We start from the raw sequence: 166,527 nt of genomic DNA on the forward strand, positions 1-166,527 counted from the left end.
TTGGAGCATCTGGCTCCTCTTTGACATTGTGAATGGGTTCTTAAAATCGATGCCGTGAAGGTATCGGCTTTTGAGTGGAGGTGAGCGGGCCGCAAGGCTGGCGCATCGCTGCGAGACGAGGTCGGTAATTCACTTTAAACGGCATGTCGGTCGGGGTTTTGCCCTGGGCGATGTGCTGTCACAATCTGGCTGAGATTATAATCATCCGCACCAGGCTGGCATATCCGAATGAGGGTATGATCCGGCGCCACAGCGACGTCGCTCTGCCGAGTTGATGGTCCGAGAGGACTGTCCGGCGTTGATGTTGGTGGTGTGGACTCTCAAGCGTGAGGTAAGGGCAATTCGTGGATGCCTTGGCATGTACAGGCGATGAAGGACGTGGCACGCTGCGATAAGCTGCGGTGAGGTGTGAGCAACCTTTGACCCGCAGATTTCCGAATGGGGAAACCCACCTATCCGTTTAATCTCGACCGTGGTCGCAAGACCGCGAGCGGGGTTAGGCGGAAACAGGTATCTTGAGACTGAATACATAGGTTTCGAGAAGCGAACCCGGTGAACTGAAACATCTCAGTAGCCGGAGGAAAAGACATCAACCGAGATTCCGTTAGTAGTGGCGAGCGAACGCGGACCAGGCCAGTGCCTTCAATTCAAGTAGCAGAAGCTTCTGGAAAGTAGCGCCATAGCGGGTGACAGCCCCGTATGCGAAACTGATGTTGAAGGACTCGAGTAGGGCGGGACACGTGTAATCCTGTCTGAACATAGGGGGACCACCCTCTAAGCCTAAATACTCGTACATGACCGATAGCGAACTAGTACCGTGAGGGAAAGGTGAAAAGCACCCCGATGAGGGGAGTGAAACAGTACCTGAAACGGATTGCCTACAAGCAGTTGGAGGGTCCTTGAGGCCTGACAGCGTACCTCTTGCATAATGGGTCTGTGACTTAATGTTTCAAGCAAGCTTAAGCCGTTAGGTGTAGGCGCAGCGAAAGCGAGTCTGAATAGGGCGACAAAGTTTGAAGTATTAGACCCGAAACCCGGCGATCTAGGCATGACCAGGATGAAGGTGCGGTAACACGCACTGGAGGTCCGAACCGATTAACGTTGAAAAGTTACCGGATGAGTTGTGTTTAGGGGTGAAAGGCCAATCAAGCCGGGAAATAGCTGGTTCTCCGCGAAAACTATTGAGGTAGTGCCTCGAGCGAATACCGTAGGGGGTAGAGCACTGGATGGATGCGGGGGTCGCGAGATCTACCAACTCTAACCAAACTCCGAATACCTGCGAGTACTACTCGGGAGACAGACGGCGGGTGCTAAGGTCCGTCGTCAAAAGGGAAACAGCCCTGACCTACAGCTAAGGTCCCCAAGTCACGTCTAAGTGGGAAAGCATGTGGAAATCCCAAAACAACCAGGAGGTTGGCTTAGAAGCAGCCATCCTTTAAAGAAAGCGTAACAGCTCACTGGTCTAAACAAGGGTTTCTGCGGCGAAGATGTAACGGGGCTCAAGACGTGCACCGAAGCTTAGGGTGTGGATTTATCCACGCGGTAGCGGAGCGTTCCGTAAGCCTGTGAAGCGATCTGGTAATGGGTCGTGGAGGTATCGGAAGTGCGAATGCAGACATGAGTAGCGATAAAGAGGGTGAGATGCCCTCTCGCCGAAAGACCAAGGGTTCCTGCGCAAGGCTAATCCGCGCAGGGTGAGCCGGCCCCTAAGACGAGCCCGAAGGGGGTAGTCGATGGGAACCACGTTAATATTCGTGGGCCTGGTGGTGTGTGACGGATGGTGTGTGTTGTACGTCCTTATCGGATTGGACGTGCTTCGAAACTGTCCCGGGAAATAGCCCCACCGTATAGACCGTACCCGAAACCGACACAGGTGGTCAGGTAGAGTATACCAAGGCGCTTGAGAGAAGTGTCCTGAAGGAACTCGGCAAATTGCCTCCGTACCTTCGGAAGAAGGAGGCCCTCACAGCGGGCAACCGTTATGAGGGGGCACAGGCCAGGGGGTAGCGACTGTTTAGCAAAAACACAGGGCTCTGCTAAGTCGGCTTCAAGACGACGTATAGGGCCTGACGCCTGCCCGGTGCCTGAAGGTTAAGTGGAGGGGTGCAAGCTCTGAAATGAAGCCCAGGTAAACGGCGGCCGTAACTATAACGGTCCTAAGGTAGCGAAATTCCTTGTCGGGTAAGTTCCGACCTGCACGAATGGCGTAACGACTTCCCCACTGTCTCCAGGACATGCTCAGCGAAATTGAATTCTCCGTGAAGATGCGGAGTACCCGCGGTTAGACGGAAAGACCCCGTGCACCTTTACTGCAGCTTCAGAGTGGCATTAGGAAGGAACTGTGTAGCATAGGTGGGAGGCTTTGAAGCCAGGTCGCCAGATCTGGTGGAGCCATAGGTGAAATACCACCCTGTTGTTTTCTGATGTCTAACCTCGATCCCTGAAGCGGGATCAGGGACCCTCTGTGGCGGGTAGTTTGACTGGGGCGGTCGCCTCCTAAAGAGTAACGGAGGCGCGCGATGGTGGGCTCAGGCCGGTTGGAAACCGGCTGCAAGAGTGCAATGGCATAAGCCCGCCTGACTGCGAGACTGACAAGTCGAGCAGAGACGAAAGTCGGTCATAGTGATCCGGTGGTCCCTCGTGGAAGGGCCATCGCTCAACGGATAAAAGGTACGCCGGGGATAACAGGCTGATAACCCCCAAGAGCTCATATCGACGGGGTTGTTTGGCACCTCGATGTCGGCTCATCACATCCTGGGGCTGGAGCAGGTCCCAAGGGTTTGGCTGTTCGCCAATTAAAGTGGTACGTGAGCTGGGTTCAGAACGTCGCGAGACAGTTTGGTCCCTATCTGCCGTGGGCGTCGAAATTTGAGAGGAGTTGACCCTAGTACGAGAGGACCGGGTTGAACGTACCTCTGGTGTACCTGTCGTCGTGCCAACGGCGCAGCAGGGTAGCTATGTACGGACGGGATAACCGCTGAAAGCATCTAAGCGGGAAGCCTCCCTCGAGATAAGATTTCTCAGAGCGGTCGAAGACCACGACCTTGATAGATCGGATGTGGAAGCGCGGTAACGCGTGAAGCTAACCGATACTAATCGCTCTATTCGCGCTTGAGAGTTCCACCATCAACATCAATCCCGGGCAACCGGCCGATGACGATGGTGCGGATGATAAGCTCGATGCCAGACTACGAATACAAGGTGCATCGATTTAAGAACCCCGTGCGAATATGCGCACCCCCTCGACAACGCACAGGCTTCATTGCCTGGTGACCATAGCGTCGGTGTCCCACCCGATCCCATCCCGAACTCGGCCGTGAAACCCGACCGCGCCAATGGTACTACTGCTCAAGCAGTGGAAGAGTAGGTCGTCGCCAGGCATTGCAGCTTGTGCGTCGTCGAGACACGCATACAACCCCCGCACGGGAAAGAACCCATTCACAACGTCATCCACCTCCCCACAAGGGAGGCACGCCCACAGGCGTCACCAGTGTCGCGGGGTGGAGCAGCCCGGTAGCTCGTCAGGCTCATAACCTGAAGGTCACAGGTTCAAATCCTGTCCCCGCAACCAAACACCGCCACTCAGCCCAAGCCAGCCCGCGTCAGCTCAACGCTGCCGCGGGCCTTTTCGCGTTCGGGTCGCTGAAGGTCGCTTCAACGCGCATCTCCAGAACGCCTGCCCGCTCGTCATTTGGGATTCCTCAAATCTACGATGGCTTTGAGAAGATGTTCATCTGCGAAAGCTACGATTTACAAAACTTCGGATGCTGGTACGCTGCAAGTCATATCAGCGTGGAGATCGGGCATGATCAACCTACTCGTTGCAGCCAGTGTGGCGTTCGCTGCGGCACCAATGGTTCGAGCGCCCACGTCGAATGAGATCGATCTTGGCCCTACCCAGCGGTGGGCGTTGATATCTGGATTGGAAAATCAGCTCGGCGGCAAATTCATAATTATCGGCCTTAAAGGAGCAAAAGCCGACTGTGATGTGCAGAAGGTCTGCGCCTCCGGAGATACCATTCTTCGTGATAACGAGGCCAAATACTTGCGCCCCAAAGATTTAAGCGTAGGCAGAAAGCCCGTTGCGGCTATCGTTTCTGTGCTGACGGCCAGCAATACACCGCAAGGGTTTGACGTCGTCCTGTCAGTTTATGATGTAAAATCAGGTGCCGTAACACAGCGCCGCGCCGAGATCGGATATCGCGGCGGTGAAGTTTCGACACAGGAGCTGCGTCGGCTCGTTATCATCGAAAGCTGAACTACGGGACAAGGTGCTCGTCGGACGCGATACGACGCGTATCGCAAAGCTACGGGTCTGGAAGAATGGCCACTCGGTCGTAGCAGGCCCGAAGCCTAACTCAGGCGTGTCACGGGTCCGGTGGCATTCAGCGATCAAGACTGGCCCTCCTGCTCTGGGCTTCGCAGGGTAGTTCGTTGGCCTTCTGGCTCGGGCGGATGAGATCAGCTGTGCGTCGCTCCATGAACGATAGAGATGACCGCGCCGTGCATATGGCCGAAGGCTGCAGTTCGAGTTGGTTTTTTTCGACAACGCGCAACAAAGGCGAGGCATGCGTCTGGCGCCAGGCGCTGACGGCGGTAGGCAATATGCTGATGGCAAGACCGGGCGGGGTACCCCGCGAGATCACGTCTTCTCTGGGCTCGTCGCTCGTCAGCCCCTGTTCGGCGCGACACAGTTCCTCCGGATAAGACGCGCATAAGCGTACAGCAATGCTCCCAGCGGCGTCGGCGTGACACCGGCCGGGCTGCGTTCAAGGACCTTTTCGCCCAGACTGGTTTCGAACCGTCCATCGATGTCAACAGGGCGGGCTGAGAAGTGACGAGCAGCTTGGCAGCTTTGTTGAAGCTGCCTTGCTCGACGATCGTGGCGAAATACAGGAGTTTGCGGGGGGCCATCATCGAGCCGAGAGACGACGAAGAGCACCCATGCACGACATCGTACCGACATTATGCCGTCTGTGAGATCCGCCCGCGCTCATGTCGAAGCGTTCTCGTTGAGGTTTAATCTGTCGTTGCGTGTCGTTCGCCTCCGCTTTCGTCGAACAGCACTGCTTCTCCGAGACATGGAGGACAGTCGGAATGCCGGTATTTTGCGCTGCCGACGCATAATGTCGAATTAGCGAGCAGTGATAGCTTTGAAGTAAATGTATACCTCCGGGCAGCGGGAGTGAACCTGTGCTAGGCAGACGCATTCCGAACGATGTATCGGTTGCCGGCTTTCGACGACAGCGATGTCGCCCGACAGGTCTGGCCGCCGATGACGCCCGTTCATCAGCCGATCGAGGCGATCGGAGCTGCCGCGGTGGCATCCTCACGCGCCCGACACTCAACGCGGGGAGAGGCAGCGAGCGCCTTTCCGGTTTCGCTTACGGTGCGCGGCTCGACGGGGCTTTCTCCGTCGCTTCGATGACGCTGCCCGAGCGTCGAATGCTGGGCCGGCTCGCCGATCCTATGGGTCAGCTACTCGCCAGCTTCATGTCCCGCAGCACGCGGTCGAGATGTGCCAGCGCCTCTCTCGACGGGCCCGGATAGGGGCCCTGCGTCGGCTGATCGCCGATATAGCCCATGTCGGCCTTTCCCTCCGGCAGGCTGTAGAAGCCGAGCACGAACAGCTTGCGCAGCGTGTCCATGAACGCGACCGGCGCAGCCATGCCGCCGACGGGTGCGGCGGTGCTCAGGCCATCGAGCAGTGCGGCACGCTGCGCCACCGTCGCCGCGACGAACGGCTGCCCGTTCAACACCCGGCTCTGTGCGTCGAGCCAGCCCAGTCCGCCGATCACCCGCTCGCGGTCGGCCCGCTGGACCGGATAGGGAGCGCTGATCCATTCGTCGACGAATGCGCCGACGCCGAGCTTGCCCGCGCCGGGCGAGACGTCGTCGGGCGGCAGGATCATGTCGCCGAGCAGATCAATCGTCGCGCGCTGCTGACGGTCCAGCGTCAACGGCCACACGATTCTGGGCTCCATCAGGTTCGGGTCGCGGCCATAGCCGGTCGCCGCCTTCGCAGCGGGCACGGCTGGCCACGGTGCGACGGTGTCGAATGGTACGGCGCCGCCGATGCCAGCGGCTCCGGCCGGCGACCAGCGCGCGAGCGGCAGCAGCGCCGCCGTCATCATCCATTGCATCGTGGTACGGCGTGACGGCGTCATGCGAACGCTCCCGTCTTCATGCGCGCGGCCAGTCGCTCCGACGCCCGCAGCGCCAGCGCCAGGATCGTCAGCGTCGGATTCTTGTGTGCGCCCGAGGCGAAGATCGCGCCGTCCATCAACACGAGATTGTCGACGTCCCACGTCTTGCCATAGCTGTCGACGACCGAGTTGCGCGCGTTCGATCCCATCCGTGCGGTGCCGAGTTCGTGGATGATCTCGCCGCCGGCGGTCATGATCTTTTCAGGCGGCAGGTCGGGATCGAGGATCGTCCCGTTCATGCGCTGAAAGACCGCGTGCGCGGTGCGGCGACCGTGCGCGACCTGGTTGATCTCGTTCTGCGACCAGCGGAAGGAGAAGCGCAGCACCGGGATGCCGAACCGATCCTTCACCGCCGGATCGATCTCGCAGAACGTGTCCTTGTTGGGGATCATCTCGCCGCGCAGCGTCAGGCCGATCGTTGCACCCGACGTGCTGCGCACTGCCTGCTTCAGCTTCGCGCCCCAGACCCGCGGCAGCGCCTCGGCGGGCGGTACGCCGAACCGGCCGCCAATTTCGAAGTGATAGCCGCGCGCGAAGTCGAGCTCGCCGCGTTTCTGTTCCCTGTAGAGCCAGAAGGGGATGTAGATGTGCTGCCCGCCGATCCCGTCCTCGTTGTAGCGGGGGCGATCGGCGAGCGCGGGGATGTAGGCGCGGAACGATGCGCCGGTGGAATCGGTCAGGTTGCGGCCGAGTTCACCCGACGTGTTGGCGAGGCCGCGACCGTCCTCGCCCGAATTGAGCAGCAGCCGGGTCGTTTCCCCCGTGCCCGCCGCCAGCACCACGGCGCGCGCCGTCACCCGGTGGCGCAGGCCGGTCTTGCGGTCGACATATTCGACGCCCGCTGCCTTGCCCGGCGCCGCCATCGTGATGCGCGACACCATCGCGTCGGTGACCGTCCTCAGCCGGCCGGTCGCCTTCGCCATCGGCAGGAGCGAGGTCGTCGTCTGGAACATCGCGCCGATCGTGCAGCCGCGGGTACACGGCGTGGCATTGAAGCAAGCGCTGCGCGGCGCGACGGGGTCGGGCATGTCGCGCGTCAGCACGGCGGTGTGCGCGGCGCGGACGGGGATGCCCAGGCTTTCGGCGGTGGCCTTGATCAGCATTTCCGGCACGCGCGGACGCGGCGGCGGCATCAAACAGTCGGCAGGCGAGTCCGGGTGGTTCTCCAGTTCTAGGCGACCCCCGTTGACGCCGATCATGCGTTCGACCCGATCGTAGAAGGGCGCGACATCGTCGTATCCGATCGGCCAGTCCACCCCCAGCCCATCCCGTGAGAACGGCTTGAAGTCGTACGGCCCCAGCCGGGGCACATGCCGCCCCCAATGGTTGGTGCGCCCGCCCAGCATGCGCGGCCGATACCAGCGGAAGTCGGACCCGGCGCGCATCGTGTACGGCTCGCCGTCGATCTGCCAGCCACCGCCGACCGTCGCATCGAAATAGCCGAACGGCTTGTCCGGGGTGGAGGCGCCGCGCAGGGGAGCGTCGCTTTCCGGCGCGAACATGTTCACCTCGGCCTGCGGGTCGTAATCGCGGCCGGCCTCCAGCATCAGGCAACGCAGGCCGGACTTCGTCAGGCTGAACGCGGCCATGCCGCCGGCTGCGCCCGAGCCGACGATGATGACATCCACCGGCGCGTCCGCGGCCGGGTTTGCGGCACCCGTCATCAGCGGATCGCCGTTGCGCTTGGCCCGATGGGGCGCAGCTTGATGTCGCGGAACGCGACCGGTTCGCCGTGATCCTGCAAGGCGATGACGCCGCTGTCGAACGTGCCGAAATACGGCATCTTCGCGAATTTCGACCCGGCGACCCGCTTGCGCCATGCATCATCGCCATAGGAGACGTGGGCGGTCATCGTGCCGTTCAGCCACTGGCGGATGCGACCCTTTTCGACCAGCAGGCGGGCGTGATTCCACTGACCGGCGGGATGCGACACGCCGGGTTTGGGCACGGTGATGTCGTAGAGCGCGCCGGCGTGGTGCGACGGGATCTTGCCGTCCGGGTGGCCGGCGTCGTCGAGCACCTGCATCTCCAGCCCGGTCTCGTACACCTGCTTCGTCTGCGGCAGGTTGCGCGCGAGGTACAGCACGCCGCTGTTGCCGCCGGGTGCGACCTTCCAGTCGAGCGTCAGCTCGAACGCGCCATAGCGTTCTGCGGTGACGAGGTCGCCGCCGCTCATCGTGCCGCTGGTCGCGGTGAGTTCCAGCGCGCCGTCCCGGATCGCCCAGGTCGGAGAGGGCGCGCCGCCGTTATACGAGGTCCAGCCCTCCAGATCGCGGCCATCGAACAGCAGCTTCCATCCGGCGGCGCGCTCCTTGGCGGTGAGGGTGTTGTTTGCCGCTTCCTGCGCGACCGCCATCGTCGGCATCGACCAGAGGGTCAGGAGGCAAAGGGCTATCGTCGACGATCCACGCATCAGGTCTCTCCACGAGCCACCCGTCCGGCGCGAGCGGTCTCCCATCGGGGTTACCCGATCATGTTCGACCAGAAATACCTGCGCGGAAAGCGAAAAGCGCCGAGCGGACGGGCGGGATGGAGGTGCAATCGATCGTCGCTGTCGAGGACCGGGCGAACGCGGCCCCCGTCGGCACCATCCGGGGGGATCAGGCGCCGCCGATCCCCTCGACGATCTGGCCCGTACCGCCGCAGAAGGTGCATTCCGCGCCATCGATCGTGCCGCTGCCGCCGCACTTCGGGCAGCTGTTCTCACCTGTGCCGGGGGTGCCCGGTGCGGCCTGATCGCCGGGGTTGGTGGGTGTGTCGCTCATGGTCCGCTCCTTGTTTCTTAACGGCTTGGATCGTTGTTTGGATCGTCAACGGTCGTGCGCGATCATCGTTCAGCGCGTTCGCCCGGCTCAAGCCCGGCTGTGGCGAAAACGCTGCACTTGCGACATTTGAGCCGTCGGAGGCTGCCCGGCGCATCGACTAAGCCCGGACCGGGCATTAAGCATGTTTCACAAGAGCCGATCAGCCGAGAGCTGGCCAACGACCATCGAGGGGAACGAACATGCTGTCCAGAACCAACGCCTGTCTGCTGATCGGTGCCGCCGCGGGCGCATTGCTCGCAGGTACTCCCGCCCTCGCGCAGGTCGCCGCGGATGCCACGCAGACGGCGGACGCCGCCCAGCGCGCGGAGCCGGAGCAGGGGCTGGTCGACACCAGCCAGCCGGACGGCGAGGACATCATCGTGGTCGGCACGGCTGGCGGCGGCACGCGCCGACAGGACGCGGCGTTCGCGGTCACGGCGCTGAGCAACGACGCGATCGAGCGTGCCGCACCGAACAGCACGGCCGACATCCTGCGCGCGGTGCCCGGCGTGATGGCGGAAAGCTCGGGCGGGCAGAACGGCGCGAACATCTTCGTGCGCGGCTATCCCTCGGGCGGCGACGCGCAGTTCGTGACGTTCCAGTATGCCGGCACGCCGATCTTCGTGCCGCCGACCTTGTCGTTCCTCGAGAACTCCCAGCTCATCCGCCTCGACGAGACGGTGCAGCGGATCGAGGCGGTCCGCGGCGGTACCGGCTCGCTGTTCTCGAACGGACAGCCCGGCCTGACGGTCAACGTCGTGCCCCGGATCGGCGGCAGCGAGCTGCACGGGCTGGCCAAGCTGTCCTATACCGATTTCGACGAAGTGCGCGGCGATGCCTGGATCTCGGGGCCGCTCGGCGACGACACCGGCTTCATGGTCGGCGGCTATTACGCGCAGGGCAACGGCCTGCGCGATCCGGGCTTTCGCGCCGAAAAGGGCGGTCAGATCACCGCCAATATCCATCACGACTTCGCCGGCAAGGGCTCGGTCGAGGTCTATGCCCGGTACCTGAACGATCGCGGCGCGTGGTTGCTGCCGATCCCAATCGTCACGAACGGCAATGGCGACATCAGCGCCTATCCGGGTTTCGACGCGGGTACCGGCACGCTGATGGGCCGCGATACGCGGATCACCACCAACGTGGTGGGGCGCACCATCGATCTGGCGGACGGTCGCGGTGCGAACATCATCAACACCGGCATCACCTTCGAATACGAGGTCGCCGACGGGCTGCGTCTGCGCGAGCGGACCAGCTATCTGGGGGGCGACGCCAACACGATCGGCCTCGTGCCGGTCGAGGGGCCGGTATCGGCGGCGGCGATGGCCGTGACGCTGGGCGGTGCCGGGTCGACGGTCGGCGCGCTGACCTATGCGACGGGCGGCGGCGCGGTCTCGGGTGGCGCAAGCGCGGCGGTGCTGCGCGCGGGGATCTGGGAGGTGCGCAAGAAGATCTCGTCCTTCGTCTCCGACAGCGCATTCGAATGGACGGCAGGGTCGAACAAGCTGACCGGCGGCGTCTTCTACACCAACTATACGTCGCGCGATTCCTGGGTGCTGGGCAATCAGGTGCTGCTCGCCGCGGAGCCGAACGCGCGCCGCCTGAACCTGACGCTGAACGGCGGGCGCACCGCGACGCTGAACGGCTTCACCAGCGGTCCGGCGTTCCAGGTGCAGGCGAACTATCAGGGCGAGGATTACGCCTTCTACGGCGTCGACGAATTGCAGATCACGCCCGAACTGCGCATCGACGGCGGTGTCCGGTGGCAGCGTCATCTGGTCGACGCAACGCTCAGCACGCCGCTGGCGGGCGGCAACGTCAACCTCGATGCCAATCCGCTGACGCTGTACGACAATGCGGTGACGGTGCTGGGGCCGGTGCGGTCGATCCGTTACCGCGACGATGCGTGGTCGTGGACCGGCGGCGTCAATTACGACTTCAGCCGCTCGATCGGCGTGTTCGCCCGCTACAGCCGCGGCAACAGCTTTCCGCAGTTCGACAATCTGCGCGAGGCGAGCGCCGACAACATCGCCAACGGCACCGGCCTCGCCGCCACGGCCGAAGTCGACACGTACGAGGGCGGGGTCAAGATCTCGACCGGGATCGCCAACCTCTACGCCACCGTCTTCCACAATAAATTCGACGGGCTCGCTACGACGTCGCTCATCAACAACGTGCCGGTCAGCTCCAACGGCGGCGCGAAGGCTACGGGCGTCGAATTGGAGGGTGCGTTGCGGCCGACCAAGTGGTTCAGCATCACTGCCGCCGGCACCTATCTCGATGCCACGTACCGCGATTTCTTCACCGGCAACGGCGCGATCGACAACACCGGCAACCGGGTGCAGCGCCAGCCGAAGTGGATGTGGCGTGTGACGCCGGCGATCGACGTCGATGTGGGCCGCTTCCGCCCGTCGCTGTTCGCGACGCTGCAATATACCGGCGATCGCTTCTCCGATCCGGAGAATCTGCAGGTGCTGCCGCATTTCTACCAGCTGGACGCCGGCGTGTCGGTGGAGGTCGCGCAGCGGGTGCGGTTGCAGGTCACGGGTAACAACCTGACCGACGAGATCGGCCTGACGGAGGGCAATCCGCGGATCATCGGCGGGCAGGGGACCGGTGCGATCCTGGCGCGGCCGATCCTCGGCCGGTCGTTCCGGTTCAGCGCAGCGGTCGAGTTCTGATCGTCCGGTGGACCGCTGCGGTCTGTTGAAGGGGCTTGCCGGGGCGGCGGCGCAACATGATGCTGGTTTATAACGATCAGCGTTCAACCTTGATCGCCACGGTGTCGTCGTCGAGACGCCGTGGCTGGACCAAAAAAGGCGAAAGGTGCCGCGCTGTTCCGCCCGGCGTATGCGGACCGATCGTCGCTTCTATGCGTATACCCTCAGGTCAGTTCGGGCAGGCGCGTGAGGTATTTGTCGAGGGTGATCGGATAATCGCGGACGCGGACGCCAGTGGCGTTGTAGACGGCGTTGGCGATTGCGGGCGCAACCCCGGTCAAGCCCAATTCGCCGACACCCTTCGCCTTCAAGGGAGACATGGTGGGATCAACCTCATCGATGAAGGCGACGTCCAGATGCGGGACGTCGGCATGAACCGGGACCTCGTATCCGGCAAGATCATGGTTCACGAACAGACCGAAGCGCGTGTCGACCGCCATTTCTTCCATCAGCGCCGCACCGATGCCCATCGTCATGCCGCCGATGACCTGACTGCGCGCGGTGACGGGATTAAGGATGCGCCCCGCCGCGCAGACGGCGAGCAGCCGTCGGACACGCACGACGCCGGTGTAGCGGTCCACGCCCACTTCGGCGAAATGCGCGCCGAAGGTCTGCTGCGCGAAACGCTGGGACAGGTCGCCATATTCCATGCTGTCCTCCGCGACCAGTTCACCCAGGCGGGCGGCGGAGGCGAGCGATACCGTTCGCCCGGCCGAGCGAACTTCGCCATCGGCGAACACGACATCGTCGCGTTCGAAGCCCAGCCGTTGCACGACGATGTCGCGAAGTTTCGCGCATGCCGCGTAAACGCCGGCGGTGACCGAGGCTGCACCCATCTGGCCGCCGGATCCCGGTGTTTCGGGAAAGGACGAGTCGCCCAGTCGCGCCTCCACCCGGTCCAATGGAACGCCCATCATCTCCGCCGCGGTCTGCGCGACGATCGTGTAGCTGCCGGTGCCGAGATCGGTCTTGTCGGTTTCCACGATCACCCTGCCGGATCGTTCGAGACGGACGCGGGCCCCCGCCTTCGCGATGGGGGCGCCCCGGATCGCGCTCGCCATACCAAACCCGATCAACCAATCGCCGTCGCGTCGGCTGGCAGGCGAGCCAGGTCGCTTGCTCCAGCCGAACCGGTCCGCGCCGGTCCGCAGGCACTCGACAAAGGCGCGCGTGGAAAAGGGGCGGCCGGGCTTCTCGGGATCGACCGCCGTATCGTTCGCGATCCGCAAGTCGACAGGATCCATGCCCAGCCGTTCGGCAAGCTCGTCCATCGCCATTTCCAGCGCCATCATCCCGGGTGCCTCGCCGGGCGCCCGCATGGCGTTGCCCTCCGCCAGATCGAGCGTGGTGAGATAGCGTCGCAACAGCCGGTTCTCGCCGCGATAGAGGAGCCGGGTCGGAATGGTGCTGGGCTCCGTCCGGCCTCCTGCGAGATTGCCCGACCAGTTATCGTGCCCGATCGCCGTCAGGCGTCCGTCGCGGCCTGCGCCCAGCCGGACGCGCTGGATCGTCTTGGGGCGGTGAATGGTGTTGTTGAACATCAGCGTCCGCTGCAACACCAGTTTCACGGGGCGTCCGGCGGCGCGGGCGGCGAGCGCGGCCAGCACGAGGTCGCTCTGTACCGTACCCTTGCCGCCGAAGCCGCCGCCGATATACGGAGAGCGAAGCCTGATATTCGCCTTCGGGATGCCAAGGATCCGGGCCAGGTCGCGGACACCCCAGTTCATTTGCTGGATCGATGTCCAGCACGTCAGCAGGTCGCCGTCCCAGCGCGCGATGGTGGCGTGCGGCTCCATCATCGCATGCGCCTGATCGGGAACGGTGTAGGTTTCGTCGAGCGTGACCGGTGCGGCGGCAAAAGCGCGATCGAAGTCGCCGACCACGATCTGACTGGGGCCACCGAACGGCTCCTTCGGTGCGATCGGTGCGTCGGCCTTCTGCGCGGAGAGGTCGAACGATCCGGTGGTGCGGGCATAATCGACACGGATCAGCGCGCTCGCCGCACGAGCCTGTTCGAAGGTGTCGGCCACGACCACGGCGACGGCCTGATGATAGTGATCGACTGCCGGTCCGGCGAGCATTCGCTGGACATAGAATTGGCCGACGCCGAGCGGCCCGGCGGTTCGGTAGGTGACGATCGCGCGAACGCCGGGTGCGGCGTCGGCCGCCGACGTGTCGATGGCGGCGATCCGACCCTTGCCGATCGCGGCACCCAGTATGTAGCCATAGGCGATATCGCCGCCCAGATCGTGATGTTCGGCGGCATAGGTGGCGGTGCCCGTCGTCTTGAGCGGCCCTTCGACGCGGGGATGAGGCCGACCGATCACGGTCTGACGATCGATCGGGGTGGTCCCGGCTGGCGTGTCGAACTTCATGCCGTGGCCCCTTCGTCATGCTCCGCCAGGAACGCGCTGGCTGTCATCGGTCGCGAGAACATCGGGAAGGTGCCGTTCACCGCCGCCTCTTGAGCCTCGATGCTCAGCGTTGCGGTGCAATCTGTCAGCGTGACCACGTCGTAGCCACGTTCGTAGGCCGAGCGCATCGTCGATCCGACGCAACAATTGGTGAGGAAGCCGGCAAGGGCAACGCGGGTAATGCCGCGCTGGCGCAGGATGAAGCCCAGGTTGGTGGTAGCGAAGCAGTCGAGCCCTCGCTTGCCTTCGATCACGATCTCGCCGGCGGTCGGTGCCATCGTCGCGTCGATCTCCGCTCCCCAACTATTCTTACGGAATGCCTTCGACTGAACGACCCCGGCGAGGATGCCATAGGGCTCGGACGGCAGCTCGGGATAACCCGCTGCGAACGTGATCGGTGCATGCAGGACGGTCATGCCACGGGCGCGGGCGCCGTCCAGCAGCACGCGGCTGTGCCGCATCATATCGGTGTGCGCCATCACCGCGCGGACCGCATCGTGCTGCACGCCACCGGGGGCGGTGAAGTCGTTCTGATATTCGATCAGGACGAGGGCCGATGTCGTCCCGTTCGCCGGTGCCGCCGTGTCCATCATGATCGTCTCCACATCGTCGCCGACAGCGACGGGTCCGATGAAAACCCCGCGCCCGTCGGCGACGTTGCGTCCCGTCACGCGACCGCGGGCAGCCGCTCGAAATGCTTGTCGAGCGTCAGCGGGTAGTCGCGCAGGCGCACGCCCGTGGCATTGTACATCGCGTTCGCCACGGCCGCGCCGACGCCGCACAGGCCCAGTTCGCCCACGCCCTTCGCCTTCATCGGGTTCGCCTTGTCGTCGACCTCGTCGAGGAACACGACCTCCTGATGCGGGATGTCGGCGTGAACCGGCACTTCGTAGCTGGCGAGGTCGTGATTGATGAACAGGCCGAAGCGCTTGTCGACCGCCAGTTCCTCCATCAACGCGCTGCCGACGCCCATCGTCATTGCGCCGATCACCTGGCTGCGCGCCGATGTCGGGTTGATGATCCGGCCGGCGGCGCAGACCGCGAGCATCCGGCGCAGGCGCGTCGCGCCGGTGTAGACGTCCACCCCGACCTCGACGAAATGCGCGCCGAAGGTCGACAGCTGCCATGTCTTGTCGAGGTCGCCGAATTCGATCTTGTCTTCGGCGGACAGATCCCCCGCCGCAGCAGCCTGTTCCAGGCTGGTCGACCGGCCGCCGCTGGTGATCTTGCCATCGGCCAGCGCGAGATCGGCGGGATCGTAACCCAGCCGCGTCGCGAGCGCCTGTCGCAGCTTGACGCAGGCGGCATAGACGCCCGCGGTGGCATTGGCCGCACCGAACTGGCCGCCGGAACCCGCGGATACCGGGAAGGCCGAGCTGCCGAGTTTCACCACGACGCTGTCGACCGGCACGCCCATCATCTCCGCCGCGGTCTGCGCGATGATCGTGTAGCTGCCGGTGCCGATGTCGGTCATGTCGGTTTCGACGGTGACCACGCCGTCGCGACCGAGGCGGACGCGAGCGCCCGAGGTCATGTTCATGTGATTGCGAAACGCGGACGCCACGCCCATGCCGACGAGCCAGCGCCCGTCGCGCACCTGCGCCGGTGTCGCGTTACGACGCGACCAGCCGAAGCGCTGCGCACCCTCTTCGAGGCAGCGGACGAGCTGGCGCTGCGAAAAGCGACGGGTCGGCGTCTTGGGATCGACCTGCGTATCGTTCTTCACGCGGAAGGCGATCGGGTCCATCTTCAGCGTTTCCGCCATCTCGTCCATCGCGACTTCCAGCGCCATCAGCCCCGGCGCCTCGCCCGGGGCGCGCATCGCATTGCCTTCGGGCAGGTCGAGCACCGCGAGGCGCATCGCGGTCAGGCGGTTCGCGCCGGCGTAGAGCAATTGCGTTTGCAACACCGCGGCCTCGGGACCGCCGTTCGGCAGGTCGCCCGAGCTGCTTTCGTGGGCGATGGCGGTGATCGTGCCGTCGGGGGTCGCGCCGATCCGGATACGCTGGCGGGTCGCGGGACGGTGCGTGGTATTGTTCGCCATCAGCGGACGCTGCAACGCGACCTTCACCGCGCGCTTCGCCGCCCGCGCGCCCAGGACGGCGAGCACCGCATCGCTGCGCAGGAACAGCTTGCCGCCGAATCCGCCGCCGACATAGGGCGACAGCAGCGTGATCTTGTCCTTGGGGATGCCGAGCGTCGTCGCAAGGTCGGTGCGGGTCCAGTCGACCATCTGGTTCGACGTCCAGAGCGTCAGCGCATCGCCGTTCCACGCCGCGATCGAGGCGAACGGCTCCATCATCGCATGGGTATGATCCGGCGTCGTGTAACGCTGGTCCAGCTTTACCGGTGCGGCGGCGAACGCCTGTTCGAAATCGCCGACCCGATATTCGGGTGGCTTGCCGGGCTCGCCACCCTTCAGCGGGGCCGTATCCGCCACGGCGGCAAGATCGAATTGCCCCTTGCTGCGGGTGTAGTCGACGCGGATCAGGCCGGCGGCGGCGCGCGCCTGTTCGAACGTCTCGGCGACCACCAGCGCTATCGCCTGATGGTAATGGTCGATGTCGGGGCCGCCGATCAGCTTGGCGGTATTGAACTTGCCCTTGCCCATCTTGCCGGCGTCGGCGGCGGTGACGATGGCGATCACGCCCGGCGCGGCCTTCGCTTCGTCGAGGTTCATCGAGCGGATGCGCCCCTTTGCGATCCCCGCGCCGACGACATAGCCATACGCCGGATCGGCGACCTCGGCCGGATGTTCGTAGGCGTAGGCAGCGCCGCCCGTGGTCTTCAGCGGACCGTCGATCCGACTGTGGGCGCGGCCGACCACCGTCATGCGATCGATCGGATTGGTCGTTGCGGGGGTGTCGAACTTCATGCCGTTATGCCTTGGCTTGCGCGATCACCGACGCCAGGGCGCGGGTGGCGAGGGGCAGCTTGAAACCATTGTCTTCGGTCGGCGTCGCACCGCGGAAGGCGCGCGCGGTCACTGCGGCGGCTCCCTGCGGCAGCAGCGCATCGGCCGCCTCGACGCGCCAGGGGCGCGGGGCGACGCCGCCGAAGGCGACGCGACCGGTGCCGTCCGGCTGGATGACGGCGGCAACCGACACCAACGCGTAGGCATAGGACGCACGGTCGCGGACCTTTTCATAGAAGTGCTTGCCGCCGATCGGGCGCGGCAAGGTGACCGCGGTGATCAGCTCACCCGGCTTCAGCACGGTGTCCAGATCGGGACGATCGCCCCACAGCCGGTGGAAGTCTGCGATCGGGATCGCGCGACGTGCGCCGGTGGCATCGACCGTCTCGACGACGGCATCGAGCACGCGCATCGCCACCGCCATGTCGCCGGGGAAGGTGGCGATGCACGAGGTGCTGACGCCGATCACGCCGAGCTGGCGCGAATAGCCGCCGATCGCGGCGCAACCCGACCCCGGCCTGCGCTTGTTGCAGGCCATGTTGGTGTCGTAGAAATACGGACATCGGGTGCGCTGGAGCAGATTGCCCGCGGTCGACGCCTTGTTGCGCAACTGGCCGGAGGCACCGGCGACGATTGCGCGAGTCAGGACGCCATAGTCGCGACGCACGCGCGCGTCGGCGGCAAGGTTGGTGTTGGTCACCAGCGCGCCGATGCGCAGCCCGCCGTCCGCGGTCTTCACGATCGTGTCGAAGCCGAGGTCCTGCACGTCGACGAGGTGCGTCGGCGTCTCGACCTCGATCTTCATCAGGTCGAGCAGGTTGGTGCCGCCAGCGATGAACTTCGCGCCCGGCCGGCCGGCGACCGCACGTGCCGCCGCGCCGGCATCCTTGGCGCGCTCGTAGGTGAAGGCCTTCATGCATTCTCTCCGGCGACGTCCGCCATGGCATCGGCGATGTTGGAATAGGCGCCGCAGCGGCAGATGTTGCCGCTCATCCGCTCGCGCATCTCGACGTTGGTGGCGCGGGGCTTGGCGGTGAGGTCGTCCTGCACATGGCTGGGGACGCCGCGCTTGATCTCGTCGAGCACCGCCACCGCCGAACAGATCTGGCCGGGGGTGCAATAGCCGCACTGATAGCCGTCGTGCTTGATGAAGGCGGCCTGCATCGGGTGCAGCTTGTCGGGGGTGCCGAGCCCTTCGATCGTGGTGATCTTATCGCCCTGATGCATCACGGCGAGGGTCAGGCAGGAGTTGATCCGGACGCCGTCGACCATCACGGTGCAGGCGCCGCACTGGCCGTGATCGCAGCCCTTCTTGGTGCCGGTGAGCTGAAGGTGCTCGCGCAGCGCGTCGAGCAGCGTGGTGCGCGGGTCGAGGCTCAGCTCGCGGCGCTTGCCGTTGACCTCGAACGACACCGGCAGCGACGTCGGCGCGGGAGCTTGCGGCAGGGGGGCGGCGTCGGATGCCGGGGCAGCCACGACGATCGCCGTGGCCGCGCTACCGGCGAGCAGCCCCCGCCGGGAGAGTTCGACTTCAGAAACGGCGGTCATGAGCGTCTTCCTTTTTGCGAAACCGCGCGTCCGCGGCCGGAACCTGATCCAGATCAACGATGCTGCTTATTGGTAACGCGACGGTTTCCCGATCGGAGCATGCGGATCGCTCAATGCGGTCATGAACCCGTCTCATGCGTGACTGGTCGCCAGCGTCCTTCGGGAACGCACGATCTCCAACGCAGCCAGCGTGGCGAGCGCGAGCAGGGCGGCACTGGCGAGGAACTCGGCCACGGGCCCTGCGCGGTCGAACACGATCCCGCCGACGGTCGCACCCAGCGTGATCGCCAGCTGGACGATCGCCACCATCAGACCGCCACCGGCCTCCGCTTCATCGGGCAGCGTGCGCGCAAGCCATGTCCACCACGCCACCGGGGCCGACGTCCCCGCCAATCCCCAGATCGCCAGCAGGATCGCTGTGGCGGCGGTGGATCCACCGAAAACAGCCAGGGCGACGGCTGTCGCCGCCATGATCGCGGGCAGGACGATCAGGGTGCGGTACAGCCCGTCCTCCAGCACGCGCCCGATCAGGATCGTTCCGACGAATCCGGACACGCCGAGGATCAGCAGCATCGTCGACAACATGGCGGGTCCGACGCCGGTCACCTGCTCGAGGAAGGGGCGCAGATAGGTGAACAGCGCGAACTGCCCGACGAACAGCAACGCGACCGCGCCCAGCCCGAGCAGTACCGGCGGGCGACGAAGCAGCATCATCATCCCGGTCGCGGTCTGCCGATGCTGCGCGGGCAAGCGCGGCAGTGACAGTGCCTGCCACACCACCGCCCCGACAGCGACGGGCACGACGCAGAAGAACGCGCCGCGCCACCCGATCAGGCTGCCGAGGAGACTGCCCAGCGGTGCCGCAACGACGGTCGCGAGGGCGTTGCCGCCATTGATGATGGCGAGCGCCTTCGGCACGGACGCGCTTGGCACCAGACGCATCGCGATAGCCGCGGACATCGACCAGAACCCACCGATTGCAAGCCCGAGAAGCGCCCGGCCAATGATGAAGACCGTATAGCTGGGCGCTAGCGCGACGATCGTACCGGACGCGACGAGCAGTGCGGTCAGCATCAGCAGCACGATCCGCCGATCGAGCGTGCCGAGCACCGCCGTCAGCGACAGGCTGGTGGCGACGGCGAAGATGCCGGACACCGCGATCGCCTGACCGGCCTGACCTTCGGTCAACCGAAGCGTCTGCGCGATCGGGCTCAACAGGCTGACCGGCATGAACTCCGACGCCACCAAGACGAAGCTGCACAAGGCGAGGGCATAGACGGCGCTCCACCGGGGAGCGACATCGTGGATGCCTGAACTGTCACCGACCGCCGGGGCGGTAGAAAGGCTGGCCATGCCGGCGCTCCTGAACTTGGATGGTGTGCCCGGACGGACGCGTGGGGGAATACGGTCCATCCGGGCGGAAGCCCGCTGCGGCAGGTTCGAGGGGCCGAGCAGCGGGCTGCGACCGATGCCAAACTAGGGCCCTGTGATAACGGCGACAATTCCGGGTTAGGTTGATGCTCCCATGAACTCTGCTCATCATCGGTCCGCGACGCGCCGATTTGCTCGCGGAGCTCGCCGTTCGACGACGCTGAAATCGGCTCATCGCGGCATCAATCCGCGCGTGGATTATCGCCCGCCGGGGGATCGACTAGCGCGTCCGACGACATCCGTGGGTAGCGAGGACGTTTCATGAGCAAGGTTTGGTTTATCACCGGTGCCGGAAGCGGACTGGGCGCTGGCACCGCGCGAGCGGCGTTGAAGGCGGGCGACAAGGTCGTCGCGCTGGGGCGGGACACCGGCAAGATCGAACGGGCGTTGCAGGGCGCTCCGGCGGATGCGCTGCTGATCGTCGCAGCGGACGTGACCGTTCCCGATCAGGTACACATTGCCGTGGCCGCCGCCATCGGACGGTTCGGCCGCATCGACACACTGTTGAACAACGCTGGCGGAGGCGTGTTCGGCAATTTCGAGGAACTGGCCTGGCCCGACATCGAGTGGCAATACCAAGTGAACGTCTTCGGCGTCATGCATTTGCTGCGTGCCGTTCTGCCGGTGATGCGGCGGCAACGTTCGGGCCTGATCCTCAACATCAGCTCCGGCGGCGGCGTTCAGGGGTTCGCCCAGAGCACGGCGTACGGCGCGACCAAGTTCGCCGTCGAGGGATTGACCCTGGCGCTGGCGCAGGAGGTCGCGCCGTTCGGCATCCGTGTCGTCCTCGTCGAACCGGGGATGTTCCGTACCGACCTGTTGAGCGACGCGTCGGTGCGATACGCAGACCCGTCGATCGACGATTACGCCCATCTGACCTCCGCCCGCGACGCCTGGGCACCCATCGACGGCACGCAAGTCGGCGACCCTGAGAAGTTCGGCGGTGTCATGGTGCAGGTCGCCGGCCTCTCCGAACCGCCCCGCATTCTGGCGGTTGGCCGGGACGTGCTCGACATCATCGACTCTGTGACAACGGAACGGCGTGAACAAGCCGCCCTGTACGCGACCCTCTCGACCTCGACCGATTTCGCCGATGCGCCTGAATAACGGAGGCAAGGAGTAGGATTCTGCATCTATGTTCAAACACCAATGGAAAGTCTGCTTGACGTAAAGCGTGCTTTCCATGACAAGCTACCTTCACATCGAATCGAAGGAGCTCGAACATGCGTTTCTCGCCGGCTCAACGCCGCTACAATCGTCGCGTCATCCTGCTGGCGCTGATCTACGTCACGTTGCTGTTTCCGGCGGTCTACCTGCTGGACCGGCATCTCGTCAGCGGCCCGGTGGCCTACATCGTCGGCATCTTGCCGGCGTTCCCGGTGATCGGTTTCTTCGTGGCCATCGGCGCCTGTCTCGTCGAGGAGACGGACGAGTATCAGCGCATGCTGCTCGTCCGGCAGTCGTTGATCGCCACGGGGGTCGCGATGACCGGCGCGACGATGTGGGGGTTTCTCGAAGGGTTCGAGCTGTTGCCGCATCTGGTCGGCTATGCGTGGCCGATCCTGTGGTTCGCCGGGCTGGGCGTCGGTGGCTGCATCAACAAGCTGATCGAGCGGCGGGAAGCATGAACAACCACCTCCGCGCGCTCCGTGCCGATCGCGGGTGGAGCCAGCAGCATCTGGGCGACCTGCTCGAGGTCAGTCGACAGAGCGTCAACGCGATCGAGACGGGCCGCTACGACCCGTCGCTGCCCCTCGCTTTCAAGATCGCCGAACTGTTCGATCTCGCGATCGAAGACGTGTTCACCAGCCCGTCCAAGGAGCAATGACATCATGATTGCGCATCTGTCCCTCCGCATCGTCGCGAGCATCTTCACGATGGCGACCGTGCTCGCCCCCACACACCCTCAGGCGCGGCCGGCCGCCGCGGCTTCCGCCGCGATCCAGATGCGGCACATCTCCATCGTCACGATGGGCGGCGGCAAACCGGTCGTCCTCATTCCAGGCTTGTCCAGCCCGCGCGCGGTATGGGACGATGTCGCACCGACCCTGGCGCAGACCCGCCGCGTTATTCTGGTCCAGATCAACGGGTTTGCTGGCGACGATCCGCGCGGCAATCTCGCCGCCGGCGTCCTCGACGGGGTGATCGCCGACCTGCACGATTACCTGACTCGGGAGAAGTTGACGGGTGCGGCCATCGTGGGACACTCGCTGGGTGGACTGATCGCGATGAAGCTGGCCATCCTGCACCCCGCGGATGCCGGGCGGCTGATGATCGTGGACTCGTTGCCGTTCTACGGACGGTTGTTCGGCCCGACGATGACGCCGGCGATGCTGGAGCCGCGGGCCGCGGCGATGCGGGACGCGATCAAGGGCCGCTACGGTCAAGCTGCGGACGTGGCGGGTGCCGAGGCGGTCGCCGACCAGATGGCACTCAAGCCGGAGTCCCGTGCGAAGGTGAAGGCCTATGCCGTCGCCAGCGATCCGCGCGTGACGGCGCAAGCGATGTACGAGGATTTGACGGTGGACCTCACGCCGCAACTGTCGCGGATCGGCGTGCCGGTGACGGTGGTCGTACCCTATCACAATGCCTTGCCGCAGGCCCAAGTCGATGCCCTGTACCGCAGCGCCTATACGGGTACGCCCGACCTGAGCATGGTCGAGATCGGCGATGCCGCGCATTTCGTCATGCTGGATCAGCCGCAACGGTTCGCCGCGGCGATGACCGTTTTTCTCGCCAAGTGACGACGACGCCGCGGTCGAGCCGATCGCCGGAGGCCCGGAACGGATCGCCTGCACGGCTCGCCCGTTGCCGCAGGGCGAGGTCGATACAGGAGATGACATGCTGCGGTCGGTACTGATGGGTCTGGTGGCGGGACAGCGGGCGATGACGCCATTGGCCGCGCTGGCCGGTGCGGCGCAGCGGGACACGTTGCCGTACGACAATCTCGAGGCGCGGTTGATGAAGCAACGCGTGCCCACGGCCGGGGCGGTCGTGATGGCGGCGGCGGAAATGGCGGGTGACAAGATGACGACGGCACCCGACCGGACCGTGGCGCTGGGCCTGCTCGCCCGGACGATCAGCAGCGGTTTCGCCGGCGCCGCGCTGGCCCACCCGGACCGGCGCTGGACGGGGGCGGCGTTGGGCGTCGGTGCGGCGATCGCATCGTCGTATGGCGGTTTGGCCGTTCGCAAATGGGCCATGCAACGTTGGGGTCAAACGGCAACGGGCTTCGCAGAGGACGCGATCGTTTTTACCGCCGCCAACCTCATCGCCAACGCCAGACCGGGACGCGCCTGACGTCCCCCCGGTCGGGCTAGCGGTTAGGCGTCACTCTCCACACGGTATTGGAAAGATCGTCGGCGATGACGAGGGCACCGCGTGGGTCCAGCGTCACGCCGACCGGCCTTCCGCGCGTCTTGCCATCCTTGCCCATGAACCCGACCGCGAAATCGACCGGCTGGCCCGCCGGGCGACCGTCGCGAAAGGGAACGAAGACGACCTTGTAACCGGACGGCGCGTCGCGGTTCCAACTGCCATGCTCGCCGACGAATACACCGTCCGCGAAGCGCCCGCCCATGACCGAACTGGAGAAGGCGACGCCGAGCGCCGCAACGTGCGCCCCGAGAGCATAATCGGGGCGGATCGCGGTGGCGACGAGGGCGGGTTTCTGGGGCCGGACGCGGGGGTCGATCGTCTTGCCCCAATAGCTGTACGGCCAGCCATAAAAGCCCCCATCGCGAACCGACGTCAGATAATCGGGAACGAGGTCCGGACCCAGTTCGTCACGCTCGTTCGCCACCGCCCACAAGGTTTGCGTGCCCGGCTGGATCGCGAGCGCAGTCGGGTTGCGGACGCCGGTCGCAAACGGGCGGTGGGCACCCGTTGCGGCATCGACCTGCCAGATCATCGCCCGATCGACTTCCGCCGCCATGCCACGTTCGGTGATGTTGCTGTTCGATCCGATCCCCACATACAGGAGCCGTCCGTCGGGGCTGACCGCCAGCGACTTCGTCCAGTGGTGATTGATCGCGGCGGGCAGGGCGGTCACCGTCGTCGGCGCGCCGTCCGCCCGGGTCTGGCCGTTGCGATAGTCGAGGCGGACCAGAGCATCCTGATTGGCGACGTAAAGCGAGCCGTCGTGCAACGCGAGACCATAAGGTGCATTGAGCCCCTCGGCGAACACGGTGCGCCCTTCGTACACGCCGTCGCCGTCGGCGTCGCGCAGCAAGGTCAGGCGGTCGCCCCCCTTCACGGACGTCGTGCCCTTGGCCTTGATGATGCCGGCGATGATGTCCTTGGGCCGCAATTTGGGGGCATCGCCGCCGCCCTTGCCCTCTGCCACCAGAATATCGCCGTTGGGCAGCACGAGGGTCTGCCGCGGGACTTTCAGGCCGGTCGCGATCGCCGTGATCGCATAGCCCTGAGGTACGGTCGGCCGCATGTCGCCCCAGCCGACGGGGTCTGCAATCTTCATGCTGGGCAACAGGCCGCGCTGCTGCTCCGGCAGGCCGGGATTGGCGCCGTAGCGGGCCGTGTTCGGCTCCCCGCCGCAGCCCCCGAGGAGTATCGACAGGCCGACGGCGGTCAGGAGGGAAAAGCGCATCATGCCGTCACCGCCGTGCGAGTGCCGGCGAACCCAAGCCATGTCGCCGCCAGGACGAAGATTGCAACGAGGGCACTGAGGATCAGCCCTTCCGGCATCGTCGCCCAGGCGTCCTTGGCATGCACCAGGGCGTTCACAAAACCGACGACGAATGTCACCAACAGCATCAGCGCGTACCCGAGCCGACGCCGGCCACGACGATCACGGCGAAGCACCTCCACGACCGCCCACAGCAACGCAAAGCCGCAGAAGACGAGCGCACCGGCGATCAGCCATGACGCGAAGTTCAGCCACTGGACCTCGTACGACCGCGCATAGGCGATATCGCTGAGCAAAGCGCCCAGGAACAGGGGGACGCATCCTCCCAGCAGCACCGCATGCACCGGGTGGAGCGGATGTGTCGGCGTTCGCCCGACGGAGATCGACACGATACCCTGCTACTCCCGATCCATGAGCGATTGACCCGGCTCGGGCCGGCTCGGCGCATGGTTCAGAAATGCCGCATCCCCCCGGATGTTCCGCGCGTCATCGCAGGCAGTTAGCCGGCGCGGCCAAAGCCCTGCTGTCAGCGCGGGGTGAGTTCGACAAGCGCCGCGCCAGTACCGTCGCGCAAGATCCAAAGCGATCCCGCGGGACCTTCCTCCACCTCGCGAACCCGCGCCCCGAGGCCGATGCGGGCGACTTCGGTCGCCGTGTTGCCAGTGACCCTCACGCGCACGATGCCCTGTTGCGCCAGACCCGCCAGGATGAAATCGCCCGTCCAACCGGCGAATGCGGCGCCACGATACTGGATCATGCCGCCCGGTGCGATCACCGGAGTCCAGCTGACGAGAGGCGGAGTATAGATCGGGTTCGTGGCGTGGCGAGGGATCGCCGACCCGTCGTAATTGTCGCCCTCTGATACGCGCGGCCAACCGTAATTCCGGCCGCTCTCGATCAGGTTGAATTCGTCGCCACCCGCCGGGCCCATCTCGGATTCGAACAGTCTGCCATCACTGGCGAAGACCAGACCATAGGGGTTGCGGTGGCCCAGCGACCAGATCTCCGCCCGCGCACCCGCCGTTGCGGTGAAGGGGTTACCGGCCGGGGGCGTACCGTCGAGATTGATCCGGACGATCTTGCCCAGCGTTCCCGACAGTTCCTGTGCCGGCGTGCCCTGCTGCCGCTCTCCGCTGCTGATGAACAGTGTCCGTCCGTCGGGAGCGAACGCCAATCGTGCGCCGAGTTGCCCACCGGTCGTCGCAGGTGTCGCCCGCCATATCACGGCAACGTCGTCCAGGCGCGGTGTCGCGCCCGCGCTCAGCGTCGCCCGCGCCACCGCCAGTTGTTGGCCGCCGGTCGCCGGTTCCGCGTAGCTCAGCCAGATGCGGGAGTTCGTGACGAAGCCGGGATCGAGCACCACATCCTGCAAACCGAGCTGACCCGAAAACGCCACCCGCGGAACGCCTGCGACCGGGGCCTTGGCACCTGCCTGAGTAACAAGCTGGAGCTGCCCCGGCTCCTCGGTGACCAGCATGCGACCATCCGGCAGGAACACCATCGCCCAGGGGTTGTCGAACGTCGCAACGACCCGTTGATTGACGGCGGTCACCGTGGGGGAGGGGGCGGGGGTCGGCGAAGGGGTCGTCGTGGCCGAAGGCAGCGGCGTGGGTGTCGCCGGTGCGGAAGCGTCTTCGTCGCTGCCGCCACAACCGGCCAGTGCGACGGCCAGGACGACCGTCATCAATCCCGTTCGGGTCATCGCCTTCACTCCTCGCGGCAGTCGGGGCCGCCATCCATGTCAACGTATGTCGCGTACAGAAGGATGCGGGCGTGTTCGCAAAGGCGATGAACGGTTGCCCGTAAAAGTCAGGTGCCGTTTTCTACAGCAACAGGCGGAGCGGTCGACTCCCGCAACGTCAGTTGCGCCGCCACGGTGACGGGCGTCCCGTCATGGGGTGATTGTCCGAGGTCTGCGATGATGAGGCTAACCGCGCGGGCGGAGACTTCGGCGATGGGTTGGACCACCGCAGTGACAGGCGGGCGCGCCAGGCGGATGATGGGTGTGTCGTCGAAGCTGATGACGGAAAGATCGCGGGGGACGTTCATCCCCCGCTCGCGCGCGACGTCCAGAGTGGCCAGCGTCATCTGGTCGTTACCGCCGATGATCGCCGTCGGCGGACGCGTGAGGGCGAGCAGTGCCTGCGCCGCCGCCCGGCCCGAGGCATAGCTGAAATCCCCATCGCCCAGCAGATCGACCGCCTCCAGGTCGGCCGCCGCCATCGCTTCACGCCAGCCATCGACGCGCCACGCGCTGAGTTCATAGTCATCCGGGCCTGCGATGAAGCCGATCCTGCGATGGCCCTGTGCGATCAGGTGTTCCGTCGCGATCCGTGCGGCACGCGTGTCGTCCATGATGAGGCGGATGCCGGGTCCCTCGGTCAGCGAGCCGATCCGGGCGAAGCTGATGCCCTGCGCGGCCAGCAGGTTGATGATGAGCGGATTGCCGGAATGCGGCGGCGTCAGGATGACGCCGTCGGGCTGGAGAGCGGCGATCGCGCCCATCAGTTCGCGTTCGATATGGTCGCTGTGCGTGTCGACCAACTCCACGATCATGCGGTAGCCGTGCTCGGCGCAGGTCAGCATCCCGCCCAGCAGCATCTGGTCGAGCCAGTCGGTGCCCTGACGCGCGCGCCAATCGGCGATCGTCCGCTCCCGGTCGTTGAGCGCGAGGATCAGGTAGGATCGCGATCCCGCCATGCGCTGCGCGGCGATCGACGGGACGTATCCCAGCTTGTCGATCGACGCCTGTACGCGGCTGGCCATTTCGGGGCGGACGCCGGGTTCCTTGTTGACGACCCGGCTGACGGTTTGCAGCGACACGCCCGCGTCGCTCGCGACGTGCTTGATCGTGACAGCCTGCCGCCGCTTTGCCATCTAGCGGGCCGGGCCGCAGTAATTGGCGACGTAGGCGGCATGCTCGGGCAGGCTGTCGACGGTGGCGTTGGTATGATCGCGCAGGCCGGTCAGCAGACGGGCCAGTTCGTCGTCGCGCAGCTTGGTGGCGATCGGATGATAGCTTTCCGGGACGATGCCCTGACCCAGCATGACCTGCACCCAGCTGTTTTCCGCGAACAGCTCCTCGTTCTTGCGGAACACCCGCCCGGTTTCGCGGAACAGTTCGATCTTCTGGTCCAGCGTGTCGGGGATCGGCATCGCCGCGCATTGCCGCCAGAACGCGCTGTCGCGCCGCTCGGTCGCCTTATAGTGCAGGATCAGGAAATCGCGGATCTGGAGCATGTCGGTATGCTGCTGATCGTTGAATTCGGCCACGTCGCGCGGGCTGATGCCGGTCGACGGGAACAGTCGCAGCAGGCGCAGGATCGCGCGCTGGATCAGGTGGATGCTGGTGGATTCGAGCGGCTCCATGAACCCGCCCGCCAGCCCTACCGCGATGCAGTTGCGGTGCCATTGCCGCCGCCGCGCCCCCGTCACGAAGCGGAGTATGTTCGGCTCCGTCAGCGTCCGCCCCTCGATATTGCCGAGCAGCCGTTCGAGCGCGGCGTCGCGGTCCAGATAGCGGCTGCAATAGACGATGCCGTTGCCGGTGCGGTGCTGGAGCGGGATGCGCCATTGCCAGCCGGCGTCGTGCGCCATCGCGCGGGTATAGGGCAGGGCGGGGCGGACGCTTTCGGTCTGGACGGCGATGGCGGAATCGCAGGGCAGGTAATGCGACCAGTCGTCATAGCCGGCATGCAGCGCCCCCTCGATCAGGAGCGCGCGAAAGCCGGTGCAGTCGAGGAACAGGTCGCCTTCGATCCGCTCGCCGGAGTCGAGCAGCAGCGCCGCGATGTCGCCGCTGTCCCCGTCCAGATCGACCCGCGCGATCCTGCCCTCGATACGGATCGTGCCGTCCTGTTCGGCCATGCGGCGCAGGAAGCGCGCGTACAGCGTCGAGTCGAGCTGGTACGCGTAGTTCATGCGGTCGTCGGGCAGGTGCGCGAACTTGCCCTGCAACGCGGCGCGTAGTTCCAGGCAGTAATCGTCATACGGCTGGAGGTGGCCGCGGCTGAGCCCGTGCATCCAGAAATGCTGGAACCCCGCCGACCAGTGATCTTTGCCGGTGATGCCGAAGGAGTGGAAATAGCGTTCGCCCCGCTGCTTCCAGTCGTCGAACAGGATGCCGAGCTTGAACGTCGCCTGCGTCTCGCGCATGAACTCGGCTTCGTTGATGCCGAGCAGCCGGTTGTAGGTGACGAGCGGGGGAATGGTGGACTCGCCGACGCCGACCGTGCCGATCGCGTCGGATTCGACGAGGGTGAGGTCTACCGTCCGTCCCATCGTCCGCGCGATCGCGGCGGCCGCCATCCAGCCCGCGGTGCCGCCCCCGGCAATGACGACGCGGCGGATACCCGGCTGCGTCATCGACTGAGCGCCCTTAACAGGAACGCGCGCAGCTTGCCGGCGGTGTCCGGGGTCAGGGGCGCGAGCACGCCGCGCGCCGGTTCCGGTATATGCGCGGTGACCTCCGCTCCGTTGTCGAAGACATAGTGATCGAACATCGCGCGCCAGTGCACCTTTTCGTCGTCGGGCAGATCGCGGATCGCGAGCATGGCGTGGTTGAGCGCGTCCTGCGCCTGCCCCAGCCAGCGCGGTGCGTCGCGCCACCAGTAGTTCACGAGGACGTTGAATGGCGCCAGTGCCTCGACATGATGCCACCACATCGCCGGGATGAAGAGCGCGTCGCCGGCGTCGAGCTCGGCGACCTGGGCGTGGTCCAATGCCTCACGAAAGCGGGGGTGCGCGGCGAAGTCGGGATCGTGAAAATCGACCATGCTGACCGCCCGACCGGCGGGGGTGTTGTCGACGGGGCCGAGGTACAGGTTCCGGAACTGGTCGCGCGGAAACAACGTGAAGCGGCGCTGTCCCACGGCGACGCAGGCGAGGTTGTGCGGCACGTCGTTATGCGCCGCGATCCGCGTCGGCGTGCCCATCCAGATGCTGGCGAGCGGCGCCCGGTCGCCGAGATCGACATGGTTCGCCTCGTGCAGCCCCGCGAAGAACTGGAGCATGTCGATCGAGGCGAGATAGATCGACGGCGCTCCGTCGACGCCTTCGTTGGCGTCGATGCGTGCGAAGATGTCCGGCAGCTTCGCCGACAGCGTCTGGAAGTTCATGCCGTGCGCGTCGTCGTAGAACAGCCGGCCGCCGCTTTGCGACTGGCCGACCGATACCGCGAACGGCACCGGCCGTGCGAACCCGGCGATGTGATCGCGGGCTTCGCGCGAGGATCGCTGCCCGGCCTGCACGAGCGGCCAGTGGGCCGTCAGGCCACGGAAGACAAACGGCGTCGTCGCCTCGCGCAGCAGTGCGTCCAGTGCCGCAGGGGTGCCCGCGACGACGTCGCGGACCGGCGGCAGGCTGGCGAAGATGCCGGGGGTGCCGTCAGCCATTCCGCCGGTTCTTGCGCACGATCAGGTCGCCGATATTGCCCAGCGACGCGAGCGCCATGAACATCGGCATCAGGTGGCCGGCGGCGTGCAGCTCGCCGACGATCGTCGGATCGAGCCGCTCCAGCTTTTCCTCATCGATGATGTGATACCCGACCAGCCGGTGCTGCGCGCCGTCGTCGAGCGTGACGTCCAGCGTCAGCGGTTCGAGGAGGTCGTAGCGGCGGAGCGCCGCGAAGAAGTCGGAGGAGGCGACATAATCCTCGTCCAGCGCGCGCAGCTGGTCGGCGATGCGCTCCAGATACGGGGTCGGGCGGCCGGTATCGTCGAACACCCGCATGCCCTCTCCGCCACCGATGCGCGGGCTCGCCATGTCGATATGGACCTGACGAACCGTCGAGTCCCCGGCGCCGTGGCCGACGAGGAAGGGCTGGCTGTCGATCGCGAGCGGGCGATACCGTGCGTCCCAGCGGCCGTTATCGAGGAACAGGTTCTCGCCGACCTCGAACCCGAACATCGCTAGCGCGGTGAAGCTGTCAGTCGCGTGATCGCGCTGGAACAGGATGGGGTAATGCGCCTGCACGCGGCGGAATTCGCTCGGCACGGTGATGCAGGCCATGACGGCGTCGCCGAGTTCCGCCGCGCGTTCGGTACGGATGCGCAGATCGCGGTGGTCGTCGGGGGTGAGGATCACGTGGGACATCAGCAGATCGGTTCCGGAATTGGCCGTGCGCTTGCGAGCAGGGCGTCGAGATAGGCACGATTGGTCGGCAGGCCGGCCGCGAGTGCCCGCTTGCGCCGCTCGACCTGCGCCATCGCAGCATCGACGCGCGCGCGGCTCCCCGTCGCGATCGGCCCGCGCGGCGGCGGCGGAAAGCCCATGCCGTACAGCACATATTGGTAGCTGGCGGCGGGAAAAACCTCGTCGATCATCGGGAAGTCGGCACCGGAGGGCGGCTGGTGACGCCACAGCGCCAGGAGTTCGCCGAGCCGTCCGGGGATCGACCCTGGGTTGCGGTGGTCGCGCCAGTAGGGCTCGTCGCGCTCGCTCAAGACGTAATGCAGCTTCAGGAACTCGACGATCCGGTCCCAGCGATAGCGGAACAGCGCGTTGAAGCGGGCGGCGTGGATGTCCATCGCCCCGCGTGTGGCGGGAAAATTGTCGAGCAACGCGTCGAGCGACAGTTCGATCAGCACGATCGCGGAAGCTTCCAGCGGCTCCAGAAAGCCGGCGGACAGGCCGATGGCGATGCAGTTGCGTTCCCAGAACCGCTCGCGGTGTTGCGACTGGAAGCGGAGTTGCCGGAACGACGCCGCGCCCGCACGGGGCAGCGTCGCGCGCAGATACCGCGTCAGCGTATCCGCCGCCGCGTCGTCGCTCATATGCGCGGACGAGTAGACGCAACCGATGCCGCGGCGTGTCGGCAGGCCGATGTCCCAGATCCATCCCGCTCCGTGTGCGGTCGCGTTGGTCTGCGACGCGATCGGGGTGTCGGGCGCGACGGGCATCTGCACCGCCAGCGCTCGGTCATTGAACAGCTCGCGACCGCGATCGATCGTCGCGATGCGGAAGTGATCGCCGATCAGCATCGCCGCCTGACCGGTGCAGTCGAGGAAAAGGTCGCCGTGGATCGTGCCCGACGCGCGCGTCCGTACGCCCGCGATATCGCCGTCGTCGGCGGCATCGATCCCGACGACGTGGTCGCGGAGATGCCGCACCTTCAGGCGTTCCGTCGCGTGGCGCATCAGCGTCGCGGCGAGCTTCCCGGCGTCGAGGTGATAGGCGTAGTTCAGCGTTCCGGCATAATCGTCCATCGCGCGCTGACGCGGGGCGAGGTCGCGGGCGGCGATGTCCCCCTGCACGCCGACCGCATCGGCGAACGCGCCGCCGGCGTCCGCCCATGCCGCGACGATGTCGCGCGGGTCGCCGTCGACCGGCGGGGTGAAGGGGTGGAGGTAGCTGTCGTCCTTGGCACCGGTTCGCCAGCCGTCGAAGCGGGAGCCCTGTTTGAACGACGCATCGCAGGCGGTTAGGAATTCGGCCTCGCCGATGCCGATCCGCTCCAGCGTGCGGCGCATCGTCGGCCACGTGCCCTCGCCGACCCCGATCGTCGCGACCTCCGGCGATTCGATCAGGGTGACGTGCAAAGGATGCACCGCCGTCCGGTCCGCACGCGCCGCGATCAGGCACGCGGCGAGCCAGCCGGCCGTACCGCCGCCCACGATCACGATGTTGGCGATCGACCGGTCCATCGTCTGCCTGCCTGCTTCCTTCACCCGATCAGCTTATGCGGGACGGACGCGCGCCGGAACAGCCGTCCTGTGGACGATCCGTTCCGGCGCGCGGTCCTTCAGCGGATCAGAAGCTGAAGCGGACGCCCGCGGCATAGCGTGCGAAGCCCGGCTGCGCGAAGGTGACGAAATTGTCCGATCGCCGATGCCCGCGCCGGCCCTGTCCGGTGAGGTTGATGGCCTCGCCGAAGACGGCCAGCCCCTCGGTCACCTGCACGCTCGCGCTGGCGTCGATCTGGCCATAGTCCTCGACATAGGTCGGGTCGGGGTTGCCGCCGGCGTAGAATTCGGCACGCCAGTTGTATGCGATACGCGCCTGGATGCCGTTCTTGTCGTAGAAGGCCACCGCGTTGGCGCTGTCGCTCAGCCCGGCGAGCGCAAACTGGCCGATCGACGGATTGGCAGCATTGTTGAACCGCGCGTTGCCGTTGACGATCGTGTAGTTGAGGATAACGCCGAGACCGGTGTTCCAGAAGTTATGCTGGATGGCGAACTCGAAGCCGTCGATCGTCGCCTTCTGATCCGAATTGAACGGCGTCGCGATCTGGAAATTGACCAGCCCGTCTTCGGGCAGACCGAAGATGTTGCCGTTCAGATACTCGACGCCGCCGATCGTGGAGCTGCCGGTGACCTGGGTCGATCCCGGATAGTTGCGCAGGATGTAGTCGCGGATGCGGATGACGTCCGTCGTTCCGCCCAGTGCCGCCTGCGCTGCACGGAAGCGGGGACCGTCCGCCGGGTTGCGCAGGTCGAAGGCGGGCTGGTCGATCTGTTGCGAGTTGATGAAGTTCGACACGCGTTTGCGGAAATAGCCCGCCGACATGTAGCTTTCGGGGCCGTAATACCATTCCGCGGAGACATCGATGTTCTTCGACAGGAACGGCACCAGGTTCGGGTTACCCTGATTGCCGCCGCCGCCGACGATGCCGAACTGACGGTTGAGCGTCAGACCGCCCTGAAGGCTGGTATAGTCAGCACGGGTGATCGTGTGGCTGTACGAGGCGCGCAGCTTCACGTCGCGCAGCGGCGACACGTCGACGTCGATCGCGGGCAGCCAGTTGTTGTAATTGCCCTTCACCTTCGTGAAGTCGGCGTTCTGCGAATAGATGATGCCGAACTCGCCGGCCGCCACCCACTGCGTTCCGATCGGGATCGGGATCAGCGCGGACGAACTGACGGTCGTCTCGTCGTAACGAACGCCGGCGATGACGTGCGCGTCGCGGGAGAACAGGTCGAACGTGTTGTTGAACTGCACGAACGGCGAGATCGTTTTCTCGGTGATCCGCCGGTCGGTATCGTACGGGGCGAGGCAGTTGCCGTCGCCTCCGCAGATGTTGAACTTCTGGTCGAGCAGCGTCGCAAGACGTTCGAAGTTGAAGCTGTAGAAGGCCGGGATGATCCCGTCCTTCGCGCCCGAGACGCCCTTGAACTTGTCGGGCAGGGTGACGAGCTGGAAGATATCGTCGGGCAGGTCGGCGGGCGTTCCGACGCCGCCCCAGGTGTCGTTCTGGACGAACCCGTAGGCCGATCGAACCTTGTTGTTCACGTACGATACGCCGAAGTCGATGGAGTCGAGGAACGCGCCCTCGTGGTCGTAGTGTCCCTTCAGCTGAACCTGATTGATCCGGTCCTTGAAATACGCGTTGCGGAACGAGTTGCCGGTGGCGTTGATGTTGCCGGCGTTCAGCGGGTCGATGCCGGGATACATGGTGTACGAGATGATCGGCAGATCCTTCTCGAAGTTCACGGTCTGGTCGGCGACGCCGAAGATCGCATTGCCGATCGACGTGCTGGTGCCGAACTGGTTGGTCGGGCGTGACTCTGCGGTGGAGTGATGCGCATCGAGCGACACGGTGACGCCGCCCGGCGCCTCCCACGTCAGATTGCCGCCGAGCGACTTGTTCTCGGACAGGTTGGCGGTCAGCGATCCGCTGTACGACAGGTCCTTACCCGGCCCGAACCGCTCCGTGTAGAAGATCGGGCCGGCGGCGGGACCGTCGGTCCACGCGCTGGACGTGTCGGCGAAGTTGAACCAGATGCCGACGCTGTTGTCGCGGGCGACGACCTTGTTGCGAGAATAGGTGAAGTCGACGGTCGCGGTCAGCGAGTCGAAGGGCTTCGCCTGCAACACGACCTGGCCGTTGATCCGCTCGCGGTCGATGTTGGTCAAGTTGTAGGCGGCGCTCTGCGGCACCTCGTAGACGTCGTTCTGGCCGGGGCGGTTGGTGACGTTCTGCGACCCGGGCTGACCCGCCTGCGGCAAAGTGCCCCAGTCGTTCTCGGATCCGAGGAACGCGTTACCGAACCCGACGCTGCCCGTGTTCGTGCTCGCCTTGCGCTTCTGGTAGACGCCGGTCAGCAGGATGCCGATGCGATCGTCGGCAAAGGTGCTGCTGATGATGCCCGATACTTCGGGCGTGATCGGGTCCTTGCCGTTGCGCGAGCTGTCGAGCACGCCCTTGGCGGCGATGCTGCCGCGCAGGCCGGGTTTGTCGAGCGGCCGCGGCGTGCGGATGTTGATCGTCGAGCCGATACCGCCCGACGGCACGGCGGCGCGGCCGGTCTTGTACACCTCGACCGCAGCGATTCCTTCCGACGCCAGATTGGCGAAGTCGAACGAGCGCGACGCGGGCGGGCTGGCGCCGTCGCCCAGCGTCGAGGTCGGCAACTGGCGGCCGTTGAGCGTGACGAGATTGTATTCGGGGCCGAAACCGCGGACCGTTACGGTCGATCCTTCGCCGTTCGATCGGTCGATCGACACGCCGGTGATGCGTTGCAGCGATTCGGCGAGGTTGGTGTCGGGAAACTTGCCGATATCCTCGGCCGAGATCGCGTCGACCACGCCCTGACCGTTGCGCTTGATGTCGATCGCCTCGCGCAGCGACGCGCGGATACCGGTGACGACGATGTCGTCGGTGACTTCGTTCGGATCGGCGGGGGTCGCCTGCGGCTCGGTGTCGGCAGGGCCGGGGTTGCCGACCGTGGCGGCGGCGTCCTGCGCCAGTGCCGTGCCGGGCACTGCAGCCAGAGCCAGGACCGACGTTCCGATGACGAAGTGCGAAAGCGAGCGAGCGGCGAAGCTGCGCATGAGTAATCCCCTCCCCAGTGTTCGACGCTATGGATGCGCCTCTCTGTGAACGTTCACTTTTCCGGATCGGCTGCGCTTGTCAAGCATGACAACGCAGTCATGGGAACGTTCACGTGATTTTGTTCGGCTGTGACTGCGGCACCACAGTATCGAGGTGGCGCAGGTGGTTGGGAGGGAGACGGTAGGAAACTACCGGTTCGATGGAAGCCAGTAGCGGACATAGTCGACCGCCATGCGCTGCGGGAGGGCGGCATCGTCGATGCCCTGCTTGCCGCCCCAATCGCCGCCGACCGCGAGGTTGAGGATCAGTTCATACGGCCGATTGAACGGCCACGCCGCCTCGCCGCCGGGCTGGTCGTTCCTGACGCGCATCACCGCGCGGCCGTCGACTCCGATCGTGATCGCATCCGGTCGCCATTCGAGCTGGTAGCGGTGATAGTCCGTGCAGGCCGTGGCGATGCGCGTCTGCGCGCCGCGTTGCGTTCCCTTGGCGTGGTTGAACGCTCCGCTGTGCAGCGTGGCATGGACGACGTTCGGGTCCCAGCCGACCATCTCCATGATATCGATCTCTCCCTTGTCGGGCCATTTTCCGGTTTTCGGCAGCATCCAGATCGCCGGCCAGGCGCCGCGCCCGCACGGCAGCTTCGCGCGGACCTCGTAGAAGCCGAAGCCATAGGATTGACGCGTCACGAGCTTGGCGGAGCTGTAGTGCTGACCGCCCCAGTCCGGAAAGCGGGCCTTGGACAGCGTCTCCCGCCGCGCCTCGATGATCAGCGACCCGCCCTCGATGCGGGCGTTCTCCGGGCGGTCCTTGGCGTAATATTGCTTCTCGTTGTTGTACCAGCCCTCGGCGTTGCGCGAGGTGTCGTACCGCCAACGCGCGGTGTCGATCGTCACCCCATCGAACTCGTCGGCGAAGGCAGGTTTGCCCTTGGGCGCATTCATCGGTGCATCGACGCCGTAGTTGGTGGCGCCCAGCGAGACGATCTGGGTGAGGAGCAGGAAAAGGGACATCGTCAGAGCGCTTCCGGATTGCGATCGGGATCGGGGGTTAGGGCTTTGGTATCGTTGCCCAAATCGTCGCGCCCGCCAAGTGGGATCGTCCTTCCGGCGGGTGCAGGCGCGCCCCGGACGTCCAGCCGAGTGCGGATGCCACTGCACGCCGATGAGCCGTATTCATCGCCGCATCAACCGCCGAACAGTTGCCGTTCAACCCCCTGAATGGGAGAAGATCGACTGCGGTCCCGTCCTCGCCCGCCTCTGTCGAGGGCGCGGACGGGACTTCCTGGATGGCACAACGAACCCTGCAAGCGCTGACGGCTCTGGTCGCCGTGGCCGGGATCGCGCTCGCCGCCGCGCAGGCGCGACGGACGTCCGGCTTGCCTGCCGCAACGGAGCCGAAGATCATGCAACGGATCACGATCATGGCCGGTGATCGGCCTATGACGGCGACGCTCTACGACAATCCCACGGCGCGGGCTTTCGCCGCGACGCTGCCGTTCGCCGTGACCATGCATGACCACCGCGATCAGGAGAAAGCCGGGCCGTTGCCTCGCCCCCTGTCGATCGGCGGTCCAGCGCAGCGCGACTTCACCGCCGGGGAGATCGGCTACTGGTCGCCGACGGCCGACATCGCCGTCTATTATCGCAGTGGCGACGGCTTGCCGTCCCCCGGCATCATCATGATCGGCAAGGTCGATGGCGACTTGATGCCGATGAAAGCGAAGGGAAACCTGCGCGTGCGGTTCGCACGCGCCGAGTAAGAGAGCGGCTTCGCTGATCGCCCCGACTACATCCGGTCGAAGCGCCCGCCGTCGACATGGATGGTGTGTCCCGTCACGTAGCTGCAATCGTCCGACGCGAAGAACAGGATCGGCGCGACCAGCTCGTCGAGGCTGCCGATGCGGTTAAGCACGACCGTCTTCTTGCGGTGGTCGAGATGCTCCTGCACCTGCTCGGGCGTGCGCGTGGTGGCGGACATCGGCGTCAGGAAGGTGCCGGGCGCGACGCAGTTCACCGTCACGTTCGCCGGCCCGACCTCGCGGGCGAGCGTCTTGGTCAGCATGATGACCGCGGCCTTGGCGGCGGCATAGGCCGAACTGCCGCCCGGCGAACCGGCGGTGCCGTGTGGCGTCGCACCGGTGCCGAGCGCCGAGGAGATGTTGATCATCCGGCCGTAGCCGCGCTCGACCATATACGGCGCTGCGGCCTGCGCGCAGAAGAATACGCCCTTCAGGTCGACCGCCAGGACGATGTCCCAATCCTCCGAGCTCATCGTCGCGAACGGGCGGTAGCGCGAAATGCCCGCATTGTTGACGAGGATATCGATCCGGCCGTGCCGCTCGACGATCTGGCGGGTGGCGTCGTGGACCGCTTCGCGGTCGGACACGTCGAAGCATTGGCCGGTGGCGGTGCCGCCCGCGGCGCGAATCTCCTCGACGGTGCGCTCGATCCCCTCGGCATTGAAGTCGGCGACGACGATCGTCGCACCCTCCGCCACGAAGCGGTCGGCGATGGCGCGACCAATGCCGGATGCGGAGCCGGTGACCACCGCCACCTTGTCGTTCAGTCTCATGCGTCATGTCCCAGTTGAGCGGTCGTATCGCCGTCGCGCAGGGCGACGAGTGCGGCGTAGATGCTGTCGTCCACCTCGATCGTACCGGCGGCGAGCGCGGCGCGACGCTTGGCGGCGCTGGAGCGGCCCGGCACGCGGACCCGCTCCACGCCCGGCGCGGGGCGCGACGCCTCGATCTGGGCGGCCAGCGCGGTGACCTGCGCCTTGAACGCATCGGCCGGGCCGAGCAGCGCAGGGTCGAGGACGAGGAAGAAGAAGCCGCAGGCGGACACTTCGTCGACGACGATGCGACTGCCGCACATCACGCCGAGCAACTGCACGACCAGCGACAGGCCATAGCCGCGGTGGCCGCCCCAGGGCAGGAACGCGCCGGCGAGGGCGGCGGAGGGATCGGTGGTGGGTTGCCCGTCCGCATCGACCGCGACGCCGCTGTCGAGCGGCTGGCCGAGCTTCTCGCGCAACAGCACGTCGCCCCACGTGGTCATGCCGGTGCCGAAGTCGATCACCAGCGGATCGGGATCGGCCGGGAAGGCGAAGGCCAGGGGGTTGGTACCGAACAGCCGATCGACGCCGCCTGCTGGTGCGACGCGGGCCATCGTGTTGGCGGTGTGGAACGCGACCATGCCGGCACGGGCGGCGCGCTCGACATAATAGGCCAGACGGCCGCTGAACCAGGTGTCGTTGATCCCGACGATGCCGACGCCGTTCTCGCGCGCCAGATCGATCGCGGTGTCGATGCCGATCAGCGACGTGACGTAGCCGTTGGTGCCGCCGCCATCGATCACCGCGGCGTTGGGGCTGCGCCGGTCGATCGTGATCGGGCGGGCGGGCTCGCGCTGGCGCAGATGCTCGACCAGCGCGAGCACCCGCGGCAGCCCCGCGAACGGATGTCCCGCCGCCGCCGCATCGACCAGATGATCGCCGACGATGCCCGCATGATCGGTGCTGACGTCGAACCGGGTGAGCACGTCGATCACGAGTTGGCGCGCCTGTGCCAAGGGAAGCTGCATCACCGGATCGTCCGCTCCAAATCCGTTATCGTTATGCAGCGCAGACTACACGGCAAGGCGCGCAGGTCTTAGCCTGCGTGATGCGGAACAGCTTTCCGTTTGGCGGGACAATAATGACGCCGCGATCTTTGCGCTGGCCGTGAAGATGTTGAGCGCGACCGACGATAGGTGCCGTCCGTCCGGCGCGATACCGACATTGTAGGAGAGCGACGGAATCTCGGCGTTCGATCCCGTGTCCACGGCCCAGCGAGGCATCATCGACCATGCTAGCACGCAGCACCAAGCCCGCCCCGTTCAACTGGGCCGATCCCTTCCTGCTCGACGATCAGTTGAGCGAGGAGGAACGCCAGATCGCCGACGCCGCGCGTGCCTTTGCCGAGGCCGAGCTGCGACCGCTGGTCAACGACGCCTATCTCGACGAGGTGACGCCGCCCGAACTGTTCCGCAAGATGGGGCAGGCCGGCCTGCTCGGCGTGACGATCCCGGAGGATTATGGCTGCGCCGGTGCGAATTACGTATCCTACGGCCTCGTCGCGCGAGAGGTGGAGCGCGTCGATTCCGGCTATCGCTCGATGATGAGCGTGCAGTCGAGCCTCGTGATGTACCCGATCTACGCCTATGGATCGGAGGAGCAGCGGCGGAAGTACCTGCCCGGCCTCGGTGCAGGCGAACTGATCGGATGTTTCGGGCTGACCGAGCCGGATGCCGGGTCCGACCCCGGCGGCATGAAGACCCGCGCGACGAAGATCGACGGCGGCTATCGGCTGAACGGCGCGAAGATGTGGATCAGCAACTCGCCGATCGCCGATGTCTTCGTGGTATGGGCGAAGTCCGATGCGCATGACGGCGCGATCCGCGGGTTCGTGCTGGAGAAGGGCATGAAGGGCCTGTCCGCGCCCAAGATCGGCGGCAAGCTGTCGCTGCGCACCTCGATCACCGGCGAGATCGTGATGGAGGATGTCGAGGTCGGCGAAGATGCGCTGTTGCCCGGTGTCTCCGGGCTCAGCGGGCCGTTCGGCTGCCTCAACCGCGCGCGCTACGGCATTTCCTGGGGTGTGATGGGGGCGGCGGAGGATTGCTGGATGCGGGCGCGGCAATATGGCCTCGACCGCAAGCAGTTCGACAAGCCGCTGGCGCAGACGCAGCTGTTCCAGAAGAAGCTGGCCGACATGCAGACCGAGATCACATTGGGCCTGCAAGGTTCGCTGCGCGTCGGGCGGCTGTTCGACGAGGGCCGGATGGCGCCCGAAATGGTGTCGCTGATGAAGCGCAACAATTGCGGCAAGGCGCTGGAGATCGCCCGTCATTCCCGCGACATGCACGGGGGCAACGGCATCCAGATCGAATATCAGGTCATGCGCCATCTGGTGAACCTGGAGACGGTCAACACCTATGAAGGCACGCACGACGTGCACGCGCTCATTCTGGGCCGGGCGCAGACCGGCTTGCAGGCGTTCTTCTGACCCAAGATCGGACACAGACGATGAAGCATTACGGCCAGATCTATATCGACGGCGCGTGGGTTCAGCCGATCGGCACCGAGCGGCGCGAGTTGATCGATCCTGCGACCGAGCAGGTGTTCGCGACGATCACGCTGGGCGATGCGGGCGATGTCGATCGCGCGGTGGCGGCGGCGCGACGTGCCTTTCCGGCGTTCTCGGCGACGAGCAGTGCAGAGCGGATGGCGCTGCTGGAGCGGATCATCGCCGGCATGGAGGCGCGGCGGCCCGAGCTGATGGCGGCGTTGACGCAGGAGATGGGCGCACCCGCCAGCCTGATCGCGCAAGTCAATGCCGGCATCGCGTCGCTGCGGCAGGCGGTCGTGACCTTGGGCGAGTACCAGTTCGAGCGGCGCGAGGGTGCCTACATCCTCCGGCATGAATCGATCGGTGTCGCCGGGCTGATCACGCCCTGGAACTGGCCGATCCAGATGATCTGCAACAAGCTGTCCTCCGCGTTCGCGGCAGGGTGTCCGGTCGTGGTGAAGCCCAGCGAGACGACCTCGGTCAGCGCGCTGGTGCTGGCGCAGATCATCCACGATGCGCAGGTGCCGGCGGGTGTCTTCAACCTCGTCATCGGCAACGGCCGCGGCGTCGGCACGCCGATCGCGGCGCATGAGGACGTGGATGTCGTCAGCTTCACCGGATCGACCCGCGCGGGCGGGCTGGTCGCGGCGGCGGCGGCGCCGTCGATCAAGCGCGTGACGCAGGAACTGGGCGGCAAGTCCGCCAACATCGTGCTGCCCGATGCCGACCACCGCGTCGCGGCGGAATACAACGTCACGCGCGGCTTTTCGAACAGCGGGCAGTCGTGCCATTCGCCCACCCGACTGCTGGTCGAGCGAAGCCGGCTGGAGGAGACGCTCGGCTATATGACAGCGGCGGTCGCCAGGATGTGCGTCGGCGATCCGAACGATCCGGCGACGACCCACGGCCCGGTGGTCAATCGCGCGCAATATGACAGCATTCAGGACTATATCCAGAGCGCGATCGACGAGGGCGCGCGGCTGGTCTGCGGCGGTCCAGGCCGACCGGAGGGGCTCGATCACGGCTATTTCGTGCAGCCCACCATCTTCGCGGACGTGACGCCGGACATGACGATCGCGCGCGAGGAGATCTTCGGGATGGTCACGGCCGTGATGACCTATCGCACGGTCGACGAAGCGCTGGAGATCGCGAACGACTCGCCATACGGCCTCGGGGCCTATGTGTTCGGCAGCGACGGTGATGCCGTGCTGGATGTCGCGCGACGGATGCGGGCGGGGCGCGTGTTCCTGAACGGTGCGCCGGCGGATACCGCCGCGCCGATGGGCGGCTATCGCAAATCGGGCAACGGGCGCGAGATGGGCGTCTACGGTCTGGAGGAATATCTGGAGGTGAAGGCGATGCTCGGCACGCCCTGACCTGCATCATTCAGTTTGGTGGTGAAGACGCACCCCGCCGCGATCGATCGCGGCGGGGTTTTTCGTCGGCATTCATAACCCCATAGATTGTCCCGTAAAACGCGAAGATGCTTGCCGTGGCCGGGCGTAGGCGTGTCGCTCGCTTTTGCGCCAAACCCTGGACGACCCGGCGCGTGATGGCGCGGGCGTTGAGGGAGTGGAGCGAATGGACCCTGCGCGTAGGCCGCAGCTATCGGCAGCGTATGCCGATCATGCGGAGCCGGACCTGGGCGCGTTGGTCGATCGCTGGCTGGCATCGTTCGAACAGGCACTGGTCGCCCGCGATTCCGCCGCTTTGCACGCGGTGCTGGGCGAGGAATGCCATTGGCGCGACTTGCTGGCGTTTACCTGGAGCATCACGCCGCACGACGATCGCGACACGGTCGTCACCGGGCTGATCGAGGCGCAGGCGCGCGTGCAGGCATCCGGCTTCACGCTGGCGCGGGATCGCACCCCGCCCCGCATCGTGACGCGCCACGGCCGTGAATCGATCGAGGCGATCTTCACGTTCGAGACGGGTAATGGCCGCGGCGACGGGCTGGTGCGGTTGCTCGCGGACGACCCGACGCGGGCTTGGGTGCTCGCGACATCGCTCAACGAATTGAAGGGCCATGAGGAACCGGTCGGAAAGCGGCGGCCGGTCGATCCGGCATCCTCGCGCACCTTCGGCGGGGCGAACTGGAGCGACCTGCGCGCCGAGGAACAGGCGTTCGAGGATCGCGAGCCGGCGGTGGTCATCATCGGCGCGGGGCAGGCGGGACTGGCGATCGCGGCGCGGCTGGGTCTGCTCGGCGTCGGTACGCTGGTGATCGACCGCAACGCCCGTGTCGGCGATACCTGGCGCAACCGCTACCATTCGCTGGCGCTGCACAATCAGGTCAATCTGAACCAGATGCCGTACCTGCCGTGGCCACCCAACTGGCCCAAGTACCTGCAAAAGGACATGATCGGCGGTTGGCTGGAAAACTACGCCTGGGCAATGGAGTGCAACGTCTGGACCGGTACGTCCTTCCTGGGCGGCGATCACGATGCGGCGAGCGGCACGTGGAACGCACGCGTGCGACGTGCCGACGGCAGTGAGCGCACGCTGCATCCGCGCCACCTGATCTTCGCCAACGGCGTCGCGGGCAAGCCGACGACACCGCACATTCCCGGCCTCGACGATTTCGCCGGGACGGTCATGCACACCAGCGACTTCACCAGCGGAGCCGAATGGGCGGGCAAGCGCGCGCTGGTGCTCGGGGCCGGAACCAGCGGCCACGACGTGGCGCAGGACCTGCACGGCCACGGTGTCGATGCGACGCTGATCCAGCGCGGCCCGTCGACGATCACCAGCGTCAAGGCGGCCGGCCTCGTCCATTCGCTCTATTACGACGAGGAACTCCCCACCGACGACGCCGACATCATCGCGGCGGCGGGCAGCTATCCATTGCTCGTGCGCGGCTATCAGGCGGCGGTGAAGCGGATCAAGCAGGTCGATGCCGATCTGCTCGCCGGCCTCGCGGCGCGCGGCTTCAAGCTGGATTTCGGTGAGGACGAGACCGGCCACCAGATGAAGTTCCGGCGGCGGCACGGCGGCTACTACCTCGATTGCGGCTGCGCGCAACTCATCATCGACGGCGATGTCGGCCTGATGCAATATGAGGATATCGAGCGGTTCGTCCCCGAAGGCGCGCTGATGAAGGACGGCCGGGTCGAGCCCGCCGATCTGGTCGTCACCGCGACCGGCTTCCAGAGCCAGCAGCAACTGGTCCGCGACCTGCTCGGCGATGCGATCGCCGACAAGCTCGGGCCGATCTGGGGCGTCGCGCCGGATGGCGAACTCAACAACATGTTCCGCCCGACCGCGCAGGACGGATTGTGGTTCATCGGCGGCGGCTTCGCCCACGCCCGCATCTATTCCAAGTACATCGCGCTTAACATCGCGGCGCGCGAGTTCGGGCTGGTCGCGTGATGTCGGCCGCGCCCTTCGACCTTTCCGGCAGGGTCGCGCTGGTGACCGGCGCGGGTTCGGTCGGCGACGGCTGGGGCAATGGCAAGGCCACCGCGGTGCTGCTCGCGCGGCATGGAGCAGCGGTGTTCGGCCTCGACCTGAACGAAGCGGCGCTGGCGGATACCGGAGCGGTACTCGCCGATGAAGGAATCGCCGATCGCTGGGCGGCGCGGCGTTGCGACATGACGGACGGCGCGGATGTCGCTGCGGCGGTGGCCGCGTGCGTGGCGCGGTTCGGGCGCATCGATATCCTGGTCAACAACGTCGGCGGCAGCGCCCCCGGCGATCCGGTGACGATGGACGAGACGCTGTGGCAGGCGCAGATCGACCTCAACCTCACCACCGCGTTCCTCGCGTGCAAGTATGTGCTGCCGGTGATGACGGCGCAATTCGACGCGGCGGGACGCGGCGGCGCGATCGTCAACATCGGCAGCATCGGCGGCATGACCTATCAGGTCGGCGGCCGGGTGAGCGCGGGCTACGCCGCGGCGAAGGCCGGGCTGGTGGCGTTCGGGCGATCGACCGCCATCGCCTTTGTCCGGCAGGGTATTCGCGTGAACACGGTGGTGCCGGGCGTGATGTATACGCCGCTGGTCGAGCATCGGCTGGTCCGGCAACTCGGCGCAGACGACGCCGCCCGGCTGATCGCCGATCGCCATGCGAGCGTGCCGATGGGACGGATGGGCGATGCCTGGGACGTGGCGAATGCCGCCCTGTTCCTGGCGAGCGACGCGGCCGGATACATCACCGCGACCGAATTGGTGGTGGACGGCGGCATGACCGCCGCGCGTCCCGGCTGATGCCGTCACAACGATAAACAACCGGCCCTCGAGAGCCGGCGCAGGAGAGTATTCGTGAGCAGACCCGTCATCATCAGCTGCGCGCTTACCGGTTCGGGCGACACCCCCCGGCTGAGCCCGCACGTGCCGATCACGCCCGAACAGATCGCTTCGGAGGCGCTGGCGGCGCATGAGGCCGGCGCGGCGATCGCGCACATCCACGTCCGCAATCCCGAAGACGGATCGCCCAGCCGCGACATCGCGCTGTACCGCGACGTGGTGCAGCGGATCCGGGCGGCGGGCACCGATCTCGTCATCAATCTCACCACCGGCGTCGGCGCGCGCTACATGCCCGATGCCGGCGACCCCAATCGCAACGCCAACGACGGCGGCATCGCCGCACCGGCGGATCGCATGGATCACGTGCTGGAATTGCTGCCGGATATCTGCAGCCTCGACGTGGCGACGATGAACTTCGGACGGCATGCGTTCGTCAACGTCCCCGACCATATCGAGGCGATCGCGACTGCCGTTCGCGCCGTCGGCGTGAAGCCCGAACTGGAAGTCTTCGACCTCGGCCATGTCGCCCTGGCGTTGCACATGTACCGCAACGGACTGTTCGCGGACCCGCCCTTCTTCCAGCTATGCCTCGGCATCCCCTGGGGCGCGCCGGCGACGTCGGAGGGCATGATCGCGATGCGCAACATGCTGCCCGGCAACGCGCATTGGAGCGCGTTCGGCATCTCGGCGCAGCAATTCCCGATGGCGGCGCAGGCGGCGGTGCTCGGCGGGCATGTGCGCGTCGGGCTGGAGGACAATCTGTTCATGGCGAAGGGCGAACTCGCGACGGGCAACGCGCCGCTGGTCGCGCGCGCGGCGCGGATCGTGCGCGAACTGGGCTACGAAGTGGCGACGCCGGCGCAGGCGCGCGACATCCTGAAGCTCGGCTGATGGCACGGCTCGCCATGCCCGATGTGCTGACTGACGAGCAGCGTTGCGTGTGCGACGAGGCGGCGGCGGGCAAGCGCGGCAAGGTGCCGGCGCCGATGATCGCGTGGCTGCGCAACCCCGAACTCGCACGGCGCGGCCAGCGCGTCGGGGAGTTGCTGCGCTACGACACGGCATTGCCGGCGCGACTGACCGAACTGGCGATCCTGATCTGCGCGCGCCACTGGACGTCGCATCACGAATGGACCGCGCACAGCCGCCTCGCCCTCGATGCCGGGCTGGAGCCGGAGGTGATCGCGGCCGTCGCGCGCCGCGACCCGCCACGTTTCGCCGACCCCGAGACGGAGCTGGTCTACCATGTGTCGCAGGAGATGCTGGCGAACGGCCGTCTGTCCGCAGCGCGCTACGGCGAGGCGATCGACCTGCTCGGCGAACGCGCCTTGGTCGAGCTGGTCGCGACGCTCGGCTATTATTGCATGGTGTCGTTGACGCTCAACGCGTTCGAGCTGGGCCTGCCCGAGAATGTCGCTCCCGCGTTACGCGATTTGGCGATGGCGCGATGATGACGGAGGCGATCGTCGAACCCGATCGGCCGATCGTCGATGCGCATCATCACCTCTACGATCGACCCGGCACGCGCTATCTGCTCGACGATTTCGCCGCCGATCTCGACAGCGGGCATGCCGTCGTCGCGACGGTGCTGGTGCAGGCACGGCATTGCTATGACATCGCTTCGGGTGAGGCGCTCGCGCCGGTCGGGGAGACGCGGTTCGCGCGGCGGGTGGCGGAGGCGGCGGGACGACGTAACGTCGCCGCGGCGATCGTGCCGTTTGCGGACCTGACCCTCGGCGATGCGGTGCGGCCGGTACTCGACGCGCATCTGGCGGCGGGGGAGGGGAGTGTACGCGGCATCCGGCATATCCTGGCATGGGATCGCAATTCTGCGCGGCTCAACCCCGCCTATCCCACCAGCGAAGCGATGATGGACGACATCGCATTTCGTCAGGGGTTTCGGCATCTGGCACCGCTCGGGCTCAGCTTCGATGCGTGGGTGCTGTACCCGCAACTGCCACGGCTCGCGCGCCTCGCCGGCGACTTCCCCGACACCGCGATCGTGGTCGATCATTGCGGCGGGCCGATCATGGGCGACACCGACGTCTTCGCGACGTGGCGCACGGGGATGCGTGCGCTGGCCGAGCGGCCGAACGTGTCGGTCAAGCTGTCCGGGCTCGGCATGCCCTCCGCCGGCTTTCCGAAGGCGGAGCGCGCACGCGATCTGGCGGCGGCGTGGCGGCCGTGGATGGAGACGTGCATCGAACTGTTCGGGGCAGGGCGGGCAATGTTCGCGAGCAATTTCCCCGCCGACCGACCGGGGCATGGCTATGCGACGGGTTGGAATGCGATGAAGCTGGTCGCGGCGGGCGCAAGCGAGGCGGAGAAGGACCGGCTGTTCCGGGGTACCGCCACGCGCTTCTACCGGCTCGCGACCGATCAGCGGAGGGATCATTGATGCGGCTCTATTATCAAAGCTTCGGCGTATCGCGCGGCTCGACCGACGGCCATTATGGGCGGCAGTTGAAGGCGATCGTCGAACAGGCGGCGGCGCCGGGGACCGAGATCACGATCGCCGGGCTCAGCCCGCATCGCGCCGTGGCGGACCAGTATCGCTACCTCGAACTGCTCGACACGATCGAGGTGACCGAACGCGGCATGCAGGCGGAGCGCGACGGCTATGACGCGTTCCTGGTCGGCAACATCTTCGAACCCGGCCTGCACGAATTGCGCGAGCTGCTGAACATCCCGGTGCTCGGCCTGCGGGAATCGTCGGTGCAGATGGCGTGCCTGATGGGCGCGAGTTTCTCGCTCATCAACGTCAACCCGAAGTTCGTGCCACGCATCGTCGAGGGCGTGCAGTTGCAGGGCCTGTCCTCGCGCATGGTGTCAGTCGAGCATATGACCGTCGAGCGACCGGGCGTGTTCGACCTCGCCTTACGTGACGAGACCGCGCGGGCGGAAGTGGTGCGCCAGTTCGTCGAGGTGGCGCAGGTCGCGCTCGCCAAGGGGGCGGAGGTACTGATCCCCGCGGGCGGCAGCCTGATGACGGTGCTGACGCAGGCGGGCATCCACCAGATCGACGGCACGCCGGTGCTGAACGGCGTCACCGCATTGGTGAAGACGGCGGAGATGGCGGTGGGCATGCGCGCGGTGACCGGCGTCTTCACCAGCAAGCGCATGAAATACGCCGCGCCGACCGGCAAGCTGCTCTCCGACGTGCGCGCGGCCTATGGCGACCACGTCTATCTGGGGGCGGAATGATGCGGAAGCTGTATTCCGATGCCGCCGCCGCGCTCGACGGCCTGCTGCACGACGGCATGACGATCTGCGCGGGCGGGTTCGGCCTGTGCGGTATCCCGGAGCGGCTGATCGACGCGATCCAGGCCTCGGGTGTCAAGGACCTGACGATCGCCAGCAACAATGCCGGCATCGATGGCGAAGGGCTCGGCAAGCTCCTGCGCACGCGTCAGGTCAGGAAGATGATCTCCAGCTATGTCGGCGAGAACAAGGAATTCGAGCGCCAGTATCTCTCCGGCGAACTGGAGGTGGAGTTCTGCCCGCAAGGCACGCTCGCCGAACGCTGCCGGGCCGGTGGCGCAGGCATCCCCGGCTTCTACACCAAGACCGGCGTCGGCACGTTGGTCGCCGAGGGCAAGGAGGTGAAGACCTTCGACGGCGAGGAGTACATCCTCGAACGCGGCATCCGCTCGGACATCAGCATCATCAAGGGGTGGAAGGCGGACGAGAGCGGCAACCTCATCTTCCGCAAGACCGCGCGCAACTTCAACCAGCCGATGGCGACCGTCGGCCGCATCTGCATCGCCGAGGTCGAAGAGGTGGTACCGGTCGGTTCGCTCGATCCCGATGCGATCACCTGCCCGGCATCTACGTGAAGCGGATGATCGTCGGCAGCCCGTACGACAAGAAGATCGAATTCCGCTTCACCCGCGAAAGGGAGGTCGCCTGATGCCCTGGGATCGCAACCAGATGGCGGCGCGCGCCGCACAGGAATTGCAGGACGGGTTCTACGTCAACCTCGGCATCGGCATCCCGACGCTGGTCGCCAACAACATCCCCGCGGGCATGACGGTGACGCTCCAATCCGAAAACGGCATGCTCGGCATCGGCCCTTTTCCATATGAGGACGAGGTCGATCCCGACCTGATTAACGCCGGTAAGCAGACGATCAGCGAGCTGCCGCAGAGCGCCTATTTCGGCAGCGAGCAGAGCTTCGCGATGATCCGCGGCGGCCATATCGACCTCACCGTATTGGGGGCGATGGAGGTCAGCGAGGGCGGCGACATCGCCAACTGGATGATCCCGGGCAAGATGATCAAGGGCATGGGCGGGGCGATGGACCTCGTCGCCGGGGTCAAGCAGATCATCGTCGTGATGGATCACAATGCCAAGGACGGCAGCCCCAAGTTCATCCCGTCCTGCACGTTGCCGCTGACCGGCAAGAACGTCGTCGACATGATCGTCACCGACTTGGCGGTGTTCCGGCGGCCGGATCATATATCATTGTTTAAGCTAGTCGAATGCGCTCCAGGTGTTAACATGGATCAGATTCGCGCGAACACGACCGCGGCGTTCGCCGTCGCATGAACGCCGCCGGCCATCGCGCGACCGACCATGACAGGGAGGGTTGCGATGGCGAGCGCACTGGATGAATTGAAGCTGGATCGCGCGTTCGTGCAGATCGTGAAGAGCGGCAGCATGTCCGCCGCGGCACGGCAGCTCGACACGTCGGTGACCTCGATCGCGCGGCAGTTGAGTCGGTTGGAGGCCTCGCTTGGCGTACGGCTGCTCAACCGCACGACGCGATCGCAGTCGCTGTCGGAAGCCGGCACGGTCTATTATCAGCGGCTGATCGAGGTGCTCGACCAGATCGACGCGATGAAACGCGATGTCGCATCCTATCAGCAGGGGACGAAGGGACGGCTGCGCGTCCATCTTCGCACCTCGATCGGGTTGCAGGTCGTGGTGCCGGCGCTGCCGAACTTCTTCCGTCGCAACCCCGACGTGACGCTCGACCTGACGCTGACCGACGAGCGCGCCGATCTCGTCGCCGAGGCGATCGACGTCGCGATGTGGCTGGGCAATCTGCAGGATTCCAGCCTCGTCGCACGACGGCTCAGCCCCAGCCGACGGGTGATGTGCGCCAGCCCCGATTATCTCAAGCGGAACGGCGAACCGCGCCTGCCCAACGATCTCGACGCGCACAATTGCCTGCTGTTCCTGGCGCGCAACTACCTCAATCGCTGGCGGCTGACCAAGGACGACGAGACGATCGAGGTGCCGGTCAACGGCAACCTCCAGACCGACAATGGCGCGGTGTTGCGGACCAGCGCGATCAACGGGCTGGGCATCGTCATGCTGCAACGATCGATGGTGCAGGAGGATCTGGACGGCGGGCAACTGGTGCAGGTGATGACTGATTACGAGGTCAGCCCGACCGAATTCGATACCGCGCTGTACGTCGTCTATCCGTCGAGCCGCCGGCTGTCGCCCAAGACGCGCGTGTTCGTCGACTTTCTCGTCGACCTGTTCCGCCGCCATCAGGCGCCGCTGACATGAGCGCCGTTCATGGCCGCATTAAGCCGGGCGCGGGGATCGGCCCGCAGTGCGCGATGCTATCCCAACCCAACATACGACGGGCGACGCAGCCCGCGATCCTTCAGGAAAGATGATCATGGCAGCCCCGGACGGAACAGGAGCGCGGCTGGTTCGCCGCGCGGTAGCGATCATCGTGGCGGTCGTCGGCCTTGCGCTGACGGTCGGCGGCGTGGCGCTCGTACTCGACGGAGGCTCGCTCTATTATCTCGTGACCGGCATCGCGGTGCTGGCCAGTGGCGTGCTGATCTGGCGCGGCGATGCGCGCGGGCTGACGCTGTACGCGGCGATGCTGGTGTGGACGCTGGCGTGGAGCCTGTGGGAGGTCGGCTTCGACGGCTGGCAACTGGCACCGCGGATCATCGCGCCGTTCGTGCTCGGCTTGGCCCTGCTGTTGCCGCCCGTCTGGCGACTGCGCGCCGGCAAGACACCCGCGGCGCGTCGCGGGCTCCCAGCATTTGCAGCCGCATCGGCGGTTGCGCTCGTCGTCGGCACCGGGCTGCATGCGATCGGCCCTGCCGATCCGGAGAAGCCGGTCTACCGCACGGGCATGCAGGGAGCCGCGCCGTCGCGCCTGCCGCAACCGCTCGCGGCGATCACCGCCACCGACTGGCAGGCCTATGGCAACGATCAAGGCGGAACGCGCTTCAGCCCGCTGACCGACATCAACGCCGGCAACGTCGCCGGGTTGAAGCAGGTGTGGGAAGCGGATTTCGGCCCGGCGGGGCGGGGCAAGCCCAACGGGCTGGAGGTGACGCCGATCATGATCGGCGACGCGCTCTACGCGTGCGACGGCTATAGCCGCGCGGTATCGTTCGATGCGGAAACCGGTGCTGTGCGCTGGCGCGTCGACACCTCCGGCGGCGCGACCGAAACCGGCAAGCCCTGCCGCGGCGTCGCCTATTACAAGGTTCCCGGCGCGACCGGCCTGTGCGCCGAACGCATCTTCATGGCGAACCAGACGCCCAACCTCGTCGCGCTCGATGCGCGCACCGGCCGCTTCTGTCCCGGCTTCGCCGCGGGCGGTCGCGTCAACCTGAAGGACGGTATCGGCCGCTACCCCTACGGGCAATATTACGTCAGCTCCGCGCCGCAGATCGTGCGCGGTAAAGTTGTCGTCGGCGGCGGTATCCCCGACGGCCAGCAATGGGGCGGGCCGTCGGGCGTGATGCGCGCCTATGACGCGGTCACCGGCCAACTCGCCTGGGCGTTCGACGCGGGTCACCCGGAGCGGATCGGCGCGCCGCCGGCCGGCGAGACCTATACCCACTCGTCGCCCAATAGCTGGGCGCCGATCAGCGCGGACGAGACGCTGGGGCTGGTCTATTTCCCGATCGGGGGCGCGACGCCGGACAATTTCGGTGGTCAGCGCCGGCCGTTCGACGATGCGCTGGGATCGTCGGTGATCGCGCTGGATGCGGAGACGGGCCGGCTGCGCTGGCGCTTCCAGACGGTGCATCACGACATTTGGGATTACGACGTGCCGTCGCAGCCGACGCTGGTCGACCTGCCGACGCCGAACGGCATCCGCCGCGCGCTGATCCAGCCGACCAAGCGCGGCGAGGTGTTCGTGCTCGATCGCCAGACCGGTCGCCCGATCCTGCCGGTCACCGAACAGCGCACGCCGCAGGGCGGGATCGTTCCCGGCGAGCGGCTGTCGCCGACGCAGCCCGCGTCGCTGTCGCTGCCCGCCTTCCGCGGCCCGGTTCTGCGCGAAAAGGATATGTGGGGCGTCACGCCGATCGACCAGATGATCTGTCGCATCCTGTTCAAACGCTCGCGGTATGAGGGGCAGTTCACGCCGCTGACGCTCAACAAGCCGGTGTTGCAGGCGCCGGGTTCGATCGGCGGGGTCAATTGGGGCAGCGCGTCGATCGACGTCGATCGCGGCATCATGATCGTCAACTGGATGCAACTGCCGGACCGTGTCGAGCTGATGACGCGCGAGCGGGCGATCAAGGAGAAGCTCAAGCTGTCGGACGGCCTTGATGCAGGCGGATCGAAGGATCGGCCGATGGAGAATACGCCGTATGGCGCGATCGGCACCAACTTCCTGTCGCCGCTCGGATCGCCGTGCACCGCGCCCCCCTGGGGATCGATCTCCGCAATCGACCTGCGCACCGGCAAGCTGTTGTGGTCCAAGCCGCTCGGCACCGCGCGCGATCTCGGTCCGCTCGGGATCCCGTCGATGCTGCCGATCACGATCGGCGCGCCGAACGGCGGCGGTGCGGTGACCACGCGCGGCGGCATCGTGTTCATCGGCGCCGCGGCGGAAAAGGCGTTCCGCGCCTTCGACACCGCGACGGGCAAGGAATTGTGGCACGTCCGCATCCCGTTCAGCGCCAGCGCCACGCCGCTGACCTATCGCGCGCCGCGGAGCGGGCGACAGATGGTGGTGGTCGCGGCCGGCGGCCGTCCCGCCTTCTCGATGCCGGCGGGGACGAAGCTCGTCGCCTTCGCGCTGCCGACTCGCTGAAAGGACGCTCGCTCATGATCGCTGTTCGTATGCTGGTCACCGGCCTGATCGCCGGAGCCGCCATCATGCCCGCTGCCGCCCCGGCGCAGCAGGCGCTGACCTATGACGCGCAGACACGCACGCCGGTGCCGATCCCGCCCGGCGAGCGCGGCGTGCAGACGGTCACGGCGGTGCCGTGGCTGGAACTGCCCGGCGTGCGCGATCTGGAGGGGCCGGCGTTCGAACGCGACGGCAATCTGTTGTTCTCCGATGTCGCCGGGCGGCGCGTGTTGCGGGTGACGCCGGACAAGCGCGTGTCGACCGTCGTGACGTTGCAGGGACTGGGGCCGGGCGGCCTCGCGATCCACCGCGACGGCCGCATCTTCATCGCCGCGATCGATATCCCGGGCGAGAAGGGCGCGATCCTGAGCATACGGCCGGACGGCAGCGGGTTGACGACGATCATCCCGGCATCGGCGGGGTTCATGCCGAACGACGTGGTGTTCGACGCGGAGGGCGGGCTGTATTTCTCCGACTTCCGCGGCACGGCGACGGAGCCGAAGGGCGGCATCTATTATGTCGCGCCCAACGCAAAGACCGCTACCGTCGTGCTGCCGAACATCGCGATGGCGAACGGCGTGGCTTTGAGTCCCGACGGCAAGACGTTGTGGGCGACCGAGTTCGGCCGCAACGCGCTGTACCGCGTACTGCTGGCGGATGCGACGCATCCGGCGCCGCTCGGCACCGCGCTCGCCTATCGCTTCACCGGGCCGGCACCGGACTCGCTGCGCACCGATCGCGACGGCAACCTGTATGTGGCGCTGTACGGGCAGGGCAGGGTGCTGGCATTCGGCCGCAACGGCGTGCCGATCGGTCAGGTGCTGCTGCCGGACCGCGATGCCGGCCACAACCTCGGATCGACCAACAGCGCGATCCGGCCGGGCAGCACCGACCTGTATATCGTCACCAGCGACGGCACCGGTCAGCCAGCGCGCATCCTGCGTTCGCGGACCTTCGCACCGGCAGCGATGCCCTATTCCCACAGCGGCGGGTAATCGACGTCCATCTTGGCGTCTGCGCGCAAGCACCTTCCCACGTAGGCGCCTTGGTCGGTTTCGTTTCGCAGCCATACCTTTCCCTCAACACCTCGCTGCGCCGGGGGCCGATCCAGTCTTCAAAGGACTTGTCGGACCCTCCAACGACAAGCGGGTGAATAAACATCCGGATGTCGGATGGTAGAGGAGGGGATTGCAGTGAAAGCATTATACGCGTCCGTCGGTGCCGCCGCGCTGATGGCATCGGGAGCCGCCGCAGGTCAGGACGTCCCAGCGGCTGTTGCAGCCGCGACGGCACAGGATAGCACGACACCTGCCTCGGCCGCCGGGAGCCAGGTTGCGGACACGAACCCCTCGACCCAGCTGGAAGATATCGTCGTGACGGCGCAGCGCCGTTCGGAACGCCTCCGCGAGGTGCCGATCGCGGTAACCTCGATCTCGCCGGAAATCGCCAATCAGCTCAACATCCGCGACGTGCAGACGGTGCAGATCGTCACGCCGGGCCTGTCGATCACCACCGGCATTGGTTACGCCATGACCTACATCCGCGGCGTCGGCGCGGCCTTCTCCAGCCCCGGTGTCGAAAACCCGATCTCGGTCTATGTCGACGGCGGCTATGTCGAGCGCGGCAAGGGCGGCAACCTCGACGTGATGGACCTTGCCTCGTTGCAGGTGCTGAAGGGACCGCAGGGAACGCTCTGGGGTCGCAACTCGACCGGTGGCGCGATCCTGATCAACACCGCCGATCCGGAGTTCGAGAAGAGCGCGCGGGTGACGGGCGAGATCGGCAACCAGGGTCACCGGCTGATCGAGGGCGTGCTGAACGTGCCGCTCAGCGATACGCTCGCGCTGCGCGTCTCGGGCCGCTATCGCACGGACGGCGGCTACATCCGCAACCTCCCCGATAACTACATGTTCGGCTGGGCGGACAATTCCTCGGTCCGCGGCAAGCTGCTGTGGAAGCCGACCGCCGACTTCACCGCGATCGCGATGATCCAGCACGACAGCCGCAAGAATTCTCTGCCGGCTAATTCGCAGATCCTGCCAAACAACCTGTGCAGCCTGTGCTCGCTGACCGGCTTCACCTATCCGCTCGCCGATCCGTTCACGACGACGATCAACCTGCTGAACGGCGGCGTCGGCACGGTGGCGAAGAACGACCTCTACAACCTGCGGCTGAAATATGACGCGGGCAAGGTGACGATCAGCACGGTCACCGCCTATGAGAAGAACCGTACCGACGATTTCGTCGATGCCGATCTGACCAACGTCAACGGCACGCCCGGTCCCGGCGGATTGAATTTCGTCATCCCCTCGACCAACCGCACCTTCAATCAGAACATCACCGCGACCTCCAGCTTCGGCGGGATGATCGAGGCGCTGGCGGGGATCGATTACCTTAACGACAAATCGACCTATGCGCTGCATGTCGTGCCGAACCTGCTGCCGCCGTTCTCGCCGGCCAATCTCGCCTATATCGACACGACCAGCTTTTCCCCGTTCGGCGAGGTCAACGTCAAGCCGATCGATCGGCTGACGATCACCGCGGGCGGGCGCTACACCTGGGATCGCCGGACCGGTCGCCGCACCGGCGAACCGAACCAGCGCGTGACCTTCAAGAGTTTCTCGCCGCGCCTGGTCGTCGCCTACGACACCGGCCCGGTGAACCTCTACGCATCGTACAATCGTGGCAACAAGGCGGGCGGATTCAGCACGCCGGCGGTGCCGCTCCAGGCGTTCCTGCCGGAGACGCTGGACGGCTATGAGGTCGGCGCGAAGTTCGAATCGTCGGATCGCCAGTTCCGCTTCAACATCGCCGCCTACCATTACGACTATAAGCAGTTGCAGACGCAGGCGATCGACCAGGGCGGACCCAGCGTCGCGCTGTTCCAAAACCCGGATGCGAAGATCAACGGTATCGACGCGGATGCGGGCTGGAAGCCGGTGGAATGGCTCCAGTTCCTGGGTGGTGCCACGCTGATGAAGTCGCGTTACGTCAACTTCGACAATGCCGGGGTGCAGGTCGTGCGGCGTGATGCTGCCGGACGGATCATCGGCACGACACCGGGAACCGAGAACCTGACCGGCTTCGCGCTTCCGCACGCGCCGACCTTCACCGCATTCATCGGTGCGACGCTGTCGGGTGATATCGGCGGCGGCTGGATCGGCAACCTGACGGGTCTGGTCAACCACTCCAGCTCGTTCACCTTCTTCCCCGGTGGCGGTGGTCCGTTGCGTGCCGACACGCAGCCCGCCTTCACCACCGCGCGTATGAGTGGCTCGATCGGTCCCGCCGACGAACGGTACGCGATCGGGTTCTACATCGACAATCTGACCGATCAGGTGACGTACAACATCCGCTACACCACCGCGCCCTATGGCACCGGGCAGCAGGTGAACCGCCCGCGCACCTACGGTTTGCGGCTTACCGCGCGCTACTAACCGGGGCTCTCTCCGCCCGGCAGCCTTCCAGGCCCGGCGTTCCTTCAGGATCGCCGGGCTTTTTGCGTGGGGCTTAGCGGCGTAAGAGGGAGGGGCGAGTGAAGTCCCGAAAGACGTGGAGTGCTTCAGGTTGCCTATCCCCGCGCAGCGAGTCCCGGACGGCGTAGAACGCCTCCGGTTGCCTATGCCCGCGCGGCGCTCCTCGGCACGCCGCGCCAGCGGATCATCGCGAGCGGCAGCGGGCTGAGAGCGAGGGTGGGGCACGTCTGCCATGCGCCCGCTTACCCATACGCCGTCGATGGCGGCAGCATGGGCTCACCCTACGTGTCATCATCCGCGAGCGATGCAGACAAAGAAAAAGCCGCCCGGCGATGACGCCGGGCGGCTCGCATCAGGCGTCGCGGTGATCGGTGTCAGTGGATGACGGACGTCCGCAGATCGGTCTGGCTGCTCTCGGGGATCGTGCGGGCGACGATCGCACCGACGATGCCGATGAAGACCAGATAGCCCGCCGGTGCCACTGGGTCGAACCGGTGCGACAGCCAGGCGGCGACCAGTGGCGCGGTGCCGCCGAACAGCACCGTCCCGACCTGATAGGCGATGGCGTGACCGGTCGCGCGGAAGGCGGTGGGGAACAGCTCCGGCATCGTCGTGAACGCCGTGCCACCATACAGTCCGACGCCCAGCGCCAGCATCACCTGACCCACAAACGCGGCATAGACGTTCCCCGACGCTGCCAGCATCAACGCGGGGAAGGCGACCAGCGCCATCAGCAGGCCGCCCGCGAACAGGATCGGCTTGCGGCCGAAGCGATCGCCCAATGCGCCCGATATCGGCATCATCGCGGCCAGCACCATGATCGCCGCCGCGTTGGAGAACAGTGCCGACGGTGCGGACAGTCCGCCCTCGCGGATCAGGAAGGGATAGAGGAAGGCGATCATCATGTTGGCGCCGACCGCGAGCGGGGCCTGCACCATGATGACGTTGAAGATCGAACGCTTGCCGGTGCGGCCGAGCGATTGCAGCGAGTTGACCTGCTCCGCTTCCGGGGCCGTTTCCTTGAGCTGTTGGGCGTCCTTGAATTCCTGCGGATCGTCCAGCGTCCGGCGCAGCCAGAACCCGACCAAACCGATCATGCCGCCCATCAGGAACGGCACGCGCCAGATCCAGTCGGCATAGGCTTCCGCGCCGCCGCTCAGTTGCAGGATCGTGATGAGCAACGCGGCGGCGGCGTTGGCGGTATAGCCGAAGAACCAGGTCCAGCCGATCCAGCGGCCGCGACTGCCGGGCGGGGCCGATTCGAGAACGAACGCGCTGTTGCCCGTCGTCTCGCCGCCCATCGCCAGCCCCTGCGCGCAGCGGCACAGCACCAGCAGGATCGGCGCGGCGACACCGATCGACGCATAGACCGGCAGCAGGCCGATCACCATGGTGCCGAGCGCCATCAGCCAGATCGAGACGCTGAGCACCGCGATCCGTCCGACCCGATCCGCCATCATCCCGAACAGCAGCCCGCCGAACGGCCGCGCGAGGAACGCCACGCCGTACGCGCCGAACGTGCTGAGCAGGGCGGTGACCGGATCGGCGTTGGGAAAGAAGTGCTGCGACAATACCGGCACCGAAAAGCCGAAGATCGCGAAGTCGTAGATCTCGCACAGATTGCCGATCGACGCCGCCGCCAGCGACCGCTTGGTCGTATTGGCGGGGATCGGTTCCGTCGGGGTGTCCGCCGCGATCATCGCGGTCGCCCCGTTCGACAGGCTGGTGGCGTCCGTTGCGGTGGTCATGATCGGCCGAATCCTCTCCTCGCCGCCGCCGTTCGCCCTGTTCGCCGCGGATCGGATGAGGATCCGCGGCATCGACGTTCATGCAGCGGTGGTATCTGCGCATCATCCCGCACCGACTTCGTACGAGCTAGCGAAAAACACCCGTCATCTTACCGTTTGACGGGAAAGCTCTTTCCGCCCGATGTGGCAGGTCTTGCAAAGTCCTGATGTTACAGCGGCATCTTCGATACGACCGGCCTCGCGCAAGGGGTGCGATGGCCGGCATGAGAGAGGAGCTGCGATATGCAGATCCACGATTACATCGTCGTTGGCGCCGGTTCGGCCGGTTGCCCGCTGGCGCGCGGCCTGTCCGACGATCCGGACATCAGCGTCCTGCTGCTCGAAGCCGGTCCACATGCGGATCGCTTCTGGGTACATACCCCCGCCGGCATGGCGAAATTGTACTTCGACCGCGTGCGCAACTGGAATTTCCGGACCGAGCCGATGCCGCGGCTGCATGATCGTCAGATGTACTGGCCGCGCGGCAAGATGCTCGGCGGATCGAGCGCGATCAACGGCATGGTCTTCATCCGCGGTCATCCCGGCGATTTTGACGGCTGGCGCGCGCGCGGCAATCCGGGCTGGGGCTATGACGATGTCCTCCCCTATTTCCGCGCGATGGAGCGGTTCGAACGTGGCGGCGACGCCTGGCGCGGCGGCGGCGGACCGCTGAGCGTCAGCGACCCGGTCGAGCGCATGGCGAGCAGCCACGCCTTCATCGCCGCCGCGCGCGCGCTGGGCGTTTCGCCGACCGAGGATATGAACGGAGAGGTGCACGACGGCGTCGGCTTCATGCAGCACAGCATCCGCAACGGTCGCCGCCACTCCGCTTACAACGCCTTCGTCGAACCCGTGCGCGCCCGTCCCAATCTGACGATCCGGACCGGCTGCGCGGTGCAGCGCGTGCTGTTCGACGGACGGCAGGCGATCGGCGTCGAGGTCAGGCACGGCGACGGACGGATGGAGACGATCCATGCCGCGCGCGAAGTGATCCTGTCCGCCGGTTCGATCAAGTCGCCGCAGATGCTGATGCTGTCCGGCATCGGACCGGGCGAACAGTTGCGCCGCCACGGCGTGACCGTGCTCCACGACCTGCCCGGCGTCGGCCGGAACCTCCAGGATCACTTCTACGTCCACACCGCGTTCCGGGCGACGGCGGACAGTTCGTACAACGCCCGGCTGAGCGGCTGGCGCAAATTCCGCGAGGGGTTGCGCTATCTGGCGACGCGCAAGGGCTGCCTCGCGCTGGGATCGTCACAGGTCGCGGCGTTCGTGAAGGGGAAGGCGGAGGAGCCCTATGCCGATCTTCAGATCAGCTTCCGCCCGATGACCTTCAACTATCATCGGGACGGGCAGGTCGCGGTCGATAAATATCCCGGCATGGGCGTCTCGGTGTACCAATTGCGGCCGACCGCGACCGGCACGGTGACGCTGGCATCGCCCGATGCGGCGGACAAGCCGCTGCTGACACCCAATTTCCTCACCAGCGCCTATGATGTCGAGACGATGATCGAGGGCATCCGCACGATCCGCCGGATCATGGCCGCGCCACCGATGGCATCGCGCGTCGTCGCCGAGGAAATTCCCGGCCCCGGCATCGCAAGCGACGACCAGATCCACCGCTTCATGGAGGAAACCGGCAATTCCGCGCACCACCAGGGCGGCACCGCCAGGATGGGCGACGACCCGCTGGCGGTGGTCGATGCGCGGCTGCGCGTGCACGGCGTCGAGCGGCTGCGCGTGGCCGATGCGTCGATCATGCCGTTCCTGACGTCGGGCAACACCAATGCGCCGACGATCATGATCGGGGTCAAGGCGGCGGCGATGATCCGCCAGGATGCGGTGCCGCGTCGTCCGATCGCCCGGGCTCAGGCGGAGACATAGGCCCGGTAGGTCGCCTCGGTCAGACCGGCCGCCGGCCCGCTCTCGCCGCCGGCGTCGGCGATCAATGCGGCGGTGTCGGCGGAATCGGTGACGAAGCGCCAGCCCGCCGGTGCCGCGGCGGGCGCACCCACCACCGCATCGATCGCCGCCCGCAGGCGGACGCCGTCGGGCAGCACGACCACGCTTCCTTCGTTGGCGAGCGCGACCGCGTGCAGGCCCAGTGCCTGCGCCAGCGACGCCTTGGCAGCGGCATCCGTTTGTTGTGCATCGGTGAGCGCGGCGATGGCGCCGCCGACCTCCTCGTCCACGATCCGGCCGGCCGCATCGATCAACGGCGGCGCGTCGGGAGACCACGCCTCCGGCGGACACAGTTTCGCCGCGGGATCGACGATGCGATCCGGCCGCATCTCGGCGGGATAGATGCGGCAGGCGCTCGGGCGTTCGGCATAGGCGCCGCACCGCATGTCCGGGAGAAGCCGCGGGCAAGGCCCGTCGAACGCGGCGACGAGCATCAGGCGGACGCGGATCGGCAGAGTGCCGCTGACGCCGGCAAACCCGCTCGCCCAGCGGTGCAACGCCGCCGGATCGTCGGGCGGGCCGAGATCGGGCGCGGCTTCGCAGAACAGCTCGACCACGCCGCCCGCCTCGCTCCAGTCCCGCGCCTCCCGGATCGACAACGGCAGGCGCAGGCCTTGGCAGCAGCGGCCACAGGCGGTGCAGGCGAATGTCAGGACGGGTGCGCCGGTCGTCGTCATCGGATCGCTGCTTGAACCATCGCACGGCCGATCGCGAGCCGGCTGGTCGTTGATACCATCATGAAGACCGCTCACCATCAGGCTGCGCGCGTCGGATCGGTCATCGGTTCGCGCGTCGTCGGTTCGTCGAGACTGGTGGGCACGACGCCGACCGAGCGTTCGATCAGGCGGTGGACGACCGACGGCAATCCCCCGATCCGCAGCCGGCGCAGCGCGTCCTGGTTTTCCGCATCGGCGATGGTCCGGCGCTGGTTGTGGCGGACATAGTCGAGCCACGTCGCGAAATCGAACCGCTCGACCCACAGGGTGGGATCGGCGAGATCGCGCGACAGCAGCCAATGCCGCGCGCCATCGCGCATGCGGATGCGGCGGCGTTCGCTCATCAGCGCCAGGAAAGCGACGATGTCCTCCGGCGCGACGCGGTGTTCGACCGCGATCGTGATCGGGCCGCTGCGCATGTCGACCGGAACCGCCGTATCCGGCTCCTTCCAGTCGTCGAGCGGGTCGAGCGAGACGTCGTCGGTATCCGACAGCGGATAGAGCCGGCCGCTCAGCGCGCTGACGATCAGCACGCCGCCGGCCAGCATCAGCGCGATCGCCGGGCCATGATCCTGCGCGGCGATCCCGAACAGCCAGCTGCCCAGCGCCATCCCGCCATACGCCGCCATCTGGAACAGCGCGAGCGCGCGGGCGACCACCCAGCGCGGCGTAGCGAGCTGGACGCTGACGTTGAGCGTGGCGAGCGCGAACACCCAGCCGGCCCCCGCCAGCGTCATCGCCGGCAGCGCCAGCAGCAACGATCCACCCAGACCCGCGCCGATCGCGCCCGCCGCCAGCACCAGCGAGGCGAGCGTCGTCACGCCCTCCGTCGACCAGCGCCGGCGCAGCGGTTGCAGCACCAGCGCACCGACCACCGCGCCCAGGCCGAACCCGCCGAACAACAGGCCATAGGTCAGCGGCCCGCCGCCGATCAGGTCGCGTGCGACCAGCGGCAGCAACGCCGGCACCGCGCTGGCGCCGATGCCGAAGATCGCCGCCCGGCCCAGCACGACGCGCAGGTGCGGCGACATCACGGCATAGCGCAGGCCGGCGGTCATCGCCCCGCCCAGTTGCTCGCGCGGCAACAATCGTGGTGGGCGCACCGGACGCCACCGCGCCAGCACGACGATCAGGCCGACATAGGACAAGGCGTTGACCAGGAACGCCGCCGCCGCGCCGGCCAGCGCGATGATCGCGCCGCCCACCGCCGGGCCGACGCTGCGCGCGATGTTGAAGCCCATGCCGTTCAGCGCCACCGCCTGCGGCAGGGCGGCGCGCGGCACCATGTCGCTGACCGACGCCTGCCACGCGGGGCCGTTGATCGCGGTGCCGCAGGCGATGGCGAAGGTGAAGAACAACAGGATCGCGGGCGACAGCCAGCCGATCCACGCCAGCACCGCCAGCGCGGCCGACAGCGCCAGCATCGCCAGCTGCGCCCACAGCATCACCTTGCGCTTGTCGAGATTGTCCGCCGCGGCGCCCGCCCACAATGCCAGCAGCAGGATCGGCAGCGTCGTCGCACCCTGCACCAGCGCCACCTGTTGCGGGGTGCCGCCGACTGTCGTCATCATCCACGCCGCCCCGACCGACTGGATCAGCCCGCCGAAGTTGGACACCAGGCTGGCGATCCACACCGCCCGAAACACCGGCTGGCGGAACGGTGCGAGCGCCGGGTCGGCGGCGTTCGTATCGGTGTCGTGCGGCGTGGTTCCGTCCTCCAAGGGCGCTCGCGACTCAGGCGCGGACCATCTGCTTCAACACCGTCTTGGTCACCTGATAGGCGTCGAGGCCCTGTTCGCCGCCTTCACGACCGACGCCGCTCTCCTTGACGCCGCCGAACTCCGCCTCCGCACCGGACACGGCGAAGCTGTTGGTCGCGACGACGCCGCAGTGCAGCTCGCTCCACAGGTGATCGACCTTGTCGATCGCGTTGGTGAAGACATAGGCGGCGAGCCCGACATGCGCGTCGTTGGCGATGCGCAGCGCCTGATCCATATCGTCGACCGGCGTGCAGAGCGCGAGCGGACCGAACGGCTCGGTCCACATCGCCTCGGCATCGAGCGGTACGTCGGCGAGGACGGTCGGCGCGTAGAAATGGCCGCGATTGCCGACCCGACGCCCACCGGCTGCGATCCGTGCGCCGCGCGCGACGGCGTCCGCGACCAGCCGCTCCATCTCGATCACGCGCCGGCCATTGACCAGCGGCCCCATGCCGATTCCCTCTTCGAAACCGTCGCCGACGGTCAGCGCGTCCGCGCCCGCGGCGAAGGCGGTGACGAACGCATCGTAGACACCGCGATGGATCAGGAAGCGGGTCGGCGATGCGCAGATCTGCCCCGCCATCCGGAACTTGGCGACGACCGCCTGTGCCGCGACGTTGGCGGGATCGACGTCTCCGTCGATCAGCACCGGCGCATGACCGCCCAATTCCATCAGCGCGGGCTTCACCCCCTCCGCGGCGAGGCGGGAAAGCTGCTTGCCGACCCCGACCGATCCGGTCAGCGTCACCATGCGGATCACCGGCGACAGCACCAGCTTGGTCGAGATATCGCCGGCAACGCCGTGGACGATATTGATCACGCCGGGCGGCAGGCCCGCATCCATGAAGCATTGCGCGAACAGGCAGGTCGTGGCGGGCGTTTCCCCCGCCGGCTTGATGATGACCGAACACCCCGCGGCGAGCGATCCGGATATCTTGCGCGACGGCGCGCTCAGCGGCACGTTCCACGGCGTGAACGCGGCGACGGGTCCGACCGGTTCGCGCACGACGAGTTGCTGCATCGGATGCGCGGACGGCACGATCCGGCCGTAGCGGCGCAGCAATTGCTCCGCATCCCAGTCGAGGAAGCTCGCCGAACGGATCACCTCGGCGCGCGCATCGGCGAGCGGCTTGCCCTGTTCGCGCGTGATCGTGGCGGCGAACAGCTCGATCCGCTCGCGCACCAGATCGGCGACGCGGTGGAGCAGCGCCGACCGATCGGGCGGCGACACCTTGCGCCACACGGCAAAGCCCCGTTCGGCGGCGGCAAGCGCGCGGTCCAGATCGGCTTCGGTCGCGTGGGTGGTGCGACCGATGACGCTTTCGTCGCTGGGATTGACGATATCCTCGCCGCCCGGACGGTCGTAGATCCATTCGCCGTCGATCAGCAGCCCGACGCGCGGATATGGGTAGTCGGTCATTGTGCGAACGTCCTGTGGCTCGGCACCAGAGCGGCAATGCCCGCGCCGCCACGCTGGGCGGCCTGAAGATATCCGGTGCGGATCGTGTTCGTCATCATCAGCGTGACGCCGTGCCGCGCGCCGAGTGCGGTCAGCCGCGTCAGCGCGTCGACCGTGGCGGCCAGCGGCGGCCCGGCGGCCGCCTCCCCGCGAACGGCGGCGAATGCGGCCGCGGCCGCCGCGCTGTAGGCGGAGCCGCTGGCAAGGATTGGCTCGATCGCCGTGAGGTCCAGACCCATCCGTTCCGCCGCCACGGCATTCTCCAGAACGATGAAGAGGTTGCTGGCCGCCAGTGCCGTTTCGATCAGGGTGATCGCCGCGCCAGCCTTGGCTGCGGACGGGGCCGCGCCTTTTGCCGCAAAATCCTGTCCGGTCGCGCGCTCCATGAACGGCACCACGTCATCCAGCCGCGCTTCGGGTCCCAGCAGGTTGAATGCCAGCCGGATCATCTCGCGCGCGGTGCCCGACGCCGGCATCGCGGCACCCGCCTCGACCCCGAGCGCGATCGCCTGATCGAGGTCCTTGACCATCAACGCCAAGGCGAAATCCGTGGAGGATTTCCCCGCCACTACCGCAGGCAGGAGTTTCCCCGTGATGAAGTTGCGCCCGCCTCCGCTGTCGAGTGCCGTCGTCATCGCTGCGATCGACAAGCCGAGCGCCCGCCCGACCGCTACGATCTCCAGCGTGCTCATCCGATAGGCGGCGTTGATGATATTGTTGATCGACTTCAGCGCCTGGGCGTCGCCGACCCGGTCGCTGCAGCGATGCACCTTGGGCGAGATCGCGTGCATCAGCGGCAGGGCCTTGCGGTAGGCTTCCGGCGCGCCCGACGCCATGATCGTGATGCTGCCGGCAATCGCGGCGGGGACGCCGCCCGCCACCGGCGCGTCGATCAGCGCAATCCCTCGATCGGCGAGCACCGCGGCGAAGCGGCGGGTTTCGCTGGGGATCCCGCTGGTCTGGTCGACGACGACCGTCCCCGCGGCCAGGGACTCCGCAAGCCCGCCGGGCGCCAACAGCACGTCTTCGACGTCGGCGCTGCGAGGCAGGCAGAGGAAGATGCAGGCGCTGTCGCTTGCAAGGTCGGCAAGCGAGCTGGCGGCATGGGCTCCCGCCGCGACGAGCGTATCCATCGCCGCTGTGCTGCGATCATAGACGTGAAGGTCGCACACCTTCGGAAGATGCGCGGCGAGCGAACGACCCATCGTCCCCAGGCCGATATAGCCCACCTTCATCGTGCGCTGGTCCTTGACCCGAGTTTCGTCGCGGCACTCGACACTTCGCCCGTCATCCTCATCCCCATCGCGGTCCGACGTTTCACGGACTTGCACGATATCAGGGTAAGCCGGGACGGATCGATGAGGAACGTCATGCACGCGGTAAGATGTTTGGCGGTGGGCGCGAAGGAGTTTCGTTTGATGCCGGCCGGTCCGGTCCTGTACCGTCAACACCTTGGCAAAGAACGGAACGGCCGACGCAATGATCTGGGCGATTTACTGTACCGATGTACCCGAATCGCGCCCGTTGCGCGACGAGCATCGCCTCGCCCACCGTGCCTATTTGAAGCTGTATGCCGAGCGCATCTTCTTCTCTGGGCCCCTTTGGGACGACGCCTGCTACGACCAGATCGGCAGCCTGTTCCTGATCGACCTGAACGGCCGTCCCGAGGCCGAGGCGTTCCTCGCGGAGGAGCCCTACACCGTCAACGGCGTGTTCGCGTCGATCCGCGTGACGCCGATGACCAAGGGGCATTTCAGCGCCGGCCTGTCCGGCGACAAGCGCGAGCGACCGGCCGCCGTATGAGCGACCGGTCGGGTGGTCTTCGCCCGGATTATGACGGGGTAAGCTCGACCGTGGTGGAGCGCGTGGCCAGCGGGATCGAATAGCCGCCGCGTACCACCGCCTTGCCGACCGGTGCATAGACACGGCCACCGGCGGCACCTGCCTCCACGAACAGTCGCGCGGCCGGGGTCGTGGGCGTCGCGGGATCAAGCGTCAGCGTGATGCGCCCCGTCGCCGGCGTGTACCGGGCCTGCGCGATCTTGCCCGCCTCCAACGTGATCCATGCCCCCGCCGGCGCGACGAACAGCCGGCTGCGTGCACCGTCTTTGGGGACGACGGTGACGGACCCGGCATTCTCGCGCAGGTTGCCGCCGTACGCCAGCCAGCCGAACTGCGCGTCCTTCACGACATAGGTCGCGGCGGTCAGCGCGTGGCCGTAGAAGCCCATGCCGTAATCGCCGGAATAGGCGTCCCATGTCATCATGTCGGGCGCGGAGTGGAATGCGGCGGACGAGAACCCTTCGCCGTCGACATTGGTGATTCCGCCGAGCAGGCCGCCATATGCGACGCGCAGAAGGTGCGTGTCCGCCGGGTTCTGACGATAGGCGTCGAACAGCGGCACGGCGTTCAGCGTCGATCCGTAATGGTGGACCTGCCGCTCGATCCGCGCGACCTTGCCACCGTACAGGAAATCCCAATATCGGCGCGCATTGCCGTTATAGCCCCAGTTCGGCACCGTCGGGTCGTATCCCAGGATCACCTCGCGCGTGACATCCGCCTGCGGCTGGTGGCCGAAATACCGCATCCACGCATACACCTCCGCCTGACCGGTCGAATCCCACGCCATCTCGCTGCCGAACGGATATTTCAGCGTCTGCCAATGGTCGGCGCGCTTGCGCATCAGCGCTTCCATGTTGGTCGCCTCCGCGGTCAGTCCCTCGCGCTTCAGGTCCTTCAGGATGTCGACGAACACGTCGCCCTCCATCAGCCCGAACTCGGCGTAATAGGGCGCGTCGCGCATCATCGCGACGGTGGTCTGGTACGCCTTGTCGAGGTACCAGCGCCATCTTTGCGTCTTGACCAGCCCGGGATGATTGCGCGCGGTGCGGTACAGCACCCAGTGCCCGATCGCGACGTGCGGGTAGTTGTAGGCGCGCCCCAGATCGCCGGCGTCCTTCTTCGACCAGGAGGTCCACGTCTTCCAATTGGCCGCCGCATTGTAGAAGCCGGGGTGCAGCTTCGGGTCGTAATAGAACAGGCTCTTCTTCACCGCGCCCGCGGTCGGACCGGTCGCGACCTGAAGGCCGCCGACGACGGTTTCGTTCACCAGCCGCTCCAGCCGGGCGATCTCCACCGCGTCGGGGTGATCGAGCTGCTTCATCATCGCCGCGACCCAGCTGCCGCCGCCGCCCTCGTCGCTCATCCCCGCGATCCAGACGCGCGGTTCCTGCGTCACGATGGCGTTCGCCTCGCGGTCATAGGTCAGGATCGCAGGCGAGCGGCCGAACGGATCACCTTTGCCCTCGAACCACTGCTTCGTCGTCGAGAAGCGGCCGATGTCTGCCATCGTCTGGTCCAGCGGCTTCGTTACGAAGTAGCTGACCGTCTGGACGCTGCCGTCCGCATAGCCGATCGAAAGCCGCGCCCGGCCCCAGCCGGTGCCGCGCACCGCCAGCTTCTGCCAGCCATTGACCTCCCCCGCGCGGGTCACGGTCAGCGCGTCGGCCGGCTCCACGGTCAGGCTGGTGATGGCTTTCGGCGCCTTCACGAACAGCGACGCCTCCAGATCGGTGGGCACGACATAGCCGGGAATTCCGATGGCGACCGGCCGCTGCTGCGCCGCCAGCGTCGTCTCGATCGCCCGGATGCTGGGAGATGGGACGAGGCGGACGCCGACCGTCCGCCGCTCGCCGGGGGCCAGCGTGAAGCTGGTCGGCGTATTCCACTGCTCCGCGGCCTTCGCCCATTCGCGCTCGGCGAAGCCCTTGCTGGCGACCGTCCAGTCGTAGAACCCCTCGGAGGTCTGGCCGCGATCGCTCCGGTCGGTGAACGCCGCCTCCTTCGCCCACTTGTCCTGCAGGATCGGCCGCCACGCCTCCAGCGGACTCGCCGCATCGGGCAGGACGAGCAGGGCGGGGCCGGCGCCGTTCAGCCGAGTGACCTGAAGATATCCCGCGTCGCGGCCGATATACGGGTCGACGAAGCTCGCCTGAGCATGCGCCTCGTCCAGCGAGCGATCGGTGATGATGTTGTCGAACACCATCGGCATGCCGAGTGCGCCGATCTCGACCGGAGCGGCGCTGCTGTTGATAATGGTAAAACGCAACGTCGGCACGCCGTTGTCGTTCATCCAGCGGCGTTCGATCGTCAGCGGCAGGCCGTCGCCCATTGTCGCGGTGATGTCCGCCCCTGCGATCATCCCGGCCGCAGCCGGAAGTGCGGTAATCGGGCGGCGTGCCTTGGCCGACGCGAAGTCACGCCATTCGCCGCCGCCGCTGCGCAGTCGCAGATGGAGGTCGCCGATATGGACATAGCCGTCGCCGGCCCGCTCTGCCTCCCGCGCGGACGGGACGAAATCGAAGCCGGGCGCGGCATCGGGGCGAAGGCTGGCCAGCGTCTGCGTGTCGCTGCGCAGCGCCAGCGCGAAGGTACCGACGCGGTACGGCGTCGTCGCGATCGGCGGGTAGCTGGGCTTCGCGGGCTTATCCTGTGCCGTGACGTGCACCGCCGGACCGAGCAGGGCGGGGACGACCGCGATCATCGCCCAAAGGCTGACCGACCGAAACATCCTCATTCCGCATCCCCTGAATACCGTATACCATCGCTATTTGTCTGAGCAGCGTCCACAAAGCAAGGGCGCTCTAAGGCGCGGTCAGCAATCGCCAGCCGGTCGGCAGATAATCCGTCGACATATAGAAGTAGAACGCGCAGCTGCCGTCCGTGCGATAGCTGCCGCCCTTCAGGATGCCATAGGCGGTGGTGCCGAGAAACACCGGGCTGCCGCTGTCGCCGCCCTTGCAGGTCGGCCCCGCCACCGTCGTCCACGTCGGCAGGCACGCACCGCCGCACAGGTCGCCGGCGGGTGCGAAGTCGGTCAGCTCCACCAGCGAGCAGCTATAACCGGTCCGCTCGCCGCGATGGCAGACGATGTCGCCCGCCCGCGTCGCTGCTCGCCCGCGCGCGCCCGTGACCGGGCGGGTCAGCATCTTCGCGGTGTCCGCGAAGAACACGGGCTGGAGGGGGCGGGGGCTGAGGTTGATCTGCACATCCTGGTTGCCCCAACCCCATTGTCCGGCGAACTCCAGCATCTCCTCGCCTCCGTCGGCGGTGCGGACGCTGACCGAGTCCGCACAATGCGCGGCGGTGGCGATCGCGTCGCGCGTGCCGTCGGTGACGACGAAGCCGGATGTGCAGACATAGCGGCGGGTGTCTCCCGGCACGCTGCCCATCAGCCGCATGCCGCCCGACACGTCCTGCAGGTCCAGCGCCGGCTGATCGACCACGCGCAGCCGCACCGGGACTCCCGCCAACGTCGCGAGCCGATCACGCAGCAGCTCGACGCCCTCGCGCTCGACATCGCGGCCGGAAACCACCGCGACGAGTTCGCCCGTGCGTTGATCGACGCCGAGCCCCGGCGGCCCGATCAGGCTGGCGCGGATCGCCGCCTGATGCGCGGTGATCGCCTGCACCAGCTCGGTCTGGCTGGCCTTTGCTCCAGTGACGAAGCTGACGACCGCGGTGTCGCCGGCGAGGTTCAGCGTTTCCTCGGCCAAGGGCGTGTCGCCGGTGAGCAGCACGACGATGCGGAACGTCGGCCGATGATCGATGGCGATCCCGGCGAGGCGGTCGGCATAGCGGCGGGCGATGTCCTCCGTCGCGGGGATGCTCGCCTCTTGCAGGCGCAGCTGCCGGGCGGCTTCTTCCGGCGTGACCGCTAGCCTTGCCGCGATCGCACCGGCGTCCTGCATCCGCGCCGCATCGGCGGTTTGCAGGACGGTCGGCGGCGGCGGCAGCGGCGGGATGACAACGGATTGCGCCGCCGCGCCGCCCGCTACCAGCACCGCCGCCGCGACGATGATCGATGTTACGCCCCAGCCCACGCTTGTGCTTTAGCGGGGCAAGCTAACTGGAGCGTGAACGATCCTCCGGCCCCCTATTCGCCGCGCGCCTTGGCGGCGAACTCGTTCAGCTGCACCAACGTCTCGTCGAACCGCCCTTCCGCTTCGGCACGGCGCAGGAAGCCGACGCGCTCGACCAGGATTTCGGGCGGGGTCGGCTGTTGCCGGAACAGCGTGATGACCTCGTCCGCGAACTCGTCCAGCGGCTGATAGCCGGGGCGGTTTTCCTGACCCGGCGTCAGGCCGGTCTGCACCGCCGGCGGCGCGAGTTCAATGACCTCGACCTTGTCCTTCAGCACGTGGCGCATCGCGACGGTGTAGGAATGGATCGCCGCCTTCGTGGCATTGTAGGTCGGGGTGGCGACCATCGGCACGAACGCCAGGCCGGACGTGACGTTGACGATCGCGGCATCCTGCTGCTGCGTCAGGTGATCGATCAGCGCATCGATCAGCCGGATCGGACCGAGCAGGTTGGTCGTGATCGTCGCCTCCGCATCCGCAAGGTCGCGCGACCGGTCCAACGTCTCGAACCGCATGATGCCGGCATTGTTGATGAGAACGTTGAGCGTGGGATGGTCGGCGAGCAGGCGCTTGGCGAAGTCGGCGACACCCTCCGCGCTTTCCACGTCCAGCGTGATCGCGTGCATGTTCTCGCGATCGGCGCACGCCTTTTGCAGCGCATCGAGACGACGGCCGGCGACGATGACGGTGTTGCCCGCATCATGGAAACGGTGAGCCAGCGCCTCACCGATTCCCGATCCGCCGCCGGTGATGAGGATGGTATTGCCGCTCGTTTTCATGCGCTTCGCTCCTTCGACGTGGAGCCGGTGATGTAGCGCGCGGTTGTTGGCCGATAAGATGCTCGCAAAAATATGGCTCGCGCTAGCGCCCGTCCTCCTCGACGATCGCGACATCCCAAGGGATCAAGGAAAGCGGTGCGCCAGCCGCGACCTTACGCGTCTTCAGCAATTCCGTGCCGCCGCGAGTGAACGACAGGTGTTGCGGGCTCGCCGAATAGTTGAAGACGTAATGGACGCGGTGCCCGTTCTTCAGCGTGCCACCCTTCACGATCAACGGGAAACGAACGCCAGGCAGGGTCGGCTGCACGCCCGCCCGCTCGACCTCCGCCGCGACGATCCTTTCGACCAGCGCATCGCTGGGCATGAAGCCGATATAGCTGACCTCGCCCTTGCCCCAGTCGTTGCGCGTCATCGCCGCGGACGCGGGCCACGACGGATGCTTGTAGCGCGCGACGACCTTGGCGGTGGTGGGGGTCAGCATCTCCATCCACCAGCGTGCCGTGTTGTCCGTCTCGCCGACGCCGAACGGATCGCCGTCGAGCGTGACGCCCTCCGGGATCGTGAACTGCTGATACGTCACGCCCGCCGCCTCCGCGATCGCGCCGGGCTGCGTCGCGTAGCGCACTTTGGTGTTCTCGTCGGAAAAGCCGCTCTTGAACGTATAGAGCAGGTGGCCGCCGCGCTTGGCGAAGTCGTTCAGCCGGCCGATCTCGGCATCGCTGGCCGCGTAAAGGGCGGGCACCACGATCAGCTTGTAGTCGTCCAGCTTCGCGGTGGAGTCCGGCGACAGAATGTCGACCTCGACGTTCATCCGGTACAACGCGTCGTAAAACGGCCGCAGCACCTGATTATAGTCGACGCCACCGTCCGGCTTGAACGAGTCGAAGGCGCTGAGCGCGATATTGCTGACGTAGATCGCGACGCGGTTGCGCTTGGACATGCCCGCGAGTTTCGGCCCGATGCGTTTCAGGTCGGCCCCCACCGTCGATGCCTCCGCATAGACGGCGTTCGGCTTGTAATCCTGCGACAGCAGCCCGCGCCAATAGGTTTCGATCGCGTTCGCGGTCGTTGCCCAGTGCCAGTATTCGACCATCTGCGCGCCCGACGCCAGGTGGCTGAACGCCTGCAAGCGCAACTGGCCGGGATAGGGAGTCCAGTGCGCAAAACCCTGCGCCTCCGTCTCCAGCACCAAGTAATTCTGGCCGTTGCGCATGGATCGGGTCACGTCGCCGCCGAACGCGATTTCCGCCCCCGTCAGCTTGTCCTGACTGGGATGATAGATGTCGATGCCCGCGATATCGAGCGGCCTCGCCGATTTCCAGTGATCGACCTCCGGCTGGATGCCGAACGAATGACCGCGCCAGCCGAGATCGAAGTTCTGCGTCAGGAACTGACCTGGTTTCGCATGCGCGCGCACGAGCTTCGCCTGCCACGTCAGGAAGTCGGTGACGAGGCTGCGCTGGAACGTTGCGAAGGCGTTCGACAGGCTGGCGTTGATCGATCCGTTGACGGAGGGGAAGTCCTCCCACCTGTTGATGCGGTTGCTCCAGTAGTCGAGGCCGTATGCCTTGTTCATCGCATCGAGGCTCGGCCACTTCGTCTTCATCGATGCGACGAAGGCGGTCTGCACGTTCGGGCCGCTGGTGTTGTAAGCCTTGGTCTCGTTATCGAGCTGATAGCCGATGACGGCGGGATGATCCTTCACGTGATCGATCAGTGCGACGATCACGCGTTCCGACGCGGCGCGGTAGTCTGGATCGGTGATGTCCATGTTCTGCCGCCGGCCATACTCCGCGCGACCCTGCGGCGTGACGACCAGCACGTTCGGATGGGTGCGCGCCAACCACGTCGGCACCGCATAGGTGGGCGTACCGACGATGACCTTGATGCCCTGACGATGCATCGCCGCCAGCATCCGATCGACATGGCTGAAGTCGAAAACTCCCGGCTGCCGCTCCAGCGTTCCCCATGTCGACTCCGCGATGCGGACGACCGTGATGCCCGCCGCCCTCATCATTCGCGCATCCTCGTCGACCCGGTCGACCGGCGTGTATTCGTCGTAATAGGCGACCCCGTAGAGGATCGTGTTCGGCAACTGAGCTGCGGCCGGAAGCGATACGACAGCAGTCAACGACAGTCCGACCGCACCTAAAATCCGCATCGCCGTCACTCCATTTTGTCCGAGTATAAGGCGCTGGTTCGGAACGACAACACCGTGTCAGTGGCTGGCGGCTTCCGCCAGTATCGCGATCAGGTCCGCCTGACGGAACGGCTTCACCAGCCGCGGCAGGTCGGGCGCGATCCCTTCGACATCGGCATAACCGGATACGATCAGGACACGCGTGGCCGGCAGCCGGCGTAGCACGTCGCGCGCAAGCTCGGTGCCGGTCTTGCCCGGCATCAGATGATCGGTGACGAGCAGGTCGGGCCGCAACCCGGCATCCAGCCGGCTGAGCGCATCCTCAGCAGAGTTCGCCTCGATTACCGCATAGCCCAGATCGGCGAGCATGTCGGCGGTGCTGGAGCGCACCAGTTCCTCGTCGTCCACGACCAGTACCGATCCCGCGCGCGGCGTGGTGGCCACCTCGTCCGCACGCTCGATGCCATCCGGGCTGGCATCGGTACTCGGCAGCCACAGGACGACGGCGGTTCCAAGCCCCGGCCGGCTGTCGATCGTCAGTGCACCGCCGAGCTGCGCCGCAAGGCCGTGGACCATCGACAGCCCAAGCCCGGTTCCCTTCCCGATACCCTTGGTCGAAAAGAACGGCTCTACCGCGCGCCGCAGCGTATCCGGGTCCATACCGGTGCCCGTATCCGCCACCGCCAGCCGCACGTAATGGCCCGACCGGAGCCCTGCCCGTTGCGCCTCGTCCGACGTGGCGGGGCGCGCCGTGATGCTGAGCCTGCCACCCTCCGGCATCGCATCGCGGGCGTTCACGCTGAGGTTCAGGATGGCCATCTCCAGCTGGTTCTGGTCGGCGACGGCCGCGGGCAGGTCGTTCGCGACCTCGACGTCCAGCTTGATCTGCGGACCCGACGTGCTGGCGACCAGATCGGCCATCCCGCCCACCAGCGCCTTCAGGTCGACGGCGCGCGGCTGGAGCGGTTGCCGGCGCGCGAACGCCAGCAACCGCTGGACCAGCGTCCTGGCGCGATCGGCCGACTGGATCGCACCGGCGATCAGGCGCTGCTCCCGCTCGCCGCCCAGTCCCTTGCGCTGGAGCATGTCGAGGCTGCCGACGATCGGCGTCAGCAGGTTGTTGAAATCATGCGCGACACCACCGGTCAGACTGCCCATCGCCTCCATCTTCTGGCTCTGGCGCAGAGCTTCCTGCGTCGCCGCGAGATCGGCTTCGGCGCGCAGACGATCGGAGATGTCGTTCGCCAGATGGAATGCGCCGATGATCCGGCCGCTGTCGTCGCGCAGCGGCGTGTAGGTGATCTCCCAGGCGGGCTGACCCAGTTCGGGACGGCCGAACGTTTCGACGATCGTGAACGTCTCGCCGTTCAGCGCGCGCCGCATCAGTCCGCGCATGACCTCCCGCTGTTCGGGTATGAACAGGTCGGGAAAGACGTCGCCGATCTTCGTGTCGAAGCCGTTGACGCGGCGAAACTCGTCATTGTGCGCCTTGTTGAAGGCGATCAGGCGCAGATTGGCATCGAACGCGCAGATCGGCGAGCCCGTCGATTCAACAATATCGTGATATTGGCGGATCTGCGTAGTCCGCTCCAGCACCTGCCGTTCCAGCGTCTCGTTCAGGTCGAGCAGCCGGTCCTCGGCCTGCTTGCGCGCGCTGATGTCGTTGAACAGGATCGCGACACGGTTCGGATCCGCGTCGCTCGGACGGAAGGCGTGCACGTCGAACCAGCGGCCCATCGCCCGGGAGCCGTTTTCGAACCGCACAGGCTCGCCCGTCTGCGCGACCCGGCCGTAAACGTCGAACCAGTGTTGCTCATGCTCTGGTACGAGGTCGCGCATCCAGCGACCGACGGCCCCGATCAGGCCCGTCTGCCGTTCGAACGCGGGGTTCACCTCGTCGAAGCGGTAGTCGACGGCGCGGTCGCCCTCGAACCTCATCTCCACCACGCAGAAGCCGACATCCACCGCCTCGAACAGGGTGCGGTAGCGTTCCTCGCTCTCGCGCAGCCGCGCCTCCGCGCCGACGCGCTGGACGTGCGCCCAACAGCGTTCGACCACGGTCTCGACCAGGGCGACATCCTCGCCCCGCCACGTGCGCGGGCGATCCTGATGCACCGCCATCATCGCCACCAGCCGTCCGTCCTTGACCAGCGGGCAGCAGATGATCGCGCCGACGCCGATCGACAGGAACATGTCGCGCCCATCGGCCGGGGCAAGTTCCGCCGGGACGTCGGATACGACCAGCGTCCGACCCTTGCGCATGTCGGCGGCGGCACGCGATCCGAACAGGTCCAGGCTGTAGGTGCCGGCGGAGCTGGCGATGCCGGGCGCGACATAGTCGTCGCGGATGAAGAACCGGTCGCTGTCGGCGTCGACATCCGCATAGGCGCAGCGCGAGGCGTCGACATGCCGCGCCAGCAGTTCCGCCGCGGCCAGCATGGCGGTGGGGGCGTCGGTCGCCGCCTGGAGCGTCTCGTCGAGGTCGCGCAGGAAACGCAGGCGCCGCTCGCTGGTGCGAAGGACGTCCTCCGCCCGCTTGCGCTCCGTCACATCGACGGCGGTGCCGACGATCCGCATGCAGCGGCCATGCTCGTCGAACTGACTGCGGCCCTTGGCGGCGATCCAGCGGACGACCCCGTCATCCTTGCCGACCGCGCGATACTCGACATCGTAGAGCGTGCGCCGGTCGGGATCGCAGGCGGCGGCATAGGCGGCGAAGGTTCGGTCGCGATCCTCCGGATGAACGCCCTCGCGAAAATCCTGCATCGTCACCGGCACGTCCGCGAAGATCCCGAACATCCGCTTCACGATCGGCGGCCAGATCAGCACGTCGGCGACCACGTCGACGTCCCAGAACCCCACATCGGCGGCCTCCGTCGCCATCCGCAGCCGTTCCTCGCTCCTCGCGAGCGCGGCGCGGTTCTCCTGACGCTCGGTCATGTCGAGCATGGCGCCGATCATGCGCTGCGCGACGCCATCGTCGTCGCGGATCACATGGCCGCGATCCAGCACGCTGGCGTAACTGCCGTCGAAGCGGCGGAACCGATACTCGCCGCTCCAGCTTTCGGCGCCGCCGTCGATAGCGGCGTGGATGCTGCCGTCGATCCGTTCGCGGTCATCGGGGTGGATGTGCGCGATCCACCACTCGCCGGTCGCCTCCACCTCGTCCGGCTCGTAACCGTAATGGGCCGCCAGCGCAGCATTCCAGATCACGTGATTGGTCGCGAAATCCCAATCCCAGACGGCATCGTTGGTGGCGCGCGCGACCAGCCGGTACCGCTCCTCGATCGCCCGCAGCGCGGTTTCCGCCTGCTGCTGCCGCGCGACCGTCCGGGTGAGTTCCTCGCCGCGCTGTTCCTGCTCCCTCAACGCGCGGCGAAGCTCCAGCTGCGTCATGACCTGACGCGCCAACACCTCCAGCACCAGCCGCTGATGCGCCGTAATCCCATCCGGCCGCGGCACCCGGTCGAGCACGCAAACGGTACCAATCGGCAAACCACTCGCACTACGCAGCAACGCCCCCGCATAAAACCGCAAACCACCCTCCGCAGTGACCAGCGGATTGGCCGCGAAGCGTTCGTCCGCACGCGTATCGGGCACGACCATGACGTCGTTCTGGAGGATGGCGTGCGCACAGATCGACACGTCGAGCGGCAGTTCGCGCCCGCCGATCCCCAACTCGGCCTTAAACCACTGGCGATCGGTCGACACTAGGTTCACGACCGCGATTGGCGCTCCGAAGGTTTCCGCCGCCAGCCGGACCAGGTCGTCAAAATCGGGCTCGCGCGGGGTGTCGAGGATCGCATAACTTTCTAGCGCCGCGATCCGCTCCGCCTCCGACCAGGATGCGGGATTGAGCGGGGTACGGCGGGCCGGGGCCGCAATGTCGTGCGCATCCATTGCGCGAGGCTAGCAGCCCAAGCCGGTCTCGGCAGCCGGAAAACGCGCGCCAATCCGGGTGCATTTGCTGCCGGATCGGCCTACCAAGCGATATGGACCCGCAGGCACGAATACGGCGCGTCGTAATCCTGGGGGGTGGGACTGCCGGCTGGATGACGGCGGCGGCGCTGTCGCGCAGCTTCGGCCGCTCCGTATCGATCACGCTGCTGGAGTCGGAGGAGATCGGCACCGTTGGGGTCGGCGAGGCGACGATCCCGACGATCCACTGGTTCAACGACCTGATCGGTCTGGACGAGGCGGAGTTCCTCCGCGCGACCAAGGCGACGTTCAAGCTGGGTATCGAGTTCGTCGACTGGGCGGCGCCGGGCAGCCGCTACTTCCACCCGTTCGGCCAGTTCGGCGCGTCGCTGCCGGGGGTCGCCTTCCACCATCGCTGGCTGAAGGCACAAGCGGAGGGGCTGGACATGCCGCTATCCGATCTATCGCTGGCGGGCAGACTGGCGGCGCAGGGACGGTTCGCGAAGCCTGCCGGCGATGGGCGATCGATCCTCTCGACGCTCGGCTACGCCTATCATTTCGATGCCGGCCTCTATGCGGCCTATCTGCGCCGGCTGAGCGAGCGGCACGGCGTGCAGCGGGTCGAGGGTAAGATGCAGGCGGTCGAGCGGCACCCGGAGACGGGCTTCGTCACGGCGCTCACGACGGAGCGCGGCGAGCGGCTGGAGGGTGACCTGTTCGTCGACTGCTCGGGTTTCAGTGCGCTGCTAATTGGAAAGGCAATGGGGGAGGTGTTCGAGGACTGGTCCCACTGGTTGCCCTGTAACCGCGCGGTGGCGGTCCCGTGCGCGCGGACCGCGGCGACGACGCCCTTTACGCGGTCCACGGCGCGTGCGGCGGGATGGCAGTGGCGGATCCCGCTCCAGCATCGCACCGGGAACGGGTATGTCTATGCGTCACGATATATCTCGGACGACGAAGCGGCGGCGACCCTGCTTGCGAACCTCGACGGCGAAGCATTGGCGGAACCGCGCATGCTATGCTTCGCCGCGGGTATGCGGCGGCGCGCGTGGCGGGGCAATGTCGTAGCGGTCGGGCTGTCATCGGGGTTTCTGGAGCCGTTGGAATCGACCAGCATCCACCTGATCCAGAGCGGCATTACCAAATTGCTGACGCTGTTCCCCGACCGTAATTGCGACCCCGCGCTCGCCGATCGGTACAACCAGTTGCTGGGACGAGACATGGACGGGATCAGGGACTTCCTGATCCTCCACTATCACGCGACAAGCGGACGTGACGAACCGCTGTGGCGACACTGCCGGACGATGACGCTGCCCGACACGCTGCTGGCGCGAGAGGAGCAGTATCGCCGCTCCGGCCGGCTGATGCTCGACCCCGAGGAGCTATTTCGCGACGCAAGCTGGCTGGCGGTGCTGAACGGGCAGGGGATCACGGCAACGGGGTACAACCCGCTGGCGGACGCGATCGACAGCGCCACCAATCGCGCGCAGGTGCAGCAGATCGCCGACGTCATCACGCGCGCGGCACCGACGCTGCCGCTGCACGACACGGTGCTGGCGGAGCTGATGGCGTGATCCGGCCCGACATCGCCGCACGGCGGATCGGACAGGAGGCACAGCCGATCGCGATCATCGACGGCTTCCACCCCGATCCGGATGCGCTGCGTCTTGCGGCCGCGCGCGCCGCGTTCGAGCCGAGCCGGAACCACTATCCTGGCATCCGCGCCACGCTGCCGGTCGATTATTTCGACCGCGTCCGGCCCGCCCTGACGACGGCGCTGAGAGGTGTGTTCGGACTGGCGGGCGACGTGGCGCTGATCGACGCCAGCTTCTCGATCGTCACGCACCCGCCGGAGACGCTGAGCGTGCAGCAGCGACTGCCACATATGGACGCCGTGGACCTGAACCGCATTGCGCTCGTCCAGTATCTGGACCCGGCCGGTGGCGACGGCACCGCGTTCTTCCGGCATCGCGCGACCGGGTACGAGACGATCGACGCAATGCGGTCCGAGCGGTACCTTGCGACGCTCAATGCGGAGTTGCAGCAGGGCGGAGCGCCGCCGGCGAGCTATGTGACGGAGTCGACGCCGCTGTTTGAGCGGATCGCGCAGGTCGACGCACGGTACAATCGTGCGGTGCTGTATCGTAGCGCGTTGCTGCACAGCGGGGCGATCGCACCCGACGCAGTGCTGAGCGACGACCCGACACGCGGGCGGCTGACGGTGACGGCGTTCCTGTCGCTGGGCTGAAGTCGGACGGATCGACATTCAGGCTGGAATTCAAACGATTACCGCAGGTGCGCCGTCACCCGGACTTGGTTCGGATCATGGGCCTTCGCGGGAGCACATCGAGTGCCGGGGCAGGTCGTTGTCCTTGCCCGAACACGGCAGGTATTCAGCACGTCCGGAGTGATGAGCTTATAAGAATGAGGAGGGCAAGAAAGCCGGATCGAGCCTGAACGTCGATCCGGTCTACTTCGGCGGCTGCACGGCGAGGTACACGGTGCTCCACAATTGCGCCGCGTTGGACTCGTCCACGTCCTGCTTGCCGGCTCCGAATGCCACGACCTTATAGCGTCCCCCCTCGAATGCCCAAGACCAAAGCTCGGAACTCTGCGTCGCCCGCGTTGCCGAGATTGCGCGCCACAGCGTCGATTGCGCGCGCGTCAGCACCGATCGGGTCGACGCCGGCAAGTCGGGCCGAGCGAGTTGCCGCTCCAGGCCGGCGGCGAACAGCGCCTGCTGCCACGACCACACGACCGCACCGTGATAGGCGGCGGGGGTGAAGCGACCTTGCGTCGCCGCATCCGCCTGCGCGGAGTTCGCGACGAGCAGGCCGATGTCCGTCATCAGCCCGGCCGGGAAGGGGCGCATCGCCGTGCTGACGTAGGTATCCAAGTCGGCCGCCGATGGTTGCGCAAACAGCAGCGCGAAGCCTTCGTCGGAGTTGACGATCTTCACTGGCCGCCCTTGCTGATCGAGCGAGAGCGCGTGGAAGACGAGCGGCGAAGTACCCAGCGCGGCGACCGCCGGCTCGGCGGGAATGGCGAGGTTCTTCGCGTAACGGCGAACCGCCGGCACGGCGTCGGCGTTCGGAATCGTCACGCTGAATAGAGCCGGCGCATGCTCGCGCCAGACGCTCGCCATGCGCCCGGCGTCAGCTAGCAGCGCGCGGTCGGCAGGCATCAGATAGGGATCCAGCAGTCCTGCCTTCATCATCCGTGCTGCGGCATCCAATGCGGCGGGGACGAACACCGCGTTGACGTCATAGGCGTAACGGCCGCGGCCAAGTCCCTCTTCGCTGTCGCGCCACTGGCCTGTCAGGCGGCCCGGCTTCAGCGCGATCAGGTGCTCGACAGCGGGTGCGTCGGCGAAGGCGCGAGCATGCCGAGTGACGAAGCACAGATTGCGGACCAATGCCGCCCCGGTCGGTTCAGTCCTGCCCTGCACGCCTTCGCTGACCAGCGGCGCGCGAAGGAAGCGGCGTGCGGCGGCCCGGTCGGCATGATCGAGCAGGTAGCTGCCGGCGACGGGGGCCAGCATGTAGTCGTCGTCGATCATCGCGTAATCGAGCACGGCGGCGTCGCCGCTGCCCTTGTGCTGACGACGGTCGACGACGGCGAATTCGCCGATGCCCTCTTCGTGCGCGACATCGCCGCTCGCATCGAGGCGCGCGAGCACGGAGCCCAGCCCCGCCTCGATCGCGCGCGGCTGCAGGACGGGCATCAACAGTCGCAGCGACATCAGCGTGTCGCGGCCGAAATAGGTCTGGAACCGCCACGAACCGGCGAGGAACTTCTCGCGGTAGCTGAGGAAGCGCAACGCGTTGCGGGCGGTACTGTCGTTCGCGGCACGGGCGTTGAGCAAATCGGCCTGCGCGAGGCCGGTCAGCGGTGTCTCGCCGCTCGATGCGGTGATCTCCAGCCGGATCGGTGCGCCGCCGTTCGCGACGATGCGCGATCCCTGCACGCGGCCGGCGAGCACGCGCAGTTGCAGCAGATAGCCCGGCTTGCCGTCGAGCCGTGGCCGGCTCCAGCGGATCGTGTCGCCCGCGAGAACCGGGGTAGACGAGACGTCCGGCGGGAAGCGTCCGATCGCCTGATAGTCGCGCAGGAAGCGGACGCTGGACATCACCGCCTGCTTGATGCGCAGTTCCGGCGCGGCGAGGCTCGCGATGGTAACGACCGCTGGCTGGGGGCCAGCGATACCCGGCGCGGTGGTCGGGTGGGGAGGCTGTTCCAGCCGCCACGTCGCCGGCTTCGCCAGCGGCTCGAACCACAGGCCGACGCCGCTATTTCCCGCAGGAAACGCCACGAGAATGCGAGGGTCCGTACCGTTGCGCAGCAACAGGTGCGCCGCGACGCGGCCGTCGCGAACGAAAGCGTTGAGGTTCTGACCCTCCGTCACCTGATAGGCGAGTTCGGGTTTCGCCTGGGCGATCACCGGCCACGGTGCAACGAGTGCCGTGCCGGCCGCCATCATCATCGCGCTGCATATCGTCTTCATCGCCTGCGCCCCGTCAGAAGCGGAACGTCACCGATCCGCCGTAGGTCGGTCCGACGATCCCGCGCGCGTAGAAATAGCCGTCGGTGATCGCCTGTGTCTGGCCCTGTCGCGGATTGCCCTCGGTCAGGCCGACGACGTCGAAGATGTTCTCCGCGTTGAAGCTGACCTGCAATTGCTGCGTGACGTTCAGGTTCACGCCGACGCTGGTCACGCCGTAGCTGGGCAGCGCGACGCCGTTGCCGGCATCCGCGAAGATCTTGCCGACATATTTGTAGCGGCCATAGATGTCGCCGAGGCCGTTCGGCAGCTGGATCGCAGGCGTCACCGTCCACAGGCGCGCCGGCGTGCGTTCCGGTCGATTGCCTTCGAACCCGGATTGCGTCGCGCCGTCGATCTGGAGGTTCTCCAGCTTCGGGTCCTGGAACACGCCCTGGAAATCGACCGAGAACCAGCGCACCGGTCTAACCACGACATCGACCTCGACCCCCTTGGTGCGCAGATCGGCGTTGATGTTCTGTTGCTGCGTCGGGTTCGCAGGGTTGGCGAAATTGTAGCTCTGGTTGTTGAAGTTGGTGCGGAACACCGTCACCGAACCGCTGAACAGGCGCCCATATTGGTAACGGACGCCGGCCTCGTAGAGTTCGATCGTCGTGATCGGGTCGATGTTGTTGGTCTGGAACCCGTCGGCATAGCGCGCGTAGACCGCGAAGCCGGGCGTAATCAGATAGTTGGCGCCGACCGTCCAGGAGATCTTGTCCTGCGTCAGCTTGCCGTCCGCACCGGTACGGCCGGCGTTGGTGGGCGAGAAGGTGCCGTTGAAGGTCGAGCCGACGTTGCGCACGACGCCGCCGACGCTCGGCTGCACCGCCTGGTTGACCGCCGCGCTGTTGCCGTCGAACGCGGTCGCCGTATCGCTCTCCCAGCGAATGCCGCCGTCGATGCGCAGGTCGCCGAACGCGATTTCGTCGTTGGCATAGAGCGAATAGCTCTCATCCTTGCGCTGGCGGATGCCGTTGCCCCAGTCGCCATAGGACACGAGGCCGCTATCGGTCAGCGACCCGACGACTCCATTGCCCGCGTCGAGCGCGACGATGTCGTAGATGTCGCTGTTGTTCTTCACGTCGTTGACGACGCTGGCGGTGGCCGACTGGTCCTGGTTGCGGCGCACGTTGTAGTACATGCCGCCGACGGTCAGCGAGTTCTTGATCGAACCGGTGCCGACTTCCCACCGCGTGCCGACGTTGATGCCGAGATCGCGGCCGTCGACATAATCGTGGTTGAGCGTCGTGCGTTGCAGGAATCCGTTGCCGTTCAGCGCGTTCAGCGCCGCGGTCTGGTTCGAGCCGATGACTTCGCCGGTGCGGATGTTGCGGATGCCGAACCGCTGGGCGGTCGGATAGGCGGCGAAGCCGGCGCGGAGCAGGTCGATGACCGGCGATACCGCCGGGTCCGGCGTCAGGTAGTTGACGGCGCTGGCGAGACCCGCGTTGCCGGTGCCCGAGCCGGGGAACAGGCCGTTGAAGTCGTAGCTATAGTCCATGTAGCGGCCGCGCCCGAAGATGCTGAGCGTGTCCGAAAGCGGAACGTCGATGTCCAGTCGCGCCTGGTTCGACAGCGACCGGATACCGTCCTTGTAGCGGAACTGCCGGAAACCGTCGGGGTCGACCGCGGTCGATACCGGCACCTGGATCGACCGGAAGGCATCGCCGCCGATATTGTCGCGCTGGATGTTGAAGCCGGGGATGCTCGCGGGATCGCCATCATCGAAGCGGTACGGGGCGGAGGCGTAATAGGCGGTTTCCATGTCGCCGCGCCGTCCGGACAGGCGAATGGAACCGCCGCTCGGCAGGCGATATTCCAGCGATCCCTTGATCCGGTAGCCGGCATAATCGAACGGGTTCTTGCGGACGCCGGGGCTGCTCTGGACATAGCCGCCGAAGTTGAAGGCGAGATTCTCCGCCAGCGGCGCGGAATAGTAGAAGTCCGCGCGCTTCAGACCGTAGCTGTAGCCGGTCAGCCGCATCGCGCCCTCGAACTCCTTGAAATTCGGACGCTTGGAGATGAAGTTGATCGTCGCGCCGGCACCGTTGACGGTCAGCACGCCGGACGAGCCACCCTTCACCGCTTCCAGACGGTCGATCGTCAGATCCTGCTGGAAGAAGAAGTCGGCACCGCCGCCGCCGTAGAGGATCGGCATGCCGTCCTCTTCGAGCTGGACGAAGCGCTGGCCACCGCCCTGAAGGCCGCGGACCGAATAGTTGTTCGACGCCTCGCCCGCCGTCGCCTCGACGAAGATGCCGGGAACGAGTTCGAGCATGTCGGCGGTCGAGCGGGGCGCGCGGCGATCGATGTCCTCGCGCGTCGCATAGGTGATGTCGGCGGAGGCGGAGATCAGCGGCCGATCGCGCGAGGTCTGGCCGGTGACGACGATATCCTGAAGGTCGTCGTTACTCTCGCCCGAGGGTGCGGCGTCGGGCGTGGTCGCCTGCGTCGTGGGCTGATCGCCGGGCACGGTCTGCGCGACAAGGGTGGTGGGGAGCAGGGTGGCCCCCGCCAGCAATACGGCGCGCGGACCGAAGCGGTTGAAGGCGGACATGCTGCTCTCCCGTGGTGGTTCTGGGCCACTCTGCGGCGGCTGCCACCGGGCTAGACCTGCGTCCCGTCCCCTGCAATGCGCTGATTTGCACCCATCCGAGAATAGGCTTTTACTGTGGCGAGCGAGCCACAGAATGGTTAACGGGCCTCTCGGTTACGCGGTCGAGCCTAGCTCAGGCGTAGTAGTTCCGCACCATGCGCGGCAACCGTGCGCGCGACGCGGCCGGTCGCCTGGCCTGCATCACGGCCCGTCCAGAGATCGCGCACCGACACCGGACGCGACAGGCCGAGCCAGCGCAGGTCGATGCCGACTTCCTTCGGTTTGTCGCTGGTGTTGAACAGCGCGAGGTAGCGATCCTGCGACCCCTCCGGCCGCGCGGACCAGATGCGCGTGCCATCCTCCACGAAGTGCGGCTGGTTGTCGGTGGACGACTGGTTCACCGCCAGCACCTCGCGGTTGGTCAACAAGGCAAGCGTCGGCGCGTCGAGGTGGCGCAGGTCGCCGCCCATGATGAGCGGCGAGCGCGCGATCGACCACAGGGTCATCAGCGTACGCTGTTCGTCCGGCGTGAACTTCGTGTTGCGCTGGCCGAGCGCGAGGCGACCAAGGGGCAGCATGTCGGCGTCGGGCCACGCACCGGGGCGGCGCCACTGGTTCCAGTTCTCCAGCCGGGTGAACTGCGTCTCCAGCATCCACCACTCGTCCCAGAAGTCGTCCGAGATGCGCCACATCTGCGCGTGTTCGCGGACGTGCCCTCCGCGGGCCACCGGCGTCTCGCCGGGCGACAGGCTGAGCATCATCGGCCGGCGGCTGTTGACGATCGCCTGATGCGCGCCCTCGATCTCCGGCGCATGCGCGTCGTAGGGGCGGCTCATGTCGTCCATCTTCACGAAGTCGACGCCCCACGACGCATACAGCGCAAAGACGCTGTCGTAATAAGCCTGAGCGCCCGGTTTACGCATGTCGACGCCATACATATCCGGATTCCACGGACAGACGCTGGACGTATCGGCGATGTCGGCGGCGCGGTATTTGGTGCCGAGCACAGGCAAGTTGCGCTTCACCGCCAGCCGGGGGATGCCGCGCATCAGGTGGATGCCGAACTTCATGCCCATCGCGTGGACGTCGGCCGCCAGGTTCGTGAAGCCGGAGCCGTCCGCGCTCGACGGAAAGCGGTTTGGGGCAGGGAGCAGACGGCCATAGCCGTCCATCGCCGGCACCGGTTCGGCGTTATACTGGTAGCTGGATGCTTTCGGCTCGTACCATTGAATGTCGACGGTGAAGATGTCGTAGCCGAACGGCAGCAGCTTCGCGCGCATGATCGCGGCGGTTTCGCGCGCCTGCGCCTCGGTGATCGTCGTGGCGAAGCTGTTCCAGCTGTTCCAGCCCATCGGGGGTCTTGGGGCGAGCAGGGCAGGGGACTGTTGCGGCGACCCCGCCGCCCCGACCTTGGACGCGGCGATCAGCGATCCGGTCAGTGCGGCGCCGGCGAGTGCCTGCCGCCTGTTGATTGCCGAAGTCATCCGCGTCTCTCCTGCCCTGTTCCCCCCTATCAGTGACCGATCTCCTCTTGTCGGACAAGTGGCAGCAGCATCAGTAACGGACGCTGATCGTTCCGAGCGCCGTGCGCGGCGCGCCGTAGAAGCTCTGGTCGTACGTCAAGCCAGTGATATACCGGCTGTTCGTGACGTTCCGCAGATTGGCGCTGAGCGAAACATTTTCGGTCAGGCGGAAGCTGGCGAGCAGGTCGAGCAACGCGTAGCTGCCCTGCGTGATCCGCGCCCGTACCTGCGTGGCGGTCGTTGCCTCGTAGTAGATGCGACTCTGATACTGGAACGATGCACCCAGTTTCAGGCGGTCGAGCGACGGCGGGGCGTAGCTGACGCTGAGCCGGCCGGTGTTACGCGGCACGAAGGTACGGACCGGACCGCCATCCTCTCCATCGACGCGCATCAGGGTGTAGCCGCCGGTGATCTGGAGGCCGGGGGCGATTTGTCCGCCCACATCGAGTTCGATACCCTGCGACCGGGCATCGACACCGGTATAGTAGCTGCGCCCGGCGGCGAAGCCGGCATAGGCGGCGGTATTGTCCTGCCGTGTCTGGAAGATCGCTGCGGTGGCGTTCATCCGGCCGCCGAACCACGCGCCCTTGATGCCGAGTTCGAGGTTGTTGCCCTTGATCGGCGACAGCACGCGATTGTCGACGTCCACGTCCGTCTGCGGATTGAAGATCGTCGCGAAGCTTGCGTAAGCCGTCAGGTTCGGCGTCAGGTCGAGCGTGGTACCGACGAACGGCAGAAAGCGCGTGTTGTCGAAATTGACCGGAACTTCATAGGACACGCCGCTGCTTTCCGCATGCGTCAGGTTGCCGCCGACCATCAGCTTTAAGGGATCGGCCAGACTGAACCGCACAAGCCCGTAGGCCGTTTCGCGCCGTGTGTGCCGGTCGAGGCTGAGGGCATAAGTCTCGGGAAAGTCCGGCCGGACCGCACCGCCTGCCAACGCCACATCGAGGTTGATCGGCTGGTCGACCGCGCCGTAGCTGGAATACTGCCGGTACTGCTGCGCGCTGCGATTCACGCCGATCATCACGTCGTGCTGACGGCCGAACAGCGACACCGGGCCGGTGGCATAGGCCTCCAGCGTCAGATTGCGGGTCGGGGCCTTGAATGCGCCAGGATATGTGAAGAGGCCATCACCGGTCGCGCGATCCGGGTTGCCTGAGAGGTAGAATAGCGTGTTGTCCTCGTCGGTCGCGCGACGGATCGCACTGGCGCGGGCGACCCAGCCATTGTCGAACTTGTGCGTGACATCGCCGAAGATCTGGCGATCGATGACGCCCCAGCTCGACCATTCCGGTGCGGTGCTGCCGGACCGATCGAATTCGGTGCGCGTGCCGTCGGTATAGAGCAGCGGCACCGCACCCCAGAGCGCGCCCCGGCTCTTGTGGTCCTGATGCCCGTAGCCGCCGCTGATCGTGGTGCTCGCCCCCAGATCGGCCTCGACGATGCCGTAGCCGGTCCAGCGACGGATGTGATTGCGGTCGAGATTGGTGTCGGCATCGTAATAGACGCCGACGGCGCGTGCCCGGATGCTGCCGTCGCGGTTCAGCGGTACGCTGACATCGCCCTCCAGACGAAGGTTGTCGTAGGAGCCGTATTGCGCGCTGGCGCTGGCATGCAGATCGCGCGTCGGCCGCTTGCGGATGAAGTTGATGACCGCCGAGGGGTTTCCGGTGGACGACAGCAGGCCGGGGGCACCACGCACGACCTCGATATGATCGTAGATCGCCGTGTCGATCGATCCGGTCTGAATGCCGAACGCGAAGGGCACGCCGATGCCGTCGATCTGGAACGTCTGAATGTCGAAGCCGCGCGCCGAATAATTGACGCGGTCCGTATCGGAGAACTGGATCGTGACGCCAGGGACCGTGGCGAGCAACGCGTTCACGTCGTTGAGCTGGAAATCTTGGATCTGGGCTCGGGTCACGACGCTGATCGACTGTGGCGTTTCGCGCAGGCTGAGCGGCATGCGCGTCGCGGTGGTCTGACCGTCGATCGTATAGTCGTCGCTGCCTGCGGTCTGGGCGCCCGTCACAACGATGTCATCGCCCGACGTCGGTTCGCTCGCCCGTTGTCCCTCGTTGCTGCGCTGCGGTTCCGCAGCGGCAACGGGGGTGGTCGAAGCTGCCGCGGCCGTCGCCAGCAGCGCCAAGATCGCTGTCATTTCTCTGATACTCCCTGAACGCGGAGGGCCTTTGCGGCCGATCTATCGTTATTGCAAGTCATTATCGATGGTTGCGGCATTCGCTGAATGACGAGCGGCGTGATCCTGTGGTGCCGCGGCGGTCATTGGGTTTGCAAAGCGAGATCAGCGCGTTAAGCTCTGGCCGGGAAACAGGGGATCAAGGTTGGACGCGCTTCGCCGAAACAATGTTCAAATTGCAGGAAGCGGAACGAAAACGATTGTATTTTCGCACGGTTTTGGATGTGATCAAAGCGCATGGTATGATATCGTCCCGCGCTTCGCGAATGAATACAGGACGATATCTTTCGACCATGTTGGGTCGGGCGGCTCTGACCTATCCGCGTATGATCCTGCCAAATACGATAGCCTGCATGGCTATGCACAAGATGTCATAGAATTGTTCGATGCCTTGAATCTGGAGAGCGCGACGTTCGTCGGGCATTCGGTCGGGGCGATGATCGGGCTATTGGCGGCGATTCAGCGTCCGCAATGCTTGTCTTCGTTGATCATGCTGTGTCCGTCACCATATTATGTGGACGAACCCGGCTATGTCGGCGGGTTTACGCCGACTGATCTCGAAGAGTTGTTGGAGGTAGTCGACAGCAACTTCCTTGGCTGGTCCCGCGCGACCGCACCGATCATCATGGGCAATCCCGAGCGGCCCGAACTGGGTCAGGCGCTGGGCGCGAGCTTTTGTCGCACCGATCCCGCCATCGCCAAACGCTTCGCGCGCGTCACCTTCCTGTCCGATCATCGCGCCGATCTGCCGCTATGTGGGACGCGCAGCCTGGTGATGCAGACGCGGGCGGACATGATCGCGCCCGAAGAGGTTGGCGCGTACATTGTCGGGCGGATGCCGAACGCCGAACTGGCGTTGATGGACGCGACCGGCCATTGCCCGCATATGAGCGCGCCGGCGGAGACGATCGCCACTATCGAACGTTTTCTGGAGCGTTAGCGGTGCCGCCGGGCGAACCACCGCCGGACACCCTGCCGCCCGAGGAGACTCTGGCGGAACTCTATGACGACGCGCCGTGTGCGTATCTGACGATTGATGGCGACGGCCGCATCATCCGGGCGAACAACACGGCAATCGGCTGGATCGGTATCGCGCGCGAGGCGCTGATCGGGTTGTCGCTGCGGACGATCATGACGCCGGCGGCGCGCATCTTCTTCGAAACGCATGTCGCGCCGCTGCTGGCGACCGAGGGTCTGGCGCAGCAGGTGGCCATCGACCTGAAATGCTCCGACGGGCATCGCATGCCGGTTCTCAGCGACTGGCGCAGCGTGGTGCGGGATGGACGCACGATCGGTATCCGCGCGATGTTCGTGGATGCCACGGATCGGCGGGCCTATGAACGCGATCTGCTCGCCGCGCGCGAACGGGCCGAGGAGACGGCGGCAAGGCTGACCGCAAGCGAGGCGGAACTGCGCGAACTGAACGAGACGCTGGAGCGGCGTGTCGCGGAACGCACCGCCGATCTGGAACGCGCTCACGAACAATTGCGCCAAAGCCAAAAGTTGGAGGCGATGGGTAGCCTGACTGGCGGCGTCGCCCATGATTTCAACAATCTGCTGACGCCGATCCTCGGCTTGCTCGATACGCTGCAGCGTCACCACATCAGCGACAATCGCGAGCGGCAGGCGATCGCGGGTGCGCTCGCATCGGCGGAGCGCGCGAAGACGCTGGTGCAGCGCCTGCTGGCCTTCGCGCGGCGACAACCGTTGCAGGCGCGGGCGATCGATGTCGGCGACCTCGTCGGTGGTATGGCTGAATTGGTGGCCAGTACCTCCGGCCCGCGTATTCAGGTGCTGGTCGAGCGCGATCCGGCGCTGCCCCATGCTCTGGCGGATGCGAACCAGATCGAGATGGCGGTACTGAATTTGGCGGTGAACGCACGCGATGCGATGCCGGCCGGGGGTACGCTGACGCTGGGGGTGTATGCCGAGGAGTCCGGCAGCGGCATGATCCGGCTGGTGGTGGCGGACACCGGCATGGGCATGGACCGCATGACGCTGGAACGGGCGGTGGAGCCGTTTTTTTCGACGAAGGGAATTGGCAAGGGGACCGGGCTGGGGCTTTCGATGGTCCACGGGCTGGCGGCGCAATTGGGCGGGAACCTGACGCTGCACAGCGAGCCGGGCAGGGGGACGACAGTGGAGCTGCGCCTGCCGGCCGTCGATCGCCCGACGCCCGTGCTGCCGGCGGCGTCGGAGGCCGCGGTACGGTGCGGCGCACCCGGCAGCGCGTTGCTGGTGGACGACGAGAAGCTGGTCCGGTTCGCGACCGCGTTCATGCTGAAGGATCTGGGCTTCACGGTGGTCGAGGCGGACTCGGCGGAGGCAGCGATCCGGATGCTGGAGGACGGATTGCGGCCGAACATCGTCGTCAGCGATCACCTGATGCCCGGGATGAGCGGGACCGAACTGGCGTTCAAGGTCCAGGAATGGCTGGGCATTCCGACGCTGATCGTGTCCGGTTACGCCGATGTCGAAGGGGTAGCGGCGGGGTTGCCGCGGCTGAGCAAGCCGTTCCGGCGGAAGCATCTGGCGGAGGCGCTGGAGCGGATGAGCGGGATCAATCTCGCCGCCTGACCCCCAGTGCTGGCGCTAACCGCCCTCCTGGCGCTACCCTGAGTGCGGGCGGTCCAGCGTCAGTGTGCAGCAGGTGCCGCCGTTGCCATGAGAGATGGCGATGCGGGCGGAGATCACCTCCGCCAGCGACTGCATCAGATCGCCGCCGTGCCCCGCCATGTCGGTCGCGGCATCGCGCCCGCCATCGTCCTGGACGACGACCTCGATCGTGGAGGTGGTGGCTGTGACCTTCACGCCGATCAGGCCGCCACCGTCGTCGAACGCATGTTTGAGCGCGTTCGTAACCCATTCGTTGACGATGATGCCGATGACGATCGCCGACTGGACGGGAACGTCGATCGGGTCGACGCGACAGATCACCTCGACGTGATCGGGGGCCGCGCCCGTCCGCAACAGCGACGCGATCCGGCAGATATGGCCGCCGAGGTCGATGACCTGCGGCGTGGCCATCCGGCTCGACAGGTCCTGATAGACCGAGGCGATCGTTTCCAGCCGCGACGCCGCCTTGTCGAGTTCGTGCGCAAGATCCGGATTGCCGGTCGACTGATGCGCGAGCAGGCCGGCCGCAATCTGGAAGTTGTTCTTCGTGCGGTGGTCCATTTCGTCGATGAACAGCGACAGCGTCTGCACGCGCCGCTCGCATTGCGACCGGACCAGCGCCGCGGCGCTGCGGTAGGCGGCGGTCGCCCAGATCGACCCGGCGAGCGCCGCCGTCGATAACAGGATGTTGGCAAGGTCGGTGGTGATGCCGCCGTGCACGGAGACCCAATTGGGAAAGACGTAGCGGATCGTCAGCAACTGGCAGCAGACCGCAGCGATCGTTCCGGCACGTCCGCCGGCCACCAGTGTCGCTATCATGACCGCGGGAAAGGTCAGTACGAACGGCGCGACACCGCCAACGACTAACTCAATCCCGAGACGCGCGAGAACCGTACTGGCGGCCGCAAGGAAGGCGACGAGGCAGTCGAACGCAAACCGTTCCGACTCCGTCCTCGATTTGACGAACTGCGCCGTCATCCATGCAGGCGGTGTTCTCGCGATGTTCGACACAGACTGTCCTTGTTCGAAGCGCGTCCAACGTATCGACCAGCGATATGGCTCCACCAAAACCTTGTCCTGTCAACTATCAATGTCGGAAAACTATATCTAGCGAAGTATTTACCTTCATTTATCAGTGCTCACGGCTCAACTACCCGGGCCGTTACTCGCCAGCGGGGATCGCGACATCAGATGATGATCTCGGATCATTGCGCCCGTAGGTGTTGCCGCACTGCAACAGGTCCCGATCTATCGATTGCAACCGATGGACCTATTCCCGCCGATCCCGGTTCTTGCCCTCGACGCGACAGTCTGGGAAAAAAATTCTATGCGCTTTCAAGTAGTTCTAGCCGCAGCCTCGATGGCGTTCATGGCCTCTGCTCCTGCCGCCGCGCAGGAGACGACCGAGGACCAGCCGTTTTCGGGCCTCTACGTCGGCGCCGCCGGCGGCTACGACGTGCAGGGCAATGATCGTGGATCGCAGATCCAGTTTGACCGCAATCTCGACGGCCGCTTCGGCGATCAGGTCCTAACAGGCACCGGCGCGAACGCCTTCGGTCCGGGCTTCTGCAACGGTGCGGCCCGGTCGCAGCTGTCGCCGGCGAATGGCGGCGGCTGTTACAAGGACAAGGACGGCTGGGCCTATTATGGTCGCGTCGGTCTGGACGCACAGCGCGGCAACATCGTGGTCGGTGTGGTCGGCGAGTTCGGCAAGACCGAGATCACCGATGCGGTGACCGGGTTCTCCAGCACGCCCGCCAGCTATGTGATGTATCGCAACGTCGATTGGGAAGCGTCGGTCCGTGGCCGCGCCGGTTACGCGGTCGACACCACGCTGTTCTACGGCACGTTCGGTGCGGGCTATGCGAAGATCGACCGTCGCTTCGCTTCGACCAACACCACGAACACCTTCACCGGCAGCGGCGACCGCAACCAGTTCGGTATCCTTGGCGGCGGCGGCATCGAGCAGAAGATCGGTCGCAACTTCTCGATCGGGATGGAATATATGTTCCACCAGTATCAGGATAACGACTACCGCGTTCGTGTGACCGGTGCCGCCGGCACGCCGTTCACCAATGGCACCAATGGTGGCACGACGAGCGGTACCGACTTCCGCCGCGGCGACGACAATTTTCGCTGGCACAGCCTGCGCGCGACGGCAGCGTTCCGCTTCTGACGTTACGCTGTGCTTGAAGGAGGGGCCGGGTCACGCGAGTGGCCCGGCCCCTTTTTTCGTGGCTTCGATGCGAGGCGCAAAAAACCCGGCTTCCGCGAGGAAGCCGGGTCTCTTTTTTCAGGGTAGCGCGTCAGGGATTGGCGACCGTGGTCCTGATGTTGCCGTTGACCCCCTCTGGAAAGAAGCCGCCGCGCTGCGTGCCGACGGCGGCATTCAGGAACACGACGTTCAACACCTGATTGGCCGTCCGGCCCAGCACCAGCCCGTTGGCGTCGGTGGGGACGAGGTTGGCCTCGCTCGCTGTACCGATGCCCTGGTCGGTGTCGGTCGAGCCGTCGAGCGCGTCGCGCGAGTCCGAGATGCGCTGGATGCGGTCGAAGATCGAGGTCGCCGGTGCGGACAGACCCAGCGCATACAGCGACGAGCGGATGACGCCGTCGTGATAGGCCTCGGTCGCCAGGATGCCCGCCGATGCGTCGAGATACGTCTTGTTCGTGATCAGGCGCGCCGACCCGCGATAGGCGGTGACGCCGACATCCGTCAGCAGGTACGATCCAATCAGGAAGTTGATGTCGTTCGCGAATGGGTCGAAGATCTCGTTCGCACCGATCACCCCGGCCGCGCGTGCGGCAGCGGTGAACGCGCCCGGTACCGTCGCGCCTCCGGGCGTAACGACCGCTGCGCTGCCCGACAGGTTGATGCTCGGCTGCGCCACCGCCGCCGATCCCAGCTGGGTGCGGAGGAAGGTGATGTGCGCCAGCTCGTCATACGCGATCTCACGCGCATACTGCGCGATCACCGGGTCGGAAAAGTTGACGGCGCGCGCCGCTCCGTCGCCGGAGCCGGTGATGACGCCGCTCTGGAAGCCGGTGCCGGTTCGCAGATTGGCGGGGATGCCGGCGCCCGTCACCGCGTACGAATAGTAGTTGCCCTCCAGATATTCGAGCTGGAGCGCGAAGTTGAGGATGTCGGCGTCGGTCACCGGGGCCTGCGTCGGCGCGGGGGTCGGCGTGACGACCGGGTCCGGCGTGTCGTCATCGCCGCAAGCCGACAGCAGCGACAGGCCGCCGGTCATTGCCGCCGCGCCACCGCACATGCGGATGAAGTTGCGGCGCGCCATGCGCTGATGTTCCGCCTTTTCGATCGTGGCGAGGAAATCGATCTTGTCGTTCATGATGGTGACTCCCCTGCTCACTTGGCGGCGCTGACGCGGATGCCGCCATTGACCCCGGCGGGGAAGAACCCGCCCAGTTCCGCGGCCGCGTTCGCGGTGTTGAGGTAGACGATGTTCAGGACCTGCTGCGCCGTCCGGCCGAACGCGATCCCGTTCGGATCGGTCGGCACGAAGTTGGAGCCGGTGCCGGTCGACGTGCCAGCCTCCGTCGTCACCGGCGTCGGCCGTGGCGCGACGCCCTGATCGTCGTCGGCATAGGTTTGCGGCGGGCCGGCCTGATCGGTCGAGCCGTCGACCGCGTCGCGTGCGTCGGAGATCTGCTCCGTCGCGGTCACCAGCGCCGGGATCGCCTGGCCGCGGCGATAGAGCGCGCCGCGGATGATCCCTGCGTGGAACGCCTCGGCGGCGAGGATGCCGGCCGCGGCGTCGAGGAAGGTGTTGTTGGTCAGGAGCGACGAGGAACCCTTGTAAGCGGTGACCCCGACATCCTCGAACAGATACGCGCCGAGCAGGAAGTTGTCGGGCGAGGCGTAGGGATCGAACACGCCGTTGGTCAGCGTGACGCCCGCCGCCGCCGCCGCCGCGGTGAACGGGCCGTCAGCGTCGCCGGCGATGTTGATCGTGGGCTGCGCGACCGCCGCGGAGCCAAGCGCCGTGCGCAGGAAGCTGACATGCGCCCGTTCGTCGGCGGCGATCTCGCGCGCATATTGCTGGATGAGCGGTTCGCCGCTGAAGTCCACCGCGCGCGCCGGGTTGGTCGTGCCGGTGATGACGCTGCCTCGGGCACCCTGCGACGTGGATCCGCCGAGCAGGTCGTCCGGAAGTCCCGATCCGCTGAAGGCGTAGCTGTAGAACTGCGCTTCCAGATATTCGAGGTTGAGCGCGAAATTCAGGATGTCGGCGTCGAGGTTCGCGGTCTGCGCCTTCGCCGTCGACGTAAACGCCACCGCGCTGGCGCCGATCGCCGCCGCACCGATCGCGGCCCTGAAGAATTCGCGGCGCTCGCCCCGTCGCTGCACGCGGCGGTCCAGAACCCCGATCAATTGTGAATCATCCGACATGCGGCATCCCCTTTTGAGAGCATTGCGCCAGACGCCGCGTCCATCCGCGGTCGTCATCAGGATCGCCCGCGGTCATTCACGGACGATCGCCGAGAGAACGTTTTGGCGCCTAAAAAGATACAGTGAAATCAAACTGATAAGGATCATAGACGTGCATCAGGCATGTCATCCCATCGGGATGGCGACGCCGCGCGCATCCCATCCGCGGCTGGACCGTTACCCCGGAGAACCGACGTTTTCCGGAGACCTCGCGTGCCCGACACCAGCCTGCGCCTGAACAATCATGCCGCCATCGTCACGGGGGCGAGTTCCGGCATCGGTCTCGCCGTGGCGGAGGCGCTGGCGGGCGAGGGGGCGGCGGTCGTCGTCAACTATCGCTCTCATCCAGAGCCTGCCGACGAACTGGTCGACCGGATCAGGGCGGCGGGAGGTCGCGCCGTGGCGGTGCGCGCCGACGTGTCGCAGGAGGAGGATGTCGTGCGCCTGTTCGACGAGGCGACCGAGGCGTTCGGTCGCGTCGATCTGCTGGTCGCGAATTCGGGCGTCCAAAAGGACGCGGGCATCGCCGACATGACGTTGGAGGACTGGAACACGGTCATCGGCATCAACCTGACCGGGCAGTTCCTGTGCGCGCGCGAAGCCGTCCGCCGCTTCCGTGCGCAGCCCGAGGACGGCCGGCCGGCGCGCAGTGCAGGGGCGATCATCGCGATGAGTTCGGTGCACGAGGTGATCCCCTGGGCGGGACACATCAACTATGCCTCCGCCAAGGGGGGCGTACGGATGCTCACGCGATCACTGGCGCAGGAGGTGGCGGGCGACGGCATCCGCGTGAACGCGATCGCGCCGGGAGCGATCCGCACGCCGATCAACAAGGACGCTTGGGAGACGGACGAGGCGCTGACGAAGTTGCTGCGCCTGATCCCGTATGGCCGGATCGGCGAGCCTGAGGATGTCGCGCGCGCGACAGTGTGGCTGGCGTCGGACGAGGCGGATTACGTGACGGGTACGACCTTGTTCGTCGATGGCGGCATGTCGCTCTACCCGGAATTCCGCGATAATGGCTGAGGCCGCCACGGCCAAGGCCGGAAGGGTGCCGCCGCTCAGGACGATCAGCGATCACGGAATCATCGGCGATCTGGAGACGGCGGCGCTGGTCGCGCGGGACGGGACGATCGATTATCTGTGCTGGCCGTCGCTCGACAGCCCGTCGATCTTTGCCGACCTGCTGTCTCCCGACGCCGGTGGTGCCTTTACGATCCGGCCGAACCTGACGTCGGCGCGCAACCTGCAACTCTACGTTCCCGACACCAACCTGCTGCTGACCCGCTGGATGGCGGAGAGCGGCGCGGCTGAGGTGCTGGACCTGATGCCGCATCCCGATGCCCGCGCGCATCCGGACCGGGAGGCGCGCTGCCTGATCCGGCGGGTCGCGGTGACGCGTGGGACGGTGGATTTCACGATCCGGTGCGCGCCGCGCTTCGACTATGCGCGAGAGGTGCCGGAGATGACGGAGGAGGCCGGCGGCATTCGCTTCGCCGGCCGCGACCTGACGCTGCGGCTGTTCGCGTCTGTGCCGCTGACCTGTGAACCGGGCGCGGTGGAGGCGCGTATTACGCTGTCCGCGGGCGAAACCGCATGGTTCGCGCTGGGCGAGGAGGCGTTGTTGTGCCCCGACGATGCGGGGATCGCGGCGGAGATCGTCGCCACGACCGACGCCTGGCGGGGCTGGGCCGGGCATTCGACCTATCGGGGCCGCTGGCGCGAGGAAGTGCTGCGCTCCGCGCTCGCGCTGAAGCTGCTGACGTCGCGGCGGCACGGGTCGATCGCGGCGGCGGCGACCTTTTCGTTGCCCGAAGCCACGGGGGCGGGACGGAACTGGGACTATCGCGCCAGCTGGATCCGCGATGCTTCGTTCACCGTCTATGCGTTCATGCGGCTGGGCTTCTACGACGAGGCAGAGCATTTCCGGAAATGGGTCGGCCAGCGGATGATGGCGGCGGATGCCGATAACCCGATCCGCATCATGTACGCGATCGACGGGTCGGAGGCGCTGGACGAATCCGAGCTCGATCATTTCGCGGGCTACGCGGGCAGCCGACCGGTGCGGATCGGCAACGCGGCGCATGCGCAGAGCCAGCTGGATATCTTCGGCGAGCTGATGGACAGCACCTATCTGTCGAATAAATACGGCGCTGCGATCAGTCACGAGGGCTGGGAGCATGTCCGCGGCATCGTCGACTATGTGATGCACAATTGGGATCGGCCGGATGCCGGTATCTGGGAGATGCGATCCGAACCACGCCACTTCCTGCATTCGCGAGTCATGTGCTGGGTCGCGATGGACCGCGCGATCCGGCTGGCGAAGAAGCGGTCGCTGCCCGCCCCGATCGTAGAGTGGGCGGAGTGTCGCGATGCCATTGTCGCGGATGTCTGGGCGAACTTCCGGCACCCGGAACACGGCTATTTCGTGCAGGAGCGGGGCGGCACCGAACTGGACGCGGCCCTGTTGATGATGCCGCTGATGCGGTTCGTATCCTCAACGGATCCGGTGTGGCTCAAGACGCTCGACGCGATCGAGGAGCATCTGTGCGACGACGGTTTGGTCTACCGCTATCGCAACACCGACGGGCTGGAGGGCGGGGAGGGCGCGTTCACGACCTGCACCTTCTGGTACGCCGAATGCCTCGCGCGTGCCGGGCGGCTGGACGACGCGCAGATGATCCTCGCCAAGGGGCTGAGCTATGCCAACACCTTGGGCCTGTTCGCCGAGGAACTGGACGAACGTGGCTTGCAGCTCGGCAATTTCCCGCAGGCCTTGACGCATCTGGCGTTCATCAGCGCGGCCTTCTTCATCGATCGCCGGATCGACAAGAACTACCAGCCCAATTGGCAACCCTGATGCCGGTCGATCGCGACCACGACGACGCGCTGCGGGAGGCAGCGGCGCATCGCGGCATGAAGCTGGTCAAGTCGCGCCGGCGCAAGCCGGGAGCGGGCGACTATGGCAAATACGGACTGACGGATACTGGCGGACAGGCCTTGCTGGGCATCGGCGACAACGGCCTGACCGCGACGGCAGACGACGTTCGACGCTATCTGCGCAAGGCGGAGGGATCGACATGGGCAGCGTCCGCGGACGTCACGCCGGTGCGGTTGCCGCCGCGGCCGGTCGTGGAAAAGGCCGAGGAGGAGGAGTCCGCGGAGACGATCGTGGCGGCGCGCAAGCCGCGTCAAGTTCAGCAAGTGAAGGAGAGAGAACCCGAACCCGAACCCAAACCCGAACCTGAACCTGAACCTGAACCTGAACTTCGTGTCCGGCCTGCCGTGAAAGGCGACCTGAAGGCGGTCGCGGCATTGCTCGATGCCCAGCATTCGGAGTCGGTGTCGGCGGACCGGTTCGACGCCTTGCGCCGAAGCGGCGGCGGCGTGCTGGTGGCGGATCGCGGCGGGGTGATCGGCTGCGTTGCCTGGCACCTCATACTGGGTCTGCACGCGCCTCCTATCGGGCGGATTACCGCGATCGTGGTCGACAGGGCTACGCGACGCCGGGGCGTCGGGCGGGCGATGTTCGACGCGGCGGTGGCGGCGATGGTCGATCAAGGGTGCGGGAGCGTCGAGGCGGTCGGCGCGATCGCGGTGCGCAACGCGAACGGTTTTTACCGGGCGGTCGGGTTGGGGCAGGAGGGATATCGCTTTGTGCGGGATGTCGGGGAATGAGGTGGTAACATGAACTACGACCCCTCACCGGCCCTCTTGTTCACCACCCCCAGGGCCGCTCCCGGAACCACTTCGTCACGACGTATTTGGCGCCCGCCCGGACCTTCATGCCCTGATGAAGCGTGGCCGGGTTCATGGTCCGGTCGGGGCGGCGGTTGTTCCAGCATACCAGTTTACCGGTCTCCGGCTGGATGATCTTGTCGACCGCCTTGAACCGGGTCGCGCCGCCGGCCTCGGGTTCGTTGAGGTAGATCATCACCGTCCACGTCCGGTTGCCCGCGACCGAGCAATAGCGCTCGAAATCCGCGCCGTTCGGCTCGAAATAGTCGGTATGCCCCTTGAACTCCTGCCCGACGGCGTAGCGTTGTCCCTGCAACGGCTCGCCATGCGCCGGATCGAGACCCGTCAGCGCCGTGATCGCCGCCTCCACCTCTCGGACGGCGGGATCGTCAGCGTCGAGATCGCCCGTCTCGCTGGTCCGGAAGCCGGCATCGCCCGTGGCGTCGGCGATCGTGGAGGGCCGGCGCACCGCATCGATCTGCGCGATCAGCGCCGCGCAAAGCTCGGGCGACAGGAAGTCGCGGCGGACGAACAGCGTCAATTTGGGGCTGGGGATGCGCTGTACGCCGGACTGGCGGAGGATGCTGGCCGCCACGGGGGCTTCGTCGATGCCGGAACCGGATGTCGTCATGCCGTCACCCTGCCAGCAGGCGTTCGTTCTCCGCCAGCGCCTTTTTGTTTCAGTCCGCTGACGCAATCGCGTAACATGGCGTCGATAGGGCGATCGGGCGGGATGGGATTGCGATGCAGTTGAAGCTCGACGCGCGTGCGCGCCGCTGGTTGCGGCGGCTTCCGCGCGTCAACGTCTACTCGGTGGCCGAACTGGCGCTCATGGCCGGTTTCGCGACGCAGGTCGCGCGGCTGCTATGGGTCGTCGCCACGCCCGTGACGCCGCTGGGCGACTGGCGGCCGGCGGGTATCGCACTGCCGGGCAGCCCCCTGTCGATCCTGTCCGGCTTCGATCCGTTCTTCCGTCTGGGTGCCCCTGCCGACGCGCCCGCCGCCGTCACCAGCCTGCAACTGACGCTGTTCGGCATCCGTCTGGACGAGGCGACCGGCCGCGGATCGGCGATCGTCGCCGGCCCCGACGGCGTGCAGCAGAGCGTCGCGGTGGGCGAAGAGGTCCAGCCCGGCGTCCGCCTGAAGGCGGTGGCGTTCGATCACATCACGCTCGACCGGGGTGGCGCGACCGAGGACCTGTTCCTCGACCAATCCGGCGCAACTCCGGCGCCGCCTGTTGCGGGGGCCGTACCAATTACGGCTGCCGCGCCCGGTGTAGCTCCACCGCCAGTGGCCGATGCCGTGCCCGCCAGCCGTATCCGGCAGGAAATCGGCTTCATCCCACGCCTCGACGGCGGCAGGATCAGCGGACTGATCGTTCGGCCACAAGGTAGCGGCATCGTGTTTCAGAAGGCGGGTCTGCGCGAAGGCGACGTCGTGACGTCGATCGGCGGCCGTCCCGTCAGCGGCCCCGGTGATCTCGACCGGGTTACCGCCGATTTTGCGGGTGGCGGCAACGTCCCCATCACCGTCGAGCGCGGGCAGCAGACGCTGTCGCTCTCCATTTCCGTTGCAGGCTCCCGTCCGTGAAGTTTTCCCATCTTTTGATTCCAGCTGTCGTATTGGCGGCTCCCGCGTTCGCACAGACCACGCTCAACGTCCGCGATGCCGATATCCGCGCGTTCGTCGCCGACGCCGCTCGCGTCACGCAGCGCACCTTCATCATCGACAATCGCGTGCAGGGAAAGGTGACCGTCGTCACCGACCGGCCGCTGTCCCGCTCCGAATATTTCGAGGTGTTCCTGTCGACGCTCAGGGCCAACGGCCTCGTCGCGGTGCCGACGGGTAACGGCGCGCTCCGTATCCAGCCGATCGACAATGCCGCCAGCCAGCCGACGCGGATCGGATCGGGCGGCGCGGCGCGCAACAGCTTCGTGACGGAGATCGTCCGCCTTCGCTCGGTCGACGCCGCCAGCGCGGTCGAAACGGTGCGGCCGCTGGTATCCGCGCAGGGTGCGGTGACCGCCAATCGCGGCGGCAACAGTCTCGTCGTCGTTGATTTCGCCGACAATATCCGCCGCATCCGCGAAGTGTTGCGGCGGATCGATACCGATAACTCATCGACCCGCGTCGTGACGCTTCAGAACGCCGGCGCGCGGGAGATCGCGACCGCGCTTCAGGCGCTGGCCTCCGGCGGATCGGCGGCGGCTGGACAGCCGCAGGGGCAGGGCGGCGCGCCGTCCGCTGGCGGCGGCAACGCAGGCGGCATCTCGATCGTGTCGATCGACAGCAGCAACTCGGTGGTCCTGCGCGGCGACCCCGCGACCGTCGGCCGGTTGGCGCAGATCGCCGCCGACCTCGATCGCAAGGCGCGCAGCGGCACCGAAATCCGCGTCGTGTTCCTGGAGAATGCCGACGCCGAGCAATTGCTCCCCGTCCTGCAACAGCTCGTCGGTCAGACGCCCGATCCCGTGCAGGAGACGACGCTGTCGCGCGGGTCGTTCCAGACCAGCAACTCGGCCAGTGGCACCGGCGGCGGCACGAGTTCGCGCACGGTACAACCCGTGCAGCAGGCCGCGCCGCAATCCTCCGGCAGCGGCGGCCAGCCCAACGCGCAGAACGCCGCCGTCACCACGCAGGGCGGGCGGACGGCGGCGGTCGTCACCCGCTTCCAGGGCGCCAACGCGATCGTCATCGCCGCCCCCGCGGACATCCAGCGCCAACTGACCGAGGTGATCCGCCAACTCGACACCCGCCGCGAACAGGTGCTGATCGAGGCGATCGTCGCCGAAGTGTCGGACCAGACCGTCAGCCGGCTCGGCGCGCAGTTCCTGCTGGGCAATCTTTCGGGCGGTGCCTTCGCCGCGTCGACCTATACCAATACCGCGCCCAGCCTGCTGACGATCGCCGGCGCCGTCGGCGCGCGCGAACTGGCGACGACGACGACGACCATCAACGGCAACACGACGACGACGACGACCAACAACACCGTGTCCGACACGCTGGCGCAGTCGGCGGTCAGCTCGATCCTCGGCACCACAGGTGGCTTCGCGGGCTGGGGCGGCAAGATCGGCGACACGATCTTCGGCGCGATCATCAATGCGGTGAAGAGCGACAATACGTCGAACCTGCTTCAGGTCCCGCACATCATCACGCTAGACAATCAGCAGGCGCACAGCCTCGTCGGGCAGGAGGTGCCGGTGACGACCGGGCAGGCGCTGTCGCCCGGCAATTTCGACAATGCCTTCCGCACCGTGCAGCGCCAGAATGTCGGTATCCAGCTCGACGTGAAGCCGCAGGTGAATACCGGCGGCTCGCTGAAGATGTATCTGCGGCTGGAGGTCAGCTCGGTCGCGGGTCCGGTTTCCAGCGACAATTCGGAACTGATCTTCAACAAGCGGGCGTTCGAAAATACCTTCACTGTCGACGATGGCGCGATCACCGTCATCGGCGGCCTGCTGGACGACAACGAACGCCGCACGATCGAGAAGATCCCGTTCCTCGGCGATATTCCGGTGGTGGGTAACCTGTTCAGGTCGAAGGCGAAATCGCGTACGAAGACGAACCTGATGGTATTCATCCGCCCCACCATCCTCCGCAACGCCGAAGACAGCCGCCGCGTCACCGAACAGCGCTACGGCTACCTCCGCGCGTCGCAGGGCTATGCGGAGCCGGGCGCGGAGCCGTCGATCGACCAGTTGGTGCGCGATTATTTGAACGCCGCCCCGCCGATTCCCCGCGCACCCCTGCCAGGCAATATCGAGGACCCTAATATTGCCGCTCCGCTGCAAGGCGCGAAGACGATCCGCCCGGAGCGGAAATGATCGTGATCCGGATGTCGTTACTCCGTCACACCGGGCTTGTCTCGGCATCCACCGGCCCGCGAAGCTTCAGGTCGGGGGACCCGCTGAACCGCGGATGCCGGGACCGGCCCGGCATGACGGTACGCGGGGGTCGACCGGCATGACGATCCGCACCGGCGAGGAACTGGCGCTGGCCGAGGAGCAGGCCGTGCAGGCCGCTATCCTGCCGCCACCGCCGACCGGCGGCGTCGCCGACCTGCCGCAGGTGACAATCCCGTATCTATTCGCCCGCCGCTTCGGCGTGGTGGTGCAGGCGACCGATACCGACGGGCACCTGACGATCGGCTTGCGCGAAGGCGCGGACCCCAAGGCGCTGATCGAGGTGCGTCGCCATCTCGGTCGCCCGTTTGACGTGGCGATCGTGCCGCAACAGGCGTTCGACCGGCTGCTGTCGGATGCTTACGCGATGGACGGTCAGGCGAACGCGCTCGCCGCGGTCGGCATGGGCGACGAGCTCGACCTGCTGGCGGATGGGCTGCCCACCGCCGAGGACCTGCTCGACACCGCCGACGACGCCCCGGCGATCCGCCTGATCAACGGCATCATCGCCGATGCGGCCCGCCACGGCGTGTCGGACATCCATATCGAACCATACGAAACCGGCCTCGTCGTGCGGATGCGGATCGACGGCGTACTGCGCGAGACGTTGCGGATGCCGCCGCACGTCGCTCCGGTCGTGGTCAGCCGCATCAAGGTCATGGCGCGCCTCGATATCGCCGAGCGGCGGATACCGCAGGACGGACGCATGGGCCTGACGCTGGGTGGCAAGCTGCTCGACGTGCGCGTGTCGACATTGCCAAGTCGGGCGGGCGAGCGCGTCGTGCTGCGTATCCTCGACAAGGAGAATGCCGGGATCGACCTCGATGCTTTGGGCATGACGCCGTCGATGTTCGCCCTGTTGCGCGGTACGTTGGCGGAGCCGAACGGGATCATCCTCGTCACCGGACCGACCGGTTCGGGCAAGACCACCAGCCTCTATGCTGCACTGCGCCTGCTGAACGACGGCAGCCGCAACATCCTGACCGTCGAGGACCCGGTCGAATATGCGGTCGACGGCGTCGGTCAGACCCAGGTCAACGCCAAGGTCGGCCTCACCTTCGCGGCGGGCCTGCGCGCGATCCTGCGTCAGGATCCGGACGTGGTGATGGTCGGCGAAATCCGCGATCGCGAGACGGCGGAGATCGCGGTGCAGGCGTCGCTGACCGGCCACCTTGTGCTGTCGACTGTCCACACCAACGACGCCGTCGGCGCGATCACGCGCATGCGCGACATGAAGGTGGAGCCGTTCCTGCTCGCCTCGACGCTGCGCGCCGTGATCGCGCAGCGGCTGGTGCGGCGGCTCTGCCCGGTCTGCCGCGAGCCGGTGCCGGCGCGCGAGACGGTCGCGCCGCTGCTCGGCATCGATCCGGCGGCGACGGTGCGCCGCGCGGTCGGATGCGAGAAGTGCGGCCATTCGGGCTACAAGGGCCGCATCGGCGTGTTCGAGGCGGTGCGCGTCGACGAGACGATCCGCCGCCTGATCAACGAGGGCGGCGACGAGCAGGCGATCTCCGATCACGCCTTTGCGCGCACCACGAACCTAGCCACTGCCGCACGCGAACTGGTGCTGGCGGGCGAGACGACGCCGGAGGAAGCGGTGCGGGTGTCGCGGCGCGATGTCACCGATGTCGTGGACGCGGTGGATGCGTAATCACCCTTACCCTTGGCCGGCCCCTCGCTCTCCCCGCGGGAGAGGGAGAGAGGAGCGAAGAGACGGAAGGGTGAGGGCCCCCCTGTCCAATGGCTGACTTCGACTACATCGCCATCGACACGCGCGGTGCGGAAAAGCGCGGACACGTTGCCGCAGCGTCGATCGACGCCGCGCGGACCGCGCTCGACCGGCAGCGGCTGTATGTAGTCCGTCTCGAACCCGGTTCGCCGCCGGTCGCGACCGCGCGGCCACTGTTCGGGCTCAAGCTGGGTCGCGCGAAGATGAGCGGCAAGCAGTTGACGCTGTTCACGCGCCAGCTCGCGACGCTCAACCGCGTATCCCCGCTGGAGGAGTCGCTGCGGACGATCACTCGCCAGACCGAGCAGGACAGCGTCCGCGCGATCGTCGCTCAGGTACATGTCGGTGTCGTTGAGGGGCGCCGCCTCGCCGATTCGATGGCGCGCGAGCCGAAGAGCTTCCCGCCCCTCTACCGCGCGATGGTCGCGGCGGGCGAGAGTTCGGGCACGTTGCCGACGATCCTTGACCGCCTCGCCGCGCTGCTCGAGCGGCAGGCGGAAATCCGCGGCAAGCTCATTACCGCGCTAGCCTATCCTGCGATCCTGGCGATCGTCGCACTCGGGGTCGTCACCGCGCTGATGATGTTCGTCGTCCCGCAGGTCGTTGAGCAGTTCGACACGGTCGGGCAGGAACTGCCGTTTTTGACGCGCATGGTCATCGCCTTTTCCGATCTGCTGGTCGGGTGGTGGTGGGCGATGCTGCTGGTCGTGGCACTGGCCGGCGTGGTGCTGTGGCAGGCGCTGAAACAGCCGCCCATCCGGCTCGCCTTCGACAGCTGGCTGCTGCGCATTCCGCTGATCGGGCGGCTGCTACGCGACCTGCATGCGGCGCGGATGGCGCGGACGCTGGGAACGATGGTCGCCAGTCGTCTGCCGCTGCTCGACGGGCTGATGCTGACGGCCGGCACGATCCACAACCGCCGGCTTCGCGTCGCGTCGGACGACATCGTCGAGGCGATCCGCGGCGGTGGCAGCTTGTCGGCCGCGATGCGGCGCGCGGGCGTCTTTCCGCCGCTGCTGACGTATCTGGCGGCGTCCGGTGAAGCGGCGGGGCGGCTGGACGAGATGCTGGAGCGCGCGGCCGACTATCTTGAGCGCGAGTTCGATCGCTTCACCGCGACCGCATTGTCGCTGCTGGAGCCGGCGATCATCGTCATCATGGGTGGCATCGTCGCGACGATCGTGCTGTCCATCCTGCTGCCGATCCTGCAACTGAACACGCTGGCCGGCGGGTAGCGGCCGGACAATGAGAGGTTACATGCGTACCAAGGACAAGAAGCCGCCGAAGCGTAACGGCTTCACGCTCGTCGAACTGATGGTTGTGATCGTCATCATCGGCCTGCTCGCGACGATCGTCGCGCTGAACGTGCTGCCATCGGGCGACACCGCGCGCATCCAGAAGGCGAAGGCCGACATCGCCCAGATCGAGGGCGGGCTGGAACTGTATCGCCTTCAGATGAGCGTATTTCCGACGACTGCGCAGGGCCTGAACGCGCTGGTCAGCGCACCGTCCGGCGTCGACGCCTCCCGCTATCAGCAGGGCGGCTATATCAAGCGCCTGCCCGACGATCCGTGGGGCAAGCCCTACCTCTACGCGTCGCCCGGGCAGCACGGTGAGGCCGATGTCTGGACCTATGGTGCGGACGGCAAGGAAGGCGGCGAAGGGATCAATGCCGATATCGGCAGCTGGCAGTAAGCGAGCCCGCGACCGCTTCGGCGAGCGCGGCTTCACGCTGATCGAGCTGATGATCGTCGTCACGATCATCGGCTTGTCGGCGGCCGTCGTCGCGTTCGCGATGCCCGACCCGAGAGGCCGCGTGCTCGACGAGGGGTTGCGCTTCGCCGCCCGGATCAAGGCGGCGCGCGACGTGGCGATCGTCGGCGGGGCGCCGGTCAGCCTGTGGATCACCAGCGGCGGCTATGGCTTCGACCGGCGCAGCGACGGCGCGTGGGTGCCGCTCGCCGAGAAGCCGCTACGCGTCGAGCGCTGGTCGGAGGGGACGCGCGCCAGTATTCCCGACGCCAGCGGCCGGGTGCGCGTGACCTTCGACCCAACCGGCACCGCCGATCGTGGCGCGGACATCCGGCTGGCGCGCGGGACTGCCGACGCATTGGTCAGCATCGGTGCCGACGGAGAGGTCCGCGCCGATGCCCAGTAACCGGCGGGAACAGGGCTTCACGCTCATCGAAATCATGGTCGCGCTGGCGGTATTCAGCCTCGCGGTGCTGGCGCTCGTCCGGCTGGAGGGCGCGACGGTGCGCGGCGCGAGCATCATCGACGAGGATGTCGCGGCCGAACTCGTCGCCCGCAACGTCGCGCTCGATGCCCTGACCGAGGCGGAGGCGCCCGTGCCCGGCCGCACCTCCGGGGCAGAAACCAACGGCGGCCGTGCGTGGCGCTGGACGCGGCAGGTGTCATCGGTCGGCGATGCGCGCGTGGTCCGCATCGACGTGGCGGTCGCGAACCGTCGCGGGCAGGTGGTCGGTCGCGTGACGATGATCCGCCCGCCGAACGTGCCGGTGCTGACGACATGACGCCGCGCGGGCCTTCACCAGACCGGCAATCCGCCGACCACGGCTTCATGCGCCCGATGCGTTCCGCCGAACACGGCTTCACGCCCCCAATGCGTTCCGCCGAACACGGCTTCACGTTGGTCGAGGTCATGGTCTCGCTCATGATCTTCGGGATGATCGCGGCGGCGGGGGTGGCGATCCTGTCGTTCAGCATCCGGGCGCAGGCGGCCACGACGAAGCGGCTGGACGACGGCGCAGCACTGGTGCGGACGATATCCGCGATATCGGCTGACCTCGGTCAGGCGCTTCCGCGTGCCGCGCGCGACGAGTCCGGCACGCTGCGCCCTGCCTTCGTGGGAGAGAACGGGACGCTGGCGCTCGTCCGGGGAGGCTGGACCAACATCGATGCGGCGGCGCGGCCGGGTGCGCAGAAGCTGGTCTGGCAGATCGTCGACGGTACGCTTCAGCGGATCGGCTATCCGCAACTCGACGGGGCCGCGCCGCTCTCCGCGACGCCGATGCTGACCGGCGTTCGCGACCTGACGCTTCGCTATCGCTACAACGGTGCGTGGAGCGACCGGTGGGACGGGGCGGGGGGCGTGCCGTTGCCGCAGGCGCTGGAGATGCGGCTGACCCGACGCGACGGGACGTTCTACCGCGCGATGTTCCTCGTCGGCACTGGCTATGCGCCGCCGCCCGTGCAGCCGGACAGCGACGTGCCGCAGGCCGACAATGCGAATTGATCCGCGCGAACGCGGTGCGGCGCTGCTGACCGTGCTGATGCTGGTCGCGGTGATCGCCGTCATGGCGGGCGGCGCGCTGGAGAAACTGCGCCTGTCGACCCGGCTGGCGTCCAACGCCGCGTCGGGAGAGCAGGCCCGTGCCTATGCAGTCGCGGCGGAGGCGATGGCGGTGGTGCGGGTCGGCGACCTGATGGCGGGCAGCCCGAAGCGCATCACACTGGCCGGCGGGTGGAGCGGACGGCCGTTCGGTCTGCCCCTACCCGGCGGCGGATTGGCGACGGCGCGGGTCAGCGACGGCGGCAATTGCTTCAACCTCAACGGTCTGGTCACGCAGGTTGCACCGGGGGTGTATTCCTCCGGCGACATCACGCAGCGCGTTCGCTTCACGCGGCTGATGGGCCTGATCGGCATTCCGCAGCAGGTCGCGCAGCAGGTCGCGGGAGGCGCGGCGGACTGGATCGACACCGATCAGGACCAGCAGGCCGGCGGTGCGGAGGATGCGCGCTACACCGGGTATCGCACGGCGGGGACGCTGATGGCCGACCCCAGCGAATTGCGCGCGGTCGCGGGCGTGACGCCGGAGATCTACGCGGCGCTGCGTCCGTGGGTCTGCGCGCTGCCGACGACCGAGGCCGCCAAGATCAACGTCAACACGCTGCTGCCCGAACAGGCCCCGTTGCTGGCGATGGTCGGCCCCGACACGCTGTCGGTCGACGCGGCGCGGGCGCTGCTGATGAGGCGCCCGCCGCAGGGTTATGGCGACGCGAACGCCGTCTTCGGGGGGCTCGCGAATGCCGGTAGCCAGGACACCGCCGTCACCTCGACCTGGTTCGACCTCCGGATCGACGTGTCGGTGCCGGGCGCGACGCTGGAGGAAAGAGCGTTGATCGACGCGACGAGGCTTCCCGTCCGGCTCGTGTCGCGGCAATGGGGCGAGGATATATGACGACGCTCCTGTTCCTCCCCGCCGGCGATGCCGGGTTCCGCTGGCTTCGCGTCGGCGACGGCGGGACGATGGCGCGCGGCGACGGCGTACCGGAGGGTGACGATCCCATCGTCGCGGTGACGCCGGCCGATGCGGTGACGCTGCACTGGGCCGACCTGCCGACCCGCAGCGCAGCGCAGGGCGTGGCGGCAGCGCGGCTGCTGGCGGCGGAGGCGAGCGCCGCGCCGGTCGGCGAGCTGCACGTCGCGGTGGGCAGCGAAGGCGAGGGCATGGAGCGGCCGATCGGCGTCGTCGGTGCGGGCACGATGCAGGCGTGGCTCGAACAACTGGCCAGCGCCGGCGTCGATCCGGTGGCGATGATCCCCGCGCCGATGCTGCTCCCGCGCCCCGACGAAGGATATATCCGCGCCGACATCGGCGGTCAGGGCGTCGTGCGCGGTCGCACCGCCGGCTTCGCGGACGAGGCGCGGCTGACCGATCTCGTCACCGGCGACACGCCTCCGCAACCACTCGACCGCGCCGCGCTGGATGCGGCGCTGTTCCGGGCGGCGGCGGAGCCCGCGCTCGATTTGCGGCAGGGACCGTTCGCGCGGCGGCGCGGCTTCGCGATCGACTGGCGGCTGGTTCGGCGGCTTGCGGTGCTGGCACTCGCGATCCTGGCGGTGACGCTGGCGATCTCGCTTGTGCGACTCGCCAAGTACAGCTTCGCCGCCGATCGGCTGGAGGCACAGGCCGACGCGCTCGCCGCCACCGCGTTGCCGCGTGGCGAGACGGTGACCGATCCCTCCCGCCAATTGACGGAGCGTCAGCGGCGGACATTCGGACCCGGCGTCGGCTTCTCGACCACGACGGCCGCCGCGTTTGCGGCGATACGCTCGGTGCCGCAGACGGAACTGACCGGGCTGGACTTCGCCAACGACGGTGCCCTGCGCCTGTCGGTCGCGACCGAGCGCGAATCGGCGGCGACGGACCTGAAACGAGCGTTGGAGCGCGCGGGCTTTACCGTCCGAGCCAGCACCTTCGTCGCCAACGGCAACCGGGTCAGCGGCGAACTGACGGTGATCGCGCCATGATCGCCCTGCGGACATGGTTCGTGCAGCGTTCCAAGCGCGAACAGCGGCTGTTGCTGGTCATGGCGGCGCTCGCGGTCGTGACGATCGTCTGGGGCCTGATCATCCGTCCCGCCGCCAATGCCTTGTCGAGCGCGCGCGAACGGCATGCGGCGGCGGTCATCCGGCTGGGCGAGACTCACAATCTGGTCGATGCACTGCGGCAGGCACGTCGCGCCCCGCCGATCGTCGGCACGCTGACGGAGATCGTCCGAACCCGCGCGGAGGAAGCGGGCTTCCCCCTCGCCAGCATCGATCCGGACGGCGGCGACGGCGTGCGCGTGGCGATCGCGTCCGCACGCGGGGCGGCGCTGTCGACGTGGCTGGCGCGGCTGGAGCGCTACGGCATCGTCGTCGAGAGCGCCGCCCTCACCGACAATGGAGACCGCACCGTCGCGGCGCGGCTGGTGCTGAGGAGCCGCGGCCAATGAGGCGCATCCGGCTGACGACCGGTCCGACCGCGCTGTTCGGCGCGATGCTGGTGGCCGCGCTGATCGTGTTCCTGCCGATGCGGCTGGTGCTGGGCTGGGCCGGGGTCGGCGATCAGGGCGTCGTCGCGCGATCGGTCAGCGGCACGATCTGGGGCGCGACGCTCTCGGAGGTGAAGTTCGGCGACCTCGCAGTGGGCGATCTGCGTGCCCGCTTGTCGCCGCTGCCGCTGCTGGCGGGCCGCGCGACGATCGTCATGAACGGACCCGGCGGGATCGGCGCACCGCCGCTGTCGGGCAAGGCATTCGTCAGCCGCAGCGGCATGGGAGTCGACGGACTCACCGCACGCCTTGCGACCGGAGCCTCGTTCCAGCCGCTGCCGGTGTCGACCATCGACCTCGACGCGCTGACCGTGCGTTTCCAGGATGGCCAGTGCGTCGCTGCGCAAGGCCGCGTCGTCGCCGCGCTGGCCGGCGAATCGGCGGGGATCGCGCTGCCGTCGTCGGTCAGCGGCAACGCCCGGTGCGACGCGGGGGCGCTGCTGCTGCCGCTGGCCAGCGCGGGCGGGACGGAGGCGATCGCACTGCGAATCACTGGCGGGGGACGCTACCGTGCCGACCTGTCGCTGCGGCCCACGGACCCGGCCGCGATCGAGCGGCTGACCGCCAGCGGCTTCACCGCTGGACCGGACGGATATCGGCTTTCGGTCGAGGGACGCTTCTGATGGCCTTGACGGCGGGGCGCCCGGGACGCTAGGGGCGCTGCTCTTCGCGGCGACCGTAGTTCAATTGGTTAGAGCGTCGGCTTGTGATGCCGGAAGTTGCGGGTTCAAGTCCCGTCGGTCGCCCCACTTCTTCACAGCCGAGAACCCGTGATGACCGATTGGGGCTTTCCCGATTTCGACGACCATGAGGGCGTCCACCTGTTCACCGATCCGGCATCGGGGCTTCAGGCCGTCATTGCGATCCACTCGACCTCGCTCGGACCGGCAGCGGGCGGCGCCCGCTTCTGGCATTACGCGACCACCGACGCCGCGATTACCGACGCGCTGCGCCTGTCGCGCGGGATGAGCTACAAGAACGCCATGGCCGGGCTGGAGCTGGGCGGCGGAAAGGGCGTAGTTCTCGCCGCCAAGCCCGGTGACGTCATCACCACCGCGCAGCTGGAAGCGTTCGGCCGCTCGGTCGAGTCGCTGGGAGGCCGCTACGTGACCGCCGAGGATGTCGGCATGTCCGAAGAGCGCATGAAGGTGATCGCCGGCCAGACGAAGTACGTCTCCGGCCTGCCCGTCGCGAGCGGCGCGGCGGGCGGCGATCCCGGCCCCTACACCGCGCATGGCGTATATCTGGGCGTCAAGGCGGCCGCCGCGCGTGGCCTCGGCGCGACCGACATGAAGGGTGTCCGCGTCGCCGTGCAGGGCCTCGGCTCGGTGGGCGGCGGCCTCGCCAAGCTGCTGGCGAAGGACGGCGCAATCCTGACGCTGGCCGATGTCGATTCTGCGCGTGCCGACCACATGGCCGGGGAACTCGGCGCGACCGTGGTGTCGCCGGACGTGATCCTGACCCAGGATGTCGACCTCGTCAGCCCCAACGCGCTCGGCGCGATCCTGACAGAGGCGAGCATCGCCGCCCTGACTGCCAAGGTCGTCGCCGGCGGCGCCAACAACCAGCTTGCGACGCGCGGCGAAGGCCAGCGGCTGCACGACCGCGGCATCCTCTACGCGCCGGACTACGTCATCAACGCAGGCGGCATCATCAATGTCGGCCTCGAATATCTCGGCCACGGCGACGAATCCGAAGTCATGGCGCGTATTGCCCGGATCCCCGAGCGCCTCGTGGAGGTCTGGGACGAGAGCGACCGTGCTGGCCAACCGGCCTCGGACGTGGCGGACCAACTGGCGAAGCGCCTGATCGGCCGCTGAGCGTTCGTTGGCCGCCTACGCATCGTCGGTAACCGGGAAGGAGAGGGCGATGTCCTCCCCGTCATCGGTGAAGCCCCGCTCGGCAGGATGATGCGGCGTGGCGTCTACGCTCCAGGAGCATAGCGCCGGGTCAGCCGTGATCGCCGCGCAGAGGGCATCGCTGGTCGGTCGTGCCATGTGCACGACCTGCCGAGCCCGTACCCAGCCGGTCGAGACGGTCCTGACGGATTGCCGCCGGCGATGGCCAGCGCGACGGCGGCGTCGATGGCGCTGGAAGATGTCGTCACGGGTCGAACCTTCGTGGTGGAGCGATTCAGCGCAAGGGCGATCACGCTCGTTGGAAAGGCTGGCTCGCCCTCGGTCGCCACCTTATCCAAGTCTCCAGTGCCGGCCCGGTGGTCGCGCCATCCCATCTTCAGGCGTCGCCCAAGCAAAAGCTGGGGGCTCCACGTCGAGAAGGGGCCGGTTTCAGCACCACATGAACCCAGTGTTCGCTGGGGTGACGGATTGGGCGGTGGGTGGCCACGCGACCGGTGCCGCTGTCGCCGCCGGTGGGGTGTAGTTGGGTAGTCGGGCGGCTGGGTCGCTAAATGTCTGCTACATCCGCGGGCAACGGTGGAGCGCATCAGTGCTCTTTGCCGCCCGCCCGCCTTATTACAGCTCCAAACGTCACCCCAGCGAAAGCTGGGGTCTTCATGAGGCGAGGGGCGTCCGCCACGGCGAAGCAAACCTAGCTCTCGCCGGACTGAGGGACGGGAGGGTGGCCGATAGCGGACCGGCCAGCACCTCTCCGGCCGACAGGCGACATCCACCACGACGCCCCGCATCAAACCGGGCATTCACCGCAATCCGCCCGCATCCCCAAGTCGTGCGTGACGAGGCGGGATTTTCACCATATTAGTGACCGTTCAGTGCCGACGCTTCACGCCCTCGCCAATCCCGCCCGTTTCCTTCGAATCGCGCGCCCGCTGACGCCCATCCTGTTCTGGGCGGGCGTGGCGCTCATCGCGGTCGGCTGCTGGGCCGGGCTGACGCAGACGCCGCCGGATTATCTTCAGGGCGAAACCGTCCGCATCCTCTACATCCACGTGCCCACCGCGTGGCTGGGGATGGGAGGATGGACCGGCATCGCCCTGTCCTCGATCGCGTTGCTCGTCTGGCGGCATCCGCTCGCTGCGATCGCCGCACGCGCCATTGCGGTGCCGGGCGCGCTGTTCGCGGCGCTGTGCCTCGTCAGCGGCGCGATCTGGGGACGGCCGACCTGGGGTACCTATTGGCAATGGGACGGGCGGCTGACGTCGATGCTGCTGCTGTTCTTCGTCTACTGCGCCTATATCGCTCTCGCCCGCGCCGATGCGGAGCGGGGCGGCGACGGACGACTGCCCGCGCTGTTCGGGATCGCCGGTACGGTATTGCTGCCGATCATCCGCTACTCGGTGATCTGGTGGAACACGTTGCATCAGGGGCCGAGCATCGGCCTGACCAAGTCCACTATCGCAGGATCGATCCTGTGGCCGCTGCCGATCATGCTGGTGGGCTTTACCTGCCTGTTCGGCGCGATCGTGCTGATGCGGATGCGAACATTGCTCGCTTCGGCCAAGTCAGAGGCGCGGATGCGCCGGATGGCGCGGGCATGAGGACGGCGGCATGAATCCCTGGCCCTTCGTGACCGCGGCCTATGCGGTGGTGCTCGGCGGCGCGGCGGTGCTGGCGTTGTTGTCGTTCATCGCCATGCGCGCGGCGGAGAAGCGCCCGTGAAGGCGAAGCATCAGCGGCTGACGCTCATCCTGCTCGCGCTCGGCGCGGTAGCGGTGTCGGCGGTGCTCGCGCTGTCGGGATTGCGGGATCAGGCGGCGTTCTTCTACGCGCCGTCCGATGTCGCCGCACAGGGCCTGCCCCTCGGCCGCGCGGTCCGGCTGGGCGGGATGGTCGAGGCAGGCTCGGTCAAGCGCGCCGCCGACGGCGTCACCGTCCATTTCGTCGTGACCGACGGCAAGGCGACGACGCCCGTCACCTATGCCGGCATCGTCCCCGACCTGTTCCGCGAGAAATCGGGCGTCGTCGCGGAGGGCCAGTTCCAGCGTGACGGATCGTTCGTGGCCGGCAACCTGCTTGCGAAGCATGACGAGAAATACATGCCGCCCGAACTGGCCGGCAAGATGCACGAGACGAAGACGCTGGAACAATGATCGCCGAGGCTGGCCTTGCTGCGCTGTGGCTCGCCGCCGCGCTCGCTGCCTTGCAGCTTGCCCTGGCCGCGATCGGCCTGCGTCGGGGCGAAGCGCCGGTCCTCGCCACCGTCCGCCCTGTTGCGCTGGTGCAGGGCGGGCTCGTGGCGCTGGCGATGCTGGCGCTGATCCTGGTGTTTCAGGCATCCGACATGTCGGTGAAGCTGGTCGCCGAGAACAGCCATTCGGCCAAGCCGTGGATCTACAAGGTCGCCGGCGCGTGGGGCAACCACGAGGGGTCGATGCTCCTGTGGGTCACCATCCTCGGCCTCGCCGGCGGCGCCGTCGCGTGGTTCGAGAAGACGTTGGCGGAACGCACGCTGATCGCAACGCTCGGTGCGCAGGCGGCGATCGCGCTCGGCTTCTACGCCTTCCTGTTGTTCGCCTCGAACCCGTTTGCGCGGCTCAACCCGGCGGCGGTGGACGGCGCGGGGCTCAACCCGCTGTTGCAGGACCCCGGCCTCGCCTTCCACCCGCCGACGCTCTACGCCGGCTATGTCGGGCTGTCGGTCGCCTTCTCGTTCGCGGTCGGCGCGCTCGTCACGCGCGATGTCGGCCGCGAGTTCGCGCGGGCGATGCGGCCGTGGGTGCTGAGTGCGTGGATCTTCCTGACGCTCGGCATCACCGCCGGCAGCTACTGGGCCTATTACGAACTGGGCTGGGGCGGCTGGTGGTTCTGGGACCCGGTCGAGAACGCCTCGCTGATGCCGTGGCTGGCGGCGACGGCGCTGCTCCATTCGGTGACGGTGCTGGCGACCCGCGACGGTCTTCGCGCGTGGACCGTGATGCTGGCGGTCGTCGCGTTCTCGATGTCGATGCTCGGCACGTTCCTGGTCCGCTCGGGCATCCTGACCAGCGTCCACGCCTTCGCCGTCGATCCGCGGCGCGGCGCGTTTATCCTCGTCCTGCTCGCACTCTACATCGGCGGCGCGCTGGCGTTGTTCGCAGCGCGGGTCGGCACCGTGCGGCAGGGGACGACCTTCGACCCGGTCAGCCGCGAAGGGGGCCTCGTCGCCAACAATCTGTTGCTGTCGGTGATCCTCGGCATCGTCCTGATCGGCACCCTGTACCCGATCGTCGCGGCCGGCTTCGACGTGCAATTGTCGGTCGGGCCACCCTTCTTCAACAAGGCCGCGGGGCCGCTCGCATTGATCCTGATCGTGGTCATGGCGGTCGGGCCGCTGGTCCGCTGGCGACGCGACGATGCGCAGGCGCTGGTCGTCCGCGCAGTCTGGCCGATCGGCGTCACCGCCTTCGCCTTCGCTGCGCTGGTCGTCTTCGCAATGCCGATCGGCGTGCTGCCGCTGCTCGGCCTCTCCCTTGCCGCCGGGCTGGCGGTGGCCAGCGTCGCGCCCTTGTGGGGGCGTGACCTGCGTCGCACGCCGCTATTTACCTGGGGCATGGTCGTCGCGCATCTCGGCATCGCCATCAGCCTCGCGGGCATCGCGTGCGACTCCGCCTTCACCGTCGAACGCCTGATCGCCCTGCGCGGCGGGGACTCGACGAGGGTCGGTCCGTACAAGGTCACGCTCGACGGTATTTCGCCTGTCGTCGCCGACAATTGGTCGGCACTTCAGGCGCGGCTCAGCGTCGAGCGCGACGGCGACGTGACCCGCCTCTATCCGCAGTCGCGCACCTTCTCCGATCCGCCGACCACGACCAGCGAGTCGGCGATCATGACCGTGCCCGACGGCCAGCTCTACACCGTGCTCGGCCAGCCCGATGGGACCGGTCGGTGGCAGATGCGGCTGTGGTGGAAGCCTTTCGTGACCCTGATCTGGGCTGGCGGCGTGCTCGTCGCGATGGGCGGCGCGCTGTCGCTAGTCGGGCGTCTGCGCAAGCGGCGGCCACGGCGGGAGGCGTGGACGTGAGGCGCTGGCTGTTGTGGCTGCCGCTCGGGGCATTCGCCCTGCTCGTCGCGGTAGTGGCCAGCGGGCTGATGCGCCCCGCCGACCGCGCGGTGCACTCGGCGCTCGCGGGCAAGCCGCTGCCCGCCTTCACGCTAGCGCCGTCCGTCCCCGGTAAACCCGGCCTGTCTTCGACGGCGATGCGGGGGCAAGGGCCGCGACTGCTCAACGTCTTCGCGAGCTGGTGCATCCCGTGCATCGCGGAAGCACCGCAACTGTTGAAGCTCAAGCAAGCCGGCGTGCCGATCGACGCGATCGCGGTGCGCGACACCGCCCGCGCCGTGCAGGGCTTCCTCGCGCGCAACGGCGATCCGTATGCGCGGATCGGCGACGACCCTCAGAGTGCGGTGCAGCTCTCGCTCGGCTCCTCGGGCGTGCCGGAGACGTTCCTGATCGACGGCAGCGGCGTCGTCGTGAAGCAGTATATCGGCGACATCCGCCCCGATCAGGTCGACGCGGTGATCGCCGACTGGCGAGCGGCCCGATGAAACGTGCCCTGTTGCTGGCTGCGATGTTCGCTGCACCGGTCGCTGCGCAGACCAGCGCGCCCGCCGCCTATGCCGACACCCAGCTCGCCGACCCTGCGCAGGAAGCCCAGGCGCGCGGCCTGATGGAGACGCTGCGCTGCGTCGTCTGTCAGGGGCAGTCGATCGCCGACAGCGACGCGCAGATGGCTGGCGACATGCGCGCGCTGGTCCGTCAGCGTATCCGTGCGGGCGAGCGACCGGAGGGGATCCGGAACTGGCTGATCGGCCGCTACGGCGATTACATCAGCTACGATCCGCCGTTCGTTGCGGCAACCGCGGCACTGTGGCTGGCCCCGGTGGCGCTGCTGCTTGCAGGTGTGTGGATCGCGCGCGGCAGTTTCCGAAAGCGGCGGCGGGCATGATGGGCTGGATTGCACTGGTCGTGCTGGCGGCGGCGGCGTTCGGCGCGATGATCGCGTTGCGCGTGCCGCGGCTGTTATGGTCGATGGTGGGCGCGGCGCTGATGCTCGGCGCGACCGGCTATGCCTTGCAGGGCAGCCCCGCGCTTCCGGCGTCGCCGGTCTTGCCCGATCGCAACTCGCTCGTCGTGGACGAGGCGCTGGCCAACCTGCGCACCGACATATTCGGCCGGTACGGAGCGGACAGCGCGTATCTGACGGCGGCCGACGCGCTATCACGGGGTGGTAACCCGCGGTACGAGGTGGAGGCGCTGCTCGGCGGCATCCGTACGTCGCCAAAGAGCGTGCAGTTGTGGACTGCGCTCGGCGACGCGTTGGCCCGGCACGACCGGCAATTGTCGCCCGCATCCCGCTTCGCCTTCGACCGCGCAAGGCAGTTGGAGCCCGCCAATCCCGGACCCTATTTCTTCCTTGGCGTGGCGCAGCTTCGCTCCAACGACTTTCCCGCGGCTCGGGATTCCTGGCGGGTGGCGCTGGCGAAGACCCCCGCCGATGCGCCATACCGCACGGCGATCGCCCAGCGTCTGGCATTGCTGGACCGATTGCTGAGTATCGATCCGGCAGCGGATACCACTAAGTAGCGCGCGACAGGGCCGTAGAGACCCCGGCATCAAGTGTTGCGAACGCGGTTTAGGTAGTCTGATGGTGACCGGCTCGCCGCTCCGGCCGCGCAGGCGCAGTGTCTGGAAAGCGGTGCAGCGCTTCCATCATGTTCGCTCCACTGGCTTTATAAGAACCGCAGCGATAGCGTTTTTGCCGGGCTCGCCGACACTATGGTCACGGCAACGCCATCGCTGAATCCGCAACCCGAGGCCGAGCCGCGAGGACCGATTCCGTCATTCCCCGCTCGGGGTAAGTTTCTACACCTGCGCCAGGCGACCGCTATTCGTCACGGTTGCCGCAACCGAGTTCCACGCCAACGATGTTGCCGTCGCACCTCAGCGGAAGGTCACGTTTGGGCGATAAGAGAGTGCGAGCGCATCGCAACGCCCGAAGCTCGGCGATAGCAGCGCCGCCTTGCTATGGCCGGCTGCTGCCTCGGAACCCGCGCACCCTGCAACGAGCGTGCAGCGCCATATTCAGCAGGCAAAAAAATAGCGGCCCGAAGGCCGCTATTTCCTTAGCCGAAGCTAGAACAGCTCAGTTGCTGTCCGAATCGTCATCGCTGTCAGCAACGATCACGATGCCGGCAACGACCGCAGCAGCGGCCAGAGCGGCAACGATGAAGCCGCCACCGGCCAGCTCGTTCTTCTTGGCCGAAACCGAACCGGCGCGAGCCGACTTGGCGACCGACAGGCTCGAGGCCGCGTTCACCGGAGCGGCAACCGCAGGCGCAACAACCATCGTCGCAGCGGCCGCAGCCGCGAGATACTTACCAAGACCCATGTAGAACTCCCTTCAAATGTCCGTCGATCAGCGCAGTGCCATAAAGCCAATGGCCTTGCAACAGTTCCACCCGACCGGCCCGTTTACGTCACCACATGATGCGGCGATGCAACACTCCAGTCGCGATTGTCTTACAGCAAAAATCGAGAACAAAAAGTAGCAAACTGCCGTAATGCAGCAATTCCGCGACGATCAGATCGTATCGAGATGCCATGTTCGCTCGGCTTCCAGACCCAGAGCGCTCAACCGGCCGGATTCGTAGGCGCCCGTATCGACGCCGATGCGATGCGGCAGGAACTCTACCGTAGATGAAACCGTGTGACCGTGGACGATCATCTTCTCCAATGGGGTCCGATGATCGAGGAAGGGGTTGCGAATCCAGCGTAAGTCGCTGCTGCGCTGCTCCGACAGCGCGCGATCCGGGTGAACGCCGGCGTGCACGAACGCATAATCACCGATGACCTCCATATCGCTCGCGCCCGCCAGCAAGGCCTGATGATCCGGCGGCACGACATCCGCCAGCGCCTCGGCAAGCTCATCATAGTCCATCGCTTCGTAGTTCGGCGGCGCGATGCCGTAGCTGATCGCCGTCTCGCGACCACCGATGCGGCAGAACAACCGCAATGCCTTGTCCTCGCCCCGGATCGCACCGAGGAATATCTCCTCATGGTTGCCAGCGAGGAGGCGCACATCGGGCTTCTCCTCCGCAAGTCGGCGTATCCGTTCGACGACGCCGCGTGAATCCGGACCTCGATCGACCAGGTCGCCAAGAAAGACATAGGTCGTACGTGCGGGACCGCGCGCAGTGTCGTCCGCGTCGATGGCGTCGAGCAAGGGCTCGAGCAGATCCAGCCGTCCGTGGATATCACCGATCGCATAGACTCGTTGGCCCGGCGGGATCGTCGGCGCGCTCCGCGGGGGCGTCGCCCGTTTGAGAAACTTGAGCAGCATCGCTTTTCAGGGACATGGCCAGCGGGACACCGCCGGCAGGAGTCGTCGCCCTACGCGTTCGCAGGTTGCGCCGCAATGAACGCGATCAACTCGCCAGCCGTAGCTCCGGTCGCATCGCCACGGTGGAGTAGGGCGGCTGATCGGGCCAGATGCCGCGCGTATCGAGTACCGCCTTGCCCTGCCGCTCCTGGAGCGGGATCGAGCGGAACAGATCGTGGTCCACCAGCAGGATCATGATGTCGCACGTTTCGATCGCGGTATCGACGTCGATCAGGCGAGCGCCGGTGCCGTCGAACGCCTTGGGCAGCACGTCCGCATAGGGTTCGACGATGCGCACCCGCTCGCCGAAGCGGGCGGCCAGCGCGCTCGCGACGCGCAGCGCCGGGCTCTCGCGGAAATCGTCGATATTGGCTTTGAAGGCGAGGCCCATGCAGCCGACCGATGCGCCCGGCATCGCGTCGATCATCGCCGCCGCCTGTGCGATGACATGATCGGTCTTGCCGTCGTTGACCTCCCGCGCGGTGCGGATCAGCGGCGTGCTGTCCGGCGCGGCGGCGACGAGGAACCACGGATCGACTGCGATGCAATGACCGCCGACACCCGGACCCGGCGACAGGATGTTGACGCGCGGATGGCGGTTCGCGAGCCGGATCACCTCCCAAACGTCGACGCCCAGCCGATCGGCGACGAGGCTGAGTTCGTTGGCGAACGCGATGTTGACGTCCCGGAATGCGTTTTCCGTCAGCTTCGTCATCTCCGCCGCACGAGCGGTCGTGGTGACGCAGGCCCCCCGCACGAAGCGGCGATAGAAGCCCAGCGCCTTGCGGGCGCAGCGCGGCGTGATGCCGCCGATGACGCGGTCGTTGTCGATCAGTTCGACGAGGATGCGGCCCGGGAGCACGCGCTCGGGGCAATAGGCGATGGCGATGTCCGCGCCCTCGCCGCTGCCGCCGCGGCCCGGCACGCGCAGATCGGGGCGCAACGTGGCCAGCAGATCACGAACCTGCTCGGTGGTGCCGACCGGCGAGGTCGATTCGAGGATGATCGTGTCGCCCGCTTTCAACACCGCGGCGATGCTGGTGGCCGCTTGCAGGACGTAGCCGATATCGGGCTGATGATCCGCGGCGAACGGCGTGGGCACGGCGATGACAAACACGTCGGCGGGGGCGACCTCGGTCGCGGCGCGCAACGTGCCGCGGGAGACCACGCCCGAGACGAGGCCGTCGAGATCGACCTCCTCGATATGGACGCGCCCGGAGTTGACCGTCTCCACGACCGAGGCGGTCACGTCGACGCCCAGCACCTGCGCGCCGGTACGGGCGATCACCGCCGCGGTGGGCAGGCCGATATAGCCCAGCCCCATGACGACGACGTTGAGTTCAGCGGCGGAAGCCATCGGCGATCACCTTTCCGATCCGGGCCGAAGCGTGACCGTCGCCGAACGGGTTGTGGGCGCGGGCCATGACGGCATAGGCGTCGCTATCGTCCAGAAGCGTGAAGACTTCGGAAACGATGCGGTCCTCGTCGGTGCCGATCAGCTTTGCGGTGCCGGCGGCGACGCCCTCCGGCCGCTCCGTCGTTTCGCGCATCACCAGCACCGGCTTGCCCAGCGCGGGCGCCTCCTCCTGAACGCCGCCCGAATCGGTCAGCACGATGTCGGACGCGGCGAGCACGGCGACGAAACCGGGATAGTCGAGCGGCGCGATACGGGCGACGTTCGCACGATCGCCCAGCAGCTCGTCCATGACGGCGACGACATTGGGGTTGGGGTGTACGGGAAAGATGACGCCGACATCCTGTCGCTCGGCGATGCGGTCGATCGCACGGGCGATCGCAGCCATGCCGTCCCCGAAATTTTCACGGCGATGGGTGGTGACGAGCACGATCCGCCGACCGGCCATCTTGGCGAGCACCGGGGCGACCGTGTCGGCGAGGCCGGGTTCGGCGCCGATCCGGTCGCGGGTCCAGTGCAGCGCGTCGATGACGGTGTTGCCGGTGACATGGACCTTGGTGGGATCGATCGCCTCCCGGATCAGGGCGTCGGCGGCGGTCTGGGTCGGGGCGAAGTGGTGCTGCGCGATCGGTGCGACGATGCGGCGGTTCACCTCCTCCGGCCAGGGGTGGTAGATATCGCCGGAACGCAGCCCCGCTTCGACATGGGCGACCGGGATGCGTCGGTAGTAGGCGGCGAGGGCGCCCGCCATCGCGGTCGCGGTGTCGCCCTGGACCAGCACCATATCGGGCTGTTCCACATCGATCGTCTCGCCGATGCCGGTCAGCAGCCTGGCCGTCAGCCGGTCGAGCGATTGCCCCGGTTCCATGATGTCGAGGTCATGATCGGGCGTCAGGCCGGCGATCGCCAGCACCTGATCCAGCAGGCCGCGATGCTGCGCCGTCACACAGGTCCGCACGCGCAGGCCCTCGATCGACGCAAGGGCACGGATGACGGGAAATAGCTTGATCGCTTCGGGACGCGTGCCGAACACGACGAGGATTGTATGAGCCATGCCGCGGCTTTACGGCCGCAGGGTTTACCATCACGCTAACCGCGCATCGTGCAACAATTGAGGCGCGCATGGCTTTAGGTGGCAGGGTACGAGCCTGTGGTCAGCAGGCAAAGGGAGACGAATACCGATGACGATCAAGCCGTTGCGCAAGGCCGTGTTTCCGGTCGCGGGGCTGGGCACCCGCTTCCTGCCGGCGACCAAGGCGATGCCGAAGGAGATGCTGACCGTCGTCGACAAGCCGCTGATCCAATATGCCGTCGAAGAGGCGCTGGAGGCGGGTATCGACCAGATCATTTTCGTCACGGGTCGCAACAAGTCCGCGCTGGAGGATCATTTCGACATCTCCTACGAGCTGGAGGACACGATGCGCGCGCGCGGCAAGTCGCTCAGCGTGCTGGAGGGTATTCGGCAAAAGCCGGGCTCCCCCGTGTACGTCCGCCAGCAGGAGCCGCTGGGACTGGGCCATGCCGTATGGTGCGCGCGAGAGATCGTCGGCGACGAGCCGTTCGCGGTGCTGCTTCCGGACGAACTGATGGTCGGGCGGCCGGGCTTCCTGAAGCAGATGGTGGAGGCTTACGCTCGGGTCGGCGGCAACGTCATCGGTGCACTGGAGGTGGCGGACAGCGAGACCGACAAATACGGGATCATCTCTCCCGGTGCGCGGGTGGACGATCGTACCGTCGAGGTAAGCGCGCTGGTCGAGAAGCCGGCAAAAGGCACTGCGCCGTCGAACCTGATGATCCCCGGCCGCTACATCCTGCAACCCGAGGTCATGCGTATCCTCGAAGGGCAGGAGAAGGGTGCGGGTGGGGAGATCCAGCTGACCGACGCGATGGCGCAGTTGATCGGCAAGCAGCCGTTCCACGGTTTCACCTTCGACGGCGAGCGTTACGACTGCGGCGACAAGGCGGGCTATATCTGCGCGAACGTCGCGCTGTCGCTCGCGCGTGACGACATCGGGCCGGCGGTTCGCTCGTTCATCGAGACCAAACTGGGGTGAGCCCTCGGCATGCTCCGGTCAAATACCGGAGCACGCCGAGCAGGCGGGATCCTTCGGCAGGCGCAGCGTACGGAATCGTCCCGACAGGAAATCGAGCAACATGACGTTGCCCGCCGGGTCGTCCCCGAAGGGGGCGACGGCGCGCAGCACCTCTAGCGCTGCGAGGCTGCCGAGGACGCCGGTGACCGGGCCGAGCACACCCTGTTCGGCACAGCTCACCCCCTCCCGGTCGGGCGAATCGCCGACGAAACAGCGGTAGCAGGGCGCGGCGGGTTCCCAGCCGCGGAACACGCCCAACTGCCCGTCGAACTGCCCGACCGCCGCCGACACCAGGGGCGTGCGCAGCGCAAGCGCGGTGTCCGCCACGAGCAGCCGGGTCGCGAAATTGTCGCACCCGTCGAGGATCACATCGACGTCAGCCAGCACATCGCGCGCGTTGTCGGCGTCGAGCCGGATGGCATGCACCACGACATCGACATGCGGGTTGATCGCGGCGACCGCACGGGCGGCGGCAGCGGCCTTCGACAGGCCGAGATCGCCGCCGGAGAAGATCGTCTGCCGTTGCAGGTTCGACAGATCGACTCGGTCGTCATCGATCAGGACCAGCCGTCCGATGCCCGCCGCCGCAAGATACTGGATCGCGGGCGAGCCGATCCCGCCGCAGCCGACGATCGCCGCCGACGCCGCCCTGATTCGCATCTGGCCGCTGCCACCGACCTCGCGCAGGACGATGTGGCGGGCATAGCGGGCGAGTTCGTCGTCGGAGAGTGGCGTCACCAGCGGTAAGCGACCGACAGCCGGTACCAGCCGGGACGCGAGGCGGCGCTGCCGGTGCGGGTCAGCGCGATCACGTAGCCGACGGTATATTGCTCGACGGTGGGGCAGCCGATCGCTGCGGGCACGACCTGACGCACGCCGCCGGCCGGGCCGATCAGGATCGCCACCGGCGCGACGACGCGGACACCGTCTGCCGGTGAGGTGGCGATGCGGCAGCGTTCCGACTCCACTTCGCCACGGACATAGGCCGTCGCCTCCGGCGTGATCGCCGCACGCACCAGCGGGAAGGGCGGCAGGACCGTCCAGTCCTGCGGCGGTACTGGGGGCGCGGGCGTCGTCGCTGCCGCCTGAGCCAGGAGCGCCAGCGCAATCATCCGGCCAGTCCGCTTGTGCCTGTCGAGCCGAACCCGCCCGAGCCGCGCGCCGTTCCATCCAGCGCGTCGACCTCGATCATGTCGGCCCGTTGAACGGCGGCGGGTACGAGCTGCGCGATGCGGTCGCCGCGCGCGATCTGGAACGGCTCATCGCCCAGATTGGCGAGGATCACCTTCACCTCGCCGCGATAATCCTCGTCGATCGTGCCGGGCGTGTTGAGACATGTGATTCCGTGCTTCAGCGCGAGACCGGAGCGGGGCCGGACCTGCACTTCGTAGCCCGCGGGAATGGCGATGGCGAAGCCGGTGGCGACGGCGGCACGCGCACCCGGCGCGAGCGTCAGCGCCTCCGCCGCGACCACGTCCATGCCCACTGCGCCGGCTGTCGCATAGGCGGGGAGGGGGAGGTCGCTGCCGTGCGGCAAGCGCTTCAGCGCGATACGGATCGCAGTTGTCATATCGCCCGACAGGTAACGTCTGGGGGGCTTCAGGACAAGGTTGGGGCCGGTATTCCGGTCAGGCTTTCCGCGATCCGGTCGACCAACCGCGCCGCAACCGCGTCTTTCGGCAGGCGCGTCCAGCTTTCCACGCCGGCGTCCGTGACGAGGTGAACGCTGTTGTAATCGCCACCGAAGACGTCGGTCGAGACGTCGTTGGCGACCAGCCAGTCGCAGCGCTTGCGCACCCGCTTGGCGATGGCGTGTTCGAGGACGTTCTCCGTCTCCGCCGCGAAACCGATCAGCAGCGCCGGCCGCTGCGACGAAGACGCCAGACCGGCCAGGATATCCGGATTCTCGACCAACGTCAGCGCGGGCGGGGCATCGCCCTTCTTGAGCTTCTGCGGCAGCGTCGCGACGCGCCAGTCGGCAACGGCGGCGACCATCACGGCGGCGTCGACGGGCAGTGCGGCGTCGACCGCAGCGGCCATGTCCAGCGCCGACTGCACATCGACGCGGTCCACCCCGGCGGGCGTGGACAAATTTACCGGTCCGGCGACGAGCGTCACGCGCGCACCGCGGCGGGCAAGGGCGGCGGCGATCGCAAAGCCCTGTCGGCCGGAGGAGCGATTCGCGATGTATCGAACGGGGTCGATCGGCTCGTGCGTCGGACCGGCAGTGACGAGGACGTGCCGGCCGGAGAGCGGCCGGGGTGCGGCGGGATTCGCGGCCTCGATCGCGTCGAGGATCGCCTGCGGCTCCGGCAGGCGGCCGGGGCCGTATTCTCCGCAGGCCATTGCGCCTTCGTCAGGGTCCATGACGGTGATGCCGTCCGCGCGTAGTTGCGCCACGTTGCGGACGGTGGCGGCATGCTGCCACATCCGGACGTTCATCGCGGGCGCGCAGAGCACGGGCGTGTCGGTCGCGAGCAGCAACGTGGTGGCGAGATCGTTCGATAGCCCCGCCGCCATCCGCGCCATCAAGTCGGCGGTGGCGGGAGCGACGACGATCAGGTCGGCTTGGCGGCTGAGCTGGATATGGCCCATCTCGGCCTCGTCCTTCAGGTCCCAGAGGGTGGTGAAGACCTGATCCTCCGACAGCGCGGCGAGCGTCATCGGCGTCACGAAATGGCTGCCGCCCTCCGTCAGGACGCACCGTACACTGTGGCCACGCTTGCGCAGCAGTCGGATCAACTCGCACGCCTTGTACGCGGCGATGCCGCCGCCGACGATCAGCAGGACGCGCATCAGCGTACCACCCGCGTGACGGTGATGCGTCGTCCGTCGCGCGCGGCGGCGATCAGGTCGCGCAGGGAATCGACCGCGAAGATCAGCCCGACGACCGACAGCGGTGCGATCAGCAGCGCCCAATAATAATTGTCCGCCCGCGCGACGATCGCCAGCACCAGCGCGTAGGCGGCGATCGTCACCTGCACGCGAACGGCGATCGGCTCCCGCCATGCCGACCACCCCGCGAGTGCCAGCACGAGGAAGGGCGCGGCGAGCCAGAGCGGAACGAACTGCAAGGCGCTCGACAGGATCGTCGCCCGGATCGCAAAGCCGAGGCCGAGCAGCCCGCCCCAGCCGGGCGATGCCGGATCGAGCGGGCGGACGACCTCCGCCACCGCCTGCGCATGGAAACCGAGAATGACCGCGAGCACGACGAGCGCCGCCGCCCATCCGATCGCTTCCCGCCGGGCGCCGTCGCGGGCCGCAAGCACGAGCATGACGACGAGGTACAAAGCCGCCGTCTCGCGGATCAGCGCGGCGGCGAGGCCTATGGCAACCGGCTCGATCCAGCGATCGGGCCGGCCCGCGGGGCGATGCAGCGCCAGCGACAGGGCGATCAGCAGCCCGGCCCAGAGTTCGTGGAAGATCGCGAGTTCGGGCGCGCTCGCCGCGGCGAGGCCCGCGAGCAGCAGCAACATCGCCGCGACGCGGGCGGGCGTCTGCGCCAGCGCAGGCGCGAGGCGGGCATACCAGGCCAGCGCCACCGCGACCGTCAGCATCCACAAGAGCACCGTGACGACGAACGCCGGCATCGCGCCCGCCACGACCGCCAGCGTCGGCAGGCGAAAGGCGACGAACGGGCGGAGCGGGTAGCTGCTGGAGCGCAGGGCATCGGCTGCCACCGCATAATAGTCGCCGCCGTGGCGTACATTGTCGACGATCGTACCATACAGGACCGCGTCGCTCATGCCGTCGCTCGGCGCGCCGACATCCGGATTGGGAGTGCCCATCGCCACCAACGCCGCCAGCAGCAGCGCGGCGAGAGCCGCCAGCATCATCCGCGCGGCATTCTGGGGCCAGCCGGCGAAGCGCGACGGTTGGGCGAGCAGCAGCGGGGCGAGCGGGCGACGGCGCATGGCGGATGCGCGGTAGCATGGATTTCGTGACTGGCGAATGCTTTGGCGAGCGCTCGCGATTGTCGCCGCACCGCCCGCATGGCAAGCCACTGGCGTTCAGGGAGATAACGATGCGCAGCGGTGTCATTACGGGCGGTGTCTTGGTAAGCGGTCTGGCGTTGGTCGCGGCGATGCCGGCCGTGGCAGCGGAGCGGCAGGTGCTGCCGGCGGACGTGGTGCCGCTGCATTACGATGTGGCGATTATGCCGGATGCGGCGGCGCTGAGCTTTTCGGGCGAGGTCGGCACCGACGTGCAGGTCGCGACAACGACCGGGCGCATCGTCGTCAACGCCGCCGATCTGGTGCTGGATTCGGCGACGCTGGACGGCAAGACGCCGCTGACGATCGCGATCGACAAGGCGGCGGAGACCGCGACACTGACCGCGCCGGGCATGATCGCGCCCGGCAGGCACCGCGTCACGATCCGCTGGCATGGCGCGATCAGCAAATTCACGTCAGGCTTCTTCGCGCTCGACTATGACGATGCGGCTGGCACGAAGAAGCGGATGATCGCCACCAAGTTCGAACCGGCCGCCGCGCGCCGCTTCATGCCTTTGTGGGACGAGCCCGCGCGCAAGGCGAGCTACACGCTGACGGCCGATGTCCCCGCCACCGATCTGGCGCTGTCGAACACGCCGGTCGCGAAGGAGGTCACGCTGCCGGGCGGGCGCAAGCGGGTGACGTTCGCGAAGACGCCGAAGATGTCTTCCTATCTGCTGTTCTTCGCGAGCGGCGATCTGGAGAGGCTGTCACGCAAGGACGGCAAGGTCGAGGTCGGGATCGTCACCCGCCGCGGCGTCGCGTCGCGCGGGCAGGAGGCGCTCGACACGGCGGTGCAGTTGCTGCCCTATTACAACAGCTATTTCGGGGCCGAGTACCCGATCGCCAAGCTGGACCTGATCGCCGGGCCGGGATCGGGCAGCTTCAGCGCGATGGAGAATTGGGGCGCGATCTTCTTCTTCGAGAACGCGTTGCTGCTCGATCCTGCCAGCATCACGGAATCGGCGCGGCAGCAGATCTATAGCGTGGTCGCGCACGAGATGGCGCACCAGTGGTTCGGCAATCTGGTGACGATGGACTGGTGGAACGACCTTTGGCTGAACGAGGGCTTCGCGAGCTGGATGGCGACGACCGCGACCTCGCGCTTCCATCCCGAATGGAAGCCGTGGCTGGGCAGCCAGATCGACCGCGCGGGAGCGATGCGGCTCGATGCGCTGCCCGGCACGCATCCGGTGATCCAGGACGTGGCGAGCGGTCCCGCCGCCAATCAGGCGTTCGACGGCATCACTTACGGCAAGGGCGAGGCGGTGATCCGGATGCTGGAGGCGTATGTCGGTGCGATGCCGTTCCAGCGCGGGGTGCAGGCGTACATGGCTGCGCACGCCTACGGTAACACGGTTAACGACGACCTCTGGACCAGCATCGAGGCGGCGAGCGGCCAGCCTGTCGCGGCGATCGCGGCGGATTTTCTGGGGCAGGCGGGCGTGCCGCTGGTGAATGTCGCCGGAGGTGGCCCGGTGTCGCAGGGCCGGTTCAGCTTCGATCCGGCGGCGACGGCAGGGCGCTGGACCCTGCCGCTGACGATCCGGCCGCTGGCCGGCGGCTCGGGCCAGCCGTGGTTGATGACGGCCGCCACCACGCGGCTGCCGACCGCCGCGCCGACGCTCGTCAATGCGGGCCAAGCGGCTTATGCGCGCGTCTCCTATGCGGCGCCGGCCTATGCGCCCGTGCTGGCGGCGTTTCCGAGCCTGCCGGCGGCGGACCAGATCGGGTTGTTGTCCGATGCCTGGGCGTTGGGACAGGCGGGAAAAGGCCCGGCCGCGCGTGCGCTGGAACTGGCCCGCGCGTTGCCCGCCGATGCCGATCCGCTGGCGTGGACGCAGGCGCTGTCGGCGATCGGCGAGACGACCGGTCTTGAGGCGGGCACCCCCGGTGACGCGGCGTGGCAGGGATGGGTGCGCGCGACCGTCGCCGCACCGTTTGCGCGGCTCGGCTGGACCGCGAAGCCGGGCGAGAGCGCCAACGACGCGATCCTGCGCGAGGCGCTGATCTACACGCTGGGTCGCGCCGACGAGCCGACGGTGCTGGTGGAGGCGAAGCGTCGCTTCGCAGGCTGGCAGCGCGACAGGGCGAGCCTGCCCGCAGCGCTGGTGGATCCGGTGCTGATCCTGGCGGGGCGGAATGCCGACGCGGCGACGTTCGCGATGTTCCGCAGTGCAGCGAAAGCGGAGGCGGACCCGGAGCGCAAGGCGGCGCTCTACGCGTATATGGCAGGCGTACGGGACCCGGCGCTGGCGGCTGAGATGCTGACGATCGCGACCGGTGGAGAGGCGCCGCCGGCGCGCGCGGCGCGGCTGGTGGCGCAGGTCGCGCGCGTTCATCCCGACCTCGCGTGGACGCATGCGCTAGCAACGTTGCCGGCGGTGGCACCCAATCTCGACCTCCGCCAGCGCTTCCAATACCTGCCTTCCGTAGCGTCCGGCTCGGCGAGTGCAGCGCGCGCCGACGAATTGCATGCCATCGCCGCGCGCGATTTCCCGGAAGGGTCGCGCCGGTTCGCGGATCAGGCGGAGGCCGGCATCCGACAGCGCGCGCGGTTGAAGCAGACGATGCTGCCGAAGGTCGATCGCTGGATCGCTTCATCGGGACGTTAGATCAGAAAGCGCGGGGTGATCGCTTCTGCCGATCACCCCCTGCGGCAATCTCAATTTTGCGATGCAGCATTTATCCCTACATGGGGGAGGCAATTCTAACCTGACAAAGGACATCGCAATGTCGCTCATCGGCACCAAGCTGAAGCCGTTCACTACCCAGGCCTACCGCCAGGGCAAGTTCGTCACCGTCAGCGACACCGACGTTACGGGCAAGTGGGCGGTCTTCTTCTTCTACCCCGCCGATTTTACGTTCGTCTGCCCGACGGAGCTGGAGGATCTGGCCGACGTGTACCCGACCCTGCAAAAGATGGGCGTCGAGGTGTACAGCGTGTCGACCGACACGCATTTCAGTCACAAGGCGTGGCACGACAGCTCGCCCGCGATCGGCAAGATCGATTATTACATGCTGGGCGATCAGAACCACAGCATCAGCACCAGCTTCCAGATCCTGCGCGAAGGTCAGGGCCTCGCCGATCGCGGCACGTTCGTGATCGATCCGGAGGGCGTGATCCAGCTGATCGAGGTCACCTCCGAGGGCGTCGGCCGCAATGCCGCCGAACTGCTGCGCAAGATCAAGGCTGCGCAGTACATCGCCGCACATCCGGGTGAGGTCTGCCCCGCCAAGTGGGAAGAGGGCGAAGAGACGCTCGCCCCATCGCTCGACCTCGTCGGCAAGATCTAAGCATATCGGTTTCCGGTCTCCATCTCTCCCCCGACGGGAGGCCGGATGACGGCCCGGGGCACCCCCTCCGCCCCGGGTCGTTTCAATTTACAGCGGAGTTTTTCGCCATGCTCGACGCCAATCTGACGCAGCAGTTGAAGGCCTATCTGGTCAACATCCGCGAGCCGATCGAACTGGTCGCCAGCACGGGTGACGACGCCAAGAGCCGCGACATGGCGGCCTTGCTCGACGAGATCGCGGTGCTGTCCGACGAGATCACCGTGGTGCGTGGCGACGACAAGCGCGTACCCAGCTTCCTGATCCGGCGGGCGTCGGACGCCGCCGTCGCCGTGCGGTTCGCCGGTCTGCCGATGGGGCATGAGTTCACGTCGCTGGTGCTGGCGCTGTTGCAGGTCGGCGGCCACCCTTCGCGCGCGGCGCAGGGGCTGCTCGATCAGGTGCGCGCGCTGGACGGCGATTACGCGTTCGAGACCTATTATTCGTTGACCTGCCAGAACTGCCCGGACGTGGTGCAGGCGCTGAATCTGATGGCGGTGCTGAACCCGCGCGTCACGCACACCGCGATCGACGGCGCGCTGTTCCAGAGCGAGGTCGCGGACCGCAAGGTGATGGCGGTGCCGACCGTGTTCCTGAACGGGGAGAGCTTCGGTCAGGGCCGGATGGAGTTGGAGCAGATCGTCGCCCGGCTCGACACGGGTGCGAGCGCGAAGGCGGCGGCGAAGCTGGCGGAGAAGGAGCCGTTCGACGTGCTGATCGTCGGTGGTGGTCCGGCCGGCGCTGCGGCGGCGATCTATGCGGCGCGCAAGGGCATCCGCACCGGCATCGCGGCGGAGCGGTTCGGCGGGCAGGTGCTCGACACGATGGCGATCGAGAACTTCGTGTCGGTGCAACATACCGAAGGGCCGAAGCTGGCCGCGCATCTGGAGAGCCATGTGAGGCAGTACGATGTCGACATCATGAACCTGCAACGCGCCACGGCGCTGGTGCCGGCGACCGAGGTCGGCGGGCTGCATCGGGTGACGCTGGAAAACGGCGCGACGCTGTCGGGCCGAACCGTGATCCTGTCGCCGGGTGCGCGCTGGCGGCAGATGGGCGTGCCGGGTGAGGACGCGTACAAGAACAAGGGTGTGGCCTACTGTCCGCATTGCGACGGGCCGCTGTTCAAGGGCAAGCGCGTGGCGGTGATCGGCGGCGGCAATTCCGGCGTCGAGGCGGCGATCGATCTGGCGGGCATTGTCGCGCACGTGACGTTGATCGAATATGACGCCGATCTGCGCGCCGACGCGGTGTTGCAGCGGAAGCTTGCCAGCTTGCCGAACGTCCGGATCGTCACGTCCGCACTGACGACCGAAGTCACCGGCGACGGCGAGCGGGTGACCGGCCTGACCTACCGCGATCGCAATCACGACACACTGCACGAGGTCGCGCTGGAGGGCGTGTTCGTACAGATCGGGCTGGTGCCGAACACCGAATGGCTGGGCGATGCGCTGGCGTTGTCGCCGCGCGGCGAGATCGAGATCGACCATCGCGGGCATACCTCGCGGCCGGGCATCTTCGCCGCCGGCGATGCGACGACGGAGCCGTTCAAGCAGATCGTCGTAGCAATGGGGGCAGGATCGACGGCGGCACTGGCGGCGTTCGACCACCTGATCCGGCTGGCACCCGAGGATGTTCTGGCGGCTGCGTGAGGGGTGACGTGGCGCGGCCGGGCTAACCCTCGTCATGTTGGGCGGTGGGCGGCTTTACGGAGTAGGTTTCGGTAAGCGTTCCCCGACATGCGCAAGCCGTGACACGACGATCCAGGGCCGATCGACATTCACGGTTTGTAGTGCATGTCGCACTCCACTCACCGTCACCCCAAATTTTCCCGTTGTCTGCCGGGCCAAGCTCTGAGGGTCGTTCACCTTACGTGCGAAAATCCCCCCGTCGGGCCCTGAACAGCTACGTTGCCGCGCTGCCTTACTGCATCGTTGAACGACGATATGTGGGATCAGCGTTGTCTAGCGGATGGCCTGGCGTCGTCGGCTTCTTCTGAAGGGTATGTCTGGAGCGATGAGCAGGCGAGGTTTTCGGCGACCAGCAGCCGCTCGTGAAGCCCCGTGAGGGGTGTAAAGCCTAGATCGTTGGCTCTAGCGAATGCTCTGAACGTCGGCAGTCTTTCTTCCTAGCCGGCCACTTCGCCTACGCGCCAGCGATGCGGCCGGTCGGACGTCCTCAGACCACCTCGACCGGCTCCGCAACGCTTCCCCGAATGGGAGGGAAGGCCCGGAACGAAACCTTCCGAACCTACGCCGGCAGACAGGATCAGTCGTTCTTGCCGCGCCCGGTCTTGCTCTGAAGCTCGTCAATGCGCTTCGACGCATCCGCTTTGCTCAGCGTGTCGTCGAATTCTTCATGCGCCTCTTCGGACAGCGTCTTGAGATAGCTGGCCTGCGCGCCGGTCATCGCCTCGTCGCCGGTCGTCCAGTCGTCGGGGTCCTTCTCTGCGTTGGAGAAGGGTTCGGATTTCGGGTTGTCGGTCATCGTGAATTCCTTTCGCGATCGACCAACAACCCTGTTCCGTGTTCGTTCCATCAAGCCGGTGCGAAACTCAGGCCGGTTCGAACGTCAGATCAAGCGCTTCGGCCACCGCCTGATGGCGAATCTTGCCCTGCGACACGTTCAGTCCAGCCGCCAGATGGGGGTCGGCGGCCATCGCCGCCTCGGCTCCCAGATTGGCCAGCTTCAGCGCGAACGGCAGCGTCGCGTTGTTGAGCGCGAACGCGGAGGTCCGCGCGACAGCACCCGGCATGTTGGCGACGCAGTAATGGATCACGCCGTCGACCTTGAACACCGGGTCCTCGTGCGTGGTGGCGTGCGAGGTTTCGAAACAGCCGCCCTGATCGATCGCGATATCGACCAGCACGCTGCCGCGCTTCATCGTCTTCAGCATCTCGCGCGTGACCAGCTTGGGGGCGGCGGCACCCGGCACCAGCACCGCCCCGATGACGAGGTGCGCGTTCTTCACCGCCGCCGCGATCGCCGCCTTGCTGGCATAGGCGGTCTTGATCTGGCTGGAAAAGAACATATCCAGCTCGGCCAATCTCGCCATGTTCAGGTCGTAGATCGTCACGTCGGCGCGCATGCCCACCGCCATCTGCGCCGCGTTGATACCCGATACGCCGCCGCCCAGGATCGCGACCTTCGCCGGCGCGACGCCGGGTACGCCGCCGAGCAGGATGCCGCGGCCGCCCTGTTCCTTTTCCAGATAATGTGCGCCGACCTGAACCGACATCCGGCCCGCGACTTCGCTCATCGGCTTCAAGAGCGGCAGACCGCCGCCCTGCGCCGTCACCGTCTCGTACGCGATGCAGGTCGCGCCGGACTTCATCAGCCCCTCCGCCTGCGGCTTGTCGGCTGCGAGGTGGAGGTAGGTGAACAGCAGGTGGCGTGGTTCCAGCATCGCGATCTCGACCGCCTGCGGCTCCTTCACCTTCACGATCATCTCGGCCGCGGCGAACACCGACTTCGCATCCGGCAGGATCGTCGCGCCGACCGCTTCGTAATCCGCATCCTCGAAGTCGATGCCGGCACCCGCCTGCGCCTCGACCACGACCTCGTGACCCGCCGACACCAGCTCTGCAACGGACGGGGGCGTCAGACCGACGCGATACTCGTGATTCTTGATTTCCTTGGGAACACCGATTTTCACAGAACCGCTCCTATTCGATTGTTGCGCCGGCTATAGCGGTCTGCCTGCGGCGTTGCACGCGTCGCAGCACAGGTGTAGGCGAAGCGGCATGACGAACAGGGGCGTTGACGGGCTGAATAGCCCCTATCGTACTGATAACGCACGACTTGGAGCGTCGCGGCCGTGACCGCGACGCAGGTGGCGACGGAGTCGGTTCCGTCGCCGGGCGACAGCAGCCATCACCACGGTGACGGCATGCTGAAGCTATCGCTGGGCGCGATCGGCATCGTCTTCGGCGATATCGGCACCAGCCCGCTCTACGCTTTCAGGGAGACGTTCGCGGGGCATCACCCGCTGACGCTCGATCCGGCGCACATCATGGGCGTGCTCAGCCTGATGTTCTGGTCGATGATGATCGTCGTGACCGTCAAATACGTCATCATCATCATGCGTGCCGACAACAAAGGAGAGGGGGGCAGTCTCGCGCTGCTCGCGCTGATCTCCGGCAAGACCAAGGTCAAACGCTGGAGCAACGGCATCGTCCTGCTCGGCGTCTTTGCGACAGCCCTGTTCTACGGCGACAGCATGATCACGCCGGCCGTGTCGGTGCTGTCCGCGGTCGAAGGGGTGGCCGTCGCGGCGCCGGCGTTTGCCGGCTTGGTGCTGCCGATCGCCGTCATAATCCTGATCTTCCTGTTCTCGATCCAGCGTGGCGGCACGTCGCGGGTCGGCCTGTATTTCGGGCCGATCATGCTCGTTTATTTCGGCACGATCTCGGTGCTGGGCACGCTCAGCGTCATCCAGAACCCGGGCGTGCTCTGGGCGTTTTCCCCACACTACGCCGTCGAGTTCTTCCTGATGGACCCGCTTCGCGCGTTTCTGGCGCTCGGCTCCGTCGTGCTTGCAGTGACCGGGGCAGAGGCGCTGTACGCCGATATGGGCCATTTCGGACGGCGACCGATCGGGCTGTCGTGGCTGTGGTTCGTGCTGCCGGCCCTGATGCTCAACTATATGGGGCAGGGCGCCTTGCTGTTCCGCGAGGGTGCGGCGGCGCTGGAGAGCCCGTTCTACATGCTCGCGCCGGAGGGGCTGCGCCTGCCGCTCGTCATCCTTGCGACGGCGGCGGCGATCATCGCCAGTCAGGCGGTCATTTCGGGCGCGTTCTCCGTGACGCAGCAGGCGATCCAGCTCGGCTTCATGCCCCGTCTTCGGATCGAGCATACCAGCGCCTCGACCGTAGGTCAGATCTATATCCCGCTCATCAACTGGCTGTTGATGGTAATGGTGATCCTGCTCGTCCTGAGCTTCCGGACCTCGTCCGCACTGACCTCGGCGTACGGGATCGCGGTGACGGGGGCGATGTTCATCGACACCTGCCTGCTCGCGGTGGTGCTGTTCCGCCTGTGGAAGTGGCCGCCCTATGCCGCGGTGCCGTTGCTGACCGTGTTCTTCATCGTCGACGGCGCATACCTCAGCGCAAACCTGACCAAGATCCCCGCCGGCGGCTGGTTCCCGCTGCTGGTCGGTTTCATCGTATTCACATTCCTCACGACGTGGTCGAAGGGGCGCAAGTTGATGATCGAGCGCCTGCGCGAGGCGGCGATGCCGATCAAGGTGTTCATCGCGTCGGCCGCCACCTCCGCCAGCCGGGTGCCCGGCACGGCGGTTTTCATGACGTCAACGGCTGACGGCGTTCCGCACGCGCTGCTCCACAACCTCAAGCACAACAAGGTCCTGCACGAGCGGATCATCCTGCTGACCGTGGCGATTGCGGGTCAGCCTTATTGGCCGGAGGCCGATCGGGTGCAGCATGACGATCTCGGTGACGGTTTCCACCGCATGGTCCTGAAGTTCGGCTTCATGGAGGAGGCGAACGTGCCTGCCGCGCTCAAGCACGCGCACAGCGTGGGGCCGGAGTTCCGGATGATGGAGACGAGCTTCTTCCTGTCGCGCCAGACGCTGATCGCGTCGGAACGGCCGGGCATGGCGCTGTGGCGCGAAAAGCTGTTCGCGTGGATGCTGCGTAATGCCGAAAGCGCGATGGAGTTCTTCCGCCTGCCCACGAACCGCGTCGTCGAACTCGGCAGCCAGGTCGAGATTTGACGCGGGTCGCGGTGTCGTCGGGCACGCTCGGGGAGGGGCCCGCCCCGATCATCGTCACGGCGCTGTTCGGCCGCAACGATCAGGGCTGGTTCGATGCGCAGCGGGCGGAGTTCTTCCCGCCCGAACGCAACGTGCTGGCCGCGCATTGCACGCTGTTTCACCACCTGCCGCCCTCCGCAGCGGACGAACTCAAGCATCGGCTGTCGCAGGCGACCCGCGGCGTCCGAGCCCCCGACGCGCGGGTCGGCGGCCTGATGTCGCTCGGCCGCGGCGTCGCCTATCGCATCGAATCGCCGGCGCTGGTTGCGATCCGGTCGGACCTCGTCGAGGCGTTCGCCGGCCTGCTGACGCCGCAGGATGCCGGTGGTTGGCGTCCGCACGTGACGATCCAGAACAAGGTCACGCCATCCGTGGCGAAACTGCTGCTCGACCGCCTCGGCCGCGACTTCAAGCCGCGCACTGTCGAGCTCGCGGGACTGGCGACGTGGTGGTATCGCGGCGGCCCTTGGGACCCGTTGTCGCGCCACATGTTCGCGTGACGCGGAATCCCGCCAAACCCGCTTGACCGATTCCCGAAGCCCTCCTATCAGCGCCGCTCCTTCGGGCTGTGGCGAAGTAGCTCAGCTGGTTAGAGCACGGGAATCATAATCCTGGGGTCGGGGGTTCAAGTCCCTCCTTCGCTACCATGCCCGAAGGTTTTCCAAGGATCGTTGGCCACCAGGATCGCGTCGCCGCGGGCGAGGGCGAGCAGCGTTAGATCATGCGCGGCGGCATGCTCGATCGCCAGCGTCGTCGGCGCCGAAACGCCCATCAAGAGCGGCGCACCGGCGACCAGCGCCTTGTCGACCATTTCGAAGCTGATCCGCGACGTGACCACGATGAATCCGTCGATCGCGCTGCCGGCCAGCGCCGTCGCCCCGATCAGCTTGTCGAGCGCGTTGTGCCGGCCGACGTCTTCATATGCCGCGACGATCCGCCCCTCTGCGTCGCACACGGCGGCGGCATGGACCGCACCCGTTGCCGCGTTCAGCGGCTGGTGCGCACGAAGCCCTGCCAGGGCCGCGAACAATGCCGCCGGCTGGACGGTGGGGCGGGGCGGACTGCCCGCGATCGGTCGCCGCAGTTGTTCCAGCCCGGAAATGCCGCACAGCCCACATCCCGTGTCGCTGGTCCGGTGGCGGACGCGGTCGTGGATGCGCCCGCGACACCGCTCTGACAGCGCGATGCGCAGGATCCAGCCGGTATCCGCCTTGAACGGCTCGATGGCGATCACATCGGCGGCGGTGTCGGCCAGCCGCTCGGTCAGCATGAAGCCGGTCGCGAACGCCTCCAGATCGGCCGGCGTCATCATCATCACGGCATAGCCGAAGCCGTCGACCTCGACCGCCACCGGCGCCTCCAGCGCTATGCGTCGCGTCGTATGCGAAACCCCATCGGGCCGGAGGACGACGATCGTTCGGTCGTCAGCCGTCCTAGCCCAATCGGTCACAGTGCCATCAGGTCGTCGCGCGTGTTGACGTTGGGGATCACCACATCGGATGCAATCGGGATCGCCCCCACCGCGCGCGCCCAGCCGCGCACGGAGCGATCGCCGCCGACCTCCAGATACGACAGCAGATGAGCGCCCAGCGCGGACGGCCACAACCCCAGCACCGGCGCGTCGCTGCAATAGGCGGGTGCCCGGTGGAGCAAAGTCTCGAACACCTCGTCGGGCACGCGCGGCATGTCGCACCCGATCGTCAGCACGCAACGGAAGCCCCGGCTGGCGCCCCAGTCGAGCGCCGCCGCAATCCCGCCGAGCGGCCCGAGGCCGGGTCCGGGGAGGTCGGGCACCGCCTCGCCGCCGATCATCACCACCTCCTGCACGAACGGCTTAAGGGCGGCGGCGGCGTGTTCCGCCAGCGATCGGTCGCCGAACATCGCCTGCGCCTTGTCGGAGCCGAACCGCGACGACCGCCCACCGATCAGGACCGCGCCCAGAATACCCGTCACCGCCTGATCCTGACCGGTACCGACTTCGCTGCCGGCACGTGGCTGTCGAGCGCGTGATGCTCGACCGGGATCAGATAGTTGAGTTCCGGATAATAGCCCGCGATGCAGCCCGCGGGGATGTCGTATTCCACCACCATCAGCCCCTCGACGACGCGATCGGTCTGATCCTCCGCGTCGCTTTCCAGCGCGATGAAGTCGCCGCCCTTCAAGCCCATGCGCGCCAGATCACCGCGGTTCATCATCGCCACCATGCGCGTGCCGCTGATGCCGCGGAAACGGTCGTCATAGCCATAGATCGTGGTGTTGAACTGATCGTTGGAGCGCAGCGTCACCAAGCGGAACCGCCCCTCCGCGTCGGCGAATCCAGCGGCGTTCAGGGCGCGCGGCACGTTGAACTCGGCCTTGCCGCTCTCCGTCTCCCACTGGCGGTGCGAGGCGGGGTTACCCTTCCAGAAGCCACCGGGCGTGAACAGGCGCTCGTTGAAGTTCAAGAACTTGTCCGGATAGGTGTTCTCGATCGCGCTGCGGACCAGACCGTAATCGTCGACCCACTCGTCCCACGGGACGTTGGAGTTGGGCTCCAGCACGGCCTTGGCGATCCCCGCGACGATCGCCGGTTCGGACAGCAACGTGTCCGCCGCCGGCGTCGCCTTGCCGACCGATCCGTAGATGTGGCTGAACGAATCCTCCATCGACACGGCCTGCCGGCCGCTGCCCTGCATGTCCTGCTCCATCCGGCCGAGGCACGGTAAAATCCAGCTTTCCTCACCGGGAATGAGATGGCTCTTGTTGAGCTTCGTCGCGATGTGGACGGCGATCGGCAGCTTCGCCCAGCCTTCCCGCATCGCCGCATGCTCGGGCGTCGCGCGCAGGAAGTTACCGCCGAGCTGGACGAAACCCTGACACTCGCCGGCGATGATCTTGCGACAGCAATCGACCGTGTCCCAACCCTTTTCGGTCGGCGGCTCGAACTCGAACAGCTCCTTCAGCCGCTCGACGGGGGCGAGCTCGGTCTTTTCGGTGATACCGACCGTGCGCTGACCCTGCACGTTGCTATGCCCACGCACCGGCCCCGGACCTGCACCCTCGCGGCCGATATTGCCCCGCAGCAACAGCAGGTTGACGATCATGTACAGGCTATCGATCCCGTAGCGGTGCTGGGTTATGCCCATCCCGTACACGGCGATCACCCGCTCCGCCTTCATGTAGACGCGCGCCGCCGCCTCGATCGCCTCGCGGCTCAGCCCGCTCTCGCGGACGATGTCCGACCAGTCGGCCTTGCGGCAGTAGGCGGCGAACTCCTCGAACCGCACCGTATGCTGTTCGACGAAATGGTGGTCGACCACACGCGGCGCACCACTGGCCAGCGCGGCATCGTCCGCCTCGATCACGATCTTGCAGATGCCGAGGATCGCGGCGATGTCGCCGCCCGCGCGAAGCTGGTGGTACTGCGACGCAATGCGCGTCGATCCGCCGGTGGTCATCTCCACCGGGTTCTGCGGGTCGGTGAACCGCTCCCAGCCGCGCTCGCGCAGCGGATTAAAGTTCACGATCTCGACCCCGCGCTTCACGCAGTCGCGTAGCGTGTGGAGCATGCGCGGGCTGTTCGTGCCGACATTCTGCCCGAACGCGAAGATCGCGTCGCACTTTTCGTAATCGTCCATCTGGATCGTCGCGACCGGCGATCCGATCGCGTTCTTTAACCCGACCGACGTCGTCTCGTGGCACATATTGGAGGAGTCGGGCAGGTTCTGGCTGCCCCACATTCGGGCGAACAGCGCATACATGTACGACGTTTCCAGCGAAGCGCGCCCCGACGCATACAGGACGACCTTCTTCGGGTCGCAGGTCTTCAGCTTCGCGCCGATCGCCGCGAACGCCTCGTCCCAGCTTGCCGCGACATAGCGGTCCGTAGCGCGGTCGTAGCGCATCGGATGCGTTAACCGCCCGGCCTGCTCCAGATCGTGGTCCGGCCACGATTCCAGTTCGGTGACGCTATGCTGCTGGAAGAACTCCGGCGTGACGCGTTCGCGGGTCAGCTCCCACGCCGTCGCCTTGGCGCCGTTCTCGCAGAATTCGGCGATGTGCGGCTTGGCGGGTTTTCCCCACGCGCAGCTGACGCACATCACGCCTTCGGGTTTGTTCTGGCGGCGCAGCGCATCGAGCAGATCGGGACTGATCCCCTCCCTCGGCAGCACCTTCGACATGCCCTTCATCGAGCCCCAGCCGCCGGCCGCCCCGGTATATTTCGTGATCTCGATGTCGCTCATGAATCCTCCGCAATTTCATAACGAAGCGGGTGCGGTTTCGGTGCCGTGACTGCCGGTTCAAATTCACGGTCGGAACGCCTAGATGAGGTTCGATTCGGACAGGACGCAATTGATGACGACGCACACCACTCGCATGCTCATTCTCGGCTCCGGCCCCGCGGGGTTGTCGGCCGCGATCTATGGCGCGCGAGCGGGGATGCAGCCGATCGTCGTGCAGGGCATCCAGCCCGGCGGTCAGCTGACCACGACCACCGATGTCGAGAATTATCCCGGCTTCGCGGACGTGATCCAGGGTCCTTGGCTGATGGAGCAGATGCAGAAGCAGGCGGAGCATGTCGGAACGCGCCTGATGTGGGACACGATCACCGAGGTCGACCTGACTCAGCGGCCGTTCCGACTGATCGGTGACGGCGGCGACGTGTACGAGGGCGAGGTGCTGGTGATTGCCACCGGCGCGCAGGCGAAATGGCTCGGCCTCGACAGCGAGGAAGCCATGAAGGGGAAGGGCGTCAGCGCCTGCGCGACCTGCGACGGTTTCTTCTATCGCGGCAAGAAGGTCGCGGTCATCGGCGGCGGCAACACCGCGGTCGAGGAGGCGCTGTACCTGACCAACCACAGCGACGACGTGACCCTGATCCATCGCCGCGACACGCTGCGCGCCGAGCGCATCCTGCAGGAGCGGCTGCACGCGCACCCGAACGTCAAGGTGCTCTGGAACAAGGAAGTCCGCGAGTTCGTCGACGGCGGCGGCAATGCCGGCCTCGTCGCGCTGGACCTGGAGGACACCGTCACAGGCGAACATTCGCGTTTGGATGTCGAGGGCGGCTTCGTCGCGATCGGCCATCATCCGGCGACCGAGCTGTTCCGCGGTCACCTGGATCTCGACAGCGACGGCTACATCACCGTGGAAGTCGGCTCGACCCGCACCAGCGTCCCCGGCGTATTCGCGTGCGGCGACGTGCAGGACAAGGTCTATCGTCAGGCGGTGACCGCGGCGGGCACCGGCTGCATGGCCGCGCTGGACGCCGAACGCTTCCTCGCGGCGGCGGAGTTCGAGGAGTTCAAGGAAGCCGCCGAATAGCCTTGATCAGCAGGCGGTGCAGCGTGTCGGCATGGCCGACGAAGCTGTGCGAGGCGGTGGCGACGCGTTCGATCGCATAATCGCGATCCCGCGCCGCCTCGGCGAAGGCGATCGCGGTGGCGTCGCCCTCCGCCAGCACGATCCTCGCGGCATCGCCCCACGCGTCGATCCCCGCCAGCACTCGGTCGGCGAGCGGATCGGGCGCGGTGCGGCGGCCGAGCTTCGCCAGACCGCCCGCCAGCTTGCCCAGATCGACACCGCCGGTCAGCAGCCGCCGCCATTCCGCCGGATCGCGGAGCCGCTGGGCATAGCGCGCGCGGATCGCGGCGTTGGGGGGCAGGGCGTCCGCCTCTTCCCGCAGCCACGGGTTGGCGAGCAGCACCGCATCGACGCCGCCAGCGCGCCCGCCGAGCGCCAGCGCGCTGGCCGCATCGCAATTGCCGAAGCCGACGACGTGTCGCAGACCCGGCGCTTCCCTGCGGAATGTTGCGCAAGCCGCGCCGATGTCGGGCAGGCTCCCCTCGAATCCTGCGTCCTCCCCAGCCGAATCACCGACGCCGCGCCGGTCGAAGCGGAATACCGGCACGCCATCCGCCGCTAGACGTGCCGCCAGCATCGCCATGCCGCGATGCGCCCCCATGCGCGGCTCGCTGCCACCCGATACGATCAGTACGCCCGTCCGACCGTCCGCCTCGTCGAGCGTCCCGACGAGGTCGCATCCCGTCGAGGCGAAGCGGATCACCCTTCGCATGAGCGCACCCACGCCGCGATATCGTCCGCCAAGTGCTTCGCCAGCGCCAGATCGTTGCCCGGCTCCGCCCGCCGCCAGAGCGGCGCACCCGCGAGTTTCAGGTCGGCCGTCCGCGGATCACTCTCCAGACGCACCACCCGTTGTGGCACATGCTCGCCGTCATAGACGCGCGCCCCGGCCAGATCGGCCAGCATCGCCGGCGACAGCAGATTGCCCGCCAGTTCCACCGCCTCGGTGGCCTGCATCAAGGTCGATACGTCTATTCCCGGCCGCGTTCGCGCCATTTCGCGCAGCACCGCTTCGCCCTCCACCGGCGACAGGTGCCAGCGTCCGTCCATCGGGGCCGATGCGTCAATCAACGCACCGCTCCGCACACCGACCGCATAGGCCGGTCGCGCGATCTGCTCGACCAAGGCCTCGCATGCCGCGCGCATTGCCAGCAATCGCGCATCGCGCGTTTCAATCAGGCTCTCGCCCGTGCCCGGCCAATCGGGCAGCACGCTGCCGATATTCTCGTCCGCCAGTGAGCGCAGGATCGACACCGTGAACGCCCGCGTCCGGTTCGCCTCTTCGAACAGCGGCAGCGATGCGATCACGACCGGGCCGTCGTCCGGCCCGAAGCGCAGCATCGCCTCGCGGCCGCCCGCCCAGTCGTACGCGTCGATCAGCTGCGCGCCTTGGAGGCGGCGAACGCGGTCAGCGCGCCGAAGGTCTCCAGCATGTCGCCATCGACCTCGTCATCCTCGATCAGGATGCCGAGACGATCCTCCAGTTCCGTCAGGACGCTCGCCACCGCCATCGAATCCAGTTCCGGCAGCGCGCCGAACAGCGGCGTCTCCGCATCGAATGCGGCGACGCGCGCGGGCGACAGGCCCAGCACGTCGCCCAGCACGGCGCGCACCGCATCCTCGACCGTCGTTTCGCTGCGTTCTGGAAGCAAGGTCCCGTTTCCCGGCTGGTGTTGCAGCGCCCCTATCGTCCGCCGCAGGAAACGGCAACGTCCAGCCGGTCACACCTGTGCTGCGAATACAACGGCTCAGCCGCAATCCCGTGTGAGGGAGCCCGCACTCGGGGACAGGGAAAGTGGGCCCCGTGCAACGTCGCGCACTTGGCGCTACATCACCGCGCATGATCCCGCTCGACCCGGTTGCCCACCCGCTCGACCATCTGACAAAGCGCGGTGCACCGGATGCCGTCGCGCTCGTCGATCGTGCCGGCGACATGACCTATACCGAACTGGAGGTCGCGGTCGGCGGCATGGCCGCGTGGCTGTCGCCGCGCCACCAGCCCGGCGAGCGTATCGCCACGTGGCTGCCGAAGACGCGTGCCGCCTGCATCATGCCGCTCGCTGTGGCGCGGGCAGGGCTGATCCATGTGCCGGTCAACCCCGCGCTCCGCCGCGCGCAGGTCGCCCACATTCTGGCGGACAGCGGCGCGGCGATGCTGCTGACTCAACCGACCCGTGCGACAACACTGGAGCCCGGCGACGTGCCGGCCGGCTGTACGATCGTCGCCGAAGCCGACGTTATGCGAGCGCTTCCCGACCACGTCGGACCGTCGTCGCTCGATCCGCAGACGCTGGCGGCGATCCTGTATACTTCCGGATCGACCGGCCGGCCCAAGGGGGTGATGCTCAGTCACGCGAACCTATGGCTCGGCGCGATATCCGTCGCCCACTACCTTGAACTAGAAACGAAAGATCGTGTCCTCGGTGTGCTGCCACTGGCGTTCGACTATGGTCAGAATCAACTCTTCTCGACCTGGGCGGCGGGCGCGTCGGTTGCGCCGCTGGACTATCTCGTCGCTCGCGACGTCGTGAAGGCGGTAGAGCGCACTGGAGCGACCACTCTCGCCGGCGTGCCGCCGTTGTGGGTACAGTTGCTAGACGCGGATTGGTCGTCGGAAGCCGCTGCCCGCCTGCGCCGCCTGACCAATTCCGGCGGCGCGCTGCCCCCGCGCCTCGTCGGCGCGCTGCGGGAGCGCTTCCCGAAGGCGGACCTCTACCCGATGTATGGCCTGACCGAAGCCTTCCGGTCCACCTATCTGCCGCCCGCGCTGGTCGACGCACATCCCGAAGCGATGGGACGAGCGATCCCTTACGCCGATGTCGCGATCGTCCGACCCGACGGCACGCGCGCCGCGCCGGACGAAGCGGGCGAACTCGTCCACGCCGGACCGCTGGTCGCGCAGGGCTATTGGCAGGACCCCGACCGCACCGCGGAGCGCTTTCGCCCGGCACCTGCGTTCATGGCGCAGGGGACCGCCGTCTGGTCCGGCGATACGGTGAAGCAGGGCGCAGACGGCCTGTTCCGCTTCGTCGGACGTGACGACGAGATGATAAAGTCCGCCGGCAACCGTCTGAGTCCTCAGGAAATTGAGGAGGCCGTCCTGTCCGGCGGCGAAGCACGCGAAGCCGTCGCGATCGGCGTTCCTGACGAACGCCTCGGTCAAGCCATCGTGGCTGCAGTGGCCGGCGACCCTGCCAGCGAGGAGGCTTTGCGCAAGCGGCTGAAGGCGGACCTCCCCGCTTTCATGCAACCCGTCCGCTACGTCTGGCACGACGAACTTCCCCGCAACGCCAACGGCAAGCTCGACCGGGCGGGCATCCGCAGGAGCATGACATCATGAAGCCGACCGGTCCGATCCCGCCAGAGTTCGCCAATCAACGCGGCGACCTGGCGATCGCCGGCCGTCCGGCGACGGCGTGGGCCTCGGCAGGCACGCCGCTGTTCGTCTACGACGCGGCGATCGTCGCCGCGCGCGTCGCCCGCTTCCGTGCAGCGATGCCCGCGGTCTATCTCCACTACGCGATCAAGGCCAACCCGCACCCGAATCTCCTTGTCGCGGTCGCGCCGCTGGTCGACGGTCTCGATGTGGCGTCCGGCGGCGAACTCGCCCGCGCCTTGGCGGTGAAGCCGGCAAACGCGATCAGCTTCGCCGGCCCCGGCAAACGCGATCCCGAGCTCGAAGCCGCGATCATGTCCGGCGCCACGATCAACCTCGAATCCGAGGGCGAAGCCACCCGCGCGCTCGCCATCGCGCACCGCGCAGGCGTGACCCCCAACCTCGCAGTTCGTGTGAACCCCGATGTGGAACTCCGCGGATCGGGAATGAAAATGGGCGGCCGCCCGTCACCGTTCGGTATCGACGCCGCCCGCGTGCCGACCTTGGTCCGCGACCTCGTCGCCAGCGGTGCGAATTGGCGCGGTTTTCACATCTACGCCGGAAGCCAGGCCCTCGACGCCGACGCGATCGCCGATACCCAGGCCGCGACGCTCGCGCTCGCCGCCCGCCTCGCCGAGGAGGCCGGCCACGCCCCGCCACTCGTCAACCTAGGTGGCGGCTTCGGCGTGCCCTACTTCGCCGGCGACCGCCCGCTCGACGTCGAGCATGTCGGGCAGCGTCTGTCCGAAGCACTCTCCACCCGCTCCACCGTCCTCAAGAAAAGCCGGTTCGCGATCGAGCTCGGCCGCTGGCTGGTCGCGGAGGCGGGGGTCTATCTCGCGCGGATCGTCGATCGGAAGGAAAGCGGCGGCGAGACTTTTCTGATCCTCGACGGCGGCCTCAACCACCAGCTCGCCGCGTCCGGCAATTTCGGCACCGTCGTCCGCCGCAACTACCCGGTCGTCGTCGCGCACCGAATGGGCGCGGACGCCGCGGAAACCGTCTCCGTCGTCGGTCCGCTCTGCACCCCGCTCGACCGGCTCGGTGACCGCGTCGCCCTGCCGCGGGCGGAATCGGGCGACCTGATCGCCATCTTCCTCGCCGGAGCGTACGGCGCGACCGCCAGCCCGGCGGCATTTCTCGGCCATCCGCCTGCCCTGGAACAGGTCGCCGGCTGACGCGGCGTCACTAACGCTATCTTCACCTCTGCCCCGCATAGCCGACCCTGAAAGCCCGTCCTGCGTCCGCGCCGGATCGGCCGATGGAGAAGTCGATGCGTTCGTACCGTGCCCCTCTCGCCTTCGCGACCACGATGATGCTCGCGGCCTGCGCCGGTGCCGGCGGCAGCCGGCCGGAACTGCCCGCTGCGGGGTATGTCGCCAGCCGTGAGACGCCGAGCGAGGAATATGTCATCGGCCCGCTCGACCAGTTGTCGGTGTTCGTGTGGCGCAACCCGGAACTGTCGGCGAAGGTGCAGGTCCGCCCCGACGGCCGCATCACCACGCCGCTGGTCAGCGACATGCCCGCCGTCGGCAAGACTCCGTCGCAACTGTCGGACGACATGAAGAAGGCGCTGTCCGCTTATATCAACGCCCCGATCGTCTCCGTCATCGTCGAGAATTTTTCCGGTACCTATTCGCAGCAGGTCCGCGTCGTCGGGGCGACCGAGAAGCCCGCGTCGATCCCGTATCGCGCCAACATGACCCTGCTCGACGCGATGATCTCGGTCGGCGGGCTCAACCAGTACGCCGCGGGCAACAAGGCGCGGCTGGTCCGCTACGACCGCGGCACCGGCAAGCAGAAGGAATATCAGCTTCAGATCGCCAACCTGCTGAAGAAGGGCGACAGTCAGGCGAACGTCCGGCTGGAACCGGGCGACGTCATCATCATCCCCGAGTCGATGTTCTGAGCGCCGGACGGTGAACGGCATTTATGACGAAGCGCGTCTGGCGCTACATGCGATCTGGACGCGGCGCTGGCTGGCGCTCGCGGTGGCGTGGGGCGTGTGCGTCGCCGGCTGGCTGGTCGTCAGCCAGATCCCCAGCCGCTACGAAAGCCGCGCGCGCGTGTTCGTGCAGATGCAGACCCTGCTCCCCGCCGGCCTCAGCGGCCAGCCGCAGGACCAGAACGCCGACATCGACCGCATCCGCCAGACGCTGATCTCCGCCGTGAACCTGGAGAAGGTCGTGCGCGGCACCGATCTGGCGAACAGCGTCGCCAGCGACCGCGACGTCGCCGACCGCGTCGCCGCGCTCGCGCAGAACATCAAGGTCACCTCGACCCAGGACAATCTGTTCGAGATCACGACCAGCGCCGCCAGCCCGAAATTGGCGCGCACGGTGACGCAGAAGCTGATCGACATCTTCGTCGAACAGAACCTCGCCGGCGACCGGACCCAGACGTCGCAAAGCCTCGCCTTCCTCGACAAGCAACTCGCGACGCGCCAGCAGCAGTTGCAGGACGCCGAATCGAAGCGCGCCGATTTCCAGAACCGCTATCTCGGCAGCCTGCCCGGCACCGGCTCCGTCGGTGACCGCATCGGCGCGGCGCGGGCGCAGGTCGCGCAGGTCGACGGTGACCTCGCCGCCGCGCAGTCGGCGTTGTCCGCCGTGCAGGGCCAGATGGCTGCGACGCCGCAGACGATCGCCGGGGCAGGGGGCGTCACCGGTGGCCCGGCCCGCGCACGTCTCGCTGCGATCCAGGGCCAGTTGGCGGACGCGCACGCCCGCGGCTTCACCGACGCGCATCCCGATGTCCTCGCGCTCAAGAGCCAGCTTGCCGCTGCGCAGGCCGCCGCGCGCGGCGAGCCGACCGGCGTCGCCGGCGGCGGAACGGGCAATCCGCTCTACCTGTCGCTCCAGTCGATGCAGGCCGACAAGCAGAGCCAGGTCGCGGCGCTGCGCATCCGCCGCAACCAGCTGCAAAGCGACCTCGACCTGCTCAATTCGAAACTGACCGAGGACCCCGAGGTCGCCGCCGAGCAGGGCCAGATCGAACGCGACTATCAGGTGCTGAAGGATCAGTACGACCAGCTTCTCGTCAATCGGGAGCAGATCGCGTTGCGCGGTCAGGCTCAGTCGCAGACCGATCAGGTCAAATTCAGCGTGATCGATCCGCCGACGACGCCGCGTGTGCCGAGCGCCCCGAACCGCGTGCTGCTGCTGACCGGCGTGCTGCTGGCGGGACTGGCGGCGGGGATCGGTGGCGCGTTCGCACTGGGCCAGCTTCGCGCGACCTTTGCGACCGCGCCCAAGCTGGAGAGGGCGACCGGCCTGACTGTCATCGGATCGATCGGCGAAGTCGTGACCCGTGCCCAGTCCGACCTGCGCCTGAAGCATCTCAAGATTTTCGGCGGCGCGACCGTCGGCCTCGTGCTCGCCTACGTCCTGCTCCTCGGCGTCGAGTTCCTCCAGCGCGGGATGGCCGCATGACCCTGCCTCGTCCCGTCGACCGCCAGCCCTCGCTGCTGGAACGCGCCGCCGCGGTCTACGACTTCGGCGAACATTATCGTGCGAAAGTCGGGGACGCGTCCTTCGGCCATGCCCGGGGCGGGCCGGAGGAGGAGGTCACGCCTCCCCCTGCGTTCGTGCCGGGCGGGGTCGAGGCACAGGCCACACCGCAATCCGCTGCGCACGCCGCTCCCGACCTGTCCGCGATCCCGGCCGAGTTCCTTGCCGATCCGAACGCCGACCCCGACGACGTCGTGCCCCCGCCGCTGCCCGCCGGGATCGTGTCGATCGACCGTGGCATGCTGGCGGAACACGGCATGATCGTGCCCGGCGCGCCGGTCGGCCCGCTGGCGGAGGAATTCCGGCTCATCAAGCGCCAGTTGCTCGTTACCCGCCGCCGCGTCGCTGACAGCGATCAGGCGGACAAGGCGCGCAGCGTCCTCGTCTGCTCGGCGCGTCCGCGGGACGGCAAGACATTCTGCGCGGTCAATCTCGCGCTGTCGATGGCGGCCGAGCGCGATACCGAGGTGCTGCTGGTCGATGCCGATGTCGCCAAGCCCGACGTGCTGCGCCGGCTGGGCATGCAGGACGGTCCCGGTCTGCTCGACGCGCTGGCCGACCAGACGATCGACGTTGAGTCGCTGGTGCTCCACACGGACGTACCGCAATTGTCGGTGCTGCCGGCCGGGGCGAAGACGGCGATGGACACCGAACTGCTCGCCAGCGCGCGGACGGAGGTGGTGATCCGCCGCCTGCTCGACGCCAATCCGCGCCGCCTGCTCATCTTCGACTCCCCGCCCGCGCTCGCCGCGTCGCCCGCCGCCGTGCTGGCGATGCTCGTGGGGCAGGTGATGCTCGTCGTCCGCGCCGACCGGACGCCCGAAACCGAGATCGGTCAGGCTGCCGACCTGCTCGACGGGTGCGAGCATATCCAGCTCGTGCTCAACGCCGTCTCGTTCGTCCCCGGGGGTGCCCGCTTCGGCAGCTATTACGGCATGGAGGAGCGCGCGTGATCCGTTCCGTCTTCGTCCTCGTGCCGGCGCTCGTGCTCGCGAACCCGGTCGATGCGCAGGATGCTCCTCGCGTCGCCCTCGCGCCGTATATCGAACTCAGCCAGGTCGTGACGGCCGACCTGAACTCCGGCGATGTCCTGACCTACAGCTCGCTGGCCGCCGGCATCGACGCGTCGATCGCGACGCGTCGCGCGAACGGTCAGCTATCGTACCGCTACGAGCGGCGGATCGCCTGGGACGATCGGATCGGCGACTCCGACATCCACTCCGGCCTCGCGCGCGGACAGGTCGCGCTCGCCCGCGGCCTGACGCTGGACGGCGGCGCAATCGCCGCACGCGCGCGCAACGACATTCGCGGCGACGCGCCCGGCATCCTCGCCGGCAATGTCGGCAACACCAGCCAGATCTACGGTGCCTATGTCGGCCCGTCCTACACGACGCAGGTCGGCGCGTTCGGCCTGAATGCCGCCTATCAGCTCGGCTATACCAAGGTGGAGACGCCGACGGTGGACGGGGCAGGCCCGGACCGCCGCCGGCTCGACTATTACGACGATAGCTGGGGACAGCTCGCCGCCGCCAGCATCGGCACGGCGCCCGGCGCGATCCTGCCCGTCGGCCTCACCCTGTCGGGCGCGTATAGTCGCGAGACGGCGTCGCAGCTGAAGCAGCGGTACGAGGGGTTATATGGTCGCGGGGACGTGCTGCTGCCGGTGTCCTATACCGTCGCCCTGACCGCCGGCGTCGGCTACGAAAAGATCGAGGCGTCGCAGCGCGATCCTCAGGTGGACGCGAGCGGCGCGCCGGTGGTCGACGGCAATGGCCGCTTCATCACCGATCCCGCCAGCCCGCGCCGGATCGCGTACCGCACCGACGGCGTCTATTACGATGCCGGCGTCGTGTGGCGTCCCAACCACCGCACCGAAGTCCGCGGCGCGGTCGGTCGCCGCTACGGCTCCACCAGCTACACCGGCAGCGCCACGTGGCAGGCGTCGCAGTCCACCGGGGTCGGCGTCGTCGTCTACGACACCGTCACTACTTTCGGCCGCCAGCTCCGCACCGGTTTGACCGCGCTGCCGACCAGCTTCCAGGTCCGCCGCGATCCGTTCGGGCAGAACTTCAACGGCTGCACCTTCGGCACGTCCGGTGCCGCACCCGGCGGCTGTCTGAACGACGTGTTCCAGTCGATCTCGACCGCCAGCTACCGCGCGCGTGGGATCGAGGGCGTGCTGTCGTCGCAGCGCGGGCGCAGCACCTACGGCGTCGGCATCGGCTACGCCAACCGCCGGCTATATGCCCCGGCCAATGGCCCGGGCATCATCGTCACCGGGCTGGAGGACGAGAATTACTTCGGCCAGCTATTCTTCACGCGCGCGCTGTCGCGGGTGTCGGGCTTCGATTCCAATGTCTTCCTGACCTATTCGGATACCGAGCTTCAGGATGGCGACGGCACGTGGTCGGGCGGAGCGACGGCCAGCTACTATCACGGCTTCGGCCGGCTCAGCACCACCGCGTCGGTCGGCCTCTATGCCTTCAAGGTCGGCGATTTCGAGACGAACTGGTCGGCGCAGGCGCTCCTCGGCGCGCGCTACACCTTCTAAGGACTGGATGATGGACGACGCGCACTGGGGCCTGACGGATCGCCCGTTTCAACTGACGCCGGACCCGCGTTTCTGGTTCGAGACGGCGACCCACCGCAAGGCGATGGCCTATCTCGGCTATGGCCTCGCGCAGGGGGAGGGGTTCATCGTCGTCACCGGCGACATCGGTGCGGGCAAGACGACGTTGCTAGGCCATTTGCTGGAGACGATTGATCACCAGCGGCTGAACGCGATCAAGCTGGTGTCGACCGCGATCGAGGCCGACGACCTGCTGCGCATCTGCGCAACCCAACTGAACGTCGACGCCGCCGGCCTCAGCAAGGCCGAACTGCTCGTCGCGATCGAGCGCGGCCTGCATGCCGTCGCGCGGACCGGTCGCCGCACGCTGCTGATCGTGGACGAGGCGCAGGCGCTGCCGGTCTCCGCGGTCGAGGAACTGCGGATGCTGTCCAACTTCCAGGCGGGTGGCCACGCGCTGCTCCAGATCCTGCTGCTTGGCCAGCCGGAATTCCGCGATCGGCTGCACGGCCTGGAGCAACTGCGCCAGCGCATCATCGCCATCCACCACCTCGACCCGATGGGCGAGCATGAGGTCGAGGACTATATCGCGCACCGTTTGTCGGTGGTCGGCTGGACCGGCCGCCCCGATTTCGCGGACGATGCCTTCACCGCCTTCTACGAGGGGTCGGGCGGGGTGCCGCGCCGGCTCAACCTGCTCGCCGGTCGGGTCATGCTGCACGCCGCGCTGACCGATCTCGACCTGATCGACGGCGCGACCGTGCGTCAGGTGATCGCCGATCTTGCCGCCGATCTGCCCGCGCCTGTGATTCCGTCGGTCGCGACGCCCGTCGTCGCGGCCGAACCGGCGGTGGAACGTTCGGAACCCGTCCACCCGGACTCGACCGTCGATGCTCGCATCACCGCATTGGAGGATCGCATCGAGCAACAGGATGCGGCGCTGCGCCGGGTGTTGACCCTGCTGGTCGACTGGATCGAGGCGGAGGACCCGCACCGCGTCGTCGCGCCGGAAAGCTATGTCCCCAACCGCACCGTGACGGCGTGGACCGATGCGGCCTGATCCACGCATTCTCAATGGCATGTCGGTGGATGTGGAGGACTGGTTTCAGGTCGGCGCATTCGAAAATGTGATCTCGCGTGACGACTGGGACCACCTCGACCGCCGCGTCGAACGTAACACCGATGCCGTGCTGGACCTGTTTGCCCAAGCCGGCATTGCGGCGACCTTCTTCACGCTCGGCTGGGTCGCGGACCGGCACCCGGCGCTGATCCGTCGCATCGCCGCTGCCGGGCATGAGGTCGCGAGCCACGGCTGGGATCACCGCCGCGTCTTCACGCTCTCGCCGGGCGAGTTTGTCGTCGACCTGCGGCGGGCGCGCGAGGCGCTGGAGCAGGCGAGCGGGCAGGCGGTCACCGGCTATCGCGCGCCCAGCTTCTCGATCGACGCGCGCACCCCGTGGGCGCACCCCATCCTCGCGGAGGAGGGCTATGCCTATTCGTCCAGCGTCGCTCCGCTCGCGCACGACCATTATGGCTGGCGGGACGCCCCTCGCTTCGGCTTCCGCCCGCTGAACGACAGCGCGCTGACCGAGGTGCCCGTCACCGTCGCGGAATGGCGCGGCAGGCGCATCGCAACCGGCGGCGGCTTTTTCCGCCTGCTGCCTGCCAAACTCACGGATATCGCCGTCGGCCAGTCGAACCGCGCCGGCCAGCCGGCGATGTTCTACTTCCACCCGTGGGAGATCGACCCCACCCAGCCACGCGTCGCCGATGCACCGCTACGGTCAAAGCTGCGCCATTATTCGCGGCTCGGTGCGATGCGCGGCAAGCTTGCCGGGCTGCTGCGGCGGCATCACTGGGGCCGCGTCGACCGCGCGATCGGACTGTGACGATGCCGCTCGTCACCGCCCCGCTCGGCATCCGCGAAGCCGCGCTGGCAGACCCGGGCGAAGCGGCGCGGATCGACGCGTTCGTGCGGAACACGGAGGGCGCGACGCCGTTCCACCTGACCGGCTGGAGCCGTGCGGTCGAACGCGGCTGTCGGCAACGCGCGCGCTATCTCGTGGCGGAGCGTGCGAACGGTACGCTGGCGGGAGTCCTGCCGCTGACCGAGATACGGTCGCTGCTGTTCGGGAAGGCGCTGGTCTCGACCGGGTTCGGCGTCGGCGGCGGCGTGCTCGGCGAGGGTGTCGAGGCGCTCGCGGCCGGCGCGTGGGACCTTGCGACGCGGCTCGGCTGCCCCGACGTCGACCTGCGCGGCGGCCCCGCGCCTGCGGGCTGGACGATCGACGATACCACCTATGTCGGTTTCGTCCGCGCCTTGGGGGCCGATGCGACGGCCGATCTCGCCGCGATCCCGCGCAAGCAGCGTGCCGAGGTTCGACGTTCGCTCGGCCTCGACCTCACGGTGGAGACGGGCCGCGATCCGGCCACCCATCACCGCGTCTACGGCGAGTCGGTGCGCAATCTCGGCACGCCCATCTTCCCGCCGGCGCTGTTCCGCGCCGTGCTCGACGAACTCGATGCCGACATCCTCACCGTCCGGCACGCCGGCGAGCCGGTCGCCAGCGTCCTGTCGCTGTATTTCGGCAGCACCGTCTTCCCCTATTGGGGCGGCGGCACGGCGGCGGCGCGGGGGCTGCGCGCCAATGATCGCATGTATCTGGCGTTGATGAGCCACGCCCGCGATCGTGGCTGCACCCGCTTCGATTTCGGGCGTTCCAAGACCGGCACCGGCGCGGCGGCGTTCAAGAAGAACTGGGGCTTCGACCCCGTGCCGCTGGCCTACGCGCGCCGGCACGAGGGGGAAGCGCGCAGCGTCAATCCGCAGAACGCCAAATACCGGATGATGGTCGCTGGCTGGAAGCGCCTGCCGCTGCCGGTCGCGCGTCTCGCCGGGCCGTGGCTGTCGCGGGGCCTAGGGTGACCGACCTGCTGTTCCTCGCCCACCGTGCGCCGACCGCGCCGGATCGCGGCGACCGCATCCGCAGCTACCATGTCCTGCGCCATCTCGCTGCGCGTGCCCGCGTCCATGTCGTCGCCTTCGACGAGGGAGAGGCACCGCGCCCCGCGCTCGATCTGGCGAGCTGGACCGTGATCCCGCGCACGAAGACGCGCGTCCGTGCGGTGGCGGAGGCGCTGGCGACCGGCCGCCCGGTATCGCTCACCGCCTTCGCCGACCCGCGCCTGACCGCCGCGCTCGCCGCGCTGCCGCCGGTCGACGCCACCTACGTCTTTTCGGGCCAGATGGCGCAGCACGTTCCGGTCGGGGCGACGACGATCATGGACTTCGTCGATCTCGACTCGGCCAAGTTCTTACAGCAGGCTGAGGCCGCGCATGGCCCCATACGCTGGCTGCTGGCGCGGGAGGCGAAGCTCCTCGCCCGGTTCGAACGCGATATCGCGTCTCGTGCAGGTTCAACGCTGTTCATCAGCGATGCGGAGGCGGCGCTGTTCCGGTCGACGGGCGGGCAGGGGCACATCGGAGCGCTCGGCAACGGCATCGACGCGCGCCACTTCGACCGCGGCGATGTCGTGCCCGTCCCGAGCAAGCGTCCGCTGATCGTCTTCACCGGGCAGATGGATTACCAGCCGAACGTCGATGCGGTGACGTGGTTCGCCGATCACGTGCTGCCCCGCCTTGCCGCCGATTTCGCGATCGTCGGTCGCGCCCCGACCGCCGCCGTCCGCGCGCTCGGTAGGCGCGAAAACATCGTCGTCACCGGCGAGGTTCCCGACACCCGTCCGTGGCTCGCCGCCGCGTCGGTCTGCGTCGCCCCGCTGCGACTTGCGCGCGGCGTCCAGAACAAGGTGCTGGAGGCGATGGCGATGGGGTGCCCTGTCGTCGCTACCCCGCAAGCCGCCGAGGGTATCGACCACGGCGGCACCGTACGCGTCGCCGAGCCGCGCGACTTCGCCGCCGCCTGTGCCGCGTTGCTCGCCTATCCCGGCACCCTCGGCGTCGAGGCCCGCGCCCGCGTGCTGTCGCATTATGACTGGGCGGCCCGGCTTGCCCCGCTCGACGATCTGCTGGGGATCGTTCGGACGCTCGCCGCATGACGTCGCTCGCCATCAACCCTACCGACACGACGGGCCCTTGGCCGCGTCACCTCGGCGTACTCGCGGGCGTGGCGGCGATGATCCTCGCGCTGTTCGCGAACGATGTTGCGCAAATGACCGGCATCTGGTGGACGAGCACCACCTACGGCCACTGCCTCTTCATCGGCCCGGTCGTCGCATGGCTGGTCTGGACCCGCCGCGCCGACCTCGCCACGCTGACGCCGGTCGCGTGGTGGCCGGGGCTGGTGCTGGTCGCGTTGGGCGGGTTCGGCTGGCTTTTGGGCGATGCGGGATCGGTATCGCTCGCCCGCCAGCTCGGCCTTGTGCTGATGCTGCAGGGGGCGGTCGTGACGCTGCTCGGCCCCAATGTTGCGAGCGGGCTGCTTTTCCCGCTGTGCTATGCGCTGATCCTCGTGCCGTTCGGCGACTTTCTCGAACCGCAGCTACAGGCGGTGACCGTTGCGATCGTGATGCCGCTGCTTCACCTCGTCGGCGTCACGGCATCGGTTGACGGTGTCCTGATCCACGCCGGCCGCTATCATTTCGAGGTCGCGGAGGCGTGTTCGGGCGCGAAGTTCGTCATCGCCATGTTCGCCTTCGGTATCCTCGTCGCCGCGACCTGTTTCCAATCCTGGCGGCGGCGGGCGGTGTTCATGGTCGTCGCGCTCGTCGTGCCGGTGCTGGCCAACGGTGTCCGCGCCTGGGGGACGATCTACGCTGCCGATATCTGGGGCATCGAGCGCGCCACCGGGCTCGATCATATCGTCTATGGCTGGCTGTTCTTCGGCTGCGTCATGGCCGGCGTCCTCGCACTCGGCTGGCGCTGGTTCGATCGCGCACCCGACGCGCCGGTGTTCGACTCGCGCCGCCTGCAAGCTCCGCCCCGGTTTGTAGCCCCTCTGGCCTTCGCCGCCGCCCTGACGCTCGCAACCGCTGCCCTGTTCCCCGCCTGGAGCGGCGCGATCGCCGGCCGGGCCACCGTGTTGCCGCAGACCACCGATCTTCCGCCCGTCGCCGGGTGGAGCGTAGCTTCGCCCGATCGCGAAGCGCCGTGGCAGCCGCATCACCCCGGCGCCGACCGCAGACTGTTCGGCCGCTACACCGACGGGCGCAACAGCGTCGATGTCGGCATCGCGATCTATGCCGACCAGCATGAGGGCAAGGAACTCGTCACGTTCGGCACCGGCGTCCTTCAGGAGGAAGACCGCTGGGTCCGCGTCGCCGATCTGCCCTTCGTCGCAGGCGGTTCCGCGATGCGGATCGTTGTGCCGGGACCGGTGGAGCGGACCGTCGCGACATGGTACCGCGTCGGCTCTACGGTCACGGCGGACGAGCGACGGGTGAAGCTGGAAACGATGCGCGCGCGCCTGATGGGCGGCAACCAGGTCGCGGTGGCGCTGCACATCGCCACGCCCGGCGGCGGCGACCCGGCGGTGATCGCGCAATTCGTTGCAGCGGCGGGTGGCCCCGATGCGCTGATCGAGCGGACGCTGCGCTAGCATGTGCGGCATCGCGGGGATCTTTCACCCCGGCATCCCAAAACCCGTCGACCCCGCCCGTGTCCGGCGGATGCTCGACGTGCAGGCGCATCGCGGGCCGGACGGGCAGGGCGTGTGGACGGCGCCCGGCGTCGCGCTCGGCCATCGCCGGCTGTCGATCATCGACCTCGCCGGCTCGCCGCAGCCGATGGCGGACGGCGCACTGACCGTGACCTACAATGGCGAGATCTACAACTTCGCCGCCCTGCGCGCCGAGTTGACGCAGAAGGGCGCACGCTTCCACACGAGTGGCGATACCGAGGTGCTGCTCCACGGCTGGCGGCATTGGGGTCCGGCGATGCTTGACCGGCTCGACGGCATGTTCGCCTTCGCGATCCACGACACCGACGCCGGCACGCTCTTCCTCGCGCGTGACCGGTTCGGGGTGAAGCCGCTGCATTATGCGGAACTGTCGGACGGCAGCGTCGCCTTCGCGTCGGAGCTCAAGGGGTTACTCGCGCACCCGTTGCTGCGGCGCGTGCCGGACATATCCGCGGTCGAGGATTACCTCACCTACGGCTACGTGCCCGACGACACCTGCCTCGTCGCGGGCGTGCGCAAGCTCGCCGCCGGTCATACGCTGCTCCTGCGCCGCGGCCACCCGCTGCCCGCGGCTAATCAATGGTGGGACATCAGCTTCGCCGATCGCGCCATCGGCAAGACCGATGCGCTGGCCGAGGAACTGATCGAGCGCATGCGCCTTGCGGTGCGCAGCCGGATGGTCGCCGACGTTCCGCTCGGCGCGTTCCTGTCCGGCGGCGTGGACAGTTCCGCGGTCGTCGCGCTGATGGCGGAGGCGTCGCCGCGCGCCGTGCGCACCTGCACGATCGGCTTCGACGAGGCGGATCATGACGAGCGCCGCTTCGCCACCATCGTCGCGAAACGTTTCGCCACGGATCATGTCGACCGCGTCGTCGATGCCGACGACTTCGGACTGATCGACACGCTCGCCGGCCAGTTCGACGAGCCGTTCGCCGATGCGTCCGCGCTCGCGACGTGGCGCGTCTGCGCGCTCGCCCGTGAGAGCGTCACCGTCGCACTGTCCGGCGACGGTGCCGACGAAGCGCTGGCTGGATATCGCCGCTACAGGTTCCACGCCGCCGAGGAACGTGCGCGGGGCCTGTTCCCCGCCCAATTCCGTCGAAACGTATTCGGCACACTCGGGGGCATCTACCCCAAGGCCGATTGGGCTCCACGCCCCCTGCGGGCCAAGTCGACGCTGCTCGCGCTCGCCAGCGACGGCGACGAAGCCTATGCCCGCGCCGTCGGCGTCACCACGCCCGAGTGGCGCGGCCGCCTGTTCACCCCCGCCGCCCGTGCCGCCTTTTCCGGACATCGTGCCGAGGATCGCTACGTCGCGGCCATGCGCGCCGCGCCCGCTCGCGATGCGCTCGACCGGGCGCAATATGCCGACGTGAAGATCTGGCTGCCCGGCGACATCCTGACCAAGGTCGATCGCACCAGCATGAGCGTCGGGCTGGAGGCGCGCGAGCCGTTGCTCGACCACCGTCTCGTCCAGTTTTGCGCCACGCTGCCCGCATCGATGCGGCTGCGGGGCGGTGAGGGCAAATGGCTGATGAAGCGCGCGCTCAAGCCCTATCTGCCCGACGACCTGCTCCATCGCCGCAAGATGGGCTTCGTCACGCCGGTCAGCGCGTGGTTCCGCGGACCGCTGGCCGAGCAAGCGGCCGCCCTGTCGCGTTCCCGCATACTGACCGAGACCGGCTGGTTCGACATGCCGACGATCGCGAAGATGGCCGCCGACCACCGCGCGGGGCGGGCGGAGCATGGCCGCACGCTGTGGCAATTCATGATGCTGGAACGCAGTCTGGGGCGGCTGTTCGGCTAGCGGAGAGGCTTGAACGGCGCGCAAAAGAAAGCCTCCCCCGGTCGCCCGGAGGAGGCTTCTTCAAACGCCGACGAGAAAGATCAGGCGAACAGCTTCGCCCAGCCGCGCTTCGCACGGTCCTTCCAGTGGCCGCGGTGATAAGCGTCCGACGCCAGCAGCGGCATCACCGAACCGGCTTCCGCGAACACCATCTGCTCGATGCCGGTGTTCACCTTGCCCCAGCTCGCCGCTTCCTGCAGCGTCGAGGACGAGCAGGCACCGTCGCGCACATCGGCGACGGTGATCTGCACCGCGTACTTGTGCACCGCGACGTCCTCGTGGCCCAAGATTTCGGCGCAGACGACCGTGTCCTGGATGAAGTTCTTGGGCACGCCGCCGCCGATCATCAGCAGGCCGGTGGTGCCCGCCTCGATCTTGATCTGCGTCAGCTCGCGGAAATCCGCGATCGCATCGAGCAGCAGGTACGGCTTGCCGGCCTTGGCCCGGTCGACCTGATGCTTGACGAGGCCGAACCCCGCCGAAGAATCGACGAAGGCCGGGCAGAAGATCGGCACGTCATGCTCGTACGCCAGCTTGACGAGGCTGTTGTCCTTCTTGCCGTGCTCGACCAGGTACTTGCCCATCTCGCGGATGAACGCGCGGCTCGAATAGGCCTTGGGCTCCAGCGACTCCGCGATCTCGAAGATCGTGTGGTCGACGTTCTGGAGCGCCTCCTCGTCGATATAGGTGTCGTAGATGCGGTCGATGTACAGCGACCGCAGCGTATCGTCGTCGGGGATTTCCAGCGCCTGATAGTGCTTGTGGCCAAGCCCTTCGAAGAAATCCATGTCGACGATGGTCGCGCCGGTGGCGACGATGCAGTCGACCATGTTGTTGCGGACCAGCTCCGCATACAGGTCCATGCAGCCGCCGGCCGAAGTCGATCCCGCGATGACGAGGCAGACCGTGCAGTCCTTGTCGGCCAGCATGTCGTTGTAGATCTTCGTCGCGCGACCCAGGTCGCGGCTGGTGAAGCTCATGTCCGCCATCGCATCGACGATCGGGCGCGCGTCGAAGCTGGTGATGTCGATATGCTTGACCTGCTTCGACAGAAGCTCGGCCTTGCGGGTATCGTTGATCGGCGCGTTCGCCGCGGCGGTCTTGTTCAGGGTATCGGTCATGGCTGGCCCTTGGCTATCCAGAACCCGTCGTCGTTCGAAATGGGGACGCGGAAACCCAAAGCCGCCCCCTCCACGCAACCGCGCGGAGGGGGGCAGAACTGCAATATAGGTAAGCCGTTACAGCTTGACGACGTTCGACGTCATCTCAAGCTCGACGGGAACGTACAGCGACACCATCGGCTCGTCGTCGACGATCACGGTTTCGTCGCAGCCGAAGCCGTTGAAGGCGGTGCGCATCGCCGCGCCATACGCGCCGAGCATCCCGATCTCGATATAGTCGCCCGCATTGACGTCGGCCGGCAGCAGGAACGGCCCTGCCATATGATCCATGTCGTCGCAGGTCGGACCATAGAACGAGAAGGGATGATCCCGCACGGTCGATTCCGGCTCGCGCAGCAGCGTCGTCGGGAATTGCCAGCCGAGATGAGCGGCATCGAACAGTGCGCCGTACGCGCCGTCGTTGATGTACAGCTCGTTGCCACGGCGACGCTCGACGCGCACCACGACCGACGAATATTCCGCACACAGCGCCCGGCCCGGCTCCGCCCACAATTCCGCCGAATAGCTGATCGGCAGCGATTCGAACGCACGGTGGATCGTCTCGAAGAAGCGTTCCAGCGGCGGCGGCTCCATCCCCGGATAGGACGACGGGAAGCCACCACCCACGTCGATCACGTCGACCGTCACCGCCGCATCGACGATCGCTGCACGCACGCGCTCCATCGCCGCCGCATAGGCTTCCGGCGTCATCGCCTGGCTGCCGACGTGGAAGCAGATACCCAGCGCGTCCGCCGCCTGGCGGGCCGCGAACAGCAGTTCCTTCGACTCGCCTGGGCCGACGCCGAACTTCGATGCCAGCGACAGCTTCGAATGCTCGGACGACACGCGCAGCCGGACGCACAGCGTCAGGTCGGACGCGTTGCGGGTGGCGCGCATGATCTTCGCCAACTCTTCCATGCTGTCGAGCGAGAAGGTGCGAACACCGTGCGTGAAATACGCCTCGGCGATCGCTTCCTCGGGCTTGACCGGGTGCATGAAACAGCAGGTCGCCTCCGGGGCCACCGACTTCACCAGACGAACCTCGGCGATCGACGCCGTGTCATAATGGGTGATGCCGTTGTCCCACAGGATCTGGATCAGGTCGGGTGACGGATTCGCCTTCACCGCATACATCGAACGGCCCTGGAACTTCTCGACGAAGAACCGGGCGGCCCGCGCAGCGGCGTGGGGACGAGTCAGCGTCACCGGATCGACCGGTTTCCGCTTGGCGATGTCGATGCCTCCACGAACGACGGGGAGGACGGTCGAATGGGCTTTCGCTAGCCCCAGCGCGCTATGGTGCTTGTGCAATTCAAGGGACCTCCAAGTGCCTGACGGCTACGGTTCGAAAAACACTGCCTTGCGGTTGGAAGTCCCATGGGGCAGCGGAAGCGCGATCTATGGGCGCGCGCCCTCCATGTAAAGCGACTTGATGAAGGAGTCGGCAAAGAGTGACGATTTTGCGACAGCCGACGCGTGCGGGCGTGCGCGACGCTGCAGCCAAACTGGCGCAGGTGGTACCGCCGACCCCGCTCTACGTCGCTGAAATCAGGGGTGTTCCGGTAGCGCTCAAGGCCGAGTCGCTGCAACCGATGGGGGCGTTCAAGCTGCGTGGGGCGTGGCATCGGCTGACCGCGCTGAACGAGGCCGCCCGGCGTCGCGGCGTCGTTGCCTTTTCATCCGGCAATCACGCTCAAGGCATTGCGTGGGCAGCCAAAAAGCTCGGTATCGCGGCGACGATCGTGATGCCGTCGGACGCGCCCCGGTCGAAGCGGGAAGGTACGCTCGCACTGGGGGCGGAGGTGGTCGATTACGACCGTGCAACGCAGAGTCGCGAACAGATCGCCGCACAACTGGCGGAGGCGCGCGGCGCGACGCTCGTCCCCAGCTTCGACGATCCGTGGATTATCGAGGGGCAGGGCAGTTGCGCGCTCGAAGCCGCGACCCAGATGGTGGCGGCGGGCCTGCCCTCACCGGCGCACGTCGTCGTTCCCTGCGGGGGCGGCGGTCTGGCGGCCGGTACGGCGCTCGCCCTGCCGGACGCGCGTGTCACCGTCGTCGAGCCGGAGGGCTGGGACGACATGCGCCGCAGCCTGGAGGCGGGCTGGATCGAGCCGGTCGGCCCCAATCCGCCGCCGACCGCCTGCGACTCGCTCCAGACCCCGCGTGTGTCGCCGCTGACGTTCGACGTTCTCTCCCGTCGTGGCGCCGAGGGCGTCGCGGTGTCCGAGGCGGGGATCGCCGCCGCGCAACGCTGGGCTGCCGAGCGCCTGCGCCTTGTCATCGAACCCGGCGGGGCAGTCGCCCTGGCGGCGCTGCTGACGGGCAAGGTCGCGCCCGCCGCCGGAACGCTCGCGATCCTGTCCGGCGGCAACGTCGACCTCGACGCCTATGCGAAGGTCCTTAAAGCATGAGCGGCCCGCTGGGCACGATCGCCTCCGCCGCCCCGGCGATCGCGATGCTGGGCTGCTTCGCGTGCGTCGCTGGCGGTGCCGTCCTGATCGTCCGTCAGCGCAACTACTTCAAGGGTGCGCTGATGCTGGTGATGGCCGCGGTGCTGCTGGGGAACGTGCTGATCTGGACGATGTGAGTTGGAGCCAATTGCCGGCGACCTCCCGCAGGCTTCGAGGACTTCCGCTCAGTCTCAGGGAGCGCTGGCGATGTCACGGCCCGCCGCGGGCCAAGCCTGCGTCGTCGGACGGCGCGAAGCGCCGCCGGCCGGGCAAAGGGTGCGCGTTTCGCGCACCCTTTGCCTCACTTGATCGGCGACTTCGGGTCCAGCCGCATGTCCAGATACTTGTCCACGGACCCCATCAATTCCGGCATCTCGTGCTCGAAGAAGTGGTTCGCCTTCGGGATCGTGTCGTGATGGATGGTGATGTGCTTCTGCGTGCGCAGCTTGTCGACCAGCTTCTGGACGGCGCTGGGTGTCACGACCTCGTCCGCCTCGCCCTGGATGATGATGCCCGATGAGGGGCAGGGGGCGAGGAAGGTGAAGTCGAACATGTTCGCGGGCGGCGCGATCGAGATGAAGCCGCGAATCTCCGGCCGCCGCATCAGCAACTGCATGCCGATCCACGCGCCGAAGCCGGTGCCCGCGACCCAGGTCTGCGACGCCTCCGGGTGGAAGCTCTGCACCCAGTCGAGCGCCGACGCCGCATCGGACAGTTCGCCGATGCCGTTGTCGAACGTCCCCTGGCTCTTGCCGACCCCGCGGAAGTTGAAGCGCAGGGTCGCGAAACCGCGCCGCTGGAACGTCTTGTAGAGTTCCTGCACGATCCGGTTGTTCATCGTCCCGCCGGCGCTGGGATGCGGGTGCAGGATCATCGCCACCGGCGCGCGCGGACGCGGTGCGGGGGCGAAGCGCCCTTCGAGACGGCCTTCGGGACCGGGGAAAATGACTTCGGGCATAAGAGACTCGTCCGGGAAAGCGCGACCGAGGTGGAGCGCGGAAACTGGCGCGCTATATAGGCACGGTCCCTTCTTTCGCAAACGAAACGGCCCACCCGCTTGTCCCGCACCTATCTCGACCATGCCGCGACCACGCCGATGACCCCCGCCGCGCGTGCCGCGATGGCGGAGGCGGCCGCGACCTGGGCCAATCCGTCGTCCCCGCACGCGGAGGGCCGGGCCGCCCGCGCCGCGCTGGAGGATGCGCGGCGCCGGATCGCGGCCGCGTACGGCTGGACCGGCGAAGTGATCCTGACCAGCGGCGCGAGCGAGGCGCTGGCGCTGGCCCTGACCCGCACGCAGGTCGCGCATCACCGCATCACCGCAGTCGAGCACGACGCCGTGTTCCGCGCGGCCCCGCAGGCGGAGGTGCTGCGCGTCGGCACCGACGGCCAGCTCGCCGCGATCCCATCTGCGGCCGACACGCTGACCTGCGTCCAGTGGGCGAACAGCGAAACCGGCGTGCGCCAGCCGATCGCAGCCGTCGCCGCCGCGATCCACGAATCGGGTGGCCTGCTGCTGGTCGACGCCGCGCAGATGCCCGCTGGCGTCGACGCGGACATCGCGAAGGCGGATTTCGTCGCCGTCTCCGCCCACAAGCGTGGCGGCCCGCCCGGCATCGGCGCGCTGCTGGTCCGCGATCTCGCCACGCTGATGCCGACCGGCGGGCAAGAGCGGGGCTACCGGCCGGGAACGGAGAACGTGCCCGCCGCGATCGGCTGGGCCGCGGCGCTGGCCGAGCCCGAAGACGTGAACGCGTTGAAGTCCCTCCGCGAACGTCTCGACGATGCGATCCTGCGCTCGGGCGGCGAGGTCGTCGCGGCCTCCGCACTGCGCCACCCCGCGATCGGATCCTACCGTCTACCCGGCGTCGCCTCCGCCGCGCAGTTGATCCGCCTCGACCTCGCCGGGTTCGCGGTATCGGCCGGCAGCGCGTGTTCGTCGGGCAGCATGAAGCCCAGCCACGTCCTCGCCGCGCTGGGGTACACAGAGGAGGCCGGTCGCGAGGTCATCCGCGTCAGCTTCGGCCGCACCACGACGGCGGCGGAGGTCGACGCCTTCATCGCCGCGTGGCGCAACGTCGCCCGCGCCACGCGCAGCTTCGCGGCATGATCTACCTCGACTATCAGGCGACGACCCCGCTTGCGCCCGAAGCGTTCGAGGCGATGCTGCCGTGGCTGCGCGACCAGCACGCCAATCCGCATTCCCCGCACCGCCCCGGCCGTGCTGCCAAGGCTGCCGTCGAAGTCGCCCGCGCCGAGATCGCCACGTTGCTGCCGCCAGGGGGGCGCGTCGTCTTCACCAGCGGCGCGACCGAGGCGCTGAACTGGGCGATCAAGGGCAGCCGCCGGCCGATCACCACGATCGCCACGGAGCACGCCGCCGTGCTCGACACCGTCGCGGCGGTCGGCGACGCGACGATCCTGCCGGTCGAGCGCGACGGCCGCGTCGCGACTCCGCCGGTGAGCGATGAACTCGTCGTGGCGATGCTCGTCAACAATGAGATCGGCACGATCCAGCCGCTGGACGCGATGCGCGGTGCACCGCTGCTCTGTGACGCCGTACAGGGCTTTGGCCGTGTGCCGATCCCCGACAACGTCGACCTCGTGGCCATCTCCGCGCACAAGATCCACGGGCCGAAGGGGATCGGCGCGCTCTGGATTCGTGACGGACTCCACCTCGAACCGCTGCTCCACGGCGGCGATCAGGAAGGCGGTCGTTCGGGCACGCTCTCGCCCGCCTTGTGCGCGGGCTTCGGCGCCGCCGCTCGCCTGATGCGCGACCGGGCCGTTCAGGACGCCGAGCATGTCGAACGGCTCTGGTCGCTCGCCACCGACCGGCTGAAGGGGTGGACGATCAACGGCTCGACCGAGCATCGCTACCGCGGCAACCTCAACGTCCGCCGACCGCGGCTCGATGTCGCGCGGTTGATGAGCGACTGCCGTGACATCGCCTTCTCCGCCGGCTCGGCCTGCGCCAGCGGCTCCGGCCGGCCCAGCCACGTGCTACGCGCGATCGGCCTGACGGATGCGGAGGCGCGCTCGTCGATCCGGCTCGGCTGGGGCCGCTACACGACGGAGGCGGAGCTTGGCGACGCGCTCGACCGCCTGATCGACGCCGCGGACGTGCAGGCATGATCCGTGTCCGCCTGGAGTCGCCTGACGGCATCGTCGTGGAAGCGGAGGGCGCGGACGGTGCCCGCCTGCTCGACGTGGCGCAGGCCGCCGGAATGCCGCTGGAGGGGACGTGCGACGGCGACATGGCCTGCGCGACGTGCCACGTGATCGTCGCCGCCGACGATTTCACCCGACTGCCGCGGGCGACGGAGGCGGAGGAAGACCTGCTCGACCTCGCCCCCGCCGCGACGCGCACCAGCCGGCTGTCCTGCCAGGTCCGGCTGACCGCCGCCCTCGATGGCCTGACGGTCCGGGTCCCCGCCGACTGATGGTGGCCGCAGACGGCGTGAGCTGCGCCCCAACCCACCGACAAAGCTGACGATTCCACAACGGCGGGTTCAGCCATAATGCATCGGCCGGGGTCCATCTCCCCTTCATGCCCGCACCGGGAAGCGGGTCAGTAAAGGAGTATGGAGCCATGAAGATCATCGCATCGATGAAGATCGTGATGGGTGCCGGCCTGATCGCCGCCAGCGGCCTCGCCGCCGCGACGCCGGCCGAGGCGCAGCGCTGGGACCGCGACGGATATGGGCGCGGCGGTTATGATCGCGGCCACGATCGGGATTATCGGGACGATCGCCGCGGCCGCCACTGGAACCGTGGCGACCGCTGGGATCGCGGCGACCGCTGGCACCGCGGCAACGCGCGCTGGGATCGCGGATCGCGCTGGGGCGGCCGGGATTATCGCCGCGGCCGCACCGTGTGCCGCTACGACCGGACGCGTCACGGACCGGTCCGCAACTGCTATCAGGTCTATCGCTGATCCCATTTGACCGGATCGGGCCGGATGGAACGGGCGCGTCGCCCGGACATTCGGCCCGGACCGGGAGCTAGAAAAGGAAAATCGTCATGACATTCAAGTTCGTTCTCGCCGCCGCGCTCGCCGTCGTCGGTGTGTCGCCGGCGCTTGCCAGCCCGGCCGCCGCCGCACCCGTCGCAGCCACCGCACCGCTGTCCGCCGCCGCATGGGAGCCGCAGCGCACCATCGTTCACGAGCGCACCGTCGTACGTCGCGGACCGGGCTATGGCCGCCACGGCTATCGCGACCGCGTCCGCACCCGCCGAGTGTGCACCAACCGCTGGCGTCATGGCGAGCGCGTCCGCGTATGCCGCACGGTGCGTCGCTACCGCTGACGACTTGATCGCGCCGCCCGGCTCCGCCATAGGAGCCGCGGGAGTCGGGCGGACGTGGTCGTCGCCAACCCGGTCAGGTCCGGAAGGAAGCAGCCGCAACGATTCCGCCACGGGTCGTCCCGGCTCCCACCGCGCAGTCAGCGAGAGCGCAGCAAGCTGCGCCACGCTGACAAGCGCGGCCGGCGGGCGACGCCCGACCGACGGCGCGGCTTAGCCGCGACGCCCCTTCTGCGCAGCAAGCGAGAGCACGTCCCGACGTGCCACGCGCGCAAGCACGGCCAGCGGTGCGCAGCACCGTCTGACGGCGCGGCTTAGCCGCCACGCCCCTTCTGCGCAGCAAGCGAGAGCACGTCCCGACGTGCCACGCGCGCAAGCGCGGCCAGCGGTGCACAGCACCGTCTGACGGCGCGGCTTAGCCGTGACGCCCCTTCTGCGCAGCAAGCGAGAGCACGTCCCGACGTGCCACGCGCGCAAGCACGGCCAGCGGTGCGCAGCACCG

The 166,527-nt window shown here is 67.1% G+C and carries 137 protein-coding genes, 3 tRNA genes, 2 rRNA genes, 1 other RNA gene and 1 pseudogene; 83 read left to right on the top strand and 61 right to left on the bottom strand.

Features of this window, described 5'->3' with window-relative positions:
- Positions 1-321 precede the first annotated feature (321 nt).
- The 4 genes from ILT43_RS18035 (at position 322) to ILT43_RS18050 (ending at position 4,258) form a co-directional block, all read left to right on the top strand.
- Positions 322-3,116 (top strand): 23S ribosomal RNA (locus ILT43_RS18035).
- Positions 3,117-3,265: 149 nt separating this feature from the next.
- Positions 3,266-3,380, top strand: a 5S ribosomal RNA gene (rrf, locus tag ILT43_RS18040).
- A 114-nt stretch (positions 3,381-3,494) separates the two neighbouring features.
- A tRNA-Met gene (locus ILT43_RS18045) sits at positions 3,495-3,571 on the top strand.
- Positions 3,572-3,805: 234 nt separating this feature from the next.
- Entirely contained in the window at positions 3,806-4,258 is a 453-nt protein-coding gene (locus ILT43_RS18050; RefSeq protein WP_204200384.1) for a hypothetical protein, read from the top strand.
- Between the two features lie 1,216 nt (positions 4,259-5,474).
- Here the strand turns inward: ILT43_RS18050 and ILT43_RS18060 are convergent.
- From ILT43_RS18060 to ILT43_RS18075, 4 genes are all read right to left on the bottom strand, one after another.
- Positions 5,475-6,167 (bottom strand): gluconate 2-dehydrogenase subunit 3 family protein, encoded by a 693-nt coding sequence (locus ILT43_RS18060; RefSeq protein WP_204200386.1) that lies wholly within the window; start codon positions 6,165-6,167, stop codon positions 5,475-5,477.
- Positions 6,164-7,870: a GMC family oxidoreductase gene (locus ILT43_RS18065; protein WP_204200387.1), complete on the bottom strand. Its 1,707-nt coding sequence runs from the start codon at positions 7,868-7,870 to the stop codon at positions 6,164-6,166. Before ILT43_RS18065 ends, ILT43_RS18060 begins: the two co-directional genes overlap by 4 nt.
- Positions 7,870-8,571, bottom strand: coding sequence for a 3-keto-disaccharide hydrolase (locus ILT43_RS18070; protein ID WP_204200388.1), 702 nt, complete (start codon positions 8,569-8,571; stop codon positions 7,870-7,872). Before ILT43_RS18070 ends, ILT43_RS18065 begins: the two co-directional genes overlap by 1 nt.
- Positions 8,572-8,806: 235 nt before the next feature.
- On the bottom strand, positions 8,807-8,971 hold the full coding sequence (locus ILT43_RS18075; RefSeq protein WP_204200389.1) for a hypothetical protein: 165 nt from the start codon (positions 8,969-8,971) through the stop codon (positions 8,807-8,809).
- A gap of 239 nt (positions 8,972-9,210) precedes the next feature.
- Between ILT43_RS18075 and ILT43_RS18080 the strand changes: the two genes are divergently transcribed.
- Positions 9,211-11,691, top strand: a complete 2,481-nt coding sequence (locus ILT43_RS18080; RefSeq protein ID WP_204200390.1) for a TonB-dependent receptor — start codon at positions 9,211-9,213, stop codon at positions 11,689-11,691.
- A gap of 203 nt (positions 11,692-11,894) precedes the next feature.
- Here ILT43_RS18080 and paoC (ILT43_RS18085) read toward each other — a convergent pair whose 3' ends face one another.
- The 6 genes from paoC (ILT43_RS18085) to ILT43_RS18110 all read right to left on the bottom strand — a co-directional run bounded on the left by paoC (ILT43_RS18085) (position 11,895) and on the right by ILT43_RS18110 (position 19,959).
- The gene (paoC, locus tag ILT43_RS18085; protein WP_204200391.1) at positions 11,895-14,105 is read right to left on the bottom strand and encodes an aldehyde oxidoreductase molybdenum-binding subunit PaoC; all 2,211 of its coding nucleotides are present in this window, start codon (positions 14,103-14,105) and stop codon (positions 11,895-11,897) included.
- A complete protein-coding gene (locus ILT43_RS18090; protein WP_211534607.1) occupies positions 14,102-14,734 on the bottom strand; it encodes a cysteine hydrolase family protein in 633 nt (210 codons plus the stop codon). The genes paoC (ILT43_RS18085) and ILT43_RS18090 overlap by 4 nt, the downstream gene beginning before the upstream one ends.
- A gap of 77 nt (positions 14,735-14,811) precedes the next feature.
- Entirely contained in the window at positions 14,812-17,019 is a 2,208-nt protein-coding gene (gene paoC, locus ILT43_RS18095) for an aldehyde oxidoreductase molybdenum-binding subunit PaoC (protein WP_204200393.1), read from the bottom strand.
- 4 nt (positions 17,020-17,023) lie between these two features.
- Positions 17,024-17,974 (bottom strand): FAD binding domain-containing protein, encoded by a 951-nt coding sequence (locus ILT43_RS18100; RefSeq protein WP_204200394.1) that lies wholly within the window; start codon positions 17,972-17,974, stop codon positions 17,024-17,026.
- Positions 17,971-18,606 carry an aldehyde dehydrogenase iron-sulfur subunit PaoA gene (gene paoA, locus ILT43_RS18105; protein WP_204200395.1) on the bottom strand — a complete coding sequence of 212 codons (636 nt, stop codon included), beginning with the start codon at positions 18,604-18,606 and terminating at the stop codon, positions 17,971-17,973. Before paoA ends, ILT43_RS18100 begins: the two co-directional genes overlap by 4 nt.
- Positions 18,607-18,738: 132 nt before the next feature.
- Positions 18,739-19,959 carry an MFS transporter gene (locus ILT43_RS18110; protein WP_204200396.1) on the bottom strand — a complete coding sequence of 407 codons (1,221 nt, stop codon included), beginning with the start codon at positions 19,957-19,959 and terminating at the stop codon, positions 18,739-18,741.
- A 339-nt stretch (positions 19,960-20,298) separates the two neighbouring features.
- Here ILT43_RS18110 and ILT43_RS18115 point away from each other — a divergent pair, with 339 nt between their 5' ends.
- From ILT43_RS18115 to ILT43_RS18135, 5 genes are all read left to right on the top strand, one after another.
- Positions 20,299-21,144, top strand: a complete 846-nt coding sequence (locus ILT43_RS18115) for an SDR family oxidoreductase (RefSeq protein WP_204200397.1) — start codon at positions 20,299-20,301, stop codon at positions 21,142-21,144.
- A 116-nt stretch (positions 21,145-21,260) separates the two neighbouring features.
- Complete coding sequence (locus ILT43_RS18120; RefSeq protein WP_204200398.1) at positions 21,261-21,665, top strand: hypothetical protein; 405 nt, start codon at positions 21,261-21,263, stop codon at positions 21,663-21,665.
- A complete protein-coding gene (locus ILT43_RS18125) occupies positions 21,662-21,865 on the top strand; it encodes a helix-turn-helix transcriptional regulator (RefSeq protein WP_204200399.1) in 204 nt (67 codons plus the stop codon). Before ILT43_RS18120 ends, ILT43_RS18125 begins: the two co-directional genes overlap by 4 nt.
- Before the next feature lie 4 nt (positions 21,866-21,869).
- Positions 21,870-22,781 carry an alpha/beta fold hydrolase gene (locus tag ILT43_RS18130; RefSeq protein WP_204200400.1) on the top strand — a complete coding sequence of 304 codons (912 nt, stop codon included), beginning with the start codon at positions 21,870-21,872 and terminating at the stop codon, positions 22,779-22,781.
- 97 nt (positions 22,782-22,878) lie between these two features.
- Positions 22,879-23,337 (top strand): hypothetical protein, encoded by a 459-nt coding sequence (locus tag ILT43_RS18135; protein ID WP_204200401.1) that lies wholly within the window; start codon positions 22,879-22,881, stop codon positions 23,335-23,337.
- Positions 23,338-23,353: 16 nt separating this feature from the next.
- Here the strand turns inward: ILT43_RS18135 and ILT43_RS18140 are convergent, their stop codons facing one another.
- From ILT43_RS18140 to ILT43_RS18185, 10 genes are all read right to left on the bottom strand, one after another.
- Positions 23,354-24,646 (bottom strand): PQQ-dependent sugar dehydrogenase, encoded by a 1,293-nt coding sequence (locus ILT43_RS18140; protein ID WP_204200402.1) that lies wholly within the window; start codon positions 24,644-24,646, stop codon positions 23,354-23,356.
- Positions 24,643-25,071, bottom strand: a complete 429-nt coding sequence (locus ILT43_RS18145; protein WP_204200403.1) for a DUF2231 domain-containing protein — start codon at positions 25,069-25,071, stop codon at positions 24,643-24,645. The genes ILT43_RS18140 and ILT43_RS18145 overlap by 4 nt, the downstream gene beginning before the upstream one ends.
- A 137-nt stretch (positions 25,072-25,208) precedes the next feature.
- Positions 25,209-26,384: a PQQ-dependent sugar dehydrogenase gene (locus ILT43_RS18150; protein WP_204200404.1), complete on the bottom strand. Its 1,176-nt coding sequence runs from the start codon at positions 26,382-26,384 to the stop codon at positions 25,209-25,211.
- A 107-nt stretch (positions 26,385-26,491) separates the two neighbouring features.
- Entirely contained in the window at positions 26,492-27,559 is a 1,068-nt protein-coding gene (locus ILT43_RS18155) for a LacI family DNA-binding transcriptional regulator (RefSeq protein WP_204200405.1), read from the bottom strand.
- On the bottom strand, positions 27,560-29,047 hold the full coding sequence (locus ILT43_RS18160) for a tryptophan halogenase family protein (protein ID WP_204200406.1): 1,488 nt from the start codon (positions 29,045-29,047) through the stop codon (positions 27,560-27,562).
- Positions 29,044-30,075, bottom strand: a complete 1,032-nt coding sequence (locus ILT43_RS18165; protein WP_204200407.1) for a cupin-like domain-containing protein — start codon at positions 30,073-30,075, stop codon at positions 29,044-29,046. The genes ILT43_RS18160 and ILT43_RS18165 overlap by 4 nt, the downstream gene beginning before the upstream one ends.
- Entirely contained in the window at positions 30,068-30,775 is a 708-nt protein-coding gene (locus ILT43_RS18170) for a SapC family protein (protein WP_204200408.1), read from the bottom strand. Before ILT43_RS18170 ends, ILT43_RS18165 begins: the two co-directional genes overlap by 8 nt.
- Positions 30,775-32,325 (bottom strand): tryptophan halogenase family protein, encoded by a 1,551-nt coding sequence (locus ILT43_RS18175; RefSeq protein ID WP_204200409.1) that lies wholly within the window; start codon positions 32,323-32,325, stop codon positions 30,775-30,777. The genes ILT43_RS18170 and ILT43_RS18175 overlap by 1 nt, the downstream gene beginning before the upstream one ends.
- A gap of 106 nt (positions 32,326-32,431) precedes the next feature.
- On the bottom strand, positions 32,432-35,452 hold the full coding sequence (locus ILT43_RS18180) for a TonB-dependent receptor (RefSeq protein ID WP_204200410.1): 3,021 nt from the start codon (positions 35,450-35,452) through the stop codon (positions 32,432-32,434).
- A 189-nt stretch (positions 35,453-35,641) separates the two neighbouring features.
- A complete protein-coding gene (locus ILT43_RS18185; RefSeq protein WP_204200411.1) occupies positions 35,642-36,466 on the bottom strand; it encodes a glycoside hydrolase family 16 protein in 825 nt (274 codons plus the stop codon).
- Positions 36,467-36,741: 275 nt separating this feature from the next.
- Between ILT43_RS18185 and ILT43_RS18190 the strand changes: the two genes are divergently transcribed.
- Positions 36,742-37,215 (top strand): cyclophilin-like fold protein, encoded by a 474-nt coding sequence (locus tag ILT43_RS18190; protein ID WP_204200412.1) that lies wholly within the window; start codon positions 36,742-36,744, stop codon positions 37,213-37,215.
- Positions 37,216-37,241: 26 nt separating this feature from the next.
- Here the strand turns inward: ILT43_RS18190 and ILT43_RS18195 are convergent, their stop codons facing one another.
- Together ILT43_RS18195 and ILT43_RS18200 are read right to left on the bottom strand one after the other, a co-directional pair.
- Positions 37,242-38,027, bottom strand: coding sequence for an SDR family NAD(P)-dependent oxidoreductase (locus ILT43_RS18195; protein WP_204200413.1), 786 nt, complete (start codon positions 38,025-38,027; stop codon positions 37,242-37,244).
- A complete protein-coding gene (locus ILT43_RS18200; RefSeq protein ID WP_239475063.1) occupies positions 38,024-39,037 on the bottom strand; it encodes an Ldh family oxidoreductase in 1,014 nt (337 codons plus the stop codon). Before ILT43_RS18200 ends, ILT43_RS18195 begins: the two co-directional genes overlap by 4 nt.
- 263 nt (positions 39,038-39,300) lie before the next feature.
- Between ILT43_RS18200 and ILT43_RS18205 the strand changes: the two genes are divergently transcribed.
- The 14 genes and pseudogenes from ILT43_RS18205 to ILT43_RS18270 all read left to right on the top strand — a co-directional run bounded on the left by ILT43_RS18205 (position 39,301) and on the right by ILT43_RS18270 (position 56,318).
- Positions 39,301-40,500 carry an acyl-CoA dehydrogenase gene (locus ILT43_RS18205; protein WP_204200415.1) on the top strand — a complete coding sequence of 400 codons (1,200 nt, stop codon included), beginning with the start codon at positions 39,301-39,303 and terminating at the stop codon, positions 40,498-40,500.
- A gap of 20 nt (positions 40,501-40,520) precedes the next feature.
- A complete protein-coding gene (locus ILT43_RS18210; RefSeq protein WP_204200416.1) occupies positions 40,521-41,939 on the top strand; it encodes an aldehyde dehydrogenase family protein in 1,419 nt (472 codons plus the stop codon).
- A gap of 205 nt (positions 41,940-42,144) precedes the next feature.
- Positions 42,145-43,932 (top strand): flavin-containing monooxygenase, encoded by a 1,788-nt coding sequence (locus ILT43_RS18215; protein WP_204200417.1) that lies wholly within the window; start codon positions 42,145-42,147, stop codon positions 43,930-43,932.
- Complete coding sequence (locus ILT43_RS18220; RefSeq protein WP_204200418.1) at positions 43,932-44,771, top strand: SDR family NAD(P)-dependent oxidoreductase; 840 nt, start codon at positions 43,932-43,934, stop codon at positions 44,769-44,771. The genes ILT43_RS18215 and ILT43_RS18220 overlap by 1 nt, the downstream gene beginning before the upstream one ends.
- Before the next feature lie 54 nt (positions 44,772-44,825).
- Positions 44,826-45,701, top strand: coding sequence for a 3-keto-5-aminohexanoate cleavage protein (locus ILT43_RS18225; RefSeq protein WP_204200419.1), 876 nt, complete (start codon positions 44,826-44,828; stop codon positions 45,699-45,701).
- On the top strand, positions 45,701-46,261 hold the full coding sequence (locus tag ILT43_RS18230) for a carboxymuconolactone decarboxylase family protein (RefSeq protein ID WP_204200420.1): 561 nt from the start codon (positions 45,701-45,703) through the stop codon (positions 46,259-46,261). Before ILT43_RS18225 ends, ILT43_RS18230 begins: the two co-directional genes overlap by 1 nt.
- Positions 46,258-47,208, top strand: a complete 951-nt coding sequence (locus ILT43_RS18235) for an amidohydrolase family protein (RefSeq protein ID WP_204200421.1) — start codon at positions 46,258-46,260, stop codon at positions 47,206-47,208. The genes ILT43_RS18230 and ILT43_RS18235 overlap by 4 nt, the downstream gene beginning before the upstream one ends.
- Positions 47,208-48,014, top strand: coding sequence for an aspartate/glutamate racemase family protein (locus ILT43_RS18240; protein WP_204200422.1), 807 nt, complete (start codon positions 47,208-47,210; stop codon positions 48,012-48,014). The genes ILT43_RS18235 and ILT43_RS18240 overlap by 1 nt, the downstream gene beginning before the upstream one ends.
- Positions 48,011-48,720: pseudogene (locus tag ILT43_RS18245) on the top strand (CoA transferase subunit A). Before ILT43_RS18240 ends, ILT43_RS18245 begins: the two are co-directional and overlap by 4 nt.
- On the top strand, positions 48,720-49,358 hold the full coding sequence (locus tag ILT43_RS18250) for a 3-oxoacid CoA-transferase subunit B (protein ID WP_204200423.1): 639 nt from the start codon (positions 48,720-48,722) through the stop codon (positions 49,356-49,358). The pseudogene ILT43_RS18245 and the gene ILT43_RS18250 overlap by 1 nt, the downstream one beginning before the upstream one ends.
- Positions 49,359-49,403: 45 nt before the next feature.
- Positions 49,404-50,330 (top strand): LysR family transcriptional regulator, encoded by a 927-nt coding sequence (locus ILT43_RS18255; protein WP_204200424.1) that lies wholly within the window; start codon positions 49,404-49,406, stop codon positions 50,328-50,330.
- Between the two features lie 115 nt (positions 50,331-50,445).
- The gene (locus tag ILT43_RS18260) at positions 50,446-52,842 is read left to right on the top strand and encodes a membrane-bound PQQ-dependent dehydrogenase, glucose/quinate/shikimate family (protein ID WP_204200425.1); all 2,397 of its coding nucleotides are present in this window, start codon (positions 50,446-50,448) and stop codon (positions 52,840-52,842) included.
- 14 nt (positions 52,843-52,856) lie between these two features.
- Positions 52,857-53,876: an SMP-30/gluconolactonase/LRE family protein gene (locus tag ILT43_RS18265; RefSeq protein ID WP_204200426.1), complete on the top strand. Its 1,020-nt coding sequence runs from the start codon at positions 52,857-52,859 to the stop codon at positions 53,874-53,876.
- A gap of 198 nt (positions 53,877-54,074) precedes the next feature.
- A complete protein-coding gene (locus ILT43_RS18270) occupies positions 54,075-56,318 on the top strand; it encodes a TonB-dependent receptor domain-containing protein (RefSeq protein WP_204200427.1) in 2,244 nt (747 codons plus the stop codon).
- Positions 56,319-56,731: 413 nt separating this feature from the next.
- On the opposite strand, the gene ILT43_RS18275 is transcribed toward ILT43_RS18270, so the two are convergent.
- Entirely contained in the window at positions 56,732-58,105 is a 1,374-nt protein-coding gene (locus ILT43_RS18275) for an MFS transporter (RefSeq protein ID WP_204200428.1), read from the bottom strand.
- A 282-nt stretch (positions 58,106-58,387) separates the two neighbouring features.
- Between ILT43_RS18275 and ILT43_RS18280 the strand changes: the two genes are divergently transcribed.
- Positions 58,388-60,028 (top strand): GMC family oxidoreductase, encoded by a 1,641-nt coding sequence (locus ILT43_RS18280; protein ID WP_204200429.1) that lies wholly within the window; start codon positions 58,388-58,390, stop codon positions 60,026-60,028.
- On the opposite strand, the gene ILT43_RS18285 is transcribed toward ILT43_RS18280, so the two are convergent.
- The 4 genes from ILT43_RS18285 to ILT43_RS18300 form a co-directional block, all read right to left on the bottom strand.
- Entirely contained in the window at positions 60,013-60,783 is a 771-nt protein-coding gene (locus tag ILT43_RS18285) for a YkgJ family cysteine cluster protein (protein ID WP_204200430.1), read from the bottom strand. The genes ILT43_RS18280 and ILT43_RS18285 overlap by 16 nt on opposite strands.
- A 77-nt stretch (positions 60,784-60,860) precedes the next feature.
- Positions 60,861-62,543: an MFS transporter gene (locus tag ILT43_RS18290; RefSeq protein ID WP_204200431.1), complete on the bottom strand. Its 1,683-nt coding sequence runs from the start codon at positions 62,541-62,543 to the stop codon at positions 60,861-60,863.
- Positions 62,544-62,556: 13 nt separating this feature from the next.
- A complete protein-coding gene (locus tag ILT43_RS18295) occupies positions 62,557-64,002 on the bottom strand; it encodes an NAD-dependent succinate-semialdehyde dehydrogenase (protein WP_204200432.1) in 1,446 nt (481 codons plus the stop codon).
- Positions 63,999-65,276 (bottom strand): NAD(P)-dependent oxidoreductase, encoded by a 1,278-nt coding sequence (locus ILT43_RS18300; RefSeq protein ID WP_204200433.1) that lies wholly within the window; start codon positions 65,274-65,276, stop codon positions 63,999-64,001. The genes ILT43_RS18295 and ILT43_RS18300 overlap by 4 nt, the downstream gene beginning before the upstream one ends.
- Positions 65,277-65,520: 244 nt before the next feature.
- On the opposite strand from ILT43_RS18300, the gene ILT43_RS18305 reads away from it, so the two are divergent.
- The gene (locus tag ILT43_RS18305; protein WP_204200434.1) at positions 65,521-65,844 is read left to right on the top strand and encodes a YciI family protein; all 324 of its coding nucleotides are present in this window, start codon (positions 65,521-65,523) and stop codon (positions 65,842-65,844) included.
- A gap of 28 nt (positions 65,845-65,872) precedes the next feature.
- On the opposite strand, the gene ILT43_RS18310 is transcribed toward ILT43_RS18305, so the two are convergent.
- The 5 genes from ILT43_RS18310 to ILT43_RS18330 form a co-directional block, all read right to left on the bottom strand.
- The gene (locus tag ILT43_RS18310) at positions 65,873-68,617 is read right to left on the bottom strand and encodes a DUF5695 domain-containing protein (protein ID WP_204200435.1); all 2,745 of its coding nucleotides are present in this window, start codon (positions 68,615-68,617) and stop codon (positions 65,873-65,875) included.
- A gap of 67 nt (positions 68,618-68,684) precedes the next feature.
- Entirely contained in the window at positions 68,685-69,923 is a 1,239-nt protein-coding gene (locus tag ILT43_RS18315) for a chymotrypsin family serine protease (protein ID WP_204200436.1), read from the bottom strand.
- Positions 69,924-69,976: 53 nt separating this feature from the next.
- Complete coding sequence (locus ILT43_RS18320) at positions 69,977-70,741, bottom strand: SDR family oxidoreductase (RefSeq protein WP_204200437.1); 765 nt, start codon at positions 70,739-70,741, stop codon at positions 69,977-69,979.
- 82 nt (positions 70,742-70,823) lie between these two features.
- Complete coding sequence (locus tag ILT43_RS18325; RefSeq protein WP_204200438.1) at positions 70,824-72,902, bottom strand: beta-galactosidase; 2,079 nt, start codon at positions 72,900-72,902, stop codon at positions 70,824-70,826.
- 57 nt (positions 72,903-72,959) lie between these two features.
- Positions 72,960-76,781 (bottom strand): PAS domain S-box protein, encoded by a 3,822-nt coding sequence (locus ILT43_RS18330; protein ID WP_204200439.1) that lies wholly within the window; start codon positions 76,779-76,781, stop codon positions 72,960-72,962.
- 92 nt (positions 76,782-76,873) lie between these two features.
- On the opposite strand from ILT43_RS18330, the gene ILT43_RS18335 reads away from it, so the two are divergent.
- Positions 76,874-78,373, top strand: coding sequence for a tryptophan halogenase family protein (locus tag ILT43_RS18335; RefSeq protein ID WP_204200440.1), 1,500 nt, complete (start codon positions 76,874-76,876; stop codon positions 78,371-78,373).
- On the top strand, positions 78,370-79,047 hold the full coding sequence (locus ILT43_RS18340) for a DUF6445 family protein (RefSeq protein WP_204200441.1): 678 nt from the start codon (positions 78,370-78,372) through the stop codon (positions 79,045-79,047). The genes ILT43_RS18335 and ILT43_RS18340 overlap by 4 nt, the downstream gene beginning before the upstream one ends.
- Before the next feature lie 222 nt (positions 79,048-79,269).
- On the opposite strand, the gene ILT43_RS18345 is transcribed toward ILT43_RS18340, so the two are convergent.
- The 4 genes from ILT43_RS18345 to ILT43_RS18360 form a co-directional block, all read right to left on the bottom strand.
- Positions 79,270-81,303, bottom strand: coding sequence for a hypothetical protein (locus ILT43_RS18345; protein WP_204200442.1), 2,034 nt, complete (start codon positions 81,301-81,303; stop codon positions 79,270-79,272).
- 13 nt (positions 81,304-81,316) lie between these two features.
- Positions 81,317-83,899, bottom strand: coding sequence for a TonB-dependent siderophore receptor (locus tag ILT43_RS18350; RefSeq protein ID WP_204200443.1), 2,583 nt, complete (start codon positions 83,897-83,899; stop codon positions 81,317-81,319).
- 167 nt (positions 83,900-84,066) lie between these two features.
- A complete protein-coding gene (locus ILT43_RS18355) occupies positions 84,067-85,422 on the bottom strand; it encodes a glycoside hydrolase family 27 protein (RefSeq protein WP_204200444.1) in 1,356 nt (451 codons plus the stop codon).
- A 70-nt stretch (positions 85,423-85,492) separates the two neighbouring features.
- Positions 85,493-87,625 carry a TonB-dependent siderophore receptor gene (locus tag ILT43_RS18360; protein WP_204200445.1) on the bottom strand — a complete coding sequence of 711 codons (2,133 nt, stop codon included), beginning with the start codon at positions 87,623-87,625 and terminating at the stop codon, positions 85,493-85,495.
- A 184-nt stretch (positions 87,626-87,809) separates the two neighbouring features.
- Here ILT43_RS18360 and ILT43_RS18365 point away from each other — a divergent pair, with 184 nt between their 5' ends.
- Complete coding sequence (locus ILT43_RS18365) at positions 87,810-88,604, top strand: alpha/beta fold hydrolase (protein ID WP_204200446.1); 795 nt, start codon at positions 87,810-87,812, stop codon at positions 88,602-88,604.
- A 2-nt stretch (positions 88,605-88,606) separates the two neighbouring features.
- The gene (locus ILT43_RS18370; protein ID WP_204200447.1) at positions 88,607-90,241 is read left to right on the top strand and encodes an ATP-binding protein; all 1,635 of its coding nucleotides are present in this window, start codon (positions 88,607-88,609) and stop codon (positions 90,239-90,241) included.
- A 33-nt stretch (positions 90,242-90,274) separates the two neighbouring features.
- Here ILT43_RS18370 and ILT43_RS18375 read toward each other — a convergent pair whose 3' ends face one another.
- Positions 90,275-91,099: a sensor histidine kinase gene (locus tag ILT43_RS18375; RefSeq protein WP_204200448.1), complete on the bottom strand. Its 825-nt coding sequence runs from the start codon at positions 91,097-91,099 to the stop codon at positions 90,275-90,277.
- Between the two features lie 541 nt (positions 91,100-91,640).
- Here ILT43_RS18375 and ILT43_RS18380 point away from each other — a divergent pair.
- Positions 91,641-92,456 carry a porin family protein gene (locus tag ILT43_RS18380; protein WP_204200449.1) on the top strand — a complete coding sequence of 272 codons (816 nt, stop codon included), beginning with the start codon at positions 91,641-91,643 and terminating at the stop codon, positions 92,454-92,456.
- Between the two features lie 130 nt (positions 92,457-92,586).
- Here the strand turns inward: ILT43_RS18380 and ILT43_RS18385 are convergent, their stop codons facing one another.
- Together ILT43_RS18385 and ILT43_RS18390 are read right to left on the bottom strand one after the other, a co-directional pair.
- Positions 92,587-93,630 carry a ferritin-like domain-containing protein gene (locus ILT43_RS18385; RefSeq protein WP_204200450.1) on the bottom strand — a complete coding sequence of 348 codons (1,044 nt, stop codon included), beginning with the start codon at positions 93,628-93,630 and terminating at the stop codon, positions 92,587-92,589.
- Between the two features lie 17 nt (positions 93,631-93,647).
- Entirely contained in the window at positions 93,648-94,691 is a 1,044-nt protein-coding gene (locus ILT43_RS18390) for a ferritin-like domain-containing protein (RefSeq protein ID WP_204200451.1), read from the bottom strand.
- Positions 94,692-94,943: 252 nt separating this feature from the next.
- Between ILT43_RS18390 and ILT43_RS18395 the strand changes: the two genes are divergently transcribed.
- From ILT43_RS18395 to ILT43_RS18405, 3 genes are read left to right on the top strand one after another with little or no spacing between them, the layout of a single operon-like run.
- Positions 94,944-95,756 carry a glucose 1-dehydrogenase gene (locus ILT43_RS18395; RefSeq protein WP_204200452.1) on the top strand — a complete coding sequence of 271 codons (813 nt, stop codon included), beginning with the start codon at positions 94,944-94,946 and terminating at the stop codon, positions 95,754-95,756.
- Entirely contained in the window at positions 95,749-97,590 is a 1,842-nt protein-coding gene (locus ILT43_RS18400; RefSeq protein ID WP_204200453.1) for a glycoside hydrolase family 15 protein, read from the top strand. The genes ILT43_RS18395 and ILT43_RS18400 overlap by 8 nt, the downstream gene beginning before the upstream one ends.
- Entirely contained in the window at positions 97,578-98,408 is an 831-nt protein-coding gene (locus tag ILT43_RS18405) for a GNAT family N-acetyltransferase (RefSeq protein ID WP_204200454.1), read from the top strand. Before ILT43_RS18400 ends, ILT43_RS18405 begins: the two co-directional genes overlap by 13 nt.
- Positions 98,409-98,448: 40 nt before the next feature.
- Here ILT43_RS18405 and ILT43_RS18410 read toward each other — a convergent pair whose 3' ends face one another.
- Positions 98,449-99,099, bottom strand: a complete 651-nt coding sequence (locus ILT43_RS18410) for a prolyl hydroxylase family protein (protein ID WP_204200455.1) — start codon at positions 99,097-99,099, stop codon at positions 98,449-98,451.
- Positions 99,100-99,212: 113 nt separating this feature from the next.
- Here ILT43_RS18410 and ILT43_RS18415 point away from each other — a divergent pair, with 113 nt between their 5' ends.
- The 14 genes from ILT43_RS18415 (at position 99,213) to ILT43_RS18480 (ending at position 111,760) form a co-directional block, all read left to right on the top strand.
- Positions 99,213-100,058 carry a type II secretion system protein N gene (locus tag ILT43_RS18415; RefSeq protein WP_204200456.1) on the top strand — a complete coding sequence of 282 codons (846 nt, stop codon included), beginning with the start codon at positions 99,213-99,215 and terminating at the stop codon, positions 100,056-100,058.
- 32 nt (positions 100,059-100,090) lie between these two features.
- Positions 100,091-102,292: a type II secretion system secretin GspD gene (gspD, locus tag ILT43_RS18420; RefSeq protein WP_204200457.1), complete on the top strand. Its 2,202-nt coding sequence runs from the start codon at positions 100,091-100,093 to the stop codon at positions 102,290-102,292.
- Positions 102,293-102,431: 139 nt separating this feature from the next.
- Positions 102,432-104,021, top strand: coding sequence for a type II secretion system ATPase GspE (gene gspE, locus ILT43_RS18425; protein WP_204200521.1), 1,590 nt, complete (start codon positions 102,432-102,434; stop codon positions 104,019-104,021).
- An 89-nt stretch (positions 104,022-104,110) separates the two neighbouring features.
- Entirely contained in the window at positions 104,111-105,334 is a 1,224-nt protein-coding gene (gene gspF / locus ILT43_RS18430; protein ID WP_204200458.1) for a type II secretion system inner membrane protein GspF, read from the top strand.
- 22 nt (positions 105,335-105,356) lie between these two features.
- On the top strand, positions 105,357-105,794 hold the full coding sequence (gene gspG / locus ILT43_RS18435) for a type II secretion system major pseudopilin GspG (RefSeq protein ID WP_204200459.1): 438 nt from the start codon (positions 105,357-105,359) through the stop codon (positions 105,792-105,794).
- On the top strand, positions 105,769-106,257 hold the full coding sequence (locus tag ILT43_RS18440; protein ID WP_204200460.1) for a GspH/FimT family pseudopilin: 489 nt from the start codon (positions 105,769-105,771) through the stop codon (positions 106,255-106,257). Before gspG ends, ILT43_RS18440 begins: the two co-directional genes overlap by 26 nt.
- Positions 106,247-106,633: a type II secretion system minor pseudopilin GspI gene (gspI, locus tag ILT43_RS18445; RefSeq protein ID WP_204200461.1), complete on the top strand. Its 387-nt coding sequence runs from the start codon at positions 106,247-106,249 to the stop codon at positions 106,631-106,633. Before ILT43_RS18440 ends, gspI begins: the two co-directional genes overlap by 11 nt.
- A 47-nt stretch (positions 106,634-106,680) precedes the next feature.
- Positions 106,681-107,355, top strand: a complete 675-nt coding sequence (gene gspJ / locus ILT43_RS18450; protein WP_204200462.1) for a type II secretion system minor pseudopilin GspJ — start codon at positions 106,681-106,683, stop codon at positions 107,353-107,355.
- Positions 107,345-108,301, top strand: coding sequence for a type II secretion system minor pseudopilin GspK (gspK, locus tag ILT43_RS18455; RefSeq protein WP_204200463.1), 957 nt, complete (start codon positions 107,345-107,347; stop codon positions 108,299-108,301). The genes gspJ and gspK overlap by 11 nt, the downstream gene beginning before the upstream one ends.
- The gene (gspL, locus tag ILT43_RS18460) at positions 108,298-109,374 is read left to right on the top strand and encodes a type II secretion system protein GspL (protein ID WP_204200464.1); all 1,077 of its coding nucleotides are present in this window, start codon (positions 108,298-108,300) and stop codon (positions 109,372-109,374) included. Before gspK ends, gspL begins: the two co-directional genes overlap by 4 nt.
- On the top strand, positions 109,371-109,841 hold the full coding sequence (gspM, locus tag ILT43_RS18465) for a type II secretion system protein GspM (protein ID WP_204200465.1): 471 nt from the start codon (positions 109,371-109,373) through the stop codon (positions 109,839-109,841). The genes gspL and gspM overlap by 4 nt, the downstream gene beginning before the upstream one ends.
- On the top strand, positions 109,838-110,563 hold the full coding sequence (gspN, locus tag ILT43_RS18470; protein ID WP_204200466.1) for a type II secretion system protein N: 726 nt from the start codon (positions 109,838-109,840) through the stop codon (positions 110,561-110,563). Before gspM ends, gspN begins: the two co-directional genes overlap by 4 nt.
- 49 nt (positions 110,564-110,612) lie before the next feature.
- Positions 110,613-110,689, top strand: a tRNA-His gene (locus ILT43_RS18475).
- Positions 110,690-110,710: 21 nt separating this feature from the next.
- Complete coding sequence (locus tag ILT43_RS18480) at positions 110,711-111,760, top strand: Glu/Leu/Phe/Val dehydrogenase (protein WP_211534605.1); 1,050 nt, start codon at positions 110,711-110,713, stop codon at positions 111,758-111,760.
- A gap of 15 nt (positions 111,761-111,775) precedes the next feature.
- Here ILT43_RS18480 and ILT43_RS18485 read toward each other — a convergent pair whose 3' ends face one another.
- A complete protein-coding gene (locus ILT43_RS18485; protein ID WP_204200468.1) occupies positions 111,776-111,937 on the bottom strand; it encodes a hypothetical protein in 162 nt (53 codons plus the stop codon).
- Positions 111,938-112,671: 734 nt separating this feature from the next.
- On the opposite strand from ILT43_RS18485, the gene ccmC reads away from it, so the two are divergent.
- The 6 genes from ccmC to ILT43_RS18515 all read left to right on the top strand — a co-directional run bounded on the left by ccmC (position 112,672) and on the right by ILT43_RS18515 (position 117,422).
- Complete coding sequence (ccmC, locus tag ILT43_RS18490) at positions 112,672-113,397, top strand: heme ABC transporter permease CcmC (RefSeq protein WP_204200469.1); 726 nt, start codon at positions 112,672-112,674, stop codon at positions 113,395-113,397.
- A gap of 117 nt (positions 113,398-113,514) precedes the next feature.
- Entirely contained in the window at positions 113,515-113,949 is a 435-nt protein-coding gene (gene ccmE / locus ILT43_RS18495; RefSeq protein ID WP_204200470.1) for a cytochrome c maturation protein CcmE, read from the top strand.
- Positions 113,946-115,859, top strand: coding sequence for a heme lyase CcmF/NrfE family subunit (locus tag ILT43_RS18500; protein ID WP_204200471.1), 1,914 nt, complete (start codon positions 113,946-113,948; stop codon positions 115,857-115,859). The genes ccmE and ILT43_RS18500 overlap by 4 nt, the downstream gene beginning before the upstream one ends.
- Complete coding sequence (locus tag ILT43_RS18505; RefSeq protein ID WP_204200472.1) at positions 115,856-116,383, top strand: redoxin family protein; 528 nt, start codon at positions 115,856-115,858, stop codon at positions 116,381-116,383. Before ILT43_RS18500 ends, ILT43_RS18505 begins: the two co-directional genes overlap by 4 nt.
- Positions 116,380-116,784, top strand: a complete 405-nt coding sequence (locus ILT43_RS18510) for a cytochrome c-type biogenesis protein (protein ID WP_204200473.1) — start codon at positions 116,380-116,382, stop codon at positions 116,782-116,784. The genes ILT43_RS18505 and ILT43_RS18510 overlap by 4 nt, the downstream gene beginning before the upstream one ends.
- Entirely contained in the window at positions 116,781-117,422 is a 642-nt protein-coding gene (locus ILT43_RS18515) for a tetratricopeptide repeat protein (RefSeq protein WP_204200474.1), read from the top strand. Before ILT43_RS18510 ends, ILT43_RS18515 begins: the two co-directional genes overlap by 4 nt.
- A 559-nt stretch (positions 117,423-117,981) precedes the next feature.
- Here ILT43_RS18515 and ILT43_RS18520 read toward each other — a convergent pair.
- From ILT43_RS18520 to wecB, 4 genes are all read right to left on the bottom strand, one after another.
- Positions 117,982-118,227 (bottom strand): hypothetical protein, encoded by a 246-nt coding sequence (locus tag ILT43_RS18520; protein ID WP_204200475.1) that lies wholly within the window; start codon positions 118,225-118,227, stop codon positions 117,982-117,984.
- Positions 118,228-118,419: 192 nt separating this feature from the next.
- On the bottom strand, positions 118,420-119,178 hold the full coding sequence (locus ILT43_RS18525) for a metallophosphoesterase family protein (RefSeq protein ID WP_204200476.1): 759 nt from the start codon (positions 119,176-119,178) through the stop codon (positions 118,420-118,422).
- Between the two features lie 85 nt (positions 119,179-119,263).
- On the bottom strand, positions 119,264-120,574 hold the full coding sequence (wecC, locus tag ILT43_RS18530; protein ID WP_204200477.1) for a UDP-N-acetyl-D-mannosamine dehydrogenase: 1,311 nt from the start codon (positions 120,572-120,574) through the stop codon (positions 119,264-119,266).
- Positions 120,558-121,685 carry a non-hydrolyzing UDP-N-acetylglucosamine 2-epimerase gene (gene wecB / locus ILT43_RS18535; RefSeq protein ID WP_204200478.1) on the bottom strand — a complete coding sequence of 376 codons (1,128 nt, stop codon included), beginning with the start codon at positions 121,683-121,685 and terminating at the stop codon, positions 120,558-120,560. Before wecB ends, wecC begins: the two co-directional genes overlap by 17 nt.
- A gap of 127 nt (positions 121,686-121,812) precedes the next feature.
- On the opposite strand from wecB, the gene galU reads away from it, so the two are divergent.
- Positions 121,813-122,685 carry a UTP--glucose-1-phosphate uridylyltransferase GalU gene (gene galU / locus ILT43_RS18540; protein ID WP_204200479.1) on the top strand — a complete coding sequence of 291 codons (873 nt, stop codon included), beginning with the start codon at positions 121,813-121,815 and terminating at the stop codon, positions 122,683-122,685.
- An 18-nt stretch (positions 122,686-122,703) separates the two neighbouring features.
- Here galU and ILT43_RS18545 read toward each other — a convergent pair whose 3' ends face one another.
- Genes ILT43_RS18545 through ILT43_RS18565 form a run of 5 tightly spaced genes read right to left on the bottom strand, consistent with a single transcriptional unit; the run spans position 122,704 to position 126,638 of the window.
- Positions 122,704-123,462, bottom strand: a complete 759-nt coding sequence (locus tag ILT43_RS18545; RefSeq protein ID WP_204200480.1) for a molybdopterin-synthase adenylyltransferase MoeB — start codon at positions 123,460-123,462, stop codon at positions 122,704-122,706.
- On the bottom strand, positions 123,459-123,836 hold the full coding sequence (locus ILT43_RS18550; protein ID WP_204200481.1) for a hypothetical protein: 378 nt from the start codon (positions 123,834-123,836) through the stop codon (positions 123,459-123,461). Before ILT43_RS18550 ends, ILT43_RS18545 begins: the two co-directional genes overlap by 4 nt.
- Positions 123,833-124,294 (bottom strand): dUTP diphosphatase, encoded by a 462-nt coding sequence (dut, locus tag ILT43_RS18555; protein ID WP_204200482.1) that lies wholly within the window; start codon positions 124,292-124,294, stop codon positions 123,833-123,835. The genes ILT43_RS18550 and dut overlap by 4 nt, the downstream gene beginning before the upstream one ends.
- Positions 124,295-124,323: 29 nt before the next feature.
- Entirely contained in the window at positions 124,324-125,520 is a 1,197-nt protein-coding gene (coaBC, locus tag ILT43_RS18560; protein WP_204200483.1) for a bifunctional phosphopantothenoylcysteine decarboxylase/phosphopantothenate--cysteine ligase CoaBC, read from the bottom strand.
- Positions 125,520-126,638, bottom strand: a complete 1,119-nt coding sequence (locus ILT43_RS18565; RefSeq protein ID WP_204200484.1) for a hypothetical protein — start codon at positions 126,636-126,638, stop codon at positions 125,520-125,522. Before ILT43_RS18565 ends, coaBC begins: the two co-directional genes overlap by 1 nt.
- A gap of 110 nt (positions 126,639-126,748) precedes the next feature.
- On the opposite strand from ILT43_RS18565, the gene ILT43_RS18570 reads away from it, so the two are divergent.
- The 3 genes from ILT43_RS18570 (at position 126,749) to ahpF (ending at position 131,701) form a co-directional block, all read left to right on the top strand.
- Positions 126,749-129,331 carry a M1 family metallopeptidase gene (locus ILT43_RS18570; protein ID WP_204200485.1) on the top strand — a complete coding sequence of 861 codons (2,583 nt, stop codon included), beginning with the start codon at positions 126,749-126,751 and terminating at the stop codon, positions 129,329-129,331.
- Positions 129,332-129,449: 118 nt separating this feature from the next.
- Positions 129,450-130,013, top strand: a complete 564-nt coding sequence (ahpC, locus tag ILT43_RS18575; protein ID WP_204200486.1) for an alkyl hydroperoxide reductase subunit C — start codon at positions 129,450-129,452, stop codon at positions 130,011-130,013.
- 107 nt (positions 130,014-130,120) lie between these two features.
- Positions 130,121-131,701 (top strand): alkyl hydroperoxide reductase subunit F, encoded by a 1,581-nt coding sequence (ahpF, locus tag ILT43_RS18580; protein WP_204200487.1) that lies wholly within the window; start codon positions 130,121-130,123, stop codon positions 131,699-131,701.
- Positions 131,702-132,317: 616 nt separating this feature from the next.
- Here the strand turns inward: ahpF and ILT43_RS18585 are convergent.
- Together ILT43_RS18585 and ald are read right to left on the bottom strand one after the other, a co-directional pair.
- A complete protein-coding gene (locus ILT43_RS18585; RefSeq protein ID WP_204200488.1) occupies positions 132,318-132,536 on the bottom strand; it encodes a DUF3072 domain-containing protein in 219 nt (72 codons plus the stop codon).
- A 67-nt stretch (positions 132,537-132,603) separates the two neighbouring features.
- Complete coding sequence (ald, locus tag ILT43_RS18590) at positions 132,604-133,704, bottom strand: alanine dehydrogenase (protein ID WP_204200489.1); 1,101 nt, start codon at positions 133,702-133,704, stop codon at positions 132,604-132,606.
- Between the two features lie 234 nt (positions 133,705-133,938).
- Here ald and ILT43_RS18595 point away from each other — a divergent pair, with 234 nt between their 5' ends.
- The 3 genes from ILT43_RS18595 (at position 133,939) to ILT43_RS18605 (ending at position 136,472) form a co-directional block, all read left to right on the top strand.
- Complete coding sequence (locus tag ILT43_RS18595) at positions 133,939-135,786, top strand: potassium transporter Kup (protein ID WP_211534611.1); 1,848 nt, start codon at positions 133,939-133,941, stop codon at positions 135,784-135,786.
- Positions 135,783-136,325, top strand: coding sequence for a 2'-5' RNA ligase family protein (locus ILT43_RS18600; protein WP_204200491.1), 543 nt, complete (start codon positions 135,783-135,785; stop codon positions 136,323-136,325). The genes ILT43_RS18595 and ILT43_RS18600 overlap by 4 nt, the downstream gene beginning before the upstream one ends.
- A gap of 70 nt (positions 136,326-136,395) precedes the next feature.
- Positions 136,396-136,472, top strand: a tRNA-Met gene (locus ILT43_RS18605).
- On the opposite strand, the gene fdhD is transcribed toward ILT43_RS18605, so the two are convergent.
- From fdhD to ILT43_RS18620, 3 genes are read right to left on the bottom strand one after another with little or no spacing between them, the layout of a single operon-like run.
- On the bottom strand, positions 136,451-137,275 hold the full coding sequence (gene fdhD / locus ILT43_RS18610) for a formate dehydrogenase accessory sulfurtransferase FdhD (RefSeq protein ID WP_204200492.1): 825 nt from the start codon (positions 137,273-137,275) through the stop codon (positions 136,451-136,453). The genes ILT43_RS18605 and fdhD overlap by 22 nt on opposite strands.
- Positions 137,272-137,778, bottom strand: coding sequence for an NTP transferase domain-containing protein (locus tag ILT43_RS18615; RefSeq protein ID WP_204200493.1), 507 nt, complete (start codon positions 137,776-137,778; stop codon positions 137,272-137,274). The genes fdhD and ILT43_RS18615 overlap by 4 nt, the downstream gene beginning before the upstream one ends.
- Positions 137,775-140,048: an FdhF/YdeP family oxidoreductase gene (locus tag ILT43_RS18620; RefSeq protein ID WP_204200494.1), complete on the bottom strand. Its 2,274-nt coding sequence runs from the start codon at positions 140,046-140,048 to the stop codon at positions 137,775-137,777. The genes ILT43_RS18615 and ILT43_RS18620 overlap by 4 nt, the downstream gene beginning before the upstream one ends.
- A 112-nt stretch (positions 140,049-140,160) precedes the next feature.
- Between ILT43_RS18620 and trxB the strand changes: the two genes are divergently transcribed.
- The gene (gene trxB / locus ILT43_RS18625; RefSeq protein ID WP_204200495.1) at positions 140,161-141,129 is read left to right on the top strand and encodes a thioredoxin-disulfide reductase; all 969 of its coding nucleotides are present in this window, start codon (positions 140,161-140,163) and stop codon (positions 141,127-141,129) included.
- Here the strand turns inward: trxB and ILT43_RS18630 are convergent.
- Genes ILT43_RS18630 through ILT43_RS18640 form a run of 3 tightly spaced genes read right to left on the bottom strand, consistent with a single transcriptional unit; the run spans position 141,110 to position 142,820 of the window.
- Positions 141,110-141,880 (bottom strand): hydrolase 1, exosortase A system-associated, encoded by a 771-nt coding sequence (locus tag ILT43_RS18630; RefSeq protein WP_204200496.1) that lies wholly within the window; start codon positions 141,878-141,880, stop codon positions 141,110-141,112. The genes trxB and ILT43_RS18630 overlap by 20 nt on opposite strands.
- Positions 141,868-142,509 (bottom strand): alpha/beta hydrolase family protein, encoded by a 642-nt coding sequence (locus tag ILT43_RS18635; protein WP_204200497.1) that lies wholly within the window; start codon positions 142,507-142,509, stop codon positions 141,868-141,870. The genes ILT43_RS18630 and ILT43_RS18635 overlap by 13 nt, the downstream gene beginning before the upstream one ends.
- Before the next feature lie 35 nt (positions 142,510-142,544).
- Positions 142,545-142,820 (bottom strand): acyl carrier protein, encoded by a 276-nt coding sequence (locus tag ILT43_RS18640; protein ID WP_204200498.1) that lies wholly within the window; start codon positions 142,818-142,820, stop codon positions 142,545-142,547.
- Positions 142,821-143,008: 188 nt separating this feature from the next.
- Here ILT43_RS18640 and ILT43_RS18645 point away from each other — a divergent pair, with 188 nt between their 5' ends.
- From ILT43_RS18645 to ILT43_RS18700, 12 genes are all read left to right on the top strand, one after another.
- On the top strand, positions 143,009-144,508 hold the full coding sequence (locus tag ILT43_RS18645) for an acyl-CoA ligase (AMP-forming), exosortase A system-associated (RefSeq protein ID WP_204200499.1): 1,500 nt from the start codon (positions 143,009-143,011) through the stop codon (positions 144,506-144,508).
- Positions 144,505-145,722 carry a pyridoxal-dependent decarboxylase, exosortase A system-associated gene (locus ILT43_RS18650; protein ID WP_204200500.1) on the top strand — a complete coding sequence of 406 codons (1,218 nt, stop codon included), beginning with the start codon at positions 144,505-144,507 and terminating at the stop codon, positions 145,720-145,722. Before ILT43_RS18645 ends, ILT43_RS18650 begins: the two co-directional genes overlap by 4 nt.
- Positions 145,723-145,856: 134 nt before the next feature.
- Positions 145,857-146,453 carry an XrtA/PEP-CTERM system exopolysaccharide export protein gene (locus ILT43_RS18655; RefSeq protein ID WP_239475085.1) on the top strand — a complete coding sequence of 199 codons (597 nt, stop codon included), beginning with the start codon at positions 145,857-145,859 and terminating at the stop codon, positions 146,451-146,453.
- A 10-nt stretch (positions 146,454-146,463) separates the two neighbouring features.
- A complete protein-coding gene (locus tag ILT43_RS18660; RefSeq protein ID WP_204200502.1) occupies positions 146,464-147,975 on the top strand; it encodes an XrtA system polysaccharide chain length determinant in 1,512 nt (503 codons plus the stop codon).
- Complete coding sequence (locus tag ILT43_RS18665; protein ID WP_204200503.1) at positions 147,972-149,006, top strand: AAA family ATPase; 1,035 nt, start codon at positions 147,972-147,974, stop codon at positions 149,004-149,006. The genes ILT43_RS18660 and ILT43_RS18665 overlap by 4 nt, the downstream gene beginning before the upstream one ends.
- The gene (locus ILT43_RS18670) at positions 149,003-150,604 is read left to right on the top strand and encodes a porin family protein (RefSeq protein WP_204200504.1); all 1,602 of its coding nucleotides are present in this window, start codon (positions 149,003-149,005) and stop codon (positions 150,602-150,604) included. The genes ILT43_RS18665 and ILT43_RS18670 overlap by 4 nt, the downstream gene beginning before the upstream one ends.
- A gap of 10 nt (positions 150,605-150,614) precedes the next feature.
- On the top strand, positions 150,615-151,682 hold the full coding sequence (locus tag ILT43_RS18675) for an ExeA family protein (RefSeq protein ID WP_239475089.1): 1,068 nt from the start codon (positions 150,615-150,617) through the stop codon (positions 151,680-151,682).
- Positions 151,672-152,511, top strand: coding sequence for an XrtA system polysaccharide deacetylase (locus ILT43_RS18680; RefSeq protein WP_204200506.1), 840 nt, complete (start codon positions 151,672-151,674; stop codon positions 152,509-152,511). Before ILT43_RS18675 ends, ILT43_RS18680 begins: the two co-directional genes overlap by 11 nt.
- Positions 152,512-152,513: 2 nt before the next feature.
- Positions 152,514-153,548 (top strand): FemAB family XrtA/PEP-CTERM system-associated protein, encoded by a 1,035-nt coding sequence (locus ILT43_RS18685; protein ID WP_204200507.1) that lies wholly within the window; start codon positions 152,514-152,516, stop codon positions 153,546-153,548.
- Positions 153,545-154,681 carry a TIGR03087 family PEP-CTERM/XrtA system glycosyltransferase gene (locus ILT43_RS18690; protein ID WP_204200508.1) on the top strand — a complete coding sequence of 379 codons (1,137 nt, stop codon included), beginning with the start codon at positions 153,545-153,547 and terminating at the stop codon, positions 154,679-154,681. Before ILT43_RS18685 ends, ILT43_RS18690 begins: the two co-directional genes overlap by 4 nt.
- Positions 154,678-156,180, top strand: a complete 1,503-nt coding sequence (gene xrtA / locus ILT43_RS18695) for an exosortase A (RefSeq protein WP_204200509.1) — start codon at positions 154,678-154,680, stop codon at positions 156,178-156,180. Before ILT43_RS18690 ends, xrtA begins: the two co-directional genes overlap by 4 nt.
- 1 nt (position 156,181) lies before the next feature.
- On the top strand, positions 156,182-158,068 hold the full coding sequence (locus tag ILT43_RS18700; protein WP_204200510.1) for an XrtA/PEP-CTERM system amidotransferase: 1,887 nt from the start codon (positions 156,182-156,184) through the stop codon (positions 158,066-158,068).
- An 80-nt stretch (positions 158,069-158,148) separates the two neighbouring features.
- On the opposite strand, the gene ILT43_RS18705 is transcribed toward ILT43_RS18700, so the two are convergent.
- Both ILT43_RS18705 and ILT43_RS18710 read right to left on the bottom strand, forming a co-directional pair.
- Complete coding sequence (locus ILT43_RS18705; protein ID WP_204200511.1) at positions 158,149-159,228, bottom strand: 1,9-bis(guanidino)-5-aza-nonane synthase; 1,080 nt, start codon at positions 159,226-159,228, stop codon at positions 158,149-158,151.
- Positions 159,229-159,345: 117 nt separating this feature from the next.
- Positions 159,346-160,578: a type III PLP-dependent enzyme gene (locus tag ILT43_RS18710; RefSeq protein ID WP_204200512.1), complete on the bottom strand. Its 1,233-nt coding sequence runs from the start codon at positions 160,576-160,578 to the stop codon at positions 159,346-159,348.
- A 140-nt stretch (positions 160,579-160,718) separates the two neighbouring features.
- Between ILT43_RS18710 and ILT43_RS18715 the strand changes: the two genes are divergently transcribed.
- Both ILT43_RS18715 and ILT43_RS18720 read left to right on the top strand, forming a co-directional pair.
- A complete protein-coding gene (locus tag ILT43_RS18715; protein ID WP_204200513.1) occupies positions 160,719-161,681 on the top strand; it encodes a pyridoxal-phosphate dependent enzyme in 963 nt (320 codons plus the stop codon).
- Positions 161,678-161,857: a hypothetical protein gene (locus tag ILT43_RS18720; protein WP_204200514.1), complete on the top strand. Its 180-nt coding sequence runs from the start codon at positions 161,678-161,680 to the stop codon at positions 161,855-161,857. Before ILT43_RS18715 ends, ILT43_RS18720 begins: the two co-directional genes overlap by 4 nt.
- Before the next feature lie 164 nt (positions 161,858-162,021).
- Here the strand turns inward: ILT43_RS18720 and ILT43_RS18725 are convergent, their stop codons facing one another.
- On the bottom strand, positions 162,022-162,678 hold the full coding sequence (locus ILT43_RS18725) for an alpha/beta hydrolase (RefSeq protein ID WP_204200515.1): 657 nt from the start codon (positions 162,676-162,678) through the stop codon (positions 162,022-162,024).
- Between the two features lie 138 nt (positions 162,679-162,816).
- On the opposite strand from ILT43_RS18725, the gene ILT43_RS18730 reads away from it, so the two are divergent.
- The 6 genes from ILT43_RS18730 to ffs all read left to right on the top strand — a co-directional run bounded on the left by ILT43_RS18730 (position 162,817) and on the right by ffs (position 166,162).
- The gene (locus ILT43_RS18730) at positions 162,817-163,830 is read left to right on the top strand and encodes a cysteine desulfurase family protein (protein ID WP_239475094.1); all 1,014 of its coding nucleotides are present in this window, start codon (positions 162,817-162,819) and stop codon (positions 163,828-163,830) included.
- Entirely contained in the window at positions 163,827-164,855 is a 1,029-nt protein-coding gene (locus ILT43_RS18735) for a cysteine desulfurase family protein (RefSeq protein ID WP_239475096.1), read from the top strand. The genes ILT43_RS18730 and ILT43_RS18735 overlap by 4 nt, the downstream gene beginning before the upstream one ends.
- Entirely contained in the window at positions 164,852-165,163 is a 312-nt protein-coding gene (locus tag ILT43_RS18740; RefSeq protein WP_204200518.1) for a 2Fe-2S iron-sulfur cluster-binding protein, read from the top strand. The genes ILT43_RS18735 and ILT43_RS18740 overlap by 4 nt, the downstream gene beginning before the upstream one ends.
- Positions 165,164-165,312: 149 nt before the next feature.
- Complete coding sequence (locus ILT43_RS18745; RefSeq protein ID WP_204200519.1) at positions 165,313-165,657, top strand: hypothetical protein; 345 nt, start codon at positions 165,313-165,315, stop codon at positions 165,655-165,657.
- Between the two features lie 86 nt (positions 165,658-165,743).
- On the top strand, positions 165,744-166,028 hold the full coding sequence (locus tag ILT43_RS18750) for a hypothetical protein (RefSeq protein WP_204200520.1): 285 nt from the start codon (positions 165,744-165,746) through the stop codon (positions 166,026-166,028).
- 36 nt (positions 166,029-166,064) lie between these two features.
- Positions 166,065-166,162, top strand: an RNA gene (gene ffs, locus ILT43_RS18755) — signal recognition particle sRNA small type.
- Positions 166,163-166,527 lie beyond the last annotated feature (365 nt).

Source organism: Sphingomonas longa, from assembly GCF_016892685.1.
GTDB classification, from domain to species: domain Bacteria; phylum Pseudomonadota; class Alphaproteobacteria; order Sphingomonadales; family Sphingomonadaceae; genus Sphingomonas; species Sphingomonas longa.

What these genes read in the sequence shown, in the direction of transcription:
- ILT43_RS18050 (WP_204200384.1), top strand. Translation starts at nt 3,806, where the DNA reads ATGATCAACCTACTCGTTGCAGCCAGTGTGGCGTTCGCTGCGGCACCA.
- ILT43_RS18060 (WP_204200386.1), bottom strand. Translation starts at nt 6,167, where the DNA reads ATGACGCCGTCACGCCGTACCACGATGCAATGGATGATGACGGCGGCG.
- ILT43_RS18065 (WP_204200387.1), bottom strand. Translation starts at nt 7,870, where the DNA reads ATGACGGGTGCCGCAAACCCGGCCGCGGACGCGCCGGTGGATGTCATC.
- ILT43_RS18070 (WP_204200388.1), bottom strand. Translation starts at nt 8,571, where the DNA reads ATGCCGACGATGGCGGTCGCGCAGGAAGCGGCAAACAACACCCTCACC.
- ILT43_RS18075 (WP_204200389.1), bottom strand. Translation starts at nt 8,971, where the DNA reads ATGAGCGACACACCCACCAACCCCGGCGATCAGGCCGCACCGGGCACC.
- ILT43_RS18080 (WP_204200390.1), top strand. Translation starts at nt 9,211, where the DNA reads ATGCTGTCCAGAACCAACGCCTGTCTGCTGATCGGTGCCGCCGCGGGC.
- paoC (WP_204200391.1), bottom strand. Translation starts at nt 14,105, where the DNA reads ATGAAGTTCGACACGCCAGCCGGGACCACCCCGATCGATCGTCAGACC.
- ILT43_RS18090 (WP_211534607.1), bottom strand. Translation starts at nt 14,734, where the DNA reads ATGGACACGGCGGCACCGGCGAACGGGACGACATCGGCCCTCGTCCTG.
- paoC (WP_204200393.1), bottom strand. Translation starts at nt 17,019, where the DNA reads ATGAAGTTCGACACCCCCGCAACGACCAATCCGATCGATCGCATGACG.
- ILT43_RS18100 (WP_204200394.1), bottom strand. Translation starts at nt 17,974, where the DNA reads ATGAAGGCCTTCACCTACGAGCGCGCCAAGGATGCCGGCGCGGCGGCA.
- paoA (WP_204200395.1), bottom strand. Translation starts at nt 18,606, where the DNA reads ATGACCGCCGTTTCTGAAGTCGAACTCTCCCGGCGGGGGCTGCTCGCC.
- ILT43_RS18110 (WP_204200396.1), bottom strand. Translation starts at nt 19,959, where the DNA reads ATGGCCAGCCTTTCTACCGCCCCGGCGGTCGGTGACAGTTCAGGCATC.
- ILT43_RS18115 (WP_204200397.1), top strand. Translation starts at nt 20,299, where the DNA reads ATGAGCAAGGTTTGGTTTATCACCGGTGCCGGAAGCGGACTGGGCGCT.
- ILT43_RS18120 (WP_204200398.1), top strand. Translation starts at nt 21,261, where the DNA reads ATGCGTTTCTCGCCGGCTCAACGCCGCTACAATCGTCGCGTCATCCTG.
- ILT43_RS18125 (WP_204200399.1), top strand. Translation starts at nt 21,662, where the DNA reads ATGAACAACCACCTCCGCGCGCTCCGTGCCGATCGCGGGTGGAGCCAG.
- ILT43_RS18130 (WP_204200400.1), top strand. Translation starts at nt 21,870, where the DNA reads ATGATTGCGCATCTGTCCCTCCGCATCGTCGCGAGCATCTTCACGATG.
- ILT43_RS18135 (WP_204200401.1), top strand. Translation starts at nt 22,879, where the DNA reads ATGCTGCGGTCGGTACTGATGGGTCTGGTGGCGGGACAGCGGGCGATG.
- ILT43_RS18140 (WP_204200402.1), bottom strand. Translation starts at nt 24,646, where the DNA reads ATGATGCGCTTTTCCCTCCTGACCGCCGTCGGCCTGTCGATACTCCTC.
- ILT43_RS18150 (WP_204200404.1), bottom strand. Translation starts at nt 26,384, where the DNA reads ATGACCCGAACGGGATTGATGACGGTCGTCCTGGCCGTCGCACTGGCC.
- ILT43_RS18155 (WP_204200405.1), bottom strand. Translation starts at nt 27,559, where the DNA reads ATGGCAAAGCGGCGGCAGGCTGTCACGATCAAGCACGTCGCGAGCGAC.
- ILT43_RS18160 (WP_204200406.1), bottom strand. Translation starts at nt 29,047, where the DNA reads ATGACGCAGCCGGGTATCCGCCGCGTCGTCATTGCCGGGGGCGGCACC.
- ILT43_RS18165 (WP_204200407.1), bottom strand. Translation starts at nt 30,075, where the DNA reads ATGGCTGACGGCACCCCCGGCATCTTCGCCAGCCTGCCGCCGGTCCGC.
- ILT43_RS18170 (WP_204200408.1), bottom strand. Translation starts at nt 30,775, where the DNA reads ATGTCCCACGTGATCCTCACCCCCGACGACCACCGCGATCTGCGCATC.
- ILT43_RS18175 (WP_204200409.1), bottom strand. Translation starts at nt 32,325, where the DNA reads ATGGACCGGTCGATCGCCAACATCGTGATCGTGGGCGGCGGTACGGCC.
- ILT43_RS18180 (WP_204200410.1), bottom strand. Translation starts at nt 35,452, where the DNA reads ATGCGCAGCTTCGCCGCTCGCTCGCTTTCGCACTTCGTCATCGGAACG.
- ILT43_RS18185 (WP_204200411.1), bottom strand. Translation starts at nt 36,466, where the DNA reads ATGTCCCTTTTCCTGCTCCTCACCCAGATCGTCTCGCTGGGCGCCACC.
- ILT43_RS18190 (WP_204200412.1), top strand. Translation starts at nt 36,742, where the DNA reads ATGGCACAACGAACCCTGCAAGCGCTGACGGCTCTGGTCGCCGTGGCC.
- ILT43_RS18195 (WP_204200413.1), bottom strand. Translation starts at nt 38,027, where the DNA reads ATGAGACTGAACGACAAGGTGGCGGTGGTCACCGGCTCCGCATCCGGC.
- ILT43_RS18200 (WP_239475063.1), bottom strand. Translation starts at nt 39,037, where the DNA reads ATGCAGCTTCCCTTGGCACAGGCGCGCCAACTCGTGATCGACGTGCTC.
- ILT43_RS18205 (WP_204200415.1), top strand. Translation starts at nt 39,301, where the DNA reads ATGCTAGCACGCAGCACCAAGCCCGCCCCGTTCAACTGGGCCGATCCC.
- ILT43_RS18210 (WP_204200416.1), top strand. Translation starts at nt 40,521, where the DNA reads ATGAAGCATTACGGCCAGATCTATATCGACGGCGCGTGGGTTCAGCCG.
- ILT43_RS18215 (WP_204200417.1), top strand. Translation starts at nt 42,145, where the DNA reads ATGGACCCTGCGCGTAGGCCGCAGCTATCGGCAGCGTATGCCGATCAT.
- ILT43_RS18220 (WP_204200418.1), top strand. Translation starts at nt 43,932, where the DNA reads ATGTCGGCCGCGCCCTTCGACCTTTCCGGCAGGGTCGCGCTGGTGACC.
- ILT43_RS18230 (WP_204200420.1), top strand. Translation starts at nt 45,701, where the DNA reads ATGGCACGGCTCGCCATGCCCGATGTGCTGACTGACGAGCAGCGTTGC.
- ILT43_RS18235 (WP_204200421.1), top strand. Translation starts at nt 46,258, where the DNA reads ATGATGACGGAGGCGATCGTCGAACCCGATCGGCCGATCGTCGATGCG.
- ILT43_RS18240 (WP_204200422.1), top strand. Translation starts at nt 47,208, where the DNA reads ATGCGGCTCTATTATCAAAGCTTCGGCGTATCGCGCGGCTCGACCGAC.
- ILT43_RS18250 (WP_204200423.1), top strand. Translation starts at nt 48,720, where the DNA reads ATGCCCTGGGATCGCAACCAGATGGCGGCGCGCGCCGCACAGGAATTG.
- ILT43_RS18255 (WP_204200424.1), top strand. Translation starts at nt 49,404, where the DNA reads ATGGCGAGCGCACTGGATGAATTGAAGCTGGATCGCGCGTTCGTGCAG.
- ILT43_RS18260 (WP_204200425.1), top strand. Translation starts at nt 50,446, where the DNA reads ATGGCAGCCCCGGACGGAACAGGAGCGCGGCTGGTTCGCCGCGCGGTA.
- ILT43_RS18265 (WP_204200426.1), top strand. Translation starts at nt 52,857, where the DNA reads ATGATCGCTGTTCGTATGCTGGTCACCGGCCTGATCGCCGGAGCCGCC.
- ILT43_RS18275 (WP_204200428.1), bottom strand. Translation starts at nt 58,105, where the DNA reads ATGACCACCGCAACGGACGCCACCAGCCTGTCGAACGGGGCGACCGCG.
- ILT43_RS18280 (WP_204200429.1), top strand. Translation starts at nt 58,388, where the DNA reads ATGCAGATCCACGATTACATCGTCGTTGGCGCCGGTTCGGCCGGTTGC.
- ILT43_RS18285 (WP_204200430.1), bottom strand. Translation starts at nt 60,783, where the DNA reads ATGACGACGACCGGCGCACCCGTCCTGACATTCGCCTGCACCGCCTGT.
- ILT43_RS18295 (WP_204200432.1), bottom strand. Translation starts at nt 64,002, where the DNA reads ATGACCGACTACCCATATCCGCGCGTCGGGCTGCTGATCGACGGCGAA.
- ILT43_RS18300 (WP_204200433.1), bottom strand. Translation starts at nt 65,276, where the DNA reads ATGAAGGTGGGCTATATCGGCCTGGGGACGATGGGTCGTTCGCTCGCC.
- ILT43_RS18305 (WP_204200434.1), top strand. Translation starts at nt 65,521, where the DNA reads ATGATCTGGGCGATTTACTGTACCGATGTACCCGAATCGCGCCCGTTG.
- ILT43_RS18310 (WP_204200435.1), bottom strand. Translation starts at nt 68,617, where the DNA reads ATGAGGATGTTTCGGTCGGTCAGCCTTTGGGCGATGATCGCGGTCGTC.
- ILT43_RS18320 (WP_204200437.1), bottom strand. Translation starts at nt 70,741, where the DNA reads ATGAAAACGAGCGGCAATACCATCCTCATCACCGGCGGCGGATCGGGA.
- ILT43_RS18325 (WP_204200438.1), bottom strand. Translation starts at nt 72,902, where the DNA reads ATGCGGATTTTAGGTGCGGTCGGACTGTCGTTGACTGCTGTCGTATCG.
- ILT43_RS18330 (WP_204200439.1), bottom strand. Translation starts at nt 76,781, where the DNA reads ATGGATGCGCACGACATTGCGGCCCCGGCCCGCCGTACCCCGCTCAAT.
- ILT43_RS18335 (WP_204200440.1), top strand. Translation starts at nt 76,874, where the DNA reads ATGGACCCGCAGGCACGAATACGGCGCGTCGTAATCCTGGGGGGTGGG.
- ILT43_RS18345 (WP_204200442.1), bottom strand. Translation starts at nt 81,303, where the DNA reads ATGAAGACGATATGCAGCGCGATGATGATGGCGGCCGGCACGGCACTC.
- ILT43_RS18350 (WP_204200443.1), bottom strand. Translation starts at nt 83,899, where the DNA reads ATGTCCGCCTTCAACCGCTTCGGTCCGCGCGCCGTATTGCTGGCGGGG.
- ILT43_RS18355 (WP_204200444.1), bottom strand. Translation starts at nt 85,422, where the DNA reads ATGACTTCGGCAATCAACAGGCGGCAGGCACTCGCCGGCGCCGCACTG.
- ILT43_RS18360 (WP_204200445.1), bottom strand. Translation starts at nt 87,625, where the DNA reads ATGACAGCGATCTTGGCGCTGCTGGCGACGGCCGCGGCAGCTTCGACC.
- ILT43_RS18375 (WP_204200448.1), bottom strand. Translation starts at nt 91,099, where the DNA reads ATGATAGCGACACTGGTGGCCGGCGGACGTGCCGGAACGATCGCTGCG.
- ILT43_RS18380 (WP_204200449.1), top strand. Translation starts at nt 91,641, where the DNA reads ATGGCGTTCATGGCCTCTGCTCCTGCCGCCGCGCAGGAGACGACCGAG.
- ILT43_RS18385 (WP_204200450.1), bottom strand. Translation starts at nt 93,630, where the DNA reads ATGAACGACAAGATCGATTTCCTCGCCACGATCGAAAAGGCGGAACAT.
- ILT43_RS18390 (WP_204200451.1), bottom strand. Translation starts at nt 94,691, where the DNA reads ATGTCGGATGATTCACAATTGATCGGGGTTCTGGACCGCCGCGTGCAG.
- ILT43_RS18400 (WP_204200453.1), top strand. Translation starts at nt 95,749, where the DNA reads ATGGCTGAGGCCGCCACGGCCAAGGCCGGAAGGGTGCCGCCGCTCAGG.
- ILT43_RS18410 (WP_204200455.1), bottom strand. Translation starts at nt 99,099, where the DNA reads ATGACGACATCCGGTTCCGGCATCGACGAAGCCCCCGTGGCGGCCAGC.
- ILT43_RS18415 (WP_204200456.1), top strand. Translation starts at nt 99,213, where the DNA reads ATGCAGTTGAAGCTCGACGCGCGTGCGCGCCGCTGGTTGCGGCGGCTT.
- gspE (WP_204200521.1), top strand. Translation starts at nt 102,432, where the DNA reads ATGACGATCCGCACCGGCGAGGAACTGGCGCTGGCCGAGGAGCAGGCC.
- gspF (WP_204200458.1), top strand. Translation starts at nt 104,111, where the DNA reads ATGGCTGACTTCGACTACATCGCCATCGACACGCGCGGTGCGGAAAAG.
- gspG (WP_204200459.1), top strand. Translation starts at nt 105,357, where the DNA reads ATGCGTACCAAGGACAAGAAGCCGCCGAAGCGTAACGGCTTCACGCTC.
- ILT43_RS18440 (WP_204200460.1), top strand. Translation starts at nt 105,769, where the DNA reads ATGCCGATATCGGCAGCTGGCAGTAAGCGAGCCCGCGACCGCTTCGGC.
- gspI (WP_204200461.1), top strand. Translation starts at nt 106,247, where the DNA reads ATGCCCAGTAACCGGCGGGAACAGGGCTTCACGCTCATCGAAATCATG.
- gspJ (WP_204200462.1), top strand. Translation starts at nt 106,681, where the DNA reads ATGCGCCCGATGCGTTCCGCCGAACACGGCTTCACGCCCCCAATGCGT.
- gspK (WP_204200463.1), top strand. Translation starts at nt 107,345, where the DNA reads ATGCGAATTGATCCGCGCGAACGCGGTGCGGCGCTGCTGACCGTGCTG.
- gspL (WP_204200464.1), top strand. Translation starts at nt 108,298, where the DNA reads ATGACGACGCTCCTGTTCCTCCCCGCCGGCGATGCCGGGTTCCGCTGG.
- gspM (WP_204200465.1), top strand. Translation starts at nt 109,371, where the DNA reads ATGATCGCCCTGCGGACATGGTTCGTGCAGCGTTCCAAGCGCGAACAG.
- gspN (WP_204200466.1), top strand. Translation starts at nt 109,838, where the DNA reads ATGAGGCGCATCCGGCTGACGACCGGTCCGACCGCGCTGTTCGGCGCG.
- ILT43_RS18485 (WP_204200468.1), bottom strand. Translation starts at nt 111,937, where the DNA reads ATGGCACGACCGACCAGCGATGCCCTCTGCGCGGCGATCACGGCTGAC.
- ILT43_RS18500 (WP_204200471.1), top strand. Translation starts at nt 113,946, where the DNA reads ATGATCGCCGAGGCTGGCCTTGCTGCGCTGTGGCTCGCCGCCGCGCTC.
- ILT43_RS18510 (WP_204200473.1), top strand. Translation starts at nt 116,380, where the DNA reads ATGAAACGTGCCCTGTTGCTGGCTGCGATGTTCGCTGCACCGGTCGCT.
- ILT43_RS18515 (WP_204200474.1), top strand. Translation starts at nt 116,781, where the DNA reads ATGATGGGCTGGATTGCACTGGTCGTGCTGGCGGCGGCGGCGTTCGGC.
- ILT43_RS18520 (WP_204200475.1), bottom strand. Translation starts at nt 118,227, where the DNA reads ATGGGTCTTGGTAAGTATCTCGCGGCTGCGGCCGCTGCGACGATGGTT.
- ILT43_RS18525 (WP_204200476.1), bottom strand. Translation starts at nt 119,178, where the DNA reads ATGCTGCTCAAGTTTCTCAAACGGGCGACGCCCCCGCGGAGCGCGCCG.
- wecC (WP_204200477.1), bottom strand. Translation starts at nt 120,574, where the DNA reads ATGGCTTCCGCCGCTGAACTCAACGTCGTCGTCATGGGGCTGGGCTAT.
- wecB (WP_204200478.1), bottom strand. Translation starts at nt 121,685, where the DNA reads ATGGCTCATACAATCCTCGTCGTGTTCGGCACGCGTCCCGAAGCGATC.
- galU (WP_204200479.1), top strand. Translation starts at nt 121,813, where the DNA reads ATGACGATCAAGCCGTTGCGCAAGGCCGTGTTTCCGGTCGCGGGGCTG.
- ILT43_RS18550 (WP_204200481.1), bottom strand. Translation starts at nt 123,836, where the DNA reads ATGATTGCGCTGGCGCTCCTGGCTCAGGCGGCAGCGACGACGCCCGCG.
- dut (WP_204200482.1), bottom strand. Translation starts at nt 124,294, where the DNA reads ATGACAACTGCGATCCGTATCGCGCTGAAGCGCTTGCCGCACGGCAGC.
- coaBC (WP_204200483.1), bottom strand. Translation starts at nt 125,520, where the DNA reads ATGCGCGTCCTGCTGATCGTCGGCGGCGGCATCGCCGCGTACAAGGCG.
- ILT43_RS18565 (WP_204200484.1), bottom strand. Translation starts at nt 126,638, where the DNA reads ATGCGCCGTCGCCCGCTCGCCCCGCTGCTGCTCGCCCAACCGTCGCGC.
- ILT43_RS18570 (WP_204200485.1), top strand. Translation starts at nt 126,749, where the DNA reads ATGCGCAGCGGTGTCATTACGGGCGGTGTCTTGGTAAGCGGTCTGGCG.
- ahpC (WP_204200486.1), top strand. Translation starts at nt 129,450, where the DNA reads ATGTCGCTCATCGGCACCAAGCTGAAGCCGTTCACTACCCAGGCCTAC.
- ahpF (WP_204200487.1), top strand. Translation starts at nt 130,121, where the DNA reads ATGCTCGACGCCAATCTGACGCAGCAGTTGAAGGCCTATCTGGTCAAC.
- ILT43_RS18585 (WP_204200488.1), bottom strand. Translation starts at nt 132,536, where the DNA reads ATGACCGACAACCCGAAATCCGAACCCTTCTCCAACGCAGAGAAGGAC.
- ILT43_RS18595 (WP_211534611.1), top strand. Translation starts at nt 133,939, where the DNA reads ATGCTGAAGCTATCGCTGGGCGCGATCGGCATCGTCTTCGGCGATATC.
- ILT43_RS18620 (WP_204200494.1), bottom strand. Translation starts at nt 140,048, where the DNA reads ATGAGCGACATCGAGATCACGAAATATACCGGGGCGGCCGGCGGCTGG.
- trxB (WP_204200495.1), top strand. Translation starts at nt 140,161, where the DNA reads ATGACGACGCACACCACTCGCATGCTCATTCTCGGCTCCGGCCCCGCG.
- ILT43_RS18630 (WP_204200496.1), bottom strand. Translation starts at nt 141,880, where the DNA reads ATGCGAAGGGTGATCCGCTTCGCCTCGACGGGATGCGACCTCGTCGGG.
- ILT43_RS18635 (WP_204200497.1), bottom strand. Translation starts at nt 142,509, where the DNA reads ATGCTGCGCTTCGGGCCGGACGACGGCCCGGTCGTGATCGCATCGCTG.
- ILT43_RS18645 (WP_204200499.1), top strand. Translation starts at nt 143,009, where the DNA reads ATGATCCCGCTCGACCCGGTTGCCCACCCGCTCGACCATCTGACAAAG.
- ILT43_RS18650 (WP_204200500.1), top strand. Translation starts at nt 144,505, where the DNA reads ATGAAGCCGACCGGTCCGATCCCGCCAGAGTTCGCCAATCAACGCGGC.
- ILT43_RS18655 (WP_239475085.1), top strand. Translation starts at nt 145,857, where the DNA reads ATGATGCTCGCGGCCTGCGCCGGTGCCGGCGGCAGCCGGCCGGAACTG.
- ILT43_RS18665 (WP_204200503.1), top strand. Translation starts at nt 147,972, where the DNA reads ATGACCCTGCCTCGTCCCGTCGACCGCCAGCCCTCGCTGCTGGAACGC.
- ILT43_RS18675 (WP_239475089.1), top strand. Translation starts at nt 150,615, where the DNA reads ATGGACGACGCGCACTGGGGCCTGACGGATCGCCCGTTTCAACTGACG.
- ILT43_RS18680 (WP_204200506.1), top strand. Translation starts at nt 151,672, where the DNA reads ATGCGGCCTGATCCACGCATTCTCAATGGCATGTCGGTGGATGTGGAG.
- ILT43_RS18685 (WP_204200507.1), top strand. Translation starts at nt 152,514, where the DNA reads ATGCCGCTCGTCACCGCCCCGCTCGGCATCCGCGAAGCCGCGCTGGCA.
- xrtA (WP_204200509.1), top strand. Translation starts at nt 154,678, where the DNA reads ATGACGTCGCTCGCCATCAACCCTACCGACACGACGGGCCCTTGGCCG.
- ILT43_RS18700 (WP_204200510.1), top strand. Translation starts at nt 156,182, where the DNA reads ATGTGCGGCATCGCGGGGATCTTTCACCCCGGCATCCCAAAACCCGTC.
- ILT43_RS18705 (WP_204200511.1), bottom strand. Translation starts at nt 159,228, where the DNA reads ATGACCGATACCCTGAACAAGACCGCCGCGGCGAACGCGCCGATCAAC.
- ILT43_RS18720 (WP_204200514.1), top strand. Translation starts at nt 161,678, where the DNA reads ATGAGCGGCCCGCTGGGCACGATCGCCTCCGCCGCCCCGGCGATCGCG.
- ILT43_RS18725 (WP_204200515.1), bottom strand. Translation starts at nt 162,678, where the DNA reads ATGCCCGAAGTCATTTTCCCCGGTCCCGAAGGCCGTCTCGAAGGGCGC.
- ILT43_RS18730 (WP_239475094.1), top strand. Translation starts at nt 162,817, where the DNA reads ATGACCCCCGCCGCGCGTGCCGCGATGGCGGAGGCGGCCGCGACCTGG.
- ILT43_RS18735 (WP_239475096.1), top strand. Translation starts at nt 163,827, where the DNA reads ATGATCTACCTCGACTATCAGGCGACGACCCCGCTTGCGCCCGAAGCG.
- ILT43_RS18740 (WP_204200518.1), top strand. Translation starts at nt 164,852, where the DNA reads ATGATCCGTGTCCGCCTGGAGTCGCCTGACGGCATCGTCGTGGAAGCG.
- ILT43_RS18745 (WP_204200519.1), top strand. Translation starts at nt 165,313, where the DNA reads ATGAAGATCATCGCATCGATGAAGATCGTGATGGGTGCCGGCCTGATC.
- ILT43_RS18750 (WP_204200520.1), top strand. Translation starts at nt 165,744, where the DNA reads ATGACATTCAAGTTCGTTCTCGCCGCCGCGCTCGCCGTCGTCGGTGTG.